The organism is Hymenobacter mellowenesis, assembly GCF_030581005.1.
Taxonomy (GTDB): Bacteria; Bacteroidota; Bacteroidia; order Cytophagales; family Hymenobacteraceae; genus Hymenobacter; species Hymenobacter mellowenesis.
The window spans coordinates 288,358-519,043 of sequence record NZ_JAUQSX010000003.1; the positions used below are offsets into that span (position 1 = coordinate 288,358).

The window sequence follows — 230,686 nt, forward strand, 5'->3', positions numbered from 1 at the left end:
AAGAGCTCTGCGGAGCAACCGGGACTTTGTGGAAATGCGCTTTCATGGGAGTGAGGATTTGGTGGGAATTGGGAGCGAAGTGGTTGGGCGGGAGGTTGGTCCGCTACTTAGTTGCGAAATCGATTGTGTAGAAGGGCGAAAAGGCGAATCAGCAAAACGGAGTTCAAGGCAGCAAAAAAGTCGTTGGAGCAGGCTTCTCTAGGATATTATCCTGGGCGCTAAGAAGCTTAAAACTCATTGACAATGGATAAAATCAGTCAGTAAGTAGTCACTAAACTATAACCCTCCAAAAGCTGAACTCTCCTGTACTTGCCTGCTCTGGCGTTCTGAAGGACTAAATGGACCGAAAAATTTCCGTTCCGGCACGAGGAGAGGGGTTGATTTTTGCTTCAGGCCCGGAAAATAGCTTAGGGCAGTGCACGCCATCGCATGGTAATATCCTACACTAAGTAGGCAAAAATCCGGAGGCTTACGGGCGAATATGCTGGCAAATTTGTCTACCCACTCAACCCGGATTTTTTCTGCCCAAACCCGCGCGCCAACCCAGTTCTCTCTGGTAGTGCGCGGTGGTTTCGGCCCCACCATTTACCGTTACAGCCCGTGGCCTCATTTCCTGCCAACGAAGTTCTGCTCCTTGCCAGCGGCGACCTGCGCCTGGCCGCCAACCAAAACTGCTGGGCCGCCCAGCAGGCCATGGAAGCCCAACTCACCACCGCCCTCGAAAAGCAGGGCTGGACGGTGAAGCGCGCCCACGCCTACGACCCTGAGAAGCAACACGGCTTCCTCGATTCGCAGAAAATGGGTATGGAGGTGTTCCGGCACATCAATCCCCGGCAGCCGCTCATCGTGGCCGAAAGCGTGTGGCAGTATTCGCACCACGTGCTGGCCGGCCTCACCACCCACCAAGGCCCCATGCTGACGGTGGCCAACTGGAGCGGGCAGTGGCCCGGCTTGGTGGGCATGCTCAATCTGAACGGCTGCCTCACTAAGGCCGGCGTGAGCTACAGCACGCTCTGGAGCGAGGATTTTACGGATGCATTTTTTGAGAAAGGCCTGACACAGTGGCTGGAGCAAGGCCATATCACACAGGACGAGCGCCACGTGAAGAGCTTCGCCGCCGCTACGCTGCCAGCCACGGAAGAACATACCGGCCGCACCTTCGGCCGGAAATTCCGGCAGCACAAGGCCATCATGGGCGTGTTTGACGAGGGCTGCATGGGCATGTACAACGCCATTGTGCCCGACGAGCTGTTGCACGCCACTGGCATCTTCAAGGAGCGCCTCAGCCAGGCCAGCCTCTACGCCGCCATGCGCACCGTGACCGACGCCGAAGCCCAGGCCGTGCTCGACTGGCTGCTGGCCCGCGGCATGAAGTTCAACTGGGGGACCGACGAGGCCACCCAACTCACCAAAGCCCAGACGCTGGAGCAGTGCAAAATGTATATTGCCGCCGTGCGTATCGCCGATGAGTTCGGCTGCGACACCATCGGCATCCAGTATCAGCAGGGCCTCAAGGACCTGACCGTGGCCAGCGACCTGGCCGAGGGACTCCTCAATAATGCCGACCGCCCCCCGGTGTTCTCCACCACCGGCGAGGAGCTGTACGCCGGCCAGGCGCTGCCCCACTTCAACGAAGTGGATGAGTGCGCCGGCCTCGACGCCCTGCTCACCTACCGCCTTTGGAACGAGCTGGGCCTGAGCGGCGAAACCACGCTGCACGACCTGCGCTGGGGCCAAAGCTTCGACACCGGCGACGGCGACGAATTTGTGTGGGTATTCCTGATTTCGGGTGCCGCCCCGCCGGCGCACTTCGTGGATGGCTACGCGGGCACCAGCAGCGAGCGCCAGCCCGCCATGTATTTTCGCCTCGGTGGCGGCAGCGTGCGCGGGGTGAGCCGCCCCGGCTCCATCGTGTGGAGCCGCGTGTACGTGATGGACGGCAAGCTGCACTGCGACCTCGGCGTGGGCGAAGCCGTGGCCCTGCCCGCCGCCGAAACCCAGCGCCGCTGGCAGGAAACGACGCCCGAATGGCCCATCATGCACGCCGTGCTCTGCGGCGTGAGCCGCGACCAGATGATGGCCCGCCACAAGGCCAACCACATCCAGGTGGTGTATGCGCCCTACGCGGCCAAGGCCCACCAGCTTTGCCGCATCAAGGCCGCCGCGCTGGCCGAACTGGGCATCGAAGTGCATTTCTGCGGCGATGTAAAGGGCCTGACCAAAGCAACGGAAGCGGCGATAGTGCCGGCTGAGCTGGTGATTGCGGCTGGGTGAAGGCTATGTTGAATACCGTCATGCTCATCTAGCGTCCGCGCAGTCGAAGCATCTCTACTTCAGCACTAATCAATGATAGTCGCAACGAAGAGGTAGAGATGCTTCGACTGCGCGGACGCTAGATGAGCATGACGTTCTAAGATACCAAAACCACCCCACCCACCCAACATGACCAAACGCCGCCCCCTTCTCTCCATCCTGTTTGCCTCGGTCTGCGTCGCCCATTCGGCCCGCGCCCAGTACCCCACCATTCCGCCGGAGGTGCAGGCCAAAGCCGACGCCGCGCTGGCCGAGGAGGAAAAACGCTCGGATGCAGCCTGGCAAAAGGCGCAACCCATCATCGAAGCCGAAGCCAAGGCCGGCAAGCCATTCATTCCTTGGGCCGCCAAGCCCAGCGACCTGCCGCAATCCAGTCGCCTAGCATTCCCCGGCGCGGAGGGTGGGGGAGCCCACGTTTTTGGCGGGCAGGGCGGTAAGGTGTACGTGGTGAAAAGCCTGTCCGACCGTGGCCCTGGCACTCTGCGCGAGGCGTTGGAGCAGGGCGGCGCGCGCATCATCGTGTTCAACGTGGCGGGCATCATTCGCTTGCAAACCCCCATTATTATTCGGGCGCCCTACGTCACCATTGCGGGCCAGACGGCCCCCGGCGATGGCATCTGCGTGGCCGGCGAGTCGATTTGGATTAACACCCACGACGTAGTGGTGCGCTACGTGCGCTTCCGGCGCGGGGCCACCGACGTGGCCCGGCGCGACGATGGGCTGGGCGGCAACCCGGTAGGCAATATCTGCATCGACCACGTGTCGGCGAGTTGGGGTTTGGATGAGAACATGTCCATCTACCGCCACGTGTACCACAACCCCGAAACCGGCAAGGCCGACAAGCTGCCCACGGTGAACGTGACCATTCAAAACTCGATTTTCTCGGAGGGTTTGGATACGTATAATCACGCTTTCGGCAGTACCATTGGCGGGCTGAACAGCCTGTTTACGCGAAACCTGTGGGCCAATAATATTGCCCGCAACCCCTCGGTGGGTATGTACGGCGACTTCAACTTTGCCAACAACGTGGTGTTCAACTGGTGGAACCGCTCGGCTGACGGCGGCGACAATCACTCGGAGTACAACTTCGTGAACAACTACTACAAGCCCGGCCCCATCACGCCGGCCGGCGAGCCCATCAGCTACCGCATTCTCAAGCCCGAATCGGGCCGCGATAAGGACCAGAAAAACCTGTTCGGCAAGGCTTACGTGGCCGGCAACGTGGTGGCGGGCAACGACAAAGTGACCCAGGATAACTGGGCCGGTGGCGTGCAGGTAGAAGGCCAGCCCGATGCTGCGAAAACCGTAGCCGAAATCCGCACCGATAAGCCCTTCACGCTCCCCAACATGAACACCGTGCTGCCCGCCCAGGAGGCCTACCAGTACGTGCTGGCCAATGCCGGCTGCACCCTGCCCCGGCGCGACGCTGTGGATGCCCGCATTGTGGAAGACGTGCGCACCGGCAAAATCAGCTACGCTAAAGATGCCCAGGCTACTGTTAAAAGCCCCTACATCAAACGCCGCCTGCCCGAAGATTCCTATAAAAAAGGCATCATCACCGACCCAGCGCAGGTGGGTGGCTACCCCGATTACAAAGGCACGCCATACGCCGATGCCGACAACGACGGCATGCCCGACAAGTGGGAAACCGCCCACGGCCTCAACCCCAAAAGCGCCGCCGATGCCACTCAGGACCGTGATAAGGACGGCTACGCCAACATCGAAGAATACCTGAACAGCGTGGTGCCCCTGCAAAACGTGCGGCCGAATGCCGGCAAAGCCAAGTCATGATGTAGCGTGGACTCTGCGAGTCCGCGCCTGCCTGCACGACCTCCCCACTGCGCGGACTCGCAGAGTCCACGCTACATTTCCCCACATGATTTCCAAAGCGCGTCTTTTCCTCCTGCTACTAACCCTTGCCGCCTTCGTTCCGGCAGCCGAGCCCACCAGCCCGCTCAAAGTATCGCCCAACGGCCGCTACCTGATGACGGGCAGCGGCAAGCCCTTTTTCTGGCTGGGCGATACCGGTTGGCTGCTCTTCAGCAAGCTCAAGCGCGAGGAGGCCGAAACCTACCTCGAAGACCGCCGCAAAAAAGGCTTCAACGTAATTCAGGTGATGGTGCTACATCAGGTGCCCATCGCCAACGTCTATGGCGACTCGGCTATGGTGCACGGCAACGTGGCCCGGCCCCTCACCACGCCCGGCAACTCGCCCACCGATGCCGCGCAGTACGACTATTGGGACCATGTCGATTACATCGTGGACCTGGCCGCTAAAAAGGGCCTTTATATGGGCATGGTGCCGGTTTGGGGTACTAATGTGAAGAATGGTAAAGTGCGCCAGGCGCAGGCTAAAGCGTACGCTACATTTCTGGCTGAGCGGTATAAAAACCGGCCCAACATCATCTGGCTGAACGGCGGCGACATTGCCGGCAGCGACTCGCTGAAGGTCTGGAACACCATTGGCGCCACCCTGAAAGCCGTGGACCCGAACCACCTCGAAACCTACCATCCGCGCGGCCGCACACAGTCGTCGGACTGGTTTCATAACGCCAGTTGGCTGGATTTCAACATGTACCAGTCGGGCCATCAGCGCTACGAGCAGGACACTGCCCGCAAGGAAAAAAACCACTACGGCCCCGACAACTGGAAATACCAGCAGGCCGATTACGCCCTGAAACCCGCCAAGCCGAGCCTCGACGGCGAACCTTCCTACGAAGGCATTCCGCAGGGCCTACACGACATCACCCAGCCCCGCTGGACCGATGCCGACGTGCGCCGCTACGGCTACTGGTCGGTATTCGCGGGCGCGTTCGGCTACACCTACGGACAGAATTCGGTGATGCAGATGCACAGCAGCTTCGACAAGGGCAGCGCCTACGGCTCCTCGGAGTTGTGGTCGTCGGCCATCAATGCGCCCGGCGCGGCCCAGATGCAGTATTTGAAGCAGTTGATGCTGTCGCGGCCCTACTTCGAGCGGGTGCCCGACCAGTCGCTGATTGCGGGCGCGGCTGGGGAGAAGTATAACCGCCTGTTTGCCACGCGCGGGAAGAATTACGCTTTCATATATGCCTATAATGGGCGGAACATGCAGGTGAACTTGGGCCGGATTGCCGGGGCGAAAGTGAAAGCCGCGTGGTTTAGCCCACGCGATGGAAAAACCACGGCCATTGGTACCTTCCCGAACAAAGGCACCCAGGAGTTCAACCCGCCCGGCGAGCAAAAGGATGGCAACGACTGGGTGCTCATTCTGGACTCCGTCAGCTAAAGCATTGTGCGTAAAAAAATATCCCAATCCCTCCTGATACTGAGCGGCGCCACGCTGCTGAGCTCCTGCGCCAAAGAGGCGTACCTGTTCACCTCCTTCCGCGAGCCGGCCACCGACGGCCTGCACCTGCTCTACAGTTACGACGGCTACAAATGGAAGGACCTGAACAAGTCGTTCCTGACGCCCCAGGTCGGGCCCAGCAAGCTCATGCGCGACCCCAGCATCACGCAGGGGCCAGACGGCACCTACCACCTCGTCTGGACCTGCGGCTGGAAAGGCGATAAGGGCTTCGGCTACGCCAGCTCCAAGGATTTGGTGCATTGGTCGGAGCAGCGTTTCATCGACGTGATGAGCCACGAGCCCAGCACGGTGAACGTGTGGGCCCCTGAAATCTTCTTCGACCCGCCCACCCAGCAGTTCCTCATTGTGTGGGCCAGCACCATCCCGCTGCGCTTCCCCAAAGGACAGGAAGAAGAGGACAACAACCACCGCCTCTACTACACCACCACCAAAGATTTCCAAACCTTCGCACCCACCCGCCTCTACCTCGACCCCGGTTTCAGCGTCATCGATTCGGAAGTGCTGCGGCGCGGCGTCGATGATTACGTGCTGGTGGTGAAGGACAACACCCGGCCCGAGCGCAACATTAAAGTGGCTTTCGGTCCCACCGCCACCGGCCCATTTCTGAAAGTATCAGAGCCCTTCACGGCCAATTTCACCGAAGGCCCCAGCGTGGCCAAGCTGCCGCACAACCAATGGCTGATTTACTATGACGCCTACCGCGAGAAGAAGTACGGCGCGGTCAAAACTTCCGATTTCAAAACCTTCACCGATGTATCAGCCAAGGTGAGCGTGCCCGTCGGCCACAAGCACGGCACCATCTTCATAGTGCCGCGCAAGACGCTTAAGAATCTGCTGCAAACCGCGCCAGCAGGGGCGGCGGGTGCCACTTCAGCTACTGGAAAACCATGAGTAAAAATCAATTGCTGGCAGGATGTAGCGTGGACTCTGCGAGTCCGCGCACGGTCGAACGGCTTGGCAAGGCGCGGACTCGCAGAGTCCACGCTACAGTGCTGGCGGCGTTGCTCCCAGCCCTCGGCGCCCAAGCTCAAACCGCGCCCGAAACCATCCGCTACACCGGCACTACGCTCAGCAACGTGGACTACCACCACGGTCAACTGCGGCCGGCCATCGGCACGCACGCCCGGCAGGTGCTGCGCGCCAACCGCGAGCACCCCGACGCTGCTAACGGCGAGGGCTGGACCTACAACCACGCCCCCATGTTGGCTTATTGGAACGGGCAATTCTACTATCAATACCTCAGCAACCCGGTGGGCGAGCACGTGCCGCCCGGCCGCACGCTGCTGATGACCTCGAAGGACGGCAAAGCCTGGACCAACCCGACGGTCATTTTTCCGCCCTACAAAATCCCCGACGGCACTACCAAAGAAGGCCACCCCGGCAAAGTCGCCAAGGACCTTTATGCCGTAATGCACCAGCGTATCGGCTTCTACACGTCGAAGAAAGGCCGGTTGCTTACCCTTGGCTATTACGGGATTGTCATCGAGCCGCACGACGACCCGAACGACGGCCACGGCATCGGCCGGGTGGTGCGCGAGGTACTGCCCGGCGGCAAGTTTGGCCCGATTTACTTCCTGCGGAATAACGCCTCCTGGGACAAGTCGAAATCGACCTACCCCTTCTACACCACCAGCAAAGACAAAGGCTTCGTGGCCGCCTGCGAGGAAATCCTGGCCAATCCGCTGATGATGCAGCAGATGGTAGAAGAACAGGACCGCCAGGACCCCTTGATTCCCATCAAAAAGGACTACAAGGCCTTCAGCTATTACCACTTGCCCGATGGGCAGCGCGTGGTGGGCCTCTGGAAGCACGCCCTCACCACCATCAGCCCCGACGGCGGCAAAACCTGGCCCAACCCGGTCATCCGCGCCCCGCACTTCGTGAACAGCAACGCCAAAATCTGGGGCCAGCGCACCACCGACGGCCGCTACGCCACGGTGTACAATCCCTCAGAATTCCGCTGGCCGCTGAGCATCTCGACCAGCGAAAACGGCCTCGACTACACCGACCTCTGGCTGGTGCACGGCGAGATAACGCCCATGCGTTACGGCGGTGCCTACAAAAGCTACGGCCCGCAATACGTACGCGGCATCCAGGAAGGCGACGGCATCCCGCCCGATAAAAACCTCTGGGTGACCTACAGCGTGAACAAGGAAGACTTGTGGATTGCCTCGGTGCCCGTGCCAGTGCGCGCCACCGCCACCGCGCCCGCCAACGATGACTTCACCCAACTCCCCGCTGGCCAGGAATTGACTAACTGGAATACCTACAGTCTGGTGCAAGCCCCCGTCGAAATCGGCAAGCTACCCGATGGTACCAAGGCCCTCGTCTTCAAAGACTCCGATAAATTCGACTACGCCAAGGCCGAGCGCATCATCCCGAACGCCAAAAAGTTGACGGCTGAGTTCTCGGTAGTCCCCGCCCAAAACGACAAGGGCCTGCTGCAAATTGAGTTTCAAGACATCAAAGGCTCACCGGCCGTGCAACTGACCTTCGATGCCGAGGGAAACTTCCGCAACAAAGCCGGCTCGCGTTTCAAGAACATGACGAAGTACGTTGCCGGTCAACAGTATGATGTGAAGGTGGCGCTCGATGTCGATACTCGCTCCTACACCGTGGCTATCAATGGCAAGCCATCCGGGACGTTCATTTTCTATGCCCCGGTGGCCTCGTTCGAGCGCATCATGTTCCGCACCGGCGAGGCCCGCCACTTCCCCACGCCCGATACCCCGGCCGACCAAGAGTATGACCTGCCGAAAGCAGGCGACTCGGAGCCGGAGGCCGTGTTCTATCTGAAGACATTGAAAACATCCATGCCTGACGCGGCTGCGAAAGGACTGGGCGCTAATTGAGCGAGTAGAACGATGTATAGACGCGACACTTCGCGTCTCCTCGTTGAACGGCCCAGGTGCCGCAGTCCAAACTACATCAGCAACGATTGAGACGCGAAGTGTCGCGTCTCTACATATCATACCGCATGCCCTCACGATTATCCAAGGTTGCTAAACTTGTCGCACTGTTGCTTTTGCTGTTGCCTTTTACGCACGCTCACGCCCAGCGCACCGAAACCCAACTGCTTTCCGGCACCGGCAGCGACCACACTGTGAAGTGGCAGTTCTTCTGCACCGCCGGGCGCAACTCGGGCAAGTGGACCACCATCCCCGTCCCCTCCAACTGGGAATTGCAAGGCTTCGGCAAATACAACTACGGGCATAACAAAGACACTACCCGCGGCAAGGAAAGCGGCCTCTACAAGTACCAATTCAAGGTGCCGGCCAACTGGCAGGGCAAGGTGGTGAACATCGTCTTCGACGGCGCGATGACGGATACCGAGGTGAAAATCAACGGCCAATCGGCTGGCGCTGTTCACCAAGGCTCGTACTACCGCTTCAAGTACGACATCAGCAAGCTACTGCAATACGGCAAAACCAACCTACTCGAAGCCAAAGTCAGCAAGCACTCGGCCAACGAATCGGTGAACGATGCCGAGCGGCGCGGTGACTTCTGGATTTTCGGCGGCATCTTCCGGCCTGTCTTTCTGGAGGCGCTGCCGGCCGCGCACATCAGCCGCGTGGCGCTGGATGCGCGGGCCGATGGCAGTTTCAAGGCTGACGTGTACGCGGGCGGCGCGGCGGCCGATGAGGTCGTGGGTCAGCTCTACACCCTGGCCGGGCAGAAAGTAGGAGGGGAGTTTCGCGCCTCGGTGATGGCTGGCGGTGCGCCAACCCGCTTGCAAACCAGCATTCCCAACCCCCAACTCTGGACCCCCGAAACGCCCAACCGCTATCGTTTAGCCCTTACCCTGCGCAAGGGCGGTCAAACGGTACACACCCTCAGCCAGCGCTTCGGCTTCCGCACCGTGGAGCTGCGCGAACGTGAGGGCTATTACGTCAACGGCGTGAAAATCAAGTTTAAGGGCGTGAACCGGCACTCGTTCTGGCCCAGCTCGGGCCGCGCTACTAGCAAGGCGCTGAGCATAATGGACGTAAACCTGATGAAGGACATGAACATGAACGCCGTGCGCATGTCGCACTACCCGCCCGACGACCATTTCCTAGAAGCCTGCGACTCGCTCGGCCTCTTCGTGTTCGATGAGCTGGCCGGCTGGCACGCCACCTACAACACGCCCACTGGCACCAAGCTCAGCGAGGAAATGGTGACCAAGGACGAAACCCACCCCAGCATCATCGGCTGGATAAACGGTAATGAGGGCGGCCACAACTTCGACCTCGACCCCGTGCTCGACCGCCTCGACCTGCAAAAGCGCCCCGTGGTGCACGCCTGGCAGGTATTCCGTGGGACAGACACCCAGCACTACATCAACTACGACTACGGCAACGGCACCCACCTGCACGGCCACAACGTGGTGTTCCCCACCGAATTCCTGCACGGCCTCTACGACGGCGGCCACGGCGCGGGCCTCGAAGATTACTGGGAGCAAATGTGGCGCGAGCCGCTCTCGGCCGGCGGCTTCCTCTGGGACTTCTCCGACGCTGCCGTGGTCCGCACCGACAAAGGCGGCATCCTCGACACCGACGGCGACCACGGCCCCGACGGCATCGTGGGCCCCTACCGCGAGAAGGAAGGCAGCTTCTTCACCATCAAGGAAGTATGGAGCCCCGTCTTCTTCGAACGCCGCGAAATCACGCCCGCCTTCGACGGCACGTTCCGCATCCAGAACCGCTTCACCTACACCAACCTGAGCGCCTGCAAATTCACCTGGAAGCTGGCCCAACTACCCGCGCCCGGCAGCAGCGCCGCACCCACCGCGCGCACCGGTAGCATCGCCGCGCCCAGCATCGCGCCCACCGAATTCGGCCCGCTCAAGCTGAGCCTGCCCGCCGACTGGGCACAGGCCGATGTGCTCTACATCACCGCCACCGACCCTACCGGCCGCGAAATCTACACCTGGAGCTGGCCCATTGCCCGCCCCGCGCAAGTGGCCCAGCGACTGGCCGTTACCACCGGCTCCGGCACGGCCACCCTCACCGAAACCGATTCGCTCTACACCGCCAGCGCCCACGGTGTCACGCTCACCTTCAGCCGCAAAACCGGCCTGCTGCGCCAGGTACGCAACGCCAAAGGCCTCATCCCGCTCACCAACGGCCCCGTGCTGGCCGAGGGCGAAGCCGCTTTCGAAGGCCTCACCCAGCACCAGGACGGCGCCAACGTGGTCATTGATGCGAAGTTTGGCAAAGCCAGCCGCTACCAGTCGCTGCAATGGACGGTGTACCCCTCCGGCTGGGTCCGCATGACCGCCAAGTACTTCCCCAAAGACTACGATTTTGCTCTGGCCGGCCTCAGCTTCAGCTACCCCGAAAAGGAGGTAAAAGGCATCCAGTGGCGCGGCGATGGCCCCTACCGCGTCTGGAAAGACCGCCTGAAAGGCACCAACCTAGGCGTCTGGACCAAGGCCTACAACAACACCAGCACCGGCGAGCCCGACGGCACCAAGAGCCCGCTCTACCCCGAATTCAAGGGATACTACTCTAATTTTTACTGGCTCACGCTCCAAACCACCGGCCAGCCCCTCACCATCCTCTGCGACCAGGAAGACGTGTACCTGCGCCTCTTTACGCCCCGCTTCGCCGCTAAGCCCTACAACACGGCCCCGGCTTTCCCCAGCGGCAACCTCTCGTTCATGCACGGCATCACGCCCATCGGTACCAAGTCGCAAAAAGCCGAAAACATGGGCCCCATGGGCAAAACCAACATGTATTACGACTACAGCAAAGACCCCTCGTACGCCAAGGAAATCACGCTGTACTTCGATTTCTCGGGCGATAATGCGCCGGCTCCGGCAGCCGGTAAGCGGTAGGAGGGCAGTCACCACCTCAGAACGGTCATGCTGAGCGCAGCCGAAGCATCTCGCGTGCAGCAGTAAACCCGGCGTCAGGATTAGTAATGCGGTAGAGATGCTTCGGCTGCGCTCAGCATGACCGGCTGTATATTGCCAGCCGTCCCTTCCCACCCGCCCGCATGCCATCCACCCCGCTCCCCACTAAGCCCCATTACCCCATTCTCGATGGTCTGCGGGGCGTGGCGGCGCTCATGGTCGTGGCCTTTCACCTGTGCGAGGCCCACGCCACCAGCCACCTCGACCAGGTGATAAACCACGGCTACCTGGCGGTGGATTTCTTCTTTTTGCTGTCGGGGTTTGTGATTGGCTACGCCTACGACGACCGGTGGGGCCGCCTCACAGTGGGCGGTTTCTTTACGCGGCGGCTGGTGCGGCTGCAACCCATGGTGGTGCTGGGGATGCTGATTGGGGCGGGGTTATATTACTTCCAGGCGGGTAGCCTATTCCCCGCCATTGCCACCACGCCGGGGTGGCTGGTGCTGCTCGTGCTGCTGCTGGGCTGCCTGATGGTGCCGGTGCCGCCCGCCCTCGACATTCGGGGCTGGCACGAAACCTATCCGCTCAACGGGCCGGGCTGGTCGCTGTTCTTCGAGTACGTGGCCAACGTCTTGTACGCCACTGTCGTGCGCCGTTTCTCCAACGTGGCGCTGGCCGGGCTGGTGGTGCTGTCGGCGGGGGCGCTGCTGCACCTGGCCGTCACCAGCCCCCAGGGCGATGTCATTGGCGGCTGGTCGCTGGAGCCGGAGCAACTGCACATCGGCTTCGCCCGCATGATGTACCCATTTTTTGCGGGGCTGCTGCTGTTTCGGCTGGCCCGGCTGCGTAGCATTGCCAATGCCTTTGGGTGGAGCAGCCTGCTGGTGGTGGGGGTGTTGGCCATGCCCCGCATCGGCAGCCCCGCGCACCCGTGGCAAAATGGGCTCTACGATGCGCTCAGCATCCTGCTTGTCTTCCCCGGTATTATCTTCCTGGGGGCCAGCGGGGCGGTGCGCTCGGCCCCGGCCCAACGGCTGTGCCGCTTCCTGGGCGATATTTCGTACCCGATTTACATCACGCACTATCCGCTCATCTACACCTACACGGCCTGGGTCGCGGCGCACAAAGTGCCCTTGCGCGACGGCTGGCCCGTGGCGGCGCTGGTCTTTCTGGCCGCCGTAGCCATTGCCTACGCTTGCTTGAAATGGTACGACGAGCCGGTGCGAGCTTGGTTGAAGAAGAAGGTGCTGGTGGATGGTGCTATCTTGCCTTCAAAACATTGAAGTCTATAGTTCGGGCTTCAGCATGTCCTGAATCAAATGACAAGGCAAACCGAATTCGATATCGCACTTTCCTTTGCTGGTGAAGACCGCGCTTACGTTGATAATGTTGCGAATATGCTGAGGGCGAAAGGAATCAAAGTGTTTTATGATAAATTTGAAGAAGCTAATTTGTGGGGCAAGAATTTATATGACTACCTAATTGATGTTTATAGTAATAAAGCATTTTATACTATAATGTTTGTTTCTGAACATTATAATAGGAAGCTTTGGACTAATCTTGAACGGCAGGCAATGCAGAGCAGAGCCTTTCAAGAAAATCAAGAATACATCTTGCCTGCAAGATTCGATTCAACAGAAATACCCGGAATATTCCCTACAGTTGGGTATATTTCTTTAAAGGATAAACCAGTATCTGAGTTTGTAGAAACAGTTTGCAAGAAATTAGTATTGAGCGGACGAACAGTGCCCAGTGAAAGCATACGTAGAAGCTTGTCGCCAATGGTAACAGTTCCTAAAGCGGAACCAGCGCAGTTTGTAGTAACAGTAAAGGATGAAAATAATGAATTATTAGAAAACTCAAGCATTTTTTTGTTAGCTGATAACAATACATTTTTAAAGGGGAATTCTGATGAAAAAGGAAAATATGAATTTGAGATTAGTACGAGAAGAAATTATAAGCTGTATTTCGCCAATAGTAACTTTCCTGCATTCACTGTAGAGAAAATTGACCCGACAGGTGATATTCAACTCCAAATGCATTCATCTGAAAATGTCGGCTCCATTATCTGTGATAGTTCATGTTCTATTCCTGGTTTAAAAGGCAGGCTTAACCTAATACTTGATACTTTGCATAGAAAGTACCTCTATGCAGATAACATTGCTATAAACGGTGGTGAACAGCAGCCTGCATCATTTAAATTGAATGTGCCTATGGATTTGGAGGATTGTGATGGTATTATTATGCAGGTTACAGTGAAAGACATTCAAGGTAGTGTCTCGCTTATTGAGTACGTGAAACCGGTTTTTTCCTGATTGCCCATATCCCCTCAGTAATAGTGTACATTGATTGAATTTTTTTTAAAAAACCTAATATGCAATTGCTGACACATCCTAAGTGGATAGAATTTTTAAGTAACGTTCACAGCGCAACGGAACAGTTGGGTAATCCTGATATCATTTGGTTCAGAGGGCAAGGGAATGCAAAGTACACATTGCTTCCAAGCTTGCTTAGGTTTGATAATGGCCTGAGCAAAGAAGAGGAAATGTTTCATACTTTTCGACGATTTTCTGAGAAGATATTTCACGCAAATCCTAGTGAATGGGAGACATTATTTAATATGCAACATTACCATATTCCGACAAGGCTTTTGGATTGGTCGGAAACGTTTGGAGTCGCTCTGTATTTTGCGGTTAATAGCAATAATGGTGTAGATGATTCGGCGATTTATCTTCTGGACCCTTTACAACTTAATAAAGAATGTGGTAGGGAAAAGATTTATCGCTTGCCATATGATGAAGATAGTTTTAAATACTCGGATATTTATTGGCATAAAAAGCCGTTTAAGGCAACATCACCCATAGCAGTTGAGCCTGTTTTTCAGAATGACAGAATCATTGCTCAAAGAGGAACATTTACTGTTCATCATAATAACACGCAACCTATAGAAACGCAATTCCCCAAAGTCGTTAAAAAAATTACGATTAGTGAGGAGGCAATTCCATCTGCAAAAGAGTTTTTGAAATTGGCAAATATAAATGAATTCACTGTATATCCTGACGTAGCAGGCATAGCGGAGTTTATTAAAAAATCTATTGGATTACAGTAGAAGTATCTATTACTACAAAAAAAAGGTGTGCATGTTTGCTTGTAAAATGAATTTGATTCCTTAAATTCGGAATACACCTATTACATATTTAAAACCACCCAACTTCTATCATACCCCCATTCCACCATCCTCCCGCCACCTTGCGCAAATCGTGAAGATTCGTGCTAACATCCTAGAATAAAGAGCAGCAAAAAAGTCGGACTTTGGGGTGCCAAATGCGCCCCGCGCAACCCCCACGGCCCAGGCCTGCCAAGCGGCGGGTTTTCTCGCGCAGCCGGCGCGGGAGCCGGAGGGGGAAGGCCCTGACTATGAATCAAAAACACTTGCTTTTTTTCCTACTGCTACTGCTGGTGGGCCCGTCATGGACCCAGGCAGCGGCACCGGCCGCCGTGCAGCTGGCGCACCTGCGCTGCGAGTTGCTGACTAATCCGGAGGGCATCGACGCTACCGCCCCGCGCCTGAGCTGGGAGCTGAGCAGCCCGGCGCGCGGCCTGGCGCAAACCGCCTACCAGCTGCTGGTGGCCTCGACGCCCGAGAAGCTGGCCGCCGACGAGGGCGACCTGTGGAATTCGGGCAAGGTCGGCGGCGGGCAGTCGGGGCTGGTGGCCTACGGAGGCGCGCCGCTGCGCAGCCGCACCCGCTGCTACTGGAAGGTGCGGACGTGGACCACCCAGGGCGAATCGGGGTGGAGCGCGCCGGCCCGCTGGAGCATGGGCCTGCTGAACTACCTCGACTGGAAAGGCCGCTGGATTGGCCTCGACCACGCCTTTGCCTGGGACAAGGAGGAGTCGCACGCGCGGCTGTCGGCGCGGTATTTCCGCAAGGAGTTTACCGCCGCCAAGGTGGTGACGCAGGCCACGGCCTCCATCATCGGGCTGGGGCTGTACGAGCTGTACCTGAACGGGCAGCGCGTGGGCGACCAGGTGCTCGCGCCCGGCCCCACCGACTACACCCAGGGCGTGAAGTACAACACCTTCGACGTGACGGCGCTGCTGCGGCCGGGGGCCAACGCCGTGGGCGCGGTGCTCGGCAACGGCCGCTTCTACGCCATGCGGCAAAACTATAAGCCGTACAAAATCAAGACCTTCGGCTACCCCAAGCTGCTGATGCAACTGGACGTGACCTACGCCGACGGCAGCCACGAGGTCATCAAAACCGACGAGACCTGGCATGCCACCGCCGACGGCCCCATCCGCACCAACAACGAGTACGACGGCGAGGAATACGACGCCACCAAGGAAATGCCCGGCTGGGCCACGGCCGGCTTCGATGCCAAAAGCTGGCTGAAAACCGAGCTGGTGCAGGAGCCCGGCGGCGCCTACGAGGCCCAGATGAACGAGAACATGCGGGTAATGGAAACCCTGAAGCCAGTGGCCCTCAAGCCCCTGGCGGGCGGCAAGTTCATCCTTGACATGGGCCAGAACATGGCGGGCTGGCTGCGGTTGCGCGCCACCGGCCGGCGGGGCGACAAAATCACGCTGCGCTTTGCCGAAACCCTACAAGCCAGCGGCGAGCTGTACGTGGCCAACCTGCGCGATGCCCGCGTGACCGACGTGTACACGCTGCGCGGCGGCGGGCGCGAAACCTGGGAGCCGACCTTCGTTTTCCACGGCTTCCGGTACGTCGAAATCAGCGGCTACCCCGGCACGCCCACGCTGGCCGATTTCGACGGGCGTGTGGTGTACGACGACATGGCCACGACCGGCGAGTTTGCGACCTCCAACGCCACCATCAACCAGATTTACCGCAACGCCTACTGGGGCATTCGGAGCAACTACAAGGGCATGCCCATCGACTGCCCGCAGCGCAACGAGCGGCAGCCCTGGCTCGGCGACCGCACCACCGGGGCCTACGGCGAAAGCTTCGTGTTTGACAATTCGCGCCTGTACGCCAAGTGGCTGGACGACATTGCGCAGGCCCAGAAAGCCGACGGCAGCATCCCCGACGTGGCCCCCGCCTTCTGGCGCTACTACGGCGACAACGTGACCTGGCCCGGCACCTACCTCACCATCGCCGACATGCTCTACCAGCAGTTCGGCGACGCGCAGCCCATTGCCAAGCACTACGGCTCGATGCGCCGCTGGCTGGCCTACATGCGCGCCAACTACATGACGGACAACAACATTGTCACCAAGGATAAGTATGGCGACTGGTGCGTGCCGCCCGAATCGGCCAAGCTGATTCACTCGCAGGACCCCGCCCGCAACACCAGCGGCGAGGTCATCGCCACCAGCACCTACTATCACATGCTAACGCTAATGCAGCGCTTCGCCACCGTGCTCGGCAAGCCCGCTGATGCGCAGGAATATGCCGCCCTGGGGGCTAAAATCAAGGATGCGTTCAACCAGAAATTTCTGAACGCCCAAACCGCGCAGTACAGCAACAACACCGTGACGGCCAACCTGCTACCCCTGGCCTACGGCCTGACGCCGGATGCCGAGCGCGGCAAGGTTTTCCAGAATATCACGCAGAAAATCCTGGTCGAAAACACGGGCCACATCAGCACCGGCGTCATCGGCACGCAGTGGCTCATGCGCGGCCTCACCGCCGAGGGCCGCCCCGACATTGCCTACAAGCTGGCCACCAACCGCGACTACCCGAGCTGGGGCTACATGGCCGCCAACGGCGCCACCACCATCTGGGAGCTCTGGAACGGCAACACCGCCGACCCCGCCATGAACTCCCAAAACCACGTGATGCTGCTCGGCGATTTGCTGATTTGGTACTACGAGGATTTGGCCGGCATCAAGGCCGCCGCGCCGGGCTTTTCGCAGCTGGAAATGAAGCCGGCCCTGATTGACGGCTTAACTTCGGTGAAGGCTTCTTATAAGTCGGTGCGCGGCGAAATCCGCAGCAGCTGGCAGCGCGAGGCGAAGCGCTTCACTTGGAATATCACGGTGCCGGGCAACGTGAAGGCGCTGGTGTATCTGCCCGCCAAGGATGCCAAAGACGTGACGGAGGGCGGAAAAAAGGCTTCTGACGTGGCTGGAGTTAAGTTTTTGCGGATGGAAGGGGATAGGGCGGTGTTTGAGATTGGGTCGGGCGAGTATGCGTTTGTGGCGAAGATGTGAGAAATGAATAAGAATGTCATGCAGAGCGCAGCGAAGCATCTCTACCGCTCCGTTCAATGGGGCGCCTCACCCCCCGGCCCCCTCTCCGAAAAGGAGAGGGGGAGCCAGACGACTACCGGACTAGGGCTAAGGCTAAAAGCTAGGGCTAATTCCCCCTCTCCTTTTCGGAGAGGGGGCTAGGGGATGAGGCGCCCCGTCCGGCGAGCTTCTTGCATTATCCCCCCACGTTCTAATTATTTAGACTTCCGCTTAATGAATCAAATACGAGCTATAAACAAGCTGAAAATAAAGGCCCTAGCCGTAGCCTCCGCGCTGCTGCTGGCCAGCACCCCAGCCGCCCACGCCCAAACCCCAACGCCCACCGCCACGCAAATCCCCACCACCGCCAAGTGGTCGGAGCGCATGGCGCTGTCGGTGCTGAAGCGGAGCCCGTGGCTGCAAGACCCTGCGCTGCCCGATTCCTGGGGCTACACGCAGGGGCTGCTGATGCACGCGCTGGAGGCGTTGGAGCACCAGAACCATGAACCGCGCCTGCGCACCGCCTTGCAGCAGTACGGCGACAAAATGGTGGATGCCCAGGGCGAAATTCACAACAAAGACTACAAGCCGCTGGACAACAGCCTCGACAACATCAACTCGGGCAAGGTGCTGTTCCAGCTTTACACCGATACCAAGCAGGAGAAGTACAGAATTGCTCTGCAAAAGCTGCACGCCGAGCTTCAGCAACAGCCTAAAACCATCGACGGCGGCTACTGGCACAAGAAGAAATACCCCAGCCAGATGTGGCTTGATGGCGCCTACATGGCCAGTCCATTCGTGGCCCAATACGCGGCGTATTTCAAGGAGCCGGCCGGGTTTGATGAGGCCGCCAAGCAGCTGCTCTTGCTCGAAAAGCACCTGCGCGACCCCAGAACCGGCCTGCTCTACCACGGCTGGGACGAGAAGCACGTGCAAGCCTGGGCCAACCCCGAAACCGGCCAGTCGCCCAACTTCTGGGGGCGCGCCATCGGCTGGTACGGCATGGCCTTGGTGGATGTGCTCGACTACCTCCCCGCCAAGCACCCCGACCGCCCCAAACTGGTGCAGGTGCTCGACCGGCTGGCCGTGGCCATGCAGCAGTATCAGGACCCCGCCTCGGGCCTCTGGTACCAAGTGGTGGATAAAGGTGGGCAGCCCGGCAACTACTTGGAGGCGTCCGCCTCGTGCATGTTCGTGTACACGCTGGCCAAGGGCGTGAACAAGGGCTACCTCAATAAAAAATACCGCTCGGTGGCCCAAAAAGGCTTCGACGGCATCACCACAAAGCTCATCGAAGTCAAACCCGACGGCGAGCTCAACCTGCTGCAAGTGTGCGAAGTAGCCGGCCTGGGCCCCGGCACCGAGCGCAACGGCTCCTACGAGTACTATGTGGGCGAGCGCATCAAAATCAACGACCTGAAAGGGGTAGGCCCGTTCATCCTGGCTAGTCTCGAACTCAACAAATAGCGGCCCCGGCCATCCAACATATCGCCATGAGAAACCCCATTTTGCTACTGGCCCTCGGGCTGCTTGCGCACGGCGCATCGGCCCAAACGCAGCCGTGGAAACAGGGCATCGTCACCGACGAATTCATCTTTGAAAAAGCGCCCTTCCCCGAGAGCCACGCCGCCACCATCGCCGAGACGCCGAAGGGCCTTGTGGCCGCGTGGTTTGGCGGCACCAAGGAGCGCAACCCCGACGTGGGCATCTGGGTGAGCCGCCAGGAAAACGGCCACTGGACCGCCCCCGTGGAGGTGGCCAACGGCATCCAAAACGAAAACCTGCGCTACCCTACCTGGAACCCGGTGCTCTACCAGGCCCCCGGCGGCGAGTTGCTGCTGTTCTACAAAATCGGTCCAAAACCCTCGGACTGGAAGGGCTGGCTGCGCACTTCCCAGGACAACGGCCTGACGTGGTCGGCGGCCCAGGCGCTGCCGGAAGGCTACATCGGGCCGGTGAAAAATAAGCCCGTGCTGCTCAAAAACGGCACCTTGCTCTCGCCCACCAGCACCGAGGGCGGCGGCGGCTGGCTGGTGCATTTTGAGGCTTCGCCGGACTTCGGTAAGACTTGGACGAAGACCGAGCCCGTGCTTAACGGCGCGACCCAGGGAGCGATTCAGCCCAGCATCCTCACCTACAAGGATGGCCGCCTGCAAGCCCTCTGCCGCAGCCGTGACCGCGCCATCCTCGAAACGTGGTCGACGGACCAGGGCAAAACCTGGTCGCCGCTGGCCAAAACCAGCCTGCCCAACAACAACTCCGGCACCGACGCCGTGACCCTGAAAGACGGCCGCCAACTGCTGGTGTATAACCACGTGTTACCGCCCGGCACCCTCGCCAAAGGCCCCCGCACGCCGCTAAATGTGGCCGTGTCGAAAGACGGCAAAGAGTGGTACGCCGTGGCCATTCTGGAAGACTCGCCCATCAGCCAGTACTCGTACCCGTCGGTCATTCAGACCAAAGACGGGCTGGTGCATTTCGTGTACACCTGGCGGCGCCAACGCATCAAACACGCCGTGCTCGACCCTAAAAAGATGAAGCTGGTGAAGATTGAAAACGGCGTGTGGCCGGCCATGAAAGGCTACAAAGCGCCGGTGGGTGAGGCGGAGATTACGAAGGATTGAGGACGACTCACGCGGGGAACCTCACCCCCGGCCCCTCTCCAAAAGAGAGGGGAGCCTGACGATTTTTAACGAACGCGCCGCCATGGCTCCCCTCTCTTTTGGAGAGGGGCCGGGGGTGAGGTTCCCGGGGCCGGGCATCCGCTCGCTGGCTCATTATTTAAGCTTTCCCACCCATGTCCAGATTCTTCCGCCTGCTCCTAGGTTCGCTTTTCCTCACCACCGCTGCCCAGGCGCAGAACTCCGACGACCAGTACCGCGAGCCGTTGCAGCAGGTGCTGGAGGAGATTCAGCAGCGCTACGGCGTGAAAATCCGGCCCGACGCGGCCATGGTGAAGGACAAGTACGTGACCTACGCCGAGTGGCGCTTCCGCCCCGACGTGGACGAAACCCTGCGTAGCGTGCTGGCCCCGTTCGACTATCAGGCGGCGAAGACCGGCGACAAAAACTACAAGCTCAAAACCTTCCAATACCACCTCAAAACGCCCGACGAAGGCGCAGCCCAGCTGGCGCAGCTCGCCAGCAAGTACCACGACGCGGCTACCTGGGAGAAGCGCAAAGCCGAACTGCGCAGTTGCATGTGGTCGGCGTTGCGGCTGTCGCCCATGCCAGCCAAGCCCGCCAGCAAGCCTATCATTACCAACAAGCGGCAGTTTAACGGCTACACGGTGGAGAACGTGGCCATTGAAACGCTGCCGGGCTACTACATGACCGGCTCCATTTACAAGCCGCTCAAAGCCAAGGGTAAAATCCCGGTTATTATCAGCCCCGATGGGCATTTTGGCGACGGGCGCTACCGGGCCGATGCGCAGTTGCGGTGCGCTACGCTGGCCCGCATGGGGGCAATGGTGTATAGCTACGACCTGTTTGCCTGGGGCGAGTCGCTGCTGCAATTCAAGGGCGAAGACCACCGCCGCAGCTTTGCCATGACGGTGCAGGCCCTGAACGGCGAGCGGGCGCTTGACTACCTGCTGTCGCTGAAAGATGCCGACAAAACCCGTGTGGCCATCACCGGCGGCTCGGGCGGCGGCAGCCAAACCATGCTGCTGACGGCCCTCGACGACCGCATTAAAGTGAGCGTGCCGGTGGTAATGCTCTCGACCTACCATAGTGGCGGCTGCCCCTGCGAAAGCGGCCAGCCCGTGCACCTCTGCGGCAACGGCACCAACAACGCCGAAATCGCCGCCATGGCCGCCCCGCGCCCTCAACTCGCCATTACCGACGGCGGCGACTGGACCGCTCAGACGCCCGAAGTCGCGTATCCTTATTTGCAGAAAATCTACGGCTACTACGGCAAAACCGACTTCGTGCAGAACGTGCATCTGCCCAAAGAAGTCCATGACTATGGCCCCTCGAAGCGGCAGGCCATGTACGAGTTTATGGCGAAGAACCTGGGGCTGAACCTGGCCGCTGCGGAGGATAAAACCGGCAAGCTCGACGAGTCGCACGTGACGGTGGAGAAGGAGGAAGCACAGCGGGTTTTCGGGCCGAAAGGCGAGGGGCTACCGGCCAATGCACTGCACAGCTTCGAGGATTTGCAGGCGGTTTTCTCGAAGGCGGTGGCACCGTGATGTAGCGTGGACTCTGCGAGTCCGCGCAACGAGCGCAGCGAGTATTGATGCTTGCTTCGGTTGATTTTTAATATAATTCAAGTGCAGCCGAGGATACTCGCTACGCTCGTTACGCGGACTCGCAGAGTCCACGCTACATTCAGCATGATTCGAACGTTACTCATCGCCATCACCCTGCTAGCCACCGCGCCCGTCCACGCCGCCGACATCTGGGTAGCGCCCACCGGCTCCGACCGCAACCCCGGCACCCAGGCCCAGCCGCTGTCCACCCCAAATGCCGCCCTTCGCCATGCCCGCGACCTGCGCCGCCTGCACGATGCCTCAGTGGCCGACGGCGTGCATATCTGGCTAAAGGGCGGCGAATACCGCCTGACGGAACCGTGGTTTTTTCGCCCCGAAGACGCGGGCACCGCCACCAGCCCTACCGTGATTGAGGCCGCGCCGGGCGAGCAGCCGGTGCTGAGCGGCGGCGTATCGGTAACGGGCTGGCACAAAGCCGTGGGCAGAATTGCCGGCCTGCCGGCTGCCGCGCAGGGCCAGGTATGGGTGGCCGCAGCGCCGCTGCTAGCCGGCCGCGCCCTCAATTTTCGCCAGCTGTGGGTGAATGGCCGAAAAGCCACCCGCGCCCGCACTCCCAACAATGACAACCTGCCCCGCCTGCTCAACTGGGACACCGACAAGCGCGAAACGCTGGTGCCAACCGCCGCCCTAGGTGCGGTGAAACAGCCCAGCCAGCTGGAAATGGTGCTGCACCAGATGTGGGCCGTGAACGTGCTGCGCGTGAAAACCCTGACCGCAGCCGGCGACAAAACCCGCCTCACGTTTCAGGAGCCCGAAAGCCGCATCCAGTTTGAGCACCCTTGGCCGCGGCCCATCATCAACGGCAAGAACGGCAGCTCGGCCTTCTACCTGACCAATGCCATCGAGTTGCTCGACCAGCCCGGCGAGTGGTTTTATGACGCGCCGCACGGGCAGGTCTATTACTGGCCCCGGCCGGCCGAAAACCTGGCCACCGCCCAAGTGGTAGCGCCCGCGCTGGAAACGGTGCTGCGGGTAGCCGGCACCCTCGACCAGCCGGTGAGCTACGTGCAGTTCAAGGGGCTGACTTTCGCCTACACCATCTGGCTGCGGCCTTCGGAGCAGGGCCATGTGCCCTTGCAGGCCGGCATGTATTTGCTGGATGGCTATTCGCTAGCCAAGCCCGGCACGCCCGATAAAAAAGACCTCGAAAACCAGGCCTGGATTGGCCGGCCGCCGGCTGGGGTGGAGGTGCAGAATGCGCACCACACCCGCTTCGAGCGCTGCCAGTTCCTGCACATGGGCGCGACGGCGCTGGATTTCCAGAGCGGCACTCACGATGACGTCATCGCCGGCTGTACCGTGCGCGACGTGGCGGTGAACGGCGTGCAAATGGGTAAGTTTTCTGACGAAAGTGTGGAAACGCACCTGCCCTACAACCCAAAAGACGAGCGGGAAATCTGCGCCAACGAGTTGCTGGAAAACAACCTAGTTACCGACTGCGGCAACGAGGACTGGGGCGCGGTGGGCATTGCCGCGGGATTTGTGCGGGGCGTGACTATTCGGCACAACGAAGTAGCGCAGGTGCCTTACACCGGCATCAGCCTGGGATGGGGGTGGACCAAAACTGCCAACGCCATGCGCGACAACCGCGTGCTGGCCAATTACATCCACCATTACGCCCAGCATACCTACGACGTGGCGGGCGTGTACACCCTCTCGGCCCAGCCAGGCACGGTCATCAGCGAAAACCGCGTCGATGAAATCGGCCGCGCGCCCTACGTGCACGACCCCGACCACTGGTTCTACCTCTATCTGGACGAAGGGTCGTCCAACATCACGGTGCAGGACAACTGGTGCCCGGCCGAGAAATTCCTCGCCAATGCCAACGGGCCGGGCAATGTATGGAAGAATAACGGGCCAACGGTGAGCGAGGCCATCAAGCAGGCGGCGGGATTGGAGGCGGGATATCAGGATTTACGGAAAGCTTCAGCCCAGAAATGAACAAGAAGAGAACGTCATGCAGAGCGCAGCGAAGCATCTCGCGTGCAGTAGTAAATACTGATTGCAATGGAGCGAGCGAGATGCTTCGCTGCGCTATGCATGACCAAAGAATAAATCAACCCACCTGATGATAAAGCCCTACCCGAAACGAGTTGCAGCTATGCTGCTTCTATTCCTGCTGACCACCGCTACCCAAGCCCAAACCGCCACATCCAAAGCCACCTGGATTTGGTACCCCGGCGACTACGAAATCTGGCTGGGCAACCAGATGCAGAACCGCCGCACCGAGCGCGGCACGTTCTTTCCCGTGTTCTGGCGAATGGACAGCCACTACGTCCTCATTGATTTTCACAAGGACTTCGACCTTGCGCAGCCCGAAGAAGTGGAGCTGCGCACCGAGGGCCAGTACAACGTGAAGCTCGACGGCAAGCCCCTCACCGGCGCCCCCACGCGCCTGACCGTGCCGGCCGGCAAGCACCGGATTAACATCAAAGTGTACAACCAAGCCACGCCGCCCACGGTGTTCGTGCGCGGCAAAACCATTGCCTCCGATGCGTCGTGGCTAGTGACCTACGAGGACAAGGAGTGGATTGACGCCTCGGGCAAAACGTCTGACCAGTCGGGCACCACCTGGCTGCAGGCGGGCGCCTGGAATTTCGACTCGCCGGAGGCGCGGCCCTCCGCTTTTAAGTTGCCGACGGAGGTGCGGCGGGCAGCCCGCGTGGAGCGCACGGCGCAGGGCCTGGTGGCGGATTTTGGGCGCGAAACCTTCGGCTACATCAAGCTGCACGGGGTGAAAGGCAAGGGCCAGGTGGCGGTGTATTTCGGCGAATCGAAAGAAGAAGCCTTAGCCACCGAAACCTGCGAAACGCTGGAATACCTGGCCGTGGACCAGCCGCAAAAAGGCGACCGGGTGACGAGCTTGTCGAAGGCGTTTCGCTACGTGAATATCCGGCCCGAGGTGGGGGTGAGTCTCGATTCGGTGTCGCTGCTGTATGAGTATGCGCCGGTGGCAGAGCGGGGCAAATTCCGCTGCTCCGACGCGCAGCTGAATAAAATCTGGGACGTGGCGGCTTACACCATGCACCTCAACACGAGAGAGTTTTTCATCGACGGCATCAAGCGCGACCGGTGGGTGTGGTCGGGCGACGCCTACCAGAGCTATCTGATGAACTATTACCTGTATTTCGACACGCCGACCGTGAACCGCACGCAGTTTGCCCTGCGCGGCAAAGACCCCGTCACCAGCCACATCAACACCATCATGGACTACAGCTTCTACTGGTTCATCAGCGTGTACGATGCCTACCAGTACACCGGCGACAAGGCCCAGGTGCAGCAGCTCTACCCCCGCATGCAAAGCCTGATGGACTACTGCCTCGGCCGCCGCAACAAGGACGGCCTGATGGAAGGCCTGGCCGGCGACTGGGTCTTCATCGACTGGGCCGATGGCCTGAGCAAGAAGGGCGAAGTGAGCTTCGAGCAGCTGCTGCTCTGCCGCAGCCTCGAGAGCATGGCCCTGTGCGCCAAGTTAGTTGATGACCAGGCCGGCGCGCAGAAATATCAGCAGTTGGCCACCGACCTCAAAGCCAAAATCTTCGCCACTTACTGGAATGCCGGCAAAGGCGCGCTGGTGCATAGCCGCGTCGGCGGTCAGCCAACGGAGAACGTGACGCGCTACGCCAACATGTTTGCCATCTTCTTCGACTACCTCAGCCCCGAGCAGGAGCAGCAGGTAAAGAAATCGGTGCTCCTGAACCCGCAGGTGCCCAAAATCACGACGCCCTACATGCGCTTCTACGAGCTGGAAGCCCTGTGCGCGATGGGCGAGCAGCCCTACGTGCTCAAGGAAATGAAGGCGTATTGGGGCGGCATGCTGAACGAAGGCGCCACCTCGTTCTGGGAAGAATACGACCCGACTAAAAAAGGCACCGAGCACCTGGCCATGTATGGCCGGCCCTTCGGCAAGAGCCTCTGCCACGCCTGGGGCGCTAGCCCCATCTACCTGCTGGGCAAGTACTACCTCGGCGTAAAACCCCTCACGCCTGGCTACGCCACCTACGAAATCGTGCCCAGCCTCGGCGGCCTGGCCTGGATGGAAGGCACCGTGCCAACGCCGCAGGGTGACATTACGGTGGCCGCCAGCCCCAAGCAGCTCAAGGTAAAAGGCGCCGTGGGCACCGGTACGCTGCGCTTTGCCAGCAAGTCGAAACCGAGTTGCAAAAGCAGCAAAATCGTGGCGAAAGGCAGCGGGCAGTATGAGCTGACGCTGGAAAAAGGACGCGAGTACGTGGTGACTTATCAGGCTTTGTGATGGAAGGTCCTCTGCATACCTCTGCAAAATCCTCTATACCCCTCTGCGGGAACCGCCGCCTGCTCGGCCTGCTGCTATGGCTACTGCCGCTGCTAACCCATGCACAGGCCGGAGAAAAGATGTCGGTTATCGAAATTATTGGCTCTGGAAAAGCGCCGGTTTCGCCCGGTAGCTTGGTAGCCTTGTGCCGCAAATACCAGTTGCCAGCCACGGCCGTGTACAGCTGGCAAAACCATCTAGTTGTCTACGGCAAAACTGCCAGCATCCGGGCGCTGCAAAAGAACCTGGCCGCTATTTACGCTGGCAATGAAGTGAAGCTTTATCCCACGCCTTTCTACAAATTCGACCGGCATTACTGCGCCGATAAAATCACCGCCCGGCAGTGGGACAACATCATCCTGACGGCTAACTTGGTCAAGAACCCCAAAAAGCAGCAGCAGTACCTGAGCCACCACGCCACGCAGTTCCAAAAGTGGCCGGAAGTGGCGCAGGGCTTCTGCAACGCCAGTTTTCAGCAGCTGCTGGTGTTTCGGCAGGGGCGGCAACTGGTGCTGGTCATCAGCATTCCGCACGGCGCGAGCCTTGATGAATTGAACCCTAAAACGTCGCTGAACAACCCGCGCGTGGACGACTGGAACGCCCTGATGAAGCAGTACCAGGAAGGCCTGCCCGGCACCAAGCCGGGGGAAACGTGGGTATTTCTAAAGCCGGTAGTGGCGAAGCAACCAGTGTCGCTTAAAAAATGAAAAGTTAACGGTCATGCTGAGCGCGGTCGAAGCATCTCTACCGCTTCGTTGCAAACGTCAGCAGTGAGTTCACCGGCAGAGATGCTTCGGCTTCGCTCAGCATAACGGTCGAATGTGGCCGACCAGCGGCAACTCGTAATTCATAGTTCAAAACCCATAATTCACCATAATGCTAACCCTCGGAATCCTGGGCCTCGGCGAAGGCCGCAGCACCATGTCGGCCGCCCTGAACAGCCCGAAATGGAAACTCAAAACCATCTGCGACCGCAACGAAGACCTGTGCCGGCACCGCGCCGAAGAATTCAACTTTCCGCACTACACCACGCAGTACCAGGACCTGCTCTATGACCCGGAAATCGATGCCGTGGCCATCTACACGCCCGACCACCTGCACGCCGAGCACGTGGCCCAGGCGCTGCGGGCGGGCAAGCACGTGGTGTGCACCAAGCCGTTTATCGATGACTTAGCCAAAGCCAACGAACTGCTGAAACTGAGCCGGACCTCGGGCAAAAAGCTGTTCGTGGGCCAAAGCTCGCGCTTTTTCGAGCCCATGAAGCGGCAGCGGGCCGACTACGAGGCTGGCCTCATCGGCGAGCTGATTACCATAGAAGCCTACTACCATGCAGACCACCGCTGGTTTTTGGAAAAAGGCTGGTCCCTGGAAAACGCCTTCAAGTGGCTCTACGGCGGCCTCAGCCACCCGGTGGATTTTATCCGCTGGTACCTGCCCAATATTGAGGAGGTGATGGGCTACGGCATGCTCAGCAGCAACGGCGCTAAGGGCGGCCTCAAGCACCAGGACACCATGCACTTCATCTTCAAAAGTACCGACGGCCGCGTGGCCCGCGTGAGCGGCTGCTACACCGGCCCCGTGCAGCCCGTGACGCGTGACTCGGAGATGAGCTGCATCCTGCGCGGCACCGAAGGCGCCAGCCAGGGCGACTACATGGATTTGCGCTACGCCATTACTGATAAAACGGGCGAGGAAAGAATTATCACTTGGGAGCACAAGCTGAAGCACTATTTCCGCTTTGAGGGCAAGAGCCACCATGCCGGCGAATACCAGAATTATCTGGAGTATTTCGCCGATTCCATCGAGCAGGATTTCACCGCTTTTCCCGATTTGAAAGAGGGCATCGGTACCATCGCGCTGCTGCAGGCCATGGACCGCTCGCTGAGCACCGGCCAGCCGGTGAAGGTGCAGGATATTCTGGCTGAGCACGGCGTTTCGCTTTAAGCATAAACCCAACAACCTGTAGCGTGGACTCTGCGAGTCCGCGCGGTGCGTGGTAAAGAATTCAGATAAGCCAACGATGCGCGGACTCGCAGAGTCCACGCTACATCCCACCCAAATCCACCTTACCCTGCATGGGCAACAACCTCCTCGGCCACCTCACCACCTGGGACTACGCCATCGTCGTGGCCTACGTCGTCATCCTGGTTGTCATCGGCTTCCGGGCCAGCGCGTCGCAGCGCGACAAGCCCGATGAGTCTATTTTTCTGGCCAATAAATCGTTGGGCTGGGCCAGCATTGGGTTCAATATGTGGGGTACCAACGTGGGGCCGTCGATGCTGCTGGCGTTCGCCTCGATTGGCTACAGCACGGGCATCGTGGCGGTGAATTTTGAGTGGTACGCCTTCGTGTTTTTGTTTCTGCTGGCGGTGGTGTTTGCGCCGCGCTATCTGGCGGCCAATGTGAGCACCATGCCCGGCTTCATGGGGCGGCAGTACGGCGACTCGACGCAGAACATTCTGGCCTGGTACGCGCTGATTAAAATCCTGATTTCGTGGCTGTCGCTGGGCTTGTTTGCGGGTGGCTTTCTGGTGCGCCAGATTCTGGGGATTCCCATGTGGCAGTCGGTGGTGGTGTTAGTGCTGTTTGCGGGGTTTTTTGCCTTCGTGGGCGGGCTCAAGGCCATTGCCAAGGTCAACGTTTTCCAGATGATTCTGCTCATTGCCGTGTCGCTCACGCTCACCGTGATTGGGGTGTTGAAAGTGGGCGGGCTGAGCAAAGTGTACCACAGCGTGCCGGGCCACTACTGGAACCTGCTGCATCCGGCTTCCGACCCTAAATACCCGTGGTACGCCATTCTGCTGGGCTACCCGGTGTCGGCGGTGGCGTTTTTCTGCACCGACCAGGCCATGGTGCAGTCGGTGCTGGGCGCCCGCAGCCTGGAGCAGGGCCAGCTGGGCGTCAATTTCATCGGCTGGCTCAAAATTCTGTCGCTGCCGCTGTTCATCGGCACTGGCATTTTATGCTTCATCCTTTTTCCCCACCTCAAAGACCCCAGCGAGGCATACATGACGATGGTGACCAGCCTTTTTCCGGCGGGCATGAAGGGCTTGGTTATCGTGGTGCTCATTGCCGTGCTGGTGGGCACCATCAGTTCCTCACTCAATTCGCTGAGCACCGTTTTTACAATGGACGTGTACGCCCGCAACATCAACCCCAACGCTAGCAACCGGCAAATCAAGGCCGTGGGCCGGCTCACTATCCTCGTTGGTTGCGGGTTTGCCGTATTGGTGGCGCTGGCCATCGACAGCGTGAAAGGGCTAAATCTGTTCGATATTTTTCAGGCGGTGCTGGGCTTCATCGCGCCGCCGCTGGCGGTGGTGTTCCTGCTGTCGGTGTTCTGGCGGCGCACCACGCAGCGGGCAGTGAACGGGATTATATCGGTGGGCTCGGCCTTCAGCCTGGGCGTGGGCGTGATGTATTTATGGGTGTTGCCGCCCGGCAAATACGATTTCTGGCCGCACTACCTCATATTGTCGTTTCTCATTTTCGCGGCGCTGTTCGTGGCCGCCGTGCTGCTTTCGCTGACGGACCCGGCGGGCCAGGCGCGGCGCCAAGCGGTGGACTACGGCGTGCTGGCGCGGCCCACACGGCGCGTGCAGTTTTTGTGGGCCGCGTTGGCTGTGGTGATGGTGGGGCTATATGTGGTGTTCAATGGGCATTAAAGAAGTAGCGTGGACTCTGCGAGTCCGTGAACGAGCAACGCGAGTAGTTGGCGTCTGAGCCGTCGTCACGTTCATACTCGCTGCGCGGACTCGCAGAGTCCACGCTACATTACCACCACATCGGCCCGGCGCGATTCCGGCAGTACCTTCAGCGACTCCAATTTCCCGTTTCTCACTACGCCTTCCACCGTCGTTTGATAGGGCGCATGGAGCTTGAAATGCACGTCCCAATTCTTCGGCCAGGCTGGTAACAAATAAATCTTCCGCCCGTCGGTTTGCAGTAGCATTTCCTGCAGGCCCAGCATGCCCGAGCCGCCCCAGTTGTGGTCGGGCGCCCAGTCGTAGCCGGGGCCCCAGAAGGCGGGGAAGCGGCGGCCGGAATCCTGCAGCTTTTTCACCGTTAGCTCGGCGGCTTCGTCGGTCAGGCCCAGGCGGGCGGCGAAGATGTTGTGCTGCTTCCAGCCTATGTGGCTGCGGAATTTCTGCACGTCCGCATCGTACAGATAAGTATTGCGGGCCGTGTCGAGGCCGGCTTTGCCCACGCCATAGGCGCCCCAGGGAAACACCGGGTAAAGCTGTGGACTCTCGGTGTTGTTGATGCGCTCCCACGATTTGGCCGGGGCGATGGTTGGATGGCCCTGGCTTTCGCGGAAGCTGATGCTTGGAATTCGGCCCAGCATGGCCGTCCATTTCTGGCGCTGCCCAACGGTGCCGTAGGGCGTGGGCAAAGCCAAAAGGCGCGTGAGCACGGTGCGCAGGCCGGTGATGGTGGCGGTCGAATTGTAGGCCATTTTGTACGTTTCGGCCCCAGACCCGGGGTAGAGCACGAGATGGCCCGCGCCATCTAGCGCCTTGGCGCCGCGCTGGCGGGCCAGGTACTGGTAATGCTCATCAAAGAAGGTGAGGCAGCTCTCGATGAAAGGCAGGTACGGCGTGGCGTCCTGGCCGACGTACTGCTCCGCGTCGAGCATCATCAGGCAGAATTCCAGCACGGTGTCCCACTCGTATTCCAGCCAGGCGTTGTATTCCAGGCCTTTGTCGAAGCTGGTGGGGCGCTTCCAGTTATACTCGGCCGGATTGGGCAGGCCGAAGTTTTCGAGCTGCTCGGTGAAGCAGGCGCCGGGGTGCTGCCAGTAGGTTTGGCTGCGCAATTCGGCATTTTTGAGGAGGCGCAGGTAGAAATCGAACTGCGGCTTTAGCAAGTCGAAATCACCGTTTTTCAGCATGGGCCAGTACACGAGGCGCTGGTTTTGGGCGGTGTGGGTGCCGCCACCCCAGTTGCGGAAGTCGGGCGTGAACTTCAGGGTGGAGTCCGTCAGCACCGGGTCGTAGGTGAAGAGGCCGCCGTTGAACTTGGTGGGCCACTGGCCGAAAGCGTTGCAGCCCAGCATATAGCGCATAAGCTGGTAGTTGCGGCCCGTCTGCCACTCCGGCGCGTTGGCGGCGGCTTTTTCGGGCCGGATGTGGATGAAGCTGCACTGCCAGTAGTCGTGCCACCAGGCCACGGTGCGTTGGCGGGCCGCTTTGGGGTTTTGCCGGGCAGCGTCCAGCGTCTGCTGCAACCCTTGCTGCCACTGCGGCACGGCGGGCGCGGTAGTGGTGTGAAGCGCTACCACAATGGAATGCGTGCGAGCCGGGGTGCGGCTTTTTAGTTTCCAGCCGTGGTAGTGCGTGTTGAGGTACTGCCCGGTGGTGGTGCCGGCTGGCGTCATTTTCAGACCATGCAGTGCGCCGCCGAAAATCAGCTGGTTGAGCGGGTTGTAAAGCCGGTCTTTCACGCTTGCCAACCCCTGCTGCTGCACCACGACATCGAATACCGTTTGAGGCCGGTTTTGGTGGAAAAACTCCACACCCTGACTGCGAAAACCGATGCTGTCGCGCCGGGTAACCACATCGCCCTGCGGTGCCCATTTGTAGGAGTTCTGGTTATTTTCCTTGCCTTTGGGGCGGCGGTCGGCGAAGCGCCAGCTTTCGTAGGTGGCCTCGGCACTCAGCTTCTCGCTGCCCGTAACTTCGACGTGAACAACGGGCTTGAAAACCTCGACCCACACACGAACCCGGGCCGAGGTCTGGCCCACCTTACCGGTCAAGGTCACGTCACCAGTTTGCAGGGCCAGTTCCTGCTTGAAAGTGCCGTGGTCGAACGGATTGGGGGTAAGGTGCAGGCGCACCCGGCCGAGTTTTAGCAGAGAATTGTTCTCATCAAAGGTGCCGCTGCGGGCGAGGTATAACAGCACGTCGCCGTTTTCGGTCCACACGTTCAAGCCAACGTCGCCGCCGCCGCAGGGCATCGATTCGCCGGCGTTGCGGCTGGGGCTGGTCCAGATGATGTTGTTGGTGGCGAGCTCGGTTTGGGCGTGGGCGAAGCAGGGAAGAATGGAAAGAAACAGCAGAAGCACTTGCCGACTAAGTATCGAGCGAGGCAATAGAACGTCATGCTGAGCTTGTCGAAGCATCACTACCGCAATAGTAAATGGATTACTTGCGCGGTAGAGATGCTTTGACAGGTTCAGCATGACGTTCAAATTAGTGCTTGCGGCCTTTCTCATTGCGCCCAATCATCCGTCCGGAACGACGACACCGGCAGCCCCTCATTGCTGAACAGCGTGGCCCGCGTGAAATCCTGAAACGCATACCGCACCGCCACCGGCGCTTTCACCGCCTCGGCCGACACGTTGATGACGCTACCCGCGATGGTGGCTTTGGCGGGGTACCACTTCTGGTCGGCGCCGGCGATTTCGAAGCCAGTAAGCTCCTGCCCGAAGCTCGTCATGCCCATGGGCGAGTTCTTGAAGCGCACGGCCACCGTGTTGTCCTTCACCGTCATAGATTCGTAGGTGGGGGGCAGCGCGCCGAAGCCTTTTTGGCCATAGGTTTGGGCCAGGGCCAGCAGGGCCAGGCGGGTGCCGCCGGGCTCCTTGCGCATGGGGTGGATGCTGGTTTCCTCGCCAATGTCGAGCAGGACGGCCATGGCGGTGTTGGGCACCTGGTCCTGGATTTTGCGCTGGGTATCGCGGATGAAGGCGGAGTTGTATTTGCCGCCCTTGTTTTTGGAGGTGCGGGTGTAGTCGAAGGGCGCAATCTGGGCGTAGTAGAAGGGGAAGTCGCCCATGCCCCACTTGGTGCGCCACTGCTTCACCATGGCGGCGAAGAGCTTCTCGTACTCGTCGGGCCGGTCGTAGTTCGATTCGCCCTGGTACCAAATGGCGCCTTTAATGCCATATCCTTCAATAGGATGCAGCATACCGTTGTAGAGCGTCGTGGCCGTGCGGCTTTGCAGCTTGATGGTGTCGCCCTTGGCCGGAATCTTCACGCCGGCAAACTGGCGCAGGTTCTCGGCGTCCATCCACGCTTCGATGAAGGAGCCGCTGTAGCTGCAGTGCAGCAGGCCCACGGGCACTCGCAATTGCTCCTGCAGCAGCCGTCCAAAATAGTAGGCCGTGGCGCTGAAATTGCTCACCGCCTCGGGCTCGGCCATGCGCCAGGGCGAGGGCTTGCTATTTTCCTGTGGCTCCGTGACCGACGAGCGGGGCACGGTGTAGAGGCGCAACTGGTCGTTGCGCGAGTGCAGAATGGCCTCATTTGAGCCCAGCACCGGCTGGCCCTTAAAGCCTTTCATCGGCATTTCCATGTTCGACTGCCCGCCGCACAGCCAGACCTCGCCCACCAATACGTTTGTCAGCTTCATCGCCGGGCCATCGCCGCTGATGGTCAACTCATAGGGCGTGGCACTGGCGGCGGGCGTCTTCACCTTGAGCCGCCATTTGCCGGCCGCGTCGGCCTGGGCTGTGTATTTCTGCTTGCCCCACGAGGCACTCACGGCAATGGTGCTGCCGGCCTTGGCCCAGCCCCACACCGCACATTCGGCCTGTTGCTGAAACACCATGTTGTCAGTGAAAAGTGAAGCCAGGCGCAGCTGGGCGTGGCTCAGCAGCGGCAGAAACAGCGTAAGAAAAAGCAGGAAATGAGGCTTCAGCTTCATAGAGGAAAGTATGTAAAAGTCGCTCGTCATGCAGAGCGTAGCGAAGCATCTCGCGTGTTTCAACTAATTAATATTGCCTTCGCGATTGAAATTGCCATCACACGCGAGATGCTTCGCTGCGCTCTGCATGACGGTAATAAGCGGTTGGTTACAAGCCAATTTCTACCGACTTACTGGAATCCAGACCTCCATATCGGCGTGGCCCCGGTTGCCCCAGGCGTAGTACGGAATGAGTGAAACCGACACTGCCGTCGGCTTTTCGGCGGGCACCTTGCGGTAGAGCTGCGTGCCCCACTGCGCCGCCTCCGGCACGAGCATGGCCTGGCCAGTAAGGAATACCACGTCGCTGTTTTCGACCTGCTTGTGCTGCGGAGTTAGGCTGGTATTCGCGGGCAGTGTGAGGCCCGAAATCTTCTGGCCGGCCGGGAAATCCTTGGTTTCGAGGCAGTAGACGATGGGGCCGCGCTTCACGGCTACCTGGTTGCGGGTTTCCTCCACCAGCGGGTTGGCCTCGACCAACTGGGCGGGCATAGGCATGGCCAGTTCCACCTTGTCGCCAGCTTTCCACTGGCGGTTGATTTCGGCGTAGGTGCCGGGCGTGAGCGCGGCCGTGGTGGGCTTGCCGTTCACGAGCAGCGTGGCACCCTCGCACCAGCCCGGCACGCGCAGGAACACGGAAAATGCCTTCTTGGGCGCCTCGTCCAGCGTGAGCTTCACGGTGCCGTCCCATGGGTAGTCGGTTTCCTGACGAAGCTTCAGTGGGGCACCGTTTTTGAGTTTGGTGTTCAGGTTGCTGCCGCCGTACATATTCAGCCACAGGCCTTTGTCGGAGGTGCTGTACATATAATTGCTCACCTCCGCTATAGTACGCACCACGTTGGGCGGGCAGCAGTTGGAGAGGCTGATGTAGTCGACCCGGTCCTTCGACCAGCGCTGGTGGAAGGGCAGCGCATCGGAATACGCCAGCGGGTTGGTATAGAGGAACTTCGTGCCGTCGAGGCTGATGCCCGAGAGCACGCTGTTGTAGAGCGCGGTTTCCAGCACATCGGCGTACTTGGCGTCGGCGGTTACTTGCAGCATGCGCCAGTTCCAGAGCACGTTGCCGATGTTGGCGCAGGTTTCGCCGTGGGCCGTGAAATTGGGGAGCTGATAATCTCGCCCGTAGGCCTGGTGGATTTTCTGCACCGTGTCGGGCTTGTAGGCCGTGCCATCGGGCGAGACGCCGTCATAAAGCGCCCCGCAGGCACCCGTGACGTACATTTTGTGCTGCGTCACGTCGTCCCACATCTTGTTGAGGGTCGTGAGCAGGGTTTGGTCGCCGGTTTCGGCGTACACGTCGGCCGCGCCAGCGAAGAGATAATTAGCCCGCACGGCGTGGCCGCCGGCCTGCTGCATCTGCCGGAACGGAATGCGGTCCTGGTTGTCGTCGGTGCCCACTTCGGCCACCAGCCCGCGGATGTTAATCAGGCTCTGGGCCAGCTCCAGGTAGCGCGGGTCGCGGGTGGTGCGGTACATCTCCACCACACCCATGTAGTGCGACGGGCAAATGGCGTTACGCGCCAGCTCGGGCGAGGCTTTTTTATAAAAATTATACAGGTAATCCGTGGATTTACGGGCCATCGTGAGCATCGTGGTTTTGCCCGTGGCGCGGTAGTGCACGCAGGCTGCCGTCATGAGGTGGCCAATGTTATAGGTCTCAAAATTCAGCCTGTTCTTGAAAGCCGCCGTCTGGCCCGGATTATTCTGCTCCGCGATGCTGCTCTGGGTGCTGATGTAGCCATCGGCCCGCTGCACCTTGGCAATCAGGGCAATGGCTTCGTCGAGCTGCTGGTCCAGCTTGGGGTCGTGGTTCACGGCGTAGGCCGCAGACATGGCTTCCAGCAGCTTAAAGAAGTCGCCATCGTGAAACGGCGGCCCTTTGTGCTCACCCTTCTGCAGGCCGGCAGCAATCTCGAAGTTCTTATAGGCGTGGTTCCGGTCGCTATGGTACAGCGTCCACATGGTCGGAATCATCGAGCGTTGGCACACGTCGAACCGCTCGGCCCAGAAACCTTTGGTCCAGGCCACGCTGCCCATGTCCACGCTGCCGAGTTTGGCGTGGGTGCTGGCGGAGGTGTTCACAAGGCCTTTTTGCTGCGCGAAAACGGGACCGCCCAGGGCCACTGCCAGCGCCCCAAGACCGATTTTTTTAAGGAATAAATGCATAGTCATTAATCAACGTTGAATGGGAAGGTGGGGGTGATGCCGATGCCGATGCTCACCGGCCCGAGCAGTCCGGCTGGTAGCAGCGGCTTGCCCGCGGCCGGTGAAGGCGCGGGCGTCCAGGTTTGGCGCTGCTCGGCGGGCCGGGCCTGGTCGCCGATAAGGCGGTTGGCCCAGGTATTGGTGACGCTAATTTCTAGCTGGTTATCGCCTTTTTTTAGCGCTTTGGTGATGTCGACGCGGTAGGGGGGCGTCCAGGATATGCCGCAGGGCTGGCCGTTTACCTGCACTTCGGCCAGGTTGGCAACCGTGCCAAGGTCTAGGTAAACCTGGGGCGACGGTGCGCTGGAGAATTGCCCTTTCTGCTTTTTCTGCTGCTTGGGCGGCTGCCAGCGGAAGTTTTGGGTGTAGATAGCGGTGCCGGAATAGTGGCTGATGGCGGCGTCCTGGTTCTTACTCCAATCCGTCAGTTGGGAAAAATTGACTGGCTGGGCCGGGCCACCCATCTTCGGGTCGAAACGGACTTGCCATTGGCCGGTGAGGGTTTGCACCAACTGCGTTTCCTGCCAGTTGAAGCCGTCCTGCGCATTTTGCTTCGTTGTCGATTCGCGGAACACCACAAATAGGGAGCCGTTGCGGTCGAGGCGAATCGGCAGGTTAGTGCGGCTGTTTTTGATTTTCCAGTCGGTGGCCAGGCGGGTTTCGCCGGTCACGGCATCCCACAATTCCGGCTGCCGCCCGGCCACACGCAAGCTCAGGTTGATGGTACGGGCCGAGTCGAGTTGGTTGGAAATAAAATAGATATCGAATTCCGGCGCAGTGCGGTGCGTCCAGGCAATTCCGTTGGCGCGCTGGCCGCTGACGGTGCTGGCAATTACGTCGGGAGCCATACCCAGCGATGCAAAAGAAGAGCGGTTATAGGGGCCCCGTAGCAAAAGCCCCCTGGCCTCCTGGCCAATTGGGTCACTTACCGTTACAGTATCCGCCAGTCTAGCAACTTTTAGCATTTCTTGTTGCACAGCTACATCAGCGGCTGGATAATTCTGAAATGATGGCGAGTAGCTGGGGTGTCGATTGAGTAGCACCCAACCCCCAGCCTTCACCAATTCTAGTAGCTTCTTCGCCACTTGGGGCGACATGGCGGTGCTGTCGGGGCTCATTTTCAATGCCCCGGGCACCACCAGCAACCTGTAGCTGGCCCCGCCCGGCAGCACGATGCGACCGTTTTCCACCTTCGCCAGGCGCAGCAGCGCGTCCTTGTTGAAGGAGTCGTATTGGTAGCCGTGCAGCGGGTCTACCAGCATGTCGGCGGTTTCCATGTTGGCCGAGGCTGACACTTTTTCGGGCTGCTCGCGCATGGGCAGGCCCACGTTGGCGAGGCGCTGGTGCTCGGCGGCCACGGCTTGCGGACCGAAAATGCCGGGCAGGTCATTCACCAAATGATTTGGCAAAATGGCGCGGCGCGGGGTTTCCTCGCCCGTGAACACGGCCACGTCCACCACTGGGCGGCCGAGTTGCAGCAGGGCCTGGCAGCGGCGGGCGTAGTCGACCCAGGCGCGGCCGGGTTTCCACCAGGTTTGGTCGCGCTGGAAGAACAGGCCGATACCGCTCAGCGTCATGCCCGGCTGGCGGTCGAGCCAGGGGTTGTGCACGAACACGTGGTACACCAAGCGGTTGACGCCCAACGCGTAATTGCGGTCCTGCAAAGCTTTGAGCATGCCGGGGTGCTCATCCCAGGCCAGCTTTAGCTCGGTGAAAGCCTCGGCCTGCACAATGTTTTTGCCGTAGATGTGGGCGCCCGAAACGGCGTCGAGCATGTCGTTGGGCTTGTCGTGGGTGGGGCTGCGGAGCCAGAACTCGCCCATCGGCACGTCGGCGTGCTGGTAGTGCAGCAGGCCGTCGCTCACCATGGTGGGCGCGATGGCCTCGGCCGAAAACGTGCAGCCTTTGGCATGCGCCAAATCCTTCAGCGTCACGTAGAACTTGTCGTTCACCAGCTCCGCAATGGTCTGGCGCACATCGGCCAGCACCCGCTCCGACTGGTCGGCGCTTTGCAGGGGCACGCCCGCCAGCACCGGCAGGTAGGGCAGCAAGTCGTAGCCCCGCCGCGTCCGAAACTCAGCCGGAAAGTTGGCCGACCAGTTCTGCGAACCGCATTCCCAGCTGTCGACGTGGAAGACCTTGAGCACCCGCGCCGCCAGCTCCGGACCGCCCTGCCGCACGGCCTCGCCAAACCACTTATCGAATTGCAGGCTCACGGCGGCGGGGTTGAATTTGTCGCATTCCAGCCCGCGCCCGCCACCGCCAGTGGTGTTGATTTGGCCGGTGCTGGTGTGGCCCATGCGCAGGATGGTCCAGTGGCCGGCGGGCGCGGTCCAGGTCAGGCGGCCGCTGGCATCTAGCTTGTCGGTCAGGTTGATAATCTTGCCCAGCGGTACGCACTGCGCGTCAGGCAACTGGACCGGCGTGGTGCGCTGGCTCACGCGCCACACGTCGCCGTTTTTGCCCTCGAACTGGTGGATTCGCGCCGCACCGGAAAGATGGATTTCCGACACTTTAAGCGACTGTTTCCACTTGGCCGCGTCGAGGTCTTCGGCGCCCGGCTCTGAGCCGGCGGGGTCGTAGGTGAAACGGAAAAACCGGGCCGTGGTGGCGGGCAGCGCGTGGGTCACGGCGCTGCTGTCCTGCCAGCCGCTGCGGGGCGGCTGCAGGCGCGCTAGAGGCCGGAAGCTGCGGCCGTCGTCGCTCACCTCTACTTGCAGGCGGTTGGCCTGATAGTTATAGCCGTTGGAGCGAATACGGAGGCTGCGGCAGGTAAATGGCTGGTCGAAGGCATATTGAATCCAGCCCGACTCGCTGGTTTTAAAGCCTTTTTTGTTGCCGGGCGTGGCCAGCAGGTCCAGGTTTTCGCCGGTTAGGCTGCTGGTTATCTGCGGCTTTTGGGTGGCGGTGGAAATGGCGCTGCCGGCGGGAGTAGGGTAGGCGTATACCGCAATGTCGCGGTAGTAGCCCTGCACCGTGGGCGGCTGGGGCAGCGCCAGGCTCAGCTTTTTACCACCCGCCACCTGCGTTTGGGTTGATACGACGTGCTGCATCGACAGCTCCGGCGTAATCCACGGCCCGCCCGCCAGCGCAAAACCGTCGCTGACGTGCATGGCCAGTTTCAGACCCAGCCGGTCGGCTTCCTGCATAGCATGCTTCACCATTGCCCACCACTGCGGCGACAACTGCCGGGCCGCAGGCGAAATCGCCGGCGGATTCTCCACGTCCTTAATCGGCATCAGATACGCCCCGCCGATGCCGGCTTCCTTCATCGCCTCCAGGTCGGCGGTGAGGCCGGCCGGGGTCACGGCCCCGTTCATCCAATACCAGAATACCCACGGCCGCGCCGCCTCGGGCGGGGTTTTGAAAGCGGCTTCCAGGTCGGGTGCTTGCTGGGCGCACACCGGGGCCGGCAGCAGGCCGAGGGTCGGCAGCGCGAGCAGCAGGAGGGCCTTGGGGAGCAAGCGGGTTTTCATTCGTGTTATCAGTTGAACTGTAGTTTTTGACTGTCATGCAGAGCGCAGCGAAGCATCTCGCGTGCAGTACTAATCATACTGATTGCAACGAAGCGAGCGAGATGCTTCGCTGCGCTCTGCATGACGGGCTGGTTTGGGCAGATGGTCTACACCAGCCGTCCCTTCACCCGGTAGCCATACATGCCAAACAACAGAATCACTAGGTAGCAGACCATTGGGATGAGGTAGCCAATCTGGATGTTGTCGCCGCGCAGGTCGATGAGGGTGCCCATGAGGGGCGGCATGATGGCGCCGCCCACGATGGACATCACCAGCCACGACGAGCCGGGCTTGGTGTCGTCGCCGAGGCCAGCAATGCCCAGGGCGAAGATGGTGGGGAACATAATGCTCATAAAAAAGCCCAGGCCGCCCAGCGCGTAAATGACGTAGGCGCCATCGCCGAACACGGCCACCGCGCACAGCGCCATGGCGACCACCGCATAAATCGAGAGCAGCCGCTGCGAGGCGATGTACTTCAGCAAAGCGGTGCCAATGAAGCGCCCCACCATAAACAGCAGCCCGTACACGGCCAGGTAGTAGCCGGCCATTTTCTCATCGACGCCCGCCCCCTGCTTGGCCATCCGGATGAAGAAGCTCGTGACGCACACCTGCGCGCCCACATAGAAAAACTGCGCCACCACGGCCCAGGTTAGGTGCCGGTGTTTCAGCACCGCGAAGAAGCCGCCGCCTTCCGACGGCTCGGCTTCGGCGGCTCGCACTTCGGGCAGCTTGCTGAAAAAGAACAGCACCGCCACAGCCACCAACACGCCGCCCAGCACGATGTAGGGCAGCTTCACGGCCGCGGCTTCGTGGTTGAGGTAGGTGGTGCGGATGGCATCGGGCATGGCGGCCAGCTGGGCCTTCGTGTACTCCTTGCCCGATAAAATCAGGTTGGCGCCGATAATGGGGGCCACGAAAACCGCCAGCCCGTTGAACGAGGCCGCCAGGTTCAGTCGGCTCGTGGCCGACTCGGGCGGGCCGAGCACGGCGGCGTAGGGATTGGCGGCGGTTTCCAGCGTGGTCAGGCCGCAGCCGATGATGAACAGCGCGGTCAGGAACAGGCCGTAGGAGCGGGCATCGGCGGCGGGCACGAACAAGAAGGCCCCACCCGCGAAGGCCAGCAGCCCCAGAATAATGGTGAATTTGTAACCCAGCCGCTTCAGCAGTATCCCGGCCGGAATGGCCATCAGGAAGTAGGCCAGAAACACGGACGTATCCACCAGGGTAGACTGCAGGTTGTTGAGCTGGCAGGCTTTCTGGAGGTGCGGAATCAGGATGGAATCCAGGCTGTGCGCCATGCCCCACAGAAAAAACACGCCCACCACTAGGCTAAACGGTAGCAGGTAGGTGCGGGCACTGACGGGGCCGCCGGTAACCGGTGGCGGAATGGAAGCAGGAGCAAGGGCCATTGGGTGGGATTTTAGAGAGTTGAGTCAGGGTATTAGGCGCGTAATTTCACCACCAGCAGGTGGTCGCAGGCCAAAACCACCTCGCCGTGCTCGTTGATGACTTCCACGTGCTCGGTCACGGTGCCGTAGCCAGGCTTTTTACCTTCTTCCTTGGCCGAAATTGTGACTTCGGAATGGATGGTGCTGCCAATGAAAACGGGCTTCACGAACCGCAGCCGGTCGTAGCCTTTGGAGAAGGCTTCGGGGTTGATTTCGGAGGCGGTGAGGCCGATACCGATGCTGAAAATCATGGTGCCGTGCGCAATGCGCTGGCCGAAGGGCTGGGTTTTGCACCACTCCGCGTCGAGGTGGTGGGGGAAGAAGTCGCCCGTGTGCCCGGCGTGGACCACGAAGTCCGTTTCGGTGATGGTGCGGCCGAGGGTCACGCGCTTGTCGCCGAGGGTGTAGTCTTCGAAAAAGGTCGATTTGAAGTACATAGGAGTGTAGCTTGGACTCTGCGAGTCCGAGCGCGAGCGCAGCGAGCATCTGCGTTCGCGAATGAATAAATTACCTGGCGCAGATGCTCGCTGCGCTCGCGCTCGGACTCGCAGAGTCCAAGCTACTTTCCATCGCTCGACGCGTAAGCTGCTTCCACCACGGCCATGGTTTTTATCACGTCTTCCACGCTGGTAGGCAGCACGTCGGTTTCGCCATTTTTGAAGCGCATCAAGCTGCCCATCGTGCCCATAAAAGCATCCGGAAACCAAGAGCCTTCCAGCGCTATGGTGTGCCAAACCGGCTGTTCGCCCTCGTGCATGATGCAGTATTCAAACTTATCGGGCACGCCGTGGGGGTAGTTCATGAGCAGGCCCATGCGGGCTTTGATGGCGCCTTTCGTGCCCTCCCATTTGATGAAGCTCTCCTGGTTTTCGGGGCCGAAGGCATGGTCGTGGTTGGTGTTGATGACGGCGTGCATAGTCTCGCCGTAATCGAAGAGGATGGTAGAGCGCGACGACGACAGTGCTTTGGCCGGGTGGCGCAAGGTTTTGGCCATCACCCGGCTAGGCTCGCCCAGGAAGCTGCGAATCAGGTCGATGTAGTGGATGCTGTGGTACTGGATTTCGAGACGCGGATGCACCATCACGTGCGGAAACAGCTCCCAGGGCGTTTCCAGCGTCACGCGCACTTCCATGTCGTACAACTCGCCGATGAGGCCCTGGCGCAGCATCTCGCGGGCGGCGGCCACGTAGGGCGCGAAGCGCAGCTGGCAGTTGATGGCGGCCACTAGATTTTTTCGGCGACAGACCTCCAGAATTTCCTGACTCTGCCAGAAGTAGTCGCCCATCGGCTTCTGAATCAGCACGCCCGCGCCGTCAGGTAGCTGGTTCAGCGTTTCCACAAACTGCTCGGGCATGATGGTGACGTCGTACACGGCTTCGGCTGGCGCGTGGGCCACGGCCTCGGCCACCGAGTCGTACACGTGCGGGATTCCCCAGGCAGCGGCCAGCTTCTCGGCCCGCGCCCGGGTGCGGTTGGTGATGCCCACCACCTCAAACCCAGCATTGCGGTAGGCCGGCAAATGCGCGTCGTTCACAATGCCGCCGGCCCCGATGATGACGATAGGCAGCGGCCGTTGCGGCAGCACGGGCAGGTAGGGAATGTCGTGGTTTTCTAGCTTAAACATGGTCGAGCGCGTTAATTTTCTGTTGGCCGGCGGCAAGTAATTTCGCCACGGGCGCATCGGTGTTGATGGCCTGCAGCACCACCTCGTCGATGATGCTGGCAATCTGCGCCCAGTTGGCTTTGGGCGGGAGGCTTTGGGCCTGCTGGTGCAGCATTTCGAGCTTGTGGTAGTAGGGCACGAGGGCGTTGATTTCGGGGTCGTGCCAGGTAGAGAGGCGACAGCCGATGCCGCCTTCCAGGGTCAGGAACTTGTCGTTTTCGGGACGGGTGGCGAAGCGCAAGAAGTCGTAGGCCACGGCCTTGTGCCGGCTGCCCGAACCGATGGCGTAGAGCCAGTACACGTTCAGCGAAGCCGACTGCCCGCCCGCCCCGTGCGGAATCGGGGCAATATCGACCCGGCCGCGCACCGGGCAGGCCGCGTCCACGTCGCACACGGCCGCGAAGCCAAACCAGTTCACCATCATGGCCGCTTCGCCCCGCGCAAACGCCTGACCGGCCGCTACCGACTCGTACTGCATGGTCTGCGGGTGCCCGGCGGCCTGGTCGCGCAGCAGCTGGCGGTAGAAGGCGAGGCCGTCGGTCGCCGCCGCGCTGTCGATGCGGACGCGGCCCTGCGCATCAACCAGCTGGCCGCCGCGCGTCCAGAGGTGCAGGCAGAAATCGAACACCGTGTTGTGGCCGTCGGGGAAGCCAGCGGCGACGAAGCCGAACAGGTTGTCGGCGGGCCGCTGGAAGAAACGCGCCACTGTCTGGAAGTCGTCCCAGGTTTCGGGCACTTGCAAGGGTCGGCCGTGCAGCTCCTGAAACCGGGCTTGCTCTTGCTGGCTCTCAAACAGGTCTTTGCGGTAGATGAGGCATTCCGGCCCATCGTGAAACGGCAGGCCCATTATGGCATCACCAACTTGCTGCATGCCCAGCAGCGAGGGGCTCCAACCGGCGGGAAAATCAGCGGGCGGGTTCTGTTGAATGTAGGGCGTCAGGTTTTCGAGGGCGCCGGTGCTAGCGGCTTCGGGCAGCCAGTCGGTGTTGATGTGGGCCACGTCCCAGGTGCCGTTTTGTAGACCCTTATCGGTGAGCAGACTGGCGTAGAGCTGGTGCAAATCCATCGGTATCATCTCCACGGCCAACTTGCAGCCGGTTTCCTGACAAAAGCTGGCCCACAGCTTCGCCATAGTGCTTTCGAAGGGGCCAAACTGCCGCACGGCAATGTGAAACGGGGGCTGCTCAGGCATCATGGCGGGCGGGTTGAAACGTGGCGATTTCGGCGAGAATGGCAGCGTTGTTTTGGCCCAGCTGCGGAGAGCCAACAGGGGAAGTCAGCAGCTCGCCATCGAGGCGGATGGGGCAGCGGGTGGTGCGGTAAGCGTAGCCGTCGGCCATCGTTACTTCCTGCACCATATTGAGCGCGGCAAAGCCTTCGTGGGCCAGCAACCGGTCCCAGCTCAGCACGTTGGCGCACCAGATGTCGGCGGGCTCCAGGATGGCGAGCCAGGCTTCGGTAGTACCGGTTTTCAGATGCTCGGCCAAGGTGGCTTTTATCTCGTCGCGTTGCGTGAACGCCTGCGCGGGCTCCGGGTAGCTCAGCAACGATTCGCAGCCCAGCAGCCGCCCCAATACCGGAATCGAACCCATGGCCAGGGCCAGAAACCCGTTGCTGGTCTGGTAGATGCCGTAGGGCGCGCCGAGGTAGGAGTGGGCGCTGTTGTGGGCGGTGCGCTGGGGCAGCGCGCCGCCGTCGTTGAAAAAGGTGGTGAGGGTTTCGAACTGGAAATCGAACGCCGATTCCAGCATGCTCACCTGCGCCAGGCCGCCCTCGCCGCGGGTGCTGCGGCGCACCAGGCAAGCCAGCAGCCCCTGCGCGAGGTGGGCGCCGGCCAGCATGTCCACGATGGACAGGCCCAAGGGCACGGGGCCGGCGTCGGCGTTGCCGCTCAGCCAAGTCAGGCCCGAGACGGCTTGCAGCAGCAGGTCCTGGCCGGGCTTGTCGCGCCAGGGACCTTCGGGGCCGTAGCCGGATATTTCGCCGTACACCACGTTGGGGTTCTGCGCCTTCACACTGGCGTAGTCGAAGCCAAGGCGCTCCATCACGCCGGGGCGGTAGTTGTGCATCACCACGTCGGCCCGGCGCACCAGTTCCCAGACTTGCGCGCGGTCGGCGGCATTTTTGAGGTCGGCCGCGAAGCTTTCCTTATTGCGGTTGATGGCGTGAAATACCGACGACTCGCCGTTCATGATGACGTTCGAGGTGTAGAGGTGTCGGCAGATGTCGCCCGTTTCGGGCCGCTCGATTTTGATGACGCGAGCGCCCAGGTCGGCCAGGCGCAGGGCGGCGGAAGGGCCGGAGAGGAACTGGCTGAAATCGACTACTAGGAGGTCGGCGAGGGGTTTGGCCCTTGCGTCAACCTCACCCCCTAGCCCCCTCTCCTGCGGAGAGGGGGGACTAGTTTCTAGCTCCAGCGTAGATTCCAGAGCTAGTTCCCCCTCTCCGCAGGAGAGGGGGCTAGGGGGTGAGGTTACCCCGGCGAGCAAACCAAATTCCGTCTGAATCGCCGCCGTATCCTGCCCCGGCATCGGCGCGGCCTTATCCGAGTACAGCTTCGCCCCATCAATCCGAATGGGGCAGCGCGTGGTAGCTAGCTGCTGCCCATCAGCCAGCTTCACCAGTTGCTGCATGCCCAGCACCTCGTAGCCGGGGCTGCTGGTGGCTCGCTGGTAGTTCAGCACCTCGGCGCACCAGATGCCCAGCGGCTCTAGCTTCGCGAGCCAGGCGGCGGTGGGGTGTTCGCGCAGGGCAGCGGCGAGCCGGGCGGCGATATCGTCCCGTCCGTCGAACCAGGAGCTGGCGGTGGGGTAGTCGGCCAGAATGCCCAGGTTCAGCGTCGCATCGAGCTTGTCGAGGTTGCCCATGGCCAGGGCCAGGTGGCCGTCCTGGGTTTGGTAGATGCCGTAGGGGGCGCTGAGGTAGGCGTGAGCGGTGCCGCGCGCCGCGCCGCGCCGGGGCAGCTGGCCGCCGTCGTTCAGGTGGGTGGTCAGCAGCTCAAACTGAATGTCGAGTACCGACTCCAGCAGGCTCACTTCGACCAGCGCGCCCTGGCCGGTTCGACCGCGCCGGACCAGCGCCGCCAGCAGCCCCTGCGCGAAGTGCGAGCCGCAGATAATATCGGCCACCGCGATGCCGAAGGGCGTCGGCCCGTCGGCCGACGTACCCGACAAATACGTGAGGCCAGACATGGATTGAATCAGCAAGTCCTGGCCCGGCTTGCTGGCCCAGGGGCCGGTGGGGCCGTAGCCCGTCACCACGCCGTAGATGAGGCGCGGGTTCAGCACCCGCACGGCGTCGTAGCCAAGGCCGATTTTCTCCATGATGCCCGGCCGGAAGTTGTGGGTCATCACGTCGGCCTGAGCCAGCAGTTGCTTCACGCGGGCGAGGTCGTCCGGGTTTTTCAGGTCGGCGGCGTAGGATTCCTTATTGCGGTTGATGGTGTGAAAAACCAGGCTGCTGCCCTCTACAAACAGGTTTTTAATAGCAATCTGGCGACCGGCCTCGCCGGTGCCCGGCCGCTCAATCTTGATGACACGGGCGCCGAGGTCGGCCAGGCGCAAGCCGGCCGAGGGGGCGGCCAGGAACTGGCTGAATTCGATGACTAGGAGGCCGGATAGGGGGAGGGACATGGTAGGTTTGGGATTGGATGTAGCGTGGACTCTGCGAGTCCGCGCAACGAGCGTAGCGAGTAATGACGTGAGGATGTGAGGGCGCGGGCTACTCGCTGCGCTCGTGGCGCGGACTCGCAGAGTCCACGCTACATCTTTCTGGATTTCACATACAGCTCGTTCAACTCGCTCAGCAGCGCCCGCTCGTCGCCGCCGTTCAGCAGGTACTGGCGCACGGGCCCGCCGGCGTGGTCCTGGAAGAACATGTGGCCGTGGTAGCGCGGGCGCAGGAAAGCGCGCTGCAAGGCCGGGAGCGTGGCAGCGAAGTAGTTGCTGGACTGCGCATTCACGTGCTCATCTTGCCAGGCGGTGAGGTGGCCGGGCTGGCCGCCGTTGTCGAAGTACAGGGTTTGCTGGCAGGCGGGCGCAGCCACGAATTCGGCGTAGCGCACGGCGGTTTCAACTTCGGCACATTTGGCCGAAATGGCGAGGCCGGTGCCGCCCAGCGTGCTGCGCAGGCGCGTGCCGCCGGGCGTCAGGCTCACCATGTCGTGGAAGTGTAGCAGGTGGCGGGCGTAACCTCGGCGGGCGTAGTTGGAGTAGCCGTAGGCGAAGGGGCAGTAGGCCAGCGCGTCGGTTTGGGTCATGGCCTCGTAGGTCTGAATGGGGTTGCGGTGGAAGCAGGCTGGGTCGACTTTGCTAGCGAGCTGGCGGAACAGCTGGAGCGCCTGGATGCCAATAGCTTCGCTCACTACCTCGTTTTCGCGTTGGCAGGGGTCTTCGCCCAGCGAGCAGCAGAACATGTAGAAGCTCATCAGCGTGTCGATGGGGATGAGCGAGAAGGCTACGAGGCCACGGTCAGCCAAGGCCAGCAGGTCGGCGAAGGTTTCGGGGAGAGTGAGGCCGTGCTGGGCCAGCAGGTCGGGGCGGCTGGCGGCCACGGGCGTGGCCGCGTCGATGGGCAGGGCCCACTGGTGGCCGTTGAAGCGGTAGCTTTCGAAGGAGTGCCCCACGGTATTGGCCTGCTGGTCGGTCATAAATTCGGCCGGTAGGTATTCATCCAAAGGCAAAATGGAGCCGGTGCGCGCCGCGAAGCCGGCCCACGGATGGTCAATTACCAGCAAGTCGAACCGCTCGGCCAGCTGCTGAATCGACTCATCGGCAAACTGTTGCAGGGAGCGTTTCTCCCAAGTGATGTGCACGTTGGGATTCAGCTCGGCGAAGCGCTGGCCGGTGGCGGCCATCGGCACGAAGCCCCGGCTGTGGTTCCAGGTGATGCCTTTCAGGTGGATGGGTTCGGTGGGCATTGGGGTGGTGGTTTTAATTGCTGGGAAACCAAACGGCGCAGGCGGGGAACCTCACCCCCGGCCCCTCTCCCGCGGAGAGGGGTGCCAGGCGACAGCTTACGTCAGGCTCCCCTCTCCGCGGGAGAGGGGCCGGGGGTGAGGTGACTCGCGTCAGGTTGGCGTTAGAATTTTATTCGTTGGGCGGTAGCACCAGTAGCATCCTTTTTGCCGCTGATGGGCAACAGGTAGAAGCTGTAGCTGTAGGGTTTCGAGGGCAACTGATATTGGTCGATGGGTGCGGCCTGGGCGTCCCAGCTGGTGTTGCCGCCGACGCCCATTTGGGCGAGGTCGATGTTGAGGGTGATGAAGCCGGCGTCCTTGAGCTTATTGGTGTGGCGGGCCGTCTGGATGTTCTGCTCGGTGTGGGGCCAGGCGCTCATGCTTAGCAGGCTATCGGCCACGACGAGCAGGCCGGATTTCTGCTGGTCGGCGAGCTGCATCCAGCGCACGTCGGTGCGGTTGGCGTACTCCATGGGCACCACGTAGGAATCGGCAAACTCGGCCAGCGGCTGGGTGTAGATGCCCGCGTCGAAGCCGTAGCGGCGGTCGATGTAGTTTTCCATCGGGCCACGGCCGTAAAAGCTGATGTTATCGTAGGCGCGCTTGATGCCAAGCTGCATCCCCACGCGCGGGATGTTGGGCAGGCCGGCGGCGGGCGTGAGGGCGTACGCTACGCGTAGCGTGCCGTCGCCGTTTAGCGTGTAGGTCACGCGCACGGTGGTTTTGCCGTCGATGAGGCTGTAGGTGCTGGTGAGGCTGGGGCGGCTGGCGGTGCTCTGGTCGAGGGTGAGGCTTTGCAGCTTGGGCTCAGCCGCGAACCACTCTTTCAGCTTCTTGTCGGCCTTCCAGCCGCGCCGGTCGTTGTCGGTGAGCGGGCGGGTGAAGTGGGGCAGCAGCGGGGCGGCCAGCTGCTCGGTGCCCTGCCAGCGGTATGAGGTGAGCGCGCCGGTGGCCTTGGTAATACTCACCTGGAAGTCCTTGCCACTGAGCACATAGGCAGTGGGCTCTTCCCGAATATTCACCGCCGGGGATGTTTTGGCCGGCTTCGCGGGTTGGGCCAAACCGGTCAGAGCAAACTGGTTGCTGGCGACTTCGTGGCCCGCAGCAGCCCAAGCGCTGAGCTGGGGTAGCGTGAAGGAAATAGTGGCCAGGTACTCCGCCCCGGCCTTCATTTTGGGCAGGTAGGGCTTGAGCGAAATCACCGTGTCGCGCCCGGCCGCCAGCCGCAGGCGCGGCAGCAGTTTGGTGCTCACCACGCGCCCGTCTTCGCGCACCACCAAGCGCACGGCGTAGTCGGCCAGCGACTTACTGGCGTGGCGGTTTTCCACCTTAATCAGGTCCTGGCCGGCATCGGTGAGCGTGCATTCGGCGGGCTGGTACACGCGCTTGCACTCGTAGATAGCGGCGTGGGCCTTGCCGTCCGAGGCCACGATGCCTTTGATGGTGAAGTCGTCGTAATACTTCTCCTTGAAGTCGCCGCCGTAGGCGTAAAACGCGGTGCCCGTGGAGTCTTTTTTCAGTAAGCCTTGGTCCTTAAACTCCCAGATGCACCCGCCGATGATGCGCTTGGTGGCGCGCCAGCCGTCCCAGAATTCCTTCATGTTGCCGGTGGCATTGCCCATCGAATGGGCGTATTCGCAGAAGAAAATGGGGCGGTTGTCGCCGTTTGGCTGGTTGGCCAGCAGCTCGGCCGTGAACAGGCCGGGGTACATGCGGCTCACCATGTCCACGTAGGCCTGGTCGCGGGGCGTCTGGATGCGGTAGGCGTGGTTTTTGGGGTAAGCAGGGTCGTTGGGGTCGATGTAGCCTTCCACGTGCGGGTCGCCCATGGCGGGCTCGTAGTGGATGGGCCGGGTGATGTCGAAATCGTGCAGCCAGGCGGCCATGGCAGCGTGGTTGGGCCCGCGCCCGCTCTCGTTGCCGAGGCTCCAGAAGATGATGCTGGGGTGGTTTTTGTCGCGCAGGGCCATGCGCATGCTGCGCTCCTGGTAGGCGGCGGTCCAGGCCGGGTCGTTGCTGAGCTTGGAGCCCAGGCCGTGGGTTTCGAGGTTGGCCTCATCTATGACGAGGATGCCATACTCGTCGCAGAGGTCGTAGAAGTACGGGTCGTTGGGGTAGTGGCTGGTGCGGATGCAGTTGAAATTGAACTGCTTGAGCGTGCGCACGTCTCCCCGGATGTCGTCGCGGTTCACGGCCATGCCCTTGGTGGGGTGGTGGTCGTGGCGGTTCACGCCGTAGAGGTAGGTGAGCTTGCCGTTAATCAGCAGCTTGCCGTTTTCTTTCGAAAACTCAATGCTGCGAAAGCCAACTTTGCAGCTTTTGGCCTCCAGCACTGCGCCGGTTTTATCGGTCAGCGTCAGTACCAGCGTGTAGAGGTTGGGGGCCTCGTCGCTCCACTTCAGCGGGTTGCGGATGGTGGTTTCAAGCAGGCCGAACTTGGCGTTGTCGAGGCGCGGGTAGGGCTCGTTGATGATGCTTTCGGCGGTGCGCTGCAAAGGCTGGGGCAGCACCGGCGCGCCCGTTTGGTCGAAGAGCTGGGCCTTCACCTGATAGCCCGAAATGTCGTTGCTGCCGGTCAGGTTTTCGAGGCGCGGGCGGATGCTCAGCACGGCATCTTTGTACTGCTTATCGAGCTTAGCCTGCCAGTGGAAGTCGGCGATGCGCAGCTTGGGCTCGGCCAGCAGCAGCACCTCGCGGAAGATACCGCTCAGCCGCCAGTGGTCCTGGTCTTCGAGGTAGGAGCCATCCGACCAGCGCATTACCTGCACCGATACCACGTTCTCGCCCGCCTGCAGGTAGGGCGTCACGTTGAACTCCGAGGGCAAACAGCTGTCCTCACCGTACCCCAAAAACTTCCCATTTACCCACACCTTAAACGCGGAGCTGACGCCGCCAAAGTGCAGCGTCACGTTCTGGTTCTGCCACCCGGCCGGTACCGAAAACGTGCGCTGGTACGAGCCCACACCGTTGTAATCCTGCGGCACGAACGGCGGGTTCACGGGCCGAAATGGGTACTTGGCGCTCTTGTAAATAGGCAGGTCATAGCCATGCATCTCCCAATTCGAGGGCACGGCCAGCTGCTTCCAGCCATGCACGCGGCTTTTGTAGAAATCCTTGGGTGCATCGGCGGGTTTTATGGCAAAGTTGAAATCCCACAAGCCATTGAGCGACAGCAGGCGCGGCGTCTTGTTACGGTCACCGAGCAGGGCGCCTTTTTCGGTGGGGAAAGAGTAGGCCGTGGCGCGCGATTTGTCGCGGTTCAGCTCCGTGATTTGCGGGATTTCCCAGGCGTCGCCTTCGGGCCCGGCGTAGATTTTGGGTGGGTTGGAAACGCCGGGGAAGAAGTACACGCTGGCTTCCTGGGCGTGGGCTGCGAAGGTTAGGAAAAAGCAAACCAGAACCATGTAGAGACGCGACACTTCGCGTCTCGGCGGTGCTGATGTTGTTGGAATTGCGCGGTTTCGGCCGTTCAACGCCGAGACGCGAAGTGTCGCGTCTCTACACTCTACCCGTTTGCGTAAAATAATTTGAGGGAAAAGCATGGTGTTGAATTAATTACTGGTAAGCGTCAGACTGCCTGGCGCTAGGCCTTCTGCCATGGCCTTGATGGTAATAGTCCCAGCCTTCTCCGTCGTCTGAATAATTGCCAACGCCATCCCGTTGTAAGCCTTGCGTTCCGGCTTTTTAAACGACTCCATGCTAGCCTGATACCCGTTATCCACGCCAGCAATGAACCCCGGGCCGCTCACCGAAAACTTCACCAGATTAGTTGCGTCGGGAACCAGGTTGCCAGCCGCATCCAGCACACGCACTGTTATAAAGGACAGGTCTTTGGCGTCGGCGCGCAGCTTACTGCGGTCGGCAGTGAGTTCGATTTTGGCCGGCGGGCCGGCGGTTTTGATGGTGCTGGTCAGCACGGTCTGGCCGGCTTTGCGCGAAATGGCTTGCAGGGTGCCGGGGGCGTAGGGCACGCGCCACATCACATGCAGGTCGTCGGTATATTTCTTTTTAACACCCAGAGACTTACCGTTCAAAAATAGCTCCACTTCGTCGGCCTGGCTGTAATAGGCCCACACATCCACGGTTTGGCCGGGGCGCCAGTTCCAGTGCGGCAGCAGGTGCAGCACGGGCTGGGTGGTCCATTCGCTTTGGTACAGGTAATAAGCATCCTTGGGGAAGCCGGCCAGGTCAATAACGCCGAAGTAGGAGCTGCGCGCTGGCCAGGGGTAGGGCAGGGGCTCGCCTAAGTAATCGAAGCCGCTCCACACAAAGGCGCCACTGATAAACGGGCTGTTGCGGACGGCCCGCCAGGCGGCTTCGTGGGTGGCGCCCCAGTAGGGCGCGGCGTGGTCGTAGCTGGAGGCGGTGAAGTCGGCGTTGCCGGTGGTGAGCTTGGTTTTGCCGTCCCGGGGCCAGATGCGCAGGCTGTCGGACGGCAGGTCGTAGTGGCCCCGCGTTTCATACGCCGCCGCGATTTCGGTGGCCAGGAATTTCTGGCCAGGAAAGCTAGCGGGCAGCTTGGGGTAGTCGGCGTGCTTGTAGTTGAAGCTCAACACGTCGAGCACGCCGGCCTGGCTGATGAAGTTCTTGGCTGGCTCCTGCTCCGTCAGGGCCGAGGTGACGGGCCGCGTCGGGTCGAGGCGCTTTACGGTGGCCGTCAGCTCGCGGGTCAGGCGCGTGCCGGTGCTGTCGAACTGCTCCCGGATTTCGTTGCCGATGCTCCACAGAAACACGCTCGGGTGGTTGCGGTCGCGCCGAATCTGGTCTTCCAAATCACGATGGTGCCACTGCTTGAAATCGAGGTGGTAGTCTTGGCCGTTCTTCTTTTTCTGCCACATGTCTAAGGCCTCATCCAGTACCAGAAATCCCATCCGGTCGCACAAGTCCAGCAGCTCCGGCGCGGGCGGGTTGTGGGCGGTGCGGATGGCATTGCAGCCCATCTTTTTCAGGATTTCCAGCTGCCGCTCCATGGCGCGCAAGTTCACGGCCGCGCCCAGCGCCCCCAAATCGTGGTGCTGGCACACGCCCTGGATGCGCAACGGCTGACCGTTCAGCAGAAAGCCAGTTTGGGTGAACTCACAAGTGCGGATGCCCAGCGGCGTTTCGTATTCGTCCTCAAGCGTTTTGCCCGTCAGAATCGTGGTTTTCACCCGGTACAGATACGGTTTCGCCACCGACCAAAGCTGCGGATTTTTAAGGTTGAGCTTCTGAGAAACGGTAGCCGAAGCCCCCGGCAGCTGCACGCCCGGGGTCAGCTGCCGCGCTACTTCCCGGCCGCTTTGGTCGAGCAGCACCGTTTGCAGGCTCACCTTGCGGGGCGCGCCCGTGGTGTTGCGCAGCTGGGTTTGCACGGCCACCGTGGCGGCCTGCGCGCTCACGGCGGCCGTGGTCACGAAGGTGCCCCACTCGTCCACGGCCACTTGGTGCGTGGTCACCAGCCGCACGTTGCGGTAAATGCCGGAGCCCGTGTACCAGCGCGAATCGGGCTGGGCCGAGTTATCGACCCGCACGGCCAGCACGTTGGCCTGGCCCGCCGGGCGCAGGTAGCGCGTCAGCTCGTAGCGGAAGGAGATGTAGCCGTTCGGCCGCTGCCCCAGGAGTTGGCCGTTCAGCCATACCTCGCTGCGCTTGTACACCCCATCGAACTCGATAAATATGTTGCGCCCGGCCGTGGCCGGCAGCGTGAACGTCTTGCGGTACCAGCCGATGCCGGTGGGCAGGCCGCCGCCTTCGGGCTTGGCGGGGTTCTTTTCATCAAACTGGCCCTCGATGCTCCAGTCGTGCGGCAGCGTGAGCCTGCGCCAGGCGGCGTCGCTGAACGTGGCATCTTTCGCGCCAGCTTCGTCGCCGAGGTAGAACTTCCAGCCCTGGTTGAAATCCGCCACCACCCGCGTTACCGGCTGGGCCCCAAAGATGCTTTGGGAGCTGAGTAACAGTAGAAGTAAGGGAAGAAGCAGACGAGGCATTGGATGGGATGTAGAGACGCGACACTTCGCGTCTCGTCGTTGCTGATGTTGTTTAAATGGCGTGGTGTCTGTCGTTCAGGCGGGAGACGCGAAGTGTCGCGTCTCTACATCGTTCAATTTTTGGGTTCTTTTGGTTTCTTCACCGGCGGCGCGATAAACGCCACCATACTCTTGCCCAAGTCCTTAGACGTAGCCACCGCAATGCCGCGCTGGTCGGGCTTGTTCACGGCGCAGTAGTAGTGGTATACCACACCTTTGTATTTCAGCACGAAGGACTTATGGGCAAATAGCTCGTCGTAAGGCTCGGAGGGCTCAATCAAATTCGCGCCGGTCCAGTCGGTCCAGTGCGTAAGGTCGTAGGAGCAGGCGAAGCGGTTCACGGCGCCCTTCACGCCGGGGTAGAAGGCGCCGAAATAGAACATGACCCACAGGCCCTTATCCACTTCATCCATTTTTTGCAGGTAAGCATCACCAGTGATGCCGGTGTGATGGTTGAGCACGGGGTTGCGCAGGTAGCGCGTCCAGTGCGTCATGTCGTCGCTCACGGCCATGCCGATGCGCTCGGCGCCGCGCTTGGCGTTGAGGCTGTCGCCGTTGGCGTTGTAATACATCACGAACGGGTGGCCGGTGAGCTTGCTCTTGTCCCAGACAACCGAGCTTTTGTAGATGGTGTGGTTTTCCCACCAGCGCACGTCCTTGTCGTCGGGGCGCAGCACGGGTTTGGCTAGGCGCTGCCAGGTGGGCAGGGTGGTGGGGTCTTTAGCAGTAGAAGCTAGGCTGATGGAGAGCACGCCCTTCTCGTAGCCGCGCGAGTTGCCGCCGAAGTACGACAGCCAGTACTTGCCTGCGTAGGGCTGCCACTCGTAGCTACCGCCCCACTTGGGGTCTTGCAGGGCCACGTAGCCGGCCTTTTGGTTGGTGTCCCAGTCGGTAGTATCGGTGAAAGACAGGATTTTGCCTTTGGTTTCCCACTTTAGCAGGTCCTTGCTCTGGGCCAGCCAGGTTTCGTAGCCGCGCCCGTCGTAGATGATGTAGGTCATCCACCACTGCCCGTTTTTGCGGAACACGCTGGGGCAGTCCATCTTCTTCTTATTATCGTCGGTGACGAGCACCAGGCCGTACTTGTAAGGCGTTTTCACCTCCTCATACACCTTCTGCATCGCGGCGGGGGGCACGGCGGCAGGCAGCGCTTTTTGTGCCCAAACCGACTGGCCAAGGCCGCTAAGCAGCAAGAGAGAAGCAAGTTGAGTTTTCATGCGATTACAAGGTTGCGTTAACCTCAAAATGATAAGTCCCCGAACCCGCCTTGATGCGCGCCCGGCCCTCCGCAAAGCCCAGCGACTGGAACTCCGGGTGCTTCTCCAGTGGCTGGCCGCCTTCCGTGATGCGCGCCGAAGCGGTGGCCGGCAGGTAAATCGTGGCCGTAGTATTGGCCGGAATGGTTACCGTCAAATCGAAGGAGTTGCCAGCCTTTTTCCATCTCGTCGCAATCAGGCCGTAAGGCGACTGGTGGCTGGCTTGGGCGTTGGTCACGTCGCCCACCGGTTCGGGCCGGATGTCGATTTTGTTGAAGGCCACCGAGCCTTCGGCCGGCCGGATGCCCGCCAAGCCGCTGTAAAACCACTCCGTCAAATGCCCCAGCATGAGGTGGTTGTTCGACACCGTGGGCAGCGCCGCCCACGACTCGGTGAGGGCCGTGGCGCCGTGCGCCAGTTGGTAGCCGTAGCCGGGCACGTCGGCGCGGTTGTTCATCGCAAAAATGACGTCGGAGCGGCCAGCGTCTTCCAGCACGCGCAGCAGGTAGCGGTAGCCGATGTCGCCGGCCGTCAGGGCGTTGTCGCGGGTGCGCAGGTCCTGCACGATGTTCTCCACCACCGCTGCCTTGTCGGCCGGCGCGACCAGGCCCATGTACACAGCCATGGCGTTGGCCGCCTGGCTGCCGGTGGCGTACTGCCTGGTTTGGGGGTTGAAGAATTTGGCGTTAAAGGCGGTCTTTACTTCGGCGCCCAGTTTTTCATACTCGGCGGCCTCATCGGTTTTGCCCAGCAGCCGGGCTATTTGGGCCAGAATGGTGAGGTCGTAATAGTAAGTAGCCGTGCCGGTTACGCCCATCGGCGTGAGCTGCGACACGCCCGGCGGCTTGGGGCCGAGGTCGTACCAGTCGCCCAAGCCCTGCGCGAGAATATGGCCGCTGGCCTTGGTGCCGAGGTAGGCCACGTAGCGGCGCATCAGGTCGTAATTCTCGGCCAGTACCTGCCGGTCGCCGTACCATTGGTACACGTACCAGGGCAGGATGATGCTGGCGCTGCCCCACTCCGGCGAGTCGCGGAACATGTCGCCGCCCCACTCAAACTTCACGTACTCGGGCGCGATTTCCGGCACCAGCCCGTTTTCTAGCTGCGAGGCGCGCATGTCGGCCAGCGTTTTGCGGCACAGCGTGGCCATGTCGTAGCCGTAGCGCAGTGAGGCCCCCATGAGGTGGGTTTGCTCCAGCCAGCCCAGCTTTTCGCGGTGCGGGCAGTCGGTGAGCACGCTGGCCAGGTTGCTTTTCACGGCCCAGTCTATCAGCGTATGGGTGCGGTTGAGCAGGTCATTCGAGCACGAGAACGAGCCCACGCTGGCCGCTGCGTTGCGGGTGTGCAGGGACGTGAGACTCAGAATTTCGGGCTGGTGCTTCGGGTTGCTTTCACCCTTGGGCACGCCCCCTTCCACCTGCGCGTAGCGGAAACCGGAGTAAGTAAAGCGGGGCCGCCAGGTTTCGACGCCACTGCCTTTCAGGATGTACGTGAAGTAAAAGCCGCGCCCAGTGTTCTTCTGGGTCACTGTTTTGTCGGCTCCGAGCAGCTCGGCCGGCGTAATCCGCACGGTGTCGCCGCGCTGGCCTTTTACCTGGATTTCGATGATGCCCGAGGCATTCTGCCCGAAGTCGTACACCCACTTACCGGGTTGGGCCTGGGTCGTGCTTTGGGCTTTGAAGGTATCGAAAACCTGCAGCGGCTCCTGCTCCTGCGCCACCAGTTCGGGCGGGCCCTCTACCGAAACCACGGGCCGCCAGGCCTGGTCTTTGAAGGCGGCCGTGGCCCAGCCGGCTGGCGCCAGGTCCGCGTTGTAGTCCTCGCCGCCGTAGATGCTGCTGAAGCTAACCGGGCCGGCGGCGGTACGCCAGGTTGGGTCGCTCACCACGTCCTCGTGCGAGCCATCGGCGTACATCAGCGCCAGCCGGCAAATCAGCTTGGGGTAGCCGAACGCCGACTTGAGCTTGCGGTACCGCTCCTTCACCGCTGGCACGTAGTAGAAGCCGTTGCCGAGCATGACGCCCAGCGCATTTTGGCCGTTCCTGACCAGGCTGGTCACGTCAAACGTCACGTACTGGGCCTGCTTGTCGTACTTCGTCCAGCCGGGGTCGAGGAAGTGGTTGCCAATCTTTTGCCCGTTCAAAAGAGCTTCGAACTGCCCCAGGCCGCTGATGAATAGTGTGGCTTGAGTGAGCTGTTTTCTGGCCGTGAAGGACTTACGCAATAGCGGCAGGGTGTTGTTGTCGCGGTAAGTGTCCTTGGTGCCGTCCACGGGCAGCACGGTCACGCGCGCGGCGAGCAGCTGCTCGTGGGCTATCCAGCGGGCGCCTTTCCAGTCGGCGGCCGAAAACAGGCCCGTTTGCCACTCGCTAACTGCCGACCAGGCAGACGCGCCGCCTTGGTTGTCCCAGGTTTTGACCTTCCAGTAATACGTGTGGGCCGGCTGCAAAGCGCTGCCCGCGTAGCTCACTTGGACGGAAGCGGCCGACTGGATTTTGCCCGAGTCCCAGGTGTTGCCGAGGTTCTTGTCGAGGCTTGGGCGGCTGTCCGCTACCAGCACCTGATACGCGGTTTGCCGCACGTTGCGGCGGTCGGTGTGCAGCTCCCAGCTCAGAGCCGGCGTGCGGGTTTGCACGCCCAGCGGGTGGGGTTGGTATTCACATTTCAGGTTTGCCACGGCCAGTTTTTGCGCGGCGGCCGGATGATAAATCAGTACAATGAGCGTGAGCAAAACGGCAGCAGCAGGCGAGGGGTAGAAGGAAAGAAAAGTCCTTGTTTTCATTGCCTTGAATTTCGCTGCGACGGTGCTGGGCTGGGAAGGGATGGAGCGACAGGAATAATGGGCCTGACCGGATAAGGCCATTGACAAATGTAGAATTTGAGCCGCCCAGCCCCGTGCCGGGCTTTGGCATCTTGTTGTAGGATGTTAGCATGCGCCTCAGCGGGGCTACGGTCGGGTTTTTTCCAACCCTAGGAGCGGGCACCCCGTTAAGCGGCTAATCATTGCGCAAGGCGCCGGAAGTATCATGAAGGAGAAAATCGCCGCCATCGCAGGAGCTCTGGGTGCCAGCTTGTTGCTGGGCGCCTGTCAGGACAAGCCCTCGCAACCCACCGCCACCGAGGCTGCCGCCCCGGTAGCCGACATCACGGCCGATACCCTGAAGCGGGTGCGCGCCCCGAGGCAGCCGGTACCGTTCGTAGCCCCCACGAAAATTGGACGGATTCTGGGTGATAGGAGCCCGTCGCCGCCCGCCAGCCGCTAGGCCAGGAGGCGGTTTGGGTGAACTGCCGCTAAGCCAGGCGTCAGCACAGTACAGGAAGGTTGCGGGGTGAAAATCCTGGTGCTTGCGCCATGCTACCACGCGCCGCCTGCCTGTTTTTATTGCTGCTGAGCTTCTGCCGAAACTTGGCCGCCGCCCCGCCCGCCGCCGGTTTCAACGTCCGGGATTTTGGGGCGAAAGGCGACAGCGCCACGCTCGATGGCGACGCCATCAACCGGGCCATTGCGGCAGCGACGAAGGCTGGCGGCGGCACGGTGTATTTCCCGGCGGGTACCTACCGCAGCTACTCCATCCGGCTGCAAAGCCACATCGGGCTCTACCTCGACCAGGGCGCCGTGCTGCTGGCCGCCGCGCCCGTGGGCGCCACCGGCTACGATGCGCCCGAGCCGGCCGACAACGACAAGTTCCAGGATTTCGGGCACAGCCACTGGCACAACAGCCTGATTTGGGGCGAGCGGCTGGTGGATATTTCCATCCTCGGGCCGGGCACCATTTATGGGCAGGGCCTTACGCGGGAAGGGCCGCACCAGTCCCCCGTCGGCAACAAGGCCATTGCCCTGAAGCTGTGCCGCAACGTGACGCTGAAGGATTTCACGGTGCGGCAGGGCGGCCATTTCGCGCTGCTGGCTACGGGGGTGGACAACCTCACCATCGACAACCTCAAGCTCGACACCAACCGCGACGGCCTCGACATTGATTGCTGCCAGAACGTGCGGGTGAGCAACTGCACTGTCAATTCGCCCTGGGACGACGCCATCTGCCTGAAAAGCTCCTTCGCCCTCGGCTACGCCCGCCTCACCGAAAACGTCACCATCACCAACTGCCAGGTGAGTGGCTTCGACCGCGGCAGCTTGCTCGACGGCACCTACCGGCGCAACGAAGCCGCCCTCGTGCCCGACCACGAGGGGCCTACCGGCCGCATCAAGTTTGGCACCGAGTCGAACGGCGGCTTTCGCAACATTGCCATCAGCAACTGCGTGTTCACCTACTGCCGCGGCCTGGCTTTGGAAACCGTGGACGGCGGCCTGCTCGAAGACGTGACCATCAGCAACATCACGATGCGCGACGTTACGAACTCGCCCATTTTCCTGCGCCTCAGCAGCCGGCTGCGGGCGCCAGCCGGCACCGCCACGGGGCAGCTGCGCCGCATCAATATCAGCAATGTCACGGTGTATAATGCCGACGCGCGCTTTGCCACGCTAATTAGCGGCGTGCCGGGCCACCCCATTGAGGATGTGCGGCTGAGCAACATCAGCATCTGGTATCGGCCGCTGGATGCGGCCTCGGCCGCCGCTATTCAGAAGGACCTGCCCGAAGACGAAAAAGGCTACCCAGAGCCCCAGAAGCTGGGCGTCGGCCCGGCCTACAGTTTCTACATCCGCCACGCCAAAAATATTGAGCTGAACGACGTAAATATCCACCTGCTGGGCACCGAAACCCGGCCCGCGCTTATGCTGACGGATGTGGACGGCGTGAGCCTGCGCAACGTGTCGGCCGATAGGGCGGGGCTGGTACTGAAGAACGTGCGCGGGCTGGAAGTGCGGGGTAGTGAAGCGTTGAAGAAGTCCATCAGCACGAGGTTGGGGCGGGGCCTGCCCCCGCCCGCCGTTGCCAATTAAACAGAACGTCATGCAGAGCGCAGCGAAGCATCTCGCGTGCCATCACTAATCAAGTAATTGAATTACTACCACAAGCGAGATGCTTCGCTGCGCTCTGCATGACGTTCTCGTTTTCCCAAATCCCACCCCATGAAACACACTTTAGCACTATCCCTTTTCCTCCTCACCAGCACCGCCTACGCTCAAATTGGACGCCGCTTCCCATCCGAAAAAAAGACAGTAAAAGACCCTGTAACTGGCACGCCGCTCACCTTTCTCACCAGCACCCCGGCCGGCGATTCCAAGATTTACCAAACCCACAACCAGTGGACCAGCGACTTGCAATGGCTCATTTTTCGCTCCAATCGGGCGAAAAACGAGGCTCTGGCCGTGAATGAGAAAACCGGCGAAATCGTGCAGGTGAGCGAGGGCGGCTACACCGGCATGCTCAACGTGGCGCGCAAGGCCATGAAGCTGTACTTCATGCGCGACCTGCCGGGCGCAACCAAAGACCAGCCGGCCGGCGTGCAGATTGTGGAGGTGGACTTAGCTCGGGTTTTTGCTGATAGCAAGGCCGGCCATATGCAGCCCGCCAGTAACTACCAGCGCATCTGCGGTACCACCCCGGCGGAGTTGCAAGCCGGCGGCGACATGGCCCTCGACGGCGACGAAACCTGGGCCTACTTCCGCGTGGGCAAGGACGAAGCCGCCCGCCACCTTGCCCCCGGCATCAAGCTGGAAACCGAGTTTGGCCCGCGCCACATGGGCGCTGGCCCGGCCGGCATCGCGGCCATGAATGTGCAGACCGGCGCCATCAAATACGTGGTGTCGGTGCCGTTTCAGATTGGGCACATCCAGACCAACCCCTGGGTGCCGGGCGAAATCGTATTCTGCTGGGAAACCGGCGGTAAATCGCCCCAGCGCACCTGGACGGTGCAGGCCGACGGCAGCGGCCTGCGCCCGCTCTACCCCGAATCAGAATATGAATGGGTGACGCACGAGGCCGTAATTACCAAGGACGAAACCGCTTTCGCTATCATGGGCCACCGGCCCATCCCGGCCGTGGCCAAAGACGTGGCCCCCGGCACGCCCGTGGCCGGAGCCAACCCCGGCCAGGAAGCCGCCTGGGGCCTCTCCGGCACACGCGAGAAACCGACGGGCCTCGCCATCGTCAACCATCGCACCCGTGAAATGACCATTGTGGGCCAGACGCCCAGCGGCAGCGGCCTCTGGCACGTCAGCGGCTCGCCCGACGGCCGCTGGGCGGTGGGCGACGACTTCGCCCGCAATATTTATTTGATAGACCGCCACACTCACGAAATGCTGCTGCTCAGCACCAACCACAAAACCACCGCTGCCGACCACCCGCACCCCACCATGAGCCCCGATGGAACGCGGATTGAGATTCAATCGGCCATGCTTTCGGCTGATGGGAAGAGCATGAATATTTGTGTGATTCCGGTGCCTGCGGCGTGGCTGAAACGGAAGTATTAACCCGTAGCGTGGACTCTGCGAGTCCGCGCCCTATTGAAAATCATAACGACTGCGAAATGCGCGGGAGGGCGCGGACTCGCAGAGTCCACGCTACAAGCCAATCCACTAATGAACGCGACAATAAACGAGTCCTGCTACCGCAAAATCTTCCTCGCTCTCGTCCTCTGTGCCGTTTATCTCACCGCCCACGCCCAGGAAGACCGGGGGTTCAAAGTCTATAAATTCCCGGCCAACATGATACCCCGCATCGACGGCAAGGCCGACGACTGGGCCATGTTCCCGAAGGAGTACATCGTGGGCACCAACCAACTGCGCGACGACTCCGGCCACTATCCCAAACCCGATTCCACCAACCTCGACGTGAAGGTGCGCGTGGCCTGGGTGGCGGGTCTCAACCGGCTCTACTTCCTCTACGAAGCCTACGACAACTACTGGGATTTCAGCCTGCCGGGCTTGCACAACGACACCTTCGAAATCGTGGTGGACGGCGACCTTTCCGGCGGCCCGCTGACGGCCGAAATGCACCCCAACCAGGACCTGCCGCTGATGGAGCGCTACTTCGCCTTCCACGGCGTGCACGCGCAGAACTACCACATTTTCATGCCTGCCGAGGGCAAAGACTGGGCCCTGGCCTGGGGTGCGCAGCCCTGGATTAAAAAGCTGCCCTATTCCAACATCGCCTACAATTACGATTTCAAGCCCGGCCAACCCGGCAAGCTCACGGCCGAGTTCTGGATTACGCCCTTCGACTACGCCGGGACCGAAGGACCGGCCCGCGCCGTGGAATCGGTGCTGACGGAAGGCAAGAAAATCGGCCTCACCTGGGCCGTGATTGACTACGACGACGTGGTCGACGAAAGCAAAAAAGGCTTCTGGAATCTGTCGAAAAACCACAAGATGTACGGCAATTCCAGCCTGGGCACCGTCTTCACGCTGCTACCCCTGGCCGCGCAGTATCTGCCGAAACTGGCGGCCCAATGGTCGTTTCAGGTGACGGACATGGCCCACCGCCAGGTCACGTTCACCGACGAAAGCCGGGGCCCCATCAAGCGCTGGCACTGGGACTTTGGCGACGGTAGCACATCCACGGAGCAAAGCCCCGTGCACCGCTATAAGGAGGCCGGCAAGTACATCGTGGTGCTGGATGTAGATGGTCCGGCCGGCAAGGCCCGCATGGCCAAGGTGTGGGACGTGGCGGTGAAGTAATCGGGCCATCGTTAGGTAGCGCTACCTTGGCGCAGGGAAGCCCATAAATCGGTGCTATGTCGGCCAATTATTAGCCCAATACAACCAACCATGAAGCATTGCTGGCTCCTACTCCTCCTGTTGCTTTCCTCCGCTTGCTCGGGGCAAGAACGCACGTCGGCCAAGGCATTTCCCGCCATTGCCCTTACCAACCGGATAGAATTTGCCGACCCCCGCTTCGACCAGCCGCGGTTTAGCTGTGGATTCTTGCTGGTGCATAATCGGGACACCTTCGCCGTTACGGCCCGGCACCTGCTGAAAATCATCAAGACCAAAGAAATGACGCGCCTCTCCCTGGGCAACAGCATCAAATCCTGGTCGCTTTTTTCGTTGCCGAACAAAGACAAACGAGTAACTACCGGACAGTTACTGAATGAGGATACTTCGATGTCGTTGGACGATAAAGCCACCTACAACGAAGACTGGCTGGTGTTCTCGGTGCGCTCCAATGGCACCGCGGTGAAGCCCCTGGCTTTCCGCACCACGCCCCTGCAACCGGGCGAGAAGCTGTACGTGGTGGGCTGGACCCGCCACATGGAAGAGGGCCCGCAGCGGGTGTATGAGTTCGAGTACTACAAAACGGTTGACCACCGCATGCTGCTGAAGGACGTCATTGTGCCCGAACAGTTTGGCGGGCTAAGCGGGGCTCCGCTGGTGGACGAGCAAGGACAATTTGTTGGGATTGTATCCAATGGAACCATAGACCCGGTTTCGAAGCAGAAATACTTCTCCCCCTGCCCCGTAGATGGCCTCTGCGCCTTCATCGAGAAGTATCAGAAGAAATAAGCGGCTGCTTCCACAACCGTGCATTCTTTCGGCCTATGGCACAAGGCGGTAATAACAAGCGGTGAAATAGCTAGCGTGCCATAATAGCCAGCACGGGCGCCACCAACAGCCGGGAGCCAGCGGCATCGAGATGCAAGCCGTCAGCAGTCATGGTGTTGATGTCCAGGCCCGGCGTTTGATAGCCGTTCACGAAGAGGGAGTGGGTGCGTTTCGCCACCTTTTGAAAGGCCGTGCTCATGGCGCGGACTCGCTCGTTGCCGCCCTGGTATTTGGGCAGGGCTTCGGCTTTTGTGCCGTAGGGCGGCGGGGAGATGATGATAATCCGGGCCTGGCGAATGGCGGGGTAGGGGCAGGTTTTAATCTTCTTGACGAGGGTTTCTAGGTTCGCTGGGACTTCTTTTTGGCGGTCGGCAAAAACGGCTTTGGCGTCGTTGGTGCCCAACTCCAGCACCACGAAGTCGAACAGCCGGTCCTTGGTAAACTCGGCCGCTTTGCGCAGGTTTTCGTCGATAACCAGCAGCGAATTCAAGGTGCTGTCGCCGTTGTTCACGAACCCGATGGTGCGGCCCGATTTGCTGATATTGAAGACCTGCGCCTGGGGCAGGGCCAGCTCCAGCTGCTTGGGCCAGCTCTGGGGAAACGTGCCGTTGCTGTCGCCCAGGGTAAAGATGTTGAGGGGCTTGTCCGACACCACCGGGGTTTGCGCGGGCAGCAGGGCCGGCAGGAGCAGCAGAAACAGGAGAAGCTTTTTCATGTGGGGAGGTGCTGGCTTTGAGAGTAATTAATCTTCCAATGCCAAGTCGTATTCTTTTGGAGAAGATGCACTGGTAACCAGCCGCCAACCGAGCTTCAATTTCTCTTCTGCATCTGAGCCAACGTAAAACGTACCTATGCGTCGGGTGTGCTTCTTGATGATTTTAGTTAACCCTTGAAACAGGAGGCCGGAGTACGAGCTTCGGGTACCAATCTGCAAAGAACCAGCAATCAAGATACCTGGTGTCAATAAGCCGCTAGGCTTGAAAACTGCCATGGCTGGATTCTCATACTGGTCCACAGAATATGAGTAGCCCCCTTTCCTTAGCGTGATTTTCCGAACAATAATTTCATCACTAGGCGCTGCTAGTAAATAATCGGGCGAATGATTCCAGTCTCCAATAGTGAGGTAGCCAAGTGATTTTACTTCTAGGAGAGAGGGAATCATCGGATTGTCAGGTGAAGGAAACATACCTGCTTCGTAGTACGAAACAGTATAATTTGATTCGAAGGATTGAATCACCGACACAAGTTCATTAGGCGTGAGAAAGAAGTACAGTTGGTTAGCTAGTCTCATATAGCCACAATTTAGCTGGAAGGCCTACTTCACAATCTGCACGGAGCTGTCGTTGATGCCATACGGGTGCTGCTTGAGCAGTTGGGTGATTTCGGCGCCGGCCAGCAGCACGGGGCCGTAGCCGTGGGCGGCGTACACGTTCACGGGGCGGTAGTAGTAGAAGGCGGGGTCGAAGCCCATGCCGGTGCCCACGCAGGTGCCTTCTACCTGGCCCTGGGCGTTGACTTTGGTGCTCACGGCGTTCCAGGCCAGCAGGGCCATGGGGCCGTAGGCCTGGGCATCGAGCCAACCCTGGTTCACGGCGTGGGCAATGGCGTAGGCGTAGATGGCCGTGGCCGAGGTTTCGAGGTAGCTGTCGGGGCGGTCGAGGAGCTGGTGCCAGAAGCCGGAGCCGCTTTGCTGGGCGGCCAAGCCGCGGGCGTGGGCGCGGAGCAGCTCCAGCACGGCCGGGCGGCCGGGGTGGTCGGCGGGCAGCACGTCGAGTAACTCGACTTTGGTGAGGATGGCCCAGCCGTTGGCGCGGGCCCAGTGGAACTCGGGGTGCTCGGCCATGCCCTGCACCCAGCCGTGCAGGTAGAGGCCCTTTTGCCGGTCGAACATGCGCGGGGCAAACTGCGTGATTTGCTTCACGGCCTCGTCGTAGTAGCGGGCCTCGCCGGTGAGCTTGCCCATCTGGGCCAGGGCCGGGATGCTCATAAACAGGTCGTCGAGCCAGAGGGTGTTGGGCTGGGGGCGGTTGCGGGCCAGGGTGCCATCGGGCAGGCGGAATTCCTTGGTCATGATGTAGTTGACGAAGTTGTCAATCATCGGCCGCAGGTTGGCTTTGGGGTCGAGGCGCTGGGTTTTTATCATGGCCGCGCAGATGGCGCCGGCATCGTCCAGCGCGTGGGGCTGCAGCACCGAGCGCACCGGCGTGGCCGCCTCGGGGTGCTGGGTTTGGTAGGCCTGGAAATAGGGCACCAGCTCGCCCAGAAAGGTGAGGCGGCTGCGGGTGTAGGCGGCGAATTTGGGGTCGCCGGTGGTTTCGGAGGCGCGCAGCATGCCGGCGTAGGTCACGCCCCACTCGTAGCTGCTGAGGCGGAAGTCGCCGGGCTTGATAATGGCGTCGGGGTTGAATTTGCGGCGGTCGGTGATGGCCGCGTTGGTCTTTTTATCGACCAGCTCGGCGGGCGTGGCGGCGTTGAGGTAGGCGTACACGCGGTCGAGCACCTGCTTCACGTCTTCGGCTTTGGTCTGGCCGTAGGGCACGGGGTAGTCGGGCTTGAGCAGGTGCAGCGGGGTGGTGGTGTCGTTGGTTTTTACCTGGGCGTGGGCGGGCGCGGCGGCCAGCAGCAGGAGCAGGGCCGGGAGGTGGGTTTTGGTCAGGAAGCGCATGCAGGATGGGAATGGCGATGATTGAGCCAAGGTATAAGCCGGGTAAGGGCGGATTCTCCTGCGCTGTCCTGCTTCTTTCTGACGTGGCGCCTCACCCCCGACCCCTCTCCCGAAGGAGAGGAGAGCCAGCCAATAACCGACGAAAGCCTATAACCCAGTCCTGCCGTGGCTCCCTTCTCCTTCGGGAGAGGGGTCGGGGGTGAGGCGCCACGCTGGGCCTAAAGTTTTCAGGCGGCACGACAGCCATTCTCGCAGGTTACCCATTCCCTCTAAAAAACCTTCTTCACCTGAATGCCATTAAGAAACGCTTCGCCCATTCGGGCCTTAAAATCAATGACAATGCCCTGCCCGTCGCGCACCGAAACCGGCACCTTGTAGCTCACGGCCTGCAGCGGCAGCAGGGCCGCCACGCTGCTCGGATTCGGCAACACGGCCAGCCCGTTCACCGAGACTGTGAAATCGCGGGTCTGTGCCGTCGGGGCTGCTGGCGTGCTGCCGCTGCCGGCTAGGTTGTAGGCCAGTTGCTCGGCTGGCGGGGCGGTTTCCAGCTCGGCAAAGTGCAGAGTTATTTCGTAGTCGCCGTCGGGCACATCAAGGCGAAACTGGTTCAGGCCCAAGCGTTGGGTTTCGTACACGGCGTCGTAGTCGGTGCCGAGAATGTTGCGGTCAGAGCCGTAGGGCAGGCGGTCGCCGGCCATTTTGTAGGGGTGGCCGCCCACGTAGCCCCAGCCGCCGGGGCGGTATTCCTGCTCGGGCACCCACACCTGATGCAGTTTTTCATCAGTGAAGAACCGCTCATCGCCGAGGCTCACGTTCAGTTCGGTGAAGGGCAGCTGGGCGGAACTCAGATTAGTCGGAATTAACTGGAATTCGATGTCGGCCAAATCCTCGATGGGCTGGCCGGCGGCCTGGGCGCGCAGTTGGTTCGGGCCCGGGCCGAAGGGCACCGAGAAGCGCGCCACGCCGAACGCGGCAGGCCGGGTGCCCAGGTCGCGGCCGTTGAGCAGCAGGCGCACGGCGGGCTGGTTGGTGTACACGTCCACCGGCTGGCGGCAAAAGAGCGAATCGGGCCCGGCGGCCGGGCCGGCCCGCAAGGTCCAGGCGCGGGAGCCGATGCGTAGGAACGGCGTTTTGAGCAGGTGGGCCTGGTATAACAGGTAGGCGTCCTTGGGCCGACGGTCGCCCGTCAGCAGGCTTTTGTTGTTGACGTGGGGCACGGCTTCCTGCCGGGTTTCGGAGTTGAATTCGGCCAGGTTCCAGACTGCGCTGCCGGCCACGAAGGCCCGTTCCAGCATGGCGCGCAGGTAAAATTCGTGGTAACGGTTGGCGTACTCCGTGGTTTTGTCGAAGCGCCGGGGCTGCAAGGCGTGGAGCCGCTCGTCGGAGTCGGCGCCGTACTCCGTAACCAGCAGCGGCTGGCTGGGCAGTTCTTTATGATGACGGTCGAGGAAGGCCGGAAAGCCCGAGAAGTCGCCCGAATACCAGCCCGCATACAAATTCCAGCCCAGCACCTGTGGAATGGTGAGCAGTCCCGCCTGCTGGTAGAGCCCAAAATCGCCGTGGCAGACCAGCATGGTGGCGCGGCCCGGGTCTTCGCGCCGGCTGAGGCTGTCGAGCCGCTGGGCCAGCGCCCGCACACGGCCCAGGTAGGCACGGCCGGCGTCGTTGTCACGCTTCAGGCCGGTGGGCAGGCGCAGCAGCACCTCGTTCATGTAGGCCCAGATGATGACGCTGGGGTGGTTGTAGCCCTGCCGTATCATCTCTGTTTGCATCGTCAGGCAATTTTGGAAGAAGGCGGGCGAATCGGTAATGGCGTTCACGACGGGGATTTCCACCGAGGCCAGAATGCCCAGCCGGTCGCAGGCGGCCAGCACGGCCGGGTCCTGCGGGTAGTGCGACACGCGGAGGAAATTGCCGCCCATTTGCTTGAGCAGCAACACGTCGCGCTCAGCCAGCGCATCAGGCAGCGCGTTGCCCAGGCCGGGGAAATCCTGGTGGCGATTGGTGCCGATGAGCTTGAGATGCTGTCCGTTCAGAAAGAACCCTTCGTTCGCATCGAACCGGAACCAGCGCAGCCCCACGGGGCTGCTCACCTCATCGAGCGGCGCGCCGGTTTTGCCTTCCCGCACCGCCGTCACCACGCGGTACAGGTACGGGTCGTCGGGCGTCCACAGGTGGGGCCGGGCCAGTTTCGGCAGCGCCTGCCGAAACGCCTGCTTCTGCCCGGGCTTCAAGGTTAGGCTGGTTTGCTGCCGGGCCACGGCAAGGCCGGCGCGGTCAAGCAGCTGCGAAATCACAGTTAGTTTGCGGTTGGTAGCGGATTCGTTAACCAGCGCGCCCGTCACCACCACGTCCGCTGCCTCGACCGATACGGCCGGTGTGCTCACGAAAACGCCTGCCGAGGCGTAGTTGTCAAGGTCGAAATGCACCGGCTCGGCTGCTACCAGATACACGTCGCGGTAGATGCCGCCGTAGAACGTAAAGTCGGCCGTGAGCGGCGGAATATCCGGGTTGTAGCGGTTGGTCAGCTTCACCAAGATTTCGGCCGTAGCCGGCTCGTTGCCGCTGAATTTCAGCCACTGGCTAATCGGAAAGCTGAAAGCTGCGTAGCCGCCCGCGTGCCGCCCGGCCAGCTGCCCGTTCACATACACCTCGGCCTCTTGGTTGGCTCCCTCAAACCGCAGAAACACGCGCCGCCGCTGCCAGTCGGCGGGCACGGCCAGCGCCTTGCGGTACCAGCCCACGCCGCGGTAGTAGCCGGGCTCGTCGTCGAGCACATCGGCGGCATTCCAGGTGTGAGGTAGGGATATTCGCTCCCAGCCCGCCGCCGTGGCCGACGCCTGCGCGGCCGTCAGGCCCGCTTCGTCTTTCCGAAAAAGCCAGTTGGAATTAATGGATTGGGTAAGGCGCTGAGCCGTGGCCGGCACGGCCAGCAATAGGAAGGCCAGAACAAGGTAGAGACGCGACACCTCGCGTCTCGGCGCCGGTGTCGCTTGAACATCGTTGTTCAACGCCGAAACGCGAAGTGGCGCGTCGCTACCAATGGTGTCTGTTTTGGCTATAATCTTCATCATAGCGGCAACAATACGGCATGCAAGCTCAGCAGCCGCCCAGCCTCAGTCTCGGAGGGCCTTGCTACGCGGCCTGCCGAAACGCCAAGGGCGTGGTGCCGGTGTGCAGCTTGAAAAACCGGTGGAAATAAGTGGCGTACTCGAAGCCGAGGCGGTCGGCGATGTCGGCCACGGGCCAGTCGGTGTGGTGCAGCAGCAATTTGGCTTCGGTGGTGAGGCGCTCGGCGATGTGAGCCGTGGTGGGCCGGCCCGTCACTTCCTTCACCGCCCGGTTCAGGCTGTTGACGTGCAGGGCCAGCCGGTCGGCAAAATCCTGCGCGTTTTTCAGCAGGGGCTCGTGGTACTGCCGCGTCACCGGAAACTGAATGTCCAGCAGGCTCATAAACAGGTTAGTGACCCGTTCAGCCGCATTGGTGGCCACCGCCGGGTAGGAGCGGGCCGGCTGTAGCCGCGCGGCCTCGTGCACCACCAGCGACAGCTGGTTGCGCAGCAAGTCGTCGCGGTGCTCGTAGTCGGAATCGAAATCCCGCCGCATGCGTGCAAATACCTCACTCAGGTAGCGCAGCTGCTCCTCATCGAGGTAATACACCGGGTTGCCATCGACGCGATAGAGCACCGAGTCCTTCAGGCTAACGCCGCGCATGGCCGAGTGCAGAAAAGGCTCCGTGAAGGCACAGATGTAGCCTTCCTGCTCGCCGGCGCCTCCTACCGGCTCCCACGAAAACGGTACCAGGCGGTTGGTGAATACTAGCGCGGGCCGGTCGATGGCGTAGCTGCGGGTGGCGTAATGCAGCTCATTGGCCCCTTGCCGCACCAGCACGCACTTGAAAACGTCGCGCCGGTCGTAGTGCCCCATGCCGCAACTGGCTTCCTGCATGGTCAGCACGGTAATTTCGCCGCCAGCAGGCGAGGCCAGCGGCCAGATTTCCGGACGCGAAGCAGGAGCCGAAGTATTGGTCATAACAGTGCGTGGCAGGACATTTTTCTTGAAAAGCGGAATTTCAGTGCGGAGGTTTTAAATCCAATCCAGCCCATTTAGTCAGGGAATAAGTTACCCGGCCGGAGTGGCAGCGCTGAGCTCATCAAAAGCCAGCGCCGACGATAGTTCCCGGTAGGCTGCGGTTTGCTGCTGCAGCGCAGCGGCCACCTGTTCGGCGGTTTCCACAGCATCGGCGCCGGCCATGAATCGGCGCGGCATCGGCAATTGGCCGACGATGGTGAGCAGCGCCTGCGCCAGCTTGGCTGGGTCGCCTGCCTGCTGACCGTTGTAGCCTTTCCAGAATTCCATTTGCGCTTCGCGGCGCCCATCGTAGTCGGCAATGGGCTGGTTGGCGAAATTGGTGGACTCTTCGGTGAGCAGCTCGGTACGGAAAAAGCCGGGATTAACCACCAAGGTTTCAAGGCCGAACGGCGCTACCTCGGCCTGCAAGGACTGCATCCAGCCTTCGAGGGCAAACTTCGACGCGGCGTAGGCGGCCCCAAACTCAAAGCCCACCAAACCCGCCGTCGACGAAATGGTGACGACCTTGCCGGCGCGCTGTCGGCGCAGCACGGGCAGCACCGCCCGCGTCACTTGCATGGGCCCGAGCAGGCTGGTGGCCATTTGCTGCTGCATTTGCTCCATGCTCAGTTCCTCGAAGAAACCGGCGTAAAAATTAGCGGCATTGTTCACCAGCACATCGAGGCGGCCAAACCGGTCCACGGCCGCCTGCACGGCGGCTCCGGCATCGGCCGCACTGGTAATGTCCAGCTTCACCACCAACAGGTTGTCGGCGAGGCCCAGCGCCTGAGCTACTTTTTCGGGGTTGCGGCCGGTGGCCACCACGGCGTGGCCTGCCGCCAGCGCGGCCTTGGCAATGTAAAGGCCCAAGCTCCGGCCTGCGCCGGTAATGAGCCACGTTTGTTGGTGCGCCATAGTCGTTATAAGTGGATTGATTACTTCTAAACGAGAAGTAATGCAAAGGTCCCTCACGCCGTCAGGGCACCCCAATACCAATCAAACCGCTTTGTGCACAAATCAAACCGATGTGCCCACTCACACCAATCGCCAAACGCTGGAAACGACGCCCCAAATGGCAAATAGCCATTGCAAATCCCGCCAGAGTCTAGCGACACAAGAAACCGGACAAGCTCGGCAACTAGCTGATGTACAAAGAAATATCCGCCCTTACGAGGCGGCTTTCTTGTAGTACTTAGGGGACTAAACGGATGCTCGCCAGGCTAGAGGAAACTCCTCGATATGGCCTGATTGGGCCGCAGGCTGGTTTCGGCCCGCAAGGCGTGGTATGGGCTGGCCCTGAAAAACGGAAAAACTGCCGCAAATTCTGCCACACCTTGCCGAGCGAACCGGGCTAGCGTTTGATGGGCCGTTGGTAGGTGAGCGAGGCCTGCACCGTGCGGCTGCGGATGTCGCTGCCGTAGGAATAAATGCCCGGCTCGTATTGCTCCTTCAGCTTGGTTAGGCCCGCGTAGGCGCGGAGGTCGAGGCCAAAACCCGCGGGTAGCTTCACCCCGGCCCCGAGGCAAACGCCCGCCTGCAGGCGCTGGTAATCGGTGAACGAAGGGTTGTCGAGGGCAAATTGCAGCGTGGTGGGACCGTAGCCGAGGTAGGTGAGGGTGCCCCGCTCGTTGGTGTTGAGCAGTACGCCAAGCTGCGGACCGGCTTCCACGTAAAAACGGTCCCGGGTGGCCCGCAACAGGATGGGCAGACTGGATTGGTTGAAGGTGAGCTGGTAAACGGCCTCAAAGGGGGCCTCGGCCGGGTTGGGATTACCGGTGACGAGGTTCGTGCTTTGGTGGCTGAACGCCAGGCCGGGCACCAGCGAAAGATGGGCGGTGAGGGGAAACTCGTAAAAGGCCTCTACGTGGTAGCCCACGCGTCCAGTGGCGGCCGTATGGCGGGAACTGGTATTGGCCGGAGTGGCTAACGTGCCGTAAAGGGCCCCGGCTTGCAGGCCGATGAACTGGGCGTGGGCGGTGCCTGTCAGTAGCAGGCCGGAGAGGGCGAGGAGAAGGTGGCGCATGAACTAAATGGAAATGAAGGCAGGAGCAACGGCAAGGAACGACCAAAATTGCACCCGCCTATACCGCCCACCGCCGGGTGGACTTGCGCATGAATTCCTCCAGCAGCCGCAACTCGTCGATGCCCACGTAGTGGTTGAAGACCTCCTCGGTCTGGTAGAGCTTGAGGGTGACGAAGGGTTTGTACCCAATCTTGGTGGTGAGCTTCAGGCGCTGGATGCCGGCCAGCTGCTGCACCACGCGCAGGAACTCGTTGGCCCGGTAGCACTCAGGTACGAGCAAATCGGTGGGGGAGAGGCAGCAGGTGCGCACCGGATTCGCTATTCGATAAATTGCCACAGGGCATAAAGAAAAAGGCCCTCACATTGCTGTGAGGGCCTTTCTTGTAGTCCGTAGGGGACACCGATAATTGTGTTCGTGTTGGAGTCAGCTGCGGGCTAATGCGCTCAAATGCTCTTTGGATAGTGTTTTGGGCCACATTTTCGACTTTGTGCATTAAGCAGGTTAGCGCATGTTTTAGCACTTGAACGCAGTAAATGTTTTACCCATTGTTTTACCCCTTGCCGAATATGCGTATTTTTGCGGAGTAAAACCCCATCCATATGGCGACCGTGAAAATCGTCCTTCGAGAGGACAAAATGAACAAAGCCGGTGAAGCGCCCGTGTACCTGCGCATCACCAAGGAGCGCCAGACGACTTACATCTCGCTTGAGCTACGTGTCAAACCTCAAGATTGGGATGTCGTCCTGTGTCAGGTTACTGGCTCGTACCCGAACAAGAAGCGCGTGAACAATTACCTGCTCCAGCGCAAGGCGGAGGCGATGGATACCGTGCTCAAGAAGGAAACGAAGTCTCATTCCTCCGAAAAACTCAAAAAGGTCATCAAAGGCGAGTCGTCGGAGAGCTTCCTGAAGTACTACGCGAAGCATTTGGCCAAGCTGGAGAAAGCGGCGAAGGTGAACACCCTGCGGAAAGCTCGCTCCGTCTACAACAAGCTCGAAGCATACCTTGGCAAACGCGACTTGTTATTCGATGACCTGACGGTCGCCTTCTTGAAGCAGTATGAAGCGCACCTGCGGGATGACTTGGGCAACAGCATCAACACCATTCATTCCGACCTGAAAATCTTCCGTAAGCTCATCTATGATGCCATTCGGGAGGACCTGGTTTCTCCCGAGCGCAACCCCTTTCTGAAATTTGGATTGGAAACGGAGAAAACTACGAAGGCCCACCTGACGGAGGAGGAACTGGACGCCATTTGGATGTTGCCCTTGAAGGAGGGGAGCAAGCAGTGGCACCACCGCAATTTGTTCGTTTTTGCTGCTGACGCGGGTGGCCCGCGCATCTCTGACCTGCTGCAACTCAAGTGGGGCAATTTCTCCGGGACGCACATCACTTTCACCACGCAGAAGACCAATGACATTGTGTCGGTGAAGTTGCGGACCCGCCCGCTGGCTATTTTGCAACTCTACCGCAAGGAGACGAGCAAGCCCTCGAATTTCGTGTTTGAGTTCATGCGCCCCGGTAAAGACTACTCCGACCCCTGGGTGCTGCAGAAGGGGTTGTCGGCGGCCAACGCCCACATCAACAAAAACCTAAAGATTATTGCCGAGCGTGCCGGCATCAGCAAGCATATCAGCTTCCACAGCTCGCGGCATACCTTTGCCACCCGTGCCCTGACCAAGGGAATGGACATGGAATCGGTGTCCAAATTGTTGGGTCACAATTCCATCAAGACCACCCAGATTTACGCAAAAATCGTGAACGGAAAGCTAGACCAAGCGATGGACGTGTTCGACTAAAGAGTGTGGGCGCCGCCGGTGTTTCGAAGACGTTTCCCTCGCCTGAGATACTCGCTTCGGCTGAAGATGACGAAACATTCTGCCAACACGAAAAAAAAATCGAAGAATTTTCACGAGCCCGACCACGCACTATATAGCTAACTCGGGAGGGTGGGCGGTTGATTATTAAAAAAGTTCAATTAGTTGATTTTGATAGTTTTGATTCAGGCGTTCTGGCGCGCATTTTTGTGGTGTAATCACCCTTACATCACAATTCGCATGAGCAACATAGTTCTCCAAGAAGACCTCTTCAATCAGTTCCTTCACGACAAGTTCAACTACATGCTCAACCTCATGCAGGAGGAGCGCAACAAGCCCAATTTCAACTGGGTGACCAATAAAGCCGCAATGGGGTTGCTCGACGTCAGTTCACGCACAATGCAGAACTTGCGTGACGACGGTTTGCTGGGGTTCAGCAAACTCGGAAACAAAATCTACTACACTCCAGAGGAGCTCGACTCCTTGCTCCAACGGCATTACCAGAAACCCTTCAAAGCAGCAGCGTAGTGAAAGTAGTGTGCACGTATGAAGTGAATTGATGCCCAACTGGCCTAACCGGAGTCAGAGTCGCACAAGACGTCGTTCCAAATCAAGATTCGAGGTTCTCAACCAACCGGGCCTGCGTGTGTTCGTTAGGGCGAATTAGAGAACCCACTCATCCAAATTCAACCGGTGCTACAACGGCCGGTTGCCGGTGAGAATCTTCTTTCTCATAATAAAGAGCACTGAAAAAGAAAGCATCAGGACGGTTCAGGAGGGCGAGTGGATACGCGGCGCCTTTTTTTGCATCGTGGGTTTATGCTTTCGACGGACGAGTACCAAGGCAAGAGGCAAGTGTGGTGGGACACCTTCGCTGAGGTAGCCTGGTACTCGTCTCGTCATTAGGCCGACGCTGGGCAGTGCTCAGAAGGAACCCCCTGTTAACCCGGGAGCCCCGCGGTCATAACGCCGTCGATTCGTCAGGCTATATGCACCAGTATCGGCGCTTGTGCTGACCTTTGAGGACGATGAGTACTTTCAATAGCAACGAAAACCTGTGGGGCTGCAACCTCGGCAACAACACGATTGAAGGGGTCATCCTGAAATCGGCCCGGGAACCAGAAACACTCTTCAGCCTGCAAATCCCGACCGAGTCGGACCTGGGCTACGAGCACGTGCTGGAACGGGTGAAAACCCTGCTGAACGAGATGCAGGCCGCCGCCGGCTACCAGCCCGCCCGTTTGGGGCTGGCCACGCCCGGCACGCTGGTAACACGCACGGGCCTGCTCAAAAATACGAATATCGCTTGCTTGGAAGGCCAGCCGCTGGCCGCTGATTTGGCGGCCCGACTGGGTGTGCAAACCACCGTGGGCAACGACGCCAATTGCCTCACGCTGGGCGAAACCCGGCTGGGCGTCGTGGCCGAGCGGTTTCCGGACGCCAAGATTGTGTTCGGCATCCTCATGGACCGGGGCATTGGCGGCGGACTGGTAGTGAATGGGCAAATCGTGCGCGGCAACAACGGCATCACCGGCGAGTGGGGCCACATCTACCTCAACCCGGCCGAGCCGCACCCCTGCTTCTGCGGCAAGCGTGGCTGCATTGAGAGTATCTTGTCGGTGCCGGCGCTGGAGCGGTTCTACAAGGAGATATGTGGCACGCCGCGCCCCTTGGCCGAAATCGAAGACCGGGCCGAAGCCGGCGACTCGGCAGCCCGGGCCACCCTGCAGCGCCTCACCAATTTTTTCGGGCATGCCCTGAGCATCCTGGTGAACGTGCTCGACCCCGACGTGATAGTAATCGGTGGCCAGACCAGCACCATCAACCGCCTCTATACCGATGGCCCTCACGTAATTGCCTCCTACGTCATCGACCACCATTTCGAAACGCCGGTGGTGCAGGCCAAGCTCGGCGACCTCGCCGTGGCCTATGGGGCGGCCCTGCTGCTAGCGTGAAGCGGGCGGGGGTAACGTGGTTTCTGCGGTAGAATTCGGCAAATTCGCATTCCCACCGCTGAACTTTGAACGCGCCCAGCGCCTTGCTGGGCCGCAGCCCGGAGCCCTGCTGCCGCGCTTGTTCGGGTTCTTGCCTTTGCCGTTGCCATCCCACCCATGTATAACCTCCAGTTTAATGCTGCCGACCGGGTTCCAAAGGTCAAGCAGATTGTTCAGTCCATCATCAGCGACATTGAGCGGGGCGTGCTCAAAAACGGCAACCAGCTGCCGAGCATCAGCGAGCTGAGCGAGCAGTACTACATCGCCCGCGACACCGTGGAGCGGGCTTACCGGGAGCTCCGCGAGCGGGGGTTCATCACTTCGGTGCAGGGCAAGGGCTACTACATCAACTCGCAGGACTCGGCCAAGATTAAGATTCTGCTCTTGTTCAACAAGCTGAGCTCTTATAAGAAGGAGATTTACAACGCCTTCGTGGAGTCGCTGGAAGGCAAGGCGTCAGTGGAACTGCAGCTCTATCACTACGACGCGAAGCTGTTTCGGGAGATTGTGGAGAAGAACCTGGGCAAGTACAACTATTACGTGGTAATGCCTCACTTTGCCCTCAGCACCGACAAGGCTGATTTTCTGGCGACGCTCAACCTCATTCCCGAAGAGGAACTGGTGCTGCTCGACAAGGACGTGCCCGAGCTGAAGCACGACTGCCTGCGCGTGTTCCAGGACTTCGAGCAGGACATCTATCAGGCCCTGCACGGCCTGAGCGACCTGTTGGACAAGTACCCCCGCCTGGTGCTCATCCTGCCCTCCGACAACAACTACCCCCAGGAGATGGCGCGGGGTTTCCGCTCCTACTGCCTGTTAAAAGACAAGGAATTTTACATCCGCGAAGACGCCAGCGAAGAGGTAATCGAAGCCGGCACCTGCTACGTCGTCATCCGCGAAACCGACCTGGTGGGGCTCATGCGACGCATCCGGCAGCTGGGCTTCTTGCTCAGCCGCAACATCGGCCTGCTGGCCTTCAACGAAACCCCGCTCAAGGACTTGCTGGATTTGACGGTCATCACCACCGAGTTCACGGAGATGGGCCGCTCAGCCGGCACCATGCTGCTGGAAAAGCACCACGGCAAAATTAAAAACCCCTTCTCGACCATTCGGCGCCACTCGCTTTAGCTGGCCATCAGTAGAGTTCAGAAAGGCAGGGGAGGGGACACCGTCTAGCTTTGCCCGTGCTTCGGCAATGAATCAGCAAGACGAGTGGCGATGGAAAAAGCAATTTCCTGAGTTGGCTCTGTATTCCCCAATCCAAATCATGACCCAGCGCTTTGCCATCGGCCCCCGCGAAACTGCCACGCTCAACACGAGCGGCCTGCGGGAGCATTTTCTGATTGAAAACATCTTCACGGCCGGCCACATCGAACTGACCTACACGCACTACGACCGCATGATAGTGGGCGGGGCCCAGCCCGCCGGCGCGGCCCTGACGCTGCCCTGCCCGGAGTCGCTGAAGGCCAATTTCTTCCCGGAGCGCCGCGAGTTGGGCGCCCTGAACGTGGGCGGCGCCGGCACCATCACCGTGGACGGCACGGTGTACGAGCTGGGCCACCAGGACTGCCTCTACGTGGGCCGGGGCTCGAAAGAAGTAACGTTTGCCAGCGTGGACGCGGCCGAGCCGGCCAAGTTTTACCTGCTCTCGGCCCCCGCGCACGCCACGCACCCCACCACCCGCCGCACGCAGGCCGAGGCCACGCCCGTGGAAATGGGGACGAAGGAAACGGCCAACGAGCGCACCATCTACAAATACATCTACCAGGAAGGCATCCAGAGCTGCCAACTGGTGATGGGCCTCACGCAGCTCAAGGTGGGCTCGGTGTGGAACACGATGCCCAGCCACACCCACGACCGGCGCATGGAAGCCTACCTCTACTTCAACCTGCCCGAGGGCCAGCGTGTGCTGCACCTGCTGGGCGAGCCCCAGGAAACGCGCCCGCTGTGGGTAAGCACCGAGCAGGCCATCCTCTCGCCGCCGTGGTCCATCCACACGGGCTGCGGCTCGAGCCACTACGCCTTCATCTGGGGCATGGCCGGCGAAAACCGCGAATACACCGACATGGACGCCGTGGCCCTCAACGCCCTGCGATAGGTACTATCAACCCCGGCGTATCGGCGGCCGGCTGTCATATATCCAGTGAGAAGTATCGCCGCTGACACTTTCCTCACCTCACGGGATGCTCTTGTGGGCTACTGAAAGGCTCCGCCACTCTGCATCTTGCGCTGCTGATTCCAAGGCGCGCTAAAGGAAGTACATGCTTGCATTCGCTTTGGTTGGGCATCAGTAGTGTTCAGAAGGGTAGAGGCAGGCCAGCCGGCTAGTTTTGAGTCGGGCTTCGGAATTGGAAACCGAAGACGCGAGGCTATGGAAAAGGCAATCAAAAAGAAGCCGATTTACGCGGTATTCGACATCGGAAAGACCAACAAGAAGCTGATTCTGTTCGACGAAGACCGGCAGATGGTGAGCGAGCACCTGCACGTGTGCACCGATGCCTACGACGAGGACGGCGACGCCTGCGACCACCTGCCGCGCCTGGCGCAGTGGGTGCAGGCCCACTGGCAGGCCCTTCAGCATAACCCGCTCTACACCGTGAAAGGGCTGAATTTTACGGCCTATGGAGCCGCTTTGGTGCATCTGGACGCCGCCGGCGAAGCTTTTCTGCCGCTCTACAGCAACCGCAAGCCGTTGCCGCCGGAGTGCGCTGAGCGGTTTTACGTCGGGCTGGGCCAGTCGGCCGAGGCGTTTGCCCTGGCCACCCGTTCGCCCCACTTGGGCATGCTCAACGCGGGCTTGCAGCTGTATTGGCTGAAGCACACCCGGCCCGAGCAGTATGCGCGCATTCACACCTCGCTGCACCTGCCGCAGTACCTGTCCTACCTCATCACTGGCGACAAGTACAGTGACTATTCCTCGGTGGGCTGCCACACGGCGCTGTGGGATTTTGAGCGGCAGGACTACCACGCTTGGGTGTACCGCGAGGGGCTGGACGAGAAGCTGGCCCCGCTCATCAAAGATTCGGTGTCGGCGGTGGCCGATGGCGTGCTCATTGGGGTGGGCCTGCACGATACCTCGGCGGCGGCGGTGGCTTACCTATTTGAAAACGCCGGGACTGATTTTGTACTGGTTTCGACGGGGGCTTGGTGCGCGGCCCTCAACCCTTTTGCCCCAGCCGAATTGACGCCCGGATTGCTCGGTGCCAACTGCGTCAACTACCTCTCACCGCGGGGCGAGCCGGTGCTGGCGGCGCGCTGGCCACTGGGTCAGGAGCACGACTACCAGGTGCAGCGCATGGCCGAGCACTTCAATGTGCGGCCCGATTTCTACCGCTCGCTGATGCAGGCCCGGCCCGCCGCGCAACTCCGGGCGGCCTGGTTGCCCACTTGGCCCGCTACCGCGTTGCCCGAGGCGCGGGAGTGGCCGCTGGCGCCTTTCAATACGGCCACCGATGCCTATCAGCACCTGATGTATGCCTTGGTGCAGCAGGTGGCCGCTGGCATCAAGGTGGTGCGGCAGCAGGAGCCGGTGCTGTTCGTGGACGGTGGCTTCGCCCGAAACCCACTATTTATGCAGTATCTGGGCCACTGGTTTCCGGACGTGGCCCTGCGCACGCTGGAGGTGCCGCAGGCCACGGCCATCGGCGCGCTCATTCATCTGGAGCAGGGCGAGGCCCGTAAGAAAACGCAGCCATTATTTGCCTGATTGTCAAAAATTTTATCTATTCTGCTTCTGTATTAATGACCCATCCGTTGTTCGACTTAACCGGCAAACTTGCCCTCGTCACGGGCTGCAACAAGGGCATTGGCCAGGCCATGGCCCTGGGCCTGGCTGAGGCCGGGGCCGACATCATTGGCGTGTCAGCCACGCTGGCCCTGACGGGCAGCGATACCGAGCAGCAAGTGCGGGCGCTGGGCCGGCGCTTCACTGCCTACCAAGCCGATTTCAGCCAGCGCGCCGCCACCGATTCCTTCCTTGCGCAGGTACAGCAGGACTTCCCGCGTATCGACATCCTGGTGAATAACGCCGGCACTATCCGCCGCGCCCCGGCCGTCGAGCACACAGACCAAGACTGGGACGAGGTGCTGGGCATCAACCTCGACGCGCCCTTCCGCTTGGCCCGCGCCATTGGCGGCCAGATGCTGGGGGAGGGGAGTGGCAAAATCATCTTCACGGCCTCGCTGCTTACGTTTCAGGGCGGCATCAATGTGCCGGGCTACGCGGCTAGCAAGGGCGCCATCGGCTCGCTGGTGAAGGCCCTGGCCAACGAGTGGGCCGGCCGTGGTGTGAATGTGAACGCCATTGCGCCGGGCTACATCGCCACCGACAACACCGAGGCCCTACGCAACGACCCCGACCGCTCCACCACCATTCTGGGCCGGATTCCGGCCGGGCGCTGGGGCACGCCGGAGGATTTCAAAGGGCCCACCGTATTTCTGGCCTCGGCCGCCTCAGACTATGTGTACGGCACCATCCTCACCGTGGACGGCGGCTGGATGGGCCGGTAGCGGCTTGGTGACGGCGCCGTCATCCTGAGCGGAGCGAAGGACCTTATCACGTTTGCATCGCTGGAATTACGGCGATTTGTTCGGTCCTGATAAGGTCCTTCGCTCCGCTCAGGATGACCGCTCATTTGTAGGCCCGCCTGTCGAAATCAGCCCATCAGGTGGGTTCAGGAGGGGCAGGGCAGGGGGAGCGGCTAGTATTGCACCCGCTACGCCAGCGGGCTGCGATGCCCGCCCTCACAAATTCCCACATGTTTCTGAAAAGTGTTTTCCGCGCCGGGTGGCAAGCCGGGTTAGTGGTTTTGGTGGCTTCAATGGTGGGCCGGGGCCAGACGCCCGGCGCGCTGCCCGGCACCCAAACCGTGCTGCACTCGCCCGATGGCAAGCTGGCTATCACCGTGTACCAGCGCGAAACCGCGCCCGGCAAGCGGCGCTTGTTTTACCACGTGGAGCGGGGGCAGCAGCCGGTGGTGCTGGAATCGGGCCTGGATATTCAGGTCGACAACCACGTGTTTGAGCACGCCATGGCCCTGCCCGTGGACCAGCACGCCGACTGGAGCGAAAACCTGACGGTGAAGAACACGCTAACGCTCACCAAAGACACCACCTGGACGCCCGTGTACGGCGAACGCAGCCAGATTCGGGACCACTACAACCAAGCCGAAATTCAGCTGGCCAAGGCCGACAACCCCGACTACCGCGTGAGCCTGCAGGTGCGGGCCTACGACGAGGGCGTGGCCTTCCGCTACTTCTTCCCCGAGCACCCAAAGGGTATCTATTACCGGGTGATGAGCGAGAACGACGAGTTTACGCTGCCCGCCGGCACCAAAGCCTACTACACGGCCTGGGCCCAGGGCAAGTACGATGCCCTACCCCTCAGCAATTGGCCTGAGCCGTCGGAGCGGCCCCTCACCGTGGCGCTGCCGGGCGGCCTCTACGCCAGCCTCTGCGAAGCCGGCCTGACAGACTACGCCATGACCAAGTTCAAGCTCAGCCCCACCAAGCCCAACACGGTGGTGACGTCGCTCTACGAAAGCGTGGACTTGATTTCGCCCGTGGGCACGCCTTGGCGGGCCGTCATCATTGGGGAGAAGCCCGGCGACCTGTTGGAGCACAACGACTTGCTGCTGAATCTGAACCCGCCCACCAAGCTCAAGGACACGAGTTGGATTAAGCCCGGCAAAATCATTCGGGAGATGACCCTGACCACGCAGGGCGCCAAGGATGATATCGACTTTGCCGCCGCGCACGGCTTGCAGTACATTCTGTTTGACTGGAAGTGGTACGGGCCGGCGTTTTCGTTTTCGTCGGACGTGACCAAGGTGGTGGCGCCCATCGATATGCCGGCCGTCATTCAGTACGGCAAGGAAAAAGGCATTGGTGTGTGGCTCTACGTCAACCAGCAGGGCCTGCTGGCCCAGATGCGCGAACTGGCGCCGCTGTATAAGAAGTGGGGCGTGAAGGGCATCAAGTTCGGCTTCGTGCAGGTGGGCTCGCACCGCTGGACCACCTGGCTGACCGACGCCGTGCAGGTGGCCATGGACAACGACCTGATGGTGAACATCCACGACGAGTACCGGCCCACCGGCACCAGCCGCACCTACCCCAACGTGATGACCCAGGAGGGCATTCGCGGCAATGAGGAATTTCCGGACGCCACCCACAACACGGTATTGCCCTTTACCCGCTTCGTGGCCGGGGCCGGCGACTACACCATCTGTTACTACGATAAGCGCCTCAAGACCACCCACGCCCATCAGCTGGCGCTGGCCGCCGTGTACTATAGCCCCATCCAGACGCTGTTTTGGTACGACAAGCCCAGCGCCTACCAGGGCGAGCCGGAGGTGGAATTCTTTGAGAAAGTGCCCACCACCTGGGATGAAACCCGCGTGGTGCAGGGCGAAATCGGGCAATACATTACCGTAGCCCGCCGCAAGGGCAAGGACTGGTTTGTAGGCACCATCACCAACAACGACGGCCGCACCCTGAAGCTGCCGCTCAACTTCCTGCCCAAAGGCCAGACTTTTACCGCCTCCATCTACGCCGACGACCCTAGCCAGCCCACCCGCACCAAAGTCGGCATCAAGCGCCAGCGCGTGAAAGCCGGCCAGGTGCTCGACGTGAAGCTGCTGCCCTCGGGCGGCCAGGCCATCTGGCTGACGTCCGCCGAATAATCGACTTTTCCCAAACGTATGAATATTCGCTTTGCCGCGCTGCCGGTTTTGCTGCTGGCCGGTCCGCTCGCCGCCGGGGCCCAGACGCCCAAAACCTACCAGGCTACCTCGCCCGACAAGCAAACCCGGCTCGAAGTGGCCGTGGACGCGCAGGGCCGCCTGCGCTACCGCACCATGACGGGCGGGCGCGAAGTGGTGCGCTGGTCGGCGCTGGGCTTTGAGCTGAACGGCACGGCCGCCGGCACCCAAACCACCGTGCAGGGCGCCGCCCAAAAGGCCGTGAACGAGCCTTTTGCCTGGCCGCTGGGCGAAAACGACCGTATTGACAACCAGTACCAGGAGTTGGATTTGAGCCTCACCTCGGGCGTGGTGCAGTTTCACGTGCTGGCCCGTGTATACGATGGCAGCGTGGCCCTGCGCTACGTGCTGCCCGCGCAGGCGGGGCTGCTCGGCCCGGCCCGGCTGACGAAGGAAAATACGGAGTTTAATCTCGCTGATTCTTACACCCTTTACCAGTACCACCAGGAATCGGTGTTCAAGCCCACCCGGCTCGACTCGCTGGCCGGCACCTGCGATTTTCCGGCCACGCTGGCCAGTGCTAAAAACTGCCTGAGCATCGGGGAAGCCGAAAACGCCGGCTATACAAAGGCCGAACTGGGCCGGGGCTCCGCGCCCCAAAGCCTGGCCGTGGCCTTTATGCACGACAAGGAAGTGGCGGTGACGCTGCCCTTTCAGTCGCCCTGGCGCACCATCAGCTGCGCCAAGTCGGCCATTGGGCTGCACCGGTTCAGCGACCTGAACCTGCGGCTGAACCCGGCCGCGCCGGGCGGCGTGCCGGCCGGGGTGCAACCGGGCAAGGTGATGCGCGCCCAGCTCAACACCCAGAGCGGCCTCGATTGCGTCGACCTGGCCGCGCGCCTCAATATGCGCTACGTGCTGTTCGATGCCGGCTGGTACGGCCCCGAGCGGGCGCTGACCTCAGACCCTGCGGTAGCCGTTCCGGCCATCGACTTGCCTAAAGTCATTGCCTACGGCAAGTCCAAGGGCATTGGGGTGCTGCTGTACGTCAACTACATCGGCCTGCAAAACCACCTCGACACCATCCTGCCGCTGTATAAGCAGTGGGGCGTGGCTGGCATGAAATTCGGCTTCGTGGATGGGCTTTCGCAGAAAGGCCTGATGTGGCTGGCGGGCGCCATCAAGAAGGTAAACGACGCGGGGCTGGTGCTCAACATCCACGACAACTACAAGCCCACTGGCCTGAGCCGCACCTACCCGGCGCTGTTCACGCAGGAGGGCATTCGGGGCGACGAAAACAGCCCTGACGCCTTCCACACCACCACGCTGCCCTTCACCCGCTTTCTGGCGGGGCCGGCCGATTTCACCTTCTGCTACCCCAACCCCAAGGCCAATTTCAGCAAGAACCTGAAGGTGAGCAAGGCCCAGCAGCTGGCCCTCACAGTGGTGTATTTCAGCCCCTTGCAGGCCCTGTTTTGGTACGGCCGGCCGCTGGACTACACGAATGATTCTGAAATCGAGTTCTTCAAGTACGTGCCCACCGTCTGGAACGAAACGCACTATCTGGCCGGCGAAATTGGCCAAAACATCAGCGTGGCGCGGCGCTCGGGCAGCACTTGGTTTGTGGGCAGCGCGGCCGGCCTACAAGACTGGCAGGGGCGGCTGAAACTCGATTTTTTGAAGAAAAACACCGCCTACACTGCCACCATTTTTGAGGACGACGGCCAGGGCGGCATTGCCCGGCGCACGCTGAAAGCCAAGCAGGGCGACACGCTCCCCGTGGCCCTGAAAGCAGCGGGCGGGCAGGCCATTATGCTAGAAGAAACGAAATGAGCAACTTATTGAATACGTCGGCGCTGGCCTTGCTGCTGGTCCTGGCCGGCCCAGCCGCCGTGCGGGCCCAGGGCTTTGTGCACCCCGGCCTGCTGCACAGCCAGGAAGACCTGGCGCGCATGAAGCGCGCCATCGCCGCCAAGCAAGAGCCCACGTTTGGCGGCTACGAAGTGTTTCGGCAAAATGAGGCTTCGCAGGCCGGCTACAAGGCCAAGGGCCCGCTGGCCACCGTGAGCCGCAACCCCACCGTGGGCGCGGGCGACTACGACGCCGACGCCAACGCCGCCCACCAAAATGCCCTGATGTGGTGCCTCACCGGCGACCATGCCTACGCCGACAAGGCCATTGCCCTGGTGAATGCTTGGAGCAATATGCTCACTAGCATCGGCGGGCGCGACGCGGTGCTGATGGCCGGCCTTGGTCCGTTTAAGATGGTGCAGGCGGCCGAGCTGCTGCGCTACTCCAACGCGGGCTGGGCGGCCGCCGATATCCAGAAAACCGAGCAGCAGTTTAAAACGGTGATTTACCCCGTGCTGCGCGAATACGCCCCGTTTGCCAACGGCAACTGGGAGGCGGCGGCCCTGAAAACGGTGATGGCTATCGGCATTTTCTGCAACGACCGGCCGATGTACGAAGACGCCCTGCGCTACTACGTGAACGGCTGGGGCGATGGTCGCCTCACGCACTACGTCATCAACGAAACCGGCCAGGGCCAGGAAAGCGGCCGCGACCAGGCCCACGCCCAGCTCGGCATCGGGATGCTGGCCGAGTGCAGCGAGATGGCCTGGCACCAGGGCCTCGACCTGTACGGCTACGCCGACAACCGCCTGCTCAAGGGTTTCGAATACGCCGCCAAGTACAACCTAGGGAACGACGATGTGCCCTTCGTGACGACCCTCGACCGCACCGGCAAGTACTTCCACCAGAAGATTTCGACCATCGCGCGCGGCCAGCAGCGCCCGCTCTACGAGCAGGTGTACAACCACTACGTACACCGCCGGGGCCTGGCCGCGCCCTACACCCAGCAGGCCGCCGAAAAGCTGCGCCCCGAAGGCCCCGGCCGGCCCGGCGCCGACCACCCCGGCTTCGGCACCTTCTTCTACACTCGGCCCGCCGAAGACCCCAAAGCCGCCCCTACCGCCAAGCCCCTGGCCCCCGGCGGCCTCGTGGCCCAGGGCCGGCCCGCTGGTACCGCCCTTACCTGGGTGGCCGCCGTGGGCGCCACCAGCTACACCGTGAAGCGCAGCGACAAGCCGGCAGGACCGTTTGCCGCGCTGGCCGAGCGCGTGGCCAGCCCCACCTACACCGATAAGACGGCGAAAGCAGGGCAGCTGTATTACTACACTGTAGCTGCCAGCAATGCCTTAGGAACCAGTCCCGATGCCTATGCCGTAGCCAGCAGCGCCGGCCTGCCCGCCCCCTGGAAGCAGCAGGACGTAGGCCTGGTACTGGTGCCCGGCTCGGCATTTTACGACGGGCAGGAGTTTCGGCTAGAAGGCGCGGGCACCCGCATCGACAGCACCAGCGACCAGTTCCAGTTTGCCTACTTGCCGCTCAAGGGCGACGGCGTCATCACGGCCCGCTTTGTGCCGCAGGTCAGCTCGCAGTTCTCGCAGCTGGGCCTGATGCTGCGCGCCAGCCTGGCCCCCGACGCGCCCCACGCCTCGCTGCTGCTGGCCCCCGAAAAAACCGGCGAAATCGAAGCCCCCCGCTGGGTGGCCCGCCTCGTGACCCGCGACGCGGCCGGCAGCCGCACCGCCGTGCGCGCCAGCGCGGCGCCCCTGGCCGAGCCCCAAGTTACCTTCGGCCGCTTAGTAGGCTACTGCTGGCTGCGCCTGGAGCGCAAGGGCAACACCATCAGCGGCTTCACCTCGCCCGATGGTCAGCGGTGGATGTCCGTGGGCAGCTTCCGCGCCAGCCTGCCCCCGCAAGTGCTCGTGGGCCTGCCGGCCTGCTCGCGCCTGACGACGGTGAGCACCACCGTGCGTTTCGACAAGGTGAGCGCGACGGGATGGAAAGGAAAGTAGGAGCTCAAAAATAGCTCGTCATGCTGAGCGCAGCGGAGTCGATGCATCTCTACCGCTTCGTTGCTAGCATTAGAAATTAGTACTGAGGTAGAGATGCTTCGACTCCGCTGCGCTCAGCATGACAGCCTTTCGTCAAATTATTGATTAGTTATCCGCTGACTCCAATGCCCACCTGCTCGCGCCTCGCGCCCTACTTCTTCGCCGCGCTGCTCGGCGGCCTCACCGCGGGCTGCGTCACCACCACCCGCGTAGCCCAAACCACCGCGGCTGCCCCGGTCCTCGACGTAGCCAAAGAGCTGGCCTACTGTGCTGCCCAGGCCCGCAAAACCGTGGACCAGAAGTCCAATTACACCAGGCAGCCGCGCCGCATCGGGGCCGGCAAAGCGCAGTGGGAGTACGTGAGCCGCGAAGACTGGACCAGCGGCTTCTGGCCCGGCACGCTCTGGTATGTGTACGAAACCCAGCCCACGGCCTTCTGGAAGGAAAAAGCCCAAGGCTTCACCCAGGACCTGGCCCCCGTGCTCGACCACAAGACCGTGGACCACGACCTGGGCTTCCAGTTTTATTGCAGCTACGGCAACGGCTACCGCCTCACCAAAGACCCCGCTTACAAGCAGGTGTTGCTGCGCGCCGCCGACTCGCTGGCCATGCTCTTCAACCCGAGGGTAGGAACCATCTTGTCGTGGCCGCGCATGGTGAAGCAGATGAACTGGCCCCACAATACCATCATGGACAACATGATAAACCTGGAGCTGCTGTTCTGGGCTAGCAAGCACGGCGGCTCCAAAAAGCTCTATGACATGGCCGTGAGCCACGCCCGCGTGACTAGCCGCAACCACTTCCGGCCAGATGGCACCAGCTACCACGTGGCCGTGTACGACGACAAAACCGGGCAGTTTATAAAGGGCGTGACGCACCAGGGCTACGCCGACAACACCATGTGGGCGCGGGGCCAGGCCTGGGCCATCTACGGCTTCACGATGGCCTACCGCGAAAGCCGCGAGTCCGAGTTTCTGGACCGGGCGCGCAAGTCGGCCGATATCTTTATTCAGCGCCTGCCCGCCGACCAAGTGCCGTATTGGGATTTCGATGCGCCCGACATTCCGAACGCGCCCCGCGATGCCTCGGCGGCGGCCGTGGTGGCCTCGGCTCTGCTCGAACTCTCCACGCTGGTGCCCGATAAAGCCGCCGCGCAAGGCTACCGCCAGCAGGCCGAGCGGATGCTCGTTACCCTGTCCTCGGCCCAGTATCAGGCCCGCGACCAAAGCCCGGCCTTCCTGCTGCACAGCACCGGCCACAAGCCCAACGGCACCGAAATCGACGCCAGCATCAATTACGCCGACTATTACTACCTGGAAGCGCTGCTGCGCTTGCAGAAACTTCAGCAAAACAAAAGCCTGTCCGTGGTTGAAAAATGAGGGTGACATTTGGGTAGTGACAAAGAGTAGGGTCAAACAATCAACCACTTATAGCCAGCCCATGAAATCTTACGCAAACTGGTCCCGCCGGGAATTTCTCGCCACGCTTACCGGGGCAAGCGCGGCAATGATGCTTAACCCTTGGACTGCCTGGGCCGGCGACGGAACGGACCCTCGGGTGGCAGCGCTCGTTGCCAGCACCATGGGCATCGATACGCACAACCACGTCGACGTTCCTCTGACGGCCGCCGAGATTCCTGGACCAGCTCTCGACCTAACGAGCGAGTTGAAAACGTCGGGCTTGTCGGCTATTTGCCTGACGTTTGCCGTCGATTACCAGCAGTTGCGCAATGCCGGCGAAGCCTACGAACGGTTCCGAAACGGTTTGACTGCCCTCGACCAGCAACTGAAGCGCAACGGCATCAAACGCGCGCTGAATCTGGCCGACCTGCGCGCTGCCCACCAACGGAAGCAGCCCACCGTTATTCAGGCAGTAGAAGGCGGCCATTTCCTGGAAGGGAAGCTGGAGCGCCTGGCCGAAGCGTATGAGCGGGGCCTGCGCCACCTCGGGCTGCTGCACGACAACGACGCTTCGGTGCCCCTGGGCGACGTCTTCACGAACCCTCCCCGCTGGGGTGGCCTCACCACCTTCGGGGCCGAGGTTATCCGGGAATGCAACCGTTTGGGCATTCTCATCGACCTCGCCCACGCCACCGTGGAAACGGTCACGGCTGCGCTCAAGTTGACGACCAAGCCCGTCCTTATTTCACATACCGGCCTGAATTCGAGGTTGGGTGAGAATGCCTTCATGGCCCGCATGATGAAGCCCCGGCTCATCAGCAAGGAGTTGGCAAAAACCGTTGCCGATTCCGGAGGCGTGATTGGGGTGTGGACGCACCTAGCCGACACGCCGCTGGCTTACGCTCAAAACATCCGGGCGCTGGTCGACATCGTCGGCACCGACCATGTGGGCCTCGGTACCGATACCAAGCTGACGCCCGCGTACCGCCCCGCTAGTGGCTTCGGCCCTCCGCCCGGCCCGGGCGGCGCCCCAGCGGGCGGCGCCCCTGGCCAGCCCGGCGACAAGCGCCGCGACGACAGCCCCAAGGGAGAAAAGAATGGAGAAAGGGTAGGTGAGCGCACCAATCGGGTGTGGGCGGACCAGAAAGTTGGGTTTTACTACGCCGTCGTGGAGGCGTTGCTGAAAGTCGGTTTTACCCAGGAGGAGATTAGCAAAATAGGCGGCGGCAACTTCTGCCGCGTGTTCGACGCCGCCACGGCGGGTCATAAATAAAGGTATTCAGAATGAACGCTAGAAAAGTAAACTGCATCGCGCTGGGCCTTGTCTTGGGCCTGGCAAGTTCCCGGGCGCACGCCCAGTACCCCGGCCAAACCAAAGAGCAGACGGCCGTGGCCGTAAAAGCGCCCATCAAAGCCTACAGCTTCAACCTGAGCGACGTACGGATGCTCAGCAGCCCCTTCAAAGACAATATGGACCGCGAAGGGAAGTGGCTGCTCTCGCTGCCCACCGAGCGGCTGCTGCACAGCTTCCGGGTGAATGCGGGCCTGTTGACCGACAAGAAAACCAGCCCCACTAAGATGCCTAAGCCCCTCGGCGGCTGGGAAGGGCTGGACATGGAGCTGCGCGGCCACAGCATCGGCCACATTCTTTCGGGCCTGGCCTTTCAATACGCCTCGACGGGCAACGCGGCCTTTAAGCTCAAGAGCGACAGCCTGGTGGCCGGCCTGGCCGCCGTGCAAAAGTCCTTGAGCGAGGGCGGTTACCTCAGCGCCTATCCGCAGAACTACATTGACCGCAACATTGCCGGCACCAGCGTGTGGGCGCCGTGGTACACGCAACACAAAATCTTCGCTGGCCTCACCGATGCTTATTGGCAAACCGGCAACCAGCAGGCGCTGGAGGTGGAAAAGGGCATGGCCGCCTGGGCCTACCAGAAGCTCGCCCCGCTCAGCCCCGAGCAGCTGGCCAAGATGCTGCGCAACGAGTTCGGCGGCATGAACGACGCCTTTTACAACCTCTATTCCATCACCGGCGACCCGCAGCACCTCAAGCTGGCTGAGATGTTCTACCACAAAGCCGTGCTGGAACCGCTGGAGCAGGGCCAGGATAAGCTGGATAAGATGCACGCCAACACCGTCATCCCAAAACTGGTGGGTGAGGCCCGTGCCTACGAGCTGACCGCCGACCCCAAAGCCCAGACGGCGGCCACCTTCTTCTGGGACGATGTGGTGAAGAACCACACCTACGCCCACGGCGGCAATAGCGATAAGGAGCATTTCTTCCAGCCTGGCAAAATCTCGGAGCACCTCACCGGCAACACCGGCGAAACGTGCAACACCTACAACATGCTCAAACTGACGCGGCACCTCTTCACCTGGAACCCCGACGCCAAATACGCCGACTACTACGAGCAGGCACTCTACAACCACATTCTGGGCCAGCAGGACCCCAAAACGGGCATGGTGTCGTATTTCTCGCCGATGCTGCCCGGCGCCTACCGCCTCTACAGCACCCCCGACCAGTCGTTCTGGTGCTGCGTGGGCTCGGGCTTTGAGAGCCATTCAAAGTACGGCGAGGCCATCTACTACCACGGCGACAAGGATTTGTATGTCAACCTCTTCATTCCCTCGGAGCTGAACTGGACGGAGCGGGGCGTGAAAGTGCTGCAAACCACCCGCTACCCCGAAGAAGCCACCACCCGCCTCACCATCGAAACGAAAAAGCCGCTGGCCATGCCGCTACACCTACGCTACCCGGCCTGGGCCTCCAATGGCGTGACGCTGAAAGTAAACGGCAAAGCTGTGGCCGTAAAGCAGCAGCCCGGGAGCTACATCACCCTGAACCGCACCTGGAAAAGCGGCGACAAAGTGGAGCTGACCTACCCGATGGCCCTGCGCGTAGTAGCCACGCCCGACAACCCGAAAAAGGCCGCCTTCGCCTATGGCCCCATCATCCTAGCTGGTGAAATGGGCACCGCTGGCCTCACCGGCACCGCCCCCTACCACGACCCCGCCGACCCCTACCAGTACTACGGCTACGACTACCATGTGCCAGCCGACCTCGTGCATACGCTCCGCACCAACACCGGCACCGTCACGGATTGGCTCAAGCCGGTGACTGGCCAGCCGCTCACCTTCCAAACGACGGCTGTCACGGCTGCGGCCGGCATCACGCTGGTGCCTTACTACAAGGCCCACCGCGAACGGTACGTGGTGTATTGGGATTTGCAATAGCTCGGCTGATACCCGCCTATATCCTGAGCGCAGTTCAGGATGACAGTAGTTCTGACTTTCTAATCTGCTTCAAAAGACTCTCATGTTGTCCGGATTTCTGCGTGCGCTTCTCTGTGTCCTGTGGTTGATGTGTGGGCTGGTGCAGCCGTGCCGGGCGCAGGAGTGGCAGTGGTCGACGGCCGTGCCGGGGGGCATCGACCGCGGCGGGCCCGCCCAGGCTTTCCTCTGGATTCCGCCCACCTGCCGGCAGGTGCGGGGCGTGGTGCTGGCGCAGTTCAATATGGAAGAAGTGGCTATTCTGGAAGACCCGCACTTTCGCCAGGAGATGGGGGAGTTGGGCTTTGCCGAAATCTGGGTGTCGCCGGCGTTCAACCCGCGGTTTGATTTCACCAAGGGAGCGGGCGAAAGCCTGAATGCAATGCTCGACTCACTGGCCTCGAAATCGGGCTATGCGGAACTGAAAACGGCGCCGCTGGTGCCCATGGGCCATTCGGCGGCGGCCAGCGCCCCTTATTATTTGGCGGCGTGGGCCCCCGAGCGGGTGCTGGCCTGCCTGTCGGTGAGCGGGCAGTGGCCGTACTTCCGCGACAAGCAGTTTGCGCCCGACATCTGGGGCAGCCGCACCGTTGATTACGTACCATCCTTGGAAACTATGGGCGAGTACGAAGCCGCCGCTACCTGGTCGGCCCGGGGGCTGAAGGAACGCCAGGAGCACCCTCTTACCCCCTTGAGTATGCTGGCCTGCCCGGCCGAGGGCCACTTTGCCACCACCGCCACCAAATCGGCCTACCTGGCTTTCTACATCAAAAAGGCCGCGCAGTACCGCCTGCCCGCTCATTCGCCCAAGGGCCAGCCGCCCGTGCTACGGCCCATCGACCCCACCAAAACCGGCTGGCTGGCCGAAAAATGGGTGCCCAACCAAGTCCCAAGCGTACCTGCAGCGCCCGTGGACCGCTACACCGGCGACCCGACCCAGGCGTTCTGGTTTTTCGACGAGGAGCACGCCCGCGCCACCGAAGCCTACCAGGCCCGGCACCGCAACCAGCGGCCGCAGTTGATAAGCTTTCTGGTAGATGGCCGCCCCGCACCGCAGCGCAGTACCCATCAGCAGATAAACCTGCCCTTCCGGCCGCTGAGCGACGAACGGACCTTCGTGCTGAAGGGCACCTTTCTCGATACCGTGGGCGGGGGCAGCCCGCGCCTGGCTACCTGGGCCGGGCAGCCTGTGGGCTCGCCCATCGGCCACGCCCGGGGCGGCGGGCCGGTGGTAATCAGTCGCATTGCCGGGCCGTTTCGGCAGCTTAGCGCCGACACGTTTCGGCTGCAGCTAGAGCGGGGCCTGGGGGCCAACCTGCGCCAGTACGACCTGTGGCTCACCGCTACCCACCCCGGCGATGCCGACTACAAGCCCGCCGTGCAGCAAGCCCAACTGGTGGTGCCGCTGCGCCTCGCTGAGGGCCAGCCTCAGCGCATTACCTTCCCCAAGCCGGCCGATGTGCGGGCTCGGCGCACCCGGCGCACCACTGTGCCGCTCGCCGCCACCACGGATGCCGGCCTGCCAGTGCGCTACTATGTGCGCGAGGGCCCCGCCGAAATAGTGGGCAACACCCTGCGCTTCACCCGGATTCCGCCCCGCAGCAAGCTGCCGCTGGCCGTGACGGTCGTGGCCTGGCAGCGCGGCCGCCGCTCGGCCCCACAGGTACAAACCGCCGAGCCGGTGGAGATGACGTTTTGGGTGGTGCGGTAGGAGTGGGGCCAGCCCCACCCCAACGCTGTACCCGCCCGCACTTTGAAAAGGGATGTTGGCAACGCCCGCGTTTAAGGCGCTTTTGATTGGGGAAGGCCGATTATTTCCGAGAAAAATCGGAAGTAATTGGCCATTTTATTTATAAGTAAAATATTGATTTTCAATAATTTGTGTCTAGTATGAAAAAAGAAAATTCCGTCAGGAGGGTTCAGGAGGGCCTGGGGGAGGGGTGAGAATAATTTTGATAAAAATTGATGCATTGCCGGCTTTCCGCAGCATCTGAACCCACCCTACCCATTCTGGCAAAATCAACCCACCCTGCATTTGCGTTATGAACGAAAAAATTACCTTGTCAACTAGCGGCGCGCGGGTGCGCGGCCGAAACACTGGCCCGGCGCGGCCCGCCGCGTGGCGCTTGCTGCTGGTGTTGCTGCTGCAACTGCTGGCCGTTGGCGCCTGGGCCCAAACCACCACGGTAACCGGCAAAATATCGGACGCCAAAGAGGCGCTGCCGGGTGTGAGCATCCAGGTGAAGGGCACCACGCAGGGCGCCACCACCGGCGTGGATGGCACCTTTTCCATTGCGGGCGTGAAGCCGGATGCGACGCTGGTTATCAGCTTTATTGGCTACACCACCCGCGAGATTTCGGTGAACGGCCAGACCTCATTGAGCGTGGTGCTGCAGCCCGGCACCCAGATGCTGGACGAGGCCGAAGTGGTAGGCGTGGGCTACGGCGAAGTGCGTCGCCGCGACCTGACCGGCTCCATTGGCAGCGTGAACGTGGCGGAGCTGCAAAAGGCTCCGGTTACCTCGTTTGAGCAGGCCCTGGCCGGCCGTGTGGCGGGCGTGCAGGTGACTTCGACCGACGGGCAGCCCGGTGACGCGGTGAACATCGTGATTCGCGGCAACAACTCGGTGAACAACAGCAACGCGCCGCTCTACGTCATCGACGGTTTCCCCATTGAAAACCCCAACAACAACTCCATCAACCCGGCCGATATCGAGAGCATCGACGTGCTGAAAGATGCTTCGGCCACGGCCATTTACGGCTCACGCGGAGCCAACGGCGTGGTCATCATCACCACCAAGCGCGGCAAGAAAGGCCCGCCCCAGATTTCGTACGACGGCTACGTGGGCATCAACAAGGTCATTAAGCGCATGGAGGTGCTGAGCCCCTACGAGTACGTGCGCCTGCAAAACGACCTGAACCCGGCCCTGGCCGCGCCCTACTTCACCGACGGGCGCACGCTGGAAAGCTACCGCAACGTGAAGGGCGTGGACTACCAGAACGAGCTGTTCAAGACCGCGCTGTTTCAGAACCACACGCTCTCGCTGCGCGGCGGCACCGACGCGACGAAGTACTCCTTCTCGGGCTCGCTGACCGACCAGAAGGGCGTGATTACGGCCAGCGGCTTCCGGCGCTACCAGGGCCGCCTCACCCTGGACCAGCAGGTGGGCACCAAGCTGAAAGTGGGCCTGAACGTAAACTACGCCGACACCAAGCAGTACGGCACCATTCCGCGTAACCAGACGGGCTTCAACTCGGGCAACAGCGAGTATTTCAACCTCGTGTACGCGGTGCTGACGCAGAAGCCGGTGTCGTCGAGCGGCGACGACGCGGCCCTGCTGGCCAGCTTCACCGACCCCGACCTGGCGGCGCTGGACAACCGCGTGAACCCGCTGTATTCGGCTCAGAACGAAATCAACGACAACTACAACGGCAACCTCACGGCCAACCTCTACCTCAACTACGACTTCACCAAAGACCTGTCGCTGCGCGTGACGGGGGGCACGAACCTGAACCGCGGCCGCCGGGAAATCTTCAACAACTCGCTTACCCGCAGCGGCAGCTCGCTCACCTCCCAGGGCACCAACGGCGTGAACGGCAGCCTCTTCTACACCCAGGCCAACGACTACAACAACGAGTACGCGCTGACCTACAACAAGGAGTTCAACCAAAACCACAAGCTGAATCTGCTGGGCGTGTACTCCATGCAGTTCAACAATTCGCAGTCGTTCGGCTTCACGGCCAATCGCGTGCCGAACGAGGCGTTGGGCGTGAGCGGCCTGGACGAAGGCACGCTGTCGAGCTCGACTTCGGCCACCTCGCGGTTCACGCTGCAATCGTACACCAGCCGCATCAACTACACGCTGTTTAATAAGTACATTTTCACGGGTTCGTTTCGGGTCGATGGCTCCTCGAAGTTTGCCCCGGCCAATCGCTACGGCTACTTTCCCTCGGCGGCGGTGGCCTGGCGCCTGGGCGACGAAAACTTCATGAAGGCCCTGCCGGTGATTTCGAACGCCAAGGTGCGGGCCAGCTTCGGCTCGGTGGGAAACAACCGGGTGAGCGACTTCGCCTACCTCTCCACCATCACCACCGACGTGAACCTGGGCTATCCCTTCGGCACCACGCTGGGCCAGGGCTTCGCCGAAACCTCGCTCGGCAACCCCGATTTGAAGTGGGAAACCACCACGTCCTTCGACGGCGGTCTGGAGCTGGGCTTCCTGAAAGACCGGATTGCGCTGGAAGTGGACGTGTACCAGAAGAAAACCACCGACCTGCTGCTCAGCTCGGCCCTGCCTACTAGCACGGGCTTCGGAAGCAGCGTCATCAACGTGGGCGCTACCCAGAACCGGGGCGTCGAGTTCACGCTGAACACGGTGAACGTGAGCAACAGCAACTTCACCTGGAATACCAATTTCAACATTTCCTTCAACCGCAACCAGCTGGTGTCGCTGAACACCGGTCAGGACAACATTGTGACCCTGACTGGCTCGGGCGGGGCGTTTTCGAACAACCAGTCGCTGTACCTGGCGCAGGTGGGCCGGCCCATTTCGATGTTCTACGGCTATGTGTTTGACGGTATTTACCAGTTCACGGACTTCGACCAGTTGGCCAACGGCACCTACGTGCTGAAGGACGACCGGCCCTCGCTGGGCACCGTGACCGGCGCGGTGGCCGGCCGCCTGAACGGCACGCGCCCCGGCGACATCAAGTACCGGGACCTGAACGGCGACAACGTGATTGACGAAAACGACCGCACCATCATCGGCGACCCCAACCCGACGCACACCGGCGGCTTCTCGAACAACTTCACCTGGAAGGGCTTCGACCTGAACGTGTTCTTCCAGTGGTCGTACGGCAACGACATCTTTAACGCCAACCGCGTGTACCTGGAAGGCGGCAGCCCGCCCAACCTGCAGGTGAACTACCTGGCTACCTACGCCGACCGCTGGACGCCCACCAACCCAAGCAACGAGATTCCGCGCGCGGTGGTAGCCGGCGTGGCCGGCAACGTGAACGGCACCCGCGTGTTCTCGAGCCGCACGGTGGAAGACGGCTCGTTCATTCGCCTGAAAACCATTCAGCTGGGCTACAACGTGCCGGCGCTCTACGCCAAACGCGTGGGCTTGCAGGGCGTGCGGGTGTACGCCTCGGCCCAGAACCTGAAAACCTGGACCAACTACTCGTTTTACGACCCGGAAGTGTCGACCAAGGGCTTCGGCCTGCAAAACGGCTACGACTTCTCGCCCTATCCGCGGGCGCTGGTGCTCACGGCCGGCCTGAACATTACCCTGTAAATCCCACCCGATTCGTTTTTACTCATGAAGTCACTCCGCCGCCCCCTGGCTTTGGCCGTGCTGGTCGCCGCGCTGTTCAGCGCCTCGTCGTGCGAGATTCTGGACACCAAGCCCACCAATTTCGTCGACCCTTCGCTTTACTTCACCAACGAAACCCAGCTGAACGCGGCCCTCAACGGCGTGTACGACGAGCTGGGCCGCAACCCCTTCTACGCCAGCATCTACCCGCTGGTGTACGCCAACAACACCGACGAATCGACCTACACCAGCTCGTCGGGCAGCAACATCTACTCCTACAACCCCGTCAACTCCGACGCCAACGTGGCCAACCTGTGGGCTCAGCTCTACACCGGCATTGACCGGGCCAACTTGCTGCTGGCCAACATGAACCGCGCCAAGGGCGTGTCGGAGGCCAGCATGCGCCACATCGAGGGCGAGGCACGGTTTCTGCGGGCCTACTACTACTTCATCCTGGCGCAGTGGTGGGGCGACGTGCCGCTGAAAACCACGCCCACCACTCAGGCCGCCGACGGGCAGATTGCCTTCACGCCGGCCAAGGACGTGTACGACTTCGCTATCGCGGAAATGACGGCCGCCGACGGCCTGCTGCGCGACCAGCTGCCCACCGCCTTCCCATACAACGAGCGGATAACCAACACCGTGGTGGAGGGCATTCTGGCCCGCGTGTGCCTCTACGCCGCCGGCGCGCCCATCAACGACACCAAGCGCTACGCCGAGGCCCTGACCTGGGCCAAGAAGGTGCGCGACTCGGGCCTGCACCAGTTGCACCCGGACTTTAAGCAGGTGTTCATCAACATGTCGGCCGATGCCTACGACCTCACCTACCGCGAAAGCATGTGGGAGGCTGGCTTCACCTACAACCCCAGCATTGGCACGCTACGCGAGCAGGCCCAGACCAACATCGGCATTCAGAACTCCAACAACGCCGTGGGCCAGTCGAACCGTCTGGAGCAGGGTACCGGCATTCTCTACAAGAGCTACGAATCGACGGTGACCTACAGCACCACCACTCCCATCACCCCGCTCACGGATGTATCGCCGGACCTGCGTCGCGACTGGACCCTGGCGCCCTTCAGCTACACCACCACCGGTACCGTGACCACGGCCACCATCCCCACGGAAGTGCCCTGGACGGCTTCCAACCGCATCTGGCACCGCGACTGCGGCAAGTGGCGCCGCCAATACGAAGTGGTGCTGCCCAAAAACGCTACTGATAACGGCCGCAACTGGCCCATTCTGCGCTACTCCGACGTGCTGCTGATGCTGGCCGAGGCCGAAAACGAAGTGAACGGCCCCACCGCCACCGCCTTCGATGCCATCAATCAGGTGCGCCGCCGCGGCTACGGCCTGCTGCTGAGCCCCGCCCCGGTGCCGGCCCCGCCCGCCGCCACGGCCGTGAACCTGACCGGCTTGTCGCAGGCCGGTTTGCGGCAGGCCATCCGCGACGAGCGCATGCGCGAGTTGGCCTTTGAGGCCCTGCGTCGCCAGGATTTGAAGCGCTGGGGCATCCTGGTGCCCCGCGTAATTGAAACCGCCAACATCGCCCTCAGCGGCAGCCCCGAAACGCTGCCTAACGGCTTGCAGCGCGTGCCGCCTACCACCGACGCCCCAGCCAACTACACCTTCTACCGGCCCAACGTGGACGCCAACGACATTCTGTTGCCCATTCCGATTGTCGAAATCATCAACAACAAGCTCGCGAAGCAGAACCCTGGCTACTAACTCCCACCCGACGCACTGCTCCTTATGAAAAAGCTATTCGCCGCGCTCCTGCTGGCCGGCCCCCTGCTGGCGGGCTGCGAGAAATACAGCAACCCAGCCCCCGACTTTACCGTGACGGCCGACCAAACCACTGTGAAAGTGGGCACCACCGTCAACTTCAACCTGACCGGCAAGGTCGACAACCTGCTGTTCTACTCCGGCGAAGCGGGCCGCAACTTCGACCTGCGCAATAACTACAGCCAGTCTGACGGCGTGCCCGAAATGCAGTTTCTGAGCACCGTAGCTGCCGCCACTGTGCCCACGCCGGCGCCGGTGCCGGCCCCCACCGTAGTAGGCACCCAGAACCTGCGCGTGCTGGTATCCACCGACTTCGACGGCCAGACGACCACCGGCGGCGGCTACGACTCCGTCAGCGTGCGCAAAGCCACTTGGACGGACATCACCAGCCGCTTCACGCTCAGCGCCACGGCCAACAACCTCTCGTCGGGCGTGGTGAACCTCAACGATTTTAAGGTGGCGGGCAAACTTACCTACATCGCCTTCCGCTATGTGAGCGTGGCCCCGCTGGCTACCAGCATTCAGCGCGCCTGGACCATCAGCACCTTTCAGGTGCGGACGCGCTTCCCCAACAGCGTGGTATACACCAACGCCAACACCAACACCGAGAGCGGCTTCTCCATCTTCAACTTCAAGGGCCTGCCCAACACCTGGGTGAGCGCCGCCACCCTGACGCACACCGCCCCCGCCACCACCGCTCCCGCCGACGACGACTGGGCCATCTCGAAAGGATTCGATTTTACCAAGGTGAACTCCGACGCAGCCGGCGGCATCAAAGTGAAGGCCCAGGGCCTGATTGACCCGCTGCCCCCCGTGTATTCCTACAAATACAACACGCCCGGCACCTACAAAGCCGTGTTCTACGGCCAGAGCGGCGATATCAACAGCCAAAAGGAACTGGTGCGCGAGGTGATGATTACCGTCACGCCTTAGCATTCGCAGGGCACCTCACCCAATCCATCTACTCCATTTCCCACCCGCATTCTCAATGGCTCAATCCGTACAAATTGCCGAGGCTGAACCCAGCCAGTCGCTTCACACGCCTATGCAGCGGCGGTCTTTTTTTAAGTACGCGGGGGCTACCGCCGGGGCAACGGCCCTGGTGCTGGCCGGCTGCTCGAAGGACGACAGCGAACCTGCCACCGCGCCGGTCAACGTGGGTTCGGGCGACATTGGCGTGCTGAACTATGCCTACGCCCTGGAGCAGCTCGAAGCCGCTTTCTACGCCGCCGTGCGCGGCGGGAGCTACTACACCAGCCTGGCCGCCACCAGCGCCGAGCGCCTGGCCCTCGACGACCTGTATTACCACGAAGTCATTCACCGCGACTTCCTCAAGGCGGCCATCACGGCTGCGGCGGCTGGCAGCATCATCCCGGCCCTCGAAGTCGATTTCACTACCAACGCGGGCTACATAGATTTCACCACCCGCGCCAGCGTGCTCAACGCGGCCCGCGTGTTTGAAGACTTGGGCGTGGCCGCCTACAACGGCGCGGCCAAGTACATCACCGACCCCAAGTACCTGGTGCTGGCTGGCAAAATCGTATCGGTGGAAGCCCGGCACGCGGCGCTCATTCGCGACTTCATCACGGAAGCCACCTTCATCGGGGCCGACGTGGCGCGCATCAATACCACGGCGCTGGAAATATCCCGTGAGCCGGCCGAAATAGTGAGCATGGTAAATAACTATCTGAAGGACAATTCGAAGCTGGACGTGTCTGGCCTGAAATAGGCCGCTGGGCTGCCTTCTTTTCTTCTCATTTCCTTCGCCATTACCATGAATATCTTCCAGATTATCACCGAGATTGAAAAAATTGACCCCGAGGTGTACGACCGCCTCGACTCACGGCGTAGCATATTCCGGCACATGGGCGGCCTGGGCCAGAAGCTGACGGCCGCCGCCGTGCCCCTGGCCCTCGGGGCCGTGCTCAACAAAGCTTACGCCCAAACCAGCGCTGCCCCCAGCGTAGCCGACGTGCTGAACTTTGCCCTCAAGCTGGAGCACCTCGAAGCCAACTTCTACAACCTGGGCCTGGGCAACGGCACCGACCCGCTCACCACGGCTCAAAACACCCTGCGCAACGGTTTCAGCGCCAACAACCTGAGCTCGCTGCTACGGATGCGGGCCGATGAAAACAACCACGTCCAGTTTCTGCGCGATACGCTCGCGGCGCTAGGCGCCACAGCCATTCCGGTGCCGGCCCTCACGCAGTTCGATTTCACGGGCGGGCGCGGCAGCGCGGGCGGGCCGTTTGCGACGGTGTTTACCAGCGCGGCCACGTTTCTGGCCGTGGCGCAGTCGCTCGAAGACACGGGCGTGCGGGCCTACAAAGGCGGCGCGCCCTACCTGATGGGCAACAAAACCGTGCTCGAAGCCGCCCTCAACATCCACTCGGTGGAGGCCCGGCACGCCTCGCGCCTGCGCACTATGCGCCGTGCCGGAGCCACCAACAACACGGCCGCCACCGTGGCCCCCGCCACCGTGACGGGCCTGGAAGCCGAGCGCACCGCCTCGCCTAAAAGCTGGGTGTCGGGCAAGGACAACGGCGGCGCCCAGCCCGCCCAAACGGCCGCCATCTACAACGCGGGCACGCTGCCGGCCGGCACGCCCACCGGCATTACCTTCCCGGCCGAGGACAATTTTATACAGGGCGGCCTGGACTTGCGTACGACCACCACGGTGGCCGGCATTCCGCTGCTGGCTTTTTCGGAGGCATTTGATGAGCCGCTGGACGTGCCTTCGGTAAACGCCATTGCCCGCACCTTCACGGTGGCCAGTAGTACCTTGTTCGCGTAGAGACGCACTGTTTTGCGGCTCGTTGAGGAACGAGACCGTTCCACAAGCCAAAATCCCCCGGCCACCCGCCGGGGGATTTTGGTTTTGTAGAGATACTGTCTTAACCCAAAAAAACGGCCCGGACGATAAATCCTTTGCCATCAGGATGGTTCAGGAGGGACGGGGGGGAGCGGGAAACGAAGTTTGAAGAAGCAACCACGCGGCCAACTGGGCTGCGTGGGTTGCCCACATCGACTTATTCAAATTCCCACTATTCCCGCTCTTTTCAATGGAAGCACGTTTCCGCTTTTTTACCTTCCGGTCAGCCGCCGCTTCGGCTTTTCTGGGGCTGCTACTGGTGCTGGCCACTGGCCTGACGGCCCACGGCCAGGCCTTCACGCACCCCGGGCTGCTGCACACCTCGGCCGATTTTACCCGCATGCAAACCAAGGTGGCCGCCGGGTCCCAGCCCTGGACGGCGGGCTTCGGCCGGCTGAGCAGCAACTCGCTCTCGTCGCTGACGCGCAACTTCACCAACCCCGTGCCCAGCACCGTGTACCGCGGCTTCGACGGCACCAATCCGGAAAACTACGCCTCGCTGTTTCGCGACATTGCTGCGGCCTACGCCACGGCCCTGCGCTGGAAGGTGACCGGCGACGTGAGCTACGCCAACAAGTCGGTTGCCATCCTGAATGCCTGGTCGCAGAACCTGACCACCATCAGCGGCACCAGCGACAAGTACCTGGCGGCGGGCATCTACGGCTACGAGTTTGCCAACGCGGCCGAAATCATGCGCGGCTACAGCGGCTGGGCCCCGGCCGACTTCCTGCGGTTTCAGAACCTGATGCGCAACGTGTTCTACCCGATGAACCACGACTTTCTGGTAAACCACAACGGCAACTGCATCACGGCATATTGGGCCAACTGGGACCTGTGCAACACGGCCTCCATGCTGGCCATCGGGGTGTTGTGCGACGACCGCGCCATCTACAATGAGGCCCTGAACTACTACAAGTTTGGCGGGGGCAGCGGCGCCTTCAACCAAGTGATGCCCTACTACTACGGCAACCTGGCGCAGTGGCAGGAAAGCGGCCGCGACCAAGGGCACAGCCTGCTGGGCGTGGCGCTGGCTGGCTCGCTGGCCCAGATGGCCTACAACCAGGGCGACGACCTATTTGCCTACGGCAACAACGCGCTGCTCAAAGGCTTCGAATACATTGCCAAGTACAACTTGGGCTACGACGTGCCCTTCACCACGTACCGCACCTGCAACGGCATCATTCAGAGCGTGGTATCGACGGACCAGCGCGGCAACGTGCGCCCGGTGTGGGAACTGGTGTACAACCATTACGTCAACATCAAGGGCCTGAGCGCGCCCTACACCGCCCTGTACGCGCAGCGCATGCGGCCCGAGGGCGGCGGCGGCAACTACGACCCCAACAGCGGCGGTTACGACCAGCTCGGCTACGGCACCCTGGCCTACTCGCTCGACGAGCCGGCACGGCCCAGCAACCAGACCATCAGCTTCCCGGCCATTGCCGCGCAGGCCTACGGCGCGCCCGATTTCAGCCCCGGCGCCACGGCCAGCTCGGGCCTGCCCGTGACGTATTCGGTGCTCGACCCCACCATTGCCTCGGTCACGAGCACCGGCCAGCTGCACGTGTTGCGGCCGGGCACCACCACCGTGTATGCCCAGCAAATGGGCGATGCCACCTACAATCCGGCCGCCGTGGTGTCGCAGTCCATTACCGTGAACCAGGTGCCCGGCACCACTGATGGCACTTGGAGCAACACGACCGGCACCCTGACTTCGGCCATCAACTCGACCAGCGGCAGTCCTAACCTGACTTGGGCGAGCCAGACCTTCGCAGTGGGCGAGCACCTGAAGCTGAACGCGCCGGTACCGGGCGGCTTCACGGCCGGCACCATCTATTCGGTAGTGGCCATCAGCAACGGCGGCAGCACGTTTCAGCTGGCTTTGCAGCCGGGCGGCACCGCCATCATGGCCACCAGCACCATCACCAACGGCGTGGGCCAGCGCCTGCAAAAGTGGTCGGTAACCAGCAACTGGAGCGGAGGCACGCTGCCCGGCGGGCCGAACGCGACGGCCACGTTCGGCGCCACCTCGTTTGCCAACGTGCCAGGTGTGTCGCTCGACGGCAACATCACCATCGGCAACCTGGTGTACGCGGCCAACGGCACCTCGGAGCTGGTGCTGGCCAGCGGCCTCAACAGCGGCCGACTCACGTTTGCCGTGCCCTCGGGTACGCCCACGCTCACGATGATTAACAGCGGCACGCGCAAGCTCTTCATGGGGCTGGTGGCCAACAATGCCCGGGTACCACTACGCTTTGCCGGCACGCAGGGGTTGAACATTACGACTCCGCTGATGGGCGGCACCGCGTACGCGGGCCTGCGCATTCAGGCCGCCATGGACTGGAGCAATTTCAGCGGGACGCTGAGTTTGCTGGCCGGCACCATCGAACTGCACAACACCACCAACAGCACCACCGCGGCCAACAATGTGCTGTTGCCCGCTCAGCGCCTCAGCCTGGGGGCTGAAGGGCAGTCCGCCGTGGTGTTTGCCGGCAGCGGCACCCAGGCCAGCACCCAAACCGTTGGGGCGCTGGATGGCACCGATGATGCCTTTATATTTGCCCGCAACAGCCTCACGGCTAGCACTGCCACGCTGGTGGTGGGTGCCGATAACCAGGACGGCAGTTACGCCGGCACGCTGGGCGCGGGCCCGCTCGGTCTGACTTCAGACCAGGGCCTGCTACACCTCGAAAAGGTGGGCACGGGCACGCAGTTTGTGTCGGGAATTATCCGCAACGGCCTCACGGGCAGCAACAGCAGCGCCGTGCGCGTGCGCAACGGCAAGCTGGTGCTGCAAGGAGCCAACGAGTACCTGGGCGGCACTACCGTATTCGGCGGTACGCTGGAAGTGAATGGCTCGGTGGTGAGCCCGGTGGTGGCGCAGGCCGGCACGGTGGCCGGTACCGGCACCTGCGCGGCGGCCCTCACGGTGGGCACCGGCGCGGGGTCCGGCGCTACGCTGGCCCCCGGCAGCGGCGGCATCGGCACGCTCACGGCCACGGGCGCGGTGCGTCTGCTGGCCGACGCTACGCTGGCAGTGGAAATCGACAACACGCTGAACACGGCCGACAGGCTGGTGGCGGGCAGCCTGAGCCTGACCGGCACTCGGCTCACGCTGACCACCCTAAGCACCGGTGTGGGCGCCGGGGCCGGTACGCAATTCATCATCGTGGACAACACCGGCACGGCACCCGTGGCAGGTACTTTCCTGAACCTGCCCGAGGGCAGCCCCGTGACGGTAGGCACTACCACGTTCACGCTGAGCTACGTGGGCGGCACCGGCAACGACGTGACCCTAAGCATTGCCCCCGCCCAGTGGATGGGCGCCAGCAGCACCGCCTGGACTACCCCCGGCAACTGGAGCACCAACGCCGTACCCACCGCCGCTGACAATGTGATTATCAGCGGAACTGCGCCCAACGCGCCCACCCTCAGCGCCAGCCAGGCTGTGCGCAGCCTCACCCTGAGCACGAGCGCCGTGCTGACCCTGCCGGCTGCGGCTACCCTGACGTTGAGCGGCAACCTACTCAACAACGGCGGCGCCTTTGCGGGTGCGGGCACCGTGGCCCTGGCGGGCAGCAGCCCCCAGACGCTGGGCGGCAGCAGCGCCTCCACCTTCCAGAACCTGACGGTGGGCGCGGCTTCGGCCATTCTCACCGGCCCAGTGCAGGTGGCCCGGATGCTGGTGCTGGATGGCAACCTGACCGCCAACAACAACCTGACGATGCTCTCCAACGCGGCCGGCACGGCCATGGTGGTGAATAACGGCACCGCCGCCGTAACGGGCAACGTGGCCGTGCAGCGCTACATCGACCCGGCCGCCAACAGCGGCTCCGGCTACCGCCACTACAGCGCGCCGGTGCAGGCTACCACCGTGGCCGACCTGACCACCAGCGGATTTACGCCGGTGATGAACGCCGCCTTCAACACTCAAGGCAGCGCCGTGAACCCTTTCCCAACCATCTTCGACTACGACGAAGCGCGCTTGACCCCGGCCGCCCCCAGCTTCGACCAGGGCTGGCTCTCGCCCGCCGCCCTAACGGATGCGCTGGTGCCCGGCCAGGGCTACACGGTGAACATTCCGGCCAGCCAGACCGTGGATTTTGTGGGCGCGCTCAACAACGGCCCCGTCAGCGTGGGCAACCTGACCCGTGGCCCCGCCGCCGATGCTGGCTGGCACCTACTGGGCAACCCGTACCCGGCCCCGCTTGACTGGGACCAAGTGACGTTGAGCGGCGTGGATGCGGCCGTTTACGTGTTCCATTCCTCGGGCCAGTATGCGGGCACGTACTCTACCTACGCTGGGGGCATCGGTACTAACGGCGGCACCAACCAGCTGGCGCTGGGCCAGGGCTTCTTTGTGCGCACCAGCACGGCCGGCACTGCGGGGGCGGTCAATTTCACTAACGCCGCCCGCCTCACCGGTTACGCCAGCCCGGTGTTCAACCGCAATGCCACGACCACCCACCCGCTGGTGCGCCTGAAGCTGAGCGCCGGCAGCGGCCCGGCCGATGAGGCCGTGGTGTACTTCGCCGCCCCGGCCACCACGGGCCTCGATGCGGCGCTGGATGCCCACAAGCTGCCCGCCGGTAGCACGGTATCATTGGCTAGCGAATCCGTGGGCCAAGCCTTGGCCATCAATGCCCTGCCCGCCCTAGGGGCCACCGATGTGGTGGTGAACCTGCGGGTGCAGGCGACCCAGGCCGGCACCTACACGCTGCAAGCCACTGAACTGCTGAACCTGCCGGCCAGCACCTATGCCTACCTCCGCGATGCCCAAACCGGCGCGCAAACCGACCTAAGCGCGGCCGCGGCCTACCGCTTCACGCAGGCAGCGGGCGCCCCGGCCATGGGCCGCTTCTCGCTGCTCTTCACCCGGCAGCGGGCGCTGGCCACGGCCCCGGCCCAGCTGAACCAGCAGGTGAGCGTGTTTCCGAGCCCGGCCCACGGCCAGGCCACGCTGCTGCTGCCCGCCGCGCTGGCGGCCCAGCCCCTGCGGGCCACGCTGCTGAACGCCCTCGGCCAGGCCGTGGGCCAGCACCAGCTGGCGGCCGGCTCCGAGCGGGCGCTGCCGCTGACGGGCCTGGCCGCAGGCATCTACACCCTGCGCCTGCAAACGGCGGAGGGACTCATTACCAAGCGACTGGTAGTGGAATAACAGGCCGCTGAAGCCGCGCGGCCCTGCCCGCACGGCGGTACTTTGCCCGGTTGGACTGGGGCAGGCTGAGCCGATTACATCGGGGTAGCCTGTCCCGGCTCAACCGGGCAAAAGCTTTATAGTCTCTATCGTAATGACGCGTTTTCCCTATGAAAATAACTTGTAATGCTGCGGGCCATGACCTGCTTCGGGTGGCCACGATGGCTCTGCTAGCCACGGGTTTTGCCCATGCCCAACCGTCCAAAGCAACCGACCAACTCACGTTTGGCGACGCGACTTCCGAAAAAAAACACCAGTTCACGGCCGAAAGCAGCCAAGTGATTGTAGGGGGACTCAACGAGCCGGCCCGCACGCTGCTGCCCCTGGCCACACCCACCTGGCAGGGCGGCAAACTGACCTGCCGGATGACGGTCGACCCGGTGGCCCAGAACTACGTCACGCTACGCCTGTGGGGCTCTGACGTGAACCACAACCGCCTGGTCCTGCTCTGCGACGGCAAGCAGGTGGGCTACCGCCACCTCGGCGACATCGACCTGCTGGACCTGGGCAGCGACGCCCCACTTACCCAGGGGCGCTTTTACTACACCACCCTGCCGCTGCCGCTGCAGATTACCAAGGGCAAGAAGTGCGTCCGGCTCACGCTGCAAAGCAATGGCCCCTTCTGGGCCTACGGTACGACTTGGGAGGCGTACCAAAAGCCCATGACTGAGCCTACGCGGGGCCTATACCGCCTCTATACTCACACCGGGGGGGTTCTGCCGATTCCAGCCAGCGAGAAGCAGGGCGCCGCTCCCCCGCCGGCTACGCGCCCCGGCCCCGGGCCGGAGGTGCTAACGGTCCTGGAGCAGCGTGTGAATAAGGAACTGACCGGGCTGCTCGAGGCGGAAAAGCCGCTGAGCCAGGTACAGTTGCAACTGCTGGCGAAGGCTTACGAGGTGTCGTGGTCGGTGGCCTACCACAACCCGGCCGTGGTACCGCAGGTGCAGCGCGGGCTGGACCATTTGTACCTGGCTTACCGGCAGAATCCCCGTCTGGCGGAGTCGGACCCGGCGACGTACAACCCCGAATGGTTTGGGTTGGGCATCTGCGGACAGGTTATTGCTCTGCTGCACGAGCCGTTGCGGGCCGGCTTTGACCAGACCATGACCGGCACGGCGGGCACGCGCCGCGCCGCCTATGCCCAAATGCTACGCGCCTGCCGCGACTGGCACCGTCAGCACCGGCGGCTGTACACCAACCAGTCGATGATTAACGACCTGTATGGTATCTACTACGCCAACAAAGGCCTGGCCCTGCTCGCGCCCACAGAGGCCCTGCCCGAAGCCATGGTGCGGCACTATCTCTACGAATCGGTGGGCCTGGAGCCCTGGCAGGGCAGCGAAAACGCCCAGGGTCAGCCCAGCCAGCTGATGGGCAAGGCCTACTTTCAAACCACGGCCAAGGGCCTGACCAAGGAGTTGGGCTTTGTGGGCAACTACGGGGAGGTGCTGGACTGGGTCTCGGAGATTTACGAAGCCACCCAGCCCGGCCCCGGCCAGCTCGGCGACGAGCGGCTGCGGGCCCAGCTCAATAAAATAGCCCTGGCCCGCATTCCCTTTCGCTACCAGACCCAGGACTCGGCCGGCTACCGCGCCATGCGCGCCGAAACCTTGGTGGGCTGGCGCGACCACCATTATCCCGGCGACGTGACCTACGTGCAGCGCCCGAGCTGGGACGGCGGCCCCCTGCAAACCGTAACAGCCACCGGCAACACCCAGCTTATTGGCTACGCCCAGCAGCAACTGGCCGACAACCAGTTCTTTGCCGTGATGCAGGAGCGGATGCGCGTCGGCAGCTTCCGCGTCACGGCGGGGTTGCTGCCGGTACCTGGGCAGTACGCGGCCCTGCAGGCGCTGCCGGCCTTGGAGGCCCGCACGCCCATGTCGGACGGGGCGCCCGATTTCGTGTTTGCCGATGAGGAAGACGGCGTGGTGGCCGTGAAGCACGGCGCCGAGTATTTCTACGCCTCGGTATACTGGCGGGCGCGCAACGCGGTGAACTTTCTGGGGCGCGTGCACCTCGTCACGCCCACCTACGACCGCATTGCCACCGTGGCCGAAGAGGAGGCGTTTGAGCCCAGCGGCAATTTCTTCACTCGCCCCGACTACACCAACTTCGGCTTTGCCGGCGGCGGCATCAAGTACCCCGAAACCGTGCATTCGGCCCACGCCGGCGAGCGGCTGCCCATCGCCAAAGTGCCGGCCGACGTGGCCTATAAAGTGGGCCAGGAGAGCAGCTACGCCGGGCGGGCCAGTTTTTACCGCCTGCACTACGGCAAGTACCTGGTGGGCCTGAACGCCAGCCCTGACAAAAGCTACGAGCTGCGCATTCCGGCCGGTTTCCGGCGGGCCGTGAACGTGGCGACCGGGCAACCGACCGGTGCGGCGGCCAGTGTCACCGTCGGGCCGCGCAGCACGGTGGTTCTGGTGGCCGAATAAGGAACCGCGTTATCAGGTGAGTTCAGGAGGCCGGCGCCTTAGCGAGCTGCTACCTTGGACCCGACATTCGTTCCGGCCGCTCCCGCCGCCGGGCGCGGTGCTCTCATGCTAGCCCTTCTCACCATGCAATCAGCGGTTACCGCCCCCAGCCTTACCACCTCCGCCAAGGCCCCGTTTACCGAACGGAAGTACATCCCCACGCTCGTATTTGTGTCCTCGCTGTTCATGCTCTGGGCCATTGCCATTACGATGGGTGACGTGCTCAACAAGCACTTCCAGAACGTGCTGCACGTGAGCAAGGCCGACTCGGGGCTGGTGCAGTTTTCCATCTTCGGGGCCTACGCCGTGATGGGCATTCCGGCTGGGATGTTCATGAAACGCTTCGGTTACAAGAACGGCGTGCTGCTGGGGCTGGGGCTGTATGCGGTGGGCGCGTTTCTGTTCGTGCCGGCGGCCAATGCCGGCTCGTTCGGGTTCTTCCGGGCGGCGCTGTTCGTGCTGGCCTGCGGGCTGGCCACGCTGGAAGCGGTGGCCCACCCGTTCATGGCTGCCCTCGGGCCCCAGGACACCAGCGACCAGCGCCTGAACTTCGCGCAGTCTTTCAACGGGTTGGGCGCGGTGCTTGGGCCGCTGCTCGGGAGCTACTTTATTCTGAATGGCACGCACACCAGCGGCGACCTAACCTCGGTTAAAACCCTCTACATCGCCATTGGCAGCGTTATTGCGGCCATTGCCGTGGCCTTTGCCTTCATCCGCGTGCCGGCCCTGCAGGATGCGCACGTGGCCGAAGCTCCCGCCGAAACCGAGGCGGGCTTCTACACCGGTACCGCCGACACGGCCGCGCCGCTGGCGCACCCCAAGGGCCTGCTGCAACACAGCCACTTTCGCTGGGCCTGGCTGGCGCAGTTCCTCAATGTGGCCGCGCAGGGCGGCACCTGGGCCTACTTCATCAACTACGGGGTCGAGAAAATGAACTTCTCCGACCAGACGGCCGCCGGCTACTTTTCGCTGTTCATGATAATGATGATGAGCGGACGCTTCGTGGGCACCTTCCTCATGCGCTACATCGCGCCCAACAAGCTGCTGGCCGCCTTTGCGCTGGCCAACGTGCTGATGTGCCTGCTGGTGGCTCAGAGCTGGGGCTGGCCCTCGTTCATCGCGCTGCTGCTGATTAATTTCTTCTTCAGCATCATGTTCCCCACCATTTTCTCGCTGGGCATCAAGGAACTGGGCCCGCACACGCCGCAGGCATCATCCATTCTGGTGATGGCCGTGGCCGGCGGGGCCGTGTTCCCCTACCTGATGGGCAAAATCGCTAACCACGACATCGCCGCGGCTTACTACCTGCCCATCTTCTGCTACGCGTTCATCGCGCTGTTCGGGGCGCGGCTGTACCGGGTACACGGCTGAACTAATCCTCCTTCAACCTTGCTGACAATGTCATTACGCACCACCTCCCGGACACTGCCCGGACTTCTGCTGGCCGCAGCCGGTGGGCTGCTTAGCCACGCGGCCCAGGCCCAGGCCAACCTCATCAAGCCCGGTGAGCTGTGGCCCGATGCCGACGGCAACCACATTCAGGCGCACGGCGGCGGCATCATCAAGCTCAAAAAGACCTACTACTGGTACGGCGAGCAGCGCCGTCAGGGCCTGGAGCCCAAGTACCGTTACGTGAGCTGCTACTCTTCCAACGACCTCGTGCACTGGAAATTCCGGGGCGACGTGGTGAAGATGCTGCCGCCCGACTCGCTTTCCGAAAACTGGATTCTGGAGCGGCCAAAGGTGTTTTACAACGCCAAGACCAAGAAGTACGTGCTCTATTTCCACCTCGACGATAAGGGCTACAAAGTGGCGCAAGTGGGCGTGGCCGTGAGCGACAAGCCCACCGGGCCCTTCCGGTACGTGAAGCGCTTCCGGCCGCTGGGCCAGGAAAGCCGCGACATCGGGCAGTTCATCGACGATGACGGCACGGCCTACCTGGTGTTTGAGGACCGCAAGCAGGGCTTCCACATCGCCAAGCTTTCCGACGACTACATGACCGTGTCGCAGGATGTAGCCTTGGTGCGCGCGCCCATGGAGGGCGGGGCCATCGTGCACTACGAAGGCCTGTACTACTCCATCGGCTCGGCCCTGACGGGGTGGCGGGCCAACCCCAACAAGTACGCCACCGCGCCCACTCTGGCCGGCCCCTGGACTGAGTTCAAGGACATCGCCCCGCCCGAAACCAACACCTACGGCTCGCAATCGACCATGCTGGTGAAGGTGGTGGGCAGCAAGAAAACCACCGTCATCTTCCTAGGCGACATCTGGAAACCCAAAACCCAATGGGACTCTCGCTACCTCTGGATGCCGCTCGAAATCGGCAACGGCCAGCTGCGCCTGCCCGCCCCGCGCCCCTGGACCCTGAACGTGAAGACGGGCGAAACGACGTTTCCGAGTCAGCCTTGAGGACCATAGCGCGACCTTTTAGTTCACGTCCCGCGCCGCTAAAGCCAATTTAACGCTTGTCGTTTCGGGACGCAAACTACAGAGTTCGCGCTACTGCTCGCCGGCTATAAATCTGCGTTAAATCGGTCCAATCAGGAGAGGTCAGAAAGGTTGGCCGGTGGGGGAGGAGGTCCTTTGCCGGCACATTCATCCCATCCATGCGTCTTCCTTTCCTGACTTCCTCCGCCGCGGGCCTATTGCTGGCCGCCAGCCTGCTCAGCGCGGCCCCGCCCGCCGTTGACTCCCTAGCCTTCACCGTGCGCAACCCGCTGAAGCTGGACCGCCGGGCCGAAACAATCAGCCTGCCCGCCGCCCGCCTCGCGGCTCTCCTCAAAAAATACGGGGCTCAGAACCTGCTGGTGAAGGACGCCGTCGGCAACATCCTGGTGAGCCAGGCCGTGGACAACAACGGCGACGGCACCGTGGACGAGCTGCTGCTGCAAACCGACATCAAAGCCAGCGCTACGCTGAAGTTTACGGTCTCGGGCAACCCCAACGGCGCGGCCCGGCAGCCCAAGAGTCCGGTGACCACCTTTGCCCGCCTCGTGCCCGAGCGCACGGACGACTACACCTGGGAAAACGACCGGGTGGCCTTCCGCACCTACGGCCCTGAGGCCGAGCGGCTGGTAGTGGCCAAGCAGCCCGGCGGCACCCTCACCAGCGGCATGGACTGCTGGCTCAAGCGCGTGCCCTACTCCATCATCGACAAGTGGTACGCCGCCAACGTGAAGGAGGTGGGCTACTACCACATCGACCACGGCGAAGGCTACGACCCCTACCATGTGGGCGACAGCCGGGGCTTCGCCGGTATCGGCGTATGGGACCAGGATTCGCTCTACGTTTCGCGCAACTTCATCAGCTACAAGACGCTGGCCAACGGCCCCATCCGTACCCTGTTTGAGCTGCGCTACGCGCCCTGGCAGGCCAATGGCCTCACCATCACGGAAAAGAAGCTGCTGAGCATCGACTTGGGTTCCAACCTCACGCGCTTTGAGGAGCACATCTCGGCCGACAAGCCGCTGCTCAACGTCACCATTGGCATCACCCTGCACGCCGAGCCGAAAGGCGTGCGCGGCGAGGTGAAAGGCGAGCCCCGGCAAGGCTGGTTCCGCTATTGGGAGCCCATGGACGACGCCTTCCTGGGCACGGGCGTGGTGCTAGCCCCCGGTCAGGTGCAGAGCTGGAAAGACCGCCGCACCCGCGCTAAGGAGCAGAGCCATCTGCTGGTGATGGCCACGCCCCAGGCCGGCAAGCTGGTGTACTACGCTGGCTTCGGCTGGACCAAAAGCGGGCAGTTTGCCACGGCCGCCGATTGGGACCAGTACTTGGCCGACTACTCAAAACGCCTCGCCGCACCGCTGGAAGTGCGTTTCGGCAGCAAGTAATTCTTATGTCCGCAATTACAACTGCGCATCCTTTTCCCACGGCTCGCCCCCTCCATCCCACCCACATGAACAGCTTTTTGCGCGACGAAAAACTCTGGGGCCTAGACCTGGGTGGCACCAAAATCGAGGGCGTCATCCTCAAATCGGCGCAGGAGCCGGAGGTGCTTTTCCGCGACCGGGTGCCCACCGGGGCCGACCAGGGGTACGAGCACGTGCTGGCCCAGATTGAAAAGCTGGTGGCGCACATGCAGGAGTCGGTGGGCTACAAGGCCCCGAGCCTGGGGCTGGCTACGCCCGGTACGCTGGTGCCCCGCACGGGCTTGATGAAAAACAGCAACGCTCTCTGTTTGAATGGTATGCCGCTGAAAGAAGACTTGGAAAAGCGGCTGGGCATCCGGGTGGAAATGGCCAACGACGCCAACTGCTTTGCCCTGGCCGAAACCCGGCTCGGGGTAGTGAAGCAGCAGTTTCCGAACGCCAAGGTGGTGTTTGGGGTGATTCTGGGCACGGGTGTGGGCGGCGGGCTGGTGGTAAATGGCCACGTGCTCGACGGCTTTCACGGCCTGGCCGGCGAGTGGGGCCACAACTACCTGCACGAAGGCGAAGGCGTGGAGTGCTTCTGCGGCAAAACCGGCTGCAACGAAAGCCTGCTGGCCGGCCCGGCTTTGCAGCGCTACTACGCCGAGCACGCCGACCAGCCCCGCCCCCTCAAGGAAATCGTGGCGCGTGCCGCCGCCGGCATCGACCCCGTGGCCGAGCAGACCCTGCAGCGCATGACCGACCTCTTTGGCCGCGCCTTGAGCGTGCTCGTCAACATCATCGACCCCGACGTCATCGTCATCGGCGGCGGCGTGGGCAACATCGACCGGCTCTACACCGAGGGCGTGCGCAAGGTGTCTTCCTACGTGGTCGACCACGTGTTCGAAACGCCCGTCGTCAAGCCCCGGCTGGGCGACAGCGCCGGGGTGTTTGGCGCGGCCTATCTGGTGGCCTAGCGCGCATGAGCAGCATGCGCAAACCATGGAAAAGGGCAGGAGCGAGACTTGTTCTGCTGCTACTGCTGGCGGGTTGCCGGGTCGCGGGCCCGCAAAGCAGCGGCGCCAGCGGCCAACCAACCCCGGCCGCTAAGCCCTACGTTTCGACCGCCTGGGCAGCCGACCAGGGCAACGGCACCTATAAAAACCCGGTGCTCAACGCCGACTACTCCGACCCCGACGTGGTGCGCGTGGGCCCCGACTACTACCTCACGGCCTCCAGCTTCAACGCCTCGCCGGGCCTGCCCATCCTGCACTCGCGCGATTTGGTGAACTGGCAGCTTATCGGCAACGCCCTGCCCCGGCTGCCGGAGGCATTTTTCGACGCCCCGCAGCACGGCTTCGGCGTGTGGGCGCCCTGCCTGCGCTACCACAACCGCCGGTTCTACCTCTTCTGGGGCGACCCCGACTTTGGCATCTACCAAATCACGGCCGCCAACCCGGCCGGCCCCTGGAGCGCGCCGCTGCTGGTGCTGCCCGGCAAGGGCCTGATTGACCCCGCCCCGTTCTGGGATGCCGACGGCCGGGCCTACCTCGTGCACGCCTGGGCCGGCAGCCGCGCCGGTATCAACAGCGTGCTCACCCTGCACCGCCTCAGCCCCGACGGCACCCGCGTGCTCGACGAGGGCCGCAACATCTACTCGGGCCACGACGCCAACCACACCACCGAAGGCCCCAAGCTCTACCGGCGCGGCGCCTACTACTACATTTTTGCCCCAGCAGGCGGCGTGGCCACCGGCTGGCAGCTGGTGCTGCGGGCCCAAAACCCCTATGGCCCGTGGGAGGAAAAAGTGGTGATGGACCAGGGCCAAACCGCCATCAACGGCCCGCACCAGGGCGCCTGGGTGGACACGCCCGACGGCCGGGAAAGCTGGTTTCTGCACTTCCAGGACCGCGGCGCCTATGGCCGCGTGCTGCACCTGCAGCCGATGACGTGGAAAAACGACTGGCCAGTCATCGGCGAAGACCCCGACGGCGACGGCAAAGGCCAGCCCGTGCTCACCCACCGCAAGCCCGACGTGGGGCGGACATATCCGCTCCGCACCCCGGCCGAAAACGACGAATTCAGCTCCGACACCTTGGGCCTGCAATGGCAGTGGCAGGCCAATCAGAAAGTAACCTGGAGCGCCCTGCTGCGCGGCAAAGGCTTCCTGCGCCTGTTCGCGATGCCCGTGCCCAAGGGCGCCCCCAACCTGTGGCCCGTGCCCAACCTGCTGCTGCAAAAATTTCCGGCGGCTGATTTCATGGCCACCACTAAGGTCAAGCTCAACATTGAGTGGGACGTGTGGCAGGGCAAAAAAGCCGGCCTGCTCATCGTCGGCAACGACTACTCTTACTTGGCCATCACCAAAAACGCCTCCGGCTACCACGTGGCCCAAATGCGCTGCCTCGACGCGCCCTCCGGCGCGCCCGAGCAGGTGGTTGCCGAGCAGAGCCTGCCCGGCAACGAAGCGCTGCTGCGCGTGCAGGTCAGCGGCCCCGACGCCACCTGCCGCTTCAGCTTCAGCACCGACGAGGGCCGTACGTTTCAGCCTATCGGCCAGCCCTTCGTGGCCCGGCCCGACAAGTGGACCGGCGCAAAAGTTGGCGTGTTCTGCGCCGGTACCCAGCCCGACACCCGCATCGGCGGCTACGCCGACGTGGACTGGTTCCGCATCACCCGCTAATTAATCGGCCCTGGCGGCCAGCGCCTGGTTCCAGCTTTCTGCCGAAATATTCCTTCCCCTTGTTTATGTCTGACTCCCCGACTCCCAAACCGCTCATCTTTCAGCAAACGGCCGCCCGCCTGCAGGCCCAGGGTTTCACCATCGCCACGCAGGACCAGACCCGGCCGTGGGGCGGCTTTTTTGTCATTGACGAAACCCAGGCCCAGGCCTTTGCCGACGCCTACTTCGATGGCTTGCAGGTCGACACGCTGCGCATCTCCGGCAAGCTCAGCCCCAAAATCCTGATTGTGGCCCCACAACAGCGCCTCTCGTGGCAGTACCACCACCGCCGGGCCGAAATCTGGCGCGTAGTGCAGGGCCCCGTGGGCGTCAGCACCAGCGACACCGACGCCGAAGGTGCGCTGAAAACGTACCAGCCAGGTGAGCAAATTACCCTGCGCCAGGGCGAGCGCCACCGCCTCATCGGCCTCGACGGCTGGGGCATCTTGGCCGAAATCTGGCAACACACCGATGCAAATCAGCCTTCTGATGAGCAGGACATCGTGCGCGTGCAGGATGATTTTGGTCGTTGAGGCGAATGCGTAGAGAGGCTGAGGTGAAGTTGGCCAGTTCATGGTCCGAGTCCGGCTTGTTACGCATCTACAAGGCGAGCTACTTCCGTTTTTTCAATGTCATGTCGAACTCAGTAAAGGGCGCCATCTGCTTCGCCCTCGTGGTCAACTCAATCGGCGTCAGCTTACCTTGGTGACGCAAGTCAATTATGACCCGTCGTAGTAACGTCAGGTCTTTGAAGGAGAGCGGGTTAAATTCAGCTTCAAGCCCTTGGATTGCCCTGATGTATTCGACACGCGAAAAGAAAAGAGTGGCGTATTTTTCACCCTTCTTGCTCCCTTTTGTGCATATCTTGAACCCGGCGAGGCCTGCTGAAATTCGGCTCAGTAGGTCGTACCCGTAGCCCTCATTCAGGAAGTCGATATTGGTTAGTTGGACAACAACTGCCTTCGATGTATCGAAATCAGCTCCTTCAACAAGAAGGGTTGCCATTTCCCATGCGCCTTGCTGAATGGCAGCCAGAGATGGAGTGTGTAAAGGTATCAAAGATGCCATGGATGTCAGCATTGGTGCCTTTATTTAGAGCTTCACCTTCAAGTACTTGCGATGCACGTATCCAGTTCCTTTTTTTCCGGGCACGAACACTTCCCACCATCCTCCATCAGAAAGGTCATCTCCACCCGCAACTACTTTCACGGTGGTGCCTTTGGGAAGCTGCTTGATAATAGGGTAGTTAGCGCCGCCACGAGTGCGGACATTGACCAATTGGGTAGTGGTATACGTGGGCTTGGACGAGTATCTCTCGTCGTCACTCGTCATAATTGATAACGTGAAGTCATCGTAGAGGGCGCGAGTCTGGCCGTCCTTTAGTCTTCGTTCGAGGTCCATCATGTCCGTGCGTCGAGCCTCTTTCTCCAAAATTCGGTCAATTGGATTGGGGCCAGGGTCTAGCGGAGCAACCGGGACATAGGTAGGCTCAACGACGAGGTTGTTGTAGATGATGACTCCGTTGTTCGTGTTTTGGCAGTAGCCGTTTTTGCAAACGAGGAGCACCGACATGGACACGAGAAGGCGAGTGAGCATCGGAGAGGGTAATTCGTTTAATAATACTTGACGGGGCGTGCTGCTTGTTAGCTTTGGTTCTAAGCCCGGTTCGAAGCGGAACACTCGGAGTTGGACAACCTCGACTTTCAAAAACGGCGCGCAAAGGCTCACAAAACTACGAATTTCCTTGATAGTCTACATATATGTAGACAGACTTGCCGCGGCCTAATCGGAGCTTGCCGACCGTGAAAAACCCGGCTGGCATCAGAGCTTTCGGTGCCCACCTCCGGCGCCTACGCGAGGAGCGTGGCATGAGCCAACAGGAACTTGCCGACTACGCCAACGTGTCCAAGATGACGGTGCATCGTATTGAGACGGCTCAGTTTTCGGCGACGTTAGACGTTTTGATATCCCTTACGAAAGCCCTCGGGCTTCCCCTGCAGGAGTTGGTAGCATGCCCTGGCATCGAAGCCGACGAGTGAGAGCTTCGTGGACGGGTTGAACAAGATGGGTTTTTCGTCTGCTATGAAGACGAAAGAGCGCGTGGAAAGGAACTCGACATCTGCGCTCCTTGTGCGCGCAAGGCATACCCAAGTACTCATATCAACCACCCCAAGCCGGAGAAATTTAACCAAGGGATACTTTTGCATTTCAGCAGATTGCTGATTTGTTCATTGTGCCTATATGATGATTTCTACCCTTGTTTGCGTTGCTGCGTTTTTTCGCCGTTTCGCCGCTCTTTCCACGCTGGCGCTGATGGTGGCCCTGGCGGGCACTACTCGGGCATCAGGCCGGCCCCAAGCCCCGCCTTCTCTAACCGACGTTTTGAACCCGGACGGAACGCTACGGCCCGGCCTTAGCGGCTCGTTCGATGCCAAGGGCTACCACTTGTGCACCGCACCAGATGGCCGCCCCGTGTTTCGGCCGGCGCGTACCCGGGGCGTCGGCGACGAGAAATGGCAGGACGGATTTGATTTCCCCGGGGCCAACGGCCCGGTTTGGGCGGTGGTGTTCAACGGCACGGATATGTACATCGGCGGCGATTTTACCGTGGTTGGCAACGCCACGGCCAACAACGTGGCTAAGTGGAACGGCACAACTTGGAGCGCCCTGGGCAGCGGCGTCAACAACCGCGTGAACGCCCTGGCCGTGGATGGGAACGGCAACGTGTGCGCCGGCGGCGACTTCACCCAGGCCGGCGGCGCGGCGGCCAGCCGCGTGGCTAAATGGAACGGCACCGCGTGGAGCCCGCTGGGCACGGGCATGAGCGGTTCGGTAACGGCCCTGGCGGCCCGGGGCACTGCCGTGTATGCCGGCAGCATCATTGCCCAATCCGGCACTCTGACAGTCAGCACCGTAGCCCAATGGAACGGTACTGCCTGGCAGGCCTTGGGCACCGGCATCAATGGCCCGGTGTTGGCGCTGGCCGCGCTGGGAACCGACCTGTACGCAGGCGGCGCTTTTAGTACTGCGGGGGGCGTGGCCGCCAGCAACGTGGCCCGCTGGAACGGCAGTACCTGGAGCCCCCTGGGCCAAGGCACCAACAACAATGTGCACGCGCTGGCGGTGAGCGGCACCGACCTCTACGCGGGTGGTGCCTTCACCTCGGCCGGTACCACTTCGGCCCACTACGTAGCCAAGTGGAGCGGCGGGGCGTGGGCTACGTTGGGCCTGGGCACCGATTTTGCCGTTTCGTCCCTGGCCGCGTCCGGTTCGGACTTGTACGTAGGCGGCGGCTTTCTGACCGCCGGCACCACCCCGGCCAAGTACGTGGCCAAGTGGAACGGCAGCGCCTGGAGCAACTTGGGCAGCGGCGCCGACGACCCAGTGAACGTGGTAGCGGCGTCCGGCACCACGGTGTATGTGGCCGCTAGAGGCCCCAACAGCACCGCCATGAGCCGGGTCACGAACATTGTGCGGTGGAATGGCACGACGTGGCGGGCCGTATCCGAGGGACTCAACGGCTGGGTAACGTCTGTGGCCTTGGTGGGCACCGACGTGTACGTGGGCGGCATCTTTTACGGCGTTGGCAGCGTGGCCGGCACCACCGCCATTGCCAAATGGAACGGCCGTGCCTGGAGCAGCGTGGGCGGGGGCGCCGACCCCTACGGCTACGTCTGGGCGCTGGCCGTGTCGGGCACCACCGTGTACGCCGGTGGGGTCTTCACGAGCATGGGCGGGGTGCCCGCCCGCAACGTGGCCCGGTGGAACGGCACGGCGTGGAGCGCCGTGGGCGGTGGGTTGTTGGGCGAGGTGCGCGCGCTGGCCGTGTCCGGCACCGACCTGTACGCCGGGGGCAACGGGGTGCTGAAATGGAACGGGACCACGTGGACCACCTTGGGGCAAGTACCCAACAGCCTCGTGTTTGCCCTGGCTGTGCAGGGGAGCAACCTGTACGCCGGCGGGCAATTCGAATACATCGGCTCCCTGGTTGTCAACGGGGTAGCCAAATGGAACGGCAGCGCCTGGAGCGCCTTGGGCACGGGCGTAAACGGCCCGGTGAATGCCCTGGCCGTCTCCGGGTCCGATTTGTACGTGGGCGGCAACTTCCGAACGGCCGGCGGAATTACCACCCGGAGCATCGCGGTGTGGGGCGGCACTTCGTGGCGGGCCTTTGGCACGGGCGGACCGGGGTTTGACAGCTCCGTTTCGGCCATTGCGGTGCAGGGCACCAACGTGTACGTGGGCGGGGCGTTCTTTTCGGCCGACGGAATGCCGGCTTACCGCATCGCGGCGTGGAATGGCGCGGCGTGGAGCAGCCTGGGCACCGGGCTCGACGCCGACGTGCAGGCCCTGGCCGTGACAAACACCGGAGACGTGGTAGCGGGCGGCATTTTCCGCGCCGTAACCGACGGGTCCAAGGTGAGTTCGAGCTTTGGCATCTACCGGCCCAATTTCGTGGTGAGCAGTGCCGCCGGCGCTTCCGCGCGCAAGGCGCTGACGCTGTATCCGAACCCAGCGGGTGGCGAAACCACCCTGACGCTGGTGCCGGAACCACATCCCCGCACGGCGCAGGTGCTCGACGTACTCGGAAAGGTGCTTCGCGTGCAGCGCGTGCCCGGCAATGCGTCGTCGGTGTCGCTCCAGCTCACGGGCCTACCATCCGGCACCTACACCGTGCGTTGCGGAACCGCCTCGACGCGTTTGATTATCGATTAAGCCAGCGCACGGATTAAGCCAGCGCACGGCGAAGCGCCCTTTCACCTAACTTGCTGCCCTTATGCGCTCACCTCTCCACTCGTTTGCGCCGGCCCTGGCCCGCTTGCTGTTCGTCCTCCTGCTTGCCGGCCTCGGCTCAACGCCCGCCAAGGCCCAGGCCCCGCCCTACACGTGGGCCGCCGGCGTGGGCACGACTACCCTCGGGCAAGCCGGCACGGTGGACCGACACGACTGCGACGTCACCGCCATTGCCACCACCGCGGGCGGGCAAACCTACGTGACCGGCAGCTTCAAACGGTCCGTAGAGTTTGGCGCCACCACCCTGACCAGCGCCGGCGACCAAGACATTTTCCTGGCCAAACTCGACGCCGCCGGGCAGCCCCTCTGGGCCGTGCGCGCCGGGGACCGGGGCGATGACGCGGGCTTCACCGTGGCCGTCGACCCGGCCGATAACGTGTACGTGGCGGGCTATTTCCGATACTCGGCCACGTTCGGCGCTTTCACCCTCACCAGTAGCAGTGTCTTCTGTAGTTACCTCGCCAAGTACGACCCCCAGGGCGTGTGCCTCTGGGCCACAGCCCTCCCGCAAGCGTCTAACATCAGTACCCTGGCGGTGGACGCCGCTGACAACCTGGTGCTTGGCGGAACCCTCCTGGGCACCACGGTCCAGTTTGGTGCCGTCACGGTGCAGGGGGTGCCCCTGGTCGAAAATGCGTTTGTGGCCAAACGCAGCGCGCAAGGTGCCTGGTTGTGGGCCGTCCGCGCCGGAAACCGGAGCGGACGCTTGGCGCAGGATGTGGCCGGTAACGTGTATTGTACCGGCAATTTCGGCGGGACGAATGCATTCGGAGCCCTCACCCTCACGGCCAACGGCTTGCAGGACGGCTACATTGGCAAACTGGACCCGGCCGGCAATTGGCTCTGGGTGCGCAGTGCGGGCGGGCCCGGTTATGATTACGCCGCCGGCGTGGGAGTGGACTATGACGGCAACGTGTTGGTTGCCGGGGGGTATGGCCAGCCTTCTGCCACCTTCGGTTCCATCACCATTCCCAACCGGGGCAACGGCAACTTCGACGGCTACGTGGTCAAACTCGACCCCAACGGCAATTACCTCTGGGCGCAGGGAATCGGCAGCACCGACAACGACGTGACCAGTGATTTGGTCGTTGACGACGACGGCAGTGCTTACGTGGTGGGGTTTTATCAAGACTACGGCATCGGGGCCACCTTTGGCAACATCGTGATGCCCAACCTGGGGCGGCGGTTTGGCCAATTCTTCGTGACCAAGCTCAGCCCCACCGATGCTTTCAACTGGGTGGCGACCAGCAGCAGCGGCACCTACAGCGAGTTTGGACAAGCCTTGACTCTGGACCACCGGGGCGGGGTCTATGCGGCGGGTTATTACACCGGGCCCAGCATCGGGTTCGGTTCCACCACTCAGGTGGGCAACCCCGGTGCCCACACCGGATTTTTGGTCAAGATTGGCGACAGCCCCCTTGCAATAGTAGTCGGCTTATCTCCGGCTCAGGGGGCAGCAGGCACTCCCGTTACGGTGCGTGGGGCTCGCTTGTCCGGTACAACGGCAGTGTATTTCAATGGAGTACCGGCAACTTCCTTCGCGGTAACATCACCCACCACGCTTACTGCCGTCGCGCCACCAGGCGTCACCACTGGGCCCGTGAGCGTGCAAACGGCGTCGGGCGCGGGCCCCGCAGGCTTGGTTTTTCAAGTGGGCACCGCGACTAGTACCGTAAGCCCTGGAGTATCCAAGCTAGGATTTTGGCCAAACCCCGTACCGACCGGGGGACGTCTGCAACTGGAAGGATACAGAAGTGGTACTTCTTCCTCACTAGAAGCAACGTTGTATACGTTATTGGGGCAAAAGATGGCAGCACGTGCCGTTTCCTCCACGGGAGAGATGGCGATAGGGGAGGTACCCAGTGGTAGCTACATCTTGGTCGTGAGAACGCCCGAAGGATTAATTTCTCGTTACCCGATACAGGTTCAGTAGGGAACTGACGAGAGTACCTCCGAGAATTTGGAGAATTAGTAAGGACACTATATCAACCCGGGGGGTGGGGCAGTTCTCTTCAAACACGGGGGGAGGGTTGATAAGGTACCATGTACTCGTGAATACGCGAGCTCCAGAATTTTCCCCAAATTTTTTTCCTCAAGCCGTAGTTGCTAACCGTCACACCAGAACCTTGATGAGACTAGTTTGACGGAGTTAGCTATCTAATGTACTAACACTACCCATTTGTGCTCGGACGAGTCTACCTCGTAACAAATACGAGTTTTCGACTTATACTACTCGTACACGCGCTCACCCGATAACCAAGTGAAGCCCTCTGCGCTACGGCCGTAAGAGCCTTTTGATTTCATCTAAGTCGTGCAAATCCCGCTCTTCGGCAGGTATTCGCTCATACACCACTTGTGCTTCACGTGCATCTTGGCGGCGAGCTGCTGCTTGCTCGTGCTCACGCAAGCCTGACTGCACCAAGTAGGCCCGCAAAAGACGGCTTTTGTCGTTGCCGTCTTTGTATTTTTGAATTTCTGCACTGGCCCGTTGCCGACCCTCTGTTGCAACCCGCTTTGCTTCACTGGGCCGCCATTCAAGCATCGTGAGGTATTTGTTCTTATACCATATCGAGTTTTCCGGCTCGTTGTTAATGCTACGGTCGAAATATCGGACGGCATCCTTGTATCTCCCCAGCCCATCCAAGGCCAACCCAATCGTGTTCCAGAGGTCGGCGCGTTGTTTTGGGGAAGCGTCTGGTGCTTCTGTTTCGGCAACTTCCGCCAGCGCCAAGCATTCCGTCAGCTTATTTGTGCGCCAGTACACTCCTGCGAGCACGTAGTAACCCTCTACTCGGTGGGGCTTAAGCAGTATCGCTTTCTTTGCAGCTGCCTCTGCATCCTTGTATTTCTTGGCGGCATAAGCGGCGTCGGATTCCCAAACGAGTTGGTAGTACGTCGACTCCCCTGTTGTATTGTCCTTGGTGCCGTCGCGAAGAGCGAGTTCGAGTGCTGCCTCCTTCGCCTGTCCTTCCCCGCCAGTAGATGTGTCTTCTGGAAGAAGTGCCGGAATGCTCTTAACCAGATTAGACGCGCCGAACAGGGTTTCATACGCCTTTCCAAATCCTTGGACGACCTCTGCTTCAGAACAAACCACTACGTTCTCGTGGTTTCGACGAGCGGCGTACGTCCAGTTGTATGACCCCGTGAGGACGCTTCGCCCGTCCACCACGCAAAACTTGTGGTGCAGAGCGGGGTAATCTGGTGAGCAAAGGAGTTGCCCCCCGGCCGCAATCAGGTCTTGCCAAGGAATGCGCTTCTCATCCAGCGCATTGAAATTGATGGCGTCGCGGCGAATAATCACCCTCACCTGGACCTTGTTGCTGGCTTGTTGCACCAGCACGCGGAAGATGGACTGGTCCGTGAACCAAGCCACGGCAACCTCGATGCTGGTTTTCGCCTTGAGTAGCTCCTCTTGGACCAAGGTGCTGAGCCCAGAAAAATACGCGCTGGAAGTCATAGGGAGTCAAATGATGTGCGCGCAAACATAGGCCCCCGGAAGTTCACCCGCAGGTGGCTATCCAATTTCCCACAGTTCATTCCACTTGGTGGTGTAGGCGGGCGTACGGTGTTGCTGCTGGCCTTTCCACGGGCCGGCGTGCTTGGTTGATGAGCCCAGCGCGGTAGCCACCAACACGCTGCCCTTGCCGAAACGAGAGTTAAGAGAATCAAGCTTTTGCATGAGACGCTCCACCCGCTCATGCCGGTCTGGAGCGAACAAGCTCAACTGCTCGTTTCCTCCCTTCTCGAAGCCGTCGAGAACGACCCCCGCTTTGACATACACGGTGCCCGGTTGCCAAACACGCCCCAGCAGCGCGCGGGCAACGCGGATGAGCTCGGTGGTGTCGTTGCTGGCGACCGGAAGGGTCACCTGGGCCGAGCGGGTATGCGGCGGGGGCGTGGTATCAAAGCGGTTTTGGCTCAAGAATACCGTGAGGACGCTCGCCGCCGACTCCTGCCGCCGCAACTTCTCTGCGGCACGGGAGGCAAAAGACGCTACCGCTCCCAAGATGTCCTCAAACTGTGACAAGGGCTTGCCGAAGGTGCGGGTGCAGGCGATGGTCTGCCGCGCCAGCGTGCCGTCCTCACTGGGGTTGAGTTTGTGGCATGGGTAACCTTGTAACTCGCGTACCAGTCGGGCGCCGACAACCCCGCCGAGATGCTTGCGCGCAACCGCTTCCGAGCAACGGGCGAGCCCTGCGGCCGTGGTGATGCCCATCTCGTGTAGTTTGGTGGCATACTGCCGGCCGATGCCCCACACGTCTTCTACCGCCACCCGCTCCAGCGCCCACTGCCGTCGCTCGGGGGAATCGAGCAATAAGACTCCGCCGAGGGACGGGTCTTTCTTGGCTACGCGGTTGGCGAGCTTGGCCAAGGTTTTGGTCGGCGCCAGGCCGATGCAGGTGGGAATGTGGGTCCTCCGCTTGACTTCGGTGCGTATCCGTCGGGCGTAGGCGTCCAGTGGGCCGTGGTAGCGCTCCATGCCGTGCAGGCTTAGGAACGCCTCGTCGATGGAGTAGATTTCTACCTCCGGCGCTTGGCTAGCCAAATAGCTCATCACGCGGTGGCTCATGTCGCCGTACAGCGCGTAGTTGGAGGAGAGGGCGACCACGCCGTGTTGCTCCATCAAGGGCTTCACCTTGAACAGCGGCTCCCCCATGGGGATGCCCAACGCCTTCGCTTCGGCCGAGCGCGAGACGATGCACCCGTCGTTGTTGCTCAGGACCACCACTGGGCGGGTTTCTAACCGGGGCTGGAAGGCGCGCTCGCAGCTCACGTAGAAGTTATTGCAGTCGACGAGCGCGTACATCGGCGTGAAGTTTCCCGTTGATGAGTTCCGTGACGACGTGGGTGACCACGCCCCATACCTTGACCTGGCCTTGGCGCAGGATTTCGATGGCCGCATGTGTGGGGTTATCGGGTTCGAGCCAATAAGCATCCCCGCGCTTGACCAGTCGCTTCAGGGTGAACTCGCCGTCTACAGCGGCCACTACCACTTGCCCGGGTTGGGGTTTAAGGGCGCAATCCACGGCGAGCAAGGCGCCATCTACGATGTGAGAAGGCGGGCCGTCCATGCTCGTGCCGTTGACCCGGGCGAGGTAGGTATGCGTGGGGTGGGGGAGCAGGATTTTGTTTAAGTCCACCAACTCACCGGTTTCGTCTTCGGCCGGACTGGGGAAGCCCGCCGGGATTCGGGTGTCGCACTGGATGAACCACACCGGCTCGCGAGCAATTTGTAAAATATCTACCGTCGTCATGGCATGAGAAATTAGGGGATGCAAGTAACGACGGATTGGCTAATAATGTTAGTATTTGATGCGCCAACTATATTGGAATATCATGAATTCTGTTCGTATGGTCTGCTGCTCAGTGCTCTGCGTGATTTTGTGCGGATGCTAAATACTACGTAGCTTAGCAGGGTAATTATCCTGTACGTGATGACTAGCACGAGACACCTCCAGTATGTTGCTGAAGAGCGGCACGAAGACGACGACGACGAATTAACGCCTGTACCAGAGGACGAGGACCGGCATCCTGAATACGACGACGTTTTCAACCGAGAGGATGAGCACGATGCCCTTCCCGTGGTGGAAGTGTTCCGGCCGGTCATCCCTTTTGTCTACGAACTGGGCCATCGGGTGCAGCCAGAGCCCGGTGCGCCGGCTCGCCGGGTTATCTGGCGGGGCCAACTAAGGGAGCGTTTCACCGAAACGGGGTGGTTTCACCGCGTCAACGTGTACCGGCTCGACGATGGATTTTGGGATTGTTACCGCGAAGACGAATTGCAAGCAGCCTAATCCCAGCAGGAGGGGTGAGCGCGGCGTTATCTTCGTTGGTAACGAATCTGTGGGAAGACGGATGGTGAGCCCGTGATATACAACGGCTCCGGCGCCGTAGTCGTATCCAGGTTAATTCCTCATTCCCACCTCATGACGATACCCAATACCCTCCGCCGCACCCTGCTGACCGGGCTGACGCTGCTGACCTCGACCGTTGCCTTTTCCCAAGCGCCGGCCCCCACGTTGCTGGACGACTTCAACCGAGCCGACAGCCCCACGGTGGGCGCGGGCTGGGTGGAAACTGAAACCACAACCGGCACGGGTGCAGCCATTGTCAGCAACCAACTCAAGCTGAGCAGTGGGGTGCTGGGTAAGGATTTCGTGTCGCGGGACGTATCGGGCCGCTACAGCCCGGTGCTCCGTCAGAACGCCGACCAGTTGACGTGGTTGTTCAACATGCAGCAGTCGCGGCCCAACCCGTCAGGATTTGGGCCCAATAACTACGGGGCTGCCTTTGTGCTGGCGGGTAGTGCGGCCGACTTCACGACGGGCAATGGGTACGCCGTGGTGTACGGGAACGCGAGCCAGCCCGACAGTTTGAAGCTGGTGCGCTACACGGGCGGGCTGGTGGGGCCTACCAATCTGCGCACACTGGCGGCGGTGAGCGTGCCAGCGGCCACAGGTGCCACAACTGGGCCGGCGCACACGGTGCGGGTGCTGTACGCGCCGGACGAAGACAATTGGACGCTGGAAGTGAGCGCCAACACGACCAGTTTTGACGACCCGACCACCGCGACCTACGCGCGCATCGGGGTGCGCAAGGACTCTTCGCTGGCTACCACGGCGCTGCCTTGGGTGGGCTGCTTCTGGAACCATGCGACCACAGCGGCCGAGAATGCCATTTTTGACAACATCTACGTGACGGCGCCCTGCACGCTGGGGCCAGCGCCGACGCAGGGCGCAACGGCGGCCGTGACGTCCAACCTGACCAGTTCTGGGGTAACGCTGAGTTGGACGGCGGGCAACGGGACCGGGCGCGTGGTGGTGGTGAGACCCGCCAGCGCAGCGGCCACCGCGCCGACAGACGGCAGCGTGTACAACGGCAACGCCAACTTCGGCAGCGGCTCGGGACTGGGGACCGGCGGCTTCGTGGTGTATGCGGGAACGGGCACTACGGTGAACGTGACGAACCTGCAGCCGAACACGGCTTACGCCTACCAAGTGTACGAACTGCTGGGCACGGGTTGCACGACCAACTACTTGCAGGCGACGCCAGCCACGGGCACCTTTACTACGGCGCCGTGCGTGCTGGCAGCCTCGCCAACGGTGGCGACGAGCAACGGCACGGCGACGGCCGCCGGGCGCACGTCGGCCACCTTTGGCTGGACGCCGGGCAACGGGGCCAATACGTTGGTGGTGGTGCAGCCGACCGGGCCCGTGGGGGCCTTTCCGGCGAATGCGACGGGCTACACGGCCAGCACCAGCTACGGCGGAGGCAGCGCGTTAGGCGGTGGGGCGTTCGTGGTATACGCCGGCCCGAGTACGACGACCAGTGTGACGGTGACGAACCTGGTGCCCGGCACCCAGTATCGGGTGACGGTGTTTGGTTACAACGGCGCCGGGTGCTCGGCCAATTACATGACGTCCTTCTTTGCCACGGTGGTGTACGGGGTGCCGGTGCCGCCGGTGGGAACGTTGCTGCCCTTCCGCGGGAACATCCACGCGCATAGCAGCTACTCGGACGGCAACCAGGACGGGCTGGCGGTGACGCCCCTGCAGGACTTTCAGTACGCGGCGGCCTCGCTGCATTCGGACTTTCTGGGCATCTCGGAGCACAACCACGCCGGCGCGGGGATGAGCCTGCCCAACTACGCGCGCGGGCTGACACAAGCTGACCAGGCCACAACGAGCAGCTTCGTGGCGCTGTATGGAATGGAGTGGGGCGTGATTTCAGGCGGAGGCCACGTAGTGGTGTATGGCGTGAACCAGCTGCTGGGCTGGGAGCCGGGCAACTACGACGTGCTCACGCCCCGCAATGATTACCAGGCGCTGTTCCGCGAAGTCAACCGTAGACCGGGCGCATTCGCCACCCTGGCTCATCCCAACCGCACGGATTATGGCAACCTGGCCGGTACGGCTCTCAGCCCGCGCGCCGACTCGGCCATCGTGGGCACGGTCCTGCGCTCGGGGCCGGCCACGTCAACCAATACCAATTACACCAACCCGTCGCGCGGCAGCTACACGCCCTATTTTCAGACACTTCTGGCCAAGGGCTACCACGCGGGCATCACCATTGACCACGACAATCACAACACTACCTTCCTGCGCACGGCCCAGAGCCGGCTGGTGGTGCTGGCACCTGCGCTGACCAAGGCCGACATTATGGACGCACTGCGGCAGCGGCACTTTTATGCGTCGGATGACTGGAACGCGGAGGTGACCTTCACGCTGAACAGCCAGCCCATGGGGTCGATTTACGCTGACCAGGTGCCGGCCTCGATGAGCGTGAGCGTGAGCGATGCTGACAACGAGCCGGTGAGCTCGGTACAGGTATTGCGCGGGGTGCCGGGCAGCGGGGGCAAGCCCGTAGTGGTGGCCACGGCGGCGGCCGGGGCGACAGCGCTGAGCTACGTGGACCCGCAGGGCGTGAACACGACGGCCTATTACTACGCGGTGGTGGCACAAGCAGACGGAGACAGCATCGTAACGTCGCCCATTTGGTACACACGACGCATCATCACGGCCACGACGCCCGGGGTCGAGGAAGTGGCTTTGACGGTTTTCCCGAACCCGACGGCCGGTACGGCTACGTTATCCTATTTCTTGCCCGTGGCCAGCGCAGTGCGGGCGGAGGTGATGGACGCATTGGGCCGGCGGGTGGAGGTCCTTGCAACTGGCGAGCAGCAGGTAGCTGGACCTCATACGCTCACTGTGCCAGCTCTGGCGCCTGGGCTGTACACGGTGCGGGTGGAATATGGTAGTGGGACGGCTTACCGGAAGCTAGTGGTCAACTAGTTGGAGCGCCTTAATGAGGGCTCGGTGCTCCCGCTGCGGAGAGTCCATTTTGCGAGAATCAGAAAAATATTAGTCGGCTCCGCAAGAAAAATGAGCTAGCTGCTTGACTTCTCGCAAATTCCCTCCTATCTTATTAATGAGGGTTGGGTACAGCAACTCCCCTCAAAGGTCTTTTCGCGGGGTTTCGTACTGGACGACAACCCCGAGCAGTTGCCTAACCAGCTCCTAGGCTGGTCCGCGGGTCAATAATCCCTGTATCATTCATGATTCGCGGACTGGGAGCAACGTTTTTCCAGACTTGTGACGACTCCCATTTGCACCCCGTAGTATGGCGCGGTCATGTGCAGAGGCAGCAATAACAACTCAGTTCTCTTTGGGGGCAAGGGGGCTGACTTGTTTAGGCAGCAACCTGACGAGCTCACACGACGGCTAAAATTCGAGCTCACATGACGACGAGAATGACATCATTTCGCCGACGAGGGGCACGTGCAAAGAACTGCAAGGCCCTCGTCGACAATCTATGCATCTAAACCGAGGTAGATAAATCTATGAGCGCGAAAGTGACGACGTCATACAACTTGTCAGAATGAGAGTGGAGCCACACATGTCTTCGCCCGCAGATGCTCCGTGTTAGTATTCTTCTCGTGTCAACCTATGGAGAAGACCCGATTGTAGTTTCAGGACTGCGAGAAGCTCCATCTCTTTTGTGCCCATTCGACCAAGTGATTGTGCCGACGTTGAATTTGCTTAGGTCCCCAGCGTTGGGACTCGTCCTCTTCAAAAAAGTCGACAATCTCCCGCTGCTGGGCCAATGGGGTTTGCTGGTAGGATTCTAGTTTCTTTGAGAAAGCGATGTTGCCAATACTGCCGTTGTGGCTGCGGGTAATCAAGAGTAGGTTGCCCAGCAGGTTGCGGTGTTCCTGATTGAATCGCACGTCATGGTAGTTGCTGTAGCCGGGCTTGGGGTTCTGATTCTCGGTCTGGGGGGCGATGTGTTCAAGCTCGTTTAGGTTTACCTCTGAGGCGGCCACTTCGTAGCCCCGGCGCTGGAGATTTTGCTCGTACTGCCACAGCAGATAGATGGCCCTTCGATTGGGGTAGGAAAGCGCTTCAAGACTCTGTATGAACGCCTCGTCGCGCCAGTACCACCAGTAGCCTGAGGAGGAGAGAAGGTTACTCAGCTTGCTCTCCAACGCGCGGGCATCGAGGGGCAAATCAAGTAGTACCTCATTCAGCCGGTCCGTTTCGCGTGCTCGGGAGTTGATTAGCGCGAAGCGGAATACTAACTTTTCCAGCACGTGGCTGATTTTGATGATGGTAGGCCACACCTCCGAGAGCTTGTGGTCGCCCTCGTGCATCTGGAAGAAGGCTCGCAGTAGAAGCGGATACACTACGTTGGGGTAGGCGTCAAGACGCAGCAGGTTGGCTACTGCTGCACCGTGGATTGGGCGCTGATATTCTTCAATGAAGGTGAACGCTTGACTCAACTGCTCGCAGAAATCCAATATGGTGCGGGCACTGATTTGCCCTTCCTTCACTCGTGCCTTCAGCACATGCAACACGGAGTCGTTCTGGTAGCCACCGTGCTGGGCATAGAAGTAGAAACGAAGGATATCGTCCTCAGAAAGCCCCATGATGTGAGGGGCGGATTTGAAAATATCCTCGAAACACCGGTGTACACGGTCAATGGCTCCCTCGGCCTCATCGGCTGGAAGTTTGAGGTAAAGTTGGTAGATGAAATAAGACTTCAACTTTTCAACATCGGTCAGTTGCCGGCCTCGGTCGTTTTGTAATTCGAAGAGCTGCGCAGCCTGCCGGGCGTCGCTGACCGTGAAGGTCGTGACTTGCGCTTGCAGCAGCGTGGTCAGCAGCCGGCCAGCGATGAGGGACACGTCCTCCTGCTCATTCAGCCACTCGGTGAAAAAGTCTACCGCTCGTGTCATCTTAGACTGCGCGGCGGTCGTGCTGCCGCCCACGAGTCGGCGCTCGTTATTCACGGCCCTTTCCAGCAGGCGTTCAAAGATGCGCTGGTCGTAAGCTACCGCCAGCAGCCGGGGCACGCCAGCCCGTAGAAGCACTGCCCGGGCCTGCCCAGATAATGCAGAGGCTTCGGTGGACAAGTGCGGCAACGCGGCGGCAGTAAATAACATTGCCGTGGTGAGACGTTGCTGACCGTCAATAAGCCCGGTTCGCCCTTCGCGAGTTGGTTCGAACAAGAAGTGGCCCAGGTAGTAGTGGTGCTCGTGCGCGTAGGCGCTATCCGCCTGTTCCTGCAAGTCATCTACGAATATCTGCCACTCGTTTCGGTCCCAACTGTAGGCTCGCTGGTAGCTGGGGACGCGCAGGCGCACATCGCGCTCAATTAGTAACTCGCGTAGAGTGTAGGTGAGGTTGTCAGTGGACATGAGTCGGTCAGTAGACCTCAAATATATCGGTTCGTAACAACTCGGTTTGGCACCCGAAGCGCAACGGACATACCTTGAGGGCAAAACCCCCTGAGTATAGTACACAAATCTTCGTTTTTTAACTGCATGGCCGACATCACTGGTGAACTCGAAAAGTTCGTTGCCGCCCTAAAGGGCATCTTGGCTAACTCGTCGACCTCAGAGGTCACTGAGATGCTTTACGCCACGCGCCTGCGGGTCGCAGGTACTGGAAAACAAATGCCTCCGGGCCTCACCGGGCTGGAGTCGCCTGCTCGGCAAAGAGCATTTCTGCTGGGTTTGCTGCTGGCAACCGAAGAGCCTGCTGAACCCCGTGATTTTGGGTTCGCTGAATGGAGTGAATGCGTAACCCTTCTGAATAGCGCATTTGGAATATATGAGGGACTCTTCCTGCCTGACCAGCCTGGTGAGCAATCGGAGGATTGGTGGCGTGCGCGCGAAGTTGCCGGACCGGTATTCATGCACTACTTCAACACCAGCTTGATTGCGAATATTGAGCAAATCAAGGAGCGCATCCGTGCTTATTGCACCCCCTTCGACACCCAACTCGTGCAGGCCATCGGTATTTCAGCCAGTGACTCGCTAGCGATAATGGACTTCATTGCTCAGACCATGGAGGGCAATATGCGGACCATGATGAAACTGCAATCCAAACTGGAAGGCGAGCAAAAGCGCCTTTTCGAGAGTGGGGATTTCATGCGGCGTGACGACCCGGATTATCGGAACTTACTGCGTAAGAATTACCCCATAATTTATGGTTATTTCTCGAGGTACGAACGGCAGGGGCAAATATCACGCACTGACATTGAAGCAGTATTCCCTACGCAAGCCGGGGCCTTTTGGGAGCGTTACGCCGTCAGCCGGGGGGAGGGGGACACCTTGAATTATCCTACTGAAGACTCAATATTTGATTTCAAGCCCTTGATAGTCTTGGACGATGAGTATGCCAGTTGCCCCGTTGCCAATAATTTGTTCGAGGCAGTCCTTCGTACCTGCGAGGGTGCGCTGGCCACAGGCCCTGACCGAAGACGAGTCTTCACGTATCGCGATAATGTGCTGGAAAGGGAAGGAGAAGCCCAGTTCAGGCGGTTGTTGGGCAAGGACGGCCAAGTATTCAGTACAGTATTTGAGACCCCGAAGGCGCACAAAGAACACGATTTGTTGCTGGTGGCGGGGAATGTGGTTGTAGTAGTGGAAGCGAAGGCCAGCCCGCCTGTTGAGCCGTCGCGCACGCCGGAAAGAGCGTTCGAGCGGCTGCGGCAAAGTTTCCGAAAGGATTCAGGTATTCAGCACGCATTTGAGCAAGCAGCTACAATACAGCGTCGCCTGACTGCTGGTGAAGAGGTGCCGCTTTATTCCGACAAGGGGGAATTAGTAATCACGCTCAAACCTGAGGAACATACTGAATGCTTCTGCGTCTGCTTGACCCGTGACGACTTCGGTCACTTGGCTACTAATCTGAGCCTGCTACTTGAAAAGGACCCGGCGGAGCCGTATCCTTGGGCCGTCAACATCTGGGACCTAGAAGCCATGGCGGACGCCTGGTCTTTCTTAGGGTGGGATTTCAGCAAGCTGACAGAGTACCTGCGCCAGCGTCAGGAGGTGCAGGGCCGAGTACTAGGGAGCGATGAGTTGGAGTTCGTCGGTTCATTCATCCATCACGGTAGCTTGGACTCTGGACTCAAACGAGGGCTGGACTTCGTGCAGTTGAACCCCAACTATTCGGATTTCTTCGATGAACTCTACGACCACCTCAAGTATGGTGCACCGGCTCCCGACCACGAGCTCATTAAACCTTCCGTGATGGACTGGAGAGATAGTCTGAAGGCTGGTAAACCGGTCTTTTTGAATGAACTAGGGTCAAAGGCAGCACCAAAAAAGCCAGGGCGCAACGACCCTTGTCCCTGTGGCTCCGGCGTGAAATACAAAAAGTGCCACGGCCGGTAAACCACTGGGACTATACCGCCTCGGCGTACTGGTTCACGCGCTCCAGCATCGACACCACCTCGCCAGCCTGCGTGGCATTGAACACGCCAAGCAGCCCATGCGCCGATACCTCCGTGAAGGGTGCCTCGAACAGTTTCTCGGTTTCGAGGAAGCCATTGCTGCTCAGGTACTGCACGATAAGGTCGAGGAAGCGGATTTGCTGCGCGTTCAGCGAGGGCGTGTTGATGAAGGCGCTGAACGCCTCGCGCACGGCGGTGGCCTCTAGGCCCACGATGGAGCGCACGAATTTGCCCAGCGGCTGCTGCCCGTAGGCGGCTTCGAACTGCGCCCGGGTGCCGACCTCGCCCTGCTCGAACAGCAGGTTTTCGAGCGCCAGCAGCTCGCCGGCCTCGATGGGCTGGTTGGTGCGCAGTTTGTGGATGGTGAGGTGGGTCCGCCGCTCCTGCAGGAACTGGGTCATGCGCTTGCGATACGCCTCCAGGCTGTTCGTTTTGGTGATGATGGCCTGGGGCTCGGCTACTGCCAGCACTTCGTCGTCGAGGTTGGTGTAGATGGGCGGGCGCTTGTCGGTCTGGATGAAGCGCATCAGGTGGCGCAGGTCGTGGCGCAGCTGCTCCAGCTTAACCAGCGGCACATCGGTCCAGTAAGCGGCCCCCTGCACCTGCTTGATGAGCGGCATCTTCTCGGCCACCATCGGGATTGTGGTACGCTTGGAGAGGGCGTCGGCCAGTGAGCGGGTTTCCAGCACGAGGTGCGCGGCGATGGAGCCATTCTTGAGCACGTCCAGCTCCATGGTGTAGCAGAGCTGGTCGAAGCGCTTGGCCAACTCGTCCTGCTCGGCCTCAAACACGATGGGGGCCAGATGGTCCATGAGTTCCTTCACGTCCAGCTCGTTGAGGGCGTTGAACTGGTGTACATCGCGGTACTTCTCCACCACGCGCCAATGCTGGCGCACCAGGAAGCTCTCGTCTTCGAGCAGCGTCACCTGCTTGTGCAGGTGCTGGCGCAGCTCGTCGGCGTATTCCTGGTGCTCCGGCTCCTCGTGCTTCTGCAGGGCGAAGATGAGCTTGAGGCGCTGGTCGAACAGGCGCTGCGTCAGTGACTTGCCTTGCCGGGCGTCGATGCCCTTGGGCTTCAGGTCGAAGAACTCGAAGTTCTCGCAGAAGTCGAAGATGAGGAAGTTTTCCTTATCCTGGTTGTCGCCGAGCAGGCCGGGGCACAGGCGGGTGCCCCGGCCTATCATCTGCCAGAACTTGGCGCTGGAGCGCACGGGCTTGTAAAACACCAGGTTGACCACCTCGGGCACGTCGATGCCCGTGTCGAGCATGTCGACCGACACGGCGATGTGCGGGGTTTTGTCTTTCTCCGAAAACTCGTTGAGCAGGTCGTGGGCGTAGGTTTCGTAGTTGTCGATGACCTTGCAGAACCCGCCCTTGTACTGCGGATACTGCGCATTGAACCGCTCCTCAATGAACTTGGCATGGGGGTGGCTGCGAGCGAAGATGATGGTTTTGCCTAGGCGGTCACCGCCGGCCACCTTCACGCCGTGCGTCATCAGGTAGGCCAGCACCTGGTTCACGGTGCCCTCGTTGAAGAGCCAGGTATTGAGCGCGCCGCTGTCGACCTCGTCGGGAAACTCGCCCGTGAGCGGGTTGGCAAACTTCTCCTCGTACTGCAGCTTCTCGGCCGGCGTCAGGTCGTGGTACTTGATGCCGTGGCGGTGGAACTTCAGCGGCACCGACACGCGCAGCGGCGGCACCAGGTAGCCGTCGCTCACGGCATCGTCCAGCTCGTAGGCGAAGGTGGGCACGCCCGGCTCCAGCCCGAACAGGTGGTAGGTGTCGCGGTCCCCTTCGGCGCGGGGCGTGGCGGTGAGGCCCACCCGGTAGCCGTCGAAATACTCGAAAATGGCCTTGTAGCGGTTGTACACCGAGCGGTGAATCTCGTCGAACACGATGAGGTCAAAATGCCCCACGCCGAAGGTGCGCTGCTGCTGGTCGTAGCTCTGGTCGATGAGGTGAATCATCGTTTGGTAGGTGCTGAACACCACACGGGCCTGCTTGTGCTCCTTGTCCTTGGTCAGGTCGACGGCCGGCAGGTTGGGCAGGCTCTTGGTGAACGCCTTTTTGGCCTGAAAGATGAGGGCGTTGCGGTCGGCCAGGAACAGCACGCGCTTCGCCCAGCCGCACTTGCTCAGCACGTCGATGAGGGCCGCGGCGGTGCGGGTTTTGCCGGTGCCGGTGGCCATCACCAGCAGGGCCTCGCGGTGGCGGGCTTCCAGCGCCCGGCCCACACTGCGGATGGCTTCAATCTGGTAGTAGCGGTCGGCAATGGCGGGGTCGATGGGGGCCGTGGTGAGCGGCGAGCGGGTGGTACGGCGCTGAATCAGGAGCGCTAACTCGTCCTTTTTGTAGAAGCCGTGCACGCGCCGGGGCGGGTACTGCGCGTCGTCCCAGAGCCAGGTTTCGAAGCCGTTGGTGTAGAACAGCACGGGGCGTTGCCCGTGCGAGCTAGCCAGGCAGTCGGCGTATAGCTTGGCCTGGTGCTGGCCCACCTTGGGGTCTTTGCTGGTGCGCTTGGCTTCCACCACGGCCAGGGGCTTGCCGTCGTCGCCCCACAGCACGTAGTCGATGCGGCCGGCGCCGTTGTGCTGGCCGTTGCCGGTGGGCATACCCGTCACCTTGTACTCGGCCACGTTGGGGCCTTCGGGGTCCCAGCCGGCTTCGGCCAGCAGCAGGTCGATGTAGAGCTTGCGGGTGATGGCCTCATTGGGGTCGGCCGGTGGCGGCAGCTTGGCGTGCGACTCCTTGGCGGCCTTCACGCGGTCGAGCTCGGCCTGGAGCTGCCGGTTCAGGTCCTGAGTTTGGCGGAAGGCCGCTTCGGCTTCCCGCAGCTTCTCCTGGTACCTGATGGCCGGCGCTTCCTGCGGCACCAGGGCCACGTCGAAGACCGGCACCGCTACCCGCTCGGTGCTGTACATGTTCACCACCCAGGCCGTGAAGCCGTGCAGGAGCTGAAGAACGTGCAGCGCCTGCTCGGGCCGGATGGTGAGCGTGCCGTGGGCCGCGTCGTTGCCCAGCTTGCGTACCAGGTTCACCTGCGTGAACAGGCTGGGGGCCAGCAGCTCGCGCATCTTCGGCTGGTACAGCAGCGAGTTGAGCGTGGTGTCGTAGGGCTGCTCGAAGTCCTTGTCGTTCTCATATATCCACCGCACCCATTCCTCCAGCGCCTTGCGGCACAGCACCGCCGCGTAGGGCGCGGCCGTGTACACATGCTGCTCAGCTTGTTGCAGGGTAGGAGCGAGGGCGCTCCACTGGGTGGGTAGAAAGGAGAAGTTGGACACCGGCTAGTTTGTAGTAAAAGACGCGCTTAAAAGACTTTCAAATAGAGACATACTGGTTTGAATGTTTGCCTTCGTCAACATGGCAAGTTCGTCGACTCCTCGTATTGCGTCAGTAAATTTCTGCTGAAGATGCTTAGGTGGAACCAAGATATCAATGCCCAGAATATCGGCGAAGTTTAGCCCCGCTTTTACGCCGCCCTTATTGTTGCGCTGAATCTGCGCCTGACCAGCAGACGAGCTCAAATAAAACGCAATGTACTCTGGCACAAACTCCTGCTTGAAACGAAGTAAAGCAAGGTGTTGGTTAATGAATGCTTCACCGATGCCTTCGGGTATTACTGCGACTCTACCAAGGTCGGCCGTGATGGAAACCAGCACGTCACCTGGCTGCACCCGTGTGCGTCTAGCCTCCGCGTTGTCGGGAGCATTCACATACACCACGTCGTCAAGTACGAGCTTCCCCTTGACCACATTATTGATGCGAATGAACAGGTCACCCTGCTCTGAATAGTATGCTGACCAACCTCGTGACCCGCTAGTCATGAAGTCAATCATATCTGATATTTTGAGTACACTCCACTTCTGCGTGTTAGTCACGGGGTCGCCAAACATCTCGTAGAAAATGCTTTGCGCGAGGTCGTCGTATTTCCGCAGCAACTCTTGGTCCTTGCGGCGGAGTGCGTCGGCAGTGTCGAGGGTATCGGCGATTCGTTGCTGTATATCAAGCGGTGGGAGCGTCAAAGGCAGATTCTCAAGAAAGACCTTCGGCACTCGCCGTTGTCCGCCACTGCCTGTCATATTCTTGGTTCCTTCTAAAATGATTGAAGGTTGACGCAGCAAGTAGTAAAGGAATCTAGGATGGGTCACGCCTTCCTTCGCCCGGATAACATGAAATTCAGTCGAGCCAAATCCGTATTCGTGCTGAATATCTGCAAGTGCGACCTTTCCGTTCTCAAAGCATGGGGTTATTTTGGCGAGAATCACGTCGCCTCGTTGGAAATAGGTGAACCCCTTTTTGACTTCCTCAAGCGGGCGTTCTTGTTCTGCGGTTATACGGTAATCAATATCAGACACCGCTGCCATTGGAACGAAAGAGACAATAGAGTGCTGATTCACTGACTTCCAATCCGCTCTCGGATTGATGTCTGCAACCTCGCTCAGAGTTGTGTGATTAGAACTCATTACGCGGCTACTCCATCTGATAACACCATCGACTTCAACTCCGCCAGCAGCTCCCGTCGTTCCTCATCCAGCGCCTCAATCTGAGCGATGATGACTTCGGGGCTGTCGAACAGCTTCTGCTCGTGCACGACCTCCTTGTAGCGATTGATGCTCAGGTCGTAGTTGTTGCTCCGGATTTCGGCTACCGGCACTAGGAAGCTCTGCTCGGTGCGGGCGCGGCCGGCCTCGGCGGCGCGGTGATGCCAGCGGGCCACCACGTCGACGATGTCATTGGCCGTGGTTGGCTGGCGCTTGTCGTCTAGGCTGAAACCGTCGGCCTGCATGTCGTAGAACCACACCTGGTCGGTGCCGCCCACTCCCGTCTTGGTAAAGAGTAGAATGGCCGTGCTCACGCCCGCGTAGGGCTTAAACACGCCGGCCGGCATGCTCACCACACCTTCGAGCCGGTGCTGCTCCACGAGGGCCTTGCGGATGGTCTGGTGCGCCTTGCTGTTGCCAAATACCACGCCGTCGGGTACAATCACCGCCGCCCGGCCACCCAACTGCAAGCCCTTCAAAATCAAGCCTAGGAAGAGCAGCTCGGTCTTCTTGCTGTCCACGATGTTGAGCAGCTTGGGGTCCACGGCCTCGCGGTCGAGCGAGCCCTTGAAGGGCGGGTTGGCCAGCATCACGGTCACCTGGTCGGTGAAGGCGGCGTTGTCCTCACTCAGCGCGTCTACCTGCACCAGGTGCGGGTTGTCCATGCCGTGCAGCATCAGGTTCATGGCCCCGATGCGCAGCATGGTGGGGTCGAACTCGGTGCCCCGCAGCGTCTGCTCCTGGAAGCGCTTCTGCACCTCGGGCTTCAGCAGCGCTTCGGCGTGGTGCTCGCGCAGGTACTCGCCAGCCGCCACCAGAAAGCCCGCGCTGCCCGCCGAGGGGTCGCAGATGATGTCGTCGGGCGTGGGCTTCACCATCTCCACCATCATCTTGATGATGTGGCGCGGGGTGCGGAACTGCCCGTTCTGGCCCGCCGAGGCAATTTTGCTCAGCAGGTACTCGTACACGTCGCCCTTGGTGTCGCGGTCGTCCATGTCGATGGCCGACAGCATGTCCACGACCTGGGCCAGCAGGCGCGGGGTCGGAATCATGAACGTAGCCCCCTTCATGAAGTTGGCAAACGAGCCATCGCGCACGCCCATGCTTTTCAGGAAGTCAAACACGCCGCCCTCCTTCGTGAACAGCCGGTACATCACGTCCGGGTCGGCGTTCTTGAAATAGCTCCAGCGCAACTCCTGCTCCAGGGGCAGATAGATGGGGTTCTCGATGTTCTTCTTCAGAAACGCGGCCTTCTGCTCGCGCTGGGTTTGCAGGTCATCCAGCCGCCGCAGAAACAGCAGGTAGGTCATTTGCTCGATAACCGTGATGGGGTTCGACAGGCCGCCTGTCCAGAAGGCCTCCCACACGCGGTCAATTTTGCTTCGTAGTTCTCCGGTAATCATTAGTAGGTCAGTGGGTTCGGAAGGTGTTCCACTCGGCGGTGCCCAACGCCATCGCGGCGTAGGCCTCGAAGACGTACAGCTCCAGCGGATTATTAATCTCAACCGCGCCGATGGAAAGGCTGCGAAGGTACGTCTGTGACTTCTGGAAAGCGAGGTCAAAATTGGTCGCTCCCATGACCAGTTTTCGAGTCTTCTCCGTGGGCTGGTGGTCCTTCTTCGCCATCGCATAGGCCAGGCTGGCACTGAAGTGGTCCTTGCCGAGCATGTGCTGGCGCAGGCGGTTCAGCACGCCCCGCGAGATGCCTACGTAAATGGGCGTACGCCCGTCCTGCAGCACATAGCAGCCGCTGAAGTCGCCGGGTAGGCCAAGTTCTTTCGCAATGGAAGCCACCCCGTATCCAGGTTGTGAGAACACCGATGCGGGCCAGGGGCACTGGCGAGTATCATGCAAGCGCTCTAAATAAGTTGGCAAGACGGCGGTAGTTAAGTCGCTGAAAGAGTGAGTGCAGTCGTCAATGTGCATGGAGACTCAGAAGCAGATGGCGTGAAAGGCAGTAATGATTACCGCCGGCCGGCTAATTTAGTTAGTGGGTATCGGCAACAACTGACACGCATGATTGTGGTAGTGATGCTTTTGGCTCACCAATGTAGCTTGCTCTTAACCACCTTACACCATGCCCACGCCTCGTTTACTGGCCGGATTCATCGGTATTAACCGACATCTCGACCGCGATATTTCCGACCTCAGTTGCGCTCGTCGAGATGCGACGGCCTTATGGGCGCTCTGGCAAGACACCTTGCCCAACACCGACCCGGCACTGCTGGTTGATGAGGATGCCACCCAGGCCCGCATTGAGGAACTGCTTTCTCAGACGCTTGATGCGGCAACTGAAGTAGACACGGTGCTGCTGGCATTCTCGGGCCACGGCACGCATAGCCACCGCATCGTCACGCACGACACCGACCTACTGAACCTAGTGGATACCACCATTTCGATGGCCAGCTTGGCCGAGCGGTTCCGAAACAGTCGGGCACGCCATATCCTACTGGTGCTGGACTGCTGTTTTAGCGGAGGCGCGTCGGCGAAGGTGATTGAGGATGGCGTGCAGTCGCGCGGCACAGGGTTCTCTTTGGAGAATAATTTTGCCGGGCGCGGGCGGGTACTGCTAGCTGCCGCCAACGTCGATGAAGAAGCCTGGGAGGCCGCGGGCCACGGTTTACTAACCGCCGCCCTCAGTGAGGCACTACAAGCCGCTGCGGGGCCAGTAGAAGTGGGGGGGCTGCTCGCCGAGGTAACGGGCCGGGTGCGAGCAGAGGCCCAGCGTCTAGGCCTCACGCAAACCCCAAAATGGGTGGGTGACTTCGAGGGTGGCTTCGTTATTCCGGCCCTGCACGCTGGCCAGCATTATTACAAAGCCTTTCCTGAGCAAACTGGCCTACAGGTTTCCCCGGCGATTGCCGACCTAGCGGGTTTTGGCTTGCCCGAAGAAGTGCTCCAAGTGTGGACGCAGCAGTTCCCCCAAGGCTTGAATGAACTGCAGCTGGCCGCCGTCAACGACTACCACGTGCTCAACGGCGAGTCGTTGCTGGTTGTAGCCCCTACTAGCAGTGGGAAGACGTTCATCGGGGAACTGGCAGCAGTCAAGGCCGCGACAAACTCGCAACGAGCAGTATTCTTGGTGCCATACAAAGCCCTGGCTAACGAGAAATTTGAGCAGTTCTCCGCCCTCTACGGGGATACCTTGGGGTTGCGCGTCATCCGGTGCACTGGCGACTTCCAGGATGCCACCAATGCCTTCGTGCGGGGCAAATACGACATCGCCCTGCTCACCTATGAGATGTTCCTCAACCTCGTCGTCAGGAGTCAGGGCACGCTCAGCCGAATCGGGGTGGTAGTCATCGACGAAGCTCAGTTCATTACCGACCCGGGCCGGGGCATCAGTGTAGAATTGTTGCTCACGTACATCCTCTCGGCCCGGGAGCGTGGCATCACACCGCAACTGGTGGCCCTTTCGGCGGTCATCGGTAACACGAATGGGTTCGAGCACTGGTTACGCTGCCAGGCCCTCATTAGCACCAAACGACCTGTGCCATTGGAGGAGGGCGTTATCGACCGTACTGGTTTGTTTGAGTATGTGGACCCAGAAACGGGCATGTCTCAAACCCGGCAGATGCTGCCTCCGCATGTAGTTGTGACACGCCGTGAGAAACCGAGCGCTCAGGATGTCATTGTGCCCCTGGCCCAAGCACTCCTGAGCAGTGAGCCCACGGCTAAGCTCATTGTATTTCGCAACATGCGAGGCAAGGCCGAGGGAGTAGCCGGATACCTAGCCAAAGACCTCGGCCTGCCAGAAGCCACTGAATTAATCGACGCTTTACCTGCCCAAGACCGCTCTTCTACTTCGGCCCGCCTGCGCGATTGCCTACGTGGCGGCACCGCGTTTCACAATACGAACCTGGCGCGTGAGGAACGTGAGGTCGTGGAGCGTGCCTTCCGCGCCCCCCACGGCAAGGTGCGGGTGTTGGGAGCCACTACCACACTCGCGGCCGGCATCAACACGCCCGCGTCGGCAGTTATTCTTGGTGAAACAGAGTTTGTCGGCGAAGACCAGCGCCCGTTCACGATTGCCGAGTACAAGAACATGGTGGGTCGGGCTGGGCGGCTGGGCTACAACGAACGAGGCCAGTCGTTCATCGTGGCCAGCACGCCGATGGAGCGCAAGCAGTTGTTTCAACGCTACGTACTCGGGCGGCCTGAGGCATTACACTCTTCCTTCGCCAGCGGCAATCTGGCAACTTGGGTTCTGCGGTTGCTGGCTCAAATTCCGCAGGTACGCCGCAAAGAGGTGGCAACGCTGCTGGCGAATACGTACGGTGGGTATGTGGCCGGCCGCAACAATCCAGACTGGCGTACCCAGATGGACGCGAATGTGGAAAATATCATTTTCGACCTAATTCGACTGGGAATAGCCGAGCAGGAGGGGCCCGTCCTACAGTTAACGCTGGTGGGGTTCGCTTGCGCGAACTCGTCATTGTCGTTCGATTCTATCGCACGTCTGCTGACCCTGAATAAGTCACAGGGTATGGGTGCGCTGTCGTTGGAGCGCCTTCTGGCACTGACCCAGGTACTTCCTGAGATGGATGACACGTATACGCCCATGCTCCGCAATGGAAACAAAGAGAAGACCTGGCCCTTCCACGCCACGCACAGAATCGGTAATGACCTCGTGCAATTATACCAGCGCTTCCTTCCAGACCCATTGTCTTACCAGCGCCGCGCGAAACGAGCCCTTGTGGTGGCTGACTGGATTGAAGGCATGCCGATGGAGACATTGGAGCAAACGTACAGCAACTCACCAAACGCTGTTTTCTCAGGAATGAGCCCCGGCGATGTACGACGCATTGCGGAGGCCACTCGTTATCACTTCCGCTCCGTGGTACCCATCATGCAGGCGCTCCACCCAGAATTACTGCTCGACGACGAAGACCTGAATATTATCAGCACACGTCTTGAGGTTGGTCTGCCAGTTGATGCGCTGCCCTTGCTTAAGATACCCACGCTGACCCGAGGAGAAATCTTGTTGTTCGCACAGCACGGTGTGACGGACGCGGGGACGCCGTGGGTAGAAGTGGAACCCGTCGCGCAGGCATTGTTTGGTGCAGACAGATGTCAGATACTAGTCGACCATTGGCCGCATTGAGGACGACACGAGAACTAGTGTCGCGCAGACAATCCTAACAAATGTTTTACCTATGTTTTACCCACAAAAGAAAACACCCTGCAAACGCTTGATTTGCAGGGTGTTTCTGGTGACCTGAGTAGTCCGTAGGGGAATCGAACCCCTGTTGGTAGAATGAAAATCTACTGTCCTAACCCCTAGACGAACGGACCGTTTTTCGTTTTGATGATGCAAAGGTACGGCGTTCGGCTTTCCGTGCAAGTACCGAGCCTGAAAAAAATGGCTTACGAAGGGAAATAGCCTGTTTTTCAGGCTGAAAAATTTATAAGCTGCTTCAATCGGTCCGTCTGCTTGAGGGCCGAAACTCCAATCAGGCCTTTCCGGTTGTTGTAGTCCGCAGGGGAATCGAACCCCCTGTTGGCCCGCGTCGCGCAATGCGGCCGCTAACCCGCGCCATTCTACTATCTTCGCCCCACTTTTAAACCAGTCGCCAGCACGGGGGCTGTCACTTACCACCTTTCTGTTTCACCATGGCTAAAATTAAAGTCGCCATCAACGGCTTCGGCCGTATCGGCCGTCTCACTTTCAAATCGCTGCTGGGCCGCGACAACGTGGAAATCGTCGCCATCAACGACCTCACCGACAACAAAACTCTCGCCCACCTGCTCAAGTACGACTCCGTGCACGGCCGCTTCGACGGCACTGTGAGCTACGACGAGGAAAGCCTGACCGTGAACGGCGTGAAAATTGCCGCCCTTGCCGAGCGCGACCCCAAGCTGCTGCCCTGGGGCAAAATGGGCGTTGACGTGGTCCTGGAATCGACCGGCCGCTTCGTGGACGAAGCCGGCGCGGGCCAGCACCTCACCGCTGGCGCCAAAAAAGTTGTCATTTCGGCCCCCGCCACCGGCAACATCCCCACCGTGGTATTGGGCGTGAACGAGGACATCCTCACCGGTTCCGAAACCATCCTGAGCAACGCCAGCTGCACCACCAACTGCCTGGCCCCGATGGCCAAAGTGCTGGACGACGCCTTCGGCATCGAGAAAGGGTACATCACAACGGTGCACGCTTATACTTCGGACCAGAACCTGCAGGACGCTCCCCACAAGGACCTGCGCCGCGCCCGCGCCGCCGCCTACAGCATCATCCCCACCAGCACCGGCGCCGCCAAGGCCGTGGGCCTGGTGCTGCCCAAGCTGAAAGGCAAGCTCGACGGCCTCGCCATGCGCGTGCCCGTGCCGGATGGTTCGATGACCGACCTGACCGTGATTCTGAAGCGTGAGGTGACCAAGGAGGAAATCAACGCCGCCCTGAAAGCCGCCGCCGATGGCCCCCTTAAAGGCATCATCGAATACACCACCGACCCGATTGTGAGCATCGATATCGTGGGCAACCCCCACAGCTGCATCTTCGACTCTGAGCTGACCTCGGCCAACGGCACGCTGGCGAAAGTAATTGGCTGGTACGACAACGAAACCGGCTACTCGACCCGTACGGCCGACCTGATTCAGAAGCTCGGCGAGCAGATGAACGGTTAGTTGCCGGCCTCGTAAACAAGACGCCGCTTGCTTCGCCATCCGTGGCGGGGTAGGCGGCGTTTTCTGTTTAAGTAAACATCTGGGGCTTATAGAAGCCGCTTTTTTCACGATTCGTCCGGCATTCATTGCCTGTGCGTCTGCCATGCCCAAAACCTGTTTCATTCTCAACCCCAAAGCGGGCCCTAGCCGCCGCCACGACATGCCGGGCCTCATTGCACGGCATTTTGGGGCACAGGAGGCCGACTACGAAATCCGGCACACGGAATACGCCGGGCACGCCGTAGAATTGGCGCAACGGGCTGCTGCCGAAGGGTTTGCAGTGGTGGCGGCCGTGGGCGGCGACGGCACCGTGAACGAGGTGGGCCGGGGCCTGCTGGGAACGGATGCGGCCCTGGGCATCATTCCGCAAGGCTCGGGCAATGGCCTAGCCCGCCACCTAAAAGTGCCGCTCGGCCTGCCCGCCGCGCTGCGCCGGTTGGCGACGCCCGATTTCAGCCGCATGGACGTGGGGATGATGAACGGGCACCCGTTTTTCTGCACCGCCGGGCTGGGCTTCGATGCGCACGTGAGCCAGCACTTTGCGCAAGCGGGCTCGCGGGGCCTGAGCACCTACCTGCGTGTGACGTTGCGCGAGTACCGGCGCTACCGTACGGTGGCGGTGGAAGCAGACCTCAACGGCCAGCAATTGACTGCCGACTGCTATGTGCTGGCCTTCGCCAACGCCTCGCAATACGGCAACAACGCCTACATCGCGCCCCTGGCCGACTTGCGCGATGGCTTGCTCGATGTGTGCTTGATTGATGCGCTGCCCGCCATGCGGGCCTTCCGCGTGAGCCTGGCCATGGCCCTTGGCACCCTGCCGCAAACCAAGGCGGCGGAGTATTTTCGGGTGCCGCAGGCGCGGGTGCGGGCGGCGGCGCCCATCGGCTTTCACGTCGATGGCGACTACCTGGGCCACGCCACCGAATTTGAGGTAGAACTGCTGCCGCTGGCGCTAGCCGTGGCCGTTTAGGTCGTTTAACAGGTGTCATTTAACATTTAATAGATGTTCGATGATGCTGAAGAATGCCTGAGCTTACAAGGAACGGCCGGATTGTTAAATGATAAATGTTAATTGTTAAATGAAAAAGCCCAGCCGCACCGGAGTCGTGTACTCGACTAACCCCGATTTTTCTTACCAAAACAACGAGCCCACGGAGGCCGCCACGCTGCCGCCCCAGCAGCAACAGTTGCGCGTGCAACTCGACAAGAAGCAGCGCGGCGGCAAGCAGGTGACGCTCGTGACCGGCTTTGTGGGCGCCGACGCCGACTTGCAGGCCCTCGGCAAGCTGCTCAAAACGAAGTGTGGTGTGGGCGGCAGCGCCAAAGATGGCGAAATAGTAGTGCAGGGCGACTTCCGCGACAAAGTGCTGGAAGTGCTGCTTAAGGAAGGCTACAAAGCCAAAAAAGCCGGCGGCTAATTGTTCTTGTTAGCCGTACTGCCAATTCATTGCTCAACCGCATTTGCCCATGTTCCTCCTCCAGTTTCCCGCCCTGCCCGAAGCGGCCCGCGACGTTACCTCCGCGCACGGGCAGGCTGAAAGCGGCGTCATCAGCGCGGTGCTGTGGCTGAAGCTGGGTGTCGAAACGGTGGGCGCTACCATCATTGCGCTGGGCATTCTCAGCGCGGGCTGGCTGCTGGTGAAAGCGTTGGCCAAGCGTGAAACGGCCGATTTCACAGCCATTCGGCTGGCGCTGGCGCGGTACCTAGCCTTGGCGCTGGAGTTTCAGCTGGGCGCAGATATCCTTTCCACGGCCATTGCCCCAAGCTGGGAGCAGATTGGCAAGCTCGGCGCCATTGCCGTGATTCGGACAGCGCTGAACTACTTCCTCTCGCGCGAAATGCGCGAGGAACGGCACGAAGCCACGCCCGAAAACCACGTGGTAGAGCGGGCGGATTAGGCTGTAGCGTGGACTCTGCGAGTCCGCGCCAATCCGAACATCCTACGCAATGCGCGGACTCGCAGAGTCCACGCTACCGCGCCAAGCGCACCCGGGCCCGCTCGGCATCCTCGGGCGTGTCGATGCCGAAGGCTTCGAGCTCGGTTTCGGCGCACTGAATGCGGAAACCGGCTTCGAGCCAGCGGAGCTGCTCCAGGCTTTCGGCCGCTTCAAGGGGCGAAACGGGCAGGCGGGTGAGCTGCTCCAATACCGTGGGCTTGTAGGCGTAAAGGCCCAGGTGGCGCAGGTAGCGGTGGTGCGCCAGCCACTGCTCGGGCTCGCGGCCGCGCTGGTAGGGCAGGGGGTGGCGGCTGAAATACATGGCGTGGCCCAACTGGTTCAGCACCACTTTGGGCAGGTGCGGGCTGAACAGTTCCTCGTCGGTGAGCACGGGTTTTACCAGCGTGGCGATGTCGGGCGCAGTGGCGGCATCGGCAAATAAATCGGCGAGGGCATTGATTTGGCCGGGGTGAATGAAGGGCTCGTCGCCCTGGATGTTGACGATGCAATGCACGTCGGCGGGGCTGCCGAGCTGCTGGAAGGCTTCCCAGAGGCGGTCGGTACCGCTGGGGTGGTCGGGGCGGGTGAGCACGGCCTCGCCGCCGAAATCCTGCACGTGCTGCTGGATGCGGGCATCGTCGGTGGCCACCACCACGCGGGCCAAGTTGGCCTGCCGGGCCTGCTCCACCACGCGCTGAATCATGCTGCGGCCGCCGAGGTCGACGAGCGGCTTGCCGGGCAGGCGAGTGGAGGCAAAACGGGCGGGAATCAGGCCAAGAACCATGCGAAGCGCAAGAAGAAAATACGGAGAAAGCATCAAAATTAGGTGGCAAACAATGGCTTTGGGGCGAAATGCTTCGGGAGCGCGGCCAATTACCCGCCGGTTTTTGCGTTATTTTGCCTTAGCTGCCCGCCCCACTGATTTTTGGGGGCGGAGTGGAGCTGATTTTGCAAGGTTGATTTTATGACTGTAATCCTTTCGCTGTTCACGATACTGGCCCTTGGCGGCCCGGGCAAGGGCTCGGCCGCTAAAGGCACGCCCACCGATTCTATTGGCGTGGAGATGCGCGGCGGCCAGCGCTTTGTGAAGCACCGCGTGGGCGCCGGGGAAACCCTCACCGCCCTCACGCGCCGCTACGGCGTCACGCTGGCCCAGCTCACCGCCGCCAATCCGCAGATTAAAAACGGCCTAGGTATCGGCCAAATCGTGTACGTGCCGCGTCCGGCCGCCGGCAAAGCCGCGCCCGCCGCAGCTAAAGCGACGGCCGCTACCGGCGCCATGCCCACCCGGCACACGGTGGCCAAAGGCGAAACCCTCTTCGGCATTGCCCGCAAGTACCAGCTCACGCCCGACGAACTCATTCGCCTCAACAAGCTGCCCGCGGGCGGCACAGTGCGTGTGGGGCAGCAGCTGGTGCTGTCCGGCGGCGGGACGGCCGAGCCGGCCACCGCGCCGGTACGCCCGGCCGAGGTAGAAGCCGTGCCCACCACCACCGTGGCTAAGACGCCCCCGCCGGCCCCCGACAAGCCCGCCCAGATTGCCACGGTGACGCCCGCGGCCCCCGCCGAAAAAGAAGATAAAAAGGAAGAGCGGGAGGAAAAAGCCGAACGCACGCCCACCCGCGCCGGCGAGTTGCTCTCGCGTGTGGTGGAAAGCGGCCTGGGCGCACCCATCGAGAATAATGTGACCGACAAGTACCTCGCTCTGCACAAAACGGCCCCGGTGGGCACCATCATGCAGGTGAAAAACAGCGGCAACGGCCTCTCGGTGTACGTGCGCGTCATCGGCAAGCTGCCCGATACGGGCGAGAACAACAACATTCTGGTGCGCCTCTCCCCCCGCGCCGTGCAGAAGCTGGGCACCGCCGACGCGCGGTTTCGGGTCGAGACGAACTACATTCCGCAGTAGGGCAGTAAACTCTAGGTTGAAAAGTAGAACGTCATGCTGAGCTTGCCGAGACATCTCGCGTGCCAGAGTAATTATTTACTTCGGCACGCGAGATGTCTCGGCAAGCTCGACATGACGTTCTCTTTGTTGTTGCTTCTACCTTCCTAAACCATTTCCCCTTCCTTGAACATCGCCCAGCTCCGCCGCCAGCTCGACGCCCAGTACGAGCGCTACAACCGGCCCGAATTTATTAAAAACGACCCCATTCAAATCCCGCACCGCTTCACCCAAAGGCAGGACATTGAGATTTCGGCCCTGTTTGCGGCGCTGCTGGCCTGGGGGCAGCGGCCCACCATCATCAACAAGTGCAACGAGCTGCTGCGCCGGATGGACGACGCGCCTTATCAGTTTGTGACGCAGCACCAGGACGAGGACCTCAAGCGCCTGCTGGGCTTCTGCCACCGCACGTTTTGCGATACCGATTTGCTGTATTTCGTGCATTTTCTGCGCGACTGGTACCGGCAGCACGACTCGCTGGAAACCGCGTTTTTGGTGGGGCACTCGCAGCGGGAGCGGCTCATTAATTTCCACCAGCGCTTTTTCAGCCTGCCCGATGCGCCCCAGCGCACCCGCAAGCACGTGGCCACGCCGGCCCGCAAATCGGCCTGCAAGCGCGTGAACATGTACCTGCGCTGGCTGGTGCGCCGCGACGGCCACGGCGTAGACTTCGGCCTCTGGACGCGCCTCTCGCCGGCCGACCTCATCATGCCCATCGACGTGCACGTGGAGCGGCAGGCCCGCCCGCTGGGCCTACTCACCCGCAAGCTCGTGGATTGGGAAGCCGCCGAAGAACTGACCGCCAACCTGCGCCTGCTGGACCCCACCGACCCGGTGAAGTATGACTTCGCGCTGTTTGGGGCGGGCGTGGATAAGTAAGTAATTGCGCGCGAAAGGGCTGTAATAAATGCTGGGATAAACCGACGTAAAGCATGTTCTATTTCCATTCAGCAGCCCATGAAAACGCAATTCGAGGTACGAACCATCGATTTCTTAGGTGCTGCGCTGACCCTCGCTGTGGTGGCACTTATCATCAAAGCAGTGGCTTTGGATGGAGCCTATCAGTTGGCCGATTATAACTTAACGCTTGCCGTGGGTTGGGGCGTAGCAGTTGTTGTCGGAATGATGTGGGCGTTGCTCAATTATGCGGGTACCGTTAGCAGTGTTCCGATGTTGATAACGGTTAATTCAGACGGTTTTACAGTTTTAAACCTTCGTACTAACTGGCAACGGAAAATCCATTTCAAGCAAATTGTCTCTTATCGTTTTATTGAAGGTGGATTTAAAGTTGAATTGAGAATCGTTCTGGAAGGGAGAGCAGACCATATATTCTTTCTGAGTAGCTATAGCTACTATCGGGATGCGAAGGAATTTAGAAGTATGGTGCAGGCATTTGAAGAAGCCATAAGCAGGTATAATCAGCACAATGATGAGTTGCATGTCATTCGAAGAGACGCGCCATTTAGTTTATGAGAGGGAAATAGATGTGGACGGTCGTCTAGCTACGCTGCTAATTGGGTGCACAACTCCTGATTCAAAAGCTGTTCAGGTCGTCATGATGCTACTTAACCCCCTTGGCGCCCCTGCCACCAACACTGGAGTAGCTTCGGCTGTCCCGGTGCTGGTGGAAAATAAATAGGTTTGCAACCCAAGAAATCCAGCAATTGAGAATGAAACAAGAGTTCGAACTCACCCAAACCAATACCCTTCGGCTGCTGCTCGTATTCTTCGGTGGGCTGGCGGCCGTGCTGTTGGTGGCCATTGGCGGCGGCAAGCTGTTGGGAGTTGACACGAACGGACGTTGGGAAAGGTCTGGTACATCGGCGTCGTGGGAGCGGGACTGGTGGGGCTGTACCGGGCCTGCAAAGCCGCTGGCGCCATCCCCACGCGCGTCACTGTCGGCCCCGACCGGGTGGTGGTGCTGAAAATCCGGGCCAGCGAGGAGGTGCAGGTGCCCTACGCCCAGGTGGCCGCCTACCGGGCCCAGAGTTTCAACGGCAGCGAAGAGCTGCGCCTGACGCTGAAGGACGGCAGCCGCTACAAGGTGTCCGTGAACTCGCAGCTGTACGGCGAGCAGCCTTTTGGCGCCATGGTGGCGGCTTTCGAAGCGGCGCTGGGCGCTCATCCGCAGCCGGCTGGGGCGGCGCACCCGGTGGTGCGGGAGCCCACTTTTTTCGAAAAGCCAATTTCAACCGTCGTGCTGGTGGCGTTCACGGCGTTGCTGGTGTGGGCGGCCTGGATGATACTGACGAATGACCGACAGGTGCGAGGCGGAAGCCTGATTGGCGCGCTGGGCGGCTACGCGGCCTATGTGGCCTCTTGGCTGGCGGCCCGGGAGCGCCGCAAGGGAAATTGATGGGACCTGGCCGCCGCAAGCTGAGACCTGACGGCGCTAGCGAGGCGGTAGTGGTAGCCGTGGCGTTAGCAGGGGGAGCAGCAGCTTCAATTTGCATTTTGCCTGACAACCAAATAATTTGGCAGCCCTCTAAACCCCAATGGTTTGTCATATGAGCGCGCCCGATTCCGCAGCTGCCAACCCAACTTCCAACCATCCCGCCACGCTGCGCAGCCACCTCGTGCTGGTGCGCATGGGACTGATGATAATCGGTATTCTGCTGCCGGCGTTCGGTCTGCCGGTGCTCATCGGGGCCTGCTTATTTTTAAGCGATGGCAATATGGCCTGGGGCGGCGGCCTGCTGCTCACCAGTCTCTTGATGATGGCCGCCGCCTGGCCGCTGATGCGCCGCAGCATGCTGCCCGTGCTGGCCACGCTCACGCCCAAAACCCTGCGGCTAGAGCCGCGCGACCGCAGCATCGCCTACGGTCTGCAGCCCACTGATTACCCGCTGAGCGACATCGCGGGCTATGGCGAGCTGGCCTCGCAGGGCGGCGACCATATCAAGATTTACCCCAATCAGGGCCCGATGCTGCAACTGGCCGACCGGCCCAAAAAAGCCATTCCGGCCGCCGAGACCCACCTGCCCGGCCTCGTCGATGCCCTCACCCTGGGCCGCACTTTGCAAGGGCAGGTGGTGGAAACCGGCGCGCCCGGCGAAAGCCTGCACCGCCCCAATTTCTACCAGAGCGGGCTGGGCCGCGCCCTGGCCGGGCTGTGCTACGCGCTGATGGCGCTGGGCGTGGTACTGCTTTTTGTGCCGGGCGTGGACTGGACGGTGGGGCTGCGCCTGTTCACGTTCACGGGGCTGTACATCGGCCTGTACCAGCGCAACCAGCGTGCCGGGGCCGGGGCCTAAGCAGTACCCGTCGGGCGCTGGTTTGCTAACATCCCGGAAATCTTCCCGGGCACTTCGTTGTTTACCTTCGTGGAGCTAATTCCGCCCCGAACCGAACGACTCACTACTTGCTTTTACCTCAACACTTCGAACAAAAAATCGGCTTCAGCACCCTGCGCGAGCAGCTGGAAGCCAACTGCCTCTCGGCCCTAGGCCGGCAGTACGTGGCCCGCATGGAGTTCCAGCCCAAGCACGAGCCCCTGCTGAAAATCCTCCAGCAAACCGACGAATTTACTTATCTGCTGCGCTCCGGGGCCGATTTTCCGGCCTCGCACTACCACGATGCCAAGGTGCACCTCAAGCGCGCGGCCCTGCCGGGCGCCTATCTTGATGTGGCCGCGTTTTTTGAGGTGAAGATGAGCTTGCGCACCATCCGGCAGGCGCTCACCTTCTTCACCCAGGCCGATGAAGACCAGTACCCCACGCTGCGCCTGCTGGGCATTGGCGTACAGGTCGACCGCAATTTGCTGGCCAACCTCGACAAAGTGGTGGACGACGACGGCGGCGTGCGCGACGACGCCAGCCCGCTGCTGCGCCAGATTCGGCAGGAACTCATTGCCCGCCAAGGCCAGCTGCGCCGCCAGATTGCCGGCATCTTGCGCCAGGCCAAAAACGAGGGCTGGATTCCGTCCGACGCCGAGCCGACGATACGTGGCGGGCGGCTGGTGCTGCCCGTCATCGCCGAGTTTAAGCGCAAGGTGAAGGGCCTGATTCACGACGAATCGGCCTCGGGCCAGACCGTGTACATTGAGCCGGCTGAAGTCTTTGAGCTCAACAACGATATCAAAGACCTCGACAACGCCTACCACCGCGAGCTGATTCGCATCCTCACGGCCCTGACGGACCAGCTCCGGCCCCACATCCCGGACCTGCGCAAGGCCTATGCGTACCTGGGGCTGATTGACTTTATCCGGGCCAAGGCGCGGCTGGCCGTGACCCTGGATTGCCAGCTGCCGGTGCTGCACAACAAGCCGCTGCTGAATTGGCACGGCGTGCGCCACCCGTTACTCCAATTGGCCTTCGCCCAGCATAAAAAGGACTCCGGCGACGCCCGCCAGGTGGTGCCACTTGATTTGGAGCTGAACCACGAGCAGCGCATTCTGGTGATATCGGGCCCGAACGCGGGCGGCAAATCGGTGAGTTTGAAAACGGTGGGCCTCGTGCAGTTCATGCTGCAAATGGGCCTGCTGATTCCGTGCGCCGACAACTCCGAAGCCGGCGTGTTCGAGGACATTTTCCTCGACATCGGCGACGAGCAGAGCCTGGAAAACGACCTGTCGACGTATTCGTCGCACTTGCTGGCCATGAAGCAATTCCTGCTGCTGGCCGGCAAGAAAAGCCTGGTGCTGATTGACGAATTCGGCACCGGCACCGAGCCCAGCCTGGGCGGCGCCATCGCCGAGGCCGTGCTCGACCAGCTGAACCGGGCCCGCGTGTACGGCGTCATCACCACGCACTACACCAACCTGAAAAACTTCGCCGAGCGCACCCCGCACCTCGTCAACGGCGCCATGCGCTACGACCCCGAGAAGCTGCAACCGCTCTACCGGCTGGAAGTGGGTAAGCCGGGCTCGTCGTTCGCCATCGAAATCGCCCGCAAAATCGGCCTGCCGAAGGAGGTAGTGGAGCGCGCCACCCAGCTGGTGGGCAAGGACAAAATCCGCTACGACCGCCTGCTTGAGGGCCTCGAAAAAGAGAAAACCGAGCTCGAACAGCGCACCGCCGAGGCCGCCAAAGCCGAGCGCCGCCTCAAGAGTGCCGCCAAGGAATACCAGGACCTCAAGCAGCACCTCGAAGACACCAAAATCGAAACCCTGCGCACTGCCAAGCAGCAGGCCAAGGCCCTGTTGGTGAACACCAACCAGCAAATCGAAGCCACCATTGGCGAAATCCGGCGCGGCAACGCCGAGAAGGAAACCAACAAAGCCGCCCGCGAGAAGCTCGACAACTTCGTGAAGAAGGAGCTACAGATTGAGCCGCCCAAGCCCAAGGCTACTCGCGAGCGCGCCGTGGCCGGGGCCGTGCAGGCCGGCGACAAAGTGGCCCTCTTCGGCCAAGATGGCTACGGCGAAGTGGTGAGCGTGAAGGGCCAGACGGCCGAAGTGATGTTCGGCGGCCTGAAGACGCTGACCAAGCTCAACCAGCTCGAAAAGCTGGGCCGGGCCGAAATCCGGGAGCGGGAGCAGGCCGCCAAGGCCAAAGCCGGCCGCCTGGGCGGTGGCGGCGCGGGCGGCGGCAACAGCGTGAACATCACCGACCGCATGGCTGGCTTCAGCCCCACGCTGGACCTGCGCGGCGAGCGCGCCGAGGACGCCCTCACCAAAACCATGAGTTTCGTAGACGACGCCGTGATGCTGGGCATGCCCGAAATCAAGTTCGTGCACGGCCGCGGCAACGGCGTGCTCCGCCAGGTGGTGCGCGACTACCTGCGCTCGCAGCGCGCCGTGGCCAGCGTGGCCGACGAGCACCCCGATAGGGGCGGGGACGGCGTGACCATTGCGGTGCTGAAGTAAATGGCGGGCCGAAACGGAAAGCCCGGACGGATTCTGGTCGGGCTGTTTGGTCTGGTTTTGGGCCTAGCGATGCTGTCGAAAAGCTTGCTGGCGCTGGTTCAGGCTCTGGAGCTACGGGCTGCCCTGCCGAATAATCCTGGCCTTCATCTGGAGGTGAAGGAAGCTTTTGTCACCTTCGCGCTGGAATTGACCCTCGGCTTATTTCTGGGCTGGTGGGGCGTTTCAAAGTTTCGGCGGCAGCCCCCGGTTGGCGAAGTTCAAAGCAATGAGAATTGAAAAACACGCAAAGAACAAGGTGTTGCTGATAGTAAACCAGCAATAAACTGACTTTCGCAAAGTCCCTGAATAATTAGAGAAGCCCAGCCCTGAATAAGGCCTGGGCTTCTTTTTTAGAAGGGTCTGGTCATTATTTCGGTAGTGAGAAATTTATTTGAAAAGTCAGATGAAACTAAAAATCACTTGGCGGTCTGTGTCTGCTTGCCCGTACGTTTGCATAGCATTGCCAAAAGCAACTGAGTAGCTTTCGGCCGTAGTCCTCACCTTCCCCAACCACCATGCAACCCCAAAGCCCCAGCCCGTCTGTTCCGCAAACTTCACCGGCCTTCATTGCCGCCTCTTGGGTGGCGCTGCTTGTGGGCGTAGTGGCCTTCAACGTCGGCCTCTGGAACGCCCAGATGGCCCTCAACGAGAAGGGCTACTACTTCACGGTGCTCATGTACGGCCTGTTCGCTGCCATTTCGGTGCAGAAAAGCGTGCGCGACCGTCTCGAAGGCATCCCCGTTACCAACCTGTACTACGGCATCAGCTGGGTGTCGGTGTTGCTGACAGTGCTACTCCTCACGGTGGGCCTCTGGAATGCCACCCTCACGCTGAGCGAAAAAGGCTTCTATGCCATGTCATTCGTGCTGAGCTTGTTCGCGGCCATCGCGGTGCAGAAAAATACCCGCGATACCATGCGCCAGGGCCGGCCCGAGCAGTCCGACCTTGGCCAGTAGCCCATTCGGCTTCTGTTTTGCCTCACTTCGTCCAGAATAGGCCGTGAAGTACCTTCCACTGGCGCTCATCTATTCCCGGCTGGCCATCGGGGGGCTGCTGGTGGCGCTCAGCTGCCGGGGCGTGGCGCACTTTGCGGCGCTGGCCGTGGGGCTGCTCACGCTGGGCGTGCTTACCGACGTGTTCGATGGCATCGTGGCCCGGCAGCTGAATATATCGAGCGAAAAGCTGCGCCGGCTCGATTCGGCCGTGGACCAGGTGTTTTGGGGCTTGGTGCTGGTGGCCACGTACTTGGCCTGGCCGGGTTTCTTTGCGCAAAACGCGGCCAAACTGTGGACACTGCTTGGGCTGGAAGGGCTGACGTATGCCGTAAGCTACCTCAAATTTCGTAAGGAAATTGCCACGCATTCTTGGGGCGCCAAGGGCTGGGTACTGGTTTCGGCAGCCGCTCTCATCCAGATTCTGAGCACCGGCAACTCGGGGCTGCTGTTCAATATTTCCTTCTATCTCGGCGTCCTGAGCCGGGTGGAAATTATTGCCATTCTGCTGCTGCTGCCCCGGTGGACGAACGACGTGCCCACCTGCTACCACGCGCTTCGGTTGCGCCGAAACCAGCCAATCAGGCGCTATAAGCTGCTGAATGGCTGATAAGCCAACAATAAAATCAGGTTATACTCGGGAATGACTACTTATCCCTGAGCTGGTTGCCAAGGTAATTCAGCGGCTGACTGACGTTGAAATAGATTTCCCGGCCCTCAAAATGCTGCTGACTGCCGGCCGCCGAGGCTTCGGCGACGGGCTTCAACGTGAAGATATCGGTGGTGCCCGCCCGCGACTGGCCGCTGTAATCCAGGTTGAAATAGCCCAGCAGCGTGTACTCATCGTCTACCGATACTACCACGAAGGCCGTGGCCGGGCTGTGCCCGTCGCCGCTGCCGCGCAGGGCCCGCAGCAAGCCGAAGTAGCGGTTGGCGTAGCGTTGGGCCAGCCGGCGGCCGCTGGCCTGGCTGGCGCACACTATCATTTCGGTGTTAAGGCGCAGGTTGAACGGGTGGGCACGCAGGTCCTTCGCGCCCAACGCTAGGGCTTCACGGTATTGCTTAGCGGCGAAGGCTTTGGTGAAAGCTTCAGAGGCTTCGCTGGAGCCTTCAGGGTTGTAGCTGCTCTGAAAAACCTGCCCGTAGTACAGGTAGTGGTAATCTTTCGCCTGCAAAGTCGAATCCGACACCTGCAGCCGGGTCAACTGCTTGGGGAAATAATAGGGCGAGCCCGGGTTGGTGGTTTCGCGCTTGATTTCGTCGAAATCAACATTGGAAATCTTCTGGGCCTGCGCACTGAACGTGAACAGCAGGCCGGCGAGTAGCAGCAAAAGTCTCATGGCAGCGGAGTGGCGTTTTGAAGCCTGAAACGCAACGACCGCGCAATTAACCGATACCCGCGCACAAAAAAAGGCGGCCCCCATTCGGAGGCCGCCTTTTCAAGCAAAGCTATTCGGGTACTTATTGCACCACCACGCGGCTCACTTGCGTGGCCTCCGGCGTCGTCACCTGCACCATGTACAGGCCCGATTTCAGCGCCGAGGCGTCCACCGTCAGGTCGGTGCCGGTGAGGGGCTGGGTCTGGGTGAGCACCACGCGGCCGGTCACATCGCGTAGCACCACAGTGGCGGTGCGGGCGGCCGTGCTGGCCAGGTGCAGATTGAAGCTGCCCTTGGTGGGGTTGGGATAGAGCTGCATCGTGCTGGCCTGCACTGTGCCAGCCTTGGTAGCCAGCGTGATGCGGCAGGCCGTGATGCCCTGGTTCTGCTCGGCAATGCGGGCAGCATACTCCTGGTAGTACTGGTTGGCGATGCGCTGGTCGTGAATGACGAGGGTGTTTTCGTCGTTCTCGGTGTCGGCCGAAGCCGTCCAGTTGTGCGAGCCCACAAACACCGTCGGGTCCGACTGCGGGGCACTGGCGTCCACAATCAGGGTTTTGTGGTGCATGATACCCGTGCGGTTATCGAGCAGGTAGCGCGCGCCCATGCCGCCCCGGATGGTGCGGAACACGAAGCCGGCCACGCCGCTGGTGTCGTTGGTGAGGCCGTCGGAGCACTGCGCGATGTTGCGCTGGCTCACCTGGTCGGCAATGGCGCGGCCGATGTCGGTGCGCGTCACCAGCATCGAGAGGATGTGCATGTCGAAATCAGCGGTACGCACGGTTTCGATGAGGCGGGCATTCACGTTGTCAGTCGGCGAGAACCACGACTCCACGCGCTTGCCGCCGATGAGCAGGTAGTGCGGGGTGTTATCGGTTTTGCGCGAGCCAAACAGGGCCGTACCGGGCGTAGCCGTGGTGCTGCCCCACATTTCGTTGAATTCCAGCGTGTACACGCGGGCCAGGCTCTGGTCCTGCACGGTCACCACGTTGTTGCGGTCGGTGCTGAGCTGGGCCGGGGTCCAGTTGGTCGAGCCCGTCCACACCATGGGCACGTTGGGGTTGGTGCTGTTGGCGTCAATCACCACAAACTTGTTGTGCATGATGGAGCTGCCGCTGCTGCCGGTCTGGGCCGGGCGGAAGATGCGCGGAATGGCCGAGTTCAGGCTGCTGATGCTCACGTTGGCATTGTCATCCTCATAAATCACGCGCACGGCCACGCCGCGGGCCTGGGCGGCGTTCACAGCATTGAGAATGGTGGCGCTGTTCCAGTTATAGATGGTGATGTCGAGCGTCTGCGTGGCACGGCCGATGTAGCGGGCCAGCGTGTCGGCAATGCTGCCGTTGGGCGCGTACACGGCGGCGTTGCCGGCCAGGGCCAGCGTGTTATCCACGGGGCGGGTGAAGTAGGTGCGCATGCGGCCCGACGAGAGCGAGGCCGTAATCATGGGCACTACGCGCGACTCCGAGCGGCCCACGCTGTTCACCGAAATGGCTTGCACGTAGTACACCGTGGCGGGTTGCAGGCCGGTCAGCGTCTGGGTGTGGGTGGTGGTGAGGGCCGTGTTGCCGGCCACTGTCGTGAAAGTGCCCGTGGGCGTGGTCGAATACGCCAGCTGCGTGTTGCCGGTGTTCGAGGTGTTGAACGTGACCGTGAAGCCCGTGGTGCTGATGTTGCTCGGCATGGGCGTGCTGGTCAGATTCGGGGTCAGGCCTTGGATGAAATCGCCGTATTTGCGGTTCAGCAGCTGGTAGCCGCCCGTGGTGACGGTAGCGCCCGAGGTATACTGGCTCATGATGCCCACGGCATCGAAGGTACCCGTGGGGCTGGGCTTGCCAATCAGGCCGTCGGGGCCATTGGAATTGGTGGGCACGTAGGTGACCAGGTTGGCGTTGTTATTCAGCCGGTAGGTAGTGTTGGCCGTGAAGGACGTCACCGAAGCACCACCCGTTGTGTTCACCGACGTCAGGCCGTTGATGCGCACCAGCATGCCTTCGTACTGCTCAGCGTAGGCCGAAGCCGCCTGGGCCGAGGGAAACACCACCGGCGCCGGCACAGGCCGGTTGCCGGCCAGCACGGTGAGCGAGGTGATGGGGTCGATTTCCAGCAGGCCGCGGAAGCTCTTAAGGCCGCCCGTCACGATGATGCTGTCGCCGGGCACTAAGGGGTTCACCAGGGCCGCTGTGGCGGGCGAGCCAGTGGTGTAGACGCCGATGCCCGCCGTGCCGTCCTGAATGTAGCGGATAACGCTCACCGACGAGCCCAGCTCGTCGCCGTTCGTCACAATGCCGCGCACCGTCACGGTGGGGCCTTGGGTGGTGTTGGTGGTGGGGGCCAGTGCCCGCGCCGCCGCAATGCTAATCACAGTTTGGGCCGAAGCCGCGTGCCCGAAGGTGGCACACGCCAGCAGCGCCAGCAGAGTAAGTTTCTTCATGAAAAAAACAGAGTTACGAAACGGTTAAACTTTAAAGATTAGGTGAGAGACGGAAATACAAAGATGCTGAATTTCAGCGAAACGAACCGCTGAAAGCACCCGTGGCCGCCCCAACACCCGCGCTTAATTTTTAGTGCCAGCGCGCACGCGCTTCCCGTTGCCGGTGATAAAAGGCACAGGCGTAGCCGTTTCGGTGCCGGCGGCGTTGCGCGAGCTCACTTCCACGTAATAAGTAGTGCCCGGAATCAGGTCGCTCAGCGTCAGGCTGTGATGCGTGGTGAGGGTGGGGTCGGTACGGCTTTCCTTCAGCTCCTGGGCGCTGAGGCCGTAGCGCACGCGGGTGTCGCCGGGGTTTAGCGTCGAATACACCACGGTGAAGCCGGTGGTGCTCACGTTCACGGGCACCGGTTCTTCGGTGAGGCGGGGCCGGCCGCCGCCCAGCACCAGGTCGGAGGCCAGGCGCGGCAACAGCTGGTAGCCGCCCGTGCCGCCGGGGGCGTATTGGCTCATGATGCCGCGCACGTCGAACGTTTCGGTGGGCGGGACGGCGTCCACCAGGCCTTCGGGGCCGGTGCTGGCGGCGCCCACCCGCACCAGCGTGCCGGGCAGGCCGTTGAGGAGGTAGTTGGCGTTGCCGGCCAGCGTGGTGGCGGGTGTGCCGGTGGGGGTGGCCAGGCGCGTCACGCCCACGATTTCCACCAAGCGGCCCTCGTTGGCTTCGTCAAAAGCGGTGGTGGCCTGCGCCACGGGTACCTTCAGGGCGCGCAGGCGCACCCCGCCGGCCAGCTTGTGGAACGAGGCCACGGGGTCCATTTCCAGCAGCCCGTTATAAAGCTTGAGCTGGCCGGTGACCTGAACGCTGTCGCCGGCGCGCAGCTCGCCGAAGCCCGGCAGCTTGGCCGGCTGGGCGTAGAGAGCCAGCCCCGCCTCGGCGTCCTGGATGTAGCGGATGTTGCCCAGCTCGGTGCCGTTGAGCACCACGGCGCGCACCGTCACGGTGCTGCCCGCGCCTAGGGCCCGGGCGGCTTTCACAGTGAGAACGGGCGGGGCGGTGGGGCCCGGGGCCGCTTGGGCGGTGGCGAAACCGGCAAATAAGCCGGCCAAAAGTAGCAGCTTGGTCATAGCGTGAATTGAAAAATATGTAGACCGAAAAAAGAAGCGCGTATGCAAATCTCGGTATAAATTCTTCATTCCCTGCCGCTCAGGCCTATAAATTTATGGCTGATACATAGTGATATTATATCACAAAATATTAACTTCTGGATGTAGCTCAATCCCGAACTGTGCCCGCACGGAGGCAATGATTTCCTCGGCCAGCTGGCGCACTTCGCCGCCTGTGGCGCCGCCGTGGTTCACCAGTACCAGGGCCTGGCGGGCGTGCACGCCGTGGGTGCCCTCGCCGGGGCCGCGCCGCAGCCCCTTCCAGCCGGCCCGCTCGATGAGCCAGCCGGCGGGCACTTTCACGCCGCCGGGCACGGGGTAGCCGGGCAGGTCGGGGTGCTGGCTTTTGAGGTGGTCGAACTTGGCTTGCGACACTTCGGGGTTTTTGAAAAAGGAGCCCGCGTTGCCGATTTCGGCCGGGTCGGGCAGCTTGCTGCGCCGGATGTGGATGACGGCCTGGCTCACATCCTGCGGTGTGGGCTCGCCTTCGATGCCCAATTCGGCTAGGGTTTCGGAAAGGGCGCCGTAGCGCACGTTGGGGCGGGCCCGGCGGTGCAGGCGCAGCACCACGGCCGTGACCACGAACTGGCCTCTGAGCACGTTTTTGAACACGCTTTCGCGGTAGCCGAAGCCGCACTCGCCGGCCGTGAACACGCGCAACGCGCCGCTGCTGATTTCGACGGCTTCGAGGTGGTCGAAGGTGTCGCGCAGCTCGGCCCCGTAGGCGCCGATGTTTTGCAGGGGCGAGGCGCCCACCGTGCCGGGAATGAGCGAGAGGTTTTCGAGGCCGCTCAGGCCCTGGTCGAGGCTGTACTCCACCAGGCCGTGCCAGCTTTCGCCGGCCCCGGCGCGGAGCAGGGCCGTTTGCGTGTTGGCGTCTTCGTGGGTGATTTCCAGCCCGCGAATCTCGTTTTTGAGCACCACGCCGTTGAAATCCTGAGTGAAGAGCAGATTGGAGCCGCCGCCCAGGATGAGCTTTTCGGCGGCCTGCACTCGCGGGTTCTGCAGCAGCGCCCGCAGCTCGTCGGCCGAGGCGAAGCGGGCGAAGTAGCGGGCCCGCACATCGAGGCCGAAGGTGTTGTAGGGGCGGAGGGAGACGTTTTCTTCGAGCGTTGGCATCATGCCGCAAAGGTAGGGGCGGGGCTTGGGCGCGCGGCCTCCATTCCAAAAGCCCCACCGACCTTTGCGCCCATGGATACCAAGCAAGCCACCCGCCTCAGCAAGTTTTTGAGCTACCACCTGCGCCACCACCCCGAAGAACTGGGCCTGACCTTGCAGGAAGGCGGATGGGTGCCGGTTGCCGAATTGCTGGCCGCTTGCGCCGCTCACGGCACGCCCATTGGCGAAGTGGAGCTGACCGAAATTGTGGCCGGCAACGACAAAAAACGTTTCGCTTTTGACGCCGACGGTACACGCATCCGGGCGCAGCAGGGCCACAGCGTCGAGGTGGATTTGCAGTTGGTGGCGGCCATGCCGCCCGCCTTGCTCTACCACGGCACGGCCCCGGCGGCGCTGCCCGCCATTCGCCAAACGGGCCTGCAAAAAATGGAGCGGCACCACGTTCACCTCTCGCCCGATGCCGAAACGGCCCGCCGCGTGGGCGCCCGGCGCGGCCAGCCCGTCATTCTGACCGTGGCCGCGGCAGCCATGCATGCGGCCGGCATCGAGTTCTACGAATCCGGCAACGGCGTGTGGCTGGTCGATGCTGTGCCGCCGCAGTACTTGGGTGGCCTGTAGCGTGGACTCTGCGAGTCCGCGCCTGAGCGAACGTGCTCCCGGGCGCGGACTCGCAGAGTCCACGCTACAGGGCTACCGCAAATAATGCGCGGCCATGATGATGCCGTAAATCCAGCAGGTGTAGAGCGAGGCGTACCAGAAGCCTTCCCACAGGCTGGCGCCCAAGCGGCCCCGGCAACGGTTCGAGTTTTTGAACACCAACCGCAACGCCCGGAAAAACACCCAGTATAGCATCGCGGCGAAGATGAGGATGCCCGTCCAGAGCAGCGCGCCCACTAGCCAGATGACGAATACGGCCAGGATGGCCACCACCACGGCCATCACAATGGCCGCCAGAATGCCGAGGATGCCGTGGCCCTCGGAGAAATCGAAATCGGGCAGGTTTTCGAGGCCGCTGGTGCCGGGGAAGTTTTTGCGGCTGATGCGTTCGGTGAGGCGGCCCACGTCGTCGCGCAGCTTCACGCCGTGGTAGAGGCCCACGACAGTGAACAGGAAAAAGGCCGCGAACAGGATACTGGTCGAAATCAGCGAATTGGCAAACAGAGTACGGTGCTGCCCCAGCCCCAGCAGCCACACCGCCACTGTGGTAACCACCACCACGGCCAACGAAACTAGGGCCACGTTGCCCGCGCTGAGTAGGCGGTAGGGGCGGGGAGTGGGCGGCGTTTGCATTGGGATACTACGAACGGTATCGGTGGGAGTTCAGCGCAGGAGCTAGGGGCGGGGCCTGCCCCCGCCCGTTGTTGAACAACCCAACGAGGAATCGTTTAACGGCGAGCAGGGGCAGGCCCCGCCCCTACATTACAATCAACCTATCGCACCCGGTAGCCACTCATCGCGTAAAACAGCAGGTAGAGGTAGCACAGCGCGGGCACCACAAACGCCACCCGCAGTCCGCCGCCGTGCGTGGCCAGCCAGCCCATGAGCAGCGAAATAATGGCACCGCCCACGATGCCCATGATGAGGTAAGACGAGCCCTGTTTGGTGAACGGACCCAACCCTTTGATGGCCAACGGGAAAATGACGGGCCACATGATGGAGTTCATCAACCCGCACAGCACGATGAGCCACAGGGCCGTTTCGCCGTGCAGCGCGATGGAGCCCAGCACCAGCAGGGCGCCCGTGGCGCAGACGCCCACCAGCAGGGGCCGGTCGGGGTAGCGGCGCAGCAGCGGAATGCCGGCAATGCGCCCCACCATTGTCCCAAACCAATAAGATGCGACCATCACGGCCCCCACGGCCGCCGTGAAACCGTGGGCCGTGTCGATGGGCAGCGGGCGCTGGCCAATAACGAGCAGGCCGAAGTTGGTGATGGCGTTGAGCTTTTGCACCAGCTCCTGCGTGAAGGGGCTGAGCTGCAAGATATGCTGGGCCTGGCCGTAGCGAATCAGGAAGTCGCCCAACCCCACTTCAACGCCCACATACAGAAAAATGGCCCCGATGCCCAGCACCAAATGCCGGAAATCGAGCGCCGATTTGCGGCCCGCCAGCAGGGCCGTGTCGTCGGCCGTGGCTTCTTCATCGGCCGGGATGCTTTCAATTTTGGGCAGGCGCACCAGGAAGAAGAGGATGGCCAGGGCCGCCAGAAAGGCGGCCAATCCCAGATAAGGTGTCTTCACCAACGCAGCTTCCTGGGCCAGGCGCTGGCTGGCAGGCAAGGCGGCGAGCTGCTGCTTGAGCAGCGACGCACTGCCAAACAGCAGCAGGCCCCCCACCAGCGGTGAAAGCGTGCCGCCTAGCCCGTTGGCCACGCCCACAATGCTGACGCGGCTGGCCGCCTCGCGCGCCGGCCCCAGCACCGAAACGTACGGATTGGCCGCCACCTGCAGTAACGTGACACCCGCCCCCAGCAAGCTCAGGCCCACGAGAAACAGGCTGAATGCTTGGGCGTTGGCGGCTGGCACGAAAACCAGTGCCCCAGCAGCCATCACCAACAAGCCCAGCACAATGCCTCGCTGGTAGCCAATGCGGTTCAGCACCCAGCCCGCGGGCAGCGACATCAGGAAATAGGCGGCAAAAAAAGCCGAAGGCACCAGCGAAGACTCAAAATCGGTGAGGTGACATACCTCCTTGAGGTAGGGCATCAGCACCCCGTTGAAATTGGTGACGGCCCCGAACAGAAAGAACAGGGTAGTCATCAGCATCATGGGGCCGGCGTAGGAGCGAGCGGGTGTAGCAGCGGTGGAGGCCGCCGCAGCAGCAGAAACAGGAGTAGCCATATAAGGGCGGAAGGTACAAAAAAAGCCGGCCATTGAACAGGGCCGGCTCGTTGTTTTCGCCTTGGGTTCGTCGGCTAAAGCTCGGTGTACAGGTTTTTATTGGGCTTGAGGTAGAGGTAGTTTCGGTTGAAATCCCACACGGCGTTAAACCGCTTCAAAAAGCCGTTGCCCCAGAAACCAGCCTTGTCCTCAGTCGCATTGTTGCCGCTGGTCGACTGCGACAGGGTAGCCGGCACGCGGTAAAAGTACTTCCGGCCGAAGCGGATTTCCGGGGCCAGGGTCACGGCGCTTTGGTAGGTCGAACCGTCGGAGCCCTGGGATGTGGCCGTGCCAATCCGGGGCAGGCGGGCCGGCAGGCCGTGCTTGCGTCCGAAGGGCGCGGCCACCGTCAGCACGTCGTCGGCCCCCGTGTCGAGGCCAAACCGGCCCGTGTAGCGGCGGCCGTTGGCCACGATGGTGCTCGTGATGGTGGGGTAGTCATCGACGAAGCGCAGTTTGCAGCGGGTGTAGGCACTCAGGTCGTTGTGGTAGTCGGCGGGCTCGTAAAACCGCAGCTCGTTCTTGTGGTAATCCACCTCTATGACGTAGCCTTTCATCAGGTCGGTGCCGAACACGCCGTCGAAGCGGACGCCCTCGTATGGAATGACGGCAAGCGAGACGTTGCTTTTGGTGATGTTGCCAAAGCGAACGGCATTGCCCGCACTCTGGCTCACCGTATTGGTGCCATTTGAGCCAATGTTGAGCGTGGTGCCGGTGCGCGGCAGTTTAATGCGGGCGGCGGCATCTTCGCTCAGGACCGAGCCGTTGGCACCCGTGTCGAACAGAAATTTCAGGCTGTCTGCGGCGTTCACCCGGCAATAGATATAGATACCATTATTATCCAGTACGAAAGGAATCGTATTAATCGGCTTGGTCTGAGCATTCAGTATTAGCGGACAAAATAATAATATACAGAAAATCAAAATTTTAACCATAAGTGTGGAGAGCTGTTTTGGATGATGTGCCGTAAATGTATGTTGGAATTAGCTGTTTAACATTGTTGTGTACGAAATTAGTCGTAGATAATGCTTCCGCATTCCTGCCGACCTTTGCCGGACTATGCACCTCACCGCCACCACCCAGTTCGGTCTGGAAGAACTGCTCGCCGACGAGCTCTACGCCCTCGGGGCCGACATCACACACGTGGGCTCCCGCGCCGTCGAGTTCATGGGCGACCACCGCCTGCTCTACGAAGCGGCGCTGTGGAGCCGGCTTTCCATGCGCCTGCTGCGCCCTTTCGCCGCCTTTTACGCCGCCGATGAAAAGGCGCTCTACCGCGAAGTAAGCCGCATCGACTGGCAGGATTTCATCGGCCCCGGCCAGACCTTCGCCATCACCCCCGTGGTGAACCGCTCCACGTTCGAGCACTCGCTTTTCGTGGCCCAACTCACCAAGGATGCCATCGTGGACCAGTTCCGGGCCCGCACTGGCGAGCGGCCCAGCATCGACACCCGCCAGCCCGACATCCGTCTGCACCTGCGCATGACGGAAAACGAAGTCATCCTCAGCCTCGACGCGGCCGGCGACTCGCTGCACCGCCGCGGCTACCGCCAGCACACCAACGAGGCCCCGCTGAATGAGGTGCTGGCCGCCGGCCTGGTTTTGCTCTCCGGCTGGGATGGCAAAAAGCCGCTCATCGACCCCATGTGCGGCTCGGCCACTCTCCTCACCGAGGCCGGCCTCATCAGCCAGCGCATTGCGCCCGGCCTGTTCCACCAGGGCAAGTTTGGGTTTGAAAACTGGTACGACTTCGACCCCGAACTCTGGAACCAGGTGCGCGAGGAAGCCAAAGCCCAGCGCCTCGACGAGCCCCAGGCCTACCTCGCCGGCTCCGACCTCGACCCCAAAACCATCGACATGGCCGCCGCCAACATCACCGCCGCCGGCCTGGAGGACTGCATCCGCCTGTCGGTGCGCGACGTGAAAGACGCTGCCGCACCCGCCAAAGAGGAACCCGGCATCGTGCTCACCAACCCGCCCTACGGCGAGCGAATAGGGGAGGAGGCCCAGATGGCCGCGCTCTACAAAACCATTGGCGACACGCTGAAGTCGAATTTTCAGGGCTACAATGCGTTCGTGTTTACCGGAAATCTGGAAGCGGCCAAGAGCATCGGGCTGAAGCCGGCGCGGCGGACGCCGCTGTTTAACGGGCCAATTGACTGCCGGCTGCTGAAGTACGAGCTATATCGGGGGAGCCGGCGGGAGCCAAAACCGGCCGAGGCGCCTACCGGAAACTAATCTGCTTGGAACTTCCCGCCTCGTCACGTTATTTTAACTAGTTATTCTTCCCGCATTATGTCTGATACCCTAACTACCGCTCCAACCAACCTGCTGCCCGCCGCCCAACAGGCCCTGAAACGGTACTACGGCTACGACAACTTCCGCCCTATGCAGGGCGACATCATCCAGAACATTCTGGGCGGGCGCGACACCGTAGTGCTCATGCCCACGGGTGGCGGCAAGTCGGTGTGCTTCCAGATTCCGGCCGTTGTGAGCGAGGGCACCTGCGTGGTCGTCTCGCCCCTCATTGCCCTGATGAAGGACCAGGTGGAAGCCCTGAAAGCCAACGGCATCGCGGCGGCCTACATCAACAGCAGCGTGGGCCAGAACGAGTCCAACGACATTGCCCGCGCGGCCGTGAGCGGGCACCTCAAGCTACTATACGTGAGCCCCGAGAAGCTGCTGAGCGACGGGTTTCTGCAGTTTCTGAACCGGGTCAATATCAGCATTTTTGCCATCGACGAGGCGCACTGTATTTCGAGCTGGGGCCACGATTTCCGGCCCGAGTACACCCAACTGGGCCAGCTGCGGAACCACTTCCCCAACACGCCCATCATCGCCCTCACGGCCACGGCCGACCGCCTGACCAAGCGCGACATCATCACCCAGCTCAACATGCGCGAGCCCCGGGTGTTCCTCTCCAGCTTCGACCGGCCCAACATCAACCTAATCGTGCGCCCAGGCCAGGACCGGGTGGGCTCGGTCATCGACTACATCGGCCGCCACCCGCAGGACCCCGGCATCATCTACTGCCTCTCGCGCAAAACCTGCGAAACCATCTCCCAAAAGCTCCTCGCCAAAGGCATCAAGGCCGCGCATTACCACGCTGGCATGACGCCGTTGCAGCGTGGCAAGGTGCAAGAAGCCTTTTTGCAGGATGATATTCAGGTGATTGTGGCCACTATCGCCTTCGGCATGGGCATCGACAAGAGCAACGTGCGTTGGGTGATGCACTACAATTTGCCCAAAAACATCGAAGGCTATTACCAGGAAATCGGCCGGGCCGGGCGCGACGGCGCGCCCAGCACCGCCATCCTGTTCTACAGCTTCGCCGATGTGATGCAGATGCGCGAGATGGTGACCAAGGACGTGCCCGCCCGTCAGGCTCAGCTCAACACCGCCAAGCTGGAGCGCATGCAGCAATTTGCCGAAGCCGCCAGCTGCCGCCGCAAAATCCTGCTCAATTATTTCTCCGAAACCCTGGCCGAAGACTGCGGCAACTGCGACATCTGCCGCAACCCACCTACCACGTTCGACGGTACGCTCATTGCCCAAAAAGCGCTGTCGGCCGTGTTCCGCAGCCGCGAGAAAGTGGCTATCAATTTGCTGATTGACATCCTGCGCGGCATGCGCAACCAGGCCGTGCTGCAAGGCGGCTTCGACCAGATAAAGACCTACGGCGCGGGCCGCGACCTGCCCTACCTCGACTGGTACAGCTACATCCACCAGATGCTGAACGACGGCCTGTTCTACATCGCCTACGAGGAAGGCTACGCCCTGAAAATCACCGAGCGCGGCCACCAGGTGCTCAAGGGCGAGCTGCCGTTACCGCTGCGCAAGTTCCAGCCCAGCGAGAAGGCCGAAAAGCCCACCCGCGCCAGCAAGAAAGCCGCCAATGCCGCTTCCACGGCCGCCGTGGGCACGCCCGAGGCGCAGCTATTCGACAAGCTGCGCAAGCTCCGCAAAGCCATTGCCGACGAGCAGGGCGTGCCGCCCTACGTGGTATTCTCCGACGCCACGCTGCAGGAAATGGCGGCCGAGCGGCCCGTGAGCCGCGTGGGCATGCTGGGCGTGTCGGGCGTGGGCATGAAGAAGTTTGAAACCTACGGCGAGGCCTTTATCAAGCTCATTCTGGAGCACGGCGGGGGCGGCCAGTACGTGCCTTCCGATTCGGACAGCATGTTCAACGAGCCGCGCCCGCGCCTGGCCAAGCCCGAGCCCGCCGACAAGCCCGTGAGTGATTCCGAAGATGCCACCATCCAGTTCCACCAGATGGGCCTCACGCCGGAGGATATTTCCGAGCGTCGCGGCCTGGCCCTGAGCACCGTGAAAACGCACCTCTACAACGCCTACGCCAAGGGCCGCGAGCTGCGCATCCACGACTTCGTGAGCGACTCCGAGTTGGCCGAAATCCTCACCGCCCGCGCCCAGCTCGGCAACGATGCTACCCTGCGCGACCTCTTCGACCACCTGCGCGAGAAGTACGACTACTTCCAGCTGCGCATGGCCGCGCTGTACCACAAGCGCCTGCGCGGGCAGTAAACCAGCGCCAGTCAGCCAATATTTCAAGCCGGCCCGCCGTTAATTACGGCGGGCCTTTTTATTTGCCGGTTGTCGCCCGAATGTGTCGCTTTCATGCTCCGCAAAATCATCCTCTTTCTTGCCGCTGCTTTCATCGCCGCCTTTGCGGGCCTGATGCTTACCAAAACGCTGCCCTACTACACCTTCGAGAAGGGCATCCATTTCCTCACTACCAAAAGCGACGAAACCAACGATAATCCGGTTTTCCGGCTGGGGTTCTACGTGCACATCACCACCAGTCTGGTGGTGCTGGTGCTGGGGCTGCTGCAGTTTCTGCCGTGGCTGGCGCGGCGCGGGCCGGGGTTGCACCGGGCGCTGGGCAAGGGCTACGTCATCGGGATACTGGCACTGGCGGCCCCCTCGGGCCTCATCCTGGCGCGCTTTGCCAACGGCGGGCTGGCGGCACAAGTGGGCTTCACGCTGCAGTGCCTGGTGTGGTGGTTGTGCACCTGGAAGGCCTACCGCGCCGCCCGCCAGCGCCAGTGGCCCCTGCACGTCGACTGGATGCTGCGCTCCTACGCCGTGACGCTGGCTGCCCTGGCTCTGCGCGGCGAGAGCTACCTGATGTATTACGTGTTCGAAACCAAGCCGATAGAAACTTATTTGACGGTGACGTGGCTTTCGTGGGTGGGCAATTTGATATTGATTGAGCTGCTGCTGGAAGCCGGGCTGGGGCGGTATTTTCTGCGGGAGTTTATGCCAGACCTTCGTGGTAAATTGGCGGCATGAAAAGGACGTTCTATCCGATTTTGTTGGCCGGATTGCTGACAGCTTGCCAGCACCCAAGTGAAAAGGTTGTGGTCACGTCAGAGCCAGCGGCTGTTTTGCCCACCACAGTGGTTTCAAAAGCAACGCGACCGCCGGTAGTGGTTTGCGACTCGGCGGTGAGTAGCGCTATGCCGGACAGCATGGCGCCGGCCATGCGCGCCTTTGCCCGGCAGCACGATTTGTCGGGCGTCTGGCAGGGGCTGGATGAAGCGGATTCTGCTGGTCTGCAGTCGCCGACTGTTTGCGATGGCTTTTTCGGGCCCGACCATTATCGGATTGAACTGGTTCTTCAGAAAATAACGCGTGATGCCGCCGACCCATTGCTTTACCATGTGCAAGGCAAAGACAAGTACAAGCGGCAAGTGACACCCTTTACCGGCACTATTCGGCTGCGGCAGCTTCGCAGCGTTCCAATAAAGAGCTTTGAATACGAGTTGCAGGGCGAGTTTGCGAGGTTCTACACGGCGCTGGGAGAGTTCAGCTGGCGAGAAATGGGCTCGAAGTCGGCAGGGGTGTTTAAGGGCCAGATAGGTGTTGATTTTCAGCAGAAAGCAGATAGCTCGCTCATTGCCACCTATTTTATGGGCGATGACAAACGCCAGTTTGCAAAAGGATGGCGCATGCATTTCGACGGAGAATGGACTTCCTCGCTAACCGGACAGCGCAAGCAACTCCTCGCTTCGGCCAACATTGAAGGCATCGGCAGCACTGTTTTCTCGGATTTCAATGTAGGCGAAAGGTCGTTTAGCATCAACCCCAAATACGCTAAGCTAGGCTGGAACGAGCTGTGGGAAAACGACGAATGGTGGGCCGATTCGCCCAAGCCTAGTCTCAGCCTGTAAACGCCTTCATAGCGGCGACTTCTTGCCCAACCTTAGCGCAAAAAAGATACCTTGCTGCCATGAATCGGCCTTTCCGCTCCATTGCCTTGGCCTGCGTCGCCAGTTCCGGGCTGTTCGTCGCCTGCCAGTCCCGGCCTGGTGCTGCCGCCGCTAAAGAAACGCCGGCGGCACCTACTTCCACCACACCGGAGCAGGCCGTTTCCCGCCGAGCGATGGCAGCTTCGGCGCCAATGCCGCTGGCGCAGGTCGATTTGTCAACTGCCTGGAGCAACGCCAGCACCGAAGCCAAGCGCAACCTCCTCATGGAAGGTTTTTACGGCCCCGACCACTACCGCATTTCTTTCTTCTTTTCGAAGGTGCGCCGCGACTCGCTGCACCCGGAAGTGTACCACATCTGGGGCAAAAACCGCTACAAAAAGGTGATTACCCCCTTCGAAGGCACTTGCACCGTCAACCGTTTTGCGGCCCTGCCCGATACCGCGTACATGGAGAACAGCCGCCAGCTCCGGGCCTACACCGCCTTCGCCGAGTATACGCTCCGCGAAGACCCCAGCACCAGAGGGGCCGGCGTGTACTCGGGCAAGGCCATGCTTGATTTCGCGGTCAATTCGCACAACCAAGCCCGCCAGGTCACTTTCACCGGCATCGACCTTGGCCTGGATAATCCCACGAAGGGGAGCGGTCTGCTTTTTCAAGGCGTGTGGCGCGACAACCGCACGGGCCGGCAACAACCGGCCTCCTGGTCCAGCAATTTTCTGGTGATAGTACCCAAAGCACTGGAGAAAATAGGCCTCGGCTCGCGCGCCGATACCATTTATCCCGAGCTGGCCGAATACGGCTGGAATGAGTGGTATGAGAACGACGAATGGTGGGCCGACTCGCCCAAGCCCTCGCTCAACCTTTGAACGGCCGGAAAAGTAAACGGCTCAAAAGCCCTTCCGCCCCGCCCATGAACCAGCCGCTTCGCTCCTTCGCCCTTGCCTGCGCCAGCGCCGGGCTGCTCGCCGCCTGCCAGCCCCAGGCCAAGCCGGCGAAAGCCGTCAGCACCAAACCAGCGACTGCTGCTGAGCCACCGAAACAAGTTGCAGTGGCGGAAGGTGCTCAACTGCCGGCCTCACCAGTTGCCGCTAAAACTGCTGCCCCAACGGCGGATATGGCGACATTTCTGGCAGCTAATGACTTGTCGCCGCTGTGGCAGGCTGATTATAGCCAGAAGGCGAATGATTCTTCCCGGCCTATCATTCTCGACGGTTTTTACGGCGACGAACACCGCCACATTTCCGTGATTTTTGAGCGTGTGCAACGAGATGCTGCGCAGCCGAACGTGTTCCAGGTGCAGGGCCGCACCCGCTACAAAAAATACATCACGCCCTTCGAGGGCACCATCACGGTAGAAGGCCTGAAACCGCTAAAAGCTTATCTGGACCTCGACTCGGTGGAAGAGGCACGGGCCCGGGCCTACACAGCCACGGCGCGCTTTACGCTACGCGAAGACCCCACAACCGATGGGGCCGGTACCTATCAGGGAACCGCGGCCATGGACTTCTACCAACTGGCTTCCGGCAAGCTGCACTTGGTGCAGCTCATGCCCGACCCCGTCCTGCCCACCGGCGGTGGGGGCCTGCTGTTTCGGGGGCAGTGGACGAGCAACCGAACGGGCCGGCGGCAAGCCGTGGCTTTTGCCAACTACTCCGAGGCCGTGTTGCCAGACGCCATGAAGGATTTATACATCGGCGAGCGCGGGGAAACCCTCAACCCCAAATACGCCCGCCTGGATTGGAGCGAGGCCTGGGAAAACGACGAATGGTGGGCCAAGCCTGCGAGGCCAGCCCTCAGCCTCTGATACTAAAACACCGCAGCACACCGTTAGGAATTTAGAAGCGCCATCTAGCAATATAGCGGGCCTTCACTCACTCTTTTCGCGGTTTTATGCGTTACTTCCTGCTGCTGGCGGCGCCCGCGCTGCTGCTTGGCGCGGCCCGGCCCCTGCGTCGGCCAACCCCATTGGCCCCGCCGCCCACCTCCGCCCCGGCGCCCCTGGCCGCGCCCGGCGCCGTGCTCTCCAATGCCGCGCGGCAGGCCCTACTGTCCCGCGCCAACTTGGGCCGGCTGTGGCAGCACAAGCCCCAAAGCGGCACCGAGGACGTGCTTAACGGCTGCTACGGCTACGATGGGCGGCGTATTGAGTTCGTGTTCACCACGGTACAGGCCGACGCCAAAAGTCCTGGCCGCTACCTCGTGGCCGGCAAGTTTCGCTGCTACGAGGACGTGACGCCCTTCCGCGGCAGCGTCGAGCTGCAGCAGGTGCAGCGCCTGCCCACCGAACAGGCTAGGTATTCCGAATTCGACGAAAACAAAGCCCCGGTGTATTGCGCCACCGGCAGCTTTGCCCTGCGCGCCACCAGCCGCCACGGCCTCGGGGGAGAATTCAACGGCCGCGTGGCGCTGGATTTCCGGCTAACTGCCAACCAGCGCGTCGAGCTGGCCACCTACACCAGCAACCCCGCCACCCGCAACGGCGGCCTGCTTTTCGATGGTCAGTGGCGCGAAGACGCGGCCTCCGAAACCACCGTGCCGGCCCTCTGGAAGCAGGGAATTGCTGTGACGCGCCAGATTTTGACGCGCTTTGAAATCGGTGAGCGGGACGCTCACATCAACCCCAAATACGCCCGCGTGGGCTGGAATTCGTTCTGGAAAAACGACGAATGGTGGGCTGAGCAATCGGTAGCTCGACGCTAAAGTGGTGGGCAGAAAATTATTAGCTAAGTGAATTAGTATCTTCGCCCTTGCGTTGCTAACTTCACCAGCCGAATCTGCGTTAGCATTGTACGCTATTCCCGGCTGCTGCCCTCCCCGATGATTAATACCAACCTCAAGTTTTGCCGGCGCGAGCTCGCCCTCACGCAGGCCCAGATGGCCGATAAACTCGGCATCAAACGCTCCCTGGTGGGCGCCTACGAAGAAGGCCGCGCCGAGCCCCGCCTCGCCACCCTCGTCAACATGGCCCGCCTGTTCGGTATCACGCTCGACCAGCTGGTTACCACCGACTTTAGCAAGAAAAAGAACGCCAAAATCATCGGTACCGCCCCGGCTCCCGAGGCCAGCGCTGAAGCCGACGACCAGCCCGAGCCGCCCACGCCCGCCGGCGGCAAGCTGCGCGTGCTAGCCTTCACCGTCGACCAGGACCAGAACGAAAACATTGAGCTGGTGCCCCAAAAAGCCGCCGCCGGCTACCTCAACGGCTACGCCGACCGCGAGTACCTGGAGGTGTTGCCCAAGTTCCGTCTGCCCATGCTCTCGAACACGGGCACGTACCGGGCCTTCGAAATCGCCGGCGACTCCATGCTGCCCATTGCCAGCGGTACTGTCATCGTGGGCCGCTATGTGGAGGATTGGGCCAGCATCAAGGACGGTACGCCGTGCATTGTGGTGAGCGCCCGTGACGGCATCGTGTTCAAGCGCGTCTTCAACAAAATGCGCTCCGGCGCCATGTTCGTGCTGCATTCCGACAACCCACACTTCTCGCCCTACGACGTAAAAGTGGACGACGTGCTCGAAATCTGGGAAGCCAAGAGCTACATCAGCAGCACATTCCCCATCGCCGAGCTGTCGCTGGAGCGCGTGGCTAGCCTCGTGCTGGACTTGCAGCAGCAAGTAGCGCTGCTCAAGAAGGCGTAGCCCGCGGGCTTTCCAGAGCTAAAGCAGAACGCGAAACAGTACGTCATGTCGGGCGCAGCCGAGACATCTCGCGTGGGGTAGTGACTCAATCGTGAAAACGATTATAATTGCTACCCCACGCGAGATGTCTCGGCTGCGCCCGACATGACGTTTCTATTTCCCGACATGACGTTCTTTTTTTATGCATCATGCCTAAGAAAGCGGCCCTGCCAACTTCCCACGCATCCGGCGCGTATGGGGGGCACCCCCATTCCCCAAGCTTTTGCATGATGCTTAAATACATTTCTTCCGCCGACCGCCACCACGCCGCCCCGGCGGCCTGGCTCAGCAGCTACTTTCTGTTTTCGTTTGCTGATTATTTCGACCGCGACAACATGCATTTCGGCCCGCTGCGGGTGTTTAATGATGATAGTGTGGCGGCGCAGTCGGGCTTTCCGCAGCACCCGCACTCCGAGATGGAAATTGTGACGCTGGTGCTCGAAGGCGAAATCACGCACCAAGACACGATGGGCAACAAAACGACCATCAAAGCCGGCGAAGTGCAGCGCATGACCGCCGGCACCGGCCTGGCCCACTCCGAATTCAACCGCCAGGACAAGCCCCTGCACCTTTACCAGCTCTGGTTCATTCCGGGCCAGAAGGGCTTGGCGCCCAGCTACGAGCAGAAAGACTTAGGTTTCGTCAGCGGCGACAAAAACAAGCTGGTGCCCCTCGTCACGGGCCAGAAAGTGCTCGAAGACGTGGTGTACATGAACTCGAACAGCACCGTGTACTGGGCCAATCTGAGTGAAGAAAAGGAAATCGAATTCAAAACCTTCCCCATTCGGCTCACCTTTATTTACGTGAAAGAAGGCGTGATTTTCGTGAACGGCACCGAGCTTGGCCCCAACGACCAGGCCCGCATGACGGGCGACGACGTGATACAAATCCGGGCCGGTAAGGATGCACAGTTTATCCTCATCGACCTGCCCGCGAGCGAATCCAATTACTAGCTTCGCTCCCGCAAGCACACAAAAAAGCCGGCCCTGGAGCCGGCTTTTTTTATGTAACCAAAAGATTGTGTGAGACTTAAAAATTGTAGCTCACGCCCGCCGAGTAGCCGGTCGATTTGCCGATGTTGCGGCCCGCTACATAGGTGCTGATGCCCAGCGACAGCCCAAAACCATTGGCGATGGGCCGGTAGCCGCTGGCGCCCAGGCGCACGTAGTTGACGCGCGTGGAGGGGAAGAAGCCCGTGAAACCCTGCTCCGAAATGTCGGTGCCGCCGTCCGATTCCTGGAACGAAGCGTAGCCTTCAAGGTAAGTTTTGGGCCCGGCGTAGCCCAACTTGGCTTCGCCGACGAGGGCGTGCGGCACCTGGCCGGTGCGCAAGCTGTAGCCCACCTGGGCCGTAGCAAACACGCCGGAGGCCGTTTTGAGGTGCGCCACGCCGGCCGTGGAGTACTTGGTGGCGCGGTTGCCGATGGCAATAATGTAGCCATAACCGGTGTTCGTCTGGTAATTGCTGACGGGCGTGCTGAAGCTCACCACGCCCAGCAAATCGAGGATGCTGCTGCCGATTTCGCGCGAGTAGGCCTTGAATTTGAGCAGGCCGGTGATGTCCTGCAGGCCCTGGCGCACGTTGGTGTAGCCTTGGTCGGAGTAGAGGGCGTTGAGGTCGCTGATGACGGTGCCCGGAGCCCGACCTTTCGATTGGATGAAGGGCAGGCTCACCACCGCGTCAATCTTGTCGGTGAGGCCGTAGGTGCCGTAGAGGTTGACGGAGTTGATGCGGACTTCCTGAAAAATGGGCACGCCGTCGATTTTTTCCGGCGCCAGAAATACGTGCATGTAGCTTTCGGTGGTGCCCGAAACGGCCACCGAGCCGTGGCCTTTGCCAGCCATAAAACCGCTCACCAGGCTCTGGGCCCGGCCCGCCGAAGCGGTAGTTACCACAAGTAAAGCACTGAGTGCAAGCGTAGATAGTTTTTGCATAAAATTGGATTTATTAAATAAATAATTCCGGGGTTGCGAGGTGAGCAAAGCCATGGTTATTTATTTCAGAGCGCAATCTACGGTCTGGAATCAGCTTTCGGATTTACCTTAGCGCAATCCAAAGCCCTTTTAAAATCGTTTATAGTCAACGATTTGGGCCGAACGACTCCTCTGGCTCGGTCAATACATTATTTTACACGATGAAAAAATATTTTCCCCTTAAAGCTGGTGTGCTGGCTCTGACCCTGTTTGCTGCCGGATGTGCTAAAAACAAGGAAGTGGCACCAACCATTACCAACATTGCCGTCACCAATCCCGATTTCCAGACGCTGGAAGATGCGGCCATTCGTGGCAACGTGGCGGTGCTGCTCGGCAACAAGAACGACGCCGACCCGTCGGGCAATTTCACGGTGTTTGCGCCCACCAACGCGGCTTTTGCCCGCCTGGGCCTCAACTCGGCTGCTGACCTCACGGCTTTGCAGCAGCCGTTTCTGCGCAACACGCTGTTTTATCACGTCTTCAGCGGCACGCTGCCGGGCAGTGCGCTCACGCCGGCCAGCACGTCGGGGTCGGCGTTGGGCATCACGCGGCGCATCATTCAGCGGGCCGATGGGAGCAAGTACGTCAACGGCTCGAAGATTCTGGGCACGGACGTGGCGGCTGCCAACGGCCTAATTCACCCCATCGACAAGGTGCTGCTGGCCACCGGCGCCGATGTGCTCAACTCGGCCCTGGCCCTGCAAAAGGGGGACGTGTTTGTGAAGCCGGAGCTGACGTTCCTGGTCGAAGCCGTGGTGTATTGCAACCTGCAAGCGGCGCTGACGGGCACTGCCACGACCCCCAAGCTGACAGTTTTTGCCCCCACCGACCAGGCATTTAAAGACCTGGGTGTGTTGCTGAATGTGCCGCTCAACGTGCCCGCCGACATTCGCAAGCTGCCGGTGGCTACCGTGACGGCCGTGCTGCTCAACCACGTCATCATTGGCGGCACGCAGGGCGGCAAGTTCACCCCGGAGCTGCCCGAAAACTCGACCATTGCCGCCGCCGGTGGCCCCATTGCCCTCGGCGCTTTCACCAACGGCGTGCTCACCGCCAAAGGCAACGGCAACACCGCACCCGCTAACATGGTGATTCCCGACGTGCAATGCACCAACGGTGTGGTCCATGTCATCGACCGCGTGCTGCTGCCGTAGTAGATAAATAGCGCCGTCGGAGCGCAAAAAGAGAACGTCCTGCTAAGCGCAGCCGAAGCATCTCTACCTCAATAGTAAACCCAATCGGATGGATTACTTGCACGGTAGAGATGCTTCGGCTGCGCTCAGCAGGACGTTCTATTTGCTTGATTTAGCCAGTTACATCGTGTATTTCCGGCCTTTGTTCTGGGCTTTCAAATAAGCCATGAGGGGCTGGAAGTAGTCGACCATGGCGCGGGCCGAGAGGTCTTCGCCGGTTTTTTCCTTGAGTACCACGCGCCAGTCGCGGCTGGAGCCGGGGCGCATGATGTCGCGCAGGAACTGGCCCACTTCCTCGTTGCCGAAGTAGTTGGTGGCGTGTGGGTCCTGGTGCAGGATGTTTTTGGCGATGTGGTCGTGCAGTTGGAACAGGATGACGTAGCTCAGGGCGTAGTCGTAGTACTGGGCGGGGTCATCGTTGATGTGTGTTTTGGTGGCGGGGTCGAGGAAGTTTTCGCCGCGGGTGGTGGGCGGCACCATGCCCTGGTACTGCTTGCAGAGGGCCCACCACCTGGCGTTGAGCTGGTCGGCGGGCAGCTTGTCGGCGTAGAAGCTGTTTTCCCACTCGCTCATCACGCCCGAAGCGAAAGGAATAAACGTGACGTAGCTCAGGGCTTCCTGGAGCAATTGCTGGGTCTGGTCGGTTTTGGTGCTGGCCGGAATCAGGCCCAGGCCCACCAGGAAGGGCTTTTGCTTGGCCGCCAGGCCCATCATGCTGCCGATGGCCTCGTGGTAGGCGCGGTTGGCGCCCTGGCGGAGCAGGGGCGGCACGTCGGGGTTGGAGTAGGTTTGGTAGTAGAAAATGTGGCCTAACTCGTGGTGGGCGGTTTCGTACCATTCGGTATTGGGTTCCACGCTCATCAGGCTGCGCAGGTCCTGGTTCAGGTCCATGTGCCAGGCCGAGGCGTGGTTATTTTTCTTGTAGGTGGCGTTTTTGGGCAGCGGGTAGAGGCTGCTTTTCTCGTAGAACGAAGCCGGCAGCGCCGGGAAGCCCAGGCTTTGGTAGAACCGCTCGCCCTGCTTCACCTGCCACTCGGCCCCTTTTTTGGCCAGCACGGCGTCGAGGTTCAAGCCTTTCACGTCCACCATCGCGCCCCAGTCCTGGCCCCAGCGGTTGGGCAGCCAGTGGGCGGGCAGGTAGTCGGGCACCTGCTTCACGTGGTATTTCTTGGCCAGCTCGTAGCGGGCGTAGGTGTGCAGCTCGCGGTAGAGGGGCCGCAGCTCGTCGTTGATTTTGCGCACCAGGGCCATCATTTCATCCCGGGTCAGACCGTAGTCGCTGGCTTGGTAGGTGAAATAATCGGGGTAGCCCAGGGCTTGCACCGTCTGGTTGCGCAGGTCGCGTAGGTTCAACAGGCCGTCTTTCAGTGTGGGGCCGATGGCCTTGCTGGCCTCCCAGATTTGCTGGCGTTTCTGCGGATTGGTTTCCTTGCGCAGCAGCTCGTCGATGTCGTTGGTGGTGACGGACTTGCCAGCGTACTTATAATCGAACCCGTAGAGCTTTTCCGTCTGGGCAGCTTCGGCGCTGATGCGCTTTTTCACCACGTCGGCCACGGTTTGCGGGTTGTTGGCGGCGTTGTAGAGGGCCGTTTCCAGCTGCTTTACCTGCAGGGGCGTCAGGGCGCTTTTGTGGGTTAGCAGCTCGCGCAGCTGGCGGATATTGTCGGCGCTGCCCGTGAAGGCGGCCATGCGCTGGTTGGCGCGGGTGGTGGCGCCGGCGTTGCTGGTGTCGCCAGCCACGATGTGCGTGTTGGAACGCCATTCAGCCTCGCTCGACGCCGTGTAGAGGCGCACGTACTCGGCATTGTAGCCGTCCAGAAACTGCTGGGCCTGAGCGCGGTGGTCGGGCGGGGCCGGGGCGGCGGGCGGCGGGGGCGACGCTGCGGGTGTGGTGGCGACGGGGGCTTTCGCGGTGGGGGCGCAGGCGGCCAGCGTGACGGCGGCCACGAGGGGAAGCAGATGCTTTTTCATGGGGCAAAGAAATGCATTTTGCCGACGTCTGTCATCCTGAGCGCAGCGAAGGACCTTCTCACGGCTGAATCATTGGTTCCAACGTGAGAAGGTCCTTCGCTGCGCTCAGGATGACAGACGTTATGCCGCTTGCGCCTGCCCCAGGTGGCACTCCTTGTATTTCTTGCCGCTGCCGCAAGGGCACGGGTCGTTGCGGCCAAACTTGCGACGGCCGCGTAACGTCTTCAGCCACTCGCGCGGGTCGGTGGCGAATTGGAGGAAACGCTTCTTGGGGTTTTGGCGGAAAACCCGGCTCAGCAGTGCGTATAGCTCGGGGTGGTTTTCTTCCAGCTTTTCGGGCTTCTCAAAGAAGTATTCCGTGACCACCGCGAAGAATTCGGCTTCGTTGGTAGCCGCGTAAGGGTTGATTTCGGACTTGCCGGCCTGAATGGCAGCAATCTCGCGCTGCATCACCTCGGCCCAAGGCTGCAGCAGCTCGGGTGGCAGGGCGGCCTGGGGCACGCCGTCAATCACGCCGTCGGCCTCATCCAGCAGGTGCGCAAACTCGTGGATGCCCACGTTCTGCCGGTCCACCGCGTCGCGGAAGCCCTGTTCCAAAGAAGCTTTGGAAAGGCGCATGTAGTGCTGGTTCTGGAAGCCCTGCACCGAGCCCAGCAAGGTGCCCTGCAGCGGCTGCACTTCCTGGTCGGGCGCGTCGGGCAGCTTCCAGGCATCGGGCACGATGAGCACCTCGCCCAGGTGGCTGTATTCCCACTCAGGAAAGCCAAATACCGGAATCAGGGCCGAGGCCGCCACCAGTAGGCGCGTGGTGTCGTCCACCTCCGTTTGCACGCCGGTGATGCGCGTGCCGGCCAGAAAAACCTGCACCTGCTTCTCAAACCGGGCTTTTTCACTCTTGCTGAGTGCCAGGTAGAAGGCCACCCGCTCGGCCAGAATCTGGCGCCAGGCACTCGGGAACTCGGCCGCGACGGCCTCGGCGCGGCGGCGCGAATCGGCGGTGGCGTATTGGTAAAACGCGTACAGAATGGCCGCCAGCACGGCCAGGGAAATCAAATAGGGCATGGGCCGATAGTACGGCTGCCCCGGTTGCGGGTTGGGCTAGGGGTTAGACCAGGGGCTATCGGCAGGGCGTTTGGTGGCCTCGTCCGTATTGCGGCCGAGGCGGTAGCCCAGGCCGGCGCGCAAGGCGAAGTTGGAGCCGAAGAAAGCGGTGCCGTAGCCTTGGGAATCGTCGTTGTAGTCGCGGTAAAGTTGCACATCTACGCTGGTAGTGAAGCGTTTGCTGCGAAAGCCCAGGCCGATGTTGGGCAGGATGACTGCCTTGGCAAAGGGCACGTTGCTGGAGGTGGCCTCCACCGTGGCACCAGAAACGGCGGTGATGCGCGGCGCTATGGTCTTATTCAGCTCATACCCAAAGCTAACCAGCCACTGCCGCTCATGCGGAGTCGGGATAAAGAAGCGCACGCCCAGCCGCGCGCTGCCCAGCAGGGCTTTGTAGGTATAAACGGATTTGGAGTACGAATAATAGTCGTACTCTGCATTGGAGCTTTTGAACGAGCTCAGCGTCAATTCGCCGAAGATGGCCGCCGTGCGGCTGGGCTGCAATACCTCAGCGTACAGCCCGCCGAAGGGATGCACCGCGCAATCGACGCACGTGCCGGCCAGCTCCGCCGCGTTGCTCTCGGTGCGGTTGTAGCGCGCCCCCGCCAGCACGCCGCCCTGGAAAGCCAGCCGTCGCCGCGGTTTGGCCTCGGCCAGCACGTTGTGGCCGGGCTGGTGGGTGGGGCTGCACGCGGTGTTGTAGGCCAGCACCACGGCCGAGAGGCCTTCAACCGTGAAAGCGGCCTTCTGAGCCGCCTGGGACACCGTGGGGCAGTCGCCAAAATATACGCCGAGCTGCCCGCGGTAGTTGTTGCCATTCACCAGCGTCCACACCCCGTCGGTGCCTTGGCGCAGGTACTTGCGCTCGCTCAGGTCCAGCGGCGGGCGGTCGGGGCGCAGCACCACGTAGTGGATGATGTCGGGCAGCACCACCCGCACCAGCGACGCGGTGCCTTCCACCAACACTTCGGCCAGCAGCGAATCGGTTTGGATGGCCGGACGGTTTTCGCGGGGCAAATGGCCTACTATAGCCTTGGCGGCGTGGTCGATGGGCAGGCGCAGGAACCGGAAGTACCGGCCGCCGGTGAATCGCGCCGCCCGCAACTGGTGCGGCAGGTAAGTTTCGCTCTGACTGTCGGCCGTGCGGCGGAAGCGGATGGAAAGGGGCGGCGCTTCCCAGAATCCGTTTTCGATTTCGCCCCGCAGGGTGTCGCCCACGGCGCGCACCACGTAGCCCGGCTCGAACGTTTGGGCCTGGGTTTGGTAAGAATAGGCCGAGAGACCAAGTAGTAGAAAAAGTAAACGACGGGGCATGGAAAGGGAATGAAGGGAATAAGGCATCGAAAATAAGGGCAAACGACTGTGACTGATTTGGAAGCCGCTCAACGGCCGCCGGTGCATTTGCCCCGAAGCGGTGCTTCGGCCTGCGCAAGGGCTTGGGCGGAAGAATACTGTTCGAATTTGATTCGGCCGAAATACCGCTTCGGGGCAGCGGTTCGGCTGATGCAAGCCGCTGCTTACGGCTGCGCGGGGGCGGGCTTCGGTGCGTCGGCTTTAGAACCCAGCCGGTAGGCCACGCCCAGGCGGGCCGCAAAGTTGGAGCCGAAGAAGAGCGCGCCGTTCAGCTCCCCAATCTGGCCCAGCCCGGTGGTGGCGTTGGCCGTCTGCAGGTCGCTGCTGCCGTACATCTGGCCGTCGAGGCTCAGGGTGAGGCGCTGCCTCCGCCAGCCCACGCTCACGTTGGGAAACAGCGTCGGGCGGGCGTAGTACAGCTCCGGGTCGGTGGGGGCGGGCTTGCCGTTGGTGGGCGTGAGGCGGGCGCCGCCAATAAAATTCAGCTCGTAGCCAATGCCCACAAACAGGCGTTGCGCGGCCGCCTGGCCGATGAAGTAGCGCATGCCGAGGCGGGCCGTGCTCAGCCACGCCGCATACTCAAACTCGTTGAACTGGTCGATGCCGGCCGTGTTGTAGCCGGTGTACTCGGCCCCCCGGCTGCGAAAGCGGCTCAGGCTCAGTTCAAAATAGGCCGCCACGGCCCGGCCCGGCTGCAGCACCTCGCCATAGAGCCCGGCAAACGGGCGGGGCTGGCAGTCGGTGCAAGCGCCGGCGTAGTACAGCGAGCCGCTTTCGATGCGGTTGTAGCGCATCCCCGCCAGCACCCCACCCTGAAACGCCACCCGGCGGCGCGGGCGGGCCAGGGCCAGCAGACTGCGGCCGGGCTGCTTGGCATACGCCTCGTTGTAGGCCTGCACCACGTCGGCCAGGGCTTTTTCGGTGAAAGGGGCTTTTTGGACGGCGGCGTGGGCGGCCGGGCAGTCGCTGAAATACACGCTCAACTGGCCCCGGTAGTTGTTGCCGTCGGTGAGCAGCCAGGCTCTGTCCACAGTCTGGCGCAGGTACTTGCGCTCGCTCAGGTCGAGGGGCGTCCGGCCGGCCTGCAGCAGCAGGTAATGCGCGGGCCGCTCAAACCGCTGCACCCGCACCAGCGACACTGGCCCGTCCACCAGCACCTCGGCCAGGAGCGAATCGGTGTGCACGTCGGGGCGGTTTTCGTAGGGCAGCTTGCCCACTTTGGCCCGGGCGGCGCGGTCGATGGGCAGGCCCTCGTAGCGAAAAGCCCGGCCCCCGGTAAAGCTCACGCGGCGCAGCTGCCGGGGCTTAAACACTTGGTCGGGGGCGGCGGGAGCGGGCCGGAAGCGGATGTGCTTGGGCGGCTCTACCCAAAACCCATTTTCGATTTCGCCCCGCAGCGTGTCGCCGTTGGCGCGCACCACATAGCCCGGCTCATACGCCTGGGCATTCGCCGAAAAAGAAAAGGAGAGGAGCGCGCCGCAAAAGGGTAGAAGCAGTAAGCGTGTCGTCATAGAAAGATTGGAAGGGAGAAACGGACTGCTAAAATAGCGGCAAATGCGTCATCAGCTTCTCGCGGAGCAGCGCAATGAGCGCCGGGTCCTGAAACGGATACTTATCCGGAATGCGCAGCACCACGAGGGTTTTGCCATGCAATTCCTCCGCAAATTTTTCGCGCAGCCGGTCGGCGTGGCGGCGCTCCATCACGAAAATGGTTTCGGCCCAGCCCAGGTGGCCGGCCGACACGCGCACCCGGGCCCCCGGCTCGGTACCGGCCGAGCGCGCCTCATAGTGCGGGTGCTCATCAAAAAGGCGCTCGGCGGTGAGGCTGCGCCACTTGTTCTGGCTGCAGATGAAGAGGAGGCGCATGGTGCGGCTGTGTGGGAATGAATAATGAGAATGAATAATAAAAACGTCATGCTAAGCGCAGCCGGAGCATCTCTACCGCTGAAGTAATGATTTACTCGCGTGGTAGAGATGCTTCGGCTGCGCTCAGCATGACGTTTGGGTATCGTTTAGGATACCTTTCTGCTACCGAATCAGGGCCACCTTCACCTTCTTGCCCTTCACCTTAGCCCCTTGCATATTCGCCAGCACTTCCTCGGCCAGCGCCTCGGGCACGGCCACGAAGCTGTGGTGGTCGAAGACTTCGATGCGGCCCACGGCGTCGCGCTCCAGGCCGCCCACGCTCACAAAGGCGCCGGCCAGGTCGCCCCGGCTGATTTTCTCGCTCTTGCCGGCCGATACGTGCAGCGTGACGGTGCTCGGGCGGGGGGCCTTGGGCGCGGCGGCGGGCAGAGCCGGGGGGCGCATGCCGGCCCATTGCACGTTCTTAGCCGTGGGCCACTGCTGAATTTTCTGCTGCTCGTGGGGCGTGACGAGCAGGTGGGCGGTGCCAACGGCGCCGGCCCGGGCCGTGCGGCCGGCCCGGTGCTGGAAGGTATCGGTTTCGTGGGGCGGGTCGAACTGCACCACGGTGTCGAGGTCGTTCACGTCGAGGCCGCGGGCGGCCACGTCGGTGGCCACCAGCACTGTGGCCGAGCCGTTGCGCAGCTTCATCATGCTTTTGTCGCGCTCGGGCTGCAGCATTTTGCCGTGCAGGGCCTCGGCGGCTAGGCCCCGGCCGCGCAGGAAGCGGGTAAGTTCCTCCACCCGGTCGCGGGTGTTGGCGAAGACCAGGGAGCGGCCGGCGGTGGGCTGGCTGATGATATGGTAAAGGGCCGCCGGCTTCATGTCGGCGGCGCTGAGGACGTGGCCGAGCAGCACCAGGCTCTCGGGCAGCGTGGTGGCGTTGGAGCCGCCCACGTTCATCACCCGGGGCCGCGTCAGGTACTCGCGCACGAGGCTCAGCACCTTATCGGGCATGGTGGCCGAGAACAGGAGCGTCTGGCGGCGCTGCGGCAGCCGGCTGATGATGGTAGCCATTTCTTCCTGGAAACCCAGTTCCAGCAGCTTGTCGGCCTCGTCCAGCACCAGCACTTTCAGGCGGTTGGGCACAATGGTGCGGCGCTCCAGGTGGTCGAGCATGCGGCCGGGGGTGGCCACCACCACGTGGGGCATCTGCTGCAGGCCCTTCACCTCGTCGCGCATGGCGTGGCCGCCGTAGTAGCCGGCCACCCGCAGGTTCGGAATGTGCTTGCCGAGGCGCTGCAGGGCGTCGCGCACCTGAAGGACCAGTTCGCGGGCGGGCACCAGCACCAGCGCCTGCATGGTGGCCGAGGTGGGGTCGACCTGCTGGAGCACGGCCAGGCCGTAGGCGGCGGTTTTGCCCGAGCCGGTGGGGGCCTGCCCGGCCACGTCCTGGCCTTCGAGGGCGGGGGCCAGCACCAGCTGCTGCACGGGGGTAGGCTGGGTGAAATTCAGTTCGGCCACGCCCGCCAGCAGGGCGGGGGAGAGGGCAAAATCGGCGAATTGCAGGTTGGGCTGGGTGGTTTTGGGCGCTTCGGCAGCGGCCCCGGCGGCGGAGGTGTCGGGAGTATTCACGGGGCAAAGGTACGGCTTACGGCAGCGGGCGCCGTATTACATAGGTGTCTTCGAAACAAGGGCGAAAAAGCCGAAAAGCACCAGGAAATACAACAGAAGTAATGCCAACACCACCACGATAAAGCCACCGAACACAATCCCGAGCACGTCGAGTGCAAAGCACCACTTCGCTACCAGAAAAATCAGCCAGCCGCCCAGGCCCACCAGCGTCAGATAAACGGTCCAAGCCAGAAGCCTTCCCAAGACGTAACGCACTTTTCCCCAGCCCGTGCTCGGCTCCGGAGCGCCAGAATGCCGCCGCCCGATAACCGACCGCAGCAGAGTGTCGGAGGGTGTGTGGAGCCCAGGGCGAAATCTCGGGCTCTCATGCCGGCGGGCCAAGGGCTTACCGGTCGGCCGGATTTCCGGTTGATTGCCGGGTGAGTGGTATGCGGCCACTTCCATGCATTTGAGCGAAGCCACCGGCTGGTTGCCGGCTGGCGGCGGCACCGGCCGCACCGCTCCGGCAAAAGTCGCACGGGAAACGCCCGCAATCGGCCGCGCCGCATGCGGTTCAAAGGCAAATCGGGCGTAGCGGCAGCCGTTCAGCAGCAGGAGCAGCGAAATGAAGAACGGCGTCAACAAGGGACGGTAGCCCTGCTTACTCCTACGCCTGTAAGCCTTGCCTAACCTACTCCAATGGATGAAAAGCAGCACCGCCATAACTCGGATATTAAATAGCTCAGGAGTTGAGCAGCGCCGCCAGCCAAAGCAGAGGCTTTACTCGTCCACGTTCACCAGCCGGTAGCGCACGGCCGATTTCTTGGGCTTGATATCGAGCCCGATACGGTGCGCGTACGCTTTGGTAAACGCCGCCCCGAAGTAGAATATCATGGCGCAATAGAACACGAACAGCAGCACCAGCACCAAGCTGGAGGCCGGCCCGTAGACGGGGCCCAAATCGCGGGCTACCAGCAGCTGGCCCAGCACCACTTCGCCCAGGCTGATGAGAAACGCCGTGAGCGCCGCCCCGCGCGTGACGGCCCGCCACGGCACTTTGGCCAGGCTCAGGGTGCGAAACGTGACGCCGAACCACGCCGCCAGAATCAGCCAGGCGATGAACGCATTCAGCCCGCGAACCACGAAGTAGCCGAAGGTGGCGTCGAACTCGTGGATGCTTTCGGCAAACAGGCCCAGCGCCGAATCGGTGCTGAAGGCCAGCAGCGAGAGGCCCGCCGTGGCCAGCAGCACCCCGGCCGAGCGCACCCGCTCGCGCAGAGCCTGAGAAAACTTGCCCGCACCGCGCTTGGGCCGGATTTGCCAGAGCTGATTGAGCGAGTGCTGAATGACGGTGAACAGCGTGGTGGCCACAAAGAGCAGAAAGGCGAAGCCCGCCACCGTCACCAGCCGGCTGCGCATGGGGTCGGCCACGTTCATCACAATCTGGGCCACCAGCCCGGCCGCCGACGCCCCCACCAGGTTGCTCACCTTGGCCAGCAGCATCACCCGCACCAGCGACGACGGATAGAGCGAGCTCAGCAGCTGCACCAGAATGATGAGGATGGGCGGCAGCGCAAACGACGTGAAAAACGCCGTAGCTGCGCCCAACCGCAGTGGGTCGTTCTGGCCCAGCTCGCGGGCGGCGCGGTGCAGCAGAATGGGCAGCTCGCGCCACCACGGGCCCGGCAGCTCGGGCGGAGAACCTAACTTTGTCATAAAGGCCCAAAAGGCAACATTTCGGGGCGCTGCCGTATGAGGAAGCCTGCCTGAACGAAGGTAAGGGCCGCCGCCGGGCCCGTCGCAGGCCTCCCTCACTTTTCTTTATGCCAATTCCCGAACCTTCGCCGTTGCCGTTAGCTCCTGAGCCCGCCGCGCCGCCGCGCTCCTGGCTGCGCCGCCGCCTGCTCGACCCCTTGCTCGACCTGCTCAAGGCCGGCCTCACGCCCTCGCAGCTGGCCCTCACCGTGGGCCTGGGCGCGGCCGTGGGCATCGTGCCGCTGCTGGGCGTGACCACCATACTGAGTGCCGCCGTGGCCCTGCGCCTGCGCCTCAATGTGGCCGCCATGCAGCTCGTCACCCACCTGATGACGTTCTTCCAACTGGCCTTGCTCATTCCCTTTTTGCGGGCCGGGGCCCGGCTGCTGGGCCAGGGCCCGCAGGTGGAGCACCTCACGCTGCCCGCCCTGCGCCAGCTCATCGAACACGAGGGCTGGCAGGCCATCGGCAAACTGCTGTGGCGGGCCGAACTGGGCGCCCTGCTGCTGTGGGCCGTGGCCTGCGTGCCGCTGGTAGCGGTACTTTATTTCGTGTTGCGGGCAGTGTTCCGCCGGGTGCTGGCGAAGCAAGAGGTGGCAGTTGAGTAAATAGAACGTCTAAAAAGCAACGTTAAAACGCCAGCAGCGCCGCCGCCTGCTCGCGTAGCAATTGCCGGGAAAGGTCGTGGTTGAGGCCGTCTTCGGCGTTCAAATCCTGGTTAATGAAGGGCAGGCGCACGCGCTGGGGCAGCACGGCCGTGCCCAGGTACATCAGCACGTCGGTGAGGTGAGCCATGGCCAGCAGGCCGCCCTGGCCGCCGCTGCTCAGGCCCACCAAGGCCGCTTTCTTGCCGGCGATGCCGCCCGGATAGGCCAGACCGTCGATGAAGGCTTTGAGCACGCCGGGGAAGGACGCGTTGTATTCGGGCACCACGATGACCAGCTTGGGGCCGGCATCCAGCATAGCGGCCAGGCGGTTGAACTCGGGATGGCTGCCTACGTTGGCGTACAGCGCCGTGGCCACGAAATCGGCGGGTAACTCGGCCAGGTCGAGAATCTGGCTTTCCGCGCCCAGCTCGGTGAGTACCGTGCGGTAATAATTGGCGATGCGGCGGGCCCGCGAGTTGGGCCGGTTGGTGCCGGCGAGTATCGTTATCAAAATGCAGCGGGGTTGCGGGTAAAGTCTGCTGCTAACCCGGAAGACGCCCCATTGGTTACGTCAGGCGGGCCAATACGGCCTTGAGCGCAGTTTCGGGGGCGCTACTACCTGCGTTGCCCAAGCCAGCTGGCCACCCCGGCCAAACGCCCGCGCCGTCCGTATGGAGGGCCTATGCATCCACCCGCCACCGCCAGCTCCCGTCCCAACCTCACCCAGGGTTCCATCCTGAAAGCGCTGCTCACGCTGGCGCTGCCCATCGTGTTCGGCAACCTGCTCCAGACCGGCTACCAGCTGGTGGATGCCTTTTGGGTAGGGCGGCTGGGCGCTGGCGCGGTGGCCGCCGTAGCCGTGAGCTTCCCAGTCAATTTCCTTCTGATTGCACTGGGGTCGGGCTTTTCGGTGGCCGGCTCGGTGCTGGTGGCCCAAAACTACGGTGCCCGCAACCTGCCCATGGTCAACCACATTGCGGCCCAGGTACTGGTGCTCGAAACCGGGCTGGCGCTGGTGCTCACGGCGGTGGCGCACTGGGGCTCGCCGCTCATTCTGCGGCTCATCGGGGTGGGGCCCGACATCTTCGCGCAGGCCGACCAGTTCCAGCGCATCCTGTTTCTGGGGCTGGCCTTCAACTTCGGCTTCCTGATGTTTCAGGCCCTGATGCGGGGCGTGGGCGAGGTGCGAATTCCGCTCTACATCAACATCGGCACGCTGGCGCTCAACTTCCTACTCGACCCGCTTTTCATCTACGGCTGGGGGCCGGTGCCGGCCTTCGGGGTATCGGGCGCGGCCGTGGCCACGCTCATCACGCAGGCCCTGAGCATGGCGGTGGGCATGGCGGTGCTGCTGCGGGGCCGCTCGGGTATCCAGCTTTCCTTCAAAGGCTTCAAACCCGATTTTGCGCTAATGGGCCGTGCCGTGAAGCTGGGCGTGCCCTCGTCCATCGAGCTGTCGGCGAGGGCGCTGGGGCTGTCGGTGATGACGGTGCTGGCCGCCTCGTTTGGTACTACCGTGCTGGCCACTTACGGTATCGGGTCGCGCATTCTGGCGCTGGGCATCATCCCGGCGCTGGGCATTTCGCTGGCCTGCTCCACCCTGGTGGCTCAGAACATTGGCGCGCGCAACCTGCCCCGCGCCGTGCAAACGGCCAACTACGCCATTGGCATCAGCTTCGGCGGGCTGCTGGTGGTGGGGCTGCTGGGCTACCTGGCGGCCGGGCCGTTGGTGCAGTTCTTCCTGAAAGGCGACGAAGCCGTGAGCCGTGACGCCGTGGAGTTTGTGCACATTGCTGTGTTCAGCTTGTGCTTCACGGGCGCGCAGCAGTCAGTTTCGGGGGCCTTGCGCGGGTCGGGCAACACCTTGTCGGCCATGATGCTGACCATTATCGGGGTGTGGGTTTTTCAGTTTCCGGTGGCTTGGTACCTGTCGCAGCACACGGCGCTGGGCTTCCACGGCCTGTGGTGGTCGTTTGTAATCGCCAACGTGCTGGCGGCGGTGCTGGCCCTGCTCTGGTACCTGCGCGGCGACTGGAAAGGCCAGGACCTGGCCGACCCCTTGCAGCAGGACGCCAACGTGGTAGCGCAACTGGAAGACAAGCCCTAGCTGAGAGGGGTGGAACGGCCTCTCATTATTAAGCGCCGTTATGTACGACCGGGGCCGTGAATGGGCCAGAATCGACGGTCGCGCTGTACATTCGCCTCATGCCTGCTTCTGCCCGCACTAGCGTATTCATCAGCTACAGCCACGCCGACGAAAAGTGGCGCAAACTGCTCGAAAGCCATTTTGCGCCCTTGCAGCGCGACCACCGCAACTTCCGAATCTGGAGCGACAAGGACCTGCAAGTGGGCGAACCCTGGCTGGACCGCATTCGCAAAGAGCTGGCAACCGCCAAAGTAGGCATTCTGCTGATTAGCCGCCACTTCATGGCTTCAAGCTTCATTCATTCCGACGAACTGCCGCCGCTGCTGGCAGCGGCGAAGGCCGAAGGGGTGGTGCTGCTGCCGGTCATCGTAGGGCACAGCACCTTCAAAAGCTCACCGCTGGGCAAGCTGCAAACCTTCAACCAGCCCGATAAGCCGCTGGTCGACCTCACGCCTTCGCAACGCGACAAAGAGGTGGTGCGTCTGTGCGAAAAGATTGCCAAGCTGCTCAAGCTGAAAGCCGCTTCCGCCCAACCGGTGCCGAAAAAAGCCGCCGCGCCCAAAGCCCCCAAGCGCGTGGCCCCGGTGGCCGCCCAGCCCGAACCGGCCGCTACCAGCGCCGTTGCCAAATCCAAAGCCATTGCCAAAAGCAAGGCCATTGCGAAGAAAAAAACGACTGCCAAACCTCCCACCAAAGCCGCCGCTACCCCCGCTACTAAAAAGATAACGCCCCGCATCGCCAAATAAACCGCGCCTTACTCCGCCTGTTTGCGGGCAGAATCCGTAGCCGCCAGCCATACCACTGCTGCCAGGCACAGCGCAAACCACGCCCACGGCAGCCGCAAATCGAGCACCGACAGCCCCCCGAAAACCAGCGCCGTGCTGAAGCTGGCGAAGGATTGAAAAGCCTGGTTCAAACCGAATATCTCGCCCCGGTCGGCCTCCGTGGTGTGGCGGGCTAGGCGCCCTTCCAGCAAGCCCTGGATGAGGGAAAGCGTGAGGCAGTCGGCCGTAACCAGGGCGTAGAGGGCCGTTTTGGAGGTGCCCATCAGGCCGTAGCCGGCCAGCACCGGCACGCCCAGCGCCGCCAGCCACACAATGGCCCGGCGCTGGTTGATGCGGTCAGCCAGGTAGGTGTAAAACACGTAGTTCAGCACGATGCTCAGCCCGCCGAAAAACATGAACATGTAGGAAATCTGCCGTGCATCGAAGCGCATTGGCCCCAGGCTCAGAAACGGCACGAAGTAGAAATAATAGCCCGTGCTGAGCGTGAGGGCCACCTGCGTGAGCACAATGCGCCGGATGCCGGGGTTCTGTTGGTTTTTCTCGCGCAGCCGCGCCCAGAGCGTGAGCGGGTTGATGGCCAGGGCCAGCTCGGCCCGCAGCTCGGCGCCGCGCACGCCACTGCGCTGCCGGTGCGTCTCGGGCAGCCAGAAACTCAGCCCCACGTTGAGGGCCGCCAGGGCCACGGCCAGTCGCACCACGTAGGTGGCTTGCTGCGCCGGCGGCACCTGCAAGGCGCTCAGCAGCAACCCCGACGCCATAGGCCCCAGCACGAAGCCCAGCGAAATGATGGCGCCCTCAATGCCCAGGTTGCGAAACAGTCGCTCCGGCTTCGAGATGTCGGTGATAGCCGAGCGCACCGTGGCGTACATACCATTGGTGAGCCCGTCCGACACGCGGTTCACGAAGTAAAGCCCCGCCCGCACCGGCAGCAGTAGCGCATTGGCCAGCAGTGTGCCCACGGCCGACAGGATGAAAATGGGCCGCCGACCGTAGCCGTCGCTCAGCCGCCCCAGCAGCGGCGCCGAAAACAGCTGCACCCCCAGAAATACGCCCGTGCCCACGCTCAACCACAATTGCGGCTGGTGCAGGCCCCGTACAAACTCGGGCAGCACCGGCCCCACGGCCGCCCCCACGATGACGTCGAGCAGAATGATGGCGTAAAGCAGCGGCAGACGGCGGTCGGAGGGGAGCAGGGGCACGGGGCAAAGTAACGGCGGGTTCGGCGGGCCGCCACGGCCGGGTGTCGGCGCCGTCAGGCTTATTTTTGCCACCCTGAGCGCGGCCTTCACTACGGGCGGCCTTCTTTTGCAGCCTATGGAGGAAGTGTTGACAGCCCCCGGGGTTTCGCCGCGGCGGGCGCGGGTGGCCATTGCGTTGTTCTTTTTTGTGTCGGGTTTCGGATTTGCTACCTGGGCCTCGCGCATCCCCATTATCCAGCACCAACTCGGGCTCGATGAAGCGCAGCTGGGGGCCGTGCTGCTGGCCCTGCCCGCCGGCTTGATGATGACGCTGCCGGTGACCGGCCAACTGTTGCAGCGCTTCAGCAGCCGGCAGGTGATGCTGGTGGGCGCCGTGCTCTACAACCTCGCGCTGGGCTTGCTGGGCTTCGCGGCGCACACCTGGCAGTTGGCGGCGCTGCTGTTCTGCTTCGGCTGCTCGCGCAACCTGCTCAACCTATCCGTCAATGCCCAGTCGGTGGGCGTCCAGACGTTTTATCCGCGCTCCATCATTGCCACGTTTCACGGCATCTGGAGCGTGGCGGGGTTCGCGGCGGCCGGCGTGGCCACGCTGCTCATCAAGAACAACGTGCCCACAGCTTATCATTTCGTGGCCGTATCGGTGGCGCTTACCGGGCTGGCGCTGGCTTTCTTCCCGCGCACGCTGGCGCTACCGCCCGCGCCGCTGGCCAAACGCTCGTTCTTCTCCTGGCCCGAAAAGCCGGTGCTGAAATTCGGCCTCATCGCCTTCGCCTCCATGGCCTGCGAAGGCACCCTCTACGACTGGACCGGCGTGTACTTCACCCAGGCCGTGCACGCGCCCAAAGAGCTGGCTCCCATCGGCTTCACCCTCTACATGGTGGCCATGACCACCGGCCGCTTCCTTGGCGACTGGCTGGTAACGCGCTTCGGCAAGAAACCCATTCTGCAAGGCAGCGGCCTGCTTATGAGCACGGGTCTGCTGCTGGCCGCTGCCTTCCCCACGGTGCCGCTGGCTGGCCTGGGTTTCGTGCTGGCGGGCTTGGGCGTGTCGTGCGTGGTGCCACTGGTGTTCGGTCTCGTAGGCCGGGCCAACCCGCTGAGTGCAGGCGCGGCCATCGCCTCCGTCTCCACGGTGAGCTACTTCGGCTTCCTCATGGTGCCGCCGCTGGTGGGCTTCGTGGCGAAGGCAGCCAGCCTGCGCTGGTCATTCGCGGTGGTGGCGATGCTGGGTGGCCTAGTGATGTGGCTGGTGCCCAAACTGCGGGTGGAAGGGGAACCGGCTCAATCGTAGTCTCCGGGTGTTCTCAGAAATGCTGTCAGCGGCGAAAACCGAAGGTGCCTCTGCTCTACTGTGCGTTAGCCTGAAAAAGCTTTTTATCAGCCCAGAAAGTGCCGAGCGGTACCAAAGAGGCAATGAATCCCAGTGCCATTTTCCTTACAGACCAGCCACGCTCGATGCTCTGCTGAATCAGCAACAGTACGTAAAGTACGAACAGAACCCCATGCGCCATGCCCACGTGCCTGACCGCCTGCGGTTGGCCCGCGAGGTATTTCAAGGGCATAGCAATCAGCAGCAACACCAAAAACGATACCCCTTCTAGAATTGCCACGAGGCGCAAGCGGCCCAGGCCGGTTAGCAGAAAATGCGTCATACAAAAAGCAAAAAAGCGCGGCGAGTAAACGCCGCGCTTTTCATGAAAAATGCGTTTATTGGTTAAGCCAAGTTGTTCGACGAAGCCTTGGCCGCCAAGAACTCACGGTTCAGAATGGCAATGTTTTCCAGCGAGATGCCCACCGGGCACTCGGCCGCGCAGGAGCCGATGTTGGTGCAGGCGCCGAAGCCTTCCTTGTCCATCTGGGCCACCATGTTTTCGACGCGGGTTTTGCGCTCCACCTGGCCCTGGGGCAACAGCGCGAGCTGCGACACCTTGGCCGACACGAACAGCATAGCCGAGGCATTCTTGCAAGCCGCCACGCAGGCGCCGCAGCCAATGCAGGTAGCCGCCTCAAACGCCCGGTCCGAAATCTCCTTCGGAATCGGAATCTCGTTGCCGTCGGGCGCGCCGCCGGTGTTAACGCTCACGTAGCCGCCCGCCTGAATGATACGGTCGAACGCCGAGCGGTCCACGCTCAAATCCTTGTTCACCGGGAAGGAGGACGCGCGCCAGGGCTCGATGGTGATGGTGTCGCCGTCCGAGAACTTGCGCATGTGCAGCTGGCAGGTGGTGGTGCCCTTCTCCGGGCCGTGCGAGCGGCCGTTGATGAACAAGTCGCACGAGCCGCAGATGCCTTCGCGGCAGTCGTGGTCGAAGGCCACCGGGTCCTGGCCGCCGCGCAGCAGGTCCTCGTTCAGCACGTCGAGCATTTCCAGAAAGGACATATCGGGCGAAATGTCCTTTACTTGGTAATCCACAATTTTCCCCTGGGCCTGGCGGTTGGGCTGCCGCCACACTTTCAGGGTCAGGTTCATCGGTTTAGCGTTGGGGTTGGAACCGGCCATTTTTAGCTAGTAGTTAGTAGCAAGTATTGAGTAGTGAGATAAGCATTATGAGGCAGAGAGCAGCAAGTAAACCGTACTTGCTACTCAATTACTCGATACTCACTACTATTTATAGCTTCGCTGCGTGAGTTTGACGTTTTCGAAGGTGAGTTCTTCCTTGTTGAGCTTCTCGGGCTGGTTCTCGCCCTGATACTCCCAGGCGGCTACGTAGGCGTAGTTTTCGTCGTCGCGCAGGGCCTCGCCCTCGGGGGTCTGGTACTCTTCGCGGAAGTGGCCGCCGCAGCTTTCGTTGCGGTTCAGGGCGTCGTCCACCATCAGCTCGCCGAGCTCGATGAAGTCGGCCACGCGGCCGGCTTTTTCCAGCGCCTGGTTCATTTCCTCGCCGGAGCCCACCACCTTCACGTCGCTCCAAAATTCCTTCTTCAGCTTTTGAATCTCGGCTTTGGCGTACTTCAGGCCTTCGGCGGTGCGGGCCATGCCGCAGTACTCCCACATGATGTGGCCGAGGATTTTGTGGAAATCATCGGGGGTGCGGTTGCCTTTGATGTTGAGCAGCTGCTCGGTACGAGCCTGCACACCAGCCTTCGCCTCCGCGAAAGCGGGGTGGTCAACATTGACCGGCTTTGGCGGCGTCTGGGCCAGGTAATCACCAATGGTATAGGGGATTACGAAGTAGCCGTCGGCCAGGCCCTGCATCAGGGCCGAGGCGCCGAGACGGTTGGCGCCGTGGTCGGAGAAGTTGCACTCGCCGGTGGCGTAGAGGCCGGGCACGGTGGTTTGCAGGTTGTAGTCCACCCACAGGCCGCCCATGGTGTAGTGCACCGCCGGGTAAATCCGCATCGGCTGCTTGTAGGGGTCCTCGTCAGTGATTTTCTCGTACATGGCAAACAAGTTGCCGTACTTCTGACTCACCGCGTCGGCGCCTGTGCGCTTGATGATTTCCGAGAAATCGAGGTACACGGCTAGGCCGGTGCTGCCCACGCCGCGGCCTTCATCGCACATCATTTTGGCGTTGCGCGAGGCCACGTCGCGCGGCACGAGGTTGCCGAAGGCGGGGTACTTGCGCTCCAGAAAGTAGTCCCGGTCGTCCTCGGCAATGTCCTGGGGCTTGATTTCGCCTTTGCGCACGCGCTCAGCCATTTCTACTGTTTTGGGCACCCACACGCGGCCGTCGTTACGGAGCGATTCCGACATCAGCGTGAGCTTCGACTGGTAGTCGCCGCTTACAGGGATGCAGGTGGGGTGAATCTGGGTGAAGCAGGGGTTGGCGAAGAACGCGCCTTTTTTGTGGGCACGCCAGGCGGCCGTCACATTGCAGTACATGGCGTTGGTGCTCAGGTAGAACACGTTGCCGTAGCCACCGGTGGCCAGCACCACGGCGTGGGCCGAGTGCGTTTCCACCTCACCCGTTACCAGGTTGCGCGTCACGATGCCGCGCGCCTGCCCGTCGATAATCACCACGTCGAGCATCTCGGAGCGGGTGTACATCTTCACCTTGCCGTAGGCAATCTGGCGACTCAGGGCCGAGTAGGCGCCCAGCAGGAGCTGCTGTCCGGTCTGGCCGCGGGCGTAGAACGTGCGGCTCACCTGGGCCCCGCCGAAGGAGCGGTTGGCCAGCAGGCCGCCGTATTCGCGGGCGAAGGGCACGCCCTGGGCCACGCACTGGTCGATGATATTCACCGATACCTGGGCCAGGCGGTACACGTTGGCTTCGCGGGCGCGGTAGTCGCCGCCCTTCACGGTGTCGTAGAACAGGCGGAACACGGAGTCGCCGTCGTTCTGGTAGTTCTTCGCTGCGTTGATGCCGCCCTGCGCGGCGATGGAGTGCGCGCGGCGGGGCGAATCGTGGTAGGTAAAGGCCTTCACGTTGTAGCCCAGCTCGGCGAGCGAGGCGGCGGCGGCGCCACCGGCCAGGCCCGTGCCGACCACAATCACGTCGTATTTCCGCTTGTTGGCGGGGTTCACGAGCTTGACGTTGAACTTATGCTTCTCCCACTTTTCGGCGAGAGGGCCTTCGGGAATTTTGGAATCCAACTGCATAAAGCGACGGAGTGAGGGAGTGATATTCAGCAAGTAAACAGTCGAAGGCGCCGGGTGTTAGGCGCGGCCGAAGGTTTTCTTGCGCGTCAGCAAATTAGAATTTAGAAAGCGGCGGCTACGCTCTGCAGCACGGCCGAAGCATTGGCAGCCAGCTCGCCCTGCGCGTTGGTAAACAGGAAGAAGTAGAGCGGCATGGAAGCGAAACCGGCCGAAACCAGCACGGCAAACGCGTAGCCGATGTACTTAATGGCCGGGGTGTACTTGCGGTGGTTCAGGCCCAGCGTCTGGAAGCCCGAGCGGAAGCCATGCCACAGGTGGTAGCCGAGGCTGATTTGGGCGGCCACGTAGAGTAGCACGTACCACCAGATGTGGAACGAGTCGACCACGGCCATGTAGAGGTTGTCGTAGTCGCGGGTCAGCGGGTCGGCACCGCCCATTTTGGGGATGTCGCCGGCGAAACGGGCGCGCCAGAAGAAATTGTAGAGGTGGACAATCAGGAAAATCAGGATGATGGTGCCTAGGATGCCCATGTTGCGCGAGGTCCATTCCGAGTTTTGCTCGGAGTGGTTGCTCACGTAGCCCTGGCTGCCGCGGGCGGCTTTGTTGCGGCGCGTCAGCATCAGCGCCTCGTAGATGTGGAAGCCGAAACCCAGCACCAGGCCCCATTCGATGGTGCGGATGATTGGGTTGGTGCCCATGAAGTGGGAGTAGGTATTAAAGGCCGCGCCTCCGTCGTGCTTGAAGAGCTGCAGGTTGCCAATGAGGTGAACCACCAGGAAGGTGCAGAGAAACAAGCCCGAAAGGGACATGATAATCTTCCGGCCGATGCTGCTGGTGAATGTTTTGGATATCCAACTCATAAAGTAGCCAAACTTGGAACGTGGGAGGGTGTGTTTTGAGGGCTCAAAGGTAGCCCCCACTCGCTAACCGGGCAACGGACGGGCGGTTTACTTACCCGGGCTGGGCAATTGATTAAACATTGGCCGCCGTGGTGAATCTATCCTGGGCCGGCATCGTTTACACACGCACGGGAGCGGCTGGGAGTTTGTGTAACTTGTCTGGCCCTGAGGCGCGGCTGTAACCGCAACGCCCCGGCCCAACCTGTTTTCTTTTGTTAGTCAGTCAGTATGATACAGTTTTTTCCACTTCGGGTAGGAGCGTGGGCGCGGGTGGCGCTATTGCTAACAGTCTTTGCTGCGGGGCTAAGCTTGCGCCCAGATGCCGCGTGGGCCACACACTTGCGGGCCGGCGACATCCAGGCTAAGCCGGATACGGTGACCGGTAATCCGCGCCGTGTCTTCTTCAAGATGATTCTCTACACCGACAACAGCTCGAACGTGCCGGCTGACTTTGCCACGGTCTTCTATGGTGATGGCACGTCGAGCTGCCCGCCCGGCATTCCGCGATTTGGGCCGCGCCGCGCCATTCCGGGCAACACCGACACCAGCGTCAATATTTATTATTTCGAGCACACCTACCCGTCATCGGGCAGCTTTACGGTGAGCTATATTGGCGAAAACCGCAACCCGGGCGTGTTGAACATGGATAATTCCATCAACACCAATTTTTTCATCAGCACCACCATTACCATTGACCCCGCCCTGGGCCGCAACCGTTCGCCCATTCTCACGGCGCCGGCAGTCGACAAAGCGGGGCTCCGGCAGGTTTATCTGCACAACCCGGCCGCTTTCGACGCCGACGGTGATTCGCTGGCTTTCCATCTGCGGCCCAGCCAGATGGTGCCGCTGGGCATTGCGGGCACGCAAGGTCCGCCCTGCACCGGCGGCGGCAGCGGGACCAATACGCCGGCCCCGGTATCGGTAGCCAACTTCCGGTATCCGAATGACCCAAGCATCACTGGCTCGGGCAACCCGCCGGTGCAGGTGGCTTATAATGGCGTGCCGCCGGGCGTGCCGGGGGCGCCGGCCGTTTTTGTGCAGGATGTGTACACCGGTCAAATTACCTGGAACGCGCCGGTGGCGCTAGGTTTCTACAACGTGGCTTTTGAAGTGGAGGAATGGCGCCGCACGCCGCTGGGCCGCCGCCGGATTGGCCTGGTAGTCCGCGATATGCAGATTATTGTGACGGCCTCAAACAACCTGCGCCCCATCATCACGGTGCCGGCCGATATCTGCGTGGTGGCCGGGCAAACCGTGACGGGCAACGTGACGGCCGTGGACGATGCCACCGGCGGCGCCCAGCAAACCCCCATCTCGTTGTTTGCCTACTCGGGCATTATCCCGCCGGCCACGTTCCGGCAGTCGCAAACCGGGCCGCCGCTAGCCCAAGGCACGTTCACCTGGCAGACGGACTGCAGCAACGTAGCCCGCCAGCCTTACCTGGTGGTGTTCAAGGCGCAGGATTCGCCCACGGCGCCCACGGCTCCGCTCATTGACGAAAAGCCTTGGCGCATTACGGTGGTGGGCCCGGCGCCGCAAAACCTGCGCGCCGTGCCCGGCACTGGCACCGTGACCAATGCCGTGTTGACCTGGAACCCCTACATCTGCACCAACGCTTCGCAGATTTACATCTACCGCAAGGTGAATTCCTCGACCTTCGTGCCCGGGCCCTGCGACACGGGCATTCCCGCCTCGGCCGGCTACACCCGCATTGGCGTCGTTTCGGCCACCACCACCACGTTCACGGATAGCAACCTCGACGCCAACGGCGTGGCCCAGGGCCTCGACCGCGGCCAGACGTACTGCTACCGCATCTATGCCGAGTTTCCCTTGCCCGCCGGCGGAGCCAGCATTGCCTCGCAGGAAACCTGCGTGTCGTTTCAGGGCAATGGCGCCCGGATGGTGAAAGTAGACGTGGAAAATACCGGCGTGACCACCGGCCAGATGCAGGTGTGCTGGACGCGCCCGCGCCCGGCCGGCGGCGTTCCCTTCGAGGGCACGCCCAGCTACGTCCTGTCGCGCGGGGAGGGCCTGGCCCCGACCACCTTCACGCCCATCGCCACTCTCAGCTCGCTGGCCGATACGTGCTATACCGATACGCGGCTCAACACCCAGGACCTGCAGTACACCTATAAGCTGGAGTTTGTGCGCACCTTCGCGCCCGGCGATTCCCGCGCGCCTGTTCGGGAGGCTTCGCCCACGGCCAGCAGCGTGCGCACCAGTGCCGTGCCCACCAGTGCGGCGGCCACGGCTGTGCGCGTGAGCTGGACCTATAATGTGCCTTGGGATAATGCCTCGCGTCCGGCCATTATCTTCCGCCGCACCGGCACCACGGGGGCCTTTGCCCGCATCGGCACAGCACCCACCACCGCCACCGGCGGAACCTACACCGACAGCGACCCTACGTTGGTGAAGGGCCAGACCTACTATTACTATGTGCAGACCGACGGCCAATACCCCGGCATTGCCTACCTGAACTCCCTGCCGAACCGTAGCCAAATCCGCAGCTTGGTGCTCAACAGCCCGCCCTGCACGCCCAAGCTGACGCTGGAGCCCACCAACTGCGACGAACTGGCCGCCCGGCCCCAGTACCCCACGCCCAACGACCGGTACACCAACCGCCTGAGCTGGACGCTGACCGACACGCCCACCGGCTGCGACGCCACCGTGACGGGCTACCGCGTGTATTACCGGCCTACGCCCACGGGCGCCTTCAGCTTCCTGGGCACCACCACGCAGCCCAATTTCGTGCACAACGACCTGCCGGCTTCGGGCGGCTGCTACGCGGTGCAGGCCGTGGGCAATGGCGGGGTGCTGAGCGACACCAGCAACGTGGCTTGCCAGGACAACTGCCTGTTCTTCATGCTGCCCAACGTGTTCACGCCCAACGGCGACAACCAGAACGCCGTGTTCCGGCCCAAGAACAACTCGCCGGTGCGGCGGGTGCACTTCCAGGCCTTCAACCGCTGGGGCGTGAAAGTATTTGAGAACACCACCACCGCCAGCGACCCCGTGCTCATCAACTGGGACGGCGGCGGGCCGGTGGGGGAAGCCGCCTCGGGCACGGGCAAAACCACCGCCGATGGCGTGTATTACTACCTGGCCGAAGTAGAGTTTGCCGATTTTAACAACACGAAGCGGACATACAAAGGCTGGGTTGAAATCATTCGCTAGCCTTAAAAGCGCGTTAAAAAGAAAGGCCGCCCTGCAAAGGGCGGCCTTTTCGGCTTAATTTGTGTGGGCAAGAAGCGCGTGAAAAATAACGGGTTCTGCGTGGGCAGGCTGTTTCCCTTTCCGTACTTTCCTTTGGGCCCGTACTCGTTTCCAAACCTCGGGCGTTTGGCTGGGTTGCTAGCCGGGGCCTGCATCGCAAGAGCGGTGCTGATGCTGACGGCTTTTTTTAGAATTGCTATGATAGAATATTTTCTCTTTCGTGCCCGGGCCTGGGCCTGGGCGGTTGCGCTGATGTTGGTGGTAGGGGCGGGGCTGCGCCCGGAAACGGCGCGCGCCAGCCACATCCGGGCCGGCGACATTCAGGCCAAAGTGGACACCACGGCCGGCCGCAACCCACGCCGCATCTTCTTCAAGATGATACTCTACACCACCACGCTGCCCACCAACGGCAACCCGCCGGTGGATGAGAAGCAGGTGACCATTTTTTTCGGCGATGGCACCTCCAGCTGTTACCAGGGCATTGACCGGGTGCCGGGCGGGCGCCTGCCCATTCCGCTGGTGCCGGATACCGGGCTCAACGTGTACACGTTTGAGCACACGTACCCCGCGACGGGCAGCTACACGGTGGCCTACACCGGCGAAAACCGCGTGGCGGGCGTGCTCAACATGGATAATTCGGGCGCGCAATCCTTCTTCATCAGCACCACCATTACCATCGACCCCGCGCTGGGCTTCAACCACTCGCCGGTGCTGACCTCGCCCGCCGTGGACAAAGGCGGCATCAACCAGGTATTTTTGCACAACCCCGGCGGCTACGATGCCGACGGCGACTCGCTGGCCTACCACCTGCGGGCCAGCCAGAAGGTGAGCCTGCTGGCGGAAAATATTGTAGCGGCTCCCTGCCCCAACGGCCGGGGCGACAACACGCCTATATCGTTGGTGGTACCCAACTTCCGCTTCCCCGCCGACCCGACCCTGGCCCCGGGCACTGTGCAGGTGCCCTACAACGGGGTGCCCTCGAGCACGGGCGTGGGGAACATTCCTGCCATTTTTGTGCAGGACCCCTACACCGGCCAGATTACCTGGAATGCGCCCGGGCTGGCCGGCTACTACAACGTGGCCATGGAAATTGAGGAGTGGCGCCGCACGCCACTGGGCCGCCGCCGCATTGGCCTGGTCATCCGTGACATGCAGATTCTCATCGTGCCCACCAACAACCTGCGGCCGAACCTGACCATTCCGGCCGACATCTGCGTGGTGGCTGGCCAGTCGATTACCGGGGTGGTGACGGCCACCGACGGCATTGGGCCGGGCAGCGCGGCCCAGACGCCGGTTTCGCTGTTTGCCTACGCGGGCATCAAGCCGCCGGCCACCTTCGTGCAAAGCACGCAGGGGCCACCCCAGGCGCGGGGCGTGTTCACCTGGCAAACGGATTGCAGCAACGTGGCCCGCCTGCCGTATCTGGTGGTGTTTAAGGCCCAGGACACGCCGCCCGGCTCGGGCACCACCACCACGCCCCCAGCCAGCCAGCCCCTGATTGATGAGCAGGTGTGGCGCATCACGGTGGTGGGCCCGGCGCCCCAAAACCTGACCGCCACACCCGGCACCAGCCCGGCCGGCCTCAACCGCACGGTGCTGAACTGGAGCCCCTACACCTGCACCAACGCGAGCGTCATCTACATCTACCGGAAGGTGGGCCCGGGGCCGGGGCCGGGCGCCTGCGAAACGGGCATTCCAGCGTCGTCGGGCTACGTGCGCATCGGCTCGGCGCTGCCCAATGCCACTACTTTCACCGACGAAAACCTGGATGCCGGCGGGGTGGCCCGCGGCCTGGCCCGGGGCCTCACCTATTGCTACCGCATCTACGCCGAGTTTCCGCTGCCGGCAGCTGGGGCCAGCCTGGCCTCGGCCGAGGCGTGTGCCACCATTGCCGGCCGCTCGGCTCAGCTCAAGAACGTGGATGTGGACGCGACCAGCGCCACCGCCGGCCAGATAGCCGTGCGCTGGACCACGCCCCGGACCACCACGGGCGTCGCTTTCGACGGTACGCCCAGCTACGTGCTGTCGCGCGGGGAGGGCCTGAGTCCGACGACTTTTACGACGCTGCGCACCTTCACCTCGCTCGCCGACACATCGTTTATCGACACCGGCCTCAACACTCTGGACCGTCAGTACAGCTACCGGCTCGATTTCGTGCGCTCCTTCCCCAACGGCCAGGCCAGCATCACCGAAACCGGCATGCCGGCCAGCAGCGTACGGACGACGGTGGCGGCCAACAACCCGCCCACGTCGTTCGGCGTGAGCTGGAGCTACAACGTGCCTTGGGACAACGCCGCCCGGCCCGTCGCCATCTACCGCCGCGCCAACACGCCGGGCAGCCAGTTTGTGCAGATTGCCACGGCTCCCACCGGCCTGAATGGTGGCTCTTATCTCGACAACAGCGCGGCGCTGGTGACGGGCCAGAACTACTGCTACTACGTACGGACCGAGGGCCGCTACGCCTCCACCGGCTACCTCAGCTCATTGCTCAACAAAAGCCAGGAGCAGTGCCGGCAGCTGATTGCGCCGCCGTGCACGCCGGTGCTCTCTCTGCAAAACGTAAACTGTGACAGCCTGTCGGCGTTGCCACAGCCGTCGGGCAGCAGCCCAACCTACACCAACCGCCTGCGCTGGACGCTGAGCAACACCCCCGCCGGCTGCGACGCCAGCGGGGTGAGCTACCGCCTGTTCTACCGCGAAGGCACCGCCGGCCGCTTCACTCTGCTCACCACCACCTCGCAAACCAGTTTCGTGCACAGCAACCTGCCGAACTCGGGCGGCTGCTACGCGGTGCAGGCCGTGGGCAACGGCGGCGCGGCCAGCGACACGAGCAACGTGGCCTGCCAGGCCAACTGCCTGTTTTTCTCGCTGCCCAACATTTTCACGCCCAACGGCGACGGCCTGAACACAGTGTTCAAGCCCCGGAGCAACTCGCCGGTACGCAGCGTGCATTTCCAGGCGTTCAACCGCTGGGGCCGCAAGGTTTTTGAGAACACCACCACCGCCATCGACGCTGTCCTTATCAACTGGGACGGCGGCGGGCCCCTAGCCGGCGATACCCCAAGCGCCCGCGGCGGCAAAGTGGCCGATGGCATTTACTACTACCTGGCCGAGGTCGAGTTTGCGGACCTGGCCGGCACCAAGCGAACCTACAAGGGCTGGGTGGAGATAGTGCGATAACAACTCAGATTGATAACCTGCCAGCTTATGCGAGCGAGGCAATTCAAACGGAGCGGCTTCTAAGAGCCGCTCCGTTTTTTTGGGCCAATGCGGGTTTGTTTGCAGCTTGCGCCCCCAATTCATTTTCCCTCCCTTAGATACTTCTCTTCCCATGAGCTCGACCACCGCCATCGTATTTCCCGGCCAGGGCAGCCAGTTCCCCGGCATGGCCCGCGACCTTTTCGACCAGAGCCTCGACGCCCGCGCCCTGCTCACCCAGGCCAACGACATCCTCGGCTTCAGCCTCACCGACATCATGTTTTCGGGCTCCGACGACGACCTGCGCCGCACCGACGTCACCCAGCCGGCCATTTTCGTGCATTCGGTGGCGCAGTTTGTGGCTCGGCCCGAGCTGCAGCCCGGCATGACGGCTGGCCACTCGCTGGGCGAGTTCTCGGCGCTGGTGGCCGCCGGCGTGCTGCGCTTCGAGGATGCTCTGCCGCTGGTGGCCCGCCGCGCCCAGGCCATGCAGGCCGCCTGCGAGGAGCAGCCCGGCACCATGGCCGCCATTCTGGGCCTTGATGACGCCACCGTGGAGCGCATCTGCCAGGAAATCAGCGACGCGGGCGACGTGGTGGTGGCCGCCAACTACAACTGCCCCGGCCAGCTCGTCATTTCGGGCTCCACGGCCGGCATTGCCAAAGCCTGCGAGGCCCTGAAAGCCGCCGGCGCCAAGCGCGCCCTGCCGCTACCCGTGGGCGGGGCCTTCCACTCGCCGCTCATGCAGAGCGCCGCCGCCGCCCTGGCCGAGGCCATCGAGAAAACCACCTTCAACGCCGCCAAATGCCCCGTTTACCAAAACGTGGACGCACGATCGCACACCGACCCCGCCGAAATCAAAACTAACCTGCTGGCCCAGCTCACCGCCCCCGTGCGCTGGACGCAGCTGGTGCAGCAAATGGCCGCCGATGGCGCCACCGAATTCATCGAGTGCGGCCCCGGCAAGGTGTTGCAGGGCTTGGTGAAGAAGATTGTGCCCACAGCCACCATCGGTTAGCAGAACGAGTACCCCGAAGCTCCGCTTCGGCCCGTCTGAATAATTGACGTTCATGCGGGCCGAAGCGGAGCCTTGGGGTACTCGTTCTGCTAGCTCACCCCACGCGCTGCACCGGCAGCGGGTCGGGGCATTGCACCAGCAGTTCCGCCACGCTCACTCCCAGCGCCGGATGCCGCACCTCGCCCGCAATTTCGGCCAACGGCCCCAGCGCAAAGCGGCGCTCGGGCAGGCGAGGGTGCGGCACGGTCAGGCTGGGTTCGTCGATTATTTCATCGCCGTAGAGCAAGATATCTACGTCCAGCGTGCGGCTGCCCCAGCGTTCGAGGCGCTCACGCCCGGCTTTTTGCTCAGTCGCCAGGCATTGCGCCAGCAGTTCTGGCGCCGATAATTCCGTGCGGAGGGCCAATGCCTGATTTAGAAAAGCCGGCTGGTCTTCGCGGCCCCAAGCCGCCGTTTCGTAAAGAGCTGAGGCCGCTATTATCGCGCCCGCCGAAGCGGCCAATTCTTGCCGGGCTAACGCCAGCAAAGCAGCCCGGTCGCCGAGGTTGCTGCCGAGCAGCAGGTAGGCGGTAACGGCGCGGCTCATAGGTGGCGCAGGAAGAAGTCGGCGGTACGCTCGGCTACGAAACGGGCGGGCTCCGGTAGTTCATTTTTAGCCCAGGGGTGGGCGCCGCCGAACATATGGGTGGCATCGGGCAGCAGCAGCAGCTCGGCATCGGGCCGGAGCTGGTGCAGGGTGTGGGCGGCGGCCACGTTCACGGTTTCGTCCTGGTCGCCGTGCACAATGAGCAGGGGCTGGCGCAGCTTGCGGCGCACGTTGTGGGCAATGTCGAGGCGCGGGCGGTGGGCATGGTAGTCCTCCACAATCTGGTAGTGCATGGGCAACTGCTGGCCGGTGCGCGTGTTGGGCACGTGCAGGATGCCGGTGCGCTCCCATTCGTCAAAAATGGCCTGGGGCCAGTGCGGGTGCACTTCGGCAATGGCGGCCCAGGTAGCCACGGCCCGCACGCGCGGGTCTTCGGCGGCTTTGAGCAGCACTAGGCCGCCCCCGCGGCTGTGGCCCACCAGGCCCATGCGCTGTAGGTCCATTTCGGCCGCCGGTACGGGCGACTTGCCCGCAAACAGCGCCTCAATGACCTGCCCGATATCATCGAGTTCGATGCTGAAATTGTTGCGCCCAAAGGCCTCCAAATCCTCCAAATCGCCGGTGCCGCCCACCACGATGCCGTTGTGCGACAGGTTCAGCTTGACAAACACAAAGCCCCGTTCAGCAAAGAAATCGGCCAATAGCGGGAAGTGGCCCCAGTCTTTAAACCCCTTGAAGCCGTGCACGAAAATCACCACTGGCTTGGCCACGCCATCGGCCCGGAAGGTAGCATCGGCCTCGAAAGCACGGCCGTGGTCCGGGCCGGTAAGCAAAAAAGAAGCGTGAGTGAGCATACGGCGAAGGTAGGGGCGGGGAGATGGGGAGTTGGTGAAAACAGCCCGTCATGCCGAGCGCAGCCGAGGCATCTCGCGTGCCGAAGTAATCAAAACCGTTTCATCGATTGAATTACTACCACAACCGAGATGCCTCGGCTGCGCCCGGCATGACGGGCTGTTTTCCTTCGCTAACCCACAAATCCACCCCGTCTGCCGTATCATTGCTGGCGCAATGCCCCAACAACCCACTTTCTCCCTCGACCAGATTCAGGTGCCCATTGCGGCCGAAATGGAAGAGTTTGAGCACAAGTTCCGCCAGTCGATGCGCACCAAAGTGCTGCTGCTCGACAAGATAATGGGCTACATCGTGAAGCGCAAGGGCAAGCAAATCCGGCCCATGTTCGTGTTTCTCACGGCCCGCGCCACCCGCCCCGAGCCCGCCACCACCGCCCCGCTGCCCGACGCCTCCTTCCGCGGCGCGGCACTCATCGAGCTGCTGCACACCGCCACGCTGGTGCACGACGATGTGGTGGACGAAAGCAACTACCGCCGCGGCTTCTTTTCCATCAACGCGCTGTGGAAGAACAAGATTGCCGTGCTCGTGGGCGACTACCTGCTGTCGCGCGGCCTGCTGCTCTCGCTCGAAAACGACGATTTCGACCTGCTGAAAATCGTGAGCAACGCCGTGCGCGAGCTGAGTGAAGGCGAGCTGCTCCAAATCGAAAAAGCCCGCAAGCTCGACATCACCGAAGACGTTTATTTCGATATCATCCGGCAGAAAACGGCTTCGCTCATTGCCTCCTGCACGGCGGTAGGCGCGGCCTCCGTGGGCGCCGATAAGGAGACGATTGAGCGGGCCCGCTTATTCGGCGAAAAGGTCGGCATCGCCTTTCAGATTAAGGACGACTTGTTCGACTACGGCACGGCCGAAATCGGCAAGCCGGTGGGCATCGACATCAAGGAAAAAAAGATGACGCTGCCGCTGATTTATGCCCTGCAGCACGCGTCTTGGCTGGAAAAGCGCAAGGTGATTTTCAACGTGAAAAACAACGACGGCCACCGCGACCGGGTGCAGCAGGTGATTGAGTTCGTGAAGAAATCGGGCGGGCTGGACTACGCCATCAATACGATGAAAAAATACCGCGACGACGCGCTGGAAATCCTGCACACCTTCCCGGAATCGCCCAGCCGCACGTCGCTGGAGGAGTTGATTAACTACACGATTGAGCGGGAAAAATAGACCACGGATTCGCTCGGATTTTTCGGATTTCACGGATTTTGTGGATGCTCTGACAACGTCAAATGAAACAGGCCGCCTTATAAGGCGGCCTGTTTCATTTCTAAATGCACTCGTTGCGAAACAGCACGATAGCCGTCCACAAAATCCGTGAAATCCGAAAAATCCGAGCGAATCCGTGGTCCTATTCCGCCACCTGGTAGCTCACTGCCTTCGCGTCGCTCACCTTGAACGTCACGCCATCAAACGAACTGTCGACTTCCAGCGAGTGGGTCATTTCGCAGCCGGGGCACTTGATTTCCTCGATTTCGTGGTTGTCGGCGTGCGCGGGCGAGTCGGCCTGGTCGTTGGGGGCGGGCACGCCGATGAGGTCGGTGAAGACTTCGGTGTGGCACTTGGTGCACTCAAACTTGAGGCCGACGGCGCGGCCTTGCAAATCGGCGAGCGGAGCGGGCGAGCTGGGGTTTTGCTGAATCCACATAGGGAAAGGGTGTTGGAGGAAAGAAAAGAAAGATGCTGGGCCGTGGGGCCCGTTTCGGCTTTACGCGGCCGAACCGAAAAAAGATGGGCCCGCTCCGGCAGGGTGGTATTTTTGGGAAGCCGGCGCGTTGCGGGCCGTGAAATCAATTAACATGAAAGCACCCGAAAACGCCGCCGAAAGCCCGTTTCACCTCCCCCGGCTGCCGCGCTGGCGCTCCCTGCTGCGCTCCTTCGCGCTGGCCAAAGACCCGCTGCCGGTGCTCAACGACACACTGGCACACTACGGCGACACGGTAGAGCTTTACATCGGCGGGGTGGAGAAAAGCATCCTCACCCGCGACCCCGGCCTGACGCAGCACATCCTCCAGAAAAACAACCGCAACTACGCCAAATCGAAGTTTACGCGGGGCTTCTCGCGCTACATCGGCCACGGCCTGCTCACCAACGACGGGCCCGACTGGCTGCGGCAGCGCCGGCTTATTCAGCCCGGCTTCCACCGGCAGCGCGTGGCCGCCCTCACGGGCCTGATGCAGGAAATCACCAGTGAGACGCTGGCGCCGCTGGTGGCCCGGGCGCAAGCAAATGAGGGCGCCACCACCGTGGAAGTGCACGAATTAATGACTCGGCTCACGTTCCGCATCATCGCGCGCTCGGTGTTCAGCACCAACTTTCCGGAGGCGGAGCTGGACCGGCTGGCGCGGCTCATTACCGAGATTCAGGCGTTTTTCGTGCGCTCCATCCGGCAGCCCTACCTCAAGCCGTGGTTCCACTTTCGGGGCCGGTTCAAGTATCACGATGCGCTGGCCACCGAGCTGCGCGAGTTGCTGGGCAACCTCATTGCGCAGCGCCAGCGCGACAATGCCCAGCCCCACGCCACCCCGCCCGACGACCTGTTGCAGATGCTACTCGATGTGCGCTACGAAGACACCGGCGAGCCGATGACACCCGAGCGCGTGCTCGACGAGGCCCTCATCCTGCTCATTGCCGGCCACGAAACCAGCGCCAACGCCCTCACCTGGCTCACCTACCTGCTGGCCCACCACCCGCAGGAGGCCGCCGCCATTCGCACCGATATGGACGCGGTATTAGCCGGACGGAAGCCGGTTTTTGAAGACCTGCCGCGCCTGGGCCGGGCCCTGCACGCCGTGCAGGAAACCATGCGCCGCTACCCGCCCGCCTGGATGGTGGACCGCGTGGCCCTGGCCGACGACGAGTATCAGGGCCTGCACATCCCGAAGGGCACGCTGTTTTCGCTCTACTTCCACGGCCTGCATCACGACCCCAAGTACTGGCCCGAGCCCGAGCAGTTCCGGCCCAGCCGCTTCGCGCCCGGCCAGGCCCGCCCGGTGCAGGCCAACGCCTACATACCCTTCGGCGGTGGGCCGCGCCTGTGCATCGGCATGCAGTTCGCCCTCACCGAGATGCAACTCGTGACGCTGGAGTTGCTGCGGCTGTTCGAGATTGAGTGGGTGGCCGGGCAGCGTCCGGTGACGATGCAGCCCCTCATCACCCTGCGGCCCAAAGGAGACTTTCGGGTGCAGCTGCGGCTGCGTTAAAAAAGAAGAATCCCCAAAGTGGCGCTTCGGGGATTCTTCTTTTTTTCAGAAATCCATTCAGTGAAGCTGTTCAAAAAGCTGCAAAAACGGCGTAAAGACGCAAGTATGCGTCTCTACATTTGGCGAGCCGGTTTTCTGAACGGCTTCAACTTCTAAGCCAAGTGGTACGTCAGCACGGGCGGGAAGGCGTGGGTGGCCACCGTTTCGGCAATGCTGGTGTTCAGGAAGCGGCTGAGGCCGGTGCGGGCGTGGGTGGGAATGACCACCAGGTCGGCCTGCACCTGCTTGGCGTATTGCTCAATGCCGGCACTGGTGCTGGCGGCCGAAACGGTGCCGGTCTGGAAATTGGTGAGCTGGGCGTGCTGAGCAAAAGCCTGCTGGTGTTGCTGCGTGGCCGGAGTGTCGGTGCCGCTGGCCACGTGCAGCAGGTGCACGGTGGCATCGGGGAAAGCCGCCCGCACCTGCTGCAGGCCCGCAATGGCGCCTGTAGCTTCTTCCGTAAAGTCGGAGGGGAATACGATGGTGCGCACTGCAAAGTGAGGCTGCGGGTGCTTCACGGCCAGCACCGGCACGTTGGCCAGCCGCACCAGCCGCTCGGTATTCGAGCCCACGAAGAAGTTTTCCATGGCCCCGTGGCCCTGTGCACCCATTACCACCAAGTCGGCGCCGTGGCGCTCGATGGCTTGCAGAATGCCGTCGCCAATGCGGCCCACTTCCACGCCGTCTTCCACGTCCACGTCCGGGGCCAGGGCGGCGGCTTCGGTGCGCAGGCGGTGCATCCGGCCCTTGGTGGCTTCCATCAGCTTGACGAAGAAAAGCTGGTCGATGCCGCCGTCGCTGTTGGGCAACTCGCTGCCGTTGACGGGCCCGCCGTAGGTGCTGAAATTGGCCGTGGTTGCCTCGGGCGATTCCAGCACGTGCAGCAGCGTGACGCGGCCGGCCGTTTGTTTGGCCAGCTGCAGCGCTACTTCAAAGGCATGATGCGACTCGGTCGAAAAATCAGTCGGAACCAGAATGTTTTTCATGGGGGAGGGGAGAGTGAGGAAATGGAAGGGATGAACGAAGGCAGAAGCACTGCCCGCACTATGCTTACGTAAAACCAGGTGCAAGAGCTAACCATCTGTTTAGCAATTCACCTTATTCATCTAGCCTTCATCTTTCCCGGCCACTACTCCTTCAGCAGCTTGTTCACGGTCTGCTCAAAGCCGGCCATTTCTTCTTCGTAGTACTTGCCCGTACCCGGCCCCGCGAAGCCCGTGTGAATTTTCCGCACGTTGCCCTTCTTATCGAGGAAAATGGTGGTCGGAAAAGCCAGAAACTTCGCCAGCTGTGGCATCGACTTGGCTACTGAATCCTTGTTGCTGACCCCGGCAAAGGCCACATCGTAGCCGATTCGGAACCGTTCGCGCATGTTGCGCAGCTTGGCGGCCGATACCTTATAGTCTCCGCTGCGTTCGTAGCCCAAGCCGATGATTTCGACGCCGCGCGCCTTGTTCTTCTCGTACCAGGGTGCCAGGAAGTTGGTTTCGTCCATGCAGTTGGGGCACCAGGAGCCCAGCACCTGCAGCACCACCACTTTGCCCCGATACTTGGGGTCGGTAGGGGAGATACTGCCGCCTTCGATGACGTTCGGGAACTTAAAATTCAGCCGGCTTTCGCCCTTTTTGAGGTAGGTGAGGGTGTCGGCATCGGGCAGCTTAGCTTTAGGGTCGGGCACGGCCGTCCAGGTTTCGTGGCCCGATTTGCCGGCGTAGAAGTCGCCAAACAGCGTGTTGGGCGCGTATTCCTTGGTGATGTCGACGGGCTCCTTCGGCCCGTTCTGAGCCGTGAACAGGAAGGCGTGGCTGCCGTCGAAGGTGCTGACCATCATTTTCTGCCCGCTCACCGTGCCGCTGAGGTAGCGGTAGTCGCCGGTGGTGGTGAGGAAGGTGCCCGTCAGCTTGTTGCCCTGCTGGGTGAATACGCCCGTGGCCGGGTAGCTGTCGGCACCATCAGCAAAAGTAGCCCGCCAGGTACCGCCGAAGTTACCCGCCTTTTCGGTCGATTGCGCAGTTGGAAACAGTTCCTGTGCCCCCGCCGTGGCCGTCATCGGCACCCGGTACGGGTCCTTGGTATCGTACTTTACCCATGTGCCTTTCAACTTTTTGGCGCCGTCGGCGCGCACCACCAGCGCGGCATCAAAGGCGTGCATGCGGATGGTGGTGGAGTCGCCGGCCGAGGCGATTTCCTCACAGCGCAGCCGCTCCTCACCGTTCAGGCCCTTGTTGATGAGGTAGACCACCGGCTTGCCAGCTTCTGTTTTTACCTCAAACAGAAACGGGATTTCCTGGCCCTGCGCGGCCAGCACGCCGCGCCAGGGGCCGGGCGTGAGCACCGGGGCCGCCGCCGAAGTGCCGCCAGTGGCCGCCGTTTCGGTGGAAGAAGAGTTAGAAGAACAGCCGGCAAGGCCGAGGCCCAGCGTGGCCGCGGCCAGCAAGGAAAGGGAAGTTGATTTCATGGTAAGCGCAAAAATGCAAACAGAAGCTCCACAACCGCCACCCGCGCCAATAGGTTGCCGTTCGCCACTGCGCCTGCCTCCGCGCGCTCTGCGGAAATCCGGCCCTGTGCCGCAACCGAACGCAACCACCACAACCCACGTTAATCTTCTCAAAACCCGCATCTGCGCATTTGGGCTAGGTCCAACTTCCCGGGAGTGCTACATTTGCGCAACCACTCTTATTATAACACGCATCCTATGGCTTTCGACCTGGAAATGATTCGCTCGGTGTATGCCGGCATGGGTTCCCGCATCGAGGCGGCCCGCGCCGCCGTGGCACGCCCGCTCACACTCACTGAGAAAATTCTCTACGCCCACCTCTACGGTGGCGAAGTAAAGCAGGCTTATGAGCGCGGCGTTTCTTACGTCGATTTCGCCCCCGACCGCGTGGCCATGCAAGACGCCACCGCCCAAATGGCGCTGCTCCAGTTCATGCAGGCCGGCAAGGCCACGGCCGCCGTGCCCTCCACTGTGCATTGCGACCACCTCATTCAGGCCAAAGACGGCGCCACCGCCGACCTGGCCGAAGCCAACTCCGAAAACAAGGAAGTGTACGACTTCCTGGCCTCGGTATCCAATAAATACGGCATCGGCTTCTGGAAGCCCGGCGCTGGCATCATCCACCAGGTGGTGCTCGAAAACTACGCCTTCCCCGGCGGCATGATGATTGGCACCGACTCGCACACCCCCAACGCGGGCGGCCTGGGCATGGTGGCCATCGGCGTGGGAGGCGCCGATGCCGTGGATGTGATGGCCGGCATGGCTTGGGAGCTGAAATTCCCGAAAGTCATCGGTGTGAAGCTGACCGGCAAGATGAACGGTTGGACTTCGGCCAAGGATGTGATTCTGAAAGTAGCCGGCATCCTGACCGTGAAGGGCGGCACCGGCGCCATCGTGGAGTACTTCGGCGAGGGCGCGGAAAGCCTGAGCTGCACCGGCAAAGGCACCATCTGCAACATGGGCGCGGAGATTGGCGCCACCACCTCGGTGTTTGCCTACGACGAGAAAATGGGTGACTACCTGCGCGGCACCGGCCGCGCCGAAATTGCCGAAGCCGCCGCCGCCGTGCGCCAGCACCTGCGCGCCGACGACGAGGTGTACACCCAGCCCGAGCGCTACTTCGACCAGCTCATCGAAATCGACCTCAACACCTTGGAGCCTTACGTGAACGGCCCGTTCACGCCGGATGCCGCCTGGCCCATCTCGCAGTTCGCCGCCGCCGTGAAAGAGCACGGCTGGCCCGAGAAGCTGGAAGTGGGCCTGATTGGCTCCTGCACCAACTCTTCGTACGAGGACATCACCCGCGCCGCCAGCATCGCCAAGCAAGCGGTTGACAAAGGCCTGAAGGTAAACGCGGAGTTCACCATTACGCCCGGCTCGGAGCTGGTGCGCTACACCGTGGCCCGCGACGGCCTCCTCGACACCTTTGCCGACATGGGCGGCGTGGTGCTGGCCAACGCCTGCGGTCCGTGCATCGGCCAGTGGGCCCGCCACACCGACGACCCCAAGCGCCGCAACTCCATCATCACGAGCTTCAACCGCAACTTTGCCAAGCGCAACGACGGCAACCCGAACACCCACGCTTTCGTGGCCTCGCCCGAAATCGTGACGGCTTTCGCCATCGCTGGTGATTTGACCTTTAACCCCCTCACCGATACCCTCCAGGGCTCCAACGGCCCCGTGAAATTCGACGAGCCGATGGGCGTGGAAATGCCCCCGCAAGGCTTTGCCGTGGAGGATGCCGGCTTCCAGGCACCCGCCGAAGATGGCAGCGGCGTGCAGGTGCTAGTGAACCCTACTTCGGACCGTCTGGAGCTGCTCGAGCCCTTCAAGGCCTGGGAAGGCACCGATTTGATGGGCCTGCGCCTGCTCATCAAGGCCCAGGGCAAGTGCACCACCGACCACATTTCGATGGCCGGCCCGTGGCTGAAATACCGTGGCCACCTCGACAACATCTCGAACAACATGCTCATCGGAGCCACCAACGCCTTCAACGGCGAGGCCAACTCGGTGCGCAACTTCGCGGTGCAGGGCGACGGCTACACCACCGTGCCGCAGTCGGCCCGCTCGTACAAGAGCGCCGGCGTAGGCACCGTGGTAATCGGCGATGAGAACTACGGCGAAGGCAGCTCGCGCGAGCACGCCGCCATGGAGCCCCGCCACCTCGGCGTGCGCGCCGTGATTGTGAAGAGCTTCGCCCGCATCCACGAAACCAACCTGAAAAAGCAGGGCATGCTCGGCCTCACCTTCGCCAACAAGGCCGACTACGACCTGATTGAGGAAGGCGACACCATCGACATCCTCGGCCTGACCACCTTCACGCCCGGCCAGCCCCTGCAGGCCCGCTTGCACCACGCCGACGGCGACACCGACCTTATCACCCTCAACCACACCTACAACGAGGGCCAGATTGAGTGGTTCAAAGCCGGCTCAGCCCTGAACCTGATTCGCCTGAAAGAAGCTGGCCAGACGGTGTAATTGCCATCAGCCAGTAGCTTAAGTTAAAACGGCCGCCTCGGGAAACCGGGGCGGCCGTTTTGATTATATTTATTTTCACAAACAACTGTTTCGGTATGGAATCGTCCGTTGAATTGTTCGCCCTAATCAAGTTTGGTGCAAAACATCATATGCAGCAATTGTATGACGATGGAGTGCTATACATGAATCATATAAGCGAATTTGTGCGAATAGAGGATTCTGGTTTAAGAGGTGATAAATATGAATCAGCGCTTTCGATGCAGCGGATGATTAATATTGACATTGCTCATAATGGAATTGTCATTGCAAAAGCTGAAAGAGGTAAGATTACCATGCATGAAGATAACCCTGTAGGTAATATCTATTCGATGTATGGGTTAAAAGTAGTTGATGATTTAAGCCAAATAAAGGTGGATGAGAGATGCAAGAATTTTGGAGACAGTTGTGTGATTTTACATAATGTTCCAGAGTTCATAAGTCGAGTAAATCAGGCTGCATCAACTCTCAATATGAAATTGTTGTATGAGCCTGTGCAATACCAAAACCTAGAAGAATACGAAGGCAATTGGTCATTATTTAAGAAACCCGATTATTATAAGTATCAAAGAGAATTTAGATTGCTGATTAAACAGGAAGAGTTTATTGGCCCAATTATTCTATCTATTGGTTCAATACACGATATAGCAGTGATGTTAGGCACTGATAAAATCGATGGATTGAAGGTGGAGCGTCGGAAGCAATTATGAAAGCCTACTTACTTCTGTTCTTCCTAATTCTCTCGCAACTCTTCGCCCTCGCCCAACCCGCCGCCATTCCCTACGGCCACAACCCCGTCGCCGGGCACTACCAACTGGTGCGCGGCGTGAAGCTCTACTACGAAACCTACGGCCAGGGCCCGCCGCTGCTCCTGATTCATGGTAACGGCGACAACATCTCGGCCTGGGCGAAGAACATTCCCTATTTCGCCCGGGGCTACCGCGTCATCGCCGTAGACAGCCGCGCCCACGGCCAGTCCGTGGACGCCAGCGACTCGCTGAGCTTCGAGATGATGGCTGACGACTTTGCAGGCCTGCTTAGCAGCCTGCGCATTGATTCGGCGTACGTGATGGGCTGGAGCGACGGCGGCATCAACGCGCTGGTGCTGGCGATGCGGCACCCCGAAAAGGTGAAGTGGCTGGTGGCCACCGGCGCCAACCTCTGGCCCGATTCCACGGCGCTGATGCCGGGCCTGTGGCGGCAGCAGCAGCGCGGCTACCAGGAAAACAAGAACGTCACGTTCACCGACCCTAAGCGGAAGAATGACTGGAAGGTATTCTGCCTGGATGTGTTTCAGCCCAACATTCCGCTCGCGGCGCTTAGGCGCGTGCGGGTGCCGGCCTTCATCATTGCCGGCGACCAGGATGTGATTCGGCCCGAGCATACGGTAGCCATCTACCGCGCCCTGCCCCGCGCCTGGCTCTGGATAGTGCCGGACAGCGGCCACGCCACGCTGCAGGAGCACGCGGAGGAATTCAACCGGAAAACGGATGCGTTTTTTCAAGCAAAGAAGGTGCTGCCCCCGGCGCGGTAAGTAGTGAAGCACGGGAGGCTAACCGGGCACCCGGTGGGCCCGCGCGGGCCGTTGAACCCCAGCCGAAGCTGGTGCGTAGGCAAAAACTCATCATTGCCTGCTCTGCCCGATGCCCCATTTTCAAAGCCTCGCCGCGCCCACTAGTAGCCCCGGCCCGCGCCCATGAGCCGCCTGCAACGCTGGTGGCTGGACCTGAATTCCAGCCTGTGGTTTGTGCCCGCCCTCATGGTGCTGGGGGCCGTGCTGGCCGCCTACGGCCTGGTGCACCTCGACGACAGCTCCACGCTGGGCCGGGAGTGGGAGCGGCGGCACCCGCTGATTTTTGGGGCGGGAGTGTCGGGCGCGCGGGGGATGCTTTCGGCCATCGCGGGCTCGATGATTACGGTGGCGGGTTTGATTTTTTCGCTCACGCTCTCCACGCTGGCGCAGGTGGCCAGCCAGTTTACCTCGCGGCTGCTGCGCAATTTCATGCGCGACCGCAGCAACCAGGTGGTGATGGGCTCCTTCGTGAGCATTTTCGTGTACTGCCTGCTGGTGCTGCGCACCATCCGCGACGGCGATGAAGTGAACTTCGTGCCGGGCATTGCGGTAGCGTTTGGGCTGGTGCTGGCGCTGGTGAGCATCGGGATGCTGATATTCTTCATCCATCACATTGCCACGTCCATTCAGGCGGCCAACGTCATTGCCGGGGTGGCCGAGGAAACCCAGGTAGCCATTGGCCGCCTATTTCCCAAGAAGCTGGGCGACGACGCCACGCCCGCCGAGGAAGCCGCCCTGGCCGCCACCCACGCCCTGCGCTGGCGGCCCGTGGCGGCGCAGGAGTCGGGCTACGTGCAGGGGATTAATAACGACGAGCTGCTGGCCTTCGCCCGCGAAACCAACGCGGTGGTGCGCATGGAGCTGGCCCTGGGCAGCTTCGTGACGCGGGGCACGGCGCTGGTGTCGGTGGCCAGCTACGCCGATGGGCAGCCCCTCACCTTGGATGCGGCCATCGCCACGCGCCTCAACGAGTGCTACCTCATCGGCAACCAGCGTACGCTGGACCAGGACGTGGCTTTTGGGGTGCGCCAGCTGGTGGACATTGCCCTGAAATCGCTCTCGCCGGGCGTGAGCGACCTGAGCCGAGCCGTGACCTGCCTCGACTGGCTGGGCGACGTGCTGGCCCTGCTGGCCGAGCGCCACCTCGGCGACCCGCTCCGGGCCGAGGAGGGTCGGGTGCGCGTCATCGCCCTGGCCCCGGCTTTCGCCAGCTACCTCGCCACGGCCTTCGACCAGATTCGGGCCAACGCGGCCAACGACCTGGCCATTTACCTGCGCATCCTGGCCGCGCTGGGCACGGTGGCGGGCCACACCCGCCGCGCCGACTACCGCCAGGCCCTGCGCCAGCAGGCCGATTTGGTGCTGGAAGCCGCCGAAAGCCACATCGAGGTGGAATACGAGCTGGCCCAGGTGCGCGAGCGGCATCAGGCGGTAGGAAAAGCGCTGGTTGATTGAGAAAAGGGCGATAAACCATGAACGACGTAGGGGCGGGGCTTGCCCCCGCCCGGACGTTGAACGAAATTATTGAGACGGCGCAGTGTGATTGAGACGGCGCAGGCGTCCGGGCGGGGGCAAGCCCCGCCCCTACATCGTTCAGGCAAGAGCCTTGTAACCACAAAAGGGCGCGAGTGAGTGGGCAAAAGCACGATTGAGGCCTTTAATCGGTAAAGCCCGCAGGCACCGCCGAAAGCCAAAAACCAGCCGCCGCCAACAGCCGGCCGATGCATTAAATTTGTTGTCCGGCTGCCTGATAATCACAAGTGAATCAGTAGCAGCCATTGCTTCGCTGGTTTTACTGTGTCTGCATGAACAATGCGTTTCGAATTATTTGCTGGTTGACGGCATGGGTGCTGCTGGGAAGCCTGTGGCCGGCCGGGGCCGCCGCGGCCGCGCCGCCGCACTACGTCATCGGCTTTTCGCAGTGCACCACCGGCGACGCCTGGCGCAAAGCCATGCTGCTGGGCATGCAAAAGGAGCTGAGCTTCTACCCCAACGTCACGTTCCGGCTCAAGGACGCCCGCGACGACAGCCGCCGCCAGCAGCAGCAGATTCGCGAGTTTCTCAGGGAGGGTATCGACCTGCTCATCGTGTCGGCTAATGAGGCCGAGCCGGTGACGCCGGTGGTGGAGGAAGCCTTCAACCGCGGTATTCCGGTGGTGATACTGGACCGCCGCACTACTTCCAAGCTCTACACCGCCTACGTGGGCGGCAACAACCTGGAAGTGGGCCGCGCCGCCGGCCGCTACATCGGTAATCTGCTCGACGGGCGCGGCAACGTGCTGGAAATTCAGGGCCTGGCCGGCGCCTCGCCGGCCGTGGACCGCCACCGGGGCCTGGCTGCCGCGCTGGCCGCCTACCCCGGCATCCGCCTGGTGGCGCAGGTGCAGGGCGACTGGAAACGGCCCTCGGTGGTGCAGAACCTGCCCCGCGTGCTGCGCGCTCACCCCGAGGTGAACCTGATTTTTGCCCACAACGACCGCATGGCCCTGGGCGCCTACCAGGTGTGCAAGCAGCTGGGCCTGGACCGCCGCATCCGGGTAGTGGGCGTTGACGGACTGTCGGGGCCGCAGGGCGGCATCCAGTTCGTGCAGGACGGCGTGCTCACGGCCACGCTGCTTTACCCGCCGGGCGGCGAGGAGGCCATTCGCACGGCCATGAACATCTTGCAGCGCCGGCCTTACGCCAAGGAAAACGTGCTGGGCACGATGGTCATCGACTCGACCAACGTGCTGACCATGAAGATGCAAACCGAGCAGCTGGCTGCCCAGCAGCAGGACATTCAGCGGCAGCAGCGGCTGCTGCAGCAGCAGCGCGACACCTACGCCAGCCAGCAAACGGTGCTCTACGTGCTGGCCGGGGCGCTGCTGGCCGCCGCCGCGCTGGCCCTGCTGGTGTGGCGGGCCCTGCGCGCCAACCGCCGCATCACGCGGGTGCTGGCCGGGCAGAACGACGAAATCCGCTCCCAGCGCAACCAGATTCAGGAGTTTGCCGAGCAAGCCAAGGTCGAGACCGAGGCCAAGCTGCGCTTCTTCACCAACTTCTCGCACGAGCTGCGCACGCCGCTCACCCTCATTCTGGGGCCAGTGGAGGAAATGCTGACCAGCGGGGCCGACTTCACCGCCGCCCACCGCCACGACCTGGGCCTGGTGCGCCGCAACGCCCAGCGCCTGCTGCGCTTGGTGAACCAGCTCATGGACTTCCGCAAAATCGACGTGGGCAAGATGCCCGTGCGCGCCACCGAGGGCAACCTCGTGGCCTTCGTGCGCGACATCCTCGACGCCTTCGAGAAGCCCGCCCGGCAGAAGGGCGTGGCCCTGCGCTTCCTGCCCGCCGAGCCGGTGATGACGCTGCCTTTCGATGTAAACATCCTCGACAAGGTGCTGTTCAACCTGCTGGCCAACGCCCTGAAATTCACGCCCGAGCGTGGCCAGATTACCGTCAGCCTCCAGCCCGTGCCGGCCGAAAACAGCGTGCGCGTGAGCGTGGAAGACACCGGCCGTGGCATCAGCGAGCAGGACCGGGCCCACATTTTCGAGTGGTTTTACCAGGGGCAGCAGCCGGGGGCGCAGGGCTCGGGCATGGGGCTGGCATTGGCGCTGGGGCTCACGCGCTTGCACCAAGGCCAGCTGACTTTCACCAGCCAGGCGGGGCAGGGGAGCACCTTCGTGGTGACCTTGCCGCGCACGCTTCCGGCCGGAATGCTGGCGCCGGCCGCGGCCCTGCCCGTGGCGCCGGGCCTGGCGCAGGACGAGGAAATGGTGACCGCCCCGCCGCCGGCCGTGGCCGAAGCGCCGGCCGCCGGCTTTGCCACCGGCGAGGGGCGCGACGCGCTGGTGCTGGTGATTGAGGACAACGAGGAGGTGAACGCCTTCCTGGCCCAGAAGCTGCGGCCGCACTTCCAGGTGCACACCGCCCTGGACGGCAGCACCGGCCTGCGCCTGGCCGCCGAGCTGATTCCCGACCTCATCGTGTGCGACGTGATGCTGCCCGAAATCAGCGGGCTGGAAGTGGTGGCCCAACTCAAGGGCGACTGGCGCACCTCGCACATTCCCATCGTGCTGCTCACGGCCCGCTCGGCCCCCGAGCAGCAGGTGGAGGGCGTGCAGGCCGGCGCCGACCTCTACCTCACCAAGCCCTTCAACCCCACCTTCCTGCTCGAAAGCCTGCGCACCCTGCTCGGCAACCGCGACCGGCTGCGCGAGCATTTCCGCCGCGAGCTGAGCGTGGACACCGCCACCGTGGCCCCCACCCAGCGCGTCGACCAGAAATTCCTGGCCGACCTCACCGCCATCATCGAAGCCAACCTCGACCGCGCCGACCTGAGCGTGGAGGACGTGGCCCGCAGCCTGGGCATCTCGCGGGTGCAGCTCTACCGCAAGGTGAAGGCCGTGCTCGGCACCAGCCCCACGGACTTCGTGCAGAGCATCCGTCTCACCAAAGCGCGGCAGCTTTTGCTCGACGATTCGCTCACCATTGCCGAGGTGGCCTACCAGCTGGGATTCAATTCGCCTTCCTACTTCTCCACCAGCTTCAAGGGACGTTACCAGATTTCGCCGTCCGAGTATCGGGCCCTGCACACCACGCCGGTGGAATGAACGGATAGTGAAAGCCAGGTAACGAGAGTGTAAGCGGCGGGCTTTCCCCAAACGTTTGCGATTTATTAATTATTTGTTAATCAGTAGTTTGATTCTATTTTGAAGGGATGAACGGATAGTAAACGTTTTTGAGAGGATTGAGCAAGTCCTCCGCCGGGGGGCGGCGGACATTTGGGTCATCAATCAGCGGCCGGCTTTTCGACGCCGGGCGCTGCAAACGATTCCTGCTCTTTCAATCCCACTCAAAATCGCATGAACAAACTACTATCCACTCTCCCGCAGGCGGCGCTGGTGGCGCTGCTGGCCGGCGGCCCGGCCCTGGCCACGGAGGCGCCCGCCGCCCACCCGGCCGCCCTGGCGCCCGCCGCCGACCGCCCCCTCACGGGCCGCGTGACCGATGAAAACGGCGCTGGCCTGCCCGGCGTGACCGTGCTCGTGAAGGGCACGTCGCTGGGCACCACCACCGGCCCCGACGGCAGCTTTGCCCTCACCGCGCCCGACAATGCCACGCTGGTGCTGTCCTTCGTGGGCTACAAAACCCAGGAAATTGCGGTGGGCACGCAGGCCACCTTCGCGGTGCAGCTGGCCACCGACGCCGCCGCGCTCGACGAAATTGTGGTGACCGGCTACCAGACCCAGAAGAAGGCCGACCTGACCGGCGCCGTGGCCGTGGTGAAGGTGGACGAGGTGAAGGACCTGCCCTCTAACAACGTGGCCCGCAACCTGCAGGGCCGCGTGCCGGGCGTGAACATCGTCACCGACGGCGCGCCCGACGGCAACGTATCGGTGCGCATCCGCGGCATCGGCACGCTGGGCAACAACGACCCGCTGTACGTCATCGACGGCATCCCCACGAAGGACGGCATCAACCAGATTAACCAGAACGACATCGAGAGCATTCAGGTGCTGAAGGACGCCTCGGCGGCCAGCATCTACGGCTCGCGGGCCGGCAATGGCGTGATTATCATCACCACCAAGCGCGCCAAGAAGGGCGTGAACAAGGTCGATTTCAACACCTTTTTCACCTTCCAGGGGCCCGGCAAGCAGCCCAAATTGCTGAACACCGAGCAGTACGGCCGGGTGCTGTGGCAGGCTGCCATCAACGACGGCGTGACGCCGCCCACCCAGCTATACACCTACCAGCAGCACAACGACGCCAGCGGCCGGCCGGTGCTCGACCGCGTCATCGTGCCCGAGTTCATTGGCCCCGACCAGACCCAGCGCGCGGCCGACACGAACTGGTTCAACGAGATTCAGCAGAACTCGCTGGCGCAGAGCTACAACCTGAACCTGAGCACCGGCAGCGAGAAAGGCGGCGCGCTGGTGTCGCTGAACTACTTCGACAACAATGGCGTGATTAAGTATTCTGAATTTGAGCGCTTTACGGGGCGCATCAATTCCGATTACAACTTCTTCGGCGGGCGGCTGAAGGTGGGCGAAAACCTGACGCTGGTGCGCAACATGCAGACCTACGGCGAAGACCGGCAGGCCCGCGGCCTGGCCGTGCTCAGCCTGCCCATCGTGCCGGTGCACACCGTGGACGGCGTGGGCTGGGGCGGCCCCGTGTCGGGCATTGCCGACCGTAACAACCCGGTCCGCATCCTGGAAGACAACCGCCAGAACAAGGCCTATAACAACCGCGCTTTTGGCAACTTCTTCGCCGATTTGGAGGTGGTGAAGGGCCTGCACCTGCGCAGCAGCTTCGGGCTCGATTACAACCTGTTCACCTTCCGGGGCATGTACAAGCCCTACAAGTCGGGCTACCTCAACAACCCCGAAAGCCGGGTGAGCAACACCAGCCGCGTATTTGGCAACTGGGTGTGGCAGAACACCTTGAGCTACAACCTGACGCTGGGCCGCAACCAAATCGACTTCCTGGCCGGCACCGAGCGCATCAGCTACGACTACGAGGAAACCTTTGCCACGCGCACCGGCTTTGCCATCACCGACCCCAACTTCATGTACCTCGACGCCGGCACCGGCGTGCAGAACAACGGCGGCTACTCGTCGGCCTACCGGCTGGCCTCGTACTTCGGCAAAATCAATTACTCGTTTGCCGATAAATACCTGGTTTCGGCCACCTTGCGCCGCGACGGCTCGTCGCGCTTCGGCAAGGACAACCAGTTTGGTTTGTTCCCGGCCGTGTCGGCGGGCTGGCGCCTGAGCGAGGAAGGCTTCATCAAGGACAACGCCCGGTTTGTGTCGGATTTCAAGCTGCGCGCCGGCTGGGGGCAGACGGGTAACCAGGACATTGCCTACAACGCCGCCCGTAGCCTATACCGCCCCAACTACGGCTCAGACCCCACCTGGGACCCCGACACCGGCACGGCCTACGACATCAACGGCAACAAGAGCGGCCTGCTGCCCTCGGGCTTCCAGCGCTTCCAGCAGGGCAACGACCGGCTGAAGTGGGAAACCACCACCCAGACCAACGTGGGCGTGGACTTCGGCTTCCTGGAAAACCAGCTCTCGGGCTCGGTCGACTACTTCGTGAAAAACACCAAGGACATTCTGGTGAACCTGCCGTACCCGGCCGTGGTGGGCGAGGGCGGCGGCCAGTTCATCAACGGCGCCTCGCTACGCAACAAGGGCTGGGAATTCCTGCTCAACTACCAGAAAAAGCTGCGCAACGACCTGGCGTTCAATATCTCCAGCAACCTTTCCAGCTACCGCAACGAGGTGACCTACCTGCCGGCCGCGGCCGTGAACGCCTACGGCGGCAACGGCCAGGACCAGACCATTCTGGGCCGCTCCATCGGCTCGGTGTTCGGCTACGTGACGGACGGCCTGTTCCGCACGGCCGAGGAGGTGACCAACTCGCCCGCCCAAACCGGCAAGGGCCTGGGCCGCATCCGCTACCAGGACCTGAACAACGACGGCAAAATCGACGCCAAGGACCAGACCTGGATTTCGAACGGCAACCCCGACTTCATCTACGGCCTGAACCTGGGTGCCAGCTACAAAGGCTTTGACGTGCAGGTGTTTCTGCAGGGCGTGCAGGGCCTGCAGGTGTACAGCGACACCAAGTTCCGCACCGACTTCTCGTCGCTGACCTCGGGCGAAAACTGGGGCCAGCGCACCCTCGACGCCTGGACGCCCGGCAATCCCGACTCGAACATCCCGGCCGTGTCGCTCATCAACAACAACAACGAGGGCCGCACCTCCACCTACTTCCTCGAAAACGGCTCCTACCTGAAGCTGCGCAACGTGCAGCTCGGCTATAGCCTGCCCGCCGGCCTGATTAGCAAGCTGCGCATGACGCAGGCGCGCGTCTACGTGCAGGGCCAGAACCTGCTGGCCTTCTACCAGAAGAAAGGCGACGGCGCCTACACCGCCCCCGACCCCGAAGTGCAAACCTTCGGTTACCCCATTCCGGTCACGTTTACCACGGGCCTCAATATTTCCTTCTAAGCCATTAGTAGTGAGTTATTAGTAGTGGGTATTGAGACAGTGTCCAATGCCTGCTACTAATTACTTACTACTTAATACTCAATACTCGCTACTAACCATGAAAACGTTTAAACACTTCGCCCTGGCTTGCTCGCTGCTCACGCTGGGCCTCGCTACTTCCTGCAACGACAAGGAATTTCTGGACGTACCGCCGCGCGGCGCCATCAGCGACGAGCAGATTAACACGGCGGAAAACATTGACAAGCAGTGCATCGCCGCCTACTCGGCCCTGGGCAACGACGGCTTCACGGCGCCTTACACTTCGCTGTGGCCCTACGGTAACCTGCGGGCCGGCGACGCCTACAAGGGCGGCGGCGGCACCGGCGACGTGGACGCCTTCCACTTCTACGAAACCTTCAGCTACAACCGGCCCGACATCGGCAACACCGACGAGGTGTGGTTCCGCCTCTACATCGGCATCGGCCGCGCCAACGACGCCCTGCGCCGCCTTAACGCCATTTCCGACGCCACCATGCCCAATCGCAAGGTGCGCCAGGGCGAAATGCGCTTCCTGCGCGGGCACTTCTACTTCATCCTGAAGGAGTTGTTTGACCGCGTGCCCTACATCGACGAAACGGTGGACGTGGCCGAGTACGGCAACGTGTCGAACGTGGCCCTGAGCAGCCAGCAGCTGTGGGACAAAATTGCCGCCGACTTCCAGTTCGCCGTCGCCAACGTGCCCGCCAACCAGCCCGAAGTGGGCCGCGCCAACCAGCTGGCCGCCAAGGCCTACCTGGCCAAAACCCTGCTATTTCAGGCCTACACGCAGGACGCCAGCCACCAGGTGACCGGCGTGGACCAGGCCAAGCTGCAGGAAGTGGTGCGCCTCACGGATGAGGTCATCAACTCGGGCCGCTACTCGCTGTACCCGGACTTCGCCAACAACTTTCAGTCGAACCACGACAACGGCGCGGAGTCGGTTTTCGCCATCCAGTTTTCCAAAAATGACGGCACGCCGAAGGGCCGTATTCAGCAGGGCAACAAGCTGAACTACCCCATGAATGCCGAGTTTGGCTGCTGCGGCTTCCACCAGCCCAGCCAGAACCTAGTGAACTCCTTCAAAACCGACGCCAACGGCCTGCCGCTGTTCACCACCTTCAACACCAGCGGCGACCTGGTGAGCGGCGTCGACTTCACGGTGAACAGCGTGGACCCGCGTCTCGACCACACGGTGGCCATCCCCGGCCACCCGTGGAAGTACGACCCGGGCTTCGTGTTTCAGCAAGCCTGGGTGCGGGTGCCGGGCATTTACGGCTACTTTATGTCGATGAAGGAGAACGTGGGGCCGAACGACCCGAGCTTCCAGAAGGAGCCGCCGTTCATGAGCAGCTCGAAGAACTGGGCCATCATCCGCTACGCCGACGTGCTGCTCTGGAAGGCCGAGGCCCTGATTGAGCTCAACCGCGCTGCCGACGCGCTGCCCCTCATCAACCAGATTCGCCAGCGCGCCCAGAACAGCACCGGCCTGCTGCGCCAGAGCACCGGCCTGCCCACCTCCAACTACCGCATCGGCCTCTACCCCAGCACCAACTGGACGCAGGCCTACGCCCGCCAGGCCCTGCGTTACGAGCGCCGCCTGGAGCTGGCCATGGAAGGCAACCGCTTCTTCGACCTCGTGCGCTGGGGCATCGCCGCCGACTACCTGACCACCTACCTCAACCAGGAAAAAACCAAGCGCCAGTACCTGCAGGACGCCCGCTTCACCCGCGGCCGCGACGAGTACCTGCCCATCCCGCAGAATCAAATCAACTTCACCAAAGGGCTTTATCAGCAGAACCCGGGCTGGTAGGGGAGGCCTGAAAATTAAGCACGTCATGCAGAGCGCAGCGAAGCATCTTGCCCGTGGCAGTAACTCAATCGCTGCAACGACATGATTTAGTGATGGCGGGCAAGATGCTTCGCTGCGCTCTGCATGACGTGCTTTTTACCTAAAAACTCGTTACTTCAATTCGTTAACAATCAATCGTTCTACCCTCTAAAACATCCGCTTGTGAAAAACCGCAACGTATTCTTCTGGTCGATAGTGGTGGCGCTGGGCGGCCTGCTGTTCGGCTTCGACACGGCCGTGATTTCCGGGGCCGAAGAGTCCATTCAGAAGCTGTGGGGCCTGAGCGCCTACGAGCACGGCCTCACCATGTCCATCGCCCTGATTGGCACCGTGCTGGGCGCCATCTTCGGCAGCGTGCCGAGTGATGCGCTGGGCCGGCGCGGCACCCTGGTCTGGATTGCGGTGCTCTATCTGGTGTCGGCGGTGGGCGCGGCCTTGTCGCCGAGCTGGGTGCCGTTTATGGTGTTCCGCTTTTTGGGCGGGCTGGGGGTGGGGGCCTCGTCGGTCACGGCGCCGCTGTATATCTCGGAGGTGTCGCCGCCGGCCTCGCGGGGCCGCATGGTGGGCATGTTTCAGTTCAACGTGGTGTTCGGCATCCTGCTGGCTTACCTGAGCAATTTCCTGCTGCGCGACATCGGTCCCGACGCCTGGCGCTGGATGCTGGGCGTGCAGGCGGTGCCGGCTATCGCCTTCTTCCTCCTGCTGTTCCGTATCCCGGAAAGCCCGCGCTGGCTGCTGCGCCACGGCCGCACCGAGGACGCCCGCGCCGTGTTCGCGCGCATCGACCCGGCCACGGCCGACGAGAACATCAGCACCATTCTGGTGGCCAACGCGGCCGAGCAGGGTCCGGGTGAGTCGCTGTGGGCGCCGCAGTACCGCCGGCCGGTGCTGCTGGCCATCCTCTTCGCCGCCTTCAACCAGCTGGCGGGCATCAACGCCATCATTTACTACGCGCCGCGCATTTTCGAGATGACCGGGCGCGGGCAGAGCGCGGCGCTGCTGTCGTCGGCCGGCATCGGGCTGGTGAACTTCTGCTTCACGCTGCTGGCCGTGAATATCATCGACCGGTTTGGCCGGCGCCGGCTGATGCTGGTGGGCTCCGTGGGGCTGATTCTGACGCTGGGGCTGGTGGCGCGGGCCTTCTACACGCAGCAGTTTGAGGCGGTGCCGGTACTGCTGTTCGGCTACATTGCCTTCTTCGCTTTCTCGCAGGGCGCGGTTATCTGGGTGTTTATTTCCGAGATTTTCCCCTCGGCGGTGCGGGCCAAGGGGCAGGCGCTGGGTTCGAGTACGCACTGGGTGCTGGCGGCGCTCATCACCTTCATCTTCCCCAAGCTGACCGAGGCGCTGGGCGGCGGCAACACTTTCGCCTTCTTCTGCGGCATGATGGTGCTGCAACTGCTCTACGTGTGGAAGCTGATGCCCGAAACCAAGGGCAAGACGCTGGAAGAAGCCGATAAGGTGCTGGTGCTGCATTGATTGAACGTCGGTCAAACCGTGTAGTTCGGTACATTAATCCTGCACGTCATGCAGAGCGCAGCGAAGCATCTTTACTGCTATCACTAACTTTTACTTTCTTGAATTGCGTTGCGCAGTAAAAATGCTTCGCTGCGCTCTGCATGACGTTCTAAAAAAGCTCCCTCACCATGTCTACAATTCCTCAAGACCCCAAGTCCCCAATTATTGCCTGCTTCGGCGAAATTCTCTGGGACATTCTGCCCACCGGCAAGCAGCCGGGCGGCGCGCCCTTCAACGTGGCCGTACACCTGCACCAGCTGGGCTTGCCCGTGCGCTTCATCAGCCGCGTGGGCGACGACGAGCTGGGGACCGAGCTGGTTGAGTTCGTGGCGTCGAAAGGCGTGGACACCAGCCTCATCCAGCAGGGCAAAACCCACCTCACCGGCGTGGTGAAGGCCAACGTGGACGACGCCAACGAGGTGACCTACAAGATAGTGCAGCCCGTGGCCTGGGACTACATCCACTTCGACGCCGACGTGGAAGCCGCCGCGGCCACCGCCGATGCCTTCGTGTTTGGCAGCCTGGCCGCCCGGCAGGCCGGCACCCGCGAAACCCTCTACCGCCTGCTCGAAACCGCCAAATTCAAGGTGTTCGACGTGAACATGCGCCCGCCGCACTACACCCGCGAGGTGGTGAAGTACCTGCTGGGCAAAGCCAACATGGTGAAAATGAACCACCACGAGCTGGCCGAAATCATGGCTTGGTTCGGGGCCGAAACCGACGATGCCGCCGCTATGCAGTGGCTTGTCACCCGCTTCGACCTGCAGGTGGTGTGCGTGACCTGCGGCGCCGACGGCGCCATGCTCTGGGCCAACAACCAGCTCTACCGCACGCCCGGCGTGCCCGTGCAGGTGCAGGATACCATCGGCAGCGGCGACGCCTTCTTGGCCGCGCTGCTGCGCTGCTGGCTCACCGGCCACGCGCCCGAGGCGGCGTTGCGTTTCGCCTGTGCCGCCGGGGCGCTGGTGGCCACGCACCAGGGCGCCACGCCGGCCTTTGCGGAGGCTGATGTGCGGGCGCTGATGACGGCTGCCGTGGCATAAGCCTGTAGCGTGGACTCTGCGAGTCCGCGCATCGAACGACGCGCATCGAGCGAATTGCTACCAACCCACGCCTGCGCGGACTCGCAGAGTCCACGCTACATCCCACCCCATGAAACGCATCCTTCTCCCGGCCCTTTTCAGCCTCAATTTCTTTGCCCAGGCGCAGCAGGCGCCCGTGCCGCCGGCCACGCCGCAGTACCGGCCCGGCTACCATTTTTCGCCCGCCGCGCACTGGATGAACGACCCCAACGGCATGGTGTACTACCAGGGCACCTACCACCTGTTTTTTCAGTATTACCCCGATGGCATGACCTGGGGGCCCATGCACTGGGGCCACGCCACGAGCACCGATTTGACCAGCTGGAAGGAGCAAGCCATCGCGCTGTTTCCGGATAAGCTGGGCTGGATTTTCTCCGGCTCGGCGGTGATTGATGCCAACAACACGGCCGGCTTCGGGAAGAATGCGATGGTGGCCATTTTTACCCACCACAACGACCCCGAGGAGAAAAAGAAAACCAACAAGCATCAGTACCAAAGCCTGGCCTACAGCCTCGACGCGGGCAAAACCTGGAAGAAATACGAGGGCAACCCCGTGCTGCCCAACCCCGGCATCCAGGATTTCCGCGACCCGAAAGTGAGCTGGAACGAGGTGGCCAAAAAGTGGGTAATGACCCTGGCCACCAAGGACCGCATCACCTTCTACTCCTCGCCCAACCTGAAAAGCTGGACCAAGGAAAGCGAGTTTGGCGAGAAGCTGGGCGCCCACGGCGGCGTGTGGGAATGCCCCGACTTATTCCCGCTCACCCTCAACGGCCAGACGCACTGGGTGCTGCTGGTGAACCTGAACCCCGGCGGCCCCAACAGCGGCTCGGGCACTCAATACTTCATTGGCAGCTTCGACGGGCACAAATTCACGCCCCTGAACGACAAAACTAAATGGGCCGACTACGGTCCCGACGACTACGCCGGCGTGACCTGGGCCAACACGGGTGCCCGCAAGATTTTTCTGGGCTGGATGAGCAACTGGGACTACGCCAACCAGGTGCCCACCTCGCCCTGGCGCAACGCCATGACGCTGCCCCGCGAATTGGGTTTGCGCCAGGTAGGCTCGGAAATTTACCTCACCTCGCAGCCGGTGAAGGAAGTGGCCAAAATAGTTCAGCCCGCCACCACGCTGAAAGATGTGAAAGCCACCGCCACCGCCCAGGACCTGAGCACCAAACTCAACTTCGGCGGCGACCGGTACGCGCTGAAAATGAGCACCGCGCAGCTGAAGGATTTCGCGCTGGTGCTGGGCAACGCGGCCGGCGAGGAACTGCGAATCGGCTACGATGCCTCGGCGAAGCAGTACTTTATCGACCGCACCAAGGCCGGTCCCACGGCTTTCAGCCCCAAATTTGCGGGCCGGCACGTCACGCCGCGCCTGGCCACCGCGCCGGCCGCCGACTTGGCGCTGTACGTGGACGCGACGTCGGTCGAGCTGTTTGCCGATGGCGGGCTGAGCGTGGCCACGGAGCTGTTTTTTCCAACCAAAGCCTTCACCACGCTCAAGCTGGAATCGGCCGGTGGCCTGACGGTGCAGGAGTTGACCTACAGCAAGCTGGCCGGGCCTAACGCCAAGCCGGTTAATTGATTTGACACTGCATGCAACGGGTAGAGACGCAATATTTTGCGTCTCGTCGTTGAACGGCCGGGACCGCGCCGGCCGTATCAACTCGTTATCGTGCAGTTGAATGCTAGCGGCGCGGCCGCCGAGACGCAAAATGTTGCGTCTCTACTACTCTGTCTTTCTGAGCTAATCCACGCAAACTTTCCTACTTCCCATGAGGCATTATCGGCAACTCGCCGGGGTGCTGCTGGCGGCGCTTAGCCTGGCCGGCTGCAAGAAAAACGACCCCGCCACGCCCCCAACCCCGCCCACCGTCAACCCCGGCGTGGAGCTGGTGTGCACGCCCCCGGCCGAGCGCAACGACTACGGCATCTTCCCCAAAGTGGCCGACGGCGCGGGCGTGGGCGACGTGATGCCCTTCTTCGACGCGGCCTCGGGCACCCAGTACCTCTACTACCTGAAGGACGTGTGGAGCGACGTGAGCAACCAGCGCCATCCCTGGTACGCCTTCACCACCAGCGACTTCCGCCAGTACACCGAAG

General features: G+C 61.7%; 162 protein-coding genes and 1 tRNA gene (2 of these 163 running past the window's edge). 101 read left to right on the plus strand and 62 right to left on the minus strand.

What is annotated here, in order from left to right; genetic code table 11:
* On the minus strand, positions 1 to 46 hold the 5' end (the start) of the coding sequence (locus Q5H92_RS07510; RefSeq protein WP_305010887.1) for an AraC family transcriptional regulator. 851 nt of this gene lie to the left of the window's left edge; the window shows 46 of its 897 coding nt (coding positions 1–46); its start codon is at positions 44 to 46; the stop codon falls past the left edge of the window.
* A 554-nt stretch (positions 47 to 600) separates the two neighbouring features.
* On the opposite strand from Q5H92_RS07510, the gene Q5H92_RS07515 reads away from it, so the two are divergent.
* From Q5H92_RS07515 to Q5H92_RS07600, 18 genes are all read left to right on the plus strand, one after another.
* Positions 601 to 2,274: a fucose isomerase gene (locus Q5H92_RS07515; protein WP_305010888.1), complete on the plus strand. Its 1,674-nt coding sequence runs from the start codon at positions 601 to 603 to the stop codon at positions 2,272 to 2,274.
* Positions 2,275 to 2,442: 168 nt separating this feature from the next.
* Entirely contained in the window at positions 2,443 to 4,104 is a 1,662-nt protein-coding gene (locus Q5H92_RS07520) for a pectate lyase family protein (RefSeq protein ID WP_305010889.1), read from the plus strand.
* Positions 4,105 to 4,189: 85 nt separating this feature from the next.
* Positions 4,190 to 5,581, plus strand: a complete 1,392-nt coding sequence (locus Q5H92_RS07525) for a glycoside hydrolase family 140 protein (protein ID WP_305010891.1) — start codon at positions 4,190 to 4,192, stop codon at positions 5,579 to 5,581.
* 6 nt (positions 5,582 to 5,587) lie between these two features.
* Positions 5,588 to 6,553, plus strand: a complete 966-nt coding sequence (locus tag Q5H92_RS07530; RefSeq protein WP_305010892.1) for a glycoside hydrolase family 43 protein — start codon at positions 5,588 to 5,590, stop codon at positions 6,551 to 6,553.
* 110 nt (positions 6,554 to 6,663) lie between these two features.
* On the plus strand, positions 6,664 to 8,514 hold the full coding sequence (locus Q5H92_RS07535) for a sialidase family protein (RefSeq protein WP_305010893.1): 1,851 nt from the start codon (positions 6,664 to 6,666) through the stop codon (positions 8,512 to 8,514).
* A gap of 173 nt (positions 8,515 to 8,687) precedes the next feature.
* Positions 8,688 to 11,480 (plus strand): glycoside hydrolase family 2 protein, encoded by a 2,793-nt coding sequence (locus tag Q5H92_RS07540; protein WP_305010894.1) that lies wholly within the window; start codon positions 8,688 to 8,690, stop codon positions 11,478 to 11,480.
* Positions 11,481 to 11,641: 161 nt separating this feature from the next.
* Positions 11,642 to 12,781 (plus strand): acyltransferase family protein, encoded by a 1,140-nt coding sequence (locus tag Q5H92_RS07545; RefSeq protein WP_305010895.1) that lies wholly within the window; start codon positions 11,642 to 11,644, stop codon positions 12,779 to 12,781.
* A 36-nt stretch (positions 12,782 to 12,817) separates the two neighbouring features.
* Complete coding sequence (locus tag Q5H92_RS07550) at positions 12,818 to 13,813, plus strand: toll/interleukin-1 receptor domain-containing protein (RefSeq protein ID WP_305010896.1); 996 nt, start codon at positions 12,818 to 12,820, stop codon at positions 13,811 to 13,813.
* Positions 13,814 to 13,872: 59 nt separating this feature from the next.
* The gene (locus Q5H92_RS07555; protein WP_305010897.1) at positions 13,873 to 14,607 is read left to right on the plus strand and encodes an FRG domain-containing protein; all 735 of its coding nucleotides are present in this window, start codon (positions 13,873 to 13,875) and stop codon (positions 14,605 to 14,607) included.
* Between the two features lie 323 nt (positions 14,608 to 14,930).
* Positions 14,931 to 17,678: an alpha-L-rhamnosidase gene (locus Q5H92_RS07560; protein WP_305010898.1), complete on the plus strand. Its 2,748-nt coding sequence runs from the start codon at positions 14,931 to 14,933 to the stop codon at positions 17,676 to 17,678.
* A gap of 252 nt (positions 17,679 to 17,930) precedes the next feature.
* Positions 17,931 to 19,163 carry a glycoside hydrolase family 88/105 protein gene (locus tag Q5H92_RS07565; RefSeq protein ID WP_305010899.1) on the plus strand — a complete coding sequence of 411 codons (1,233 nt, stop codon included), beginning with the start codon at positions 17,931 to 17,933 and terminating at the stop codon, positions 19,161 to 19,163.
* A gap of 26 nt (positions 19,164 to 19,189) precedes the next feature.
* Positions 19,190 to 20,320 carry a sialidase family protein gene (locus Q5H92_RS07570; RefSeq protein WP_305010900.1) on the plus strand — a complete coding sequence of 377 codons (1,131 nt, stop codon included), beginning with the start codon at positions 19,190 to 19,192 and terminating at the stop codon, positions 20,318 to 20,320.
* Between the two features lie 173 nt (positions 20,321 to 20,493).
* Positions 20,494 to 21,888: an alpha/beta hydrolase family protein gene (locus Q5H92_RS07575; RefSeq protein ID WP_305010901.1), complete on the plus strand. Its 1,395-nt coding sequence runs from the start codon at positions 20,494 to 20,496 to the stop codon at positions 21,886 to 21,888.
* A 144-nt stretch (positions 21,889 to 22,032) separates the two neighbouring features.
* Positions 22,033 to 23,910 carry a right-handed parallel beta-helix repeat-containing protein gene (locus Q5H92_RS07580; protein ID WP_305010902.1) on the plus strand — a complete coding sequence of 626 codons (1,878 nt, stop codon included), beginning with the start codon at positions 22,033 to 22,035 and terminating at the stop codon, positions 23,908 to 23,910.
* 160 nt (positions 23,911 to 24,070) lie between these two features.
* Positions 24,071 to 26,224 (plus strand): alpha-L-rhamnosidase-related protein, encoded by a 2,154-nt coding sequence (locus Q5H92_RS07585; RefSeq protein WP_305010903.1) that lies wholly within the window; start codon positions 24,071 to 24,073, stop codon positions 26,222 to 26,224.
* A 119-nt stretch (positions 26,225 to 26,343) separates the two neighbouring features.
* Entirely contained in the window at positions 26,344 to 26,970 is a 627-nt protein-coding gene (locus Q5H92_RS07590) for an L-rhamnose mutarotase (RefSeq protein WP_305010904.1), read from the plus strand.
* Positions 26,971 to 27,139: 169 nt separating this feature from the next.
* Entirely contained in the window at positions 27,140 to 28,207 is a 1,068-nt protein-coding gene (locus Q5H92_RS07595; RefSeq protein ID WP_305010905.1) for a Gfo/Idh/MocA family protein, read from the plus strand.
* A 131-nt stretch (positions 28,208 to 28,338) separates the two neighbouring features.
* The gene (locus Q5H92_RS07600) at positions 28,339 to 29,928 is read left to right on the plus strand and encodes a sodium:solute symporter family transporter (protein WP_305010906.1); all 1,590 of its coding nucleotides are present in this window, start codon (positions 28,339 to 28,341) and stop codon (positions 29,926 to 29,928) included.
* A gap of 104 nt (positions 29,929 to 30,032) precedes the next feature.
* Here the strand turns inward: Q5H92_RS07600 and Q5H92_RS07605 are convergent, their stop codons facing one another.
* From Q5H92_RS07605 to Q5H92_RS07670, 14 genes are all read right to left on the minus strand, one after another.
* Positions 30,033 to 32,327, minus strand: coding sequence for a DUF5703 domain-containing protein (locus Q5H92_RS07605; RefSeq protein ID WP_305010907.1), 2,295 nt, complete (start codon positions 32,325 to 32,327; stop codon positions 30,033 to 30,035).
* A 146-nt stretch (positions 32,328 to 32,473) separates the two neighbouring features.
* Positions 32,474 to 33,910 (minus strand): sialate O-acetylesterase, encoded by a 1,437-nt coding sequence (locus tag Q5H92_RS07610; protein ID WP_305010908.1) that lies wholly within the window; start codon positions 33,908 to 33,910, stop codon positions 32,474 to 32,476.
* Between the two features lie 162 nt (positions 33,911 to 34,072).
* Positions 34,073 to 36,115, minus strand: a complete 2,043-nt coding sequence (locus Q5H92_RS07615; protein WP_305010909.1) for an aceric acid hydrolase — start codon at positions 36,113 to 36,115, stop codon at positions 34,073 to 34,075.
* A gap of 5 nt (positions 36,116 to 36,120) precedes the next feature.
* A complete protein-coding gene (locus tag Q5H92_RS07620) occupies positions 36,121 to 39,630 on the minus strand; it encodes a glycosyl hydrolase (protein WP_305010910.1) in 3,510 nt (1,169 codons plus the stop codon).
* 146 nt (positions 39,631 to 39,776) lie between these two features.
* Entirely contained in the window at positions 39,777 to 41,078 is a 1,302-nt protein-coding gene (fucP, locus tag Q5H92_RS07625; protein WP_305010911.1) for an L-fucose:H+ symporter permease, read from the minus strand.
* A gap of 32 nt (positions 41,079 to 41,110) precedes the next feature.
* Positions 41,111 to 41,554 (minus strand): MaoC/PaaZ C-terminal domain-containing protein, encoded by a 444-nt coding sequence (locus Q5H92_RS07630; protein ID WP_198978039.1) that lies wholly within the window; start codon positions 41,552 to 41,554, stop codon positions 41,111 to 41,113.
* Between the two features lie 122 nt (positions 41,555 to 41,676).
* Complete coding sequence (locus Q5H92_RS07635) at positions 41,677 to 42,741, minus strand: Gfo/Idh/MocA family protein (RefSeq protein ID WP_305010912.1); 1,065 nt, start codon at positions 42,739 to 42,741, stop codon at positions 41,677 to 41,679.
* On the minus strand, positions 42,734 to 43,975 hold the full coding sequence (locus Q5H92_RS07640) for an ABC transporter substrate-binding protein (protein WP_305010913.1): 1,242 nt from the start codon (positions 43,973 to 43,975) through the stop codon (positions 42,734 to 42,736). Before Q5H92_RS07640 ends, Q5H92_RS07635 begins: the two co-directional genes overlap by 8 nt.
* Positions 43,965 to 46,412, minus strand: a complete 2,448-nt coding sequence (locus tag Q5H92_RS07645) for a CaiB/BaiF CoA transferase family protein (RefSeq protein ID WP_305010914.1) — start codon at positions 46,410 to 46,412, stop codon at positions 43,965 to 43,967. Before Q5H92_RS07645 ends, Q5H92_RS07640 begins: the two co-directional genes overlap by 11 nt.
* A 128-nt stretch (positions 46,413 to 46,540) precedes the next feature.
* Entirely contained in the window at positions 46,541 to 47,698 is a 1,158-nt protein-coding gene (locus tag Q5H92_RS07650; protein ID WP_305010915.1) for an ABC transporter substrate-binding protein, read from the minus strand.
* Between the two features lie 161 nt (positions 47,699 to 47,859).
* Positions 47,860 to 51,141: a glycoside hydrolase family 2 TIM barrel-domain containing protein gene (locus tag Q5H92_RS07655; RefSeq protein WP_305010916.1), complete on the minus strand. Its 3,282-nt coding sequence runs from the start codon at positions 51,139 to 51,141 to the stop codon at positions 47,860 to 47,862.
* Between the two features lie 147 nt (positions 51,142 to 51,288).
* A complete protein-coding gene (galB, locus tag Q5H92_RS07660; RefSeq protein ID WP_305010917.1) occupies positions 51,289 to 53,703 on the minus strand; it encodes a beta-galactosidase GalB in 2,415 nt (804 codons plus the stop codon).
* Positions 53,704 to 53,816: 113 nt separating this feature from the next.
* Positions 53,817 to 54,959, minus strand: coding sequence for a glycosylase (locus Q5H92_RS07665; RefSeq protein ID WP_305010918.1), 1,143 nt, complete (start codon positions 54,957 to 54,959; stop codon positions 53,817 to 53,819).
* 4 nt (positions 54,960 to 54,963) lie between these two features.
* A complete protein-coding gene (locus tag Q5H92_RS07670) occupies positions 54,964 to 57,780 on the minus strand; it encodes a family 78 glycoside hydrolase catalytic domain (RefSeq protein WP_305010919.1) in 2,817 nt (938 codons plus the stop codon).
* A gap of 244 nt (positions 57,781 to 58,024) precedes the next feature.
* Between Q5H92_RS07670 and Q5H92_RS07675 the strand changes: the two genes are divergently transcribed.
* From Q5H92_RS07675 to Q5H92_RS07695, 5 genes are all read left to right on the plus strand, one after another.
* Positions 58,025 to 58,261, plus strand: a complete 237-nt coding sequence (locus Q5H92_RS07675; protein ID WP_305010920.1) for a hypothetical protein — start codon at positions 58,025 to 58,027, stop codon at positions 58,259 to 58,261.
* A gap of 89 nt (positions 58,262 to 58,350) precedes the next feature.
* Complete coding sequence (locus tag Q5H92_RS07680; RefSeq protein WP_305010921.1) at positions 58,351 to 59,898, plus strand: rhamnogalacturonidase; 1,548 nt, start codon at positions 58,351 to 58,353, stop codon at positions 59,896 to 59,898.
* A gap of 129 nt (positions 59,899 to 60,027) precedes the next feature.
* On the plus strand, positions 60,028 to 61,371 hold the full coding sequence (locus Q5H92_RS07685; protein ID WP_305010922.1) for a TolB-like translocation protein: 1,344 nt from the start codon (positions 60,028 to 60,030) through the stop codon (positions 61,369 to 61,371).
* Between the two features lie 108 nt (positions 61,372 to 61,479).
* Entirely contained in the window at positions 61,480 to 62,577 is a 1,098-nt protein-coding gene (locus tag Q5H92_RS07690; RefSeq protein ID WP_305010923.1) for a PKD domain-containing protein, read from the plus strand.
* A 90-nt stretch (positions 62,578 to 62,667) separates the two neighbouring features.
* On the plus strand, positions 62,668 to 63,402 hold the full coding sequence (locus Q5H92_RS07695) for a S1 family peptidase (protein WP_305010924.1): 735 nt from the start codon (positions 62,668 to 62,670) through the stop codon (positions 63,400 to 63,402).
* A gap of 70 nt (positions 63,403 to 63,472) precedes the next feature.
* Here Q5H92_RS07695 and Q5H92_RS07700 read toward each other — a convergent pair whose 3' ends face one another.
* The 8 genes from Q5H92_RS07700 to Q5H92_RS07735 form a co-directional block, all read right to left on the minus strand.
* Entirely contained in the window at positions 63,473 to 64,156 is a 684-nt protein-coding gene (locus Q5H92_RS07700; protein WP_305010925.1) for an SGNH/GDSL hydrolase family protein, read from the minus strand.
* 27 nt (positions 64,157 to 64,183) lie between these two features.
* Complete coding sequence (locus Q5H92_RS07705; RefSeq protein WP_305010926.1) at positions 64,184 to 64,732, minus strand: hypothetical protein; 549 nt, start codon at positions 64,730 to 64,732, stop codon at positions 64,184 to 64,186.
* Between the two features lie 24 nt (positions 64,733 to 64,756).
* Positions 64,757 to 66,106, minus strand: a complete 1,350-nt coding sequence (locus tag Q5H92_RS07710) for a glycoside hydrolase family 88/105 protein (RefSeq protein WP_305010927.1) — start codon at positions 66,104 to 66,106, stop codon at positions 64,757 to 64,759.
* Between the two features lie 269 nt (positions 66,107 to 66,375).
* On the minus strand, positions 66,376 to 69,180 hold the full coding sequence (locus tag Q5H92_RS07715) for a glycoside hydrolase family 2 TIM barrel-domain containing protein (protein WP_305010928.1): 2,805 nt from the start codon (positions 69,178 to 69,180) through the stop codon (positions 66,376 to 66,378).
* A gap of 61 nt (positions 69,181 to 69,241) precedes the next feature.
* On the minus strand, positions 69,242 to 70,138 hold the full coding sequence (locus tag Q5H92_RS07720) for a helix-turn-helix domain-containing protein (RefSeq protein ID WP_305010929.1): 897 nt from the start codon (positions 70,136 to 70,138) through the stop codon (positions 69,242 to 69,244).
* A 90-nt stretch (positions 70,139 to 70,228) separates the two neighbouring features.
* A complete protein-coding gene (locus tag Q5H92_RS07725; RefSeq protein ID WP_305010930.1) occupies positions 70,229 to 71,092 on the minus strand; it encodes an SDR family oxidoreductase in 864 nt (287 codons plus the stop codon).
* Positions 71,093 to 71,528: 436 nt separating this feature from the next.
* Complete coding sequence (locus tag Q5H92_RS07730) at positions 71,529 to 72,200, minus strand: porin family protein (protein WP_305010931.1); 672 nt, start codon at positions 72,198 to 72,200, stop codon at positions 71,529 to 71,531.
* A gap of 58 nt (positions 72,201 to 72,258) precedes the next feature.
* Entirely contained in the window at positions 72,259 to 72,537 is a 279-nt protein-coding gene (locus Q5H92_RS07735; RefSeq protein ID WP_305010932.1) for a hypothetical protein, read from the minus strand.
* Positions 72,538 to 72,800: 263 nt separating this feature from the next.
* On the opposite strand from Q5H92_RS07735, the gene Q5H92_RS07740 reads away from it, so the two are divergent.
* From Q5H92_RS07740 to Q5H92_RS07870, 27 genes are all read left to right on the plus strand, one after another.
* Positions 72,801 to 74,000, plus strand: coding sequence for a site-specific integrase (locus tag Q5H92_RS07740; protein WP_305010933.1), 1,200 nt, complete (start codon positions 72,801 to 72,803; stop codon positions 73,998 to 74,000).
* A gap of 258 nt (positions 74,001 to 74,258) precedes the next feature.
* On the plus strand, positions 74,259 to 74,546 hold the full coding sequence (locus Q5H92_RS07745) for a helix-turn-helix domain-containing protein (RefSeq protein WP_305010934.1): 288 nt from the start codon (positions 74,259 to 74,261) through the stop codon (positions 74,544 to 74,546).
* 500 nt (positions 74,547 to 75,046) lie between these two features.
* On the plus strand, positions 75,047 to 75,973 hold the full coding sequence (locus Q5H92_RS07750) for an ROK family protein (RefSeq protein WP_305010935.1): 927 nt from the start codon (positions 75,047 to 75,049) through the stop codon (positions 75,971 to 75,973).
* 156 nt (positions 75,974 to 76,129) lie between these two features.
* Positions 76,130 to 77,140 (plus strand): GntR family transcriptional regulator, encoded by a 1,011-nt coding sequence (locus Q5H92_RS07755; RefSeq protein ID WP_305010936.1) that lies wholly within the window; start codon positions 76,130 to 76,132, stop codon positions 77,138 to 77,140.
* Positions 77,141 to 77,279: 139 nt separating this feature from the next.
* A complete protein-coding gene (kduI, locus tag Q5H92_RS07760; protein WP_305010937.1) occupies positions 77,280 to 78,110 on the plus strand; it encodes a 5-dehydro-4-deoxy-D-glucuronate isomerase in 831 nt (276 codons plus the stop codon).
* Positions 78,111 to 78,383: 273 nt separating this feature from the next.
* Positions 78,384 to 79,718 (plus strand): FGGY family carbohydrate kinase, encoded by a 1,335-nt coding sequence (locus Q5H92_RS07765; RefSeq protein WP_305010938.1) that lies wholly within the window; start codon positions 78,384 to 78,386, stop codon positions 79,716 to 79,718.
* Positions 79,719 to 79,753: 35 nt separating this feature from the next.
* Positions 79,754 to 80,521 carry a 2-dehydro-3-deoxy-D-gluconate 5-dehydrogenase KduD gene (gene kduD, locus Q5H92_RS07770; protein WP_305010939.1) on the plus strand — a complete coding sequence of 256 codons (768 nt, stop codon included), beginning with the start codon at positions 79,754 to 79,756 and terminating at the stop codon, positions 80,519 to 80,521.
* A gap of 248 nt (positions 80,522 to 80,769) precedes the next feature.
* Positions 80,770 to 82,692 (plus strand): glycoside hydrolase family 97 protein, encoded by a 1,923-nt coding sequence (locus tag Q5H92_RS07775; RefSeq protein ID WP_305010940.1) that lies wholly within the window; start codon positions 80,770 to 80,772, stop codon positions 82,690 to 82,692.
* An 18-nt stretch (positions 82,693 to 82,710) separates the two neighbouring features.
* Positions 82,711 to 84,543, plus strand: coding sequence for a glycoside hydrolase family 97 protein (locus tag Q5H92_RS07780; protein ID WP_305010941.1), 1,833 nt, complete (start codon positions 82,711 to 82,713; stop codon positions 84,541 to 84,543).
* Positions 84,540 to 86,570, plus strand: coding sequence for an alginate lyase family protein (locus Q5H92_RS07785; RefSeq protein WP_305010942.1), 2,031 nt, complete (start codon positions 84,540 to 84,542; stop codon positions 86,568 to 86,570). The genes Q5H92_RS07780 and Q5H92_RS07785 overlap by 4 nt, the downstream gene beginning before the upstream one ends.
* Before the next feature lie 164 nt (positions 86,571 to 86,734).
* Positions 86,735 to 87,988: a glycoside hydrolase family 88 protein gene (locus Q5H92_RS07790; protein ID WP_305010943.1), complete on the plus strand. Its 1,254-nt coding sequence runs from the start codon at positions 86,735 to 86,737 to the stop codon at positions 87,986 to 87,988.
* Positions 87,989 to 88,166: 178 nt separating this feature from the next.
* Positions 88,167 to 89,282 (plus strand): dipeptidase, encoded by a 1,116-nt coding sequence (locus Q5H92_RS07795; protein ID WP_305010944.1) that lies wholly within the window; start codon positions 88,167 to 88,169, stop codon positions 89,280 to 89,282.
* A gap of 11 nt (positions 89,283 to 89,293) precedes the next feature.
* Entirely contained in the window at positions 89,294 to 91,243 is a 1,950-nt protein-coding gene (locus Q5H92_RS07800) for a glycoside hydrolase family 127 protein (protein WP_305010945.1), read from the plus strand.
* An 82-nt stretch (positions 91,244 to 91,325) separates the two neighbouring features.
* Entirely contained in the window at positions 91,326 to 92,990 is a 1,665-nt protein-coding gene (locus tag Q5H92_RS07805) for a hypothetical protein (RefSeq protein ID WP_305010946.1), read from the plus strand.
* A gap of 331 nt (positions 92,991 to 93,321) precedes the next feature.
* The gene (locus Q5H92_RS07810; RefSeq protein WP_305010947.1) at positions 93,322 to 96,576 is read left to right on the plus strand and encodes a SusC/RagA family TonB-linked outer membrane protein; all 3,255 of its coding nucleotides are present in this window, start codon (positions 93,322 to 93,324) and stop codon (positions 96,574 to 96,576) included.
* 24 nt (positions 96,577 to 96,600) lie between these two features.
* Positions 96,601 to 98,319: a RagB/SusD family nutrient uptake outer membrane protein gene (locus Q5H92_RS07815; protein WP_305010948.1), complete on the plus strand. Its 1,719-nt coding sequence runs from the start codon at positions 96,601 to 96,603 to the stop codon at positions 98,317 to 98,319.
* 24 nt (positions 98,320 to 98,343) lie between these two features.
* Complete coding sequence (locus Q5H92_RS07820) at positions 98,344 to 99,309, plus strand: DUF5017 domain-containing protein (protein ID WP_305010949.1); 966 nt, start codon at positions 98,344 to 98,346, stop codon at positions 99,307 to 99,309.
* Positions 99,310 to 99,364: 55 nt separating this feature from the next.
* Positions 99,365 to 100,105 (plus strand): ferritin-like domain-containing protein, encoded by a 741-nt coding sequence (locus Q5H92_RS07825; protein ID WP_305010950.1) that lies wholly within the window; start codon positions 99,365 to 99,367, stop codon positions 100,103 to 100,105.
* Positions 100,106 to 100,150: 45 nt separating this feature from the next.
* Positions 100,151 to 101,170 (plus strand): ferritin-like domain-containing protein, encoded by a 1,020-nt coding sequence (locus tag Q5H92_RS07830; protein ID WP_305010951.1) that lies wholly within the window; start codon positions 100,151 to 100,153, stop codon positions 101,168 to 101,170.
* Positions 101,171 to 101,438: 268 nt separating this feature from the next.
* Positions 101,439 to 106,403: a DUF8693 domain-containing protein gene (locus Q5H92_RS07835; RefSeq protein ID WP_305010952.1), complete on the plus strand. Its 4,965-nt coding sequence runs from the start codon at positions 101,439 to 101,441 to the stop codon at positions 106,401 to 106,403.
* Positions 106,404 to 106,552: 149 nt separating this feature from the next.
* Positions 106,553 to 108,880 carry a hypothetical protein gene (locus tag Q5H92_RS07840; protein ID WP_305010953.1) on the plus strand — a complete coding sequence of 776 codons (2,328 nt, stop codon included), beginning with the start codon at positions 106,553 to 106,555 and terminating at the stop codon, positions 108,878 to 108,880.
* 123 nt (positions 108,881 to 109,003) lie between these two features.
* Positions 109,004 to 110,290: an L-fucose:H+ symporter permease gene (gene fucP, locus Q5H92_RS07845; protein ID WP_305010954.1), complete on the plus strand. Its 1,287-nt coding sequence runs from the start codon at positions 109,004 to 109,006 to the stop codon at positions 110,288 to 110,290.
* Between the two features lie 27 nt (positions 110,291 to 110,317).
* On the plus strand, positions 110,318 to 111,328 hold the full coding sequence (locus Q5H92_RS07850) for a family 43 glycosylhydrolase (RefSeq protein ID WP_305010955.1): 1,011 nt from the start codon (positions 110,318 to 110,320) through the stop codon (positions 111,326 to 111,328).
* A gap of 197 nt (positions 111,329 to 111,525) precedes the next feature.
* Positions 111,526 to 112,752, plus strand: a complete 1,227-nt coding sequence (locus tag Q5H92_RS07855) for a BT3233 family polysaccharide utilization protein (protein ID WP_305010956.1) — start codon at positions 111,526 to 111,528, stop codon at positions 112,750 to 112,752.
* A gap of 65 nt (positions 112,753 to 112,817) precedes the next feature.
* A complete protein-coding gene (locus tag Q5H92_RS07860) occupies positions 112,818 to 113,747 on the plus strand; it encodes an ROK family protein (protein ID WP_305010957.1) in 930 nt (309 codons plus the stop codon).
* Positions 113,748 to 113,761: 14 nt separating this feature from the next.
* Positions 113,762 to 115,453, plus strand: coding sequence for a glycoside hydrolase family 43 protein (locus tag Q5H92_RS07865; RefSeq protein WP_305010958.1), 1,692 nt, complete (start codon positions 113,762 to 113,764; stop codon positions 115,451 to 115,453).
* A 65-nt stretch (positions 115,454 to 115,518) separates the two neighbouring features.
* Positions 115,519 to 116,025, plus strand: coding sequence for a cupin domain-containing protein (locus Q5H92_RS07870; protein WP_305010959.1), 507 nt, complete (start codon positions 115,519 to 115,521; stop codon positions 116,023 to 116,025).
* 79 nt (positions 116,026 to 116,104) lie between these two features.
* Here Q5H92_RS07870 and Q5H92_RS07875 read toward each other — a convergent pair whose 3' ends face one another.
* Both Q5H92_RS07875 and Q5H92_RS07880 read right to left on the minus strand, forming a co-directional pair.
* Positions 116,105 to 116,572, minus strand: a complete 468-nt coding sequence (locus Q5H92_RS07875; RefSeq protein ID WP_305010960.1) for a hypothetical protein — start codon at positions 116,570 to 116,572, stop codon at positions 116,105 to 116,107.
* A gap of 12 nt (positions 116,573 to 116,584) precedes the next feature.
* Positions 116,585 to 117,064 (minus strand): SH3 domain-containing protein, encoded by a 480-nt coding sequence (locus tag Q5H92_RS07880; protein WP_305010961.1) that lies wholly within the window; start codon positions 117,062 to 117,064, stop codon positions 116,585 to 116,587.
* A gap of 230 nt (positions 117,065 to 117,294) precedes the next feature.
* Here Q5H92_RS07880 and Q5H92_RS26640 point away from each other — a divergent pair, with 230 nt between their 5' ends.
* From Q5H92_RS26640 to Q5H92_RS07890, 3 genes are all read left to right on the plus strand, one after another.
* Positions 117,295 to 117,531, plus strand: a complete 237-nt coding sequence (locus tag Q5H92_RS26640) for a helix-turn-helix domain-containing protein (RefSeq protein ID WP_369811127.1) — start codon at positions 117,295 to 117,297, stop codon at positions 117,529 to 117,531.
* Positions 117,532 to 117,733: 202 nt separating this feature from the next.
* The gene (locus Q5H92_RS07885; protein ID WP_305010962.1) at positions 117,734 to 120,208 is read left to right on the plus strand and encodes a T9SS type A sorting domain-containing protein; all 2,475 of its coding nucleotides are present in this window, start codon (positions 117,734 to 117,736) and stop codon (positions 120,206 to 120,208) included.
* A gap of 61 nt (positions 120,209 to 120,269) precedes the next feature.
* A complete protein-coding gene (locus Q5H92_RS07890) occupies positions 120,270 to 122,219 on the plus strand; it encodes an IPT/TIG domain-containing protein (RefSeq protein WP_305010963.1) in 1,950 nt (649 codons plus the stop codon).
* Between the two features lie 342 nt (positions 122,220 to 122,561).
* Here the strand turns inward: Q5H92_RS07890 and Q5H92_RS07895 are convergent, their stop codons facing one another.
* Genes Q5H92_RS07895 through Q5H92_RS07905 form a run of 3 tightly spaced genes read right to left on the minus strand, consistent with a single transcriptional unit; the run spans position 122,562 to position 125,541 of the window.
* Entirely contained in the window at positions 122,562 to 123,743 is a 1,182-nt protein-coding gene (locus Q5H92_RS07895; protein WP_305010964.1) for a phospholipase D-like domain-containing protein, read from the minus strand.
* Between the two features lie 57 nt (positions 123,744 to 123,800).
* Positions 123,801 to 125,093, minus strand: a complete 1,293-nt coding sequence (locus Q5H92_RS07900) for a Y-family DNA polymerase (protein WP_305010965.1) — start codon at positions 125,091 to 125,093, stop codon at positions 123,801 to 123,803.
* Positions 125,068 to 125,541, minus strand: coding sequence for a LexA family protein (locus Q5H92_RS07905; protein ID WP_305010966.1), 474 nt, complete (start codon positions 125,539 to 125,541; stop codon positions 125,068 to 125,070). The genes Q5H92_RS07900 and Q5H92_RS07905 overlap by 26 nt, the downstream gene beginning before the upstream one ends.
* Before the next feature lie 180 nt (positions 125,542 to 125,721).
* Between Q5H92_RS07905 and Q5H92_RS07910 the strand changes: the two genes are divergently transcribed.
* Both Q5H92_RS07910 and Q5H92_RS07915 read left to right on the plus strand, forming a co-directional pair.
* Positions 125,722 to 126,081: a hypothetical protein gene (locus Q5H92_RS07910; RefSeq protein ID WP_305010967.1), complete on the plus strand. Its 360-nt coding sequence runs from the start codon at positions 125,722 to 125,724 to the stop codon at positions 126,079 to 126,081.
* 132 nt (positions 126,082 to 126,213) lie between these two features.
* Positions 126,214 to 129,078, plus strand: coding sequence for a CehA/McbA family metallohydrolase (locus Q5H92_RS07915; protein WP_305010968.1), 2,865 nt, complete (start codon positions 126,214 to 126,216; stop codon positions 129,076 to 129,078).
* A 677-nt stretch (positions 129,079 to 129,755) separates the two neighbouring features.
* Here Q5H92_RS07915 and Q5H92_RS07920 read toward each other — a convergent pair.
* A complete protein-coding gene (locus Q5H92_RS07920) occupies positions 129,756 to 131,483 on the minus strand; it encodes a DUF262 domain-containing protein (RefSeq protein ID WP_305010969.1) in 1,728 nt (575 codons plus the stop codon).
* Between the two features lie 126 nt (positions 131,484 to 131,609).
* Here Q5H92_RS07920 and Q5H92_RS07925 point away from each other — a divergent pair, with 126 nt between their 5' ends.
* Complete coding sequence (locus Q5H92_RS07925; RefSeq protein ID WP_305010970.1) at positions 131,610 to 133,469, plus strand: YecA family protein; 1,860 nt, start codon at positions 131,610 to 131,612, stop codon at positions 133,467 to 133,469.
* Positions 133,470 to 133,479: 10 nt separating this feature from the next.
* On the opposite strand, the gene Q5H92_RS07930 is transcribed toward Q5H92_RS07925, so the two are convergent.
* Genes Q5H92_RS07930 through Q5H92_RS07945 form a run of 4 tightly spaced genes read right to left on the minus strand, consistent with a single transcriptional unit; the run spans position 133,480 to position 139,998 of the window.
* Positions 133,480 to 136,812 carry a DEAD/DEAH box helicase family protein gene (locus Q5H92_RS07930; protein ID WP_305010971.1) on the minus strand — a complete coding sequence of 1,111 codons (3,333 nt, stop codon included), beginning with the start codon at positions 136,810 to 136,812 and terminating at the stop codon, positions 133,480 to 133,482.
* A gap of 3 nt (positions 136,813 to 136,815) precedes the next feature.
* A complete protein-coding gene (locus Q5H92_RS07935) occupies positions 136,816 to 137,994 on the minus strand; it encodes a restriction endonuclease subunit S (protein ID WP_305010972.1) in 1,179 nt (392 codons plus the stop codon).
* On the minus strand, positions 137,994 to 139,475 hold the full coding sequence (locus Q5H92_RS07940) for a class I SAM-dependent DNA methyltransferase (protein WP_305010973.1): 1,482 nt from the start codon (positions 139,473 to 139,475) through the stop codon (positions 137,994 to 137,996). The genes Q5H92_RS07935 and Q5H92_RS07940 overlap by 1 nt, the downstream gene beginning before the upstream one ends.
* A 7-nt stretch (positions 139,476 to 139,482) precedes the next feature.
* The gene (locus Q5H92_RS07945; protein ID WP_305010974.1) at positions 139,483 to 139,998 is read right to left on the minus strand and encodes a GIY-YIG nuclease family protein; all 516 of its coding nucleotides are present in this window, start codon (positions 139,996 to 139,998) and stop codon (positions 139,483 to 139,485) included.
* Between the two features lie 151 nt (positions 139,999 to 140,149).
* Here Q5H92_RS07945 and Q5H92_RS07950 point away from each other — a divergent pair, with 151 nt between their 5' ends.
* Positions 140,150 to 143,176, plus strand: a complete 3,027-nt coding sequence (locus tag Q5H92_RS07950; RefSeq protein WP_305010975.1) for a DEAD/DEAH box helicase — start codon at positions 140,150 to 140,152, stop codon at positions 143,174 to 143,176.
* Between the two features lie 119 nt (positions 143,177 to 143,295).
* On the opposite strand, the gene Q5H92_RS07955 is transcribed toward Q5H92_RS07950, so the two are convergent.
* A tRNA-Glu gene (locus tag Q5H92_RS07955) sits at positions 143,296 to 143,367 on the minus strand.
* A gap of 318 nt (positions 143,368 to 143,685) precedes the next feature.
* On the opposite strand from Q5H92_RS07955, the gene gap reads away from it, so the two are divergent.
* The 4 genes from gap (at position 143,686) to Q5H92_RS07975 (ending at position 146,634) form a co-directional block, all read left to right on the plus strand.
* Positions 143,686 to 144,693, plus strand: a complete 1,008-nt coding sequence (gene gap / locus Q5H92_RS07960) for a type I glyceraldehyde-3-phosphate dehydrogenase (RefSeq protein ID WP_305010976.1) — start codon at positions 143,686 to 143,688, stop codon at positions 144,691 to 144,693.
* 142 nt (positions 144,694 to 144,835) lie between these two features.
* Complete coding sequence (locus tag Q5H92_RS07965) at positions 144,836 to 145,705, plus strand: diacylglycerol/lipid kinase family protein (RefSeq protein ID WP_305010977.1); 870 nt, start codon at positions 144,836 to 144,838, stop codon at positions 145,703 to 145,705.
* 109 nt (positions 145,706 to 145,814) lie between these two features.
* On the plus strand, positions 145,815 to 146,153 hold the full coding sequence (locus tag Q5H92_RS07970) for a translation initiation factor (RefSeq protein WP_305010978.1): 339 nt from the start codon (positions 145,815 to 145,817) through the stop codon (positions 146,151 to 146,153).
* A gap of 49 nt (positions 146,154 to 146,202) precedes the next feature.
* A complete protein-coding gene (locus tag Q5H92_RS07975; RefSeq protein ID WP_305010979.1) occupies positions 146,203 to 146,634 on the plus strand; it encodes a DUF1622 domain-containing protein in 432 nt (143 codons plus the stop codon).
* A gap of 73 nt (positions 146,635 to 146,707) precedes the next feature.
* Here Q5H92_RS07975 and kdsB read toward each other — a convergent pair whose 3' ends face one another.
* Complete coding sequence (gene kdsB, locus Q5H92_RS07980) at positions 146,708 to 147,457, minus strand: 3-deoxy-manno-octulosonate cytidylyltransferase (protein WP_305010980.1); 750 nt, start codon at positions 147,455 to 147,457, stop codon at positions 146,708 to 146,710.
* A gap of 180 nt (positions 147,458 to 147,637) precedes the next feature.
* Here kdsB and Q5H92_RS07985 point away from each other — a divergent pair, with 180 nt between their 5' ends.
* The 9 genes from Q5H92_RS07985 to Q5H92_RS08025 all read left to right on the plus strand — a co-directional run bounded on the left by Q5H92_RS07985 (position 147,638) and on the right by Q5H92_RS08025 (position 156,065).
* The gene (locus Q5H92_RS07985; protein WP_305010981.1) at positions 147,638 to 148,582 is read left to right on the plus strand and encodes a LysM peptidoglycan-binding domain-containing protein; all 945 of its coding nucleotides are present in this window, start codon (positions 147,638 to 147,640) and stop codon (positions 148,580 to 148,582) included.
* A 162-nt stretch (positions 148,583 to 148,744) separates the two neighbouring features.
* Entirely contained in the window at positions 148,745 to 149,497 is a 753-nt protein-coding gene (locus Q5H92_RS07990; protein ID WP_305010982.1) for a TIGR02757 family protein, read from the plus strand.
* Between the two features lie 78 nt (positions 149,498 to 149,575).
* A complete protein-coding gene (locus tag Q5H92_RS07995) occupies positions 149,576 to 150,091 on the plus strand; it encodes a hypothetical protein (RefSeq protein WP_305010983.1) in 516 nt (171 codons plus the stop codon).
* Positions 150,092 to 150,419: 328 nt separating this feature from the next.
* Positions 150,420 to 150,974 carry a hypothetical protein gene (locus Q5H92_RS08000; RefSeq protein ID WP_305010984.1) on the plus strand — a complete coding sequence of 185 codons (555 nt, stop codon included), beginning with the start codon at positions 150,420 to 150,422 and terminating at the stop codon, positions 150,972 to 150,974.
* Positions 150,975 to 151,125: 151 nt separating this feature from the next.
* Positions 151,126 to 151,872: a hypothetical protein gene (locus Q5H92_RS08005; RefSeq protein WP_305010985.1), complete on the plus strand. Its 747-nt coding sequence runs from the start codon at positions 151,126 to 151,128 to the stop codon at positions 151,870 to 151,872.
* 107 nt (positions 151,873 to 151,979) lie between these two features.
* Entirely contained in the window at positions 151,980 to 154,424 is a 2,445-nt protein-coding gene (locus Q5H92_RS08010; RefSeq protein WP_305010986.1) for an endonuclease MutS2, read from the plus strand.
* The gene (locus Q5H92_RS08015; protein WP_305010987.1) at positions 154,425 to 154,700 is read left to right on the plus strand and encodes a hypothetical protein; all 276 of its coding nucleotides are present in this window, start codon (positions 154,425 to 154,427) and stop codon (positions 154,698 to 154,700) included.
* 278 nt (positions 154,701 to 154,978) lie between these two features.
* Positions 154,979 to 155,419, plus strand: coding sequence for an inner membrane protein YiaA (gene yiaA / locus Q5H92_RS08020; RefSeq protein ID WP_305010988.1), 441 nt, complete (start codon positions 154,979 to 154,981; stop codon positions 155,417 to 155,419).
* 43 nt (positions 155,420 to 155,462) lie between these two features.
* Positions 155,463 to 156,065 carry a CDP-alcohol phosphatidyltransferase family protein gene (locus tag Q5H92_RS08025; protein ID WP_305010989.1) on the plus strand — a complete coding sequence of 201 codons (603 nt, stop codon included), beginning with the start codon at positions 155,463 to 155,465 and terminating at the stop codon, positions 156,063 to 156,065.
* 37 nt (positions 156,066 to 156,102) lie between these two features.
* Here Q5H92_RS08025 and Q5H92_RS08030 read toward each other — a convergent pair whose 3' ends face one another.
* From Q5H92_RS08030 to murB, 4 genes are all read right to left on the minus strand, one after another.
* On the minus strand, positions 156,103 to 156,795 hold the full coding sequence (locus Q5H92_RS08030; RefSeq protein ID WP_305010990.1) for a DUF4919 domain-containing protein: 693 nt from the start codon (positions 156,793 to 156,795) through the stop codon (positions 156,103 to 156,105).
* Positions 156,796 to 156,916: 121 nt separating this feature from the next.
* The gene (locus Q5H92_RS08035; protein ID WP_305010991.1) at positions 156,917 to 159,268 is read right to left on the minus strand and encodes a phospholipase D-like domain-containing protein; all 2,352 of its coding nucleotides are present in this window, start codon (positions 159,266 to 159,268) and stop codon (positions 156,917 to 156,919) included.
* 123 nt (positions 159,269 to 159,391) lie between these two features.
* Positions 159,392 to 160,390, minus strand: a complete 999-nt coding sequence (locus Q5H92_RS08040) for a fibronectin type III domain-containing protein (RefSeq protein ID WP_305010992.1) — start codon at positions 160,388 to 160,390, stop codon at positions 159,392 to 159,394.
* 120 nt (positions 160,391 to 160,510) lie between these two features.
* Positions 160,511 to 161,551, minus strand: a complete 1,041-nt coding sequence (gene murB / locus Q5H92_RS08045) for a UDP-N-acetylmuramate dehydrogenase (protein WP_369811128.1) — start codon at positions 161,549 to 161,551, stop codon at positions 160,511 to 160,513.
* A 69-nt stretch (positions 161,552 to 161,620) separates the two neighbouring features.
* Here murB and Q5H92_RS08050 point away from each other — a divergent pair, with 69 nt between their 5' ends.
* Positions 161,621 to 162,166 (plus strand): RNA 2'-phosphotransferase, encoded by a 546-nt coding sequence (locus Q5H92_RS08050; protein WP_305010993.1) that lies wholly within the window; start codon positions 161,621 to 161,623, stop codon positions 162,164 to 162,166.
* A 72-nt stretch (positions 162,167 to 162,238) separates the two neighbouring features.
* Here the strand turns inward: Q5H92_RS08050 and Q5H92_RS08055 are convergent, their stop codons facing one another.
* The 3 genes from Q5H92_RS08055 to Q5H92_RS08065 all read right to left on the minus strand — a co-directional run bounded on the left by Q5H92_RS08055 (position 162,239) and on the right by Q5H92_RS08065 (position 165,236).
* Entirely contained in the window at positions 162,239 to 162,838 is a 600-nt protein-coding gene (locus tag Q5H92_RS08055) for a hypothetical protein (protein ID WP_305010994.1), read from the minus strand.
* A gap of 140 nt (positions 162,839 to 162,978) precedes the next feature.
* On the minus strand, positions 162,979 to 164,385 hold the full coding sequence (locus tag Q5H92_RS08060) for a sugar MFS transporter (protein ID WP_305010995.1): 1,407 nt from the start codon (positions 164,383 to 164,385) through the stop codon (positions 162,979 to 162,981).
* Positions 164,386 to 164,459: 74 nt separating this feature from the next.
* Positions 164,460 to 165,236, minus strand: a complete 777-nt coding sequence (locus tag Q5H92_RS08065; RefSeq protein ID WP_305010996.1) for a retropepsin-like aspartic protease — start codon at positions 165,234 to 165,236, stop codon at positions 164,460 to 164,462.
* Between the two features lie 247 nt (positions 165,237 to 165,483).
* On the opposite strand from Q5H92_RS08065, the gene Q5H92_RS08070 reads away from it, so the two are divergent.
* The 9 genes from Q5H92_RS08070 (at position 165,484) to Q5H92_RS08110 (ending at position 175,285) form a co-directional block, all read left to right on the plus strand.
* The gene (locus Q5H92_RS08070; protein ID WP_305010997.1) at positions 165,484 to 166,662 is read left to right on the plus strand and encodes a THUMP domain-containing class I SAM-dependent RNA methyltransferase; all 1,179 of its coding nucleotides are present in this window, start codon (positions 165,484 to 165,486) and stop codon (positions 166,660 to 166,662) included.
* A 57-nt stretch (positions 166,663 to 166,719) separates the two neighbouring features.
* The gene (gene recQ / locus Q5H92_RS08075) at positions 166,720 to 168,966 is read left to right on the plus strand and encodes a DNA helicase RecQ (RefSeq protein WP_305010998.1); all 2,247 of its coding nucleotides are present in this window, start codon (positions 166,720 to 166,722) and stop codon (positions 168,964 to 168,966) included.
* Between the two features lie 93 nt (positions 168,967 to 169,059).
* Positions 169,060 to 169,734, plus strand: coding sequence for a DUF2306 domain-containing protein (locus Q5H92_RS08080; RefSeq protein WP_305010999.1), 675 nt, complete (start codon positions 169,060 to 169,062; stop codon positions 169,732 to 169,734).
* Complete coding sequence (locus Q5H92_RS08085) at positions 169,731 to 170,615, plus strand: hypothetical protein (RefSeq protein WP_305011000.1); 885 nt, start codon at positions 169,731 to 169,733, stop codon at positions 170,613 to 170,615. Before Q5H92_RS08080 ends, Q5H92_RS08085 begins: the two co-directional genes overlap by 4 nt.
* Positions 170,616 to 170,674: 59 nt before the next feature.
* A complete protein-coding gene (locus tag Q5H92_RS08090) occupies positions 170,675 to 171,520 on the plus strand; it encodes a hypothetical protein (RefSeq protein WP_305011001.1) in 846 nt (281 codons plus the stop codon).
* A 44-nt stretch (positions 171,521 to 171,564) separates the two neighbouring features.
* Positions 171,565 to 172,458 carry a hypothetical protein gene (locus Q5H92_RS08095; protein WP_305011002.1) on the plus strand — a complete coding sequence of 298 codons (894 nt, stop codon included), beginning with the start codon at positions 171,565 to 171,567 and terminating at the stop codon, positions 172,456 to 172,458.
* An 86-nt stretch (positions 172,459 to 172,544) separates the two neighbouring features.
* Positions 172,545 to 173,354 carry a hypothetical protein gene (locus Q5H92_RS08100; protein ID WP_305011003.1) on the plus strand — a complete coding sequence of 270 codons (810 nt, stop codon included), beginning with the start codon at positions 172,545 to 172,547 and terminating at the stop codon, positions 173,352 to 173,354.
* A gap of 117 nt (positions 173,355 to 173,471) precedes the next feature.
* Complete coding sequence (locus Q5H92_RS08105; protein ID WP_305011004.1) at positions 173,472 to 174,293, plus strand: helix-turn-helix domain-containing protein; 822 nt, start codon at positions 173,472 to 173,474, stop codon at positions 174,291 to 174,293.
* A 266-nt stretch (positions 174,294 to 174,559) separates the two neighbouring features.
* Entirely contained in the window at positions 174,560 to 175,285 is a 726-nt protein-coding gene (locus tag Q5H92_RS08110; protein ID WP_305011005.1) for a pirin family protein, read from the plus strand.
* A gap of 76 nt (positions 175,286 to 175,361) precedes the next feature.
* Here Q5H92_RS08110 and Q5H92_RS08115 read toward each other — a convergent pair whose 3' ends face one another.
* Positions 175,362 to 176,267: a hypothetical protein gene (locus Q5H92_RS08115; RefSeq protein WP_305011006.1), complete on the minus strand. Its 906-nt coding sequence runs from the start codon at positions 176,265 to 176,267 to the stop codon at positions 175,362 to 175,364.
* 200 nt (positions 176,268 to 176,467) lie between these two features.
* On the opposite strand from Q5H92_RS08115, the gene Q5H92_RS08120 reads away from it, so the two are divergent.
* Positions 176,468 to 177,460: a fasciclin domain-containing protein gene (locus Q5H92_RS08120; RefSeq protein WP_305011007.1), complete on the plus strand. Its 993-nt coding sequence runs from the start codon at positions 176,468 to 176,470 to the stop codon at positions 177,458 to 177,460.
* Positions 177,461 to 177,619: 159 nt separating this feature from the next.
* Here the strand turns inward: Q5H92_RS08120 and Q5H92_RS08125 are convergent, their stop codons facing one another.
* From Q5H92_RS08125 to Q5H92_RS08160, 8 genes are all read right to left on the minus strand, one after another.
* Positions 177,620 to 179,470 carry a M2 family metallopeptidase gene (locus tag Q5H92_RS08125; RefSeq protein ID WP_305011008.1) on the minus strand — a complete coding sequence of 617 codons (1,851 nt, stop codon included), beginning with the start codon at positions 179,468 to 179,470 and terminating at the stop codon, positions 177,620 to 177,622.
* A gap of 120 nt (positions 179,471 to 179,590) precedes the next feature.
* A complete protein-coding gene (locus Q5H92_RS08130; RefSeq protein WP_305011009.1) occupies positions 179,591 to 180,532 on the minus strand; it encodes a zinc-dependent peptidase in 942 nt (313 codons plus the stop codon).
* Between the two features lie 36 nt (positions 180,533 to 180,568).
* Positions 180,569 to 181,885 carry a hypothetical protein gene (locus Q5H92_RS08135; protein ID WP_305011010.1) on the minus strand — a complete coding sequence of 439 codons (1,317 nt, stop codon included), beginning with the start codon at positions 181,883 to 181,885 and terminating at the stop codon, positions 180,569 to 180,571.
* Between the two features lie 203 nt (positions 181,886 to 182,088).
* Positions 182,089 to 183,435, minus strand: a complete 1,347-nt coding sequence (locus Q5H92_RS08140; protein ID WP_305011011.1) for a hypothetical protein — start codon at positions 183,433 to 183,435, stop codon at positions 182,089 to 182,091.
* Between the two features lie 28 nt (positions 183,436 to 183,463).
* On the minus strand, positions 183,464 to 183,790 hold the full coding sequence (locus Q5H92_RS08145) for a low molecular weight protein tyrosine phosphatase family protein (protein ID WP_305011012.1): 327 nt from the start codon (positions 183,788 to 183,790) through the stop codon (positions 183,464 to 183,466).
* A 162-nt stretch (positions 183,791 to 183,952) separates the two neighbouring features.
* Entirely contained in the window at positions 183,953 to 185,404 is a 1,452-nt protein-coding gene (locus tag Q5H92_RS08150; protein WP_305011013.1) for a DEAD/DEAH box helicase, read from the minus strand.
* A 36-nt stretch (positions 185,405 to 185,440) separates the two neighbouring features.
* Positions 185,441 to 186,028 (minus strand): hypothetical protein, encoded by a 588-nt coding sequence (locus Q5H92_RS08155; protein ID WP_305011014.1) that lies wholly within the window; start codon positions 186,026 to 186,028, stop codon positions 185,441 to 185,443.
* Positions 186,029 to 186,163: 135 nt separating this feature from the next.
* Positions 186,164 to 187,099, minus strand: coding sequence for a YihY/virulence factor BrkB family protein (locus Q5H92_RS08160; protein WP_305011015.1), 936 nt, complete (start codon positions 187,097 to 187,099; stop codon positions 186,164 to 186,166).
* 107 nt (positions 187,100 to 187,206) lie between these two features.
* Between Q5H92_RS08160 and Q5H92_RS08165 the strand changes: the two genes are divergently transcribed.
* On the plus strand, positions 187,207 to 187,746 hold the full coding sequence (locus Q5H92_RS08165) for a DUF2062 domain-containing protein (protein ID WP_305011016.1): 540 nt from the start codon (positions 187,207 to 187,209) through the stop codon (positions 187,744 to 187,746).
* A 22-nt stretch (positions 187,747 to 187,768) separates the two neighbouring features.
* Here the strand turns inward: Q5H92_RS08165 and Q5H92_RS08170 are convergent, their stop codons facing one another.
* Positions 187,769 to 188,296 carry an NADPH-dependent FMN reductase gene (locus Q5H92_RS08170; RefSeq protein ID WP_305011017.1) on the minus strand — a complete coding sequence of 176 codons (528 nt, stop codon included), beginning with the start codon at positions 188,294 to 188,296 and terminating at the stop codon, positions 187,769 to 187,771.
* Between the two features lie 171 nt (positions 188,297 to 188,467).
* Here Q5H92_RS08170 and Q5H92_RS08175 point away from each other — a divergent pair, with 171 nt between their 5' ends.
* Together Q5H92_RS08175 and Q5H92_RS08180 are read left to right on the plus strand one after the other, a co-directional pair.
* Complete coding sequence (locus Q5H92_RS08175) at positions 188,468 to 189,892, plus strand: MATE family efflux transporter (protein ID WP_305011018.1); 1,425 nt, start codon at positions 188,468 to 188,470, stop codon at positions 189,890 to 189,892.
* Between the two features lie 98 nt (positions 189,893 to 189,990).
* Positions 189,991 to 190,677 carry a toll/interleukin-1 receptor domain-containing protein gene (locus Q5H92_RS08180; RefSeq protein ID WP_305011019.1) on the plus strand — a complete coding sequence of 229 codons (687 nt, stop codon included), beginning with the start codon at positions 189,991 to 189,993 and terminating at the stop codon, positions 190,675 to 190,677.
* Positions 190,678 to 190,685: 8 nt separating this feature from the next.
* On the opposite strand, the gene Q5H92_RS08185 is transcribed toward Q5H92_RS08180, so the two are convergent.
* The gene (locus Q5H92_RS08185) at positions 190,686 to 191,915 is read right to left on the minus strand and encodes an MFS transporter (RefSeq protein ID WP_305011020.1); all 1,230 of its coding nucleotides are present in this window, start codon (positions 191,913 to 191,915) and stop codon (positions 190,686 to 190,688) included.
* Positions 191,916 to 192,030: 115 nt separating this feature from the next.
* Here Q5H92_RS08185 and Q5H92_RS08190 point away from each other — a divergent pair, with 115 nt between their 5' ends.
* The gene (locus Q5H92_RS08190) at positions 192,031 to 193,206 is read left to right on the plus strand and encodes an MFS transporter (RefSeq protein ID WP_305011021.1); all 1,176 of its coding nucleotides are present in this window, start codon (positions 192,031 to 192,033) and stop codon (positions 193,204 to 193,206) included.
* A gap of 55 nt (positions 193,207 to 193,261) precedes the next feature.
* On the opposite strand, the gene Q5H92_RS08195 is transcribed toward Q5H92_RS08190, so the two are convergent.
* The 4 genes from Q5H92_RS08195 to Q5H92_RS08210 all read right to left on the minus strand — a co-directional run bounded on the left by Q5H92_RS08195 (position 193,262) and on the right by Q5H92_RS08210 (position 197,315).
* Entirely contained in the window at positions 193,262 to 193,567 is a 306-nt protein-coding gene (locus Q5H92_RS08195) for a DUF3817 domain-containing protein (RefSeq protein ID WP_305011022.1), read from the minus strand.
* Positions 193,568 to 193,629: 62 nt separating this feature from the next.
* A complete protein-coding gene (locus Q5H92_RS08200) occupies positions 193,630 to 194,385 on the minus strand; it encodes a succinate dehydrogenase/fumarate reductase iron-sulfur subunit (protein ID WP_305011082.1) in 756 nt (251 codons plus the stop codon).
* A 135-nt stretch (positions 194,386 to 194,520) separates the two neighbouring features.
* Positions 194,521 to 196,455 (minus strand): fumarate reductase/succinate dehydrogenase flavoprotein subunit, encoded by a 1,935-nt coding sequence (locus Q5H92_RS08205; RefSeq protein ID WP_305011023.1) that lies wholly within the window; start codon positions 196,453 to 196,455, stop codon positions 194,521 to 194,523.
* A 101-nt stretch (positions 196,456 to 196,556) separates the two neighbouring features.
* Positions 196,557 to 197,315: a succinate dehydrogenase cytochrome b subunit gene (locus Q5H92_RS08210; protein WP_305011024.1), complete on the minus strand. Its 759-nt coding sequence runs from the start codon at positions 197,313 to 197,315 to the stop codon at positions 196,557 to 196,559.
* Between the two features lie 348 nt (positions 197,316 to 197,663).
* Here Q5H92_RS08210 and Q5H92_RS08215 point away from each other — a divergent pair, with 348 nt between their 5' ends.
* From Q5H92_RS08215 to fabD, 3 genes are all read left to right on the plus strand, one after another.
* A complete protein-coding gene (locus Q5H92_RS08215) occupies positions 197,664 to 200,528 on the plus strand; it encodes a T9SS type B sorting domain-containing protein (protein WP_305011025.1) in 2,865 nt (954 codons plus the stop codon).
* Between the two features lie 237 nt (positions 200,529 to 200,765).
* The gene (locus Q5H92_RS08220; RefSeq protein WP_305011026.1) at positions 200,766 to 203,747 is read left to right on the plus strand and encodes a T9SS type B sorting domain-containing protein; all 2,982 of its coding nucleotides are present in this window, start codon (positions 200,766 to 200,768) and stop codon (positions 203,745 to 203,747) included.
* 151 nt (positions 203,748 to 203,898) lie between these two features.
* Complete coding sequence (gene fabD, locus Q5H92_RS08225) at positions 203,899 to 204,783, plus strand: ACP S-malonyltransferase (protein WP_305011027.1); 885 nt, start codon at positions 203,899 to 203,901, stop codon at positions 204,781 to 204,783.
* Positions 204,784 to 204,877: 94 nt separating this feature from the next.
* Here fabD and folK read toward each other — a convergent pair whose 3' ends face one another.
* Both folK and Q5H92_RS08235 read right to left on the minus strand, forming a co-directional pair.
* Complete coding sequence (gene folK / locus Q5H92_RS08230) at positions 204,878 to 205,369, minus strand: 2-amino-4-hydroxy-6-hydroxymethyldihydropteridine diphosphokinase (protein WP_305011028.1); 492 nt, start codon at positions 205,367 to 205,369, stop codon at positions 204,878 to 204,880.
* Entirely contained in the window at positions 205,366 to 206,223 is an 858-nt protein-coding gene (locus Q5H92_RS08235; RefSeq protein ID WP_305011029.1) for an alpha/beta hydrolase family protein, read from the minus strand. The genes folK and Q5H92_RS08235 overlap by 4 nt, the downstream gene beginning before the upstream one ends.
* Before the next feature lie 214 nt (positions 206,224 to 206,437).
* On the opposite strand from Q5H92_RS08235, the gene Q5H92_RS08240 reads away from it, so the two are divergent.
* Positions 206,438 to 207,445: a polyprenyl synthetase family protein gene (locus tag Q5H92_RS08240; protein ID WP_305011030.1), complete on the plus strand. Its 1,008-nt coding sequence runs from the start codon at positions 206,438 to 206,440 to the stop codon at positions 207,443 to 207,445.
* A gap of 181 nt (positions 207,446 to 207,626) precedes the next feature.
* On the opposite strand, the gene Q5H92_RS08245 is transcribed toward Q5H92_RS08240, so the two are convergent.
* Positions 207,627 to 207,923 (minus strand): hypothetical protein, encoded by a 297-nt coding sequence (locus Q5H92_RS08245; RefSeq protein WP_305011031.1) that lies wholly within the window; start codon positions 207,921 to 207,923, stop codon positions 207,627 to 207,629.
* 151 nt (positions 207,924 to 208,074) lie between these two features.
* Between Q5H92_RS08245 and Q5H92_RS08250 the strand changes: the two genes are divergently transcribed.
* Positions 208,075 to 209,478 carry a cytochrome P450 gene (locus tag Q5H92_RS08250; RefSeq protein WP_305011032.1) on the plus strand — a complete coding sequence of 468 codons (1,404 nt, stop codon included), beginning with the start codon at positions 208,075 to 208,077 and terminating at the stop codon, positions 209,476 to 209,478.
* A 152-nt stretch (positions 209,479 to 209,630) separates the two neighbouring features.
* Here the strand turns inward: Q5H92_RS08250 and Q5H92_RS08255 are convergent, their stop codons facing one another.
* Complete coding sequence (locus tag Q5H92_RS08255) at positions 209,631 to 210,503, minus strand: universal stress protein (RefSeq protein ID WP_305011033.1); 873 nt, start codon at positions 210,501 to 210,503, stop codon at positions 209,631 to 209,633.
* 143 nt (positions 210,504 to 210,646) lie between these two features.
* A complete protein-coding gene (locus Q5H92_RS08260) occupies positions 210,647 to 211,975 on the minus strand; it encodes a peroxiredoxin family protein (protein ID WP_305011034.1) in 1,329 nt (442 codons plus the stop codon).
* Positions 211,976 to 212,212: 237 nt separating this feature from the next.
* On the opposite strand from Q5H92_RS08260, the gene Q5H92_RS08265 reads away from it, so the two are divergent.
* The 11 genes from Q5H92_RS08265 to Q5H92_RS08315 form a co-directional block, all read left to right on the plus strand.
* Positions 212,213 to 214,492 (plus strand): aconitate hydratase, encoded by a 2,280-nt coding sequence (locus tag Q5H92_RS08265; RefSeq protein ID WP_305011035.1) that lies wholly within the window; start codon positions 212,213 to 212,215, stop codon positions 214,490 to 214,492.
* A 95-nt stretch (positions 214,493 to 214,587) separates the two neighbouring features.
* Positions 214,588 to 215,238, plus strand: coding sequence for a hypothetical protein (locus tag Q5H92_RS08270; protein ID WP_305011036.1), 651 nt, complete (start codon positions 214,588 to 214,590; stop codon positions 215,236 to 215,238).
* A complete protein-coding gene (locus tag Q5H92_RS08275) occupies positions 215,235 to 216,062 on the plus strand; it encodes an alpha/beta fold hydrolase (protein ID WP_305011037.1) in 828 nt (275 codons plus the stop codon). Before Q5H92_RS08270 ends, Q5H92_RS08275 begins: the two co-directional genes overlap by 4 nt.
* Positions 216,063 to 216,224: 162 nt before the next feature.
* Complete coding sequence (locus tag Q5H92_RS08280; RefSeq protein WP_305011038.1) at positions 216,225 to 217,556, plus strand: DUF2254 domain-containing protein; 1,332 nt, start codon at positions 216,225 to 216,227, stop codon at positions 217,554 to 217,556.
* Positions 217,557 to 217,906: 350 nt separating this feature from the next.
* Positions 217,907 to 220,696, plus strand: coding sequence for a substrate-binding domain-containing protein (locus tag Q5H92_RS08285; protein ID WP_305011039.1), 2,790 nt, complete (start codon positions 217,907 to 217,909; stop codon positions 220,694 to 220,696).
* A 252-nt stretch (positions 220,697 to 220,948) separates the two neighbouring features.
* A complete protein-coding gene (locus tag Q5H92_RS08290; RefSeq protein ID WP_305011040.1) occupies positions 220,949 to 224,107 on the plus strand; it encodes a SusC/RagA family TonB-linked outer membrane protein in 3,159 nt (1,052 codons plus the stop codon).
* 97 nt (positions 224,108 to 224,204) lie between these two features.
* Positions 224,205 to 225,935, plus strand: coding sequence for a RagB/SusD family nutrient uptake outer membrane protein (locus tag Q5H92_RS08295; RefSeq protein ID WP_305011041.1), 1,731 nt, complete (start codon positions 224,205 to 224,207; stop codon positions 225,933 to 225,935).
* A 201-nt stretch (positions 225,936 to 226,136) separates the two neighbouring features.
* Complete coding sequence (locus tag Q5H92_RS08300; protein ID WP_369811129.1) at positions 226,137 to 227,453, plus strand: sugar porter family MFS transporter; 1,317 nt, start codon at positions 226,137 to 226,139, stop codon at positions 227,451 to 227,453.
* Positions 227,454 to 227,620: 167 nt separating this feature from the next.
* Positions 227,621 to 228,535 (plus strand): carbohydrate kinase family protein, encoded by a 915-nt coding sequence (locus tag Q5H92_RS08305; protein WP_305011043.1) that lies wholly within the window; start codon positions 227,621 to 227,623, stop codon positions 228,533 to 228,535.
* Positions 228,536 to 228,644: 109 nt separating this feature from the next.
* Complete coding sequence (locus Q5H92_RS08310; protein ID WP_305011044.1) at positions 228,645 to 230,168, plus strand: glycoside hydrolase family 32 protein; 1,524 nt, start codon at positions 228,645 to 228,647, stop codon at positions 230,166 to 230,168.
* 190 nt (positions 230,169 to 230,358) lie between these two features.
* Positions 230,359 to 230,686: the 5' end (the start) of a glycoside hydrolase family 32 protein gene (locus Q5H92_RS08315; RefSeq protein WP_305011045.1), read on the plus strand. The gene runs 1,289 nt beyond the window's last position; only the first 328 of its 1,617 coding nucleotides appear in the window; the start codon lies at positions 230,359 to 230,361; the stop codon falls past the right edge of the window.

Bases quoted from the DNA above. Each gene is read 5' to 3' on its own strand.
- Q5H92_RS07520 (WP_305010889.1), top strand. From the start codon at position 2,443: ATGACCAAACGCCGCCCCCTTCTCTCCATCCTGTTTGCCTCGGTCTGC.
- Q5H92_RS07525 (WP_305010891.1), top strand. From the start codon at position 4,190: ATGATTTCCAAAGCGCGTCTTTTCCTCCTGCTACTAACCCTTGCCGCC.
- Q5H92_RS07545 (WP_305010895.1), top strand. From the start codon at position 11,642: ATGCCATCCACCCCGCTCCCCACTAAGCCCCATTACCCCATTCTCGAT.
- Q5H92_RS07550 (WP_305010896.1), top strand. From the start codon at position 12,818: ATGACAAGGCAAACCGAATTCGATATCGCACTTTCCTTTGCTGGTGAA.
- Q5H92_RS07555 (WP_305010897.1), top strand. From the start codon at position 13,873: ATGCAATTGCTGACACATCCTAAGTGGATAGAATTTTTAAGTAACGTT.
- Q5H92_RS07565 (WP_305010899.1), top strand. From the start codon at position 17,931: ATGAATCAAATACGAGCTATAAACAAGCTGAAAATAAAGGCCCTAGCC.
- Q5H92_RS07570 (WP_305010900.1), top strand. From the start codon at position 19,190: ATGAGAAACCCCATTTTGCTACTGGCCCTCGGGCTGCTTGCGCACGGC.
- Q5H92_RS07575 (WP_305010901.1), top strand. From the start codon at position 20,494: ATGTCCAGATTCTTCCGCCTGCTCCTAGGTTCGCTTTTCCTCACCACC.
- Q5H92_RS07580 (WP_305010902.1), top strand. From the start codon at position 22,033: ATGATTCGAACGTTACTCATCGCCATCACCCTGCTAGCCACCGCGCCC.
- Q5H92_RS07585 (WP_305010903.1), top strand. From the start codon at position 24,071: ATGCTGCTTCTATTCCTGCTGACCACCGCTACCCAAGCCCAAACCGCC.
- Q5H92_RS07590 (WP_305010904.1), top strand. From the start codon at position 26,344: ATGTCGGTTATCGAAATTATTGGCTCTGGAAAAGCGCCGGTTTCGCCC.
- Q5H92_RS07595 (WP_305010905.1), top strand. From the start codon at position 27,140: ATGCTAACCCTCGGAATCCTGGGCCTCGGCGAAGGCCGCAGCACCATG.
- Q5H92_RS07600 (WP_305010906.1), top strand. From the start codon at position 28,339: ATGGGCAACAACCTCCTCGGCCACCTCACCACCTGGGACTACGCCATC.
- Q5H92_RS07610 (WP_305010908.1), bottom strand. From the start codon at position 33,910: ATGAAGCTGAAGCCTCATTTCCTGCTTTTTCTTACGCTGTTTCTGCCG.
- Q5H92_RS07615 (WP_305010909.1), bottom strand. From the start codon at position 36,115: ATGCATTTATTCCTTAAAAAAATCGGTCTTGGGGCGCTGGCAGTGGCC.
- Q5H92_RS07620 (WP_305010910.1), bottom strand. From the start codon at position 39,630: ATGAAAACCCGCTTGCTCCCCAAGGCCCTCCTGCTGCTCGCGCTGCCG.
- fucP (WP_305010911.1), bottom strand. From the start codon at position 41,078: ATGGCCCTTGCTCCTGCTTCCATTCCGCCACCGGTTACCGGCGGCCCC.
- Q5H92_RS07630 (WP_198978039.1), bottom strand. From the start codon at position 41,554: ATGTACTTCAAATCGACCTTTTTCGAAGACTACACCCTCGGCGACAAG.
- Q5H92_RS07635 (WP_305010912.1), bottom strand. From the start codon at position 42,741: ATGTTTAAGCTAGAAAACCACGACATTCCCTACCTGCCCGTGCTGCCG.
- Q5H92_RS07640 (WP_305010913.1), bottom strand. From the start codon at position 43,975: ATGATGCCTGAGCAGCCCCCGTTTCACATTGCCGTGCGGCAGTTTGGC.
- Q5H92_RS07645 (WP_305010914.1), bottom strand. From the start codon at position 46,412: ATGTCCCTCCCCCTATCCGGCCTCCTAGTCATCGAATTCAGCCAGTTC.
- Q5H92_RS07650 (WP_305010915.1), bottom strand. From the start codon at position 47,698: ATGCCCACCGAACCCATCCACCTGAAAGGCATCACCTGGAACCACAGC.
- Q5H92_RS07655 (WP_305010916.1), bottom strand. From the start codon at position 51,141: ATGGTTCTGGTTTGCTTTTTCCTAACCTTCGCAGCCCACGCCCAGGAA.
- galB (WP_305010917.1), bottom strand. From the start codon at position 53,703: ATGCCTCGTCTGCTTCTTCCCTTACTTCTACTGTTACTCAGCTCCCAA.
- Q5H92_RS07665 (WP_305010918.1), bottom strand. From the start codon at position 54,959: ATGAAAACTCAACTTGCTTCTCTCTTGCTGCTTAGCGGCCTTGGCCAG.
- Q5H92_RS07670 (WP_305010919.1), bottom strand. From the start codon at position 57,780: ATGAAAACAAGGACTTTTCTTTCCTTCTACCCCTCGCCTGCTGCTGCC.
- Q5H92_RS07675 (WP_305010920.1), top strand. From the start codon at position 58,025: ATGAAGGAGAAAATCGCCGCCATCGCAGGAGCTCTGGGTGCCAGCTTG.
- Q5H92_RS07680 (WP_305010921.1), top strand. From the start codon at position 58,351: ATGCTACCACGCGCCGCCTGCCTGTTTTTATTGCTGCTGAGCTTCTGC.
- Q5H92_RS07685 (WP_305010922.1), top strand. From the start codon at position 60,028: ATGAAACACACTTTAGCACTATCCCTTTTCCTCCTCACCAGCACCGCC.
- Q5H92_RS07690 (WP_305010923.1), top strand. From the start codon at position 61,480: ATGAACGCGACAATAAACGAGTCCTGCTACCGCAAAATCTTCCTCGCT.
- Q5H92_RS07695 (WP_305010924.1), top strand. From the start codon at position 62,668: ATGAAGCATTGCTGGCTCCTACTCCTCCTGTTGCTTTCCTCCGCTTGC.
- Q5H92_RS07700 (WP_305010925.1), bottom strand. From the start codon at position 64,156: ATGAAAAAGCTTCTCCTGTTTCTGCTGCTCCTGCCGGCCCTGCTGCCC.
- Q5H92_RS07705 (WP_305010926.1), bottom strand. From the start codon at position 64,732: ATGAGACTAGCTAACCAACTGTACTTCTTTCTCACGCCTAATGAACTT.
- Q5H92_RS07710 (WP_305010927.1), bottom strand. From the start codon at position 66,106: ATGCGCTTCCTGACCAAAACCCACCTCCCGGCCCTGCTCCTGCTGCTG.
- Q5H92_RS07715 (WP_305010928.1), bottom strand. From the start codon at position 69,180: ATGATGAAGATTATAGCCAAAACAGACACCATTGGTAGCGACGCGCCA.
- Q5H92_RS07720 (WP_305010929.1), bottom strand. From the start codon at position 70,138: ATGACCAATACTTCGGCTCCTGCTTCGCGTCCGGAAATCTGGCCGCTG.
- Q5H92_RS07725 (WP_305010930.1), bottom strand. From the start codon at position 71,092: ATGGCGCACCAACAAACGTGGCTCATTACCGGCGCAGGCCGGAGCTTG.
- Q5H92_RS07730 (WP_305010931.1), bottom strand. From the start codon at position 72,200: ATGCGCCACCTTCTCCTCGCCCTCTCCGGCCTGCTACTGACAGGCACC.
- Q5H92_RS07740 (WP_305010933.1), top strand. From the start codon at position 72,801: ATGGCGACCGTGAAAATCGTCCTTCGAGAGGACAAAATGAACAAAGCC.
- Q5H92_RS07745 (WP_305010934.1), top strand. From the start codon at position 74,259: ATGAGCAACATAGTTCTCCAAGAAGACCTCTTCAATCAGTTCCTTCAC.
- Q5H92_RS07750 (WP_305010935.1), top strand. From the start codon at position 75,047: ATGAGTACTTTCAATAGCAACGAAAACCTGTGGGGCTGCAACCTCGGC.
- Q5H92_RS07755 (WP_305010936.1), top strand. From the start codon at position 76,130: ATGTATAACCTCCAGTTTAATGCTGCCGACCGGGTTCCAAAGGTCAAG.
- kduI (WP_305010937.1), top strand. From the start codon at position 77,280: ATGACCCAGCGCTTTGCCATCGGCCCCCGCGAAACTGCCACGCTCAAC.
- Q5H92_RS07765 (WP_305010938.1), top strand. From the start codon at position 78,384: ATGGAAAAGGCAATCAAAAAGAAGCCGATTTACGCGGTATTCGACATC.
- kduD (WP_305010939.1), top strand. From the start codon at position 79,754: ATGACCCATCCGTTGTTCGACTTAACCGGCAAACTTGCCCTCGTCACG.
- Q5H92_RS07775 (WP_305010940.1), top strand. From the start codon at position 80,770: ATGTTTCTGAAAAGTGTTTTCCGCGCCGGGTGGCAAGCCGGGTTAGTG.
- Q5H92_RS07780 (WP_305010941.1), top strand. From the start codon at position 82,711: ATGAATATTCGCTTTGCCGCGCTGCCGGTTTTGCTGCTGGCCGGTCCG.
- Q5H92_RS07785 (WP_305010942.1), top strand. From the start codon at position 84,540: ATGAGCAACTTATTGAATACGTCGGCGCTGGCCTTGCTGCTGGTCCTG.
- Q5H92_RS07790 (WP_305010943.1), top strand. From the start codon at position 86,735: ATGCCCACCTGCTCGCGCCTCGCGCCCTACTTCTTCGCCGCGCTGCTC.
- Q5H92_RS07800 (WP_305010945.1), top strand. From the start codon at position 89,294: ATGAACGCTAGAAAAGTAAACTGCATCGCGCTGGGCCTTGTCTTGGGC.
- Q5H92_RS07805 (WP_305010946.1), top strand. From the start codon at position 91,326: ATGTTGTCCGGATTTCTGCGTGCGCTTCTCTGTGTCCTGTGGTTGATG.
- Q5H92_RS07810 (WP_305010947.1), top strand. From the start codon at position 93,322: ATGAACGAAAAAATTACCTTGTCAACTAGCGGCGCGCGGGTGCGCGGC.
- Q5H92_RS07815 (WP_305010948.1), top strand. From the start codon at position 96,601: ATGAAGTCACTCCGCCGCCCCCTGGCTTTGGCCGTGCTGGTCGCCGCG.
- Q5H92_RS07820 (WP_305010949.1), top strand. From the start codon at position 98,344: ATGAAAAAGCTATTCGCCGCGCTCCTGCTGGCCGGCCCCCTGCTGGCG.
- Q5H92_RS07825 (WP_305010950.1), top strand. From the start codon at position 99,365: ATGGCTCAATCCGTACAAATTGCCGAGGCTGAACCCAGCCAGTCGCTT.
- Q5H92_RS07830 (WP_305010951.1), top strand. From the start codon at position 100,151: ATGAATATCTTCCAGATTATCACCGAGATTGAAAAAATTGACCCCGAG.
- Q5H92_RS07835 (WP_305010952.1), top strand. From the start codon at position 101,439: ATGGAAGCACGTTTCCGCTTTTTTACCTTCCGGTCAGCCGCCGCTTCG.
- Q5H92_RS07840 (WP_305010953.1), top strand. From the start codon at position 106,553: ATGAAAATAACTTGTAATGCTGCGGGCCATGACCTGCTTCGGGTGGCC.
- fucP (WP_305010954.1), top strand. From the start codon at position 109,004: ATGCAATCAGCGGTTACCGCCCCCAGCCTTACCACCTCCGCCAAGGCC.
- Q5H92_RS07850 (WP_305010955.1), top strand. From the start codon at position 110,318: ATGTCATTACGCACCACCTCCCGGACACTGCCCGGACTTCTGCTGGCC.
- Q5H92_RS07855 (WP_305010956.1), top strand. From the start codon at position 111,526: ATGCGTCTTCCTTTCCTGACTTCCTCCGCCGCGGGCCTATTGCTGGCC.
- Q5H92_RS07860 (WP_305010957.1), top strand. From the start codon at position 112,818: ATGAACAGCTTTTTGCGCGACGAAAAACTCTGGGGCCTAGACCTGGGT.
- Q5H92_RS07865 (WP_305010958.1), top strand. From the start codon at position 113,762: ATGCGCAAACCATGGAAAAGGGCAGGAGCGAGACTTGTTCTGCTGCTA.
- Q5H92_RS07870 (WP_305010959.1), top strand. From the start codon at position 115,519: ATGTCTGACTCCCCGACTCCCAAACCGCTCATCTTTCAGCAAACGGCC.
- Q5H92_RS07875 (WP_305010960.1), bottom strand. From the start codon at position 116,572: ATGCTGACATCCATGGCATCTTTGATACCTTTACACACTCCATCTCTG.
- Q5H92_RS07880 (WP_305010961.1), bottom strand. From the start codon at position 117,064: ATGTCGGTGCTCCTCGTTTGCAAAAACGGCTACTGCCAAAACACGAAC.
- Q5H92_RS07885 (WP_305010962.1), top strand. From the start codon at position 117,734: ATGATGATTTCTACCCTTGTTTGCGTTGCTGCGTTTTTTCGCCGTTTC.
- Q5H92_RS07890 (WP_305010963.1), top strand. From the start codon at position 120,270: ATGCGCTCACCTCTCCACTCGTTTGCGCCGGCCCTGGCCCGCTTGCTG.
- Q5H92_RS07895 (WP_305010964.1), bottom strand. From the start codon at position 123,743: ATGACTTCCAGCGCGTATTTTTCTGGGCTCAGCACCTTGGTCCAAGAG.
- Q5H92_RS07900 (WP_305010965.1), bottom strand. From the start codon at position 125,093: ATGTACGCGCTCGTCGACTGCAATAACTTCTACGTGAGCTGCGAGCGC.
- Q5H92_RS07905 (WP_305010966.1), bottom strand. From the start codon at position 125,541: ATGACGACGGTAGATATTTTACAAATTGCTCGCGAGCCGGTGTGGTTC.
- Q5H92_RS07910 (WP_305010967.1), top strand. From the start codon at position 125,722: ATGACTAGCACGAGACACCTCCAGTATGTTGCTGAAGAGCGGCACGAA.
- Q5H92_RS07915 (WP_305010968.1), top strand. From the start codon at position 126,214: ATGACGATACCCAATACCCTCCGCCGCACCCTGCTGACCGGGCTGACG.
- Q5H92_RS07920 (WP_305010969.1), bottom strand. From the start codon at position 131,483: ATGTCCACTGACAACCTCACCTACACTCTACGCGAGTTACTAATTGAG.
- Q5H92_RS07925 (WP_305010970.1), top strand. From the start codon at position 131,610: ATGGCCGACATCACTGGTGAACTCGAAAAGTTCGTTGCCGCCCTAAAG.
- Q5H92_RS07935 (WP_305010972.1), bottom strand. From the start codon at position 137,994: ATGAGTTCTAATCACACAACTCTGAGCGAGGTTGCAGACATCAATCCG.
- Q5H92_RS07940 (WP_305010973.1), bottom strand. From the start codon at position 139,475: ATGATTACCGGAGAACTACGAAGCAAAATTGACCGCGTGTGGGAGGCC.
- Q5H92_RS07945 (WP_305010974.1), bottom strand. From the start codon at position 139,998: ATGCACATTGACGACTGCACTCACTCTTTCAGCGACTTAACTACCGCC.
- Q5H92_RS07950 (WP_305010975.1), top strand. From the start codon at position 140,150: ATGCCCACGCCTCGTTTACTGGCCGGATTCATCGGTATTAACCGACAT.
- gap (WP_305010976.1), top strand. From the start codon at position 143,686: ATGGCTAAAATTAAAGTCGCCATCAACGGCTTCGGCCGTATCGGCCGT.
- Q5H92_RS07965 (WP_305010977.1), top strand. From the start codon at position 144,836: ATGCCCAAAACCTGTTTCATTCTCAACCCCAAAGCGGGCCCTAGCCGC.
- Q5H92_RS07970 (WP_305010978.1), top strand. From the start codon at position 145,815: ATGAAAAAGCCCAGCCGCACCGGAGTCGTGTACTCGACTAACCCCGAT.
- Q5H92_RS07975 (WP_305010979.1), top strand. From the start codon at position 146,203: ATGTTCCTCCTCCAGTTTCCCGCCCTGCCCGAAGCGGCCCGCGACGTT.
- kdsB (WP_305010980.1), bottom strand. From the start codon at position 147,457: ATGGTTCTTGGCCTGATTCCCGCCCGTTTTGCCTCCACTCGCCTGCCC.
- Q5H92_RS07985 (WP_305010981.1), top strand. From the start codon at position 147,638: ATGACTGTAATCCTTTCGCTGTTCACGATACTGGCCCTTGGCGGCCCG.
- Q5H92_RS07995 (WP_305010983.1), top strand. From the start codon at position 149,576: ATGAAAACGCAATTCGAGGTACGAACCATCGATTTCTTAGGTGCTGCG.
- Q5H92_RS08005 (WP_305010985.1), top strand. From the start codon at position 151,126: ATGAGCGCGCCCGATTCCGCAGCTGCCAACCCAACTTCCAACCATCCC.
- Q5H92_RS08015 (WP_305010987.1), top strand. From the start codon at position 154,425: ATGGCGGGCCGAAACGGAAAGCCCGGACGGATTCTGGTCGGGCTGTTT.
- yiaA (WP_305010988.1), top strand. From the start codon at position 154,979: ATGCAACCCCAAAGCCCCAGCCCGTCTGTTCCGCAAACTTCACCGGCC.
- Q5H92_RS08030 (WP_305010990.1), bottom strand. From the start codon at position 156,795: ATGAGACTTTTGCTGCTACTCGCCGGCCTGCTGTTCACGTTCAGTGCG.
- Q5H92_RS08035 (WP_305010991.1), bottom strand. From the start codon at position 159,268: ATGAAGAAACTTACTCTGCTGGCGCTGCTGGCGTGTGCCACCTTCGGG.
- Q5H92_RS08040 (WP_305010992.1), bottom strand. From the start codon at position 160,390: ATGACCAAGCTGCTACTTTTGGCCGGCTTATTTGCCGGTTTCGCCACC.
- murB (WP_369811128.1), bottom strand. From the start codon at position 161,551: ATGATGCCAACGCTCGAAGAAAACGTCTCCCTCCGCCCCTACAACACC.
- Q5H92_RS08050 (WP_305010993.1), top strand. From the start codon at position 161,621: ATGGATACCAAGCAAGCCACCCGCCTCAGCAAGTTTTTGAGCTACCAC.
- Q5H92_RS08055 (WP_305010994.1), bottom strand. From the start codon at position 162,838: ATGCAAACGCCGCCCACTCCCCGCCCCTACCGCCTACTCAGCGCGGGC.
- Q5H92_RS08060 (WP_305010995.1), bottom strand. From the start codon at position 164,385: ATGGCTACTCCTGTTTCTGCTGCTGCGGCGGCCTCCACCGCTGCTACA.
- Q5H92_RS08070 (WP_305010997.1), top strand. From the start codon at position 165,484: ATGCACCTCACCGCCACCACCCAGTTCGGTCTGGAAGAACTGCTCGCC.
- recQ (WP_305010998.1), top strand. From the start codon at position 166,720: ATGTCTGATACCCTAACTACCGCTCCAACCAACCTGCTGCCCGCCGCC.
- Q5H92_RS08080 (WP_305010999.1), top strand. From the start codon at position 169,060: ATGCTCCGCAAAATCATCCTCTTTCTTGCCGCTGCTTTCATCGCCGCC.
- Q5H92_RS08085 (WP_305011000.1), top strand. From the start codon at position 169,731: ATGAAAAGGACGTTCTATCCGATTTTGTTGGCCGGATTGCTGACAGCT.
- Q5H92_RS08090 (WP_305011001.1), top strand. From the start codon at position 170,675: ATGAATCGGCCTTTCCGCTCCATTGCCTTGGCCTGCGTCGCCAGTTCC.
- Q5H92_RS08095 (WP_305011002.1), top strand. From the start codon at position 171,565: ATGAACCAGCCGCTTCGCTCCTTCGCCCTTGCCTGCGCCAGCGCCGGG.
- Q5H92_RS08100 (WP_305011003.1), top strand. From the start codon at position 172,545: ATGCGTTACTTCCTGCTGCTGGCGGCGCCCGCGCTGCTGCTTGGCGCG.
- Q5H92_RS08105 (WP_305011004.1), top strand. From the start codon at position 173,472: ATGATTAATACCAACCTCAAGTTTTGCCGGCGCGAGCTCGCCCTCACG.
- Q5H92_RS08110 (WP_305011005.1), top strand. From the start codon at position 174,560: ATGATGCTTAAATACATTTCTTCCGCCGACCGCCACCACGCCGCCCCG.
- Q5H92_RS08115 (WP_305011006.1), bottom strand. From the start codon at position 176,267: ATGCAAAAACTATCTACGCTTGCACTCAGTGCTTTACTTGTGGTAACT.
- Q5H92_RS08120 (WP_305011007.1), top strand. From the start codon at position 176,468: ATGAAAAAATATTTTCCCCTTAAAGCTGGTGTGCTGGCTCTGACCCTG.
- Q5H92_RS08125 (WP_305011008.1), bottom strand. From the start codon at position 179,470: ATGAAAAAGCATCTGCTTCCCCTCGTGGCCGCCGTCACGCTGGCCGCC.
- Q5H92_RS08130 (WP_305011009.1), bottom strand. From the start codon at position 180,532: ATGCCCTATTTGATTTCCCTGGCCGTGCTGGCGGCCATTCTGTACGCG.
- Q5H92_RS08135 (WP_305011010.1), bottom strand. From the start codon at position 181,885: ATGCCCCGTCGTTTACTTTTTCTACTACTTGGTCTCTCGGCCTATTCT.
- Q5H92_RS08140 (WP_305011011.1), bottom strand. From the start codon at position 183,435: ATGACGACACGCTTACTGCTTCTACCCTTTTGCGGCGCGCTCCTCTCC.
- Q5H92_RS08145 (WP_305011012.1), bottom strand. From the start codon at position 183,790: ATGCGCCTCCTCTTCATCTGCAGCCAGAACAAGTGGCGCAGCCTCACC.
- Q5H92_RS08160 (WP_305011015.1), bottom strand. From the start codon at position 187,099: ATGACAAAGTTAGGTTCTCCGCCCGAGCTGCCGGGCCCGTGGTGGCGC.
- Q5H92_RS08165 (WP_305011016.1), top strand. From the start codon at position 187,207: ATGCCAATTCCCGAACCTTCGCCGTTGCCGTTAGCTCCTGAGCCCGCC.
- Q5H92_RS08175 (WP_305011018.1), top strand. From the start codon at position 188,468: ATGCATCCACCCGCCACCGCCAGCTCCCGTCCCAACCTCACCCAGGGT.
- Q5H92_RS08180 (WP_305011019.1), top strand. From the start codon at position 189,991: ATGCCTGCTTCTGCCCGCACTAGCGTATTCATCAGCTACAGCCACGCC.
- Q5H92_RS08190 (WP_305011021.1), top strand. From the start codon at position 192,031: ATGGAGGAAGTGTTGACAGCCCCCGGGGTTTCGCCGCGGCGGGCGCGG.
- Q5H92_RS08195 (WP_305011022.1), bottom strand. From the start codon at position 193,567: ATGACGCATTTTCTGCTAACCGGCCTGGGCCGCTTGCGCCTCGTGGCA.
- Q5H92_RS08200 (WP_305011082.1), bottom strand. From the start codon at position 194,385: ATGAACCTGACCCTGAAAGTGTGGCGGCAGCCCAACCGCCAGGCCCAG.
- Q5H92_RS08205 (WP_305011023.1), bottom strand. From the start codon at position 196,455: ATGCAGTTGGATTCCAAAATTCCCGAAGGCCCTCTCGCCGAAAAGTGG.
- Q5H92_RS08210 (WP_305011024.1), bottom strand. From the start codon at position 197,315: ATGAGTTGGATATCCAAAACATTCACCAGCAGCATCGGCCGGAAGATT.
- Q5H92_RS08220 (WP_305011026.1), top strand. From the start codon at position 200,766: ATGATAGAATATTTTCTCTTTCGTGCCCGGGCCTGGGCCTGGGCGGTT.
- fabD (WP_305011027.1), top strand. From the start codon at position 203,899: ATGAGCTCGACCACCGCCATCGTATTTCCCGGCCAGGGCAGCCAGTTC.
- folK (WP_305011028.1), bottom strand. From the start codon at position 205,369: ATGAGCCGCGCCGTTACCGCCTACCTGCTGCTCGGCAGCAACCTCGGC.
- Q5H92_RS08235 (WP_305011029.1), bottom strand. From the start codon at position 206,223: ATGCTCACTCACGCTTCTTTTTTGCTTACCGGCCCGGACCACGGCCGT.
- Q5H92_RS08240 (WP_305011030.1), top strand. From the start codon at position 206,438: ATGCCCCAACAACCCACTTTCTCCCTCGACCAGATTCAGGTGCCCATT.
- Q5H92_RS08245 (WP_305011031.1), bottom strand. From the start codon at position 207,923: ATGTGGATTCAGCAAAACCCCAGCTCGCCCGCTCCGCTCGCCGATTTG.
- Q5H92_RS08250 (WP_305011032.1), top strand. From the start codon at position 208,075: ATGAAAGCACCCGAAAACGCCGCCGAAAGCCCGTTTCACCTCCCCCGG.
- Q5H92_RS08255 (WP_305011033.1), bottom strand. From the start codon at position 210,503: ATGAAAAACATTCTGGTTCCGACTGATTTTTCGACCGAGTCGCATCAT.
- Q5H92_RS08260 (WP_305011034.1), bottom strand. From the start codon at position 211,975: ATGAAATCAACTTCCCTTTCCTTGCTGGCCGCGGCCACGCTGGGCCTC.
- Q5H92_RS08265 (WP_305011035.1), top strand. From the start codon at position 212,213: ATGGCTTTCGACCTGGAAATGATTCGCTCGGTGTATGCCGGCATGGGT.
- Q5H92_RS08270 (WP_305011036.1), top strand. From the start codon at position 214,588: ATGGAATCGTCCGTTGAATTGTTCGCCCTAATCAAGTTTGGTGCAAAA.
- Q5H92_RS08275 (WP_305011037.1), top strand. From the start codon at position 215,235: ATGAAAGCCTACTTACTTCTGTTCTTCCTAATTCTCTCGCAACTCTTC.
- Q5H92_RS08280 (WP_305011038.1), top strand. From the start codon at position 216,225: ATGAGCCGCCTGCAACGCTGGTGGCTGGACCTGAATTCCAGCCTGTGG.
- Q5H92_RS08285 (WP_305011039.1), top strand. From the start codon at position 217,907: ATGAACAATGCGTTTCGAATTATTTGCTGGTTGACGGCATGGGTGCTG.
- Q5H92_RS08290 (WP_305011040.1), top strand. From the start codon at position 220,949: ATGAACAAACTACTATCCACTCTCCCGCAGGCGGCGCTGGTGGCGCTG.
- Q5H92_RS08295 (WP_305011041.1), top strand. From the start codon at position 224,205: ATGAAAACGTTTAAACACTTCGCCCTGGCTTGCTCGCTGCTCACGCTG.
- Q5H92_RS08305 (WP_305011043.1), top strand. From the start codon at position 227,621: ATGTCTACAATTCCTCAAGACCCCAAGTCCCCAATTATTGCCTGCTTC.
- Q5H92_RS08310 (WP_305011044.1), top strand. From the start codon at position 228,645: ATGAAACGCATCCTTCTCCCGGCCCTTTTCAGCCTCAATTTCTTTGCC.